Here is a 190,305-nt window from a genome sequence, read left to right as displayed (position 1 = left end):
TGTACCCCAGGAGGTACTACTGGTAGCTTTGAGTTTACCCGTACCATTACCACAGGAAGAGAGAATGTATCCTTTGTATATGAGTTATACTACAGTACGACAGGAGCTGCAAGTTCATTTATAGGATCAGGTACAGTAGGTGATGGAGACATCATAGAGCGTACTACAAGTACAGTTCGCTATAAGGTAACAGGACTTAAGGCGGGTTACTACCAGCTCAGAGTGAAGAGCTCAGCCAATGGTAGTTGTGGTCAGGATGTTACAGGCTTCTCTGGAGGGGTAGTTCAGATAACAGAACGTCCTATCCCAGCCTTTGATGCCAACCCACCTGCCAACCCAGGTATAGAGATTGTTCAGGCAGGTTGTGGTGCTGCCACTTCCTATGGGGTAACGCCTAAGCAGTCCAATGCACAGCTCTACCTCAATATTAAGGGAGGTACTGCACCTTATAAGGTAGAGATTTATGAGGCAGGTAATGTAATCCTTACTCAGACAGTAACCTCTACTACACCTCCAGCACCTTACCCAGGACCTACAGTGTACACAGCGAATGCCACTATAGACCTTCCTGCTAAGGATGTGGATTATACGATAGTAGTAAAAGTAACGGATGCGAACGGATGTGTATTGGCTATTCCAGGTTCATTCGTAGGAACTGTTAAGACACTACAAAAGATCACAGGGGCAACCTTCCATCGTACCCAACAGATGAGCTGTCAGCCAACGGGTACGGAACAGGTGACCATGACAGTGACCCGTACGAATGGTTCAAATACAGGAGGATACAATGTATATATAAGAAAGATGACCGGAGCAGGAGCTCCTACTGAGGTAGCAGGCTATGACTCAGCTGCCAGAACAGCGGGTACTGCTCAGATAGGGGGTACAGGGGTAGGTACGATTACCTTCCCTCAGATCGCCGAAGAAAGTGCCGATTATGAGATTACCTTGACCGATAAGGATACAGGATGTACTTTTGTGGTACCAAGTGGATATAGAGTAGAGAAGGCTAAAGCACCACGAGTGAACTTCTTTGTAACGGCAGGAATCTGTGGAGATACTGCTTCACCTGCTCCAGGTACAGTTGGTGTAACCTTCAGAGTAGAAGTAGAAGGGGAAATAGGTACTGGAGGATATACTTGGTTTGTGAAGAAGTCAGGAGGAACTACCTATGGTACCCAGACAGGGCATGGAGCTTCAGACCAGATGACCGTACATATACCTGTAGGAGATGTACCACAGGGTACTGCGATAACTTTTGAGACTGAGGTAACTGTAGTGGGTACACAGTGTAAGACAGCGGCGCAGCTTACAGCTACCCGTCCACAGAATATCAATGCAGTGAGCAAGGTATTGCGCTATATGACTTACTGTAATGGAGAAGCTCAGAACGATGCTCAGATAGGGGTTACCTCAGCTCCGACAGGAGGTTGGGGAGCACCATACCAATACCGAGTAGTAACCGATGGTAATGCAGGTAGCTTCACCGATCAGATGACCTTTACCGTAGGGGTGGGTACCCACTATATAGAAGTGAGAGACTCACGCGGATGTACAAGGAAATTGGATAGCTTTACCTTTGTGCCTTACCATGGTCCATCTATGCAGCTACAAGCACCGAATGCACCAACAGCGACCAAGATACCAAGCTGTGTAGGCTCTCAGGATGGAGAGATTAAGCTCACTGGGGTAATAGGAGGTAGTGTAACAGCTACCACACCATCACCTTCAGGATCTACACCAACGTTGATAGAAGGACGCTTGTCTTACGAGTTGTTCGATGCGACCACAGAAAGATCCTTAGGTAGAATCTTGCCAGATGATAACCCAACCACTCGTGGTACGGTAACCTTCTCTGGTTTAGGAGCTGGTAAGTACTTTATCAGAATCACCTCGGATATGCTTTGTGCCGATGACAAGGTTGATTCACAACCTGTAACAGTCAATGACCCAGGTACAATCATTGCCAGAGCGGAATTGACTAAGTACCCAGGCTGTAATACAGCAGGTGACATCACCGTACAGATAGAGGGCAGACCGAATATGAATCCTACAAGAGGTACTTATAAGGTAGAACTCTATGACATTAGTGCAGGTCGTCCAGGTACTTTAGTGCCAGTAACCCCAACTATTACGGGAGCTTACCAGACAGGAGTAACGGCTGTCTTTGCCGCAGCAGTAACTACACCAGTAAGCTCGGATAGAGTATACTATGCTAAGGTAATGGATAACGGTGGAGGTACAGGTGCTTGCGAAGGAGAATCCAACGAGGTACATGTAGCCAAAGTGAATCCGATAGATGGCGCTATAGATAATGATAAGAGTGTGACAAGCCTCAAGTGCTATGGTAGCTCTTATGGTAAGATTGTGGTAACAGCTACAGGAGGTAAGAACGATGAGCCTTATGTCTTTACCCTTAAGAGAAATGGAAGTGTTGTACCAGGCTTATCTACACCGAATCCGAATGCACAAGGAGTATTTGAAGGACTTGATGCCTCTGATGACTATAGCGTAGAGATTAGCCAAGCCGTTGGAGTATGTATTCCTAAGGTAGTTCAAGTACCGATAAAACAAGAAACCAAGTACACGGTAGAATACGAAGTGAAACAGGTGACTTGTAACGGAGATCATGATGGTTCTATCGAGATCACTACAACTTCAGGTCAGACCAAACTTGATGGTACTCAGAGAAAGCTTACCTATGCGATTAGTCCTCGCTTAGACCGCTTCTTGGACAATGGTGGTAAGTTCGAAGGCTTAGCTCCAGGTAAGTACTATGTGATTGTACAGGATGAAAATGGTTGTCGTCCTAATGAGATTAAGGAGAAAGGTCAACCTACACCACTTGGAACCGATATTATAGAGTTTACCATCACCGAACCGGATCCGCTAAGCGTAACAGTACGTATGGATACGGTAGAGCACGAAAGCTGTGCTGGAAGCAATGACGGAAAGGCTTACTTGCGAGTGATTGGAGGAACACCACTAAGAACAGTGGGCAATGATAAGGTATACGAATACTCTAAGGATGGAGGCACTACATGGGTTGAATACCATAGTGATGGTAATGGTACCCTCATAGATGGCTTAGCCCCTGGCGACCATACCATCAAGATAAGAGATAAGAATGGCTGTCAAGCCGAAGCAACCCTTACCATAGAAGCGGGCTCAGAGGTGACCCTCAAGCTCAGCGAAGGTAAGTACGAGTGTGTGAACAATGTGATTAAGTATGTGGTAGAGGCCAGTGTAGAACCTGCATCAGCAGCGCTTAATGTACGTTACTTGCTCGATGGAGTAGCTCATAACAATACCCGCTTTGAGTTGGATGTGGATCTTCAGACCAATACAACTAAGAGCTATGTAATCTCTGTAATCCATAAGGTAGCAGGTCATGGAGAATGTAGAAAAGACTCTGCACCGATTCTGGTAGCTCCAAAGACACCGCTTAAGGCGCAGGCAGATAAGATCACTAGCGTAAGCTGTCACGATGGCGCTGATGGTTCCTTCGAGGTAGTAGCTCAGGGAGGCTCAGGTAAGTACGAATATGGACTTAAACAAGCCGATGGCTCTTACAGATGGCAGGGTACGAACAACCAGTTCAAGGACCTTTCTGTAGGCTCTTACACGGTAGGAGTGAAAGATACAAAATATGGATGTATCTATGAGGTAGTCAATACAGCGATCATCGCACCTACACCGATACTGATCACTCAGAATAGCATCACCCATGTAGGATGTAAGGGCGAAGCCAATGGAGAGATAGAGTATGTACTCAAGGGAGGAAATCCTCAGTATAGCTGGGAGGTATTCTTCGAAAACGGAGAAAGCACTTCTAAGCGAGGTACAGGAGAGAGAGAAGCTACACCATTCAAGATACAAGGTCTTAAGGCTGGTAAATACCTCTTGGTGGTGAAAGACGCTAAGGGTTGTAGCCAGAAGAAAGAGTTTGAGATCATAGAAGGGGTAGACCTCAAAGGAGTGATCACACAACACTATCAGTGTAATGCGGATATCAGTGAGAACAACAAGGTCTTGGTAGTGGATGGTTCAGGTCCTAATAGTGACACAGCTGCCGAAGCTACTTACGATGTATATGTATCGGTAACGACTCCATACTTGGTAATCAACCCAAGTTCAGGAGGAGCGATAAACCGCTTGCGATATGCGATTACCACCCAGGGTGGATCCCCAATCCAGCGATATGAGTTCAATGGAACTACGCCTACAGGAACTGATAATACGCACAATATGTACAAGATAGCCCATGCATCGCTACTTGCACAGCTCAATGCGGTACGTCCGTTGCAAGAAGGCTTGAACAAATACGAATTGCACTTGTACTATTTCAATAAGGATAACCCAGCGATGAGTGATCCGCCATTGTGTCAGGAAGTGAGAGAACTCAATATTGAGTACTATCCACCGATCAAGATCACCAACCAGAGTATCGCCAACGACCTTAACTTAGTAAAAGTGAAAGTAGAGGGAGGTAAAGAGCGCTATACGGTATACTTTAGTGGAGCTCAATACCACACAGGAGAAGAGGTTAAGGCGCACTATGTACAGAAGGTGGACGATGTGAAGGCAGGAGATGAGGTAGTTTACTACGTACAGAAGACGGGATTATGAAGAGGTGAACCCAGCCACAGGCAAGGTAGAGAAGAAAGTCCGTGTATATGTAGAGGACAGCAAGGGCGAGCTCAAGCAAGAGAATGGAGGCAAGCAGGTATGTGCTCATTCAGTATTTATCTATAAGGAATATATGGATGTGGTGATACCGAACTACTTCACACCGAATGGAGATGGCGAGTATGACACATGGGCACCGTTGAACTTGGCCAGCTATCCACATGCCGAAACGATCATCTATGACCGCTACGGCCGCCAGATAGCGACCTTGAACAACCGTCAAGAGTGGGATGGTACCTACGGAGGCGAACCACTTCCAACGGGAGATTACTGGTATGTACTTCGTCTGAACGAGCCAGATGACAGCCGTACCTTCAAAGGCCACTTCACCCTTTATAGGTAGCGATCAATGATCAATCTTCAATGATTAATGATCACTGATTAATACCTAAAGAAGGGAATAACAATAATTGAAAAGAGACCTTCCAGTAATGGAAGGTCTCTTTTTATTGTTACAACTCCCCATATCCTCTGCCCACCGTTTACTGCTTACTGTCGCATGCACCAGTATAGGGCGATTTGCAAATCGCCCCTACAACAGGACGCAACAACCCTCATACCAATATAGAGAACCTCTGCTCACTCTTCGTTTTTCACTCTTCGCTTTTCATTTTTCACTGTTCTTCCCCCTTGTGAAAAACTTATTTCTTAAAAAAGACTAAAAAACACGTGAAAGTAAAAAGAAAAAATGTATCTTTGTCCCTGCAAAATAAGGCAAACACAATACAAATTATAATTACTAAAAAATGATACAAAAAATCATTAGTAAGTGGCTGTTTTTAAGCATTCTAATTCTTCCATGCACTTCTCTTTGGGCTTCTGAACAAGCCTCTGAAGAGGAGGTAGATTTTACTCAAGTGATTCAGCACCATATAGCAGACTCGCACGAATATCATTTGTTGGACTGGGGGGGCACTTCCATTACTCTTCCCTTACCTATTATCCTATGGACAGACAATGGTTTGGTGACTTTCCTTTCCAGTGAGTTTCATCACGATGATAAAGGGGAGGTAATCGTAGAGAAAGCAGGGCAATACTTCGCTCGTGTACATGGACAAATCTACTATACTGATGCGACAGGTAATATTTCTTATAGTGAAGACCACAAGGTGACCAATGCGCGTCCGTTGGATTTCTCTATTACTAAGAATGTAGTATTGCTTTTCCTTATTGCACTACTTATGATCTTAGCTTTTGTCTCTGTAGCACGTTCTTATAAGAAGAATCCTAAAGCGCCTAAGGGATTTGCTAACCTTTTAGAAACACTTATCGTTTTTATACGTGATGAGGTTGCCAAGCCTAATATAGGAGACAAAAAGTACCAACGCTACATGCCTTATTTGCTTACTGTTTTCTTTTTTATTCTCATAGGAAACCTTTTGGGCTTGGTCCCTATTATTTCAGGAACCTTGACCAACGACATTATCTTCACAGGAACTTTGGCTGTAGTGACTTTCCTTATTACTACTTTTAGTGGAAATTCTCATTATTGGAAACATATATTTGCTACTCCAGGCGTACCATTATGGCTTTCTCCTATTATGATCCCTGTGGAGGTGATCGGGATGCTTACCAAGCCATTCTCTTTGATGATACGTTTGTTTGCCAATATTACAGCAGGGCACATCATTATCCTGAGCTTATTGGGGCTTATCTTTACTTTCAAGACAGTGTTTATTTCTCCTGTATCGGTTGCTTTCTCTTTGTTTATTAGTATCTTAGAGCTTTTAGTAGCCTTTATCCAAGCCTATGTATTTACTTTACTTTCAGCTTTGTTCATAGGAGGAGCGGTAGCTGAGGAGCATCATGCCGAGGAACATCATTAGGAGAGTTTCGTTTTTCAAAATTGTATCTATTAACACTTTTAAATAATTTAAAATTATGGTATTAGCAGGAATTGGAGCTGGTATTGCAGCTCTTGCAGCAGGAATTGGTATTGGTAGAATTGGTTCTTCCGCTATGGAAGGAATTGCACGCCAGCCAGAAGCGGCTTCTAAAATACAAGGAGCGATGATTATTGCTGCCGCACTTATCGAAGGGGTAGCCCTCTTTGCTGTGGTTGTTGCCTTGGTAGCAAAATAAGTTGCGAAAAAAGTATACCGTTCTGTAACGGTTGGTTGCAGAACGGTTCTTATCTTAAAAAACTCAAAAAAGTCATTACAACAGAAAAATAAAAATACATGAATTTCATCCATCCCGAAAGTCTTAGTTTTTGGACACTGATTGTCTTTGTTTGCTTATTACTTTTGCTTCGTGCTTTTGCATGGAAGCCTATTCTCAAAGCCCTGAAAGAACGTGAGGATTCTATCAATCATGCCTTGGAAGCTGCCGATGAGGCTAAGAAAGAAATGGCAAACCTGAAGGCCGATAACGAAAAACTCTTAACTGAGGCTCGCCAAGAGCGTGAGGCTATTCTTAAGGAAGCCCGCGAGATAAAAGAGCGTTTGATTTCTCAAGCTAAGGAAGAAGCACATGCAGAAGGGCTTAAGATTATTTCTCAAGCAAAGGCAACAATAGAAGGAGAAAAGAAAATGGCTATCGCTGAAATGAAGGAACAAATAGCCTCTCTCTCTTTGGATATTGCTAAGAAAGTTCTTACTAAAGAACTTGCTTCGGAAGTAAGACAAGAAAAACTTGTGGAAGATTTGTTGAACGAAATTACTATCAAATGATACACTCTACCAAAGTAGCCAAACGATATGCTAAAGCACTCTTGGACTATGCCATAGAGAACCAAAAAGAAGAACTTCTCTTCGGAGAAATCTCTTCTGTGGTGGAGGTGATTCATGAAAATCCTGATCTGAAAGCACTATTGCATTCACCAATTGTCAAAACAGAAGTCAAACAGCGGGTATTACAAGAAATCTTCGCTGAGCATATCTCTGAATTACAGGTACTCTTTACTATTCTTTTTCAAAATAAAAGAATATCGGATTTGTATGCTATCGCTCGTGAATTTGTAGAGCAATATAACGAATATAAAGAAAAGATAGTCATTCACCTTACCACTGCTGTGGAGGCTTCTGATAAGCTCAAAGAAGAGTTTGTAGCCAAAGCAGTTGCACTGAGTGGAAAGCGAAACATCTCATTGGAGAACAAGATAGATCCTTCTATCATAGGAGGCTTCATTCTTCGTATTAATGACTTGCAGTACAATGCGAGTATCTCTTATAAGCTACAGGCTATACAAGAGCAATTCAAGGAGAATGTTTTTTAACATAGTTTATTGATATACAAGGAGATTATTCTTTTTGAGTAATCTCCTTATTTTTTTCTTGTATTTCTGACAAAATTTGTACTTTTGCACCCTCTTAAAAAATTCGATATTATGAACATGAAAATGATACGACAGCTTTTCCCTTTGGCTATAGGAGGGATTGCCTTAGGAAGTACAGAATTTATCCCTATGGGACTGATGCGAACCATGGGAGGAGATCTGCACCTTTCGGATGATCAAGTAGGGAATTTCATTGCTGCTTATGCAATAGGGGTCGTGGTAGGGGCTCCTACCTTGGTAGGACTTAGTACTCGTTTTCAGCCAAAGAAGGTACTGATTGCCTTTATGCTGCTTTTTACCCTTTTCAATGGGCTTTTTTCTTTGATGCCTACCTACGAGACTTTGTTGGTCAGTCGTTTTTGTTCAGGATTACCCCATGGAGCCTTCTTTGGAGTAGGAGCTATTGTAGCCAAGCAATTGGCTCCGAGGGAGAAAGAAGCGATGGCTATCTCGGTCATGTTTGGCGGACTTACCATTGCCAATCTGCTGGTGATACCGCTCTTTACACATTTAGGAGGAGTGATAGGATGGCGCCCAGTGGTGGGTATGATTGCTGCTTTGGGGCTAGTCACAGCTCTATGTGTGTTCTTTTTCTTGCCTAAGGTCGATTCCCAGCGAGATATGACCCTATGGAAAGAATTGCAACACTTCTTTTCGGTACCCTCTATGTTGCTCTTGGTCATTACAGCCTTGGGTTGTGGCGGACTTTTCTCTTGGCTTAGTTATATAGAGCCCTTAATGCTTGATTATGCACACCTGCCTCGTGAACAGATGCCTACAGTAATGATTGTGGTGGGGATAGGTATGGTCGTAGGTAATTTTTTCGGGGGATGGCTTACCGATAAGCTCCATTTGGTTCGGGCGAGCATCATTGTTTTTACCTCTACAATCTGTGTACTTTTGATTATCTTTTTCTTCTCGGATCAGCTTTGGCTCTCCTGGGTTTTGACCTTTGTATGTGCTATAGCGGCTATGTCCGTTGGGGCACCGTTGAATATCATGATGTTCCGTGTATCCCCACAAGCACAGATGATGGGGGCAGCTTTTATGCAAGCGGCCTTCAATCTGGCCAATACCTTAGGCGCCTATCTGGGAGGAAAACCCCTTAAGTATGGTTATACAAGCAATTATCCTGCTTTGGTAGGAGCCACAATGGCCTTGGTAGGCTTTCTTTGTGCTTTGTTCCTTTACAGGAAATATGCAAGACTTTTCAAGTGAGAGGCCAAGAAAGAAAAGTAAAAAACACATGTAATAGAAATAGTTAAGAAGGGATAGCTATAGATAATTTCTATAGCTATCCCTTACGCTATTATTTTTATCTTTACAAAGTAAAAATAAAAGCCCTAAAAAAGATTTGTATTTCTTTTTTTCGTATATTTGTGGCAATGAAAAAAGCAATACGTGGCATAGCTATCTTGATGAGTTTTGTTTTTCTACTCAACACCTTGCTTAGTGGGATCTACCTTTCATATTTCTTAGTAAGCAAGCGAGACTTTGTTGCTGCCTATTGTCAAAACCAAGCCCAACCTGAGCGCCATTGTGAGGGTGCTTGTAAGTTCGCTGAAGTAACCAAAGAGACTTCTGATACCCCTCTCACAGAGAAAAAAGCAATATTTCTGCCTGAGAGTTTCTTCCAAGAAATACCTATACTTATTTATAGCAAAACCTTTCTGCAAAAAGTAGTTCATAGCTACTTCTATCTTTTTTCCTTATCCCAAGGGGTAGGGAATACCTTGCTCAGACCACCACAAGAAGAATGAAGCGGGGAAAGTGACGCTAAGTAGTGTCATTGCTCGTAGGGACGAATCGCAATTTGCCCTCCCTTGTGAGGCATGTCCCTTTTTATTACTATCAAAAAAATAAATTCAACGATCAAAACTAAAGAAAATGAAAAAATTCAAATATATCACCATGGCTGCCTTAGCCATAGTCTCCCTATTGTCTTGTTCTAAAGAAGATGATGACAAGCCAACCCCACCTGTTCCACCAACTCCACCCACACAGCTTAAAACAGTAGCAGAGACAAAGGTGGATACTTATACTGTACGCCTACAGAATACCTCAGGTACTTTTGTGATGGGATACAATGATGTTACCCTCTCTGTAACCGATGCCTCAGGCAAGGAAGTAGACCTGCAAGCAGCTACCTTCACTCCTTGGATGGAAATGTATAAGGGAGATGGCAAAGGAGGTTTCTCTAAAGAAATTATGCATACTCATACTTGCCCTCATACCGCTTTGGCTAAGGAAGGCAATGTATGGAAATCTCAAGTCCTATTCCAAATGATGACAGCTCCATCAGGGGTATGGTTTGGTACCATTACCTTTAGGGCAGCAGGTAAAGACTACGAATACAAGCGCTTGGACTTTGAGGTAAAACCACAGACCAATAAGGCTTTAGGAACAGTAAATCGTTTTAAACTCTTTTCTGAGGCTACTCCTAAGGGACAGACACACCTTTATGCTTTAGTGGCTCCTGAAAGCCCCAAGGTGGGTGAGAACGAGATTGCTTTAGGTATCTGGAAAATGGAAAACTTGCAGAACTTTCCCAGAGTAACTGATTGGACAGTAGAAGTAAGTGTGAAGTCTAAGGAGGGAACAGTGGTGCTTTCTACGACTACACTTCGTTATGAACGTAATTTCTATCGTGGTAAAGTCTTCTATCCTAAAGCAGGCGAATATACGCTTTCCTATGCCCTAAAAGATGCTCAAGGAAAGACTATACAGCCACAGGATAATGATAAAAAAGATGTTTCTATAGCTACAACAATTCAATTCTGATTTGTCAATTAGCCAATTAAGCAGTTTGCCAATGTGTCAATGGATAATTGACTCATTGGCAAATTTGTTTATAGTCTTCATTAGGTTATGGTTTTTGAGCAATAATCGCTACCGCGTCTAAGTTGTCCCGATACTTGCGGAAGCAGGCTTTCATCTTTTTTACTCGTTTTCTTATCTCGGGGAAACGTAGTAGGTTGAAGGTGATCAAGAGCATTCTGAGCCAGCCTTCATCCTGAATGATACGACTACGCTCCAAGAGCAACATAGGGTTATGTTCTACCCTAATGATCTTAAAGCCTTGTTCTTCTAAGAGAGCAGTCCACTCGGCTGTAGTCATCGGGCGAGCATGTACGCGGATGGTCTCACTTAGCTCCTTGAAGAGGTCTTCTTTGACTTCTTCAGAGACATCATCAGGCTTGATACCCAATTCGTGTATTCCATAGTAGCCTCCACTCTTAAGGATACGAAAAGCTTCAGCTATGATGGCCTTCTTTTGCTCGAGAGGTTGCATGGTTAGCATAGCCTCGCCATATACCTTATCGGCATAAGTATCGGGGAGGGTACTTTCAGCGGCATTGGCATTGATAATCTTTGCCTTGTCATACTTGATACGCTTGCGAGCTACAGAGGCAGCCTCTTGATTTAGATCTACCCCTGTATAGCTTTTGGGATGGTAGCTACAGGCAATATTGGCTGTAAATCCCAATCCTGGAGCAAACTCCACTATGTCATCTTCTGGAGTAATCTGAAGCCCTGCAATGAGTTTCTCGGTGAGTTCTCTTCCTCCTGGGCGCAATACTCGTTTGCCCAATTTGGCAAGCATCCAGTGCCCTTGGTGCTCATTCAGTGTATTTTCTGTATTCATAATATGATATTTTTTGTGGCTACAAAGGTACAAAAAAAGAGTAAATAATCTTTATTTGTTTTGAATAAAATTTAAAATTAGAATTATAGGGATAAAGAATTAAAAGAGGTATAACTATAATCCTTCAATGTTTGACAACTAAAATATTCTATTTTTTCAACAATTGAAATAAAAATATATTTTCATTTTGTAGTTTCGTAAAAAAATTGTACTTTTGCACCAGCTTTTTATAAAAAAACATTTATTTAAAAAATTGCTATTGTATGAAATTTGAAACCACCGCAATACATGGGATTCGCAATACGGAAGATCCCTCACAGAAGTGGGGTAGCTGTATCAATATGGCTTCTACCTTTCCGCTTAATGAGTTTGGAGTAACTCAAGAGTTTGAGTACAGTCGTGTCTCTAATCCTACTCGTAAGGAGTTCGAAACATTGATTGCCAAATTGGAGAGTGGTCGACATGGTTTTGGCTTCTCCTCAGGAATGGCAGCCACTACCTCGCTTTTTACTATTTTTGAGAAGGGGGATCACTTCGTTTTTGGATTAGATATCTACGGGGGAACTTTCCGTATCATGAAGGATGTCTTTGCCAAATTCGGTTTGGAAGCGACCTATGTCGATACAACCAACTTGGACAATATTCGTAAGGCGATACGCCCCAATACCAAAGGAATCTTTATAGAAACTCCCTCCAATCCGCTCTTGGATGTGACCGATATACGGGGTACGGTAGCCATTGCCAAAGAGCATGGGCTGCTGACCATAGTGGATAACACCTTCCTCTCTCCCTACTTGCAACGCCCCTTAGAGTTGGGTGCAGATATAGTAGTGCACAGTGCCACCAAATACCTCAGTGGGCATAACGATATTATTGCGGGAGCTGTAGTAGTCAATGATGATACCTTGGCTGAGAAAATTAGTTTTGCTCAGGTGGCCATAGGAGCACTGATTTCTCCCTTCGATAGTTGGTTACTTATACGTAGTATCAAGACCCTCAAGGTGCGTATGGATTATGCACAGTCCAATGCTCTCAAGCTTATAGAATTCTTACAAGGACATCCTGCTGTGGAGAAGGTCTATTACCCAACCTTGCCAAGCAATAAAGGTAAGGCTATCCAAGAGAGTCAAGCCTCAGGAGCAGGCGCTGTATTTTCTTTTGTGATGAAGGATGAGAAGAAGGTAAAGACTTTCTTCGAGTCACTTCGAGTAGCCCTTTTTGCGGTGAGCTTAGGCGGGGTAGAGACCCTCGTTACTCACCCCAGTACCCACACTCATACTGAATTCCCAGAAGAGGAGAAAGTAGCCCGTGGGGTTACCCAAACCCTCGTACGTGTAGCGGTAGGTTTAGAGAATATAGAGGACTTAATAGCCGATTTCAAGCAGGCGCTTGATCAATGATTAATGCCGACAAAGATCAATGATTAATACTACTAATAAACATTAATCATTAGATATTAAATATTAATCATTATTTTTCTTACCTTTGCCCCTGAAAACAGTAAGAAATGCAAGCATACAAAGATCTTCTCAATCATATACTTACCTATGGGCATAGTAAGGACGACCGCACAGGCACAGGTACCATTAGTGTGTTTGGTTACCAACTCCGACATAACCTCCAAGAGGGTTTCCCCTTGCTCACCACTAAGAAGATACATCTCAAGTCGGTGATTTATGAGCTCCTATGGTTCCTTCGGGGAGATACCAATATCCACTACCTCACCGAGCATGGGGTACGTATCTGGAACGAATGGGCAGACGAACAGGGAGATCTTGGTCCTGTATATGGGGCACAATGGCGCAACTGGAATGGAGAGGGGATTGATCAGATTACTGAAGTACTCCATACCCTCAAGACCAATCCTGATAGCCGTCGTATGGTGGTTTCAGCTTGGAATCCCTCGGTGATGCCCGATACCTCGTTATCCTTTGCTGAGAATGTAGCAAATAACAAGGCCGCACTGCCTCCTTGTCATGCTCTTTTCCAGTTCTATGTCATGGAGGGGCGCCTCTCCTGTCAGCTCTACCAGCGCAGCGCCGATGCTTTCTTAGGAGTGCCGTTCAATATTGCCTCCTATGCCCTGCTTACCCAGATGATGGCGCATGTGACGGGGCTGCAAGTAGGGGATTTTGTGCATTCCTTTGGAGACCTGCACATCTACAAAAATCATTTGGAGCAGGTCAAGCTCCAGCTCAGCCGTGAACCACGTCCGCTGCCTACCATGAAGCTCAACGAAAAGGTGACAGACCTCTTCGCTTTTGATTACTCAGATTTTATTCTTGAGGGTTATGATCCCTATCCAACCATAAAAGGGAAAGTCTCTGTGTAGTGAAAAATGAAAAGTGAAGAATGAAAATAGCAGAAAAGAAGAAATGTAAAGAAGCCCGAAAGGCGTTGGCTCAAAAAGAGTTAAACGACTTTAGGGCTTCTTTGCCTATGGAAGAAAAGTATTTCTCGGAGCTTTTTCACTATTTAGAAAAGACTCTACAGAAGACACCCTGTGACCACACTCTAAGAGGTATCACACGTTTTCTTGCAGAAAAAAAGGTATCTGATCCAGAAAAAGTGATCACTTGGCTTGCTTCCCATGGTGGCTATTGTGATTGTGAGGTGCTTTACAATGTAGAGGAGCGGTTTGACTATCTCGAGGACACCTTTTGCAAAGCACCTATTGAGCTCAATACCATAGAGAAAAATATTTTAGAGAAGAAAAAGAAAATCAATGAACTTCCACCTGAGTTTGATTTTCCGTTTTCCTCAGTTTCTGCCCCGTGGAAATTGTCTCAAAAAGAAGTGCAGGGGAAGCCAGAATATTTGCTCCAGTTAGGAAAAGGATTCAATGCTTGTATAGCAATGCTAAAGTTGGATTTTCCTAAGGAAAAACTCTCAGAGGAAGGCTATTTCCTCTCTCAGTGGAAAGCTTTTACTGGCATCAAATCACCAAAGGGATTGGAACGGGAAATATTGGAAGTGGGAACATATCAGTATATTATTGTAAAATCTAAAGAATATACCCCTGTTATTATTTTTGTGCTCTCTAAAGAAAATAAGCGAGGATACTTAGTGGTACAGACAGAACTCACTCGCTATAAAAATGACCTAAAGGAGATAGAGCGGTTGCTTAGGGGATAAAAAAATAAAAGAGAGCTTGCGCCCTCTTTTACCAATTCTAACCACAAAATCTAATATATGAAAAACAATTTATTTCCCCTTTGTTTTCGGGTGCAAAATTACGACATTTTTCGCTCACAGCAATAGTTTTGTATTGTTTTTTTCTATAAGATAATAGATAAAAACTATATTGAAAAGAATGTTCGTTATTGCTTATTTGCCATTACAAACATTTTCCCAGGCAGGGGTCTTACCACCCCTTTCATTTCCATTTGGAAGAGCAGGTTGGAGAGTTTGTATACAGGGAGGGAGCATTCTCGAGCTAAGTCGTCCAAGGTCTGCTTGCCATTTTCTCTTAGGTAAGTGGCTACTTTTTCTTCTTCAGGGGTGAGCTCTACGAAGAGTTCAGGGGTGATCACCTTAGGGTTTTTCTTTTCTACTTCCCAACCCATGTAATAGACCAAGTCGGCAGCCGAGGTGATAAGTCGTGCTTTGTCTGTCTTGATGAGTTTGTTGCATCCTTGACTATAGGTGTCATCCGCGCGACCAGGAATGGCAAACACCTCTCGGTCATAGGAGAAGGCCATATCGGCAGTGACTAAGCTACCGCCCTTCAGAGCAGATTCTATCACAACAGTAGCATCGGAAAGTCCTGCGATGATACGGTTTCGTCCAATAAAATTCTTCCTATCGAAGGAGCTTTGGTGCCAAAATTCGGTAATGAATCCTCCATAGGCCTCTACCTCTTTTGTATACTTCTTATGAGAGGCAGGATAGATGATGTCCAATCCATGAGCTAAACAAGCGATGGTTTGTAATCCATTGTCCATAGCAGCCTTATGAGCAGCGATATCTACTCCATAGGCAAAACCACTGATGATAACCAAGTCCTCCAAGGGAGAGAGCTCCTCGACAAACTTCTCACAGAAGGCCTTTCCGTAAGTGGTTATCTGTCGTGTGCCTACGATACTGAGCGTTTTCTTGTTCTTCAGGTCAATATTCCCTCTGGAAAAGAAAATAATAGGGGCATCAATGATTTGTTTGAGATTGGCAGGATAATCGGCATCAAAGAATGTGTGATAGCTAAAGTGATTATCCTGAATATATTGCCATTCCTTTTCGGCAGCTACGCGGTGTATAGGGTCGAAAAGGTGTTGTAGGATAGTGCTTCCTATACGTTCTATATGGGCGATTTTGTGTTTTTTCTCCTTGTATATAGCTGCAGGACTTCCGCAGTGGGCAATGAGTTTTTTGGCGGTAATATCGCCTATATTAGGGGTGTGCTGTAGCGCCAGTAGGGCGAGAATATCTTCTTCGGTCATGGCAGATTAGTAATCAAGATAATCACCACCGGTATAGTTCTCTGGAGTAATCGCCTTGAGTGTTGCCTTTAGGGAATCACTTATAGCGAGGGTATCTACAAAATCGTGGAGGGTCTGCTCGTTGATTTTTTGGTTGGTACGAGTGAGTCCCTTTAGAGCTTCATACGGATTGGGGTATCCCTCACGGCGCAGTATAGTCTGTATAGCCTCGGCTACTACTGCCCAGTTGTCCTGAAGGTCAGCATGGAGCTTGTCCGGATTGAGAATAAGCTTATCCAACCCTTTGAGCGTGGAACTTGTCGCGATGAGGGTATGGGCGAAGGGAACGCCTATATTGCGCAATACAGTGCTATCGGTAAGGTCGCGCTGTAGGCGGGAGATAGGGAGCTTGGCGGAAAGGTGTTCCAAGAGGGCATTGGCAATTCCCAAGTTGCCTTCGGAGTTCTCAAAGTCGATCGGATTTACCTTATGGGGCATAGCGGAAGAGCCTACTTCACCTTCTTTGATACGCTGTTTGAAGTAATCCATGGAGATATAAGTCCATATATCTCGGTTGAAGTCTATAAGTATGGTATTGATACGCTTTACAAGGTCAAAGAGAGCCGCTAAGTGGTCATAGTGCTCTATCTGAGTAGTAGGGAAGGAGTGGTGTAGGCCTAAGATATCCTCCACAAAGTGTTTTCCGAAACTTCTCCACTGGATCTGAGGATAGGCTACTTTGTGAGCGTTGTAGTTGCCTGTAGCTCCGCCAAACTTGGCCGCATGCTTGAGCGTGGAGAAGTACTGGAGCTGCTCCACAAGGCGCACTGCGAAAACCTTCATTTCCTTTCCTAAGCGAGTAGGAGAGGCAGGCTGCCCATGGGTACGTGCCAGCATAGGGATATCCTTCCATTCCCGAGCAAGGGTTTCTATCTTCTGGATAAGGATTTTTATTTCAGGGAGATATACATTCTCGATAGCTTCTTTCAGAGAAAGGGGGATAGCGGTGTTGTTGATATCCTGTGAGGTAAGGCCAAAATGGATAAACTCCTTATAGGGATGAAGACCTAAGCGGTCGAACTGTTGCTTTAGGAAGTACTCTACGGCCTTTACATCATGGTTGGTGATACGCTCTATCTCCTTGATGGCAAGGGCATCTGCTTGAGAAAACTCTCTATAGATAGCTCGTAGAGAGGGGAAGATACTCTTGTCAACTCCCATAAGCTGTGGCAGAGGTAGTTCACACAAGGCAATAAAGTATTCTATTTCCACTCGTAGGCGGTACTGGATTAGGGCTTGTTCGGAGAAATAAGCCTGTAGGGCGGTAGTTTTTGAGGCATAGCGCCCATCAATAGGAGAGATGGCTGTCAAAGACATAGGTTGCGTTTTAGAAAACGCAAATATACCATTTTTTTTCCATAGAGGAAAGTCTTTTTTACTTTTTCTATCCCAAGGCTACATCCATGACCATCATCACTACAAAGCCTATAAGAAAGCCAATAGTGGAAATATCTGTATTGCGGCTCTGTTGGGATTCAGGAATGGTCTCTTCCACCACTACATAGATCATAGCACCAGCGGCAAAGGCCAAAGCATAGGGGAGTATAGGGGTAAAGAAAACCACAGCAAAGGCACCCAATACCCCAGCAATGGGTTCTACTATGGCCGAAAGCTGTCCATAAAAAAAGCTTTTCCAGCGGTTGAGCCCCATACGGCGCAAAGGCATGGATACAGCCACTCCCTCAGGGAAATTCTGCAAGCCTATCCCTATAGCCAAGGTCACCGCTCCTGCGATGGAGGCTTCAGGAATCCCTGCGGCTACCCCTCCAAAGAGTACCCCAACGGCCAGCCCCTCAGGAATGTTGTGTAGGGTGATAGCCAATACCAATAGTGTAGTGCGTTGCCAAGAGGATTTTACACCTTCTGTTTGTTTGAAATTAGGATGGAAGTGGGGAAGAATCCTGTCTAAAGCGTAGATAAAGAGAGAGCCGCCTAAGAAGCCTATCACGGCAGGAAGTACTTTTTCAAAGCGTTCCCCCCCACTCATATCAATAGCAGGAATCAGTAAGCTCCATACACTGGCAGCAACCATCACTCCTCCAGTGAAGCCCAGCATGCCATCCATGACCAACTTATTGCTGCTCTTAAAGAAAAAGACTAAAGCTGCCCCCAAGGCGGTAACGCCCCAAGTAAAGAGAGTCGCATACAAAGCTGCTAATACGGGATTGATGCTGCTCAAATATTCTATAATTGAAGAAACCATTTTTAGTTTTGAATTTTGAATTGTTAGTTTTCAGTTATTTAGGATAAAGGATTTTTAGGGATCTTTCCTTCCTCCTTTTTAGGCTGCAAAATTACATATAAAATTTCAAAAACAAAAATATTTTTTTAGAGAAATCTAAATTCAAAAGAAGGCATGGGGGAAAATGGTTAGAATGATCCCTCTTGAAGGGGAGATGTTAATCATTGGTCATTGACCATTAAGTCGTTGTCTTACCACTTCATACAAGAAAGCGCCACAAGCCACCGATACATTGAGGGAGGAAATCTCTCCTTGTATAGGCAATTTGGCTCTTTCATCCAAGACCTTAAGTACTCCCTTGCTGATGCCTGTATCCTCTGCTCCCATGACAATAGCCAAAGGTTCGGTAAGGTTCAGCTGGTAGAGTAGGGAAGAAGCCTTCTCGGTAGCTCCTATGACCTTGATACCACTACCCTGTAAGTAGTAGATGGTATCGATCAGGTTGTCCACCTTGCACAAAGGGATATTGAAGATAGCTCCTGCGGAGGTCTTTACCATATCTTCTCCTATGGAGGCACTTCCCTGTTTGGGAAGGATAATACCACTGACTCCAGTACACTCGGCTGTGCGGATAATAGCTCCTATGTTGCGCACATCGCTCAGATGGTCAAGAATAAGCAATAGGGGAACCTTCCCACTCTCTATGGTAGAGAGAACGAGTTCTTCCAAAGGAACAAACTCCACTGGGGAGAGTAGCGCTACCACTCCTTGGTGATTCCCTCGTGTAAGCCGCTGGAGCTTCTCCACAGGTACATAAGAACAAGGGAGCTTCTGCTGGCTTATCAGAGTGTTGAGCTCGGTGAAAAGAGTGCCGGAGAGACCTTTTTGGATAAAAATCTTATCAATGGTCTTGCCGGCTTCTATGGCCTCTATGACAGGGCGTAGGCCGAAAATCTGTGTGTTCTTCATAGGCCGATTAGTCACGCATATTGACAATGCTATCCACTATATATACAGTATTCCCTCTCCATGGCAATGCATTGTGGTATTCTCTGTAATGAAGTTCAAAGTGCTTGCCACTATTTACTTCTAACTGCTGAAAAATTTTCTTATTTTCTATAGAAAACTCAAACTCATTGCTCTGCATGCCACTCCCTGTTTTGGTCTTGGCAAAACCTTCCTGGATGAGCTTGCCTTCGTAGGTCTTGAATAGATCCCCTTTGTATACGGCATAGTTGAGGTATCCAGACTTCACACCTTCGGCAAAGACAAAGTAATAACGCATATAGATCCACCCTCCCAGTACGAGTAGTAAGAGAGGAAGACCAATTAGTAAAGTTTTTTTCATTTTATTCATAATGCTAAAGACTAAGATTTTTTAAATTGATAATCTCCTGTGCAGTAAGGGTTCTCCAGTGTCCACGAGGGAGATCTTTTTTGGTAAGTCCAGCGAAGACTACACGGTCGAGCTTCTCTACCACATAGCCCAAGGATTCAAAGATACGGCGCACGATACGATTGCGACCGCTGTGTATCTTTACCCCAATCTCATTGTGGGGAGCTCCATCTACGAAGTTGATATCATCCACTTGGATAAAGCCATCCTCAAGAGTAAGTCCTTCTTGGATCTTGTGGAAGTCTGCCAGAGCGAGTTTTTTGTCCAAGATCACATGGTATATCTTGCGTACTCCATGAGAAGGGTGGGTGAGCTTTTTCATCAGGTCACCATCATTGGTTAGCAGGAGCAATCCTGTGGTGAGTCTGTCGAGCCTACCTACTGGTTTTATATTTCCCTCGGCAGCACCTGCAACTAAGTCCATTACAGTCTTGCGACCTTTTTCGTCCTGAGTTGTGGTGATAAAGCCTTTAGGCTTGTTCAGTAGGATGTACTCCTTCTTCTCGGCAGAGATATTCTTTCCGTCGAACTTAACCACATCGGTAGGCTGTACCCTATACCCCAGCTCAGTCATAGGTTTGCCATTGACCTCTACATTTCCAGCGGCTATGTAGCGATCGGCTTCTCGGCGCGCACAGATTCCCGCATTAGCAATATACTTATTCAGCCTAATACCTTTGCTCTGGTCGGTGGCATTGGGTTTAGGCGTATTTCTCTTATAGGGAGCACGAGTAGTGGGGCTGTATTCCGCAGATTTCTCCTTGTTATAGGAAGGTTTTTCTTTTTTGTAAGGAGTCTTTTCCCTACCAGTAGTAGTCTTTTTCCTATCAGAAGAAAAATTCTCCTTACCAGAAGAAGTCTTCCTTTTTTGATTGGTGGTATTTTCTTTGCTGTCAAAGCGTTTTCCTTTGGTAGAGGAGTGTTTTCCTTGGGGTTTTTTAGGTGATGATTGCATCAGGTGAAAATTTTGTGCAAAAGTAAGAAATATTTGCCACCCTACCAAACATTTACCTCCATTTCCAACTGGATGCCAAAACGATTCAGAACACGCTTTTGGATATGGCGAGCCAAAGCAAGTACTTCTTCGCCAGTAGCCCCACCAAAATTGACTAAGACTAAGGGTTGTTTGTGGTGAACCCCTACTTTATCTATTCTGAAGCCCTTCAGCTCACAAGTCTCAATAAGGAAGGCCGCAGGAACTTTGACTTCCTCGGCAGATATCTCAAAATGCGGCATAGTAGGGTAACGTTCTTGTAAGGAGAGGAATTGTTCTCTTGGGATGACAGGATTCTTAAAAAAGCTTCCGCTATTGCCCAGTTCTGTAGGGTTAGGGAGCTTGCTTAGGCGAATCTCTTTGATAACCTTCGAGATGAGTTCAGGAGTTTCTCCCCAGCCTTTTTCTTGTAAAAGTGCGCGAATATCTCCATAGTGTGTTTTGAAAAGGTGGTCGCGCTTTGTCTGGCAAAAGGTTGCAGAGAGGATGATATACCTTCCTTTTTGCTGTTTGAAGAGCGAATCACGGTAGCCAAAGTGGCAGTTTTCCTTCAAGAGGGTCATGGTTTGACCACTTTCTCGGTCAAGCACTTCACAGGAGGAAAGTACATCCTTGAGCTCTACCCCATAGGCACCTATATTCTGTACAGGAGCAGCACCTACTGTGCCATAGATTAGGGATAGGTTCTCCAGACCGCCATATCCTCTTGCTACACAGGAGTCCACAAAGTCACTCCAGACTTCTCCAGCTTGTGCTTTGATCCATACATGTGAGTCTGTCTCTTTTTCTACAGAGATTCCCTTTTGCATGATTTTCAGTATGGGGGTCTGTATCTCTTGGGTAAGTAAGATATTGCTACCTCCCCCCAGTACGATTAGGTTTGGATAAGAGCGCAGTGCCTCAAGGATATCTTTTGTATCATAGGCTTCTATAAGTAAAGCTGCTTTTTGTTCTATGCCAAAGGTGTTATAAGCTTGTAGTGAAATGTTCTTGTGTATGTTCATAGGGTTCAGTTGTTAGTGTTTTATTGTCAGTTGTTAGTGTTCCATTGTTAGTTGTAGTTAATCATTAATCGTTAATCATTTTGATCATTAATTGTTGATTATTGTAGCCTATTTTCCAGTTCGTTAGAGGATAGTTCTGTATATATTTTTTTGCCAAAGGGGCTTATCAGACTATCCTTACAGGAGAAGAGGTCATAGACCAGCTGTTCCTGTTCCTCAGCACTAAGTGTTTGTCCGGCCTTAACAGCAAGGCTCTTGGATAGATTCTTGACCAAGGCCTCCTTCTGAGAGAGTTCATCTTGAGGGATATCCTCCATTTCCTTCTCTAATAGCTGGTGCAGGATATCCTCCACTTGGCTCTCCTTGACCATGGGGGGGAGTCCGGTAAAACAGATTTTGTTCCCCTGAATCTCCAAGAGAAAACCAACTCTATTAAGTAAAGGAATCAACCCCTGTAGGGAGATGATTTCCGTAGGGGAAAATTCGAACTCCAGAGGAAATAACAACGATTGGCTTATGCTCACCCCTTGGGTAATACTCTTGTGAAACCGTTCGTATAGAATGCGCTGGTGGGCACGTGATACATGGATAAAAAGTACCTTATCCTTCAAGTAAGTGATGATGTATTTTTTCTGGAAGTATAAGAGTGTCTGAACCTTGACCTCTGTAGGGTGTTCTATCAGAGTGGGGACGACTTGTTCTTTCTCAAAAGGATCGTTTACTCGAGAAGGAATCCCCGCATAGAGCGACTCCCACTGAGGAGATGGAGTATTTCTATGAGAAGAGAAAGTTCCTCCTAAGGTGGAGGGGTTGTCCATCTTGAAGGGGTTGAAATTGCGATCCACCTGATAGGTAGGAGTCTGAGCTTCCTTATCCTTATAGGAATAGGGAACCTCCTGACTCTCATCCAAAGAAAAATCAATGGTAGGGAGCACATGGAACTGCCCTAAGCTATGCTTGATGGCCGAGCGCAGAAGAGCATAGATCGTTTGGTCGTTGTCGAACTTTATTTCAGTCTTGGTAGGATGTATGTTGATGTCAATATGTTTGGGATCTATCTCCAAATAAAGGAAATACTCAGGCTGTTCCCCCTCCCTGAGCAGTCCCTCGAAGGCACTTAGTACGGCATGGTGCAAATAGCGATTTTTGATAAAACGATGATTGACCATGAAGAATTGAAGAGACTTATTGCGCTTGAAACTGTTGCGGCTGATAAATCCATGTATATTGACTACCTCTGTTTTTTCTTCTACAGGAACTAACTGTTCGTTCAGGCGGTTGCCGAATACCTGTACGATACGCTTTTTCAGAGAAGTAGGAGGGAGGTTGAACTGTTCGACCCCATTGTGAATCAGAGAGAATTGTATATCAGGGTGAGCCAAGACTACACGATGGAATTCGTCCAAGATATGACGGAGTTCCACATTGTCGGACTTGAGGAAATTGCGCCGAGCAGGCACATTGAAGAAAAGATTCTTCATTGCGATAGAGGTTCCCTTCTGGGTTACAGTAGGATATTGATCTGTAATCTTATTCCCTTCTATGGTAATAGCAGTGCCAATCTCCTCCCCCTCCTGGCAGGTGGTCATTTCTACCTGAGCAATAGCAGCAATGGAAGCCAGAGCTTCTCCACGGAAGCCCTTAGTCTGTAGGGAGAAAAGGTCATCAGCTACACGGATTTTCGAAGTAGCATGTCGCTCAAAAGCTAAGCGAGCATCGGTAGGAGACATACCTATACCATTGTCCACCACCTGCACCAAGGTACGTCCTGCATCCTTGAGGATGAGCTTTATCTGAGTAGCCTTGGCATCAATAGCATTCTCCAAGAGCTCCTTTACGGCGGAGGCAGGTCGCTGGATGACTTCACCGGCGGCTATCTGATTGGCTACATTGTCAGGAAGTAATCGTATAATGTCGGACATCTAAAAAAATCTATTTGTGTTAGGAAAAAGAAAGATACTCAAAAACAATTATTTATTCAGGAAAAAAGACAGATTAAAATCGAAAAAATAGAAGAGGATGAGAATCAGTACTAGTACAATAACCCATACCAACCGATTGGAATGGCTTCGAATACTGGCAGGCTGGCGCATCTCTTTCCATTGGCGGCGAAACGAAGACGCCCTACTCTGGTGCTTTACAATGGAAAATCCACCCCGCTCCTCAGTCTCCTGATAATAACGAGGTTGGTAGGAAAATTGCCTGATTTTTTGAGTTTTAAAAAAATTGATTTTCATTTTCCTTGTGTTTTTAATGGGTGCGAAAATACAATTTTTTTAGTGAAAAATCAGAAAAATTTATCAACAGTATTTTTTTCTAAGAATGATTAAAGAATGAGAATTAAAATAATTTTGCAAGAAGTGTTGTTTTTTTATTTAAAAAGTGTTATATTTGCCAAATCAATACATCTTGTATTTTTGGAGAGAAAGAAAGGATTATAGTATTGATAATCAGAAAATTAAAAAAGATAACCCCTAATAATATATAAAAATGAAAAATTTATTTTTAGTAACTTTTGCTTGGTTGATGATGATAGCCATTATAGGAAGTGTCATCTATTCAATGTTGTTTTTAGGGCAGATGTATGTTCCTCATGATGAGACTTTTCAGTATTTCTGGTGCTGTTTTACGGCGGCAGTGCTAATCCCTGCATACAAGGGGATCTATTATATTCACAGCTTATGGCTGAAGATGCTTAAGGAATATCGAGAATCTTCCTACAGAGAAGAAGAGGTGAAGGAGATACCTTTCTTTCAGGATGTGACTAATAAAGTAGATCAGGTGCATCCATTTATGCAGAAGAAAGAAGGGAGAATAGCTCCACGAGAGGAGCTCAGCGAGACTCTTCGCAAGATACGTTCTGAGGCCAATTCAAAACTATCTCAACTAAGAACAGAGGATATTGCCAATACCAAGAAAGACAGTCACTACTTTGTTAGCAAATATACTTCAGAGAAAAACATTTTGGTAGATACTATCTTCGAAGGAGAGCAAGAGGCTGTCCCTGAGAGAGTAGTGGCGGAGAAATCAGAAGAAGTCCTCCATCCAGTATTCTCGACTCCTATTTCAGACAAAGAGGTACAAGAAGAGGAGCATCCTGTGGAAGAAAAACCTTCTAAAGCTCAGAACCTAAGAGCAGTGATGGATACAGAAGGAAAGAAAGCACCTGCACGTAAACCTCGTAAGCAGACAGGTAAAAAAGCGGGCAAGGGAGGTACCCAAACAAGCAAAGGAGGCACTCATAAGAAGAAGGAATAATGCAAAGAAAAATAAGCCAACTCTTGACCTATCCCTTTATCCTTTTGGTGCGCTTCTACCAAGTGGCTATTTCCCCTTTGAAACCGCCCACCTGCCGCTTTAGCCCTACTTGTTCCACCTATGCTTTAGAAGCCCTCAAGAAGTATGGACTTCTTAAGGGCGGTAGGCTTGCCCTCAGGCGTATCATGCGTTGTCATCCATGGGGAGGGAGTGGGTATGACCCAGTGCCTTGATCTTGTCCACAATCACTTGAGATAGAAGCGTTTTACTTTCTATCGTCCACCCTGCGATATGGGGGGTGAGAATTACATTGTTAGCCTGAGTCAGGTAAGAAAAAGCCTCAGGGAGTGTCCCTTTGAAGAAATTCTCAAAAGAAGATTGTTCATACTCTAAGACATCCAACCCAGCACCTAAGATCTTACCTTTTTGTAAGGCTGAGACCAAGTCCTCAGTGATGACACTCTTACCTCTGGCTGTATTGATAAGCCAGAAATTCTTAGCAAATCCTTCTATAAAAGTAGTATTGACTATCCCAAGAGTCAGGGGAGTTTCTGGTGTGTGTAGGCTTACCACATCTACTTCCTTTTGGAATACCTCCAAGGGCACTTGTGTAGCACAAGTATCTCCCACACCTTCCTTGATATCATAACAGAGTACTCGACAATCGAACCCTCGTAACTTCTTAGCGAAAGCCTTCCCCATATTGCCATAGCCGATGATTCCTACCGTAAGAGAATCCAGCTCATAGCCACGGTTTTCTTCCCTGAGCCATAGCCCCTGAGCTATCTCTTGATCCGCCTTCTTGAGCTTATTGAGCAAGGCAAGTAGAAGAGCCAAAGTATGATTCCCCACCGCATTGCGATTCCCTTCAGGAGAAGAGATCAAGGCGATACCCCTCTGATGGGCATAGGCTGTATCAATATTTTCCATACCTGCCCCCACCCGAGCGATAAACTTCAGGCGAGAGGCCTTGTCAATAAATCCTTTATCTATAGGGAAGCGGCTACGAATCACGATACCATCATAGGCTGCGATCTTGTCCTCTATCTCAGCCTTGCTGCTGAGGTAGTCTGTATCATTTTCAAAACCCGCTTCTTGGAGCTGAGCTATCATCAAGGGATGATTGCTGTCAATATGTAGTATTTTCATTAGCTTGCTATTAGCTATTATTTTTTCTTACATACGAAGATACTATGTCCCTTTCCTAAGTGGTCATGAATCTGGGTAACCTCTAATCCAGCAGCTTCCACACAGCGTATCATGTCCTGAGAATAGTACATCTTGCTATTACCATTGGCCATCACCGAGAAATAAAGGCTGATCTGAGTAAGGCAGTAAGCTCCTGTCTCATACTGCTGTCTGTCCCAATAGCTCTCCAATATATATAGTACGGTATGTGCATCCATTGCCTGAGCAGCCCGCCTGAGGATACTGATGACCTCCTCTTGGGAGAAACAATCCAAGAATTGGCTCATCCAAATCACATCGAACCCTTTGGGGAATGTTCCCTTTGGATCGAGCAAGTTGGCAGGATATTCCTTGATACGATCTGCGCCAGCCTTTCCTCGGGTAGCCTCTCGCATGAGGCCTAACTGTTGGGGAAGATCCATGATGGTAACCTCTACCTCAGGGTTATAGCCTACGCACTGCATTGCCCAGCGCCCAGTATTGCCCCCTACATCCAAGAGCTTTTTTACAGGAGAAGAGAAGACAATCTCCAAAGCCTCCTGAAAGGAGTTATCCGAGTAATGATGGTCAAAAGCAAACCATTTCTTTTGAGCTTCCCTGGGTAGCTGGGAGAGTCCTTCGTAGATAGTAGGCCACTGTCCGAAGACCTCAAGTCCTGCCGGACGCCCTTCCCGAAGGGTTTCTTCCATATAGAAAAGCCCTTGGTAGCATACCTCATGGATAAAATCCATATTGATTCTTACCGATTCGTCATTGAGAAGAAACCACCCCGCTTTGGTAAGTACAAAGCGATCCTCACTTACTCGAACCGTTCCTATAGAGAGAGAAGCCTCTAGGAGCACTTGCACAGCATACTCACTCACAGAAGTGTGCTCGGCAATTTGTTTCTGGGTCAATCCCTTATTGTGATCCGAGAGGAGCTGAAGGATGCCAAACTTTATCATCAAGCGCGATACCTGAAACACCACAGGGGCAAAGGCTATTTCGTGAGCCAAGCGCTGTGCCTGAAGGGCTGAAAGGTGCTCTTGTGTATACTGTTGCGCTACAGAAGGAGACATTTTCATAACAATATCCTTAAAAAGTGTAATAATTCCTTGCAAAAGTACATTTTTTTTCAGAAGTTACCAAATAAATATCCATCAATACAGAAAATAAAGAGAGAACAAAGTTTGCCTGATCTGCAACAGTTTGTTTTTCATTGTATTGCAAGAAAAGAGACAACAAAGTAAAAAGTTTTTAAAAAAAGTAGATTTGTCTTTCATTATTAAAAATAAATCTGTATCTTTGCACTTTATTTCATCCCTTTCTAGTCAAAGGGATTTTAGGTGTTTTGAAGGGGGATGAAAAAAGTTATCAACAGAAATAAGGTCTTTTTAGGGAGATTTTTAAGCTTAAAAACACATAACAAACATTATTAATATGTTAATTTTTTTTCGAGTACTGAAAAATTTTTGTGTAGGAGAAAAAAAAATTGTACTTTAGCGGCGAGTTTTAAACAATTACAAATATTAAATTAAATTTCAAACGTATGAAAAGAATTAAAATTTCATTAGCGTCTTTAGCATTGGTAGCTACAGTAGGCTCTGTGCAAGCGCAGGATGAAAACAGCAAATGGGCGATAGGGTTCGGAATCAATGCTGTTGATATCCGTACACCTCATCAGTTTGGAGATTTCCTCAAAGATTGGGGAGGAACTAAAGACTTGAACATTCTTCCTGCTGTGACTAAGCTCTCTGTAGCTCGTTACATAGGTGCTGGTTTCTCTGCTGAAATCGAAGGATCCTTGAACAAAATCAAAGAAGGATTCGATGGATACAGCGAAGATAAATCATTCTGGAGTGCTAACCTACAAGCTAAGTATGCTCTTAGAAGATTGTTTACTACAGAATCAGGCTGGTTCGATCCTTATATCAAAGTAGGGGGAGGATATACTGCTTACGAAAGCCGCTTCGATGACAAAGAAGGAGGATTCAAAGCTCTTGCTGGTGGTGGTATCAACTTCTGGTTCACTGACCACCTTGGTGTAAACCTTCAGACAGGTTACCACCATGGTTTCCAAAAGAATGGAACTGACTACTTCCAACACTCTGCTGGAATCGTTATCAAATTCGGTTCTAAAGATACTGACAAAGATGGTATCCCTGATAATAAGGATGCTTGTCCTGAAGTACCTGGTCTAAAAGAATTCAACGGATGTCCTGATACTGATGGTGATGGTATTCCTGACAAAGACGATGCTTGTCCACAAGTAAAAGGTCCAAAAGAATTCAACGGATGTCCTGATACTGACGGTGACGGTATTCCTGATAAAGACGATGCTTGTCCTGAAGTAGCTGGTCCAAAAGAATTCAACGGATGTCCTGATACTGACGGGGATGGTATTCCTGACAAAGATGACAAATGTCCAGATGTAGCTGGTCCTGCTGAAAACGGTGGATGTCCTTGGCCTGATACAGATGGTGATGGTGTTCTTGACAAAGATGACCTTTGCCCTGAAGTAGCTGGTCCTGCAAGCAACAAAGGTTGTCCAGAACCTGATGAAAAAGAACAAAAACAGTTGAACCAATATGCTAAGACTATCTTGTTCGATACAGGTAAGGCTACTATTAAGTTCCAATCTGCTGAAGTATTGAACCAAATCATTAATGTTCTTAAGAAATATCCTAACAGCCGCTTCCGTATCGAAGGTCACACTGATAGCACTGGTAAGAAAGCTAAAAACATGATCCTTTCTCAAAACAGAGCTGATGCTGTGAAAGTATACCTCATCCAAGGTGGTATCGATGCAGGCCGCTTAGAATCTCAAGGTTTCGGTCCTGAAAAACCAATCGCTTCTAACAAGAACAAGAAAGGTAGAGAACTTAACCGTCGTGTAGAAATCAACCTAATAAAATAATTATTTAGGATTTAATACCTTCAAAAAGGTTACCCCATGTGGGTAACCTTTTTTTATTCTTATAAAGGTAAGTTTTTCCTAAAATATTTCTTTATCTCAGGAAAAAAACCTAACTTTGCCGTAATGTTTTTATCACTTTCATTTATGAAAAAATATATTTTAACGCTCAATGCTTTGCTACTCTCCACTGGAATAGCTATGGCACAAAAAATCAACTTTGAAGAGTATGACCTCCCTAATGGATTGCATGTGATTCTACATCAGGACAATTCTGCTCCTGTAGTCACTACTACAGTTATGTATCATGTAGGAGCCAAAGATGACCTCCCAGGGAAGTCCGGTTTTGCTCACTTTTTTGAACATCTACTCTTCGAAGGAACCAAGAATATCCCCAGAAGTCGTTGGTTCGATATTGTCTCTGCTCATGGTGGAGATAACAACGCTTTCACCGATGTGGACAAGACTTATTACTATGAGACCGTTCCCTCCAATAACTTACAACTGGCCTTGTGGATGGAGTCCGAACGATTGCTTCACCCTGTAATCAATCAGATAGGTGTGGATACACAGAAGGAAGTAGTCAAAGAAGAAAAACGCGAAGGAACGGATAATGTACCTTATGGAAAAATCATCTATATGCCTGTGGTGCAAAATCAGCTCTTCGATAAGCACCCTTACAAACACCCTACCATCGGTAGTATGGACGACCTGAACTCCGCCAAGCTCGAAGACTTCATCCGTTACAACCACCGTTACTACAACCCTAACAATGCAGTCTTGGTCGTAGCTGGAGATTTCCAGAAAGATCAGGCAAAAAGCTGGATAGAAACCTATTTTGGTCCTATCAAAAATCGTCAGGCTAAGCCAGTTCGTAATTATCCTATGGATGCCCCCATCACACAGACTAAAAAAGTAACTGACTATGATGCTAATATCACAGCTCCAGCCAAAGTATTGGCTTGGCGTACTCCTAAGATGACCGAACAAGATGCACGTGTGATGGACTTCATCCAAGCTCTCTTGGCCAATGGAGAGAGTGCCCGCCTCTACAAAAAGATGGTAGAGGAAAAGAAAGAAGTACTCCAATTCATCTCTTACACTTGTAACTATGAGGATATAGGAATCCTTATGATTGCTGCTGTGGCTCAGGATGCACCTTTGGAACAGCTTACTCGCGATATGGACAGTGAAATTAAGCGCTTACAGACAGAACTTATCTCTGAAAAAGAATATGAAAAGCTTCTTAACTCCTTTGAAACCAGTTTTATAGCTAATAATTCAGATGTAAGAGGAATAGCCTACTCCTTGGCTGTGGACTATACTTTCTACAAGGATACCAACCTTATTAACAAAGAATTAGATCTCTATCGTAAGGTAACTCGTGAGGATATTCGCCGTGTAGCTAAGCAATATCTCAATGCAAACCAACGCTTAGAAATAGATTATCTACCTGAAAAAAAATCCAACTAAAAAGCATCTCCATGAAAAAAATATTATTAGCAAGCATTTCATTGCTTACCCCTTTTCTCTTGTCTGCCCAGATAGATCGAGACAAGATGCCTGAGCCTACCCAAATGCCTTCCTTTACTTTGGGAGAACCTCATGTGAAAAAACTCCCTAATGGGCTTACCCTTATGGTCGTGGAAAACCATAAGCTACCTCATGTCTCTGTTAGCCTTACCTTGGACAGACCTCCTATCGATGAAACTCAGAAGCCAGGGATGTACTATCTCACCTCTGAGCTTATGGGAGGTGGATCCAAAAATATCTCCAAAGAGGCATTCGTAGAGGAAACTGATCGTATGGGAGCTACGGTATACCTTACTGTCGATGGAGGAAATACCTATTCCTTGACTCGCTATTTTCCACGTGTATTGGAGCTATTTGCTGAGGCTGCCCTGCACCCGAACTTCACCCAAGCAGAATTGGATAAGGCACGTGACAAAGCCATTGCTTCACTCAAAGCAGAAGAGAATAGTGCTCAGAGCATTATCTACCGTCTCAATAGTGCTCTTACCTATGGTAAAAAACATCCTTATGGAAGTTTCTATACCGAAGAATCCCTCAAGAGTATTACTCTTAGTGATGTCTCCAACTTCTATAAGACTTATTTTTCTCCAGCCAATGCTTATATGGTAGTGGTGGGCGATGTCAATACCGCTCAGGTGGAGGAATTAGTATCCAAATATTTCCATGGATGGTGGCCTGCCAAATCGCTACAGATGACCACTCCTACTCCTCAGGATGTACAGTATACTCAGGTGAACTTAGTAGATGTGCCTACCGCAGTACAGACAGAAATTAGTGTCTTCAACCTCTATCCACTTAAGATGAGTGATAAGGACTATTTTGCTGTAAGAGTACTCAACCAAATACTTGGAGGAGACTATGGTAGCTATATCAATATCAACCTACGTGAACAGCATGGATACACCTATGGAGCCCGCTCTTACATGGGGACAAACCGCTTTACTTTGGCTAACTTCTTTGTATCAGTGAGAGTACGTAACGAAGTAGCAGCTAAGTCAGTGGTAGAAATTCTTAAAGAGATCAAGCGTATCCAGACAGAAAATGTTAGCGAACAGAAGCTCAAAGAGGTAAAGGGACAGCTGGTCGGACGCTTTGTCATGTCTACCCAATACCCTGCTACCATTGCCAACCTTGCTGTAACCAGAGAGACACAGAAGCTCCCTATGGATTTCTACAGCAATTATATCAAGAATATAGAAGCAGTAACTGTAGCAGATGTAAAGCGTGTAGCTAACAAATATATAAAGTATAACAATTTACGCTTTATCATTGTAGGAAAATCTAGTGATTTTATCAAAGAATTGGAATCCCTTAAGCATAATGGAAAACCATTACCTATTTTCTACTATGACAAATATGCTAATAAAATCAAATAAATAATCAATGATTAGGGGTTAATGGTTAATGAGATTTCTTATTAACCATTAACTTTTGATATTGTATAAAATTTTAAAAGGAAATTGTTACACCCCTGCTCACTGCTCCCTGTTCATTATTTTTGGTATATTTTTTGATAGGTATATTTTTAATCAAAAAATTGTGTTTATGAAACCATTCATTACCCTCGCAATAGTCGCCACTGTTTTGACCTCTTGTGCAGGCATACAAGTAAGCTCAGATTATGACAGTAAGGCACCTTTTGCTCAGTATAAGACCTTTGCATTCCTCAAGGAAGGAATAGATAAGGCAGAAGTCTCCGACTTAGACAAGAAGCGTATCCTCAGAAGCATTGAGAGCCGAATGTTAGAGAAAGGGTATACCCTATCGGAGACTCCCGATATCTTTGTTAATTTCTTTACTCGAGAGAGAGAAAGACAGGATTTGTACCAGACTGTAGGAGTCGGTTGGGGCTGGGGACCCGTATGGGGGAGCACGGTACAAGTGACCCCTACCCTGACAGAGGGAATCCTCTTCATTGATATTATTGATGGCAAGGGGAAAGACCTTATCTGGCAAGGGAAAGGAGCTGGAATGCTCTCCGAAAGAGCCAACAAGGACGAACAGATAGATAAGTTTGTCAGTGAGATCCTCAAACAGTATCCTCCACAACAGGTGAAAAAGCCGTAATTTTCTATCTAAAAAATATAATTTAACCTATCAAAATGACAAACTAAGTGTTAATTTTAGCTAATGTTTTTATGAGTGTTTAAAAGTTTTTTATCTTGTGAACTTCGTAACCCCTTGTTTTTAAAGGAAAAACAGTGTTAAAAAAGAAGTTATCAACATATGAAAAAAAAAACAAAAAATGCTTTTTGTATCGAAAAAAAGTAGTAACTTGCGCCAAAATTGAACAATTAGAAAATTTTATTTAGAAATGGATATGCAAAGTTTAAAAAAACCTATGTTAGCCTCTCTCTTAGTGGCAGCATTTCTAGTAGGCTGTGGAAAGAAAGGATCTGATAAGAATACTTCCAGTGCCACAGGGTGGAAAATAAACGCTAAAGAAGGTGGATTCCAATACAATACAAACTTCAAGGAACAAGTAACCGGTCCTGGATTGGTATTTGTAGAAGGGGGTACTTTCACTATGGGTAAAGTACAAGACGACGTGATGCATGACTGGAATAATACTCCAAGCCAACAACACGTACAATCCTTCTATATGGATGAAACTGAGGTAACTAACAAAATGTATATGGAGTACCTCGATTGGCTTAAGCAAGTTTTCCCTCCAGAAGATAAGGACGGTCACTATAAGAACATTTACTTAGGAGCGCTTCCAGATACTCTCGTATGGAGAAGCCCACTAAGTGCTAATGAAACAATGGTAAGCGAATACCTTCGTCACCCTGCCTATGCAGAATATCCTGTAGTAGGGGTGAACTGGGTACAAGCAACCCAATTCAGCTCTTGGCGTACCAACCGTGTAAATGAGTCTATCCTTGAAAAAGATGGCTATATACAACAAGGTTCTCGCTATCAAGTAGATGCTGAAAGTACTTTCAGTACGGATACTTACCTAAACACACCTGAAAATTCTTATGGTAGAAAAGTATCCGAATTTGCAGGTAAGAAAGCTACTAATAAGGATGGCAATGTGACCTATGCTAAGCAGACAGAAGGTATCCTCCTTCCTGAATACCGCCTCCCTACTGAAGTAGAATGGGAATATGCTGCTAAGTCTCTTAATGGTATCCGTGAATACAACAGTATCCGTGGGCGTAAGAAATACCCTTGGGCAGGTCGCTATACTCGTAATGGAAAACGTGCTGAGATGGGTAACCAAATGGCCAATTTCAAACAAGGACAAGGGGACTATGGTGGACTTGCAGGATGGTCTGAAGACAAGGGAGATATCACAACTAAGGTGAAAACATTTGCTCCTAACGACTTTGGGCTCTATGATATGGCTGGTAATGTAGCTGAATGGGTAGCCGACGTATATCGTCCTCGTGTAGATGATGAACTTAGTGACTTCAACTACTATCGTGGTAATGTGTATACTAAAAACAAAATCGGTGAAGATGGTAAGCTTGTAGTAGTAGATGCTCAATCTATCACTTATGATACCCTAAGTAACGGACGTATCATAGCAAGAAACCTTCCTGGTCAGTTGGCTAAGGTAGCTGTGGACGATAACGAAACTTACCTCCGTTATAACTTTACTACTGCAGATAATCGTAACTACCGTGATGGGGATAGAGTATCAAGCAAGGAATATGCAAAACTTACTATGGACAGACATTCTGAAAACATAGATTCTCTTACAGCAAGCCAGAGAGCTAATGTGTCTCGTACCATGTATAACTCTCCTAACCAAAAAATCCTTAGCGATGGTCAAGGAGGTATCATAAAAGTATATGACCGTTCTAACGACCGTACTACCCTTATAGACGACGAAGCTCGTGTAATCAAAGGAGGTTCTTGGAGAGATCGTGCTTATTGGATAGATCCAGCACAGCGCAGATATCTCCCTCAGTATAGTGCTACTGACTATATCGGTTTCCGATGTGCTATGAGCCGTGTAGGTTCTAAAGCCAAAAAAGGAAAATCTTCTAGAGGATAAATAAAATTTTCAATTCCATGATAAAGAAAGCTGCCCCAAAAAGGCAGCTTTTTTATTAAAAAATTTCACCTATTATTTATTACCTATTACCTAAAAAAATCGTACCTTTGTGGTTCAGAAGGAATATTAAAAAAAATAGAACGATAATGAACACATCTGACGCAACGCCTGATACCTCCAAGAAGTTCCAAAATTACATGGTAGAAACGGCTAAGAAACTTCAAAAACGCATTGTTCTTCCCGAAGGAGAAGATAAGAGAATCCTCTCTGCAGCAGCTAAGCTTGCTGAAGATGGATTGGCTTATTTGACTATCTTAGGAGAAGAAAAAGAAGTCCTCGCTCGTGTGGATGAGTTAGGCCTTACTTGGAACCCTGAGCGTATCCAAATTGTCTCTCCTAAGAAGAACCCTAACTATGAGGCTTATTGGAAGAAATTGTATGAAATACGCAAAGAAAAAGGCATGACTGAAGCACAAGCTCAAGAGCTGATGCTTGATGTCTCTTACTATGGTACTATGATGGTATTCATGGGAGAGGCTGACGGGATGGTATCTGGAGCAGTGAACTCCACAGCACACACCATACGCCCCTCTTTGCAGTTTGTCAAAACTAAGAAAGGCGTGAAGACAGTCTCTTCAGTCTTCTTTATGATCTTACCTGATCGTGTATTGGTATATGGAGACTGTGCGGTAGTGCCTAAGCCTACAGCAGAACAATTGGCTGAAATTGCTATCACCTCTGCCGAGTCAGCCAAAGCCTTTGGCATAGAACCTAAAGTAGCCCTTCTTTCTTACTCTTCAGGTACTTCAGGAAGTGGAGAAGATGTAGACAAAGTGCGTGAAGCCACTGAGATAGTAAAAGCACAACGCCCTGATCTACTTGTAGAAGGCCCTATCCAATACGATGCCGCAGTGGATGCCACTGTAGCCAAACAGAAGATGCCAGATTCTCCTGTTGCTGGTAAGGCTAATGTACTTATTTTTCCAGACCTCAATGCAGGAAATATCACTTACAAAGCCGTACAGAGAGAAACGCACTCTATCGCTATAGGACCTATGCTACAAGGCTTGCGCAAGCCTGTAAACGATCTTAGTCGTGGGGCTACAGTACCTGATATTTACAATACAGTGCTTATCACCGCTATTCAAGCAGGAATGCAAGAATAAGCAATTCCTTTTAATGTTTTTATAAATAATTAAGATCGGCTACCCTTAGGGCAGCCGATCTCTTTTATATTAGTTTCAAAAAAACTATTGAATAACAATAGATTTTATGATATTTTGGTAATTACTATAAGAACTCTTATTTTTGTTTTTATAATCATCAGCAGATCCATAAGGCACATAGATAACATTAAGAGTAACACCTTGAAAAGCATTTTGCATATTGGCTTTATTAATCTCAAAACCTACAGGATTCTCTAAAATGAGGGTTCGCAAGGCACTGCAACCGAAAAAAGTACGTTTTCCAAAGCTGCTAATTCCCTTTGGAATGGTGATGGTTTTAAGTTTTGTACAATTTGTAAAAGCCTGTTCTCCTAAATTAGTTACTGTCTCAGGAATATTTATATACTGCAAGTTGGAACAAGCATCAAAAGCACCTTTTCCAATGGTAGTAAGCCCATCAGGAAGTTCTATTCTTCTTAGGTTTCTACATTTGGAGAAAGTAAACTTTCCTAATTCAGTTACTTTGTCCCCTACAATGATGGTAGAAAGTTCATTATCAGCACCCATTTCATCAAAAGCATTATCAGCTATTTTTTCTACCTCACTAAGCTTAGGATCTGTGTTCATATCTATATAACGCGCTTTTTTATTGAGCCATTTTACTAAGGTTTTCCCGTCGGGGCTTAGCTGATAGTCTTCTGTAACCACGGGGTTTCCTGTCAAGGAAATCCCTGTAGTAGGCCATCCAGAGGCTGTTTTAGGGCCATAGAATATCTTGGCTGTTTTGTCTATAAAGTAGTCTCCTATATTACCATCTGAGGCTTGTGGAGTCCCATTACCGGCTAAGATCTTAGAGCCATCAGCACCAGGTTTCCCATCACGGCCAGGGTTTCCTTGAGCTCCTTGTTGTCCGGGGTTTCCTTGAGACCCTTGAGGCCCCTGAGCTCCACGAGCGGGTTTTCCTGTATCCTGATCACCTACCCACCAGTTGCCATTCTTACCAATATGAGGGGTATGCCCATTCTGTCCATCACGACCAGGCTGTCCGTTTTGTCCGTTAGTTCCAGGGTTTCCCTGAGGTCCTTGAGCTCCACGTGCAGGTTTTCCAGTATCTTCGTTACCTATCCACCAGTTTCCATTGTCACCAATACGAGGGGTTTCTCCATTTTGTCCATCACGACCAGGTTGTCCATTTTGTCCGTTAGTTCCAGGGTTTCCCTGAGGTCCTTGAGCTCCACGTGCAGGTTTTCCAGTATCTTCGTTACCTATCCACCAGTTTCCATTGTCACCAATACGAGGGGTTTCTCCATTTTGTCCATCACGACCAGGTTGTCCATTTTGTCCATCGCGACCGGGCTGTCCGGGTTGTCCATCGCGGCCGGGTTGTCCATCTTGTCCATTAGTTCCAGGGTTCCCTTGTGCTTTTACACCCAAGTCGGTATTCCCAACCCACCAGTTGCCATTCTCGCCAATATGAGGAGTAAGTCCAGGCTGTCCATTTTGGCCAAGCTGTCCGTTTTGTCCATTGGTACCATTATCTCCCTTGTCTCCCTTATCTCCTTTTAATCCCTTGAGATTCAATACGCTATTACCCCAACCGTCCTTCGTTTTAGGGCCATAGAGAGCTGAAGAACTCAAGTCCAGGTAATAATCACCTGTTTGTCCTTTTTCGGCGCTGGGTACGCCCTCACCTGAGAGGATCATACTGCCTTGTGTTACTTTCTCTTGTACAACGATTTTCTCATTCTCTTTTGTACAATGTATAGCGGAGAAAGACAGCGCTAACAATGGTAACAAATACTTCTTCATTGGTTACAAAATTTGTATATAATCTACAGAGTGCAAAATTACGATTATATAATTTATTAAAAAAATTAACTTATTAACAGCAGCCGGAGATCAGTGAACTCTCGCGGATTTTCCCTATTACTTGTTTCCTGTTATCTAAAAGATCGCTACAGCACGTACAGGAGATCCTGTCGCTCCTCTCCAGTGAGGGTAGGCAATGGAGATGATAGCGTCTGTTGCAGGGCATTGGTCAAGATTGGCCATTACTTCTATCTGGTAGATATCCTGAGAGAGAAGATAATATTCTTCTACTAATCCTTTTGCGGCGGCAAGCACTCCTGCATCGGTATCCAAGGTCTCATGGCCTACAGCCTTGACCTTGCGCTCATGAATGAGAAACTCCAAAGCTTCGCGACTCCAGCCAGGGGTATGTTGTACCCCTTTGTCGTCCAAGTTACGCATCTGCTCATACGAAGGCCAGCGCTTGTGCCAATCGCTACGGAAAGCCACAAAAGCTCCTGGAACTATTTGTCCATATTGTGCTTCGAAAGCCAAAATATCCTCGCGAGTGAGGATATAATCGTTGTTTTGGGAGACCTCTTGGGACTTGTCTATTACATAGAGCGGCAAGAGTAGGTCTTTTAAGGGTATATCATCGAGCCAGCGCCCTCCTTCTACAAAGTGGATAGGGGCATCAATATGAGTGCCATACTGGCCTACCACAGAGAATTGTTGTACATGGAAGCCATCCTTGAGAGTGAAGAGGTCTTTTTGTTCCAGTGCGGGTAAGGCGGGAAACTTAGGCGAATGTTCGTCAATCTGATGGGAGAGGTCTACCCACTGTTTTTCTTGTAAAATCTGGTATAAATTCATAATATAAGGGTTTTAGGATTATAGAATGAAAGGGTTTTAGAAATAGTCAAAGAGGGTGAATGGTCATTCGCTCCCTACAGCCAACTCAAAACTCAAAACTGAAAACTAAAAACTCAAGGCTACTCCATATAGAGGTGTGCCATCCCAAGCGGTGGAGCTGGAGAGGTTCCAATGGTATTTCTGGGCAGTCTTGACCCGATAGTCAGAGGTTTCAATACGCGATTTGGCAATATTTTTCCCGATGAGGTAGCCCATAAAGAGGGCTATAGGGTAATCCGATGCCCAGTGTACTTTGCTCTGCATCATCTCGAAGGACATCAGAGCCAAAGCGGTATAGCTCACAGGCTTGATCCACTTATAATCCTTATAGTTCTCAGCCAGTACCGTAACCGCAGCCATAGCTGTGGTCAGGTGTCCAGAAGGCATGGCATCATAGTTAGAGGTATGCTTCTGGTAAGCAGCGAAGCTTGGAGCAAATGTCCAAGAACTGTGCCAATTTCCATTTTCTGCAGTGATAAAGGGACTTTCCCTTCCGGTAAGGCGCTTGAGAGGTTGTACGAATACTCCTGTGATGAGGATACTTTCAATCAGTTGCATAGCGGTACTTTTCGCCCTATAATCATCGGTGATCAGGCCATAGGTAGCCAGCCCTCCACTGATGAGGATAAAGGTAGTACCATTGCCTATAAAGTACAGTGCCGAGTTCACATCAGCAGGGACAATCTTGAGGAATCCTAATTTCTTATAGGTATGTGCTTCATTCAGTCCCATGCTCTCCCCTAAGCTACGACTCTCTCGAATCAGCCAAGGATCGGCGGGAATCAGGGCAGCCGTAGCGCCCAAAGCAGCGATACCATACGGATAATAGGGTTTGGAGACGAAGTCCTTGAGGGTATTAAGGGCATTGCGGGGTGCCTTATTGATCAAATCCCAAAATTTTGGCTTCTGATAGGTGAAATACAGATCAGGCTCTATTTGGTAATGAGCACCTTCTATTTCCTTAGGAATCCAATTTTCATCTACAGGGATGGTATCGGACAAAGTGCCCACCACTATCTCCTGTGCCCTTGCGGTATTGATGTAGAAAAAAAGGGGGAGTAAAAGAAAGATATGTTTCATAGATTGAATCATAGAGGATGAAAAACAAGAACAAAATAAAGGCGAAAAGTAAGGGCGAATAGCTATTCGCCCTTACAGAATATTGCTCATTATTTAAGATTAGGGAAGTATTACTTGAGGATTCCTTTTTTAATAAGAGCCTCGGCAATCTGGATGGTATTGGTAGCCGCTCCTTTGCGGAGGTTATCTGCTACCACCCATAGGTTGAGGGTCTTAGGTTGGGATTCATCACGACGCACACGCCCTACGAATACCTCATCCTTACCATGAGCATAGATAGGCATAGGGTAAGTATTGGTATCGGTATTGTCCTGTAGGATTACCCCTGGAGCATGGCTAAGGAGCTTACGTACTTCAGCAAGATCATATTCTTGTTCGAACTCTACATTGACCGCTTCACTATGTCCTCCTACCACAGGGATACGGACAGCAGTGGCTGTTACTTGGATAGAATCGTCCCCAAAAATTTTCTTAGTTTCTCTGACCAATTTCATTTCCTCCTTGGTATATCCATTTTCTTCAAACACATCACAGTGAGGGATGGCATTGCGGTGGATAGGGTAGTGGTAAGCCATAGGCCCTTGTATTCCTTTGTACTCGTTTTCCAGCTGAGTCACGGCCTTCACCCCTGTTCCAGTGATAGACTGATAGGTGGAAACCACAATACGCTTGATACCATACTTGCGCAAAGGCGCCAAGGCTACCAGCATCTGAATGGTAGAGCAGTTCGGGTTGGCTATAATCTTGTCCTCAGCGGTGAGTACTTCAGCATTGATCTCAGGGATGACCAATTTCTTGGTAGGATCCATACGCCAAGCGGAGGAATTGTCCACTACGACAGTTCCCACCTGAGCAAACTTAGGAGCCCATTCCTTGGAGGTATCCCCTCCAGCAGAAAATAAAGCAACATCAGGCTTAAGAGAGATGGCTTGGTTCATACCCACTACTTTATATTCCTTCCCCTTGAAGGATATGGTCTTTCCTACTGATTTTTCTGAAGCTACGGGAATGAGCTCCGTTACTGGAAAATTGCGCTCAGCCAAGACTTCCAGCATCACATTGCCTACCAATCCGGTGGCTCCTACTACGGCTACTTTCATATAAATTATTTTTTATGTACAAACACGCAAAAGTAGGAATTTTTTTTCTGACAAACAAAAATTTCTTTTATTCTTTATTAACTACGTTCCAAAGCCATCCTGATGATTTCTATCTGAGTATTGGTGTAAGGAATGATTCTGTCATCCATAAGCATTTTGATTTGTGTAATCAGGTTAGCCGTTTCGGGGATGTGGTCGCTCTCAAAGCGTCTCATCACCTCCTCTGGCATCCCTGTTTCATACATCTGTTGTACACGCGCCTTATAGCCGTTTAGATTTTGTTCCATTTGCTCTTTAAACATATTTAAGAAAGAGACCATTTCTTCCAACTTCATGAGTTGTACTTGATACTGTTGGATACTTGCCATAATTTCTGAATTTGTATTTACTGTTGAATAATGATTTGAATAACTATTTTTTGAGTGTTTTGTATTTTTTGTATTTATGACAGGAGACTTAGCTGTATTGTCTGTTTCTATATTCACTGTTTGTGGTTTGGGCTTGGAGAGGCGATCCTCTATCCCTTTTTTATACCCCTCATTATATCCTTGGTTATACGAGTCAATTGCTTTTCCTCCATATATGGCGAATTTCATAGACATACCCGAGCTCGTAAAGTCCTTATCTTTACCCCCAAAGCCAGCGGTATAGCCATCTTCGTAACCTCGTTTGTAATCATTGGAATTGAAAATACTCATAAAACTACCAAGTTTCGTTTAATCGTCTTAGATTATCTTTTGCGATCTCGTGTCCTTGCTTTGCTGCTTTCCGATACCATTTTATAGCTTCTGCAACATCTTTTGAAACACCTTCTCCTTTCTCATACATATCTCCTACTTTGTATTGAGCACGTGCATAACCTTGTTCAGCTGCTTTTTGATACCATTTTATAGCTTCTGTATAATCTCTCTTTGCGCCATCTAGGCCCTCATAATACATCATACCTATATGGATTAGCGTATTCACATTTCCTTGTTCTGCAGCCTTTTTATACCATTTTATACCCTCCAGAAAATCTTTTTTAACCCCTTTCCCTTCTATATACATTTTTCCTAAATTGAATTGTCCTTGTTCTTGCCCTTGTTCGGCAGCTTTTCGATACCATTTTACTGCTTCTGTATAGTTTACTGAAACAATTCCATAACCTAAATAATACAAATCTCCTAAATGATTCTGAGCTTTTGCATATCCTTGTTCTGCAGCTTTTCGGTACCATTTTACTGCTTCTGTATAGTCTTTTGAAACTCCTATTCCATTTTTATACATCTCTGCTAAACTGGATTGAGCCATTGGATTCCCTTGTTCAGCTGCTTTTCGATACCATTTTACAGCTTCTGCATAATCTTTTGAAACATCTTTTCCTTCCTCATACAGCTGACCTAAGCTGAACTGTGCCTCTATATGTCCTTGTTCTGCTAATCTTCGACACCATTTTATGGCTTCTGCAATATCTTTTGGTACTCCCTTTGCACCTTCGTAATAGATTTCGATTAATGCCGATTGAGCTTCTATATGTCCTTTTTCGGCTGCTTTCTGATACCATTTTACAGCTTTAGCATAATCAGAGGTATCTTCGTATTCTTCTCCCTTTTTAAACATATCTTCAGCCGTTAGTTCTTGTTGGTATAAGCTGGAATTAGTGTTATAAGTTTTTTGAATGTGAGTATCCGCTTTACTGCTTGTCTTTTCTTTGCTTTTATCAGGTTCTTTCTGACTTAGCTTTATCCCACCAGGTTTTGAGATGTCTTGGGCAGTACTATTTAAAGTGATAATAAATCCTATTAGGATATATAAGCATCTAATTTCCATAACTATTCGGTTTTACAAGATTATTATTCTTAAATTCCCCCATTGTCTTATTTCCTTTTTCATCAATGTATATACCATAGCCATTCATGGCATCGTCCTTAAACTCTCCAATGTAACGGCTTCCATCCCCAAATTGATAGCTCCCTACACCATTGGCTTGGTTATTGACATAAGGTCCTATGTATATTTTCCCATTTTCTAAGGTACGTACTCCATAATAGAATTCTCCTTCTTTAAAGGCCCCTACAAATTTGTCAGAACCTCCTTCGGAAAACTCCTTGGTGCCAATACCATGAGGTACCCCCTCTTTTGTCTGTCCTGTATATTTTGCTTTATCTTCGGGTAACGCTTTGTCTTCTGTATAGCCATAAATATCTACTTGCTCTTGGTTGGCAGATGGTAAGTCTGGTGGGCTTACAGATGATAAGTCTAAAGGTGTCCCTATAAGATTAGGCGATATAAACCATAAGAGAGATAGGGCAGCAAAGCCCAATAGTAGACCAATAAAGAAATTGTTTTTTTTAGACTTCTTTTGTTTTTCAAGATCCAATTGGAGCGAATAGATGGAGCTCTCCAACTCTCTACATTCTTTTTTTAATTGAGTGTTTTTTGTGGAGGCTTCTTTTATTTTAGAATTAGTGTCGCTAGATTCCTTTTCGATTTTCTTTATTCTCTCTTGGAGTGCTTTGTTTAGCTCATTAAGATTGTTGTTCTCCACTCGGAGCTGTTCTTCTTCGCCTATTTTTTTGTTGAGATTTTCTTTTTCTTTACAGAGTTTTTTTATCTTGTTATATGCCTCATCGAGTTGTTTCTCCAGCTTAGAACTATCATCTAAGTTCTGTCCTATTTTTTGGTAGAGTGTTTTATTTTGCTCACTAAGATTGTCTATTTCCTCTTGTAACAGCTGTTCATTGTCTGTTTTTTTATTGAGTTCCTCTCTGAGCCTTTTGGTTTTATTATTGGCTTCTTCGAGTTGTCTTTTCAGTTCTTTTTGTAAGGCAGCACTATCATTATTATGTTGTGTTATCTTTTGGTTGAGGATTTCTTTTTGTCTGTTAAGATTGTTAATCTCTGTTTTTAGTTGTTGGGTGTTTTCAGTCTCTAGATTTAATTTTTCTTGTAAGGCTTCTAAGTCTCTTTTGAGTATAGTAGTGGAACTATCTGCAGAGACTTGTTTGGCTAAGAGCTCATTATATTCTGCTTGTAGCCTTATAAACTTGCTATCGAGTTCTTTTTTTTGCTTTAGCAGTTGTAGGTCTTTTTCTTCTATTTCTGTAATTTTTTGTTGAAGCTTTATTTTTTCTTGCTCTAAGGTGGTGTTGATCTTTTCCTTTTGTTCTTTGAGAGAATCAATAGTATTGTTCAGTTCGGTTTGTTTGCGAAGGTGTTGATCGATTTCAACCGCCTTCATGTTGAGCATATCGTTCTTGCTTGCCAATTTCTTCTGAAGTTGCGCAAGCTCGGTTGTTTGTACATCTTTTTCTTTTTGAAGCCCCGCCAAAGATGATTTAAGAGTGTTGATATTCTCATTAAGGGCACTAATCTGTTTGTCGATTTCTTCTTTAGCTATGTTATCCACATGCTTGAGATATTCTATATAATCGCTGTATGTTGACATAGGTTTTGTAGCTTTTTATAATGAATAGACCTTGAATTTCTGTAATAGTTGTGTATTGGCACTTGTCTGTATTACACCAATATTTTGTTTGGTAGGGCTGTTTTTTTGTGTGTCAAAAGTGTTGGAAACGAATATTTTATGCCCTTCCCCCCCTCTTAGCTCAATACGAATATCAAAATCTTGAAGTGTATTGATCGTATCAAGTAGCTGAGAGAAGTTCGAATAGCTCTTGAAAGAGGCCAAAGTATGGATGCCAAAAGCAGGACCATCGCGCAGGATGGTCTGCAATGATTGTGTAGCTGTAGGGGTGTTATAGCCGGACTTGCGCATAGATCGAACATTAAATAAATCGGCCAATACAAGGATGATACGATCTCGTTGCTCTTCTTTCTTCTTTCGTTTCTCTAATATTTCATATAGGGAGGTGATAACCTGTTCAATAGCAGAGTCGTCTTCGCAATAGTTGACAGCGGGATATTGAGTCAGTCTTTGTAAGACACCATAGTTGGCACTATCCACGTTTGTCTTGTCACAGAGGTAGAAAGCCGCCTTTTCATCACTCTGTTTGATGGCCTGTTCTATGGAGTGGCTTAAAATAGACAAAGAGGCAGTCTCATCACCCCCAACGATCAATACATTAGATCCGTTTTGTCGGCTTAGCTTATAGCTAGTATGAGATGTGACAAGGGCAGTAGGTTCTCCTATGAAGATCTCACACTCCTTATCATTGACGGGTAAATCACCTTCGATGAGCATAGGATTATTTTTAATAGAGGCGGTTTGCTCTCCATCGTAAATAAAGCGTTTGAAAGGTTGAGCTGTACCATAGTGAGCCTCGACCTCCTTTTTGATACTATTGATCAGATACTGTATTTTAGAATCGCTGGCATAAGCACTTTGGAAACGTAGGTTCCCCTCAGAGAGGCCGCCTCGTGCGTTATAGATGCCTTCACCAGGCTTCGTGATGGTGGTAAAGGGTACATGGTTACCAGAACCCAATAACTGATCGCAGTCACGTTCGCTATTCAACTTCAGACAGATTCTAAGGCCAAGATGGCTCATAGCTTGATGGATATTAACCCCACTAAGTGACTGTGTAGAGAGTATTAAATTAATGCCAAAAGAGCGCCCTCGACGTCCAATATCGTCTAAGGCAGCAGAGACAAAATTAGCGGTGCTGCTATTGCCATCTAGTAATTTTTGAAACTCATCAATAACGACCAGGATACGAGGGAGTTTATGCTTGGATGCAGTATTGTATTTGGATAGATTGGATACATTGTACTCCTTGAACAAATCTCCTCGTTGTTCTATTTCTTTGTAAAGATACTCAAGTACACTCACCCCATATTCTCGTTCACTTCTCATGGATAAAACCCTGACATGAGGTAAGTTCTCATAGATCTTAAATTCAGTTCCCTCCTTGTAATCAAGCAATATGAATTGAAGATCTTCGGGAGAATAAAACCAAGCCCCATTACAGATAATGTTATGCAGTAATACGGTCTTACCAGAGCCTGTGGCTCCTCCTATAAGGCAATGATGAGGTGTATCACTGATGCCATCGCTTAGGGAAAGTACAAAATTCTGCAAGTCAACAGAGTTTACCTTTCCGATAGGAATCTCAACCCCTGCACTGGCATCTCTACTCCATAAATTACTCTGATTAAGTCTGCTAAGTATATCCACTTCAACCTTCTTATATTGAGTGAGTCTGTTGTTGATGAAATCTAAAATTTCATCAATAGTATCACTAGGGAAATTCTCAGTTAATTGAAAATAAAACTTACTATTGAAATATTCTTCATAAGGAATGTTTCGGATATACCAATCGTTTGTATTGGGGGACTGATAGATCGTTGTCATTATATCTAACAGTGCTTGGGGTGCATAGTCGTAAGAGCGGCTGGGCTTATAGGAAGAGTCCAGATTCATAATAACGAAAATTCCGGCTTGCTTACCTGTTCTTACAATTCGTTCAATAGCTTCACAATGTTCTTTTGAGAGGGCGTTAGGAAAATCGGCAATCATCAGTATATGGTAGGGCTTGGCTAACTCATTGGCATCAGCGTTGTATTCTATAAGACTTTTTCCAAGATAGCGATGTCCTAGTACTTTTTGGATAATATTAGGAATATCGGTTTTGATAGAGGTCAAAGCACGTCGTAGTTCTTCAGGGTCTGTCAGAATATTTTCTCCTTTGATTTTTGGACTTAGGCTCGAAAGTGCTATTAGATTGGCACCAAGATTTGTTCCGTCATATAGGGTAAACTTGCAAAGTCCAGGAGGAAGTGATAAAAGTATTCGCAAAGCTATTGTCTGCATACAGTTGTGTATCTGCTGCGCATTCTCAGGATGGGAAAGAAAACACAAACCATTAACTTCCTTAAGAGGAAGCAGAGCAGGCACGGTCTCTCCTGCTATAGTCTTGAACTCTCCCACATATACCGCTTCAGGAAACTTAGAATCTTCGACCAAGGATAGGTCAAAGTCTTTGGTGTTGCTAGGAAGGGGTTTATATGTTGAATAAAAAGAAGTCGATTTCATTTGTTTTCATTTTTAAATAAATCGGTAAGCAAACTTTAAAGTGCATTAGATTTTAAGGTTTGTCCTTTCTGTGAACATTTTATGCTTTTAAAGCTAAAAAAACATATAATCACTATATTTATTAAGTAATGGAATTACTAAACTACTAATATATTGTGTTCTTGTTATAAAAATAGGTAAAATCTAAATAGTTAATATTAAATTAAAGAATTATAGGGTAACTCTCTATTTTTCATTATTCTTTAAATTAGTGTAATAAGTTATTTTTTAAAGAATAAATTATCTCACATACTCCACTTTATAATTTTAGTCGAATTATATCAGCACAGGCTCTTTCGATTCCACTTGCACAAGCTTCACGACATAAATAACTTGCCAATTCTAAATCTTTAGTTACAACATCTCCCATATAATAATAACTTACTAGATTATATGTTGCTTTTTTATTTCCTTTCTTATGAGCTTTAGCGAAAAGAAGAAACGCTTGCTTTGAATTTTTAGCAACACCTTTTCCATCTCTGTATAACTCTCCTAAATAATTCATCCCTCCACTATCTTCACCATCAGCAGATTTCTTATACCAATAAAAAGCTTGACTATAATCTTTAGTTACTCCTTTCCCTTCTTCATACATAGATCCTACATAATTCATACTAGTATAGTCATTTCTATTTTCAATATCTTTTCTAAAATAAAAGAAAGCTTGTTCATAATCTTGAGAAGTACCCTTCCCATAATAATAACATCTTGCTAATAAATAATAGACCTCTCTTTCAGTATAGCCTGATTCAATAGCTTTCTTTAACCAATAGAACGTTTCTTTTTCAAATCCCTCAGAATAATAGGTTAAACCTAACTGATACATAGATTTACTACTTCCCTCTGAAGCAGCCTCTTTTAGCCAATACATGCCTTTTTTAGCATCATAAGGAGTACCTTTCCCTGAATAATAACAAATACCTAAATTAAACATTCCATCACTATTTCCTGCTTCAGCGGCCTTTTGGTAGTAATAAGAAGCTTCTTTGTAATCAATAGTTACTCCTTTTCCAAAATAATACATCCACCCTAAGTTATTGTATTGTTCTCCATTTAATTCTTGCTTATACTTAATATATAGAGAAAAAGCTTTTTCAAATTCTCCTCCTTCAAAAGTATTATCCGCTTTTTGTAGTTCCTTTTCCTTTTCATTAATACATCCTATTTCTACATCTTGTAGTTCTTTTTTCTTTTTAGTAATACTTTCTTTCCTTGAATTTTGTAATTTCTTTTTAACAATATGTTCCTCTTCGACATTTTGTGCAAAGTTAGGAGCTTTAGCCTTATGAAGAGTTGTATCTTTGATTGGTTTATCTAGGTCTTGGCTGTAAGTATATACAGAACCTAATAATAGGATTGTTAATAGGATATTTCTCATTTTAGTATAGTTTTTCTAGATTATCATATGCTATTTCATTACCTGACTCACATGTTTTTTACTTTAATAATACCCCTTCATAATAATGAATGTCCAAATTATTCATCCTCTCACTATTTTAAATCTTAACGGATTTCTTATACCAATAAAAAGTTTGATTAAGAATCCTTACTGTTCCTTCTAATAGTAATTGGCTAAATTATCGATCCTTTTACTGTTTAAGTCCTCTATATTGGAATTTTTGACAAAGATACAATAAATAAATGAAACAAGCCTCTCTTCTCTATAGAAAAAAGAGAGTTAAAATTAAAAATCTCCATATTAGATACTTAGTTCTCTTTAGTGTTACTGTTTTTTGCTTATGTTTCAATATCTAGTTATTTTGGTAGGCTTATATAGATCTTTTTCAAATGAAGACACACAATGGGTTAAAAATTTCTTTTATTCTTTTAAAAAACGTAATTTTGCACCCTCAAACAAGCAACAACATCATGCGGACAAAATCCATCAAACAGAATAAAATCAATGTAGTAACCTTAGGCTGTTCTAAGAATGTATATGATAGTGAGGTGCTTATGGGACAACTCAAGGCCAGTGGCAAGGAGGTAGTACATGAGGACAAGGGGAACATTGTGGTTATTAATACCTGTGGCTTTATCAATAATGCCAAGGAAGAAAGTATCAACACCATTTTGGAATACATCCAAAAGAAAGAGGAGGGATTGGTAGACAAGGTCTTCGTTATGGGCTGTCTTTCGGAGCGCTATAAGCCTGATTTGCAGAAAGAAATCCCTGATGTGGATCAGTACTTCGGTACTACTGAACTCCCTGCTTTGCTCAAAGTATTGGGAGCCGACTATAAGCATGAACTTATAGGCGAACGCCTCACGACCACCCCCAAGAATTACGCTTACTTAAAGGTATCCGAAGGTTGCGATCGCCCTTGTAGCTTCTGTGCTATTCCGATCATGCGTGGTAGCCATAAGAGTACCTCTATCGAAAACTTGGTGATAGAGGCTGAAAAATTGGCTAAGAAGGGAGTAAAGGAACTGATTCTCATTGCTCAGGATGTAACTTACTATGGCTTAGACTTATACGGCGAACGCAAGTTGGCCGATCTACTCCGTGCCTTGGCCAAGGTAGAAGGAATAGAGTGGATCCGTATTCATTATGCTTTCCCAACAGGTTTTCCTAAGGATGTGCTTACGGTGATGAAAGAGGAACCTAAGATATGCAAATACTTAGATATTCCCCTTCAGCATATTGCCGATCCTATCCTCAAGAGTATGAAGCGAGGGACAACTAAGGCTAAGACCACACAACTTTTGGAGGACTTCCGCAAGGCCATGCCAGAGATAGCCATTCGTACCACTCTTATTGTGGGTTATCCTAACGAGACAGAGGAAGATTTCGAGGAGCTCAAAGAGTTTGTCAGACAAATGCGTTTTGAGCGTTTGGGCTGCTTCACCTATAGTCATGAGGAGAACACCGCAGCTTATGAGCTGGAGGACAATATTCCTGAAGAAGTGAAGCAACGCCGTGCCGCTGAGATTATGGAGATACAATCCCAAATCTCCTGGGAGCTGAACCAAGCCAAGGTAGGGAAGACCTTCCGCTGCCTGATTGACCGCAAAGAGGGACAATATTTTGTAGGTCGTACTGAGTACGACTCCCCCGATGTCGATAACGAAGTCCTTATAGATGCTGCCAAGCACTATGTAAAAATAGGCGACTTTGCCGACATCCTAATTACAGAGGCTACTGATTTTGACCTATACGGGGAGCCAGTGAGCAGTAAACAGAAAGCAGTGAACGGGGAACAGAAAGCAGTGAGCAGTGAACAGAAAGCAGTGAATAGTGAAAAACTTGTATAGTTCCATATTATTACTACTTGTACTTTTAAGTAGTTGTAGCCCTAAAAGGAAGGTGCCTGTCAATGAGGAGCCTACTCTTTTTAGCAGGCTGGGGGATCGTGAGTTTTGGAAGGAGAGGGACTCAGAGGATTTGGAGAAGAAGAAAGAGGCAAAGTACTTGCAAGATTTTTATGAGAACCCCTTAATTGATGAGCAGGATATAGCTCTTTTACAGCCCTTTATCAAACAATGGTTGGACTTCTATCACCTTGACCTTCATGAGGCACGCCTTACTCGTACAGAAGAGCATGCCCCTATCAATGCAGGAGAAGATAAGGAGAGTCTCTATTACCACCCTTTTGAGGCAGCAGATGATGTGGGTGATGATCTCTGTAACCTCTATTCTCCTGATAAGATGCGCTATGTCAATGAGTACAAAGGGTGTGAGATCTCCGATGGCAAACTTTCTTTTAACATGGACGACAGTCAGAACATCAACCTTACTGACCGAAGGCTACGACACCATACCATGATCCTCTTTTTAGGTTCCCTTGAGGTATCTCATGATGTGTTTTGGAAGGATAACGATATCTTTGCTATTGTCGGCTATTCAGAGGCTACACTTGGCGAATACTATATCCACCTTTTTGATATAAAAAATAGCCTTGTCAAGCGATATGAGATCCTTGACAATGGCTATACGCCTACTACTTACTACCCTTCCAATACTATCAAAAAAGCAATAGCTAAGGGCTATAAATATAAGTGAATAGTGAAAAGTTTGTATAACCTCTATACTATTATTACTGCTCATACTTTTAAGCAGTTGTAGGCCTGAAAGAGAAGTGACAAGTAACGTTAGTTACTTGTCACTGGTTATTTCACTATTCGTAGTCTACTGTTTTGATACGATTGCCTTTTTCATAGATCACTTCTGCAGAGAGCTTCCCAGAGGCATCGTAGTACTTCCAAGTACCATCTTTTTGGTCGTCCTTGTAGTTGCCTTCTTGACGTACTTTTCCACTGGCATAAAACTCTTTGTAGGCACCTTGTAGGTTGCCAGCCACATAGGTACTTTGCTCATGGAGTACTCCCTTGTCGGTATATTCTTTCCAAACTCCCTCTTTGAAGTTGTTTTTATAATTTCCTTCTTCTTTTATAGTACCATTTTCATTGTTTTCTATGTACTTACCCTCCTTGCCATCATTTTTATAATTGAGTTCTTCCCTGAGTTTTCCATTGTTACCAAAGAAATATTTTCTATTGGTTAGCTTGTCTTCGTCATAAGTATCCTGACGGACAAGGATTCCCGCATCGTTATATTTTTTTCTAAGGCCATGTAGCTTAAAATCCTTATAGGATACTTCACTTTCCATCTTTCCATTGCGGAAGAACTCTCTTTCAGTATAAGTACCTTTGTCCTTATATTCTTTTTCAGAGAGTACAAGCCCATTTTCCCATATTTCTTGCCATTTTCCGGTAGGTTTGTCATTGTCATAGTACTCAGTAGCAGTATATTCTCCACGATTACTGGTCATTTTTTGCCACTGTTTGCCATGTAGCTTACCCTCTTTATAGCTTTCGATTTTGCGTACTTTTCCCTCATTGTCATAGTATTTCCACTCTCCATTGGGTTTTCCCCCTTTGTAGCTAAGCTCAGTGCGTAGCTTTCCATTACTACTATATTCCTTGCTGATTCCCTCTAACTTTCCATCTTTATAGGTGCGGAGGTCTTTCTCCTTACCTTCATCATTGTAGGAGACTGATTTACCATCAAGAATGCCCTTTTTGAAGTTCTTTTCAGCTCTTAGGTTTCCCTGAGCATCATAGCTTTTGTAAGTGCCATTCATACGGCCATTCTCGAAGGTTACTTCATAGTAAGCCCCTTCTCCCTGAGCCACCTTATAGTGACCATCCAAGGGGTCTCCACTTTTTCTGAACTTATATAGCTTCTCAGTGCCGAAAACCTGTTCGGTAATCTCATGATCTGAAGCAAATTTCTGTGCATAACTTCCTACAGAAGCCATTATAGCAAGAGTGAAAAGTAATTTTCTCATAATTGTAAATTATTAATTGTCAAATATTAATGATGTGTCAATAGTCATTTGTCATTAGTCACTATTAAAGTCTTCCGCTGTATAATCTAAAAAATAGTCCAATCCTATAACTGTTTGGTACTCTTCGGGGAGCTTAGTCAGGCGTATTTCTTTTTCCTTGGTAAAGCCATAAAGATTCCTACTCTTTAGGAATGTTTTACCCTTAGTGGCCACATCGGGTAGGATATACTCCAAGGTATCCAACTCCTCTCCACGCCAACGATATTTGTACAGCTCCACATGACCAGGCCAGCCATAACCTATCCCACGAATAAGATGCTCCTTAGGATAAAAAGTTGGGTTTATGAGTTCTATATAGGAAAGTTGTCCCTCTTTTTTCTCTGGGGAGAGGTAGAGGTAATAAATATCTCTTCTGCAACATCCCGAAGAAGGATAGAATCTCAGTGCAAAATCTTTGACCTCATCTCCATTGGCATCAAAAATAGTATCAGAGGGAACTGTCATCCAAGGAAAATACTCAGAGAGTTTCTCCTGTATAGCATCGTGATCAATTCTATATAACCTTACCAAAGTATTGACATAATCAGACGCATAGATAACTGCATAATAAGTTTCTTCAAAGTATTTTTGTACCTTAATATCAACCCTGATATGAGGTGTATCACCCTCTCCCTTATCAAAATCATAGGTATATTCCCAATCCTCCCCATGAAAAGAATCCGCTATTTTCTGGAGTGCATCTACCATAGCCTTCTCCAAGAGGAGCTCATTTTCTACATTCTTAGAAAAATAGCGCTGCTCCTTAGCCTCAACAAGTGTATCTGAAACCTTCTCAGAGAAAGATTCCTTCTGCTGTTTTGGGGATGAGAGGCAGCCTATGAACATAAGGAAAGAAAGGAAGATACTGTATCTCATAAAGGATAGAGATAGATAATCAAGCAGCAAATATACAAAAAATTTTGTTACAATGTTATCCATTCGTTATTTTTTTATATCTTTGCGCCATATGTATTACTTATATGAATAAAAAGAAATTTTTGACACTTACCACTACAGGGTTTGCCCTTTTTGCAATGTTCTTTGGAGCAGGAAATTTAGTTATCCCACCCTATATAGGGCTGAAGATGGGAGCGGCCAGTGGAGCTGCCTTTGTGGGTTTTTTTCTTTCAGGGATTCTTATTCCCTTTTTAGCGGTACTAATGGTTAGTTCCATAGGTACTTCTTTTACCGATTTGGGCAAACGATTTCCAGCGCCCTTTGTCAATAGTTTAGTGGTGCTTATTATTGTGGTTTTTGGGCCTCTGGTATGTGTCCCGCGCTCAGGATCTACTACTTATGAGGTCGCTATAGAGTCTTTCTTCCCGATGGTGGGAAAAGTCACCTTTGGAGTTATCTTTTTTACAATTACCTTATTTTTAGCCTTATCTCGTTCGAAATTAGTAGATATCATAGGCCGTTGGCTCACCCCTATACTCTTTCTCTCACTGATAGTACTCATTGTGGAAGGGACTATTAATGCTCCTAAGGGGCTTACAGATAATGGGTTGAATTTCAAGGAGGCATTTACTTTTGGTTTCTCCAAAGGATATCTTACCTTGGATGTGCTCTCAGGGGTTATCTTCTCTGGGCTGATTATTTCAGCTATCATACAAAAGGGGTATAGTTCAGAGCGGCAGAAGCGTGAGATTACCATCCTCTCAGGGATGATCGCTGCTGGATGCTTGGTTTTTATCTATGGAGGTTTGTTATATTTAGGAGCTACCTCCGATGTAGTGACAACAGAAGAGGTTAAGTATATAGATATTCTCAAGCATATTGCTCATAAGGGCTTGGGAAATAATGGAGCTATAGTGATTTCTGTGGCAGTAGCTTTTGCTTGTCTTACTACAGCAGTAGCTATTGTTTCGGCTATGGGAGGAATCTTTGAGACCCTCAGTCATGGACGTATTCCTTACCGCTGGGGAGTGTGGGGGTGTACACTGGTTTCCTTTGTGCTCTCTATCCAAAGTGTAGATCAGATTATTCTCTATGCAGGCTATATCTTGGATTTCGTGTATCCTATTACTATTGCTCTAACACTCTTTATACTATTATTTGGCAAACGTGTACAGAAGAAAACACCCTATATCATAGGAGTAAGTTTTACGGCTGTCTTTTCAGCTATATTTGTCATAGGAAATCTTATGGAGAGTCAGACTCTAAAAGGGATACAAGATAGTCTTCCCTTAGCACAATACCATATAGAATGGTTACTTCCAGCCTTTGCTGCCTTTGGAGTAGGTGCAATTATTAATAATAAATAATCAGCTATACGCTACCGCCAGCTTATAGTTCGTATTGTTATTATGATTTTTTAGAGAGCTTTTACAGCAAAATAAAAAACCGAACTGTTTTAAGTTCGGTTTTTTATTAAGACTATAATGGTTATTTTATAGAAGCTTCATAGATACCCTCTATGGATTCGGCTAAAGTCTTGTTGAACTCAGCATCAGACTGTCCAGCAGAGAGACCTTCAGAGAGTGCACGAGAGAAGCTAGCGATTACGCCATGGTTTTTGGCGAGGATTTCGTTTGCTTTTTCTCGGGAATAACCACCTGAAAGCGCTACTACACGTACTACTCTTGGGTGTTCTACCAAAGGCTTATAGAAGTCAGCTACGGTAGGAAGGGTAAGCTTAAGCATCACATCCGAGGTGGCAGGGAGCTTATCCAAGTGTTTGAGAATCTCCTCACGAAGAATAGCTTCTGCTTCTGCCTTGTCAGGAATATTGATATCCACTTCTGGCTCTATGATAGGAACGAGACCAGCGGCGATGATTTGTGCAGCTATTTCGAATTGTTGGTCTACGATTCTAGCAATACCCGCTTTAGAGGCTTTCTTGACTACCGAACGCATCTTAGTGCCGAACACATGGTGTTCATTAGCTCTTTTGAGAAGGTCAGCGAGATTGGAAATGGGTTTCATCAGTTGTACTCCATCAGCATCCAAGTCAAGTAGTCCTTTATCTACTTTTAGAAAAGGGAGAATATGTTTTTCTTCCCATAGATATTCGGCTGTATACTTGCCATCAATCTTATTATCCATGGTTTGTTCGAAGAGAATAGCTCCAAGAATTTTATTTTCATTGAAAGCTGGACTCTTGATAATGCGGGTACGCATCTGATGGATAAGGTCGAACATTTCAGCATCATTCTTGTAAGCACTTTCTTCTATTCCATAGAGTTTTAGCGCTTTAGGAGTACTACCCCCACTTTGGTCAAGAGCAGCAATAAATCCCTTGCCACTTCTCATTTTTTCTATTTTTTCTTTCATAACAAGTAAATATTTATGTAACATATTGGAAAATTTCCAATAAACTTTTTTACGATGAGACAAAGATACGAATTAATTGACAATAAATCTACATGAATAAGAGAAATTCTTAGCGAGTCCATTTGATATTGTCAATGACAAACTGCTTGCTACCACTATTTCCTTTGATAGTAATTTCTACGTTGCCTGTTTTATTAAGGGTCTTAGTATAGGTTTGTTTGTCTGTTCCTACAGATATAGTATCTTCTATTCCCCCTCCAGATACAAGAATTTCACGCTTTTTATTACCTGCAAGAAATGCCTTATAATCGAAAGAGATAGTCTTGACTCCCTCAGGGAAAGTGATGGTTATGAGTCCTCTTCTTCCATCGAGCACCAAACCTTTTCCTTGGATAGCATAGTCTTGATTTTGTTCTTTCGTATCAGTACGTGCTGTTGCGTCCAATGTTACTCCATTGAGAGTCTTTGTGACATGGTTGGCATAACCATTATTAGCTTTCTCAATCCATTCAAAATCAAATACACCAGAAGAGGGCTGTGGTTGTGGATTTGGTTTAGGATCAGGATTTGGTTTAGGATCCGGTTGTGGTTTGGGCTGAGGCTTAGGATCTGGTTGAGGTTGTGGATTTGGTTGTGGATTTGGCTTGGTCTCAGGTGTTTTACCAAAGATTAAGTCAGCTTCTGTTTCATATACAATTTCCTTAATGACCTGACCACTATTAGTTCTATGATTTTTGAAAACACCCGTTACAGTAAGCTCTTGATCTGCAATCTTGAGTTTTTTCTTCACTTCTTCAGGAAGAGTCTTATAGTTTTTTCCATAGATTTGAATCTTTGTACCGTCCTTGAAGATAAAGTAAGAGAAATTTCCTTCTGGTGCAATCTTACCATGTATCTTAGCCTTCTTTCCTTCTTGATAGTCAGCAATAGTAGCATTGCTTGCCTCAAGATTCACAATCTCATTAGGATCAGGAGATGGTTTGGGTTGTGGTTTGGGATCCGGTTGTGGTTTGGGCTGAGGCTTAGGATCTGGTTGAGGTTGTGGATTTGGTTGTGGATTTGGCTTGGTCTCAGGTGTTTTACCAAAGATTAAGTCAGCTTCTGTTTCATATACAATTTCCCTAATAGACTTTCCATCCTTAGTAGTATGGTTTTTGAAAATACCCGTTACAGTAAGCTCTTGATCTGCAATCTTGAGTTTTTTCTTCACTTCTTCAGGAAGGTTTGCATAATTCTTTCCATAGATTTGTATCTCTGTACCATCCTTGAAGATAAAGTAAGAGAAATTTCCTTTGATGGTAACCTTACCATGTATCTTAGCCTTTTTTCCCTCTTGATAGTCAGCAATAGTAGCATTGCTTGCCTCAAGATTCACAATCTCATTAGGATCAGGAGATGGTTTAGGATCTGGTTGTGGATTGGGCTGAGGCTTAGGATCTGGTTGAGGTTGTGGATTTGGTTGTGGATTTGGCTTGGTCTCAGGTGTTTTACCAAAGATTAGATCCGCTTCTGTCTCATACACGATTTCCCTAATAGACTTTCCATCCTTAGTAGTATGGTTTTTGAAAACACCCGTTACAGTAAGCTCTTGATCTGTAATCTTGAGTTTATCTTTTATTTCATTAGAAAGATTCTTATAATTTTTTCCATAGATTTGTATCTCTGTACCATCCTTGAAGATAAAGTAAGAGAAATTTCCTTTGATGGTGATCTTCCCATGTATCTTAGCCTTTTTCCCTTCTTGGTAGTCAGCGATAGTAGCATTGCTTGCCTCAAGATTCACAATCTCATTAGGATCAGGAGATGGTTTGGGTTGTGGTTTAGGATCCGGTTGTGGATTGGGCTGAGGCTTAGGATCGGGTTGAGGTTGAGGATTGGGTTGCGGCTGAGGATCAGGCTGTGGTGTAGGAGCTGCTCCAAAGGTCAAATCTTTTTCTTCTTCATAGACAATCTGATGGTATTTTTTCTGTGTCTTCTTGTCGGTATAGTCAGAGAATTTTCCTATTACAGTCACTTCTTGTCCTATCTCTTTGAGTTTTTTAGAGGTTTCCTCGGAAAGTTCTTTAAACTTATGTGTAAAGACTTGTACTAAAGTGCCATCAGAGAGTTTGATAAAGGATCTGTTTCCCTCTATTTCGGCAATAGAGCCATGTAGTTTTACTTTTTTGTCAAAGTAAGCGGTGAAGTCGGTCATGGAGATCTGTGAGGCTTCCAATGAAGGAATTTCTTCAGGGGTAGGAGTGCCCTCACCAAAGACTAAGTCAGTCTCATTCTGGTACACAATCTCCTTCACTACATCACCCTTTGGTAGGGTATAGTCCGTAAAAGTACCAGTGACACTCACTTCTTGTCCTTCTTTTTGCAATTTCTTAGAAGTTTCCTCAGAAAGTTCCTTGAACTTAGGGGTGAAGATTTGTACTAAAGTACCATCGGAGAACTTGAAGTAAGCACGTTTGTTTTTCACGGTAATAAATCCGTGTACGATGAGCTTTTTCCCTACTACATAATCCGAAGCCTTGGCTGTAGCTGCTTCCAAAGTAAAGAGAACGGGAGGCGTAGGTGTGGGGTTCGGGGTAGGTTTTTCTTTGGGATCTACGGGAGGAATTTCCGTCTGATCCTCTCTTACACAGGCACCCCATACAAAGAGTCCTGCAAAGAGAAGTAGAAATAATCTTTTCATGATAGTAATGATTTTTTTGTTTACAAATAGGAATCGAAATCCTGCAAAATAGGGGAGAGGATTCACTCCACAAAATTAACACTTTTATCAATAATTTCCAAATAAAAAAGCTATTTTTTTCTTGAAAAAAGTTAAAAAAAGAGGCGCCTAAAAAGGCGCCTCTTTGTAAGGTGTTATGAGTAAAAAATTAATTTGTCCATTTGATATTGTCTATGACAAATTGTTTGCTTGTTGCACCTCCCTTGATGGTAATTTCTACTTGTCCTGTTTTATTAAGAGCCTTGGTGTAAGTTCCTTGTGCATCTTTTGCTACAGATACCTTGTCTATTTCAGTATTCCCTTCGCGGATTACGATCTCACGCGCTTTGGTGTTGGTATGGAATGCTTTATAATCAAAAGAAAAGTTTTTCACTCCATTAGGGAAAGTAATTTTGATATGCCCTTTGTCATATCCATTAAGCACTAATCCTTTACCATTGATGGCATAATCTATGTTTCCTTCTGTTGTGTTGGTACGTCCAATAGCTTCTAGCGAAACTCCATCAATTGTTTTTTGAACAGCTGTCCCATAGCCAGTGCTATTATCTGTAATCCATTCAAAGTCAAAAACTCCTCCTTGAGAAGGTTGTGGCTGTGGTTGTGGCTGCGGCTGAGGTTGTGGTTGCGGATTATTAGAAGCAGCTCCAAATACTAAGTTATCTTTAGAGGTACACTCTATTTCCTTAACCACATTGGTGCTGTTTTTAGGTTTGAAATCCTTGAATTTCCCTGTTACAGTGACTTCTTGTCCAGTAGTAGCGAATTTGGTTTTATCTTCTTGAGAGAGGAGGTCAAATACAGATTTCACTACATAGATTTGAACCATAGTATTATCAGAGAATTTGAAATAAGAATGATTTCCATCTCTAACGATGGTTCCGTGAATCTTTACATCTTTCCCAGCCACATAATCATTTGCAGTGGCCGTAGCCGCTTCTAAGACATCTGTAGGTTGCTGAGGCTGAGGATTATTAGAAACAGTTCCAAATACCAAATCGCTTTCGCTTTCGTAAACAATCTCTTTAACAGTAACTCCATTTTTAGTAAAATCGGTGAAAGTACCTGTTACGGTGATTTCTTGACCTACTGTTTTGAGTTTGTTATTTGTCTCTTGCGAAAGTTCTTTGAACTTAGGAGTAAAGATCTGTACCAAAGTACCATCAGAGAATTTAAAGAAAGATTTGTTTCCTTGTACTTCTGCAACTGTACCATGTAGTTTTACTTTTTTTCCTACAACATAGTCACTTGCAGTAGCTGTAGCCGCTTCCAAGGTAGTAATTTCTCCTGGAGTAGTACTGCCTGCTTGTCCAAATACCAAATCGCTTTCGCTTTCGTATACGATTTGCTTTACAGCACTGGTACTGTTTTTAGGGGTAAAATCTTTAAGAGTCCCTGTCACAGTGATTTCTTGTCCTGCGGTAGAGAGTTTTGTCTTTTTCTCCTGTGGAAGGGCATCATATACAGAAGTTGCTGCATATATAAGCACCATAGTATTATCGGAGAATTTGAAATAGGAACGATTTCCATCTCGCACGATATTTCCGTGGATTTTTACTTTCTTTCCATTTACATAATCAGAGGCTTTAGCAGTGGAAGCCTCAAGGATAGAGAGGTCTTTCTGCTGAGGTGTTTGTCCTTGGTTTACTGGAGGAATCCCCGCATTGTCTTCCTTAGCACAGGAGATAAATAGTGAAAGGGCGATTCCTAAAATGAATAACTTTTTCATGGTATGAGGGTTTTTAGTTTATTTTTTGAATATCATTGACAGAATTGATATAGAACTGAGGGCTACTTCCATATCGGGTTAGTACTCCCGTGATACGCAATCTTCCTGAAGGAACTATATCCTTGATATAAGCAGCAAAGCTACTGGTAAGGAAAGGAAGTGTACCTCCTGCTCCATCGGTGAGGTTGTAGGTAGTATTGTACTGGTTGGTGGAGACGTGGAAAGTCTTTCCTATCGCAGTGTTTTCGAAAGATACTCCATTGATTATCAAGAGCTTGTTGTTTTGTGCTTGTTTGTCAAAACTCAAGTTGTCAAAGGTAGTAGCTAGCTGGTCAAGACCTATCTTCTCTCCAGTAGAGACCAATACCTCTTGGTACATAGCCGAGGGGAGGTTGCTTATTTTGGTGTTGCCCCCTGCGGTTTTTCCGTGTCCATACCCTACCTCAAGAGTAGAATAGCGGCCGCTATACCATACAGTAGTCCCCTTGAGCCTTACTTGTACTTTGGTTCCTACAGGGTATTCGCCATAGAGTCCTTTTTTATCAATAGCCACAGCGATAGTTCCAGACTTGTCAGGGGCTTGCACATATACTTTTTTGTAGAAGTTTCCCGCCTCATCACTGGAGATCACATAGCCCTCGAAGGCATCGTTGTCTGTATATTGAGTAAAGGAAGGGGTTACCTTAGCCCTAAGCTGGGCATAGGTGATACGTGTACCATTGAAGGCATTGGCTTTTTCCTGTTGTTGTTTTTCGAGTTGTTGTACATCAGGAGTATCGAATCCACTTACCTTACTGCAAGAAGAGAGTAAGGCAAGAGATAGTGCGAAGTATACTATTTTTTTCATGTTCGTTCAGATTAGAGACTTAAGGTTACATTTAGGTAATAAGTAGTGCCATACCCGAGGAAATACTTGTTCCCAAAGGTAGGATAGCCGCTCTTGCGATCCTTGAGCATGGATTGGTAATCTCCCTTGCGTGCTTGCTCGAATCCGTTGGTTTTGTACTGGGTATTGAGCAGGTTGTTCACACTGGCAAATACATTGAGGAAGTGCCCTTTGATACGGAAAGATTTTCCAGCAGAGGCATTCATGAGGAAGAGTACAGGGAGTTTTTCCTGCTTGAGCAGACCACGTACAGCATTCTCATCTATATTGGTATAGCGGCTACCTGTGTTGGGGTCAAGGTAGATATTCTCGGTGCGAAGGCTTGGAGCAATACCTATGTAGTTATTGTTGAATAGGTTGCCTGTAAGGCTTACCCACCAGTAGTGTTGGCTCTGGTATTCTAATCCTAAGGAATATACTTGCTCAGGTGCTTGTCCAGCATGGTAGTTCTTCAAGTGAGAAACGATAGGTTCGCTCACCAATCGCTTGTCGGAGGATTGGAAGAGGATAGGGTCGTTGGTATAAGTATATTGGTTTAGAGAAACTACAGCAGAAGCCTTCCAAGAAGGGTGAAGCTGTACTTCTACACCGAGTTCTCCTCCGAAGTGGAGTTTTTCTACATCCATCATGGTTTGGGTAAGGAATCCAGCAGACTCGTCGCCCAAACGAGATTGGGTGAAGAAGTAACTTTTCTCAGTAGCATTCTCGAACTTAGTGACATATCCGGTAAGGCGTGCCTTTACATAAGGCATACGTACGATATAGCTTCCATCGGCAGTGATTTGAGTTTCTGGAGAAAGCTTGCTAGGGAGCAAGGAGTTGGAATTGCGAATATTGACAAAGATATTGTTCAGTGGTTGAGCTTCCTCGAAATATCCTGTGTTGAACTGTAGGATATGGCGACCATTGATGCTATAGGTAAGTCCTGCTTTGGTGCTAAGGGTATTGAAGTACTTCATGCCACTTTTACCTTTGGCATCGTTGTATACAGCATTGTTAGCAAAGAGACCTTCTCTCTCATAGTCTGTATGTTGAAAGCGTCCGGCTACATAGAAGAGTGCACGACCATACTTGAAGCGCAATTGGCCAAATACATTGGCTCTTTGTACAAGCGCTTTGTAGTGGTATTGGTATTTGTCTCCTTCCCCTAGGCGTAGGTTCTCAGGGGTATCATAATTTTCTCCAGAGTAGTAACTCTTGTTTAGGAAATATTGTCCTCCTAATAGGTCGTTGATCTGTTGGAAATTTTCGGTACCTATACGCTGGAAAGAAGCACCCGCGTTGAGGGTGATATTTGGATCAATTTTGGTAGTGGCCAAGAGATTCCCTGTAAGGGTTTTAGTGTCGATAATATCCTCATTGAGAGAGAACATACTTTCGCCACCAGTATGGCTATTGGTCTGGTAGAGCGCATCCCAATTGAGCTGTTTGTTAGCTTTGAAATAATCAATCTGTCGGGCAGCCTTATCCCAAGCAAAAGGATCTCCTTCGCCAGTCTCCTGGTCATACATATTGTAGAAGTAGGTAGGCATATTGGTATAGTACGAAGGATCAGGATTCTGAGACTTTACATATTGAATACGGGTATCACCTACTTGCCCAAACTGATAGCCCAAGTGTAGAGCTATTTTAGTATCTCCCTTGTGATAGGTATTGGAGAGAACAAAGAGCGGTTCGGAGATACGCTTCATCTTGGAGTTGCGTATATGATCTCCCTGAAAGCCCCAGTTAGGGTTGTAGTTGCGTCCGCCTAAGGAAATAGCCTCTTGGGTAAGAGGGGCAGATTTTCCACGGTTGTTATACGAGAAAATACCCATTAGGTTGGTTGTAAAGTAAGGGCTTGCCTTGTACTCTACAGCGGCAGAGATTCCGTAGGACTGATAGACCATTCCTTCTACAGAAGGGACAAGCCAAGTACGGCCATTGCCTCCGCGATAGGAGCCTGATACCATATAGCCCCATCCGCTGGGTAGAGTCCCTGTGTTGTAGGTTACCATAGCACGTCCGAAGTAGTTACGGTTGGTCGTAGTTCCAGAGATACGCAATCCGTTGCGCAATTCAGAAGGGGCAATAGTCATCACATTGCTACCGAATACTCCTCCGAAATCGTCCTCACTGGCACCTACTCCGGTGGTAATCACATTGCTACGAGTGGCATCGTTCAGTCCTCCCCAGTTGCTCCATTGGGGGCGACCAGTCTCTACCTTGTTCATCAGTACCCCATTGACAAGTACAGTGGCCGCATTGCTCTGATAGCCACGAGGACGATAGAATACGGGACTGAAGTCAAAGGAAGAACGACGGAAATAGAGATCTTGTGAGGACTGTAGAAAGCCAGAGATCATCTCAGGGCTACCTTCTTCGTCATCGAGCTCCTCATCAGAGAGATTGATTGTATTTCCAACAGTATGCTCACCCTGAGCCATAAGTTCTTTTTGAAGGGTTATGGTAGGCAAGGTAAGATTGTCAGTGAGTTCTATGTTCATTCTCTGGGAACGGTATCCCTTAGCATGGATGTCCAAGATATAAAATCCTTTAGGCAAGGAGAGCTGAAAATTCCCTGCCTCATCACTTGTAGCATGAACCTCTTGCCCTTCTACAGAGAGTGTGGCCTCAGGCAATGGAGACTTACCATCACCAACACTTCCTTTTAACAATACATTCTGGGCGAAGATCAAAGAGCCTCCCAGAAAGAAAAATAAGGATAAAAAGAATGTTTTCATCGTGTTTTTATATTTAAAATGAATAAGTTAAGCAATATAAAATTTCTTGTGCAAATTTACTCATTTTTTCGTTAAAAAACACGCTATAAAAGTTAAAAAAACGTTTTATTCCCGTTATAAATTTAAGAAAGTAAAACCTACTCCCAATACTGTCTGTTTGTAGTTATAATCAATGAGTGAATCGCCATACCCATGGGAAGCCTGTAACATGATGCGTAAGTCACGGCTTAGGGGGTATATCCAAGAGAGTTCAGCATGTCCTCTGTTATGGTTGAAGTTTAGATTGTTCCGTACAGTGAGCGTGAAAACATTTTTTCGAAACGGAATAGCGGCAGTTACTTCACTCCTACCAATATACTCCTCTATCTGAGGATTGTCGTCTTCTATAGATTTTTCTGAAAATCGTCTCCATACCCGAGCCGTAATGATACTATTCTTCCAAGAGGCCACTCCCATAAGGATAATACGGTTCCAGCTGCGAGAGTGGGCAGCTTCCTTACCATTGGACTGGTGGTTGATGGATAGTCCCAGCATCTTGAACTTGAAGTTTCCCGCCGAGAGGTTCATAGGATAGGTAAAGATAAGCTCCGGCTCATAGTTGATTTCCCTAAAAGGGCGAGAGAGTTTTCCATTATACATTTGCCAATAGGCTTGCTGGGTGAAGGCTACCCATACATCACCTTTACCAAAAGCATCTTGCATAATTTTGGCCTTGAGGCTTACTTGGAACTTCATTTCTACATGTTGGTAGTCACGATGCTCAGGTACAGGGCGGTTGGGGTTCAGGCTCACAGGCTGCTCTATAGGTTTGTCCGTTAGCCTAAAAGGTATGGCGTACATGGGTTTGTACTCCAAGAAGCGAAAGGTACCTCGCTGATCCTCTTTGTCTAATTCCCATATCTTTGAGATGGTTTTGTCCAGGTCGGCTGGCTCACTTCTTTTTACCTCGGGTAAGGGGTCTCCTGTGATTGAAAGAGAGTCTGTCTGTGCTGCACTCACCAAGGGGAAACAAGACAAAAACAGATAAGAAAATTTTTTCATAAAAGGATTGTAAAAGAGACGCAAAGGTACAGAAAATAATTGTATATTTGCGCTTTCAATCTTTTTTTATTCATGAAGAAAATAGTTTTAGTAGCCTTGGGTCTGCTTTCCTCTGGCTATACTTTTGCACAAACAGACACTTCAGGCAGAGGGCTCTATCGTGCTACTCCTGACAAGAAAACCGCTTTAAAGCATACCAAGCTCAAGGTGGATTTCAATTTTTCTAACCAGACCATGGGTGGGGAAGAATGGCTCACTGCCGCTCCCTTCTTCTATCCTACTGATAGCCTTGTCCTCGATGCTAAGGCTATGCTTATTCACAAGGTCGCCCTTGAGGAGAAAGGCAAACAGCAACCCCTTGCCTATAGCTATAAGGATGATCTCTTGCGTATCAAGCTCCCTAAGAAATACCAAAAGGGAGAAGCCTATACTGTGTATATAAAGTATACAGCACAGCCTGAAAAAGTGGCCAATAAGGGAAACCTCTCTATTTCTGATACCAAAGGGCTCTACTTTATCAACCCTGAGGGTAAGCCAGAGGGTTATCCTCGCCAGATATGGACACAAGGAGAGGCAGAGAGCTCCTCTTGCTGGTTTCCTACCATTGATAAGCCCAATCAGAAGACCACTCAAGAGATTGAGATGACTGTCCCTGATAGTTTTGTTACCCTTTCCAATGGACTTTTGAAAAGTTCTGAGAAAAAAGGTAACCTACGTACAGACTATTGGGTGATGGACAAGCCTCATGCTCCTTATCTCTTCTTCATGGGAGCAGGTGAATTTGCAGTGGTGAAGGATACACCTTGGCACGGTAAAGTACCTGTGGAATATTATGTAGAGAAGGACTATGCACCCCTTGCCAAGAAACTCTTTGGCAATACTTCAGAAATGATATCCTTCTTCTCTGAGCGCTTTGGCTATGACTATCCTTGGGATAAGTATGCGCAAATCATTGTGCGTGACTTTGTTACAGGTGCTATGGAGAATACCACTGCGGTGAGCCACTCCGAAAGTGCTTACCAAAGCGAAGAAGCGCTTAATGACCAGAACTATTGGGAGTATATCATCGCTCATGAGCTGGCACACCACTGGTTTGGTGACCTCGCTACAGCTGAGAGCTGGGCAAACCTTACGGTCAATGAGTCCTTTGCCAACTATAGCGAATATCTTTGGATTGCTCACAAATATGGCAAAGATGCTGCCGACTACCACCTACGCAACAATACCCAACAGTACCACCAGCGTCCTGATGATTTTAAGAAAGACTTGGTGCGTTTTAGCTATATTTCCACCGATGATATGTTCGATATGGTCTCCTATAACAAAGGAGGAGCTATCCTACATATGCTTCGTCGCTATCTCGGGGATGAGGCTTTCTTTCAGGGTGTCACAGACTATCTCAAGACACATGCCTATGGCAATGGAGAAGCCCATCAGCTACGCCTATCCTTTGAGAAGATAAGTGGAAAAGACCTTAGCTGGTTCTTTAACCAATGGTACTTTGGCTATGGAAACCCTACTGTAAAGGTAGAAAAACACTATGATGCTACTAAGAAACAACTTACTGTAAAAATCACTCAGCTCCAAAGTGAAGACCTATATTTTCAGTTTCCTTTGGATATTGATATCTACCAAGATAACAAGCCTATTCGCCATACAGTATGGGTGAATGCTCGTCAGGAAAATGCCTTTACCTTTGCAGTGAGCAAAGCCCCTGCCTTGGTGAATATCAACCCAGAAGGGGTGGTGGTGATGCAGGAACAATACCCTAAAACAACTAAGGAATACCTCTTTCAGATACAACATGCTCCTGAGCTTAAGAGCCGCTTAGAAGCTATTTCCTCCTTGGAAACAGGCAAGGGTAAAGAGGTGGTTTTAGCAGCCCTACAAGATCCTTATTTCAAAATACGCAAAGCTGCTTTGGAACTTCTGGAAGGTTATCAACTTACCAAAAAGGACTTAGCTCTGGTAGAGAAAATTGCAACCAAAGACCCTGAGAACCTCGCCCGTGCTGCTGCTATTTGGGTCTTGAACGACCAAGAAGATAAGCGCTACACTCCTCTGTATGAAAAAGCACTTACTGTCCCTTCAGCAGCTATTAAAAATGCCGCTCTTAACGGAATTGCACGAACCAACCCGAGCAGGGCTAAACAATTCTTAAAAAAGGCAAACCCTGCAGACCTGGAGGGTGATCAACTCTTAGGCTTAGTCAGTGTCATTACCAATCATAAGATGGAGAAATACCTCCCATCCCTGATGCCTTACCTTGTGAATTATCCCTTCTTTGAGGAAGATGAACCCCAAAGATCTGCCGATTTCAAAAAAGCCTATCTCTGGGCAATGAGCTTGGATAATACTCCTCTCACAGAGCAAGTTCAGCAAGCCTTTAAGGATTTTACCCAAGAGGAAAATGATTCCAAAACCAAACAAACCCTTTGGAAAGTTATAGACTTAGGTATTGACCAAAAGAAAAAACTCTCTAATACAGCTTCTGTAAAGGAACAAATCCAAATGTTGGAAGAACTTAAGAGTAAGATAAAGTAATTTTTACTCATTAGTGATCAGTGGTCAGTTTTTGGTCACTGGTCACTAATTAGTAATATATAGATCATTATAGCAATGAAAAAAGTATTTCTTTTATATGGGATCTGTCTATGTTTATTTGCTTGTAGAGAGCAATCTGGCAAACAGCAACAGAGTATTACTATCTTACAAGATGGGATAAAGACCACCTCTGCTGGAGAGGTAGAAGAGAAAGATATATGGGTAGATCCACAGCTTGTAGAGATGATGAGAGAAGCTCTGCAGCGAGTGGATACTCTTTACAAAGGGGAGGATTTGACCTATTCTTATATCTATAGTGATACATTACCTATTTCTGAGACGATAATCAAGGTAGGTAAGTTCTTTGACCAACAGCCCTATGTAATGGTTAATAGCACTTGGGAAGATAGATTGATAGAAGTATATAAGATAGAGCAAAATCACACCTTTAGAAAGAAATTTTCTTATATAAGTTCTTGGATGGAGTTTGCAAAAGATTCTATTTTTGATGTCAATGGAGATGGAATCAAAGATCTTTCGATAGCGTGGTCTGGTACAGGAGCACTTAATTACAATCCTACTTATATCTATTTGTTTGATCCTAAGACGGCGACTTTTTCTGAGCGTTACGAATTTGAAAATGCTGATTTTTTTCCAAAAGAGCAGGTAGTGCGAGGGGTAGAAACAGGCTTCTCAGGGGTAGTGGGTTTGTACAAATACAAGTGGATAGGTGGTCAGTGGGTAGCACAAGAATATATCTATCCTGATTATATTTCCAATGGAAAATATTTTATACGAACCCAAAAGGATGGGCCTTATCCCTCACGAGAGGATGGAGAGCTTTTGCACAAAATACCAGAGGAATACCTTGTTTTAAAAGATCTTAGTTGGTTTCTTATGTATGATACGGATAGCGAGCTGCCATTCCTCCAACAAACCTTAGAAGAAAGAAAAATGGAGGGAAATAAATAAAGTAAAATAAATAAACCAAAACAAATGAAAACACTCCACACTACACGTCTTTTGCTTCGTCCTTGGGAAGTCTCCGATGCCCAGGCGCTATATATACAAGCACGTAACCCTATCATAGGCAAGAGGTGCGGTTGGCCTGCTCACAAAAGTGTAGAAGAGAGCCGAGAGATTATTCAAAACGTACTTCGCAGACCTCACTCTTTCGCTCTTTGCCTATCTGATAACACCCTTATTGGGAGTATCGGCCTGCTTTTACAAGGAGAAAGTAGACTTTCTGTAGGTAAAAATGAAGCCGAAATAGGTTATTGGTTGGGAGAAGACTTTTGGGGCAAGGGGTATATGACAGAAGCTGCATTACAAGTTATACACTATGCCTTTGAGGAGTTGCATCTTACAGGGTTGTGGGCGAGTGTATACAAGGAAAATATAGCCTCACAGCGGGTTATTGAAAAATGCGGTTTTTGCTATCATCATACCCTTGAAGATTTCTTGTTTCCTCTTATAGGGGAGCGACATACGTCCTTGGTATATACACTTCAAAAGGAATATGTGTTGTAATTCATTCATAAGTTTAAGGTAAAATGAAAACAGTTCTTTTATTAATTTTTTCAGCTATAACTTTGTCTGGTAAATCTCAAACTATACAAAGTAAATTAGACTATTGTGCTATTTTTATTCCTGATGAAAACTACGAAAATTATTGTATTGAGGACTATAAGGCACATCGTAAAGCGTTTATAAAGACAGAGAAAAAGCTCTTGAATGATGAGCTGAAAATTTTTAGTCATTCTGATTGTACAATAATCTTTGACAATGATCCCAAATGCAGTGTTACAAGGGATTTGGAAAAGAAGTTGAAGCCCTTAGAGAATATTGAAATTCAATTCAATGGGAAATCTATCATTATCGATACCACCTTTGTAGAGCTGGGCACAAAGAAAATGATTCCCTACAAGGTAAAATATCAGAAAAAGAAAAAAGAAACCCTAATGAAGCTTACCTTTGAGAATGTTTTATGGACATCAGCAGGGGGATTTCATCGCTATGATATTTATTTGGTAGCTAAGAATGACCAATTGACAGTATCTAAGATAAAGGCTTTTTATATTTCAAAAGCGTTTAACAGCTATGGCAAAGAGCAAACAGAGGTGATTTACCCTACAAAGTGAGACGTATACAACAAATATTAGAGTCATTAATCGTTGAATTATGTATTTTGCAAACACTTGGCACAAAAGTTTTAATTTCGTAATCACTCCTGAGGAGTTTGAAGCGGTATTCAGTAGAGATGATTATGAGTTTGTAACTGGCAATACGCTAGTAGATATGGACTATATCAGCACTGAAAAGCAGGAAATCTTTAATGCTTATCAGCAATATTATGAAAAAATACTACTTCGTGAGGAAAAGTATGATCATAAAACCTTATGGACTGTTGAGGATAAGATGCGACAAAGTATGATTGATCAAACCAAAAAACTCATTTTCCTTGAAGTAGAGGGCAACAAGAAAGATGCTGTTAAGTATAAGCGAGTGCGTACGAAAGAACCTTTTATGAATATAGACCCTTTTTATCTTCTCTATAAAAAGGAAAAGAACTTGCTCTCTACCATTTATCACGCGCCTGAAAATACGTTTGGGCTCAAGCTCACCTATCCTAAAACCATCAGTCTTGCAGATAAGAATGATAACCTAAGAGGTAATTACAGCACCGAAAAGTATCCTATGTATGCCATTTTCGAGGATATTATCAAGCAGATTAAGAAAATCAGTCATAAAGCAAAGATGATGAAAGGAGAGCAATTGCTCAAACCCGATTTTTGGATTTCCGACAAGGCAAAAGAACAAGTAGGGAAGAACTATTACTTACAGCAAACGGGATTAGTGTTTGTGTAAAGAAATAATAGGAGCTAGTGTAAACACATCTTATATGTTAAAATACAGTTAAGAAAGCGCGCAAAAAGCCCGCAAAGCGCGCAAAATATTGAACAATGTCTAAAGAAGAAAAACATAAAAAAGAGAGCAAGTTTCTCAGTTTGGTACTGCGACACCACCCTGAGGCTATTGGTATTACCCTCGACACACACGGTTGGGCTGAGGTAAATATGCTCATTAAGAATATGAAGCGTAAATTCCCAGTGTTCAGCCTTAAAATGTTGGAAGAAATCGTCACTACCGATAGCAAACAGCGGTATGCTTTTAGCGAGGATAACACAAAAATACGCGCCAATCAAGGGCATTCACTTGCTGTAGCGTTAGAATTACAGCCCCAAACACCTCCTGAATATTTGTATCACGGCACTGCCAGCAGGTTCGTAGAGAGCATTCTCAAAAGCGGACTCCAAAAGCAAACCCGCCAACACGTACACCTCAGCATTGATATAACAACCGCAACCAAAGTAGGTGCGCGACACGGCAAACCCATCATCTTTAAAGTAAATACAATGGCAATGCACCAGGCAGGGTATGTTTTTTACCTCTCTGCCAATGGAGTATGGCTTACAAATGAAGTGCCACCGAAGTTTTTAGAACTAATCGTTAGTAATTAAAACACTATGCAAACAGAAATCATTTGGAAAACAACACTGAAAAACGGTATTTATGGAAGTCTTACCCCTCCACTTGCTGACCCTTTTAATCTCGACCATTTTTATGTAACTGATGGTTGGGGCTCGAAGTATGCCTCTATGCGATTGCACAAGCTCTCCTTCTCTACGGGTAAAGAAGTAGCCAATGTGTTGATACGCAACAATGTACGCTGTATGTATTTCAGCACAGATGGGCAACATATCTTCGCCCTTACTGATAATAAGATATTCCAACTGAGCAGAGAGACTTTGGAGGTAGTCAAAAAAATCGAAAAGGGTGTGCCTAAGTTCTCTGATTACGTAGCCTCCAATGACCAAGACACCCTTATACTGATGAATTTTAGTGGTATAACCGTTACCGCTTACAACTATGTAGAAGAAAGTGCAAAGAAAAAGAGAATCAAAGGAGAAGGTTGTGCCTTGATAGCACGAGAAAAAGCAGGTATTTACCTCATAGCCTCTTACCAAAATGGGGTAATACAGCGTTATGATACCACAACAAACAAAATAGAACTCCTTTTTAAAACAGACAGCTTCCATTCCGTTTGCCGAGATAGTAAGGGCAATTGGTATTTCCATTTGGGGCAGTATATTCCGCCAAGGAGCAATACTACAGGGATTAAGAAACCTTTGTACATCATACGAGTACTGAAAACAGATGGAACTCAAAAGGACTATCCTCTGGGGCTCCCTTTTAAAAAACCTATACAACTTTCAGAGGATGAGCAATCACTCTTTTTAAGCAATGATCACAACCTATGGAAGTTCTCTTTGCAAGAAGAAAGAATAACAGATACAACTGTAATCTCAGGAGGCGAGAAGCTCATTCATTTCTTTGAAAAACAGCAGTTTTTACTATGTGTAGAAGCTGATAGTGATTATAAAAAATTGGTAGGGCGTAGCCTTCAATAGTAACGGATCTATTCCCTATAACCAAAAACTAATGATTATCTTAGTATGAAATTATGCAAGCAAAAATCGTGGCAATTTGAAACCTCGGGAGTAGAAGGCGAGGTAAAACTCTTTGGCGTAAATATATTTGACTACCAGTGGCAAGAAACGGGAGAATATGTAAAAGTAACAGACCCTCTCTATCACGCCCAAAGGTCTTTTTGCCTTTATAAAGTAGTGATAAATGGCGAGACACACAGCTTTGTAGCAGGTGAGTTTAGCAATATGATATGGGGCTTTTATTTGTTGAAATATTAAAAATAGCTATTAGTCCTTAGCCATTAGTGATTACCTAACAACTAAGGACTCAAGTTAGCTTTCCCAAGCAATAGAACTAAAGCTGCCGTCTAAGTTAAAACGAACAGCAAGAATCTCGTCACTTTGGTCAGGGTCTATCATATAATCGACAATAATTTCTTCCTTTGAAATACAGTACCAAAGCCCCACGTTATTAATTTTCATAGCTGTCACAAAATCATCAATAGAGGTAGGTACCTCTAACTCTAATTCGTCTATATGAAAATCTATATACTCGCTATCTTGTTCTAAATAGCTTTTGAGCGCTTTGCGTGCCTGTTGGTCTCTTTCTGGAAAATGCTTGATAAATTGTTCAAACAAATCCAATCTTTCCTTACTGATTTCCTCTTTTTTAGCCAACCAAAGACTAAACTCAACAGGGTCGCTTAATTCTTGGAAAGTTACTTTTTGTTCCCATAGCACATCTGGGTCAAAATCTTCTTGTATAATGCTGGTATCAAGAGTACCAAAATAAGGGTGTGTAATAGATGCCATAATGATATTTTTTATTTACCTTTGCAAAGATAAAACAAAAAAATGAAATACAATTAAGAATATGACTGAAGTAGTAGAAAAATATATCAAAAAATTATACAATCTCACGTCCAAGGACTGCAAAGGCTTCTCGGAAGCACAGTTGTTAAAAGCTGAAAAACGCTTACACATCACCTTGCCTGAGGAGTTCCGAGCCTATTACCTACAATTAGGGGCAACTAAAAGTGTAAACCAATCCTATAACTCGTTGGCAACACCTCAGCAATTGTATTTTGCAGGGGATTACTTATGCTTTTGTGAAGAAAATCAAGGGGTAGTGATGTGGGCAATCCGCAAAGAAGATTTAACCAACCCTAACCCTCCCGTTTGGGGTAATTATGGCTCCGAAACCGACCCCAATTGGATACAAGAAACCCAAAACCTTTCGGACTTTTGGCTGTACCTCGCCATTTACAATGGTGTGATGGGAGGCTTGCCTTACAACGCCAATGCAATGGGCGGTTGGGATATCGAAAACTTTGAAGTACCCGAGCAAGCTGTTGCCCATATAGAAAAACAATATACCGAGCTTACCTCCCTCAGCTGGAAAGGGCAACGCACCTTTACCGATACCGATTTTCAAATAGTCATTACCCTTGCCATACACCAAACTACAAACCGAGCCACAGCTATTTTTATAGGCAGCGCTCAACAAGAGTTATTTGATACTCTTTTAGACGCTATGGAAAACTTTGGCTTACAATGGGATTACACTTCCTACGATGACGATGATTTTCAAGAAGTCTCAGAAGCTGAATTAAATGAACTAAAAGCCAAAGGCTTATGGACATTAAGTTAGATGCTTTTGCACTACCAATGACAGAATAGTAACGATTTTGAAGAGTTTTAAAAGAAATCTATCTTTTATGAAAAAGAAAATACTCACATATATTTATCTCTTTTCCTATGCTGCTTTACTTCCTATGATTATTGGAGGTTTGATATTAATGATAATTTCATTTGTACAGCATCGTGATATGATCTTTAATCCCGATACCTATACCAAAAGGTTTGTAACACTTGATTCTGTCATATATTCTACTATGAAAGGGACTCCACGCTACCCTCGGCAGGCTTATTCAAACCAAGTGAATAAGGGTAAAACTACTATTGAAATTGTGAATATCGAAAAAGGTACTTTTTATAACTATGTTCAAAAGGAAAATGATAAAAACTATATATACATTTGGTATAAACCTAATGAGAAATATGCTTATTTAGCTAAAAAAGAAGAAACTATTTTTCCAGTAAAGGAATATTTGCGCGATGATAGAAATCTGATAATTGCATTTTTGGCAACAATTATCCTCAACAGGGCGCTTCACCGATACTTGTTTAAAAGATGGTGGTCTTTACCACGCAAATAGCTTTATAAGTCCCTTTAAATATTTTAAATTATTAAAAAAATATGACCGAAGCAGTAGCAAAACACATCAAAAAGCTCCATCAGTTGGAGAAAAAAGGCAATTTGGAGGTAGAACACCTCCTAAAAATTCTCAAAACACCTAATAAAGAGTACATTACTCCCTTGCAGGAAATGATAGCGCAATACCATTGGCAACCACTCAATGATGAACTTATCGTACCTTTTGCCTCGTGGGTAGAAGCCATTTGTATTTATTTGGAAGAAGGTACAAAAGGACTTTCAAAAGCCCTTTATAAAACAAAAGACTTCTTTCATATCGTCTTTGGAGTATTGGAAGAGTTACCCACAGAGGAATCACTCCCTACCTTTTTGGAAATTGCTCAAACTTTCTCTACCAATATCACCGATGAGCAACGGGATTTTGTACAAAAATATGCCTATTCACTTTGTAATATATCACACCAACTCAAAGGCGAGAAAGTAAACAAAGACCATCACGACACTTTTGTACCTATCTTAAAGCAGATCATCAGCTTTGGGCAGTCTAAAAAAGACGAAGTGCTAATGTGTAGTGCGACAGTGTGCTTTCAGGCGTTTGGCGACAAGAACGATATCCCCTACCTCAAAGCACTCCCTTTTACAGAAGCCTATTACAAAAGCACAGGAAAAACCATCGCCAAGAGAATAGAGAAGAAATATGGTAATTAACATCAGTTTAATTTAAAAAATATAGAAAAATTCATGAAGTATTATAGAGTATTAAACCAAAGTGAAGAGCCTTCAAACACTCAACTTAACTCAGAACATCAACTATCTGAGTTTAGAAAACAAGCAATTGCTATGCTTCCTTATAGTGAAGCTGTATGTAATCTTTCTAAAAGTACAGGAATGCAACTAAAAGGAGCGATGTGTTTAGCCCAAAATATACCATGCTTCCTTGATATTGTCCGACAATTTATAAATAATGGAAAAAAGTTGTGTCCTCTTATTGAACTTTGTGTAAACGATCCAATAAAGTATATTAAATTGGATGATTTAATCGAATTCTCCAATAATTACATCGGGATAATAAATAATACAAAGTTATATTTTGATATCGATAACGGAAATGTACTGTGGGAATATATTTGGGAATATATTAGAAAAAATCAATATTCAAACCTACCTTCACGATTAAAATCAGTTTTTCTTTTCAATAACAAAAAGGAAGCTTCGGAATTCTTTAAAAATTATCGAGATGATCGGTATTCTATATGTGAAATCAAATTATTATCAGGGAAAACAGAGAATTTTGATATGAATTGGTTTACAGATGTTCCATGTGATATTACATTTAATGACGCTATTAAATATGCAGAGAGTTATTGGGGTAGAAAGCAAACACCTCAACCTATCATAGAAACTTTACATCAGGGTTTATACTCATGGTAATAATGACTCAAAATCAAAGCCCTCTTTTCTTATCGGATTAAATGTAAAATAATATTTCTTTAGTTTGTTAGGAAGAAATAGAGAGCCTTTTGATGAAACAAAAAACGCATTATATAAATTTATGAAATTATATATTATAGGAAATGGATTTGACATAGCTCATGGAATTCCATGTAGATATTCTGACTTCTACACATATCTTGAAAAAAAAAGATGTGATGTATTAGAAAAAATGGAGCAATATTATGATGTTGATAAAGGTTCTGATTTATGGTCAGACTTTGAACGAAACTTGGAAGAAAAGATCTGTTATGATTCTTTTAGGGAGATTATATCTGAAAATGTTCCAAGACTTGGTTCGGATGATTTTCGGGATGCGGAATGGTATGATGCACAAATTTTCACAGAGCAAGAATGTGATGAGCTATTAGGAAAGATCCGTTCAGGCTTTAAAGAGTGGATAAATTCATTAGATTTAAATATCATAATAGAAGTATGACATAGACAAAACTGCTCATTTCTTCTCGTTCAATTATACTAAAGTATTAGAATTGGTTTATAGAATTCCTGATGAGAGTATCATGCACATACATAATAAAGTAGGAGAAGAGTTAATATTTGGACATGGTAAGGATGTTAAAAAATTTAATATTAAAAAAGCTTTGTATGGATATGATAACACTGATTTAGAAGAAGCAGAGAATGATATTATTATGGATATTGGGTATGAGAAATTTGCAGAATATGCTGTTTGTGAATTCTATGACAAGATGAGTAAGGATACTAACAAAATTATAAACACACATTTAAATTATTTTTCTAGTCTTTCCGATATAGATGAGGTAATTGTAATTGGACACTCATATAATGAAATAGATTACCCTTATTTCAAGAAAATATCTGAATCTATCAGCCATAAGGCTACTTGGACATTACATTACTTCTCTGATAAAGACAAAGTAAATGCTGAAAGATTAATGAGTGAAATTAAGAGATATGGTGATTTTGTCCTTAGATAGAATTTAAAAATGGAAACTAGAACAGAAAGTATATTAATTTAGGTTATTAGAAGAAAAAAGATGAGTTAAAATCCTTACTCAACACGCCCGATAACGCATCTGGGTTATTAGCCCAGCGAGTCTATGATTTTAACTCATCTTCGGGGGCAAAGATACAACACTTTTTGAAATTCTCCAAAGATTTCTAATTAAAATCTCAAAAATAGTTTATGCTTAGTTTTACAAAAGACGATATAGAAGCCCTACACCAAGCGGGCATTACTGCTGAGTTGCACTCTCCTCAACCCCACTTAATGAGCCTTGACGAGGTACTGCAAAACAAGTTTGCCCTACTAAATGACTATCCACAAATGGGGTTTTACTTCATTCGCTTTCCCGATGAGCTTATACCTATGCAACAGCAAGGGCAACATTTCCAGTGTTTTGGAAAATGCTGTTATGGTTATTTTGCACTGAATGCTAAGGGGAATGTATACTTACTCTCTACCAATGACGATTATACTGACGCCTCTGTGGTGTGGGTGAATCATTCGCTGGATGAGTTTATCAAAAGTTATAGTTGGTTGTTAGCGGGGGTATTTCAGCTTAAAGGTAGTGATACTTCTACCCAAGAAAAACTTTTTGCAGTACTGGATAAAGTTGCCCAGCAAATAACCGAGGCTATTCGTGAACTTCATCCTGAATTATTAGAGGAAGGAAGCCTTTGGAGTCAATTTATTTATATGATAGAAGACGGCTGGTTTTCTACCGCTTACCACGAAATATTCTATATCAGAGAAGGAAGAAGAAGTCTGTAATAATTTGTCAATTAAAAATACTCCTATGGAAAAATACAAGGAACTATTTCCATCCACAGAAGACTACCATCGCTATATAGAGCAATTGGAAAAGAAAATAAGCACTTTTGCTACTTCGTATATGAGCAATGCCAAATGGCGCAAGCTCTTTACGGCTATCATCGCTCATAAAAATCTTATCAAGCAGTGCGAAATATATGATTTCTTTGGCTATTGTGTGAACGAAATCGCTTGGCACAAAGTAGGCAATGACAGTGCTTTATCCATTCAAGAAGATTATATTTCAGAAAACATTACCACTGGTGAATACCCTACTTATTACCGCGAAATTGAATATATAGAGTTCAAAGCACGCTGGCAAAAGGCATATATTGGCAAGTTAGTTCCTCCTATTTACGAGACACAAGACCTCAACGTTATCGAAACCTTGCTCCACAGCATAGGTCAGTTTCAGTTATTAAAAACAGAAGAGAGTTTGAGGGTATTGGGGTATGGTAATTAAAATTACAGCCAACGGCGTACTTTCAGGCAATAGTTTTCGTATTCTTTGCCAAATTTCAGTCTGAGAGCGCGCTCTTATGGGATGATTTGGAAGCGTGTCATATAGACTATAAATAGCGGTATCCCTATCCAAGTTAAAAGATAAGAGAGCCATATTGCCCAAGCGAGCAAACAGCAAGCCAAGCCTACGTACATTGGGTTACGGCTTAGCTGGTATACCCCTTTTGAAACAAAATGAGTAGCCTGCGATGGCTCGAGAGGATTGATAGTGGTGCGAGCTTTACGAAAACTCCAAACGCCTGCAAATGAAATACCTATACCTATCCCTGCAACAGCCATAGCCACTACAGGCAAGTGAGGCAATGCGCCAAAAGGCAATAAACGAGCAAGCACCCACATTATCAAGGCACAGATAAACCATACTGCAGCAGGTGGGATTTTAAGTTCTAAGTTCTTCATTTTGTGAACTGCCTAATTCTTTTTTATGGCAAAGATAGTAATAATTTACAAATTATTAGTACCTTTGTAGCATAAATCAAATTAAATGAACACCCTACGAAAAGAACTACGCCCCGATTTTGCTACAGCCGAAAAGCTGTACCCACTTGTACTAAAACGCCTAGAAGACTACGAAGCATTTTGGGATAGCCAAAGTAAAGATACTCCCGAAGAAGTCTTTGACAAAGAATACAAGGCGATGGAGCAATACCTCAGTGAGCTCACGGGTAAAGACCTTTCCAATACTTGGCTGTGGGAATGGTGGGAAGGAAATGGTATTGAGGTTTTTGCCTTTGATTTGGCAATGCCCGACCCTGTAAAGCATAACAACCTCACTCGTGAAGATATCGCTGCTTTTGTTCGTATCATCATAGACAATGAATTTGAGTGCGAAAACGACTTTCAGGAGGAGTTTATGCCTTATATGTTCTACGCACATCAATACTTTTATAAGTTTTTAGAGCTCAACTGTCCGCATTTTGACCCTTCTGTATTCAATACCACCAAGGATAAAAAAGGCAAGTATCACGAGCCTACTGTGGAGGAGGTAATGGAGAAAATATGGAAGTAGGTGTCAGGGAATAGAATTGACAATTAATCTTAAAAATCTATACAAATGGAACTAAATCGTATCAAAGGGAAAATCGCTTTTATCTCGGGCGCCAGTAGCGGGATAGGTAAAGCCGTAGCCGAAAAATTGGCACAAATGGGCGTAAACCTTATTCTTTGCGCTCGCCGTGCTGAGGTATTGACAGAACTGAAAACCCAACTCGAAAAAGAACACGCTATAGAGGTTACTACCTTAGCTTTCGATGTGAGAAACTACCAAGAGGTGGCGAAAAATATCCAATCCTTACCCGAAAAATGGCAACAAATAGATATCCTCATCAACAATGCGGGCTTGGCAATAGGATTGCAACACCTCCATACCTACGCCATTGAAGATATAGACCAGATGATAGACACCAACATCAAAGGGTTTACCTATATCGCCAACAATGTGATTCCGCTAATGATTGCCACAGGCAAGGTGGGAACGATTGTAAATGTAGGGTCGGTAGCGGGAGAAATAGCCTACCCTAATGGCAGTATTTATTGTGCGACCAAGTTTGCCGTAAGAGCCCTCAGCGATGCGATGCGCATAGAGCTAATGGACAAAAATATAAAGGTAACCAACGTAAAACCAGGGTTGGTAGAGACCAATTTCAGCAAGGTGCGTTTCAAGGGCGACCAGCAGAAAGCAGATAATGTATACAAAGGCATCACGCCCCTATATGCCGAAGATATCGCCGATACTATCGCCTATATCGTCAATCTGCCCGACAAAATTCAAATTACTGATATTACTGTAACCCCACTCCACCAATCGGATGCTATTCACGTTCACAAATTAGCAAATTAGTCAATTTGCCAATTAGTCAACTCGCTAATTTCCTCCTTATGTTAAAAACCTTAGAACAACAATACCAATTTCAATATCCTGAACTATATCATCGGCTTTATGCTGACCAAATGCTAGATATAGGCGAATACACTTCACATTGGAGTAAAGAAGTATATCCCCGCTTGAAAAACCACCCACCGCTCTTTTTGTACACGCGGTGATTTTGAGTTGATTCCACTTGCTAATATTGCCGAAACTATCGAAGAGCTCAACGGCGAGGACAGTTGGTTCAGTATCAACCCCGATTACCTTTTTATCCCATTCGGACAAACAGGGGGCGGTGATTATTATTGCTTTTTGTACGACCAAAATCACCCTAAACCCACACCTCCTATTGCCTTGTTACAACACGACTCAGACGAGGCTGAGCTATTGGCAAACACCCTCGAAGACTTCTTTTTCTATGAGATGCTCAACTCGGTAAACGATATATACGAGGGGTCGCTCGTACGCAGTGAAGGTAATTTCTACGAAAACATCACCCGCCTACTACAAAGCCACCTACCTTACATAAGCAACGAGGCGCAACGGCAAGTAATACAAGATGTTTACAGCCGGAAACTCACCGATTTCACACGTGTGTTGCCACGTTCTACCCAAACCTATCAAGGATTATTATCCGATGAAGAACTGGAGCAACTCCTGCAACAACATATCCCCATAACAGGCGAAAAGACCTTTGTATATACAACTGAAAATGAGATAGAAAGCACCCCTTCGCGATATATAGACGGAACGCTCTATGTAAGGGTAAGTCCTATCCCTGCCAAAAACGACAAAGTGTATGATGCCCTCAAAGCACTGAATTGGCGACAAAACAAAGCTGTTACCGACCGCTTAGAGTACAGCAAGAAAATGCAATTGTACTACAACGACCAGTATGGCGTTCCGTGGGAAGAGTATATTTTAGGTGCTTTCAAAGAGCGTATTGAGGCGCTTAGGAAATTCCCCAATGTAACCGTAACTTTTGAACAAGCAAACAATGACTAAACAAGAAAAAGATTTCAGCGACCTCTCTCAAAAACTCCTCACCACTACCGATGGCAGTGAGTATCACGAATTGGTAAGAAAAATAGTGAAGAAGTACGGCGAGAAAATGCGTCAAGAAACCTTACAAACCTTAGTACGAGCAGTAAAAGAAAGCAAAATTACCCACGCTCGCAACTTTGTGATCGCACGTATCTCGGAACTTGTAACCGAAAACGACACTGCACTTGCACCTTTCTTCTACGAAATGATATCCAAAGGCTTACCCTATTGGGCTTTTAGCGGACTGCTGAAAGTAGAGGGAGACAAGTGCTATCCTTTTTTGGTAGACTACTTGCAAAAGGAGGATAACAAAGAAAATAAAGGAAGTGCTATCATCGCCTTAGCCGAGCATAGCGGACAGCCTTTTAATAACGACCTCCCCTCCGACCCTGCCTATTGGCAAGCCCTGCCTATAGAAAAAGTCCTTGAATGGCAGACGCAAGGTTACCCAAGAAAACAAGCACACAGCGAGTTTCCATTTTTAATAACCCATCCACAAACCGACTTAGAAAAGGCAATGGCTAAAATAGAGCAGGCTTTAGCAAAAGAGAGAGATTTTTGGCACGTGAAATCATATCAATACAACCGCGCTATTTTGGAAGTCCCCGAAAAGCAAGTTATCAACAATATTAAAGCGCGTTGGGAACTGCCCGCTGTCTACCTCACTTTCTTAGAACGCTTTTCGCCTGCCGATGATGCTTTTCTCAAGGGCATCAATCTGTATGGTGCTAATACTTTAATAAAGCATCAATACGGTTATGCTTTCAGTAGTCCCGATGATGAACTCTTCCCCGATTGGAAAGCCCATTGGTTCGTAATCGCCGATAAAGATGCCGACCCTTATATACTCGACCTTTCCAAAAGTGACGGCAACGATACGCCTATCTACAAAGCTCCCCACGGAGCAGGTCAGTGGAAATGGCGCAAAGTCGCGGGAAGTTTCTTAGAGTTCTTAGAAAAATTGTAGGAAGGACCTTTTTGGAGAGAAGGTAATTTCCAGATTACTAAAAAGATAAAATCGTCTTTTTCTTGGAATACAAAAAGAAATGATGTATCTTTGCACCTTGAAATAGAACTATGGAAGAAGAGGAAATATTATTTGTCATAACAGTAGCCGATGTACAACATTGGGCAGAAGAGAAATTAGGCAGGCGGCTTACTTATGAAGAACTGCAAATAGCAAAAGATAAATTGGAATGGGGCTTGTCAGAAGACATTGATGTGGTGTATAGTGCTATTTTTGAAGAGATGAAATAAATCAGAAAGTATAATAAATTATAAAATCATCAAGCATGTTAATAATAAAAAATCTCCACGCAGGTGTGGATGGTAAAGAAATCCTCAAGGGGATTGACTTAGAAATAAAAGCAGGTGAAGTACACGCCATCATGGGGCCTAACGGAGCCGGAAAATCTACCCTATCTTCGGTGATTGCAGGCAACGAAAACTTCGAGGTAACCGAGGGTGATATCCTCTTAGAAGGCGAAAGTCTGTTAGAAGATGCCCCCGAAGAGCGCGCTCACAAAGGCATCTTTATGTCTTTCCAATACCCAGTAGAAATCCCTGGTATATCTGTAACAAACTTCATCAAAACAGCTATCAACGAGAGTCGCAAAGCAAAAGGACTCCCCGATATGCCTGCTGCTGAACTCCTCAAGAAAATACGCGAAAAAGCAGCCCTTTTAGAAATAAACCCCGATTTCCTCTCTCGCTCCCTCAACCAAGGATTCTCTGGCGGTGAGAAGAAACGCAACGAAATCTTCCAAATGGCAATGCTCGAGCCCAAAGTCGCTATCCTCGACGAAACCGACTCTGGTCTCGATATCGATGCCCTCCGCATTGTCGCTAATGGCGTGAACAAACTCAAAAACGAAAACAACGCAGTGCTCGTTATCACCCACTACCAACGCCTCTTAGACTACATCGTCCCCGATTATGTTCACGTGCTTTCCGATGGTAAAATCGTAAAAACAGGCGACAAAAACCTCGCCTTAGAATTGGAAGCTAAAGGTTATGATTGGCTGAAAGGATAATGGTTAATTATTAATGATTAATTATTAATTACGGTTATGCTCATTGAAAAATACACAGAAACCTTAACAAACCCTTTGTTACCTGAGGCGTTTCAGTTCTCAAAAAGAAAAGACATCTTTGCTATCAACTATGAACATCAGCAAATAGGCGTATGCAATGAGTCAGAAGGATTTTCGCTCTACACTTTTGAAAAAGAACTGCTTTGGGAAATAAACAAACCTATTGTGGGGGCTTTATTAGCGATAGAACGCCAGCAAATTTGGCTTGCCCAGCGCCACGATGCCCAGCACATCACCGTATGGGTGTATGACCTGCAAGGGAAGGCTTTGGCGTCTATACCTATGGACGACGAAATCTACGATGCTAATATAGAGCTGAAAACATTACCTAATAACAAAGTGGTTATCACTTTCTATGGCGGACAAGATGGTTGTATGAGCTATCTGCTATCTTTTGAAAACGAAAAACTAAAAGTAGCCAAACAATTGCCTAATGATGTAGATTTCTGCTGTATGCTCAGTGAAAAAGAAGCTGTATTCACCAATTTCTACGAGGCAGAGCTTTATGTAATGAGTTATCCATCGCTAAAAACACTCAAAAAACACCATTTCTCCAAGGATTGGGGAGCCATAGCACAACCTTTCAAAGGTGACAAAATACTGATTACCGATATGTACTGCAATCGGCATTACATTTTTGATATCAGTACCCTCACAGTGGAAGACGAAATCATTTTCAAAGGTTTTGAACCTTATCAAGATGAGGTAGAAGAGTTTTTAGTAAGCGATATCGACGAACTCCACTATCACAACGGTCAGCTGATAGGAGGATATACCGAAGTAGATAGCAATCGCAACGCCATATATCACTGGCTCATTAGCAAATTAGAATATTAGCCATTGGCTCATTAGCAAATTGACAGCCTATGTGGCTCGCACTAAAAGATTAAGAAGATGAATTTAAAAGAAAAATGGGTTGCTGCCTTCGAGGCATTCCCTCATAAAGACGATATATTAAAAGATATTCGCAAAGAAGCCCTTAGTTTCTTTGTCGAAAAAGGTTTCCCACATAAAAAAGTAGAAGCGTGGAAATACACCTCACTCTCTAACCTCCAAGCTACTGATTACAGCTTGTGGCAACCTATTCACAATAAAACAACCCTCTCACCCGAAGTGTTGCACAAGTACGCTATCGCAGATTGCTATCAGCTTGTGTTTGTAAACGGCTATTACTGCCCCGAAATGTCGAGCAAAGAGATTGTAGGTGCTACTATTAGCCCTCTATTAGAGGCGTTGCACAAAGGTGGAGAAGCCTTTATCAAAAAATACTTCAATACCAATACCGAAAAAGGCGATATATTCACAGCCCTCAACACGGCTTTTGCCTCAGAAGGAATCTATATAGAAGTACCTAAAGGAAAAATAGTAGATAAACCTATACAGTTGTTGTATTTCAATGACAGAAAAGAAATCACTTGCTATCAGCCACGCAATATTATTGCCGTGGGCGAGAATGCACAGCTCAAAGTCATTGAAGTACACCAAAACTTATCGGATACTGCTACGGCTATCCTTACCAACGTAGTAACCGAGGCTTTTGTAGCCAAAGAGGCTTTCCTCGACTATTACAAATTGCAAAATGATAGCCTGACAGCTTCTCTTATTGATAACACCTATATTTCACAAGAAGCAAATAGTCACGCCAGCGTACATACTTTCTCATTTGGAGGCACACTCACTCGCAACAACCTCAATTTCTATCACCAAGGCGAGTATTTGGAATCTACCCTCAAAGGGTTGAGCATCCTCAAAGGCACTCAGCACACCGACCATTATACGCTAGTAAACCACGCTTGTCCTAATTGCGAGAGTCATCAGGATTATAAGAGTATCGTAAGTGATGAAGCTACCAATGTATTCAATGGTAAGATAATGGTAGAGCAAATCGCCCAGAAAACAAATGCTTATCAGCAGAACGACAATATCCTCCTCTCCGATAAGGCAACGGTATACACCAAGCCCCAACTCGAAATCTTCGCCGATGATGTGAAGTGCTCACACGGTTGTACTGTAGGCTCTCTCAGCGCAGACTCCTTATTCTACCTGCAAACACGTGGAATAGGCAAAAAAGAAGCGGCTGCCCTACTTACCTATGCTTTTGCAAATACCGTATTAGAAAGCGTAAAAATCCCGGCTCTCTCGGAGCATATCAATCAGATTATTGCTGAAAAATTAGGAGTAACTGTAGATTTTTAATTAATGAGATATGTTACCTTTTCTCACAAAGATATCTCTTATTTCTTTGTTGCTAATAGGGAATACGTATGGACAGAGGGAGGACATTTGGCAAGAGCAATCTTCCTCGCCTATTCTTAGAAAAGTAGAGAAGAGCAAGGAGATATTCCTATCTTCTACCTCTTGGCATACTTGCCAATGGGTGCATTATCTTCATGGGGAGACCAGTGCTTCTCTTATGAAAATACCTAAGGGGGAGCGACCAGCTCCCTCATCCTATTTGCGCCCTAACGATATAGCAGTGCATTTGAGTACTTTTCTACAAGGGGCCTCCTATATCGTACCTGAAGATATTTTGGATAAGTATGGGCGTGCGCTTGTGGGCAGGCCTGACAATTGTCAATTTGTAATCCCTAAGGAACAAATGGATTGTCTTTTGGAAGAAGCAAAGGGAGATGTTTCTTATATAGAAGCAGCTTTAGGGGTGCCTCATGGGCATTGGGCAGGAAGGAGACTCTCTCGGATAGATATTCCTTCTCCTGAGAATTTTTTTCTGAGAATGCCTACAGGCAATGAAGCAGGAGTCAATAAGTTCTGGTTGCCAGGAGGTTATCTGTGGCAGGGGTATCGCGAAGCAATCATTAGCCAAGTCCCCCAAGGAGCCTATGTGGAAACGAGGATAATGATCAATACCAAAATAAATAATGAGTAATGACTAATACTGTATTAGTCATTACTCATTATTCATTGATCATTGAGAATTAGTTCTTTGCTTTTTCAAATTTCTGAGCCACTACATCCCAGTTGATTACATTGAAGAAGGCATCAATGTACTTTAGGGCGTTGGTTCTGATACTTGAGGTAGTAAGCGTGTTCCCATACATCCAAGGCAAGGATAGGAGTTCCTTGTATAGGCATATTAGGCATGAGAGGGTTGTCTTGGTTAGGAGTATCTCCTATGTGCAACTTGCCATCTTGCCCTACTACAAGCCATGCCCAGCCTGAACCAAACTGCTTAGCAGCGGCATCTGCAAATTGGTTTTTGAAATTCTCCAAAGAACCGAAATCAGCATTGATTTGTGCCAATAGAGCTCCTTTGGGAGTGGTCTTTTTAGGAGTCATCACTTCCCAGAAAAGAGTATGGTTATAGTAACCTCCAGCATTGTTGCGTACAGCCTTGTTGTTCAAGTCCAATCCTGCGAGAATCTCCTCTATAGTCTGGCTCTCAAGGGCGGTACCAGCAATAGCCTTATTTAGGTTGTTAGTATATCCCAAGTAATGCTTAGAATAGTGGATAGACATAGTGCGCCCATCTATATAAGGTTCTAAGTCACTATATCCATAAGCAAGACCAGAAAGCTGGAACTTACCTTGTGCTTTTACTTCATTGGGATTACCCCAATTTTCTTTTGCAACATTTTGCTTTACAGTCTCTTGTGCTGCGGACTGTGCGGTCTTAGGGCAATTACAAGAAGCAACTGCTGCCAAGATCCCTGGTAGAATGAATCTTTTCATTTTTTTTAGGTTTTATCTGTTAAGAGGGGAAAAACTGTTTAGAAGGGTTAGAAGAATGGTCAGTGCAAAGGTACAAAATAAAGTAACACTATTTGTTTTTTAACTTTTATTTGGCTTTTGTTGGTTAGTCTTCAAAATATACTTATCTTTGCCCTCCTTTTGTCTGTGATTGGTAGTAGAGTAGCTAAGAGGTTTGTGATTGGGTTTTATTCTTCACATGCTATTACTCACATACTCAGCTGTGGACACTCGCTGGCTTTACTCACTATTTGCTCATGCGACTTTACTTATTATCTAAAAAATGAAAGTGATTATTTATCAGGCCTTTGTAAGGCTTTTTGGCAATATATCTACTGATAATATTCCTTATGGTACTAAGGAAGAGAACGGCGTGGGGAAGTTTTCCGACTTTACCGATGCTGCCCTACAAGGGATAAAGGAGTTGGGGACAACTCATATTTGGCTTACAGGGGTGCTACATCATGCCTTGGTGGGCGACTATACTGCTATAGGGGTTGCTCATGACAATCCCTATTTGGTCAAGGGGCGAGCAGGATCCCCCTATGCAGTGAAGGATTATTACAATGTGAATCCAGACTTGGCGGAGAATCCAGACAAGCGTTTGCAGGAGTTTGTCGCTCTGGTGGAGCGTATCCATCGGCAGGGGATGAAAGTCATTATAGACATAGTCCCTAACCATGTAGCTCGCCAATATCACTCTACCTCCAAGCGGGAAGGAATTAAAGATTTTGGAGAAGAAGATGATACTACAGTAGGATATAGGCGTGATAATAACTTCTATTATAATGTCGGAGAATCCTTTCAACTGCCAGAATTTTCTTTAGGATATACTCCTACCATTCCCTACACTTCCTATCAGGAGTATCCCGCTAAGTGGACAGGGAATAGCCGTAGTAGTGCCCCTGCTCTTACCGATTGGTATGAGACTGTAAAGCTCAACTATGGAGTAAGCCCTGAAGGAGAAAAGGACTTCGATACCCTGCCTCCAGAGTTTGCTCAGTGGGATTGGGGGGCTCATTATGCCTTTTGGCGTAGCCGTGTAGTGCCCAATACTTGGATAAAGTTCAAGGATATTGTCTCTTTCTGGTTGGCTTTAGGGGTGGATGGCTTTCGCTATGATATGGCACAGATGGTACCAGTGGAGTTCTTCAGTTATCTCAATTCCTTTATCAAGACACAAAAGCCTGATAGCTTTCTCATGGCTGAGATTTACGAAGAAGCCCGCTATCGGGAGTATTTACAGATGGGGAAGATGGATGCTCTCTATCATAAGGTGGGGCTCTATGATACCCTGAGAGATATTATCTGTTATGGACATTCGTCCGACAGGATTGATTTTGTCCAAGAACCTCTTCGCGATATTGCCCCGCGGATGCTTCACTTTCTGGAGAATCATGATGAGCAGCGCATTGCCAGTGAGGGCTTTGCTGGAGAGGCGCGTTATGGGTTACCTGCCATGACACTCACAGCTCATTTGAGCCAGGCAGCAGTAATGCTTTATTTTGGGCAAGAAGTAGGCGAACCAGCTCGAGAGCATGCAGGATTTGGTGCGCCTACTCGTACTTCTATTTTCGATTATATAGGGGTGCCCGCTCATCAGGGATGGGTCAATGGCAAGCGCTATGATGGTGGAGGCCTTACCCCCGAACAGGCTTCCCTAAGGGATTTCTATTGCCGCCTGTTACGCTTACCTATAAAAGGAAATTTCCAAAATATACATAGATATAATCGAGAACATACCTCTTATTATAATGATAAGGTATATAGCTTTGTGCGGGAGGAAAAACAGCGCAAATGGATTATTATAGTTAATTTCAGTAGGGAAGATACTTACGGCTTTGACCTACAGATCCCTCCTGTGCTTAGGGCACATTGGCTACTCTCCGATGGTGTTTACCCACTGGAAGATCGACTCTATGGGGAGAAACAGACCCAACTCTTTACCATGGGAGGGCAAGCGCATATGCGAGTGGATATAGCACCTTTGGAGTCCTTAATTTTCTGTTTGGAGAAATGACAAGGTGGTAATTTTTAGTCTCATAAATGAGCTTAGATTCATGCAAAAAACGTATCTTTGTGACAAAAACATATTCTGATGAATTTAGAACATATTGCACAGATTTCTTTTAAGCTTTTTTGGATTATTGATATTATAGGAGGACTTCCTATTTTCATCAGCCTGATGAATCGTTTTGGGAAGATACAAACAGAGAAAGCTGCATTGGTGTCAGCCTGTTTGATGATTATTTTTCTTTTTGCAGGAGAAGCTATGCTTCGCTTTTTGGATATTCCCCTGAAAGTCTTTGCTGTAGCAGGGGCTTTTATCCTTTTCATCATTGCGGTGGAGATGATCCTTGGGGTCAGCTTTCATAAAATGGAAGAAGCCAATAGCATTTCGATAGTTCCTATAGCATTCCCACTTTTGGCAGGACCTGGGGTACTTACCATGATACTATCTTTGCACTCTTCTTATTCTTCTGTGGATATTGTTATTTCTATCCTGATCAATGTAGCTATTGCTTATGTAGTTATCAAGCACTGTCGAAGAATCAATGATTGGATGGGGCAAACAGGAATTGTTATCGCCAATAAGATAGCAGGGGTCATTCTTTTGGCACTTTCTATCAAGATGTTTGCAGATAACTGGAAGACAATATTTGAATAATAGGTGTTTTCCTCTCAGAAGAAAATGCCTATATTGCTAATAGTCGTATCCTGAATCCTAATCGAATATAAAAGTAAAAGCGTAATTAATTGAGAGACAATTAATTACGCTTATTTAGTAGCGGGGACTGGACTCGAACCAGTGACCTTCGGGTTATGAGCCCGACGAGCTGCCTACTGCTCTACCCCGCGATTTACGGGTGCAAAGGTACGACCTTTTTTTTAATTACCCAAATAAAAAAATAATATTTTTTGACAAACTTTATCTAATTGAAAAACAGGTTTTTATAGCAAGAATTCACTATAAAAACCTGTTTTTGTATAGAAGATATGCTACTCTACCGTTACCGATTTGGCCAAGTTACGCGGCTGATCTACGTTGCAACCACGCATAGTAGCGATGTGGTAAGAGAGCAATTGCAGAGGAATAACACTTAGAATAGGGGAGAATATCTCATCTACTTCAGGAATCTCCAAGGTATGATCAGCAAGACTACTCATCTGGGTATCATTCTCTGTTACTACAGCAATGATTTTTCCTTTTCTTGCTTTGATTTCTTGTGCATTGGAGACTACTTTTTCATAATGACCTTTAGAAGGAGCCAAGAAAATTACAGGCATATTCTCATCTATTAGGGCAATAGGGCCGTGCTTCATCTCTGCTGCTGGATACCCTTCAGCATGGATATAGGAGATTTCTTTCAGCTTTAAAGCTCCTTCCAAGGCTACAGGGAAGTTGTAGCCACGCCCTAAATAGATGCAGTTAGATACATCCTTGTACTCTTGGGCTATTTCTATAACCTTATCCTTGGTCATTTCGATAGTTTTAGCTACCAAATCAGGCACTAAGGCAAGGTTCTGGCATAGCTTCTTATAGGTCGTGTGATCTATGGTTCCCTTCTTGTGTCCTAAGTGGAGGGCTAAGAGGGTTAGTACAGTAAGCTGAGTGGTGAAGGCCTTGGTGGAGGCAACCCCTATCTCTGGTCCAGCGTGGGTATAGGTTCCTGAGTCGGTAAGGCGAGCGATGGACGAACCTACGACATTACAGATACCATAGATGAAGGCACCACGCTCTTTGGCCAATTTCAAGGCTGCCAAGGTATCGGCAGTTTCTCCTGATTGGGATATAGCGATCACTACATCCGAAGGATTAATCACTGGGTTGCGGTAGCGGAACTCGGAAGCATACTCTACTTCCACAGGGATACGTGCCAGTTCCTCAAAGAGGTATTCTCCTACCAATCCAGCATGCCAAGAGGTACCACAGGCTACGATAACAATACGGTCTGCACTAAGGAACTGCTTGAGGTTGTTATTGATTCCTGATATTTTGGTGGTATGATCTTCTAAGAGGCGACCACGCATAGTATCTTGGATAGATTGAGGTTGCTCAAAGATTTCTTTGAGCATGAAGTGCTCATATCCTCCTTTTTCTATAGCATCAATACTGAGCTTAAGCTCTTGTATGGTAGGGTCTACCTCCTCGTTGTTATGTATCTTGCGTACCTGAACCTCTTGATTGAGCTCTATGGTAGCCATCTCTCCATCTTCGAGATAGAGTGCATTCTGGGTATATTCTATAAAAGGAGAAGCATCGGAGGCTATATAGAACTCATTTTCACCGATTCCTATTACCAGGGGACTTCCTAAGCGAGCTACGACCATTTTAGAAGGATGATCTTCCTCCATTACCGCAATAGCATAAGCGCCTACTACTTCATTAAGAGCGTAGCGAACAGCCTCCTCTAGGGGGAGTTGTTTCTTATTCTTGATGTATTCTATGAAGTTAACCAATACCTCTGTATCCGTATCAGAATGGAATACATAGCCTTCTTTGAGTAAGCGCTGCTTGATAGGCTGATAGTTCTCTATGATCCCGTTGTGTACGATAACCAATTTGCCAGAATTGGAAAAATGAGGGTGGGAGTTCACATCATTGGGCACCCCATGAGTAGCCCAACGGGTGTGGCCAATTCCGAAAGTAGCTCCAGAGAGGGTGTCTTTAGCGGATTTTTCCTCCAAGTCGGAAACTTTTCCTTTGGTCTTTTCACTGATAAATTTTCCAGCATTTACAACAAAACCGGCACTATCATAGCCTCGGTATTCTAAGCGCTTGAGTCCGTTGATGATAATCGGATACGCTTCTTTATTTCCTATATATCCTACAATTCCACACATAATTTTCTGTTTTTAATTATTATAGATAGCGTGCAAAGGTACACTTTTTCTAAAAAATAAATGGGTTAATTAATGTTTATTTTGTTTTATTATATCTTTTTAACTTGATATTCATTATCGATTATTCTCTCAGCATATACTGCATAGTATCTTGGGGTGAAGTATCTTAGTAGGGGGCGTATACCAAGTTTCCCAACAGGGTGCGTCCATTTTTCTCTATATTTTATTCTCCAACCGGCTTTCTCCAAAAGCATATCCAGTTGCCAATCCTCGAACTCGTGATAGTGACAGTCGCGAGGGTCGTTGTCATTGCGATAAGCCGAGGCGAACCACAAGCGTAAGGGTACAGTTACCAAAAGTCTTTGGGCAGGTAAGTGCTGGAGCACTTCGAAGGGGTTTACCAAGTGCTCTAATATCTCTAAGGCGGTGACAAACTCTCCTGTATAGTCGGCTAATTTCTCAGGGAAAAGATCCAAATCCTCTCCTTGAGTATTGTTCACGATGTACCCTTCCTTTTCCATTACTTCGGAAAAGGGGTTGCGTACCCCTAAGTCCAATATGGTGGTTCCCTTGGGAGCAAATCGCTCTAAGATAGTCAGGGTTTTGCCATAGCGCTTCTGAGGATAGATACGATACATAGAGTCCATGGTTATACTACTTTTAACAAGGCATACGAATATGAAAAGCGTCCACTCTCGGGTACCGAAAGCAATAGGCTGTCCCCCTTTTGTAGCTTTCCAGAGTTGAAAAGTTCCTCCAACATTAGGTAAGGAGAAGCGCTTCCTACATTGCCAACCTTGGTCAGGTTCATGAACCAGCGATCAAGAGGGATATCTATCCCTACTTTCTTAAGTTCCTCATATAAGCGTTCCTTGAAATAATTGGAAGAGATGTGAGGGAGGAAGTAAGTGATTTCTTCAGCGGAAAGATCATGTTTCTTTAGGGCAACGAGCATACTCTCTGCTCCTTTTACCAAGATGTTTTCATTAAGTAGTTTCACATCTTGTTTGATGGCAAAGATAGAGTATTCTAACCACTCTTCAGGAGCGTAGTCACTCCAAGCTTTTAGAGAGCCATCGGATTGTTTTTCGCCTCCAGCATACATACAAGCTTCCAACTGATGGGCATAGGAGTATCCCTCCATCCACATGATTTGTAAGGAATCTTGTGAAGGAAGAGGGGTGTTCTCTAAAAGGAAAGCCCCTGCTCCATCGGAAAGCATAAAGCGAAGGAAGTCCTTCTTGAAAGCCAAGATAGGGTGTTCTTCTAAGAGGGCAAGGGTCTGTATTTCATTCTCATATTTGTTCGCCCTTAGCCAAGTAGAAACACGTTCAGATCCTGTACAGACAGCATTGGAACTATTGCCTGCTTTTACAGATAAATAGCCAAACTTCAGGGCATTCATGCCTGAGTTACATACTCCTGCTGAGGAGTTAAGCTCCACAGACCCACTTCCTCTCAATAGGCCGTGTACCATAGCTGCATGCGAGGGTAACAAAGTGTCTGGTGTGGAGGTGCCACAAGAGAGTACTTCTATATCTTCTGCCTTAAAGCGATTGTCTAATAACCCCTCTATCGCTAAGCAAGTCAGCTCGGCATTGGTGTGAGTAGGATTGCCTTGTGTATCAAGTGCATAATAGCGGGTTTGTATGCCATTATTTCTCAGTACGACACGCTTGGCTCGCGAGGCAGCTTCATTTATCTTTCCTAAGAAAGCTTCCATCAGGTCATTGTCAATAGGGGTATTGGGTAAGAATTTGTTAGCTTTGGTGATATATACGCAATTCATGAATTGTTTAGCTATTTATAAAAAGTTACGGAGTGCAAAGATACGATTTTTCTTTTAATTCTCTACTAAACTCTTGATAAGGGCTATATGAGAGAGCGTCTTCTCATATCCATAGTCAAAGGCCTTATCTATAAGTTTTGTTTCTAATACTCCTATGTTGTCTAATTCATGTAGGAAGACATAATCACATTTCTTGAACTTTTTCTCATAGGATCCATCCATGACTACATTGTAGATACGTTGGAGAAACTTGATAGGATTACCTAACTCCTTCTCATTAACCTCCTTGAGCGGGTTTACGAAACTTCCTATAAGGATGTCACACTTTCCCTTGAGGGGCTCTATTGGGAAATTGTTCAGAAGCCCTCCATCACAATAGATAGCCTCTCCTATCTTTATAGGGGAGAAGTAAGGCGGCAAGGCCGAAGATGCAACCATAGGGGAAATGAGGTCTCCCTTAGAGAAGTAAATAGCTTTTCCATTGAGTAGATTGGTAGCGGCTATGTATAGTGGGATGGAGAGTTCCTCAAAGGTATTGCAAGAAAGGTGTTTTTGGAATAAAGCAGGGTATTTGTTGCTATTGATAAGTCCCATTCTTGGGAGGGAGAGCATCGATAGCTTAAAGAGGGGAGTCTCTTTGAAGAAATCTACTATCTCCTCTGGAGTTTTTCCTGAGGCATAGAGAGCTCCTACCAAAGCCCCTCCACTAGTACCTGAGATCACCACAGGACGCAGATTGTGTTCTTCCAAGGCCTTGAGCATTCCCCCATGGGCTAAAGCACGCACTCCACCCCCAGAGAGTGTAAGTCCAAAAGTTTTCATAGACAATATCTTATAATAGGTTAATATGATGCTTTGCACATAGGGAGAGTATTTCCTCTGTCCAGATAGAGGCTTGTACCTCGCCTATATGGGCTTTCTGAAGGAAGAACATACAGATACGGGACTGACCAATCCCTCCGCCTATGGTAAGAGGCAAGTCTCCCTGTAGGAGCATTTGGTGGTAGTCTAAGTGTTTGCGCTCTTCTAAGTTGGTCGCTTTGAGCTGTTGCATAAGGGAAACTTCATCCACGCGAATCCCCATGGAGGAGAGTTCTAAGGCACTTTCCAAGACAGGATTCCATAGGATTAGGTCGCCATTGAGCTGCCAATCATCATAATCAGGGGCACGACCATCATGTTTTTCACCAGAGAGAAGTGCACCTCCTATTTGCATAATGAAGATAGCTCCTTTCTCCTTAGCAAAACATTGTTCCCGCTGGTTAGGAGACAAATTAGGATATTTATGTTCAAGTTCTTGAGAGGTGATAAAGGTAATTTCCCTTGGCAAAAAAGGAGTTAGTAATGGATATTCGAGGGTGATGACCGCCTCAGTGGCCAAAAACACTTTGTATATCTTTCTGACAGTTTCCTCCAAATAAGCTAAGGTACGTTGCTCTTTGGTAATGATTTTCTCCCAATCCCACTGATCCACATAGATGGAATGGGTATTGTCCAAGGTCTCATCACGGCGAATGGCGTTCATATCGGTATAGATGCCCTCCCCTACACCAATCGCATAGCGCTTGAGTGCCAAGCGCTTCCATTTGGCTAAGGAATGGACAATTTCTATCGTATCCTCGGGAGCATCTTTCATTTGGAAAGAAACAGGGCGCTCTACTCCATTGAGGTTGTCATTCAGACCGGTAGAATTCTTTACAAAAAGTGGTGCAGAGATACGGGAAAGGTTTAGTGCCTTGGATAGCTCTGTCTCAAAAAAATCTTTGATGCGCTTGATAGCCCTTTCGGTATCCATGATACCATACTTGGGGTTATATCCTTGGGGAATTCTACATGAGGACATAGGGTATTATATTAAGTGTTCTATAAAATCAATATTCATTTTAGCAGAGAGTGCTGCGGCTTTTTCTACGAAAGTATCATAGGAGATCGTATTTCCTTCGCCTGCATTGTCTGAAACAGCGCGTAGGATAAGGAAAGGTGTGTCCATAAGGTAGCAGGTTTGCGCTATAGCTGCCGCTTCCATCTCTACAGCTACAGCCTCGGGGAAGTGGGTTTCTATCCATTGGCGGGTCTCTTTCTTGCTCACAAAAGAGTCTCCACTGACTATCGGGGCACAATGCAGCTGAGAGGTATAGCGAGCTACCAACTCTTGGACTTTGTAGAACCATTGTTCGGCAGGGAGGTAGCTTCGGGGCATCTGGGCTTGTTGGCCTATGGCATAACCAAAGGCTGTGACATCTACATCGTAGTAGCTGACCTCTGTAGCCAGTACCATATCGAAGACCTTGCTGTGTCGTAAACCTCCAGCAGTCCCTGTATTGATAACCAGCTCTGGAGCAAAATGATCTATAAGGAGTGCAGTCCCTATGGAGGCACTTACCTTACCAATACCCGAGAGGAGTACTACCACTTGGTGGTTGCCTATCTGTCCCTCATAGAAAGCATAACGCCTGAGGTGGGTTGGGGCAGGATTGCCTAAATATTCTCTAAGAAGCTGTATCTCACTCTCCATAGCTCCGATGATTCCTATCTTCATAGTTTTGAGTTTTTAATTTTTGAGTTATTTATAATAAAGGGCTGACTACGGCTTATCCCTCTGCTCCCCGATGAGGGAACTTTTTCACGGATTACTCACCGCCCCTACAGTGCCTCCACTTACGGCAAACTCCATAGCTTGTTTGGCTGTGAAGCCCTCGGCAGGTTTTACATAGTCCTGATGGACAACAATCACCCAACCAGAGATAGCATAGGAATGGGGTAGGTATACACTGACCATTTCTTTAAGACCGATGGCAGACATGTCCTCTTGGGTAAGGAAGCCTATACGCCATATATCCGGCTGCTCTTGTACTTTTACCCATACTGGGTTAGAGAACTTTTGCTTGTCTCCGACAAAGGAGCCTATCACATCCCGAATGGTCTTGTAGATAAACTTCACCCCTGGGGTGTGTTCCAAAAGATAGTCCAATCCCTCCACTAAGAGTTTTCCTACAAGAAAACGATTGCCTAAGTAACCGATTAAGGTGGTACCCCCCAGCACAAGGATAAAGACAAGTCCTGGGAAACGTTCTGAAATATGAGGTACAAGGTTGTCTACGCTGTAGAAAATAGACCAAATAATCCAAACGGTCGTACTCAAGGGGCCTATAATGACAACGCCTTGTAGAAAATATTTGAGAAAACTACGTATATATGGGTTCATAAATATTTGTAAAGCTATTTTACTTAGGTTATTTTTTACTCTTCACTTTTTACTCCTCCTCATCTTCTCCCAATACATCTATATGCGGTTCTATAAGTGTCTTTTTGTTGGCGATACTCTTCTCCAAAGCAATCAGCAATGACGGTAGGAGAATTAGGTTGCTGGTCATGGCAAAGAATAGAGTGGTTGAGATAAGCCCTCCTAAAGCTTTTGTGCCTCCAAAGCTCGATAGGGTAAAGATGGAGAATCCAAAAAGCAATATTATAGAGGTATAGAACATACTAATCCCTGTCTCCTGCAAGGCAGCATATACCGAGCGCTTCACCTTCCACTTATGCAGGACAAGTTCCTGACGATACTTGGCCAAAAAATGGATGGTATCATCGATGGAAATCCCAAAAGCAATTCCAAAGACCAATATAGTAGAGGGCTTCAGTGGGATACCTGCATATCCCATGACTCCCGCGGTAACCAGTAGTGGTAATAGATTGGGGATAAGAGAGATAATAACCATTTTGAACGAACGGAACATATAGAACATCATCACGGCGATAATCACTATAGTAAGTAGCAACGACTGAATGAGGTTCCCTACTAAGTAATCAGTTCCTTTGGTGAACATATAAGCCTTACCTGTTAGGTGTACCTTGTATTGTTCTTGAGGGAATAATTTTTCTGTTTGCTTGGCGATAGCCTCTTCTATCTGATGCATTTTCTCGGTACCTATATCCTTCATGAAAACCGTGATACGGGCTACCTGTCCCGTACTATCTACAATACTACGTAGCATATCGGCCTTTCCCTCTGAGTTTTTTACATAAGCAAGGACAAAGGCACGTTCCTGAGCCGTAGGCAGGGCAAAATATTCAGGATTGCCATTATAGAAAGCTTGTCTGGCATATTTCACTAACCTTACTACTGAGATAGGTTGGGATATTTCGGGGATATCCTCCAGATATTCCTCGAGCTTGTCCATGCTTTGTAGGGTAGAGGGGCGCATGACCCCATTTTTCTTGCCCGTATCGACTGTGATTTCTAAGGGCATAATGCCGCCAAACTCTTTTTCAAAGAAGAGAATATCATCATAGAAAGTCTCTCCCTTGGGCATATCCTCTATGACACTTCCTGAGATATGGATACGATAGATTCCTATAATACTCGCCACTAAGAGGGCTACCGCTACAGAGAAAGTAGCAAAACGGTGCTTCTTGACAATACGCTCTATCCCCTCCAAGAGCCCTCCTATCCATTGCTTGGTTAGGTGCTTGAGATGTCGAGGCTTAGGAGTGGGCATAAAGCTATATATGATAGGGATCACACACAAGGAAATCACATATAAGCACATAATACTGATAGAGGAGACAATCCCAAACTCCTTTAGGATACTGCTCTCAGTGATGATAAAGGTAGCAAAACCTGCGGCCGTGGTTAGGTTCGTCAGTAGCGTGACATTTCCGACCTTGGTAATGACACGTTGGAGCGCCATTGCCTTATACCCATGCTTGTGTATTTCCTGCTGGTAACGGTTGATGAGAAAGACACAGTTTGGCACCCCTATAACGATTACCAAAGGAGGAATTACTGCCGTGAGTATAGTAATCTCATAATGGAAAAGACCTAAGAAACCAAAAGCCCACATCACTCCTATAAGAACTGTACACATGGAGATGAACATCGCTCTAAACGAACGGAAGAAAAAGAGCAACACCAAGCAGGTGGCCAAGAGTGCCCCAATGATGAAAAAGCCTATCTCTCCAGTGATAATCTCGGTGCTTAGGGTACGTATATAGGGCATACCCGATACATGTATAGGAACCCCTAAGTCTTTCTGATAATTTTCTATCAAGGGTTTTAGATCCTTGAGAATAAAATCCTTACGAATAGCTGTATTGACAATATCCTTGCGTAAGGAAACGGCCATTCGCAGGGTGGAATGGTCTTTGTTATACAACAGACCTTCATATACAGGTGTTTTGTCAAATAGTTTTGGGAAAAGGCTGTCCACTTCCCCTTGGGTGGAGACTTCTTGAGGGAAAAAGTTACGTGTGGCAAAGCGCTCATGGATCGTATCCTTGTACAACTCTTTAATGGTATTCAGCGAGAGTACTCCCTCCACTTGTGGGAATTTCTGTAAATCATGAGCCAACATATTCCAGCGGTTAAAGCCCCCTGCTTGGGTGATCTTGTCGGCTTCTACTCCTATGACAATCAGGTTGCCCTCTTCACCGAACATACTTAGGAACTTATCATACTCTTTGCTGATAGGGCTGTCCTTTGGGAGCATATTCGCCTCCGAATAGGTCATGCGGATATACTTCCACTGTAGGGCTAAGAAGATAGTAATCCCTATGAAAATAGATAGGAAAATATAGCGATTGCGCAAAACAAGACGCGCGACAAATACCCAAAAATTATTTAATAACTTTCTCACGTTCTTCTTTAAGTTAAGTGCTTAACAAGCTGCAAAGGTAAACATTTTTCGTTATAATTTTTAATCTTACGAAAATAGATTGTTTTCTATTTTGCTGTTTTATAAAAAATAGTAATTTTGCACCCCAATTTATAAATCATTTACACATGAAAAAAATAGGACTTTTTATGGCTTTGTTTTTTACAATAGCCTCCTATGCACAGGACTATACCCAGCATAACAAAGGGAAAATCTTTGTCTTTTGGGGTGGAAACCGTGGGTATTATACCAACTCTGATATTACCTTCAAAGGGAATGACTATGACTTTACCCTCTCCAATGTAGAGGCTGTGGACAAGCCCAAGGGATGGCATATTGACTACATCAACCCTCTTAGAATGACCATTCCTCAGACCAACTTCCGTATTGGCTACTACTTGGGGGACAACTGGACAATCTCCGCAGGAGTAGATCACATGAAGTATGTGATGGTACAAGATCAGGAGGTCAATATCAATGGATATGTAGGGGCTGGTACCACTCATGACAAGGTATATAATAATGAGAAGAAGAAGCTCACTGAGGATTTTCTTACCTTTGAGCATACCGATGGGCTCAATTATGTATTGGTAGAAGGGGCTCGTGTGGATGATATTTCTTCTTTGTTTGGGATTCGTAACACAGATATATTTCAGGTAAACCTAACCGAAGGGCTTGGTTTCGGAGCGGTATATCCTAAGACTAATACCAAACTACTCAATCGTGAGCGCTATGATGAGTTCCATGTAGCAGGGGTAGGTATGCATGCCAAAGCAGGCTTACACTTATTCCTCTTCAAACATTTTATGATGGTGGGCGAACTACGTGGGGGATATCTCAATATGTATGATGTGCGAACTACCCAAAGCAAAAGTGATAGAGCGCATCATGATTTCTTCTTCTTTGAGACTATGCTTTCTGTAGGATGGATTTTTCGCATATAAAAATTAGGATATTCAAAAAAAATTAGTACTTTTGCACTTTAATTCAAAAATAGATACTTTATGAAGAAAATGTTTTTTACTATAGCCATGGCACTACTCTCTGTAGGGGCTTTTGCGCAAACGTATAAGAATGAGGCGAAGATCAATATCCTCAATGTAATTGTCCGCCCTTCTATAGAGCTTGGATATGAGTATTACTTAGATGAAAACCAATCTGTAGATGCAGAACTCATGTTCTTGGACAGATTCTCTTACTGGCATATATGGTCAGGAAGCAAGGAATATAAGTTCTCTACCACCAGTTTCAAGGTAGGATACAACTATTATTTCAACTCTGTCAATGGAGAGGGTGCTTACATCAACCCATTCCTTAAGGCTCGTTTTGGTACCTTTACCGAAAATAAAAATGGAGTAGATGAAAAAACTAAGATGGATGCCTTTATCATCGGGGTAGGAGCTGGATATGCTTGGGTATTCAATGACAAGTTTGTCGTAGCGCCTTATGTGAATATAGGTCGTAACTTCAGTGGTCCTGTAAATAGCCGATTCATAGCTATAGAGCCTAATGCAGGAGTGCGCTTAGGATTCCGCTTTTAGTAGAATTTCATAGTTTTTATTGTTTTATAATTTTATTGCAAAAGGGTATGCTACCTTAATCAGGAGCATACCCTTTAGTTTTTCTTTTATATAGCTTACTTACATTCTTTCAGGTACTTCTATACCCAATAAGTCAAAACCAATAGCAATGACTTCTCCCACCTTGCGAGAGAGGTGTACTCTTAGAGAACGTTTGTCAGTGTCTTCTTCTCCAAGTATAGAAACATTCTGGTAGAAAGAGTTGAATTCTTTCACTAAGTCATATACATAATTGGCAATTAGGGCAGGGCTGTAAGTATCAGCCGCATTCTGTACTACTTCAGGGAAGAGACTCAATAGCTTGATAAGTTCTTTTTCTTTAGGGTGTAGGGATACACTCTTAGGAAGTTCACAAGTTTCCGCCCTTCGTAGTATGGACTGTATCCTTGCATAGGTATACTGGATAAAAGGTCCTGTGTTCCCTTGGAAATCAATAGATTCTTGAGGGTTGAAGGCGATTTTTTTCTTAGGGTCTACTTTTAGAATATAGTACTTAAGGGCTCCTAATCCTATCACCCTATAGAGTTGTTCCTTTTGTTGGTCGCTATACCCCTCGAGCTTACCCAGTTCCTGGGAGAGTTCTTGGGCTACTTGTACCATTTCCTCCATCAGGTCATCGGCATCTACCACGGTACCCTCACGGCTTTTCATTTTCCCATTAGGCAGCTCCACCATACCATAGCTTAGGTGATAGAGATTCTTAGCCCAAGTATAGCCCAATTTCTGTAGGATAAGGAAGAGTACCTTGAAGTGGTAATCTTGTTCATTGCCCACCGTATAGATCATGCCTTCTACTTTAGGAAAATCCTCCTCGATACGCTTGGTAGCTGTACCAAGGTCTTGGGTGATATACACAGAAGTACCATCCGAACGGAGAACGAGTTTTTCGTCCAACCCCTCAGCGGTGAGGTCTATCCATACGGATCCATCTTCTTTGCGGTAGAATACTCCTTCGTCCAAACCTCTCTGAACAATATCCTTGCCCAGTAGGTAAGTTTCACTCTCATAATAGTTGCGGTCAAAACTCACTCCTAAGTTGTGGTAGGTAACCTCAAAGCCATCGTATACCCACTGGTTCATCTGTCTCCAGAGTGCTAAGGTTTCAGGGTCTCCTTGTTCCCATAAGCGGAGCATCTCTTGTGCTTTTAGAAAGATAGGGGCTTCACGTTCGGCTTCTTCCTTTGTTTTTCCTGCAGAGATGAGCCCAGCGATTTCTTCTTTGTAAGCCTTATCAAAAAGCACATAATACTTTCCGACGAGCTTATCTCCTTTCTCTCCAGTACTCTCAGGAGTTTCCCCTTTGCCAAAGAGTTGCCAAGCAATCATAGACTTACAGATATGAATCCCTCGGTCATTGATAATCTGTGTTTTGTAGACTTTTTTCCCAGTAGCTTCTATGATTTTGGCCATGGAGAAGCCTAAGAGATTGTTACGGATATGTCCTAAGTGTAGGGGCTTGTTCGTATTGGGGGACGAATATTCCACAATCACTGCTGGGGAATCTTTGGTTATAGGCTTTTTGCCATAGTCCTTCTCTGGGGCTATCTGGTGGAGGAAGTGTAAAAAATAATTCTCACAGATCGAAAGGTTCAGAAAGCCCTTGACTACATTGTAGCCACTGACTATCGGTTGCCCTTCCCAAAGTGCATGAGAGCTTAGGTAATCGCCTAACTTTTCGCCTATTTCCTGAGGATTGGCTTTGATATGCTTTAGTAGCGGAAAGAGGACAAGGGTGTAGTCCCCTTCAAATTCCTTGCGGGTCTGCTGAATCTCTACATTCTCCATAGCAATTCCATAGAGCGAGGAGATCCCTTTTATAGTGTTTTCTAAGAGAATCTCTTGTAATGACATGAAGTGTGTAATTTTAAAACAGCAAATGTACAAAAAATAATTGTTAGAAAGGAAGGATTTAATTATTTTTTTAAAAAGTTAGTGGTTAGCCTCCTACAGATAGAGGCTAACCACTAAGGACTAACGATTGACCACAATATAGCTTTTCAAAGCTTCCACATAACTCTCGAAGGCGAGCAATCCCTTGTGAGTCAGTGAGATTTCGGTATTGGGGTAATTATCCTTGAATGATTTGGTAACAGAGATATACCCCACAGCTTCAAGTTTCTGTATCTGTACAGATATATTCCCAGAAGTGGCCTTGGTGATCTTCTTGATTCGAGCAAAATCAGCTTTTTCCTCGGCTATAAGCAGGGAAACTATGGCTAATCTTAACTGAGAATGTAAGATAGGATCTAAATCACTGAACATTCTTCTGTTTTTTATAATTAGAATAAAACTGAATCCCTGGAGTGAGGAATAATAGACAGGCCAATATAGCACAAAGTAGAGGTAGAGCAATACCATAATGTAAGAATAACACACTATAGGTAAGTATGATTCCTATGATAGAAGTCACAATCCATAGGGAGATTCTCAGGTGCAAGGCAATAGCCAAGGAGACAAAGGAGAAAGGTAAGTAAATCACCAATAGGGCAATCTCATAATTCTTCCAATTGCTATAAGGCAAGCAGAAACAGGAGATAGCTCCCAGTCCAGCCACCAACCAAAGCCAGTCGAGAGGGTCGGTACTCTTTTGTTCTTTTCGGTTTCTTATGCCCTCTCTCATTTTGCTAAAGAATGAGATGAAAAATCCCAAAGGCATCAGTACACCCCAGCCTATCCAAGAGTATTTCGGATAGTAATCTGTGGCGAGCATTACAAATTGTACAATCCCTGAAAGGGCAATCAGTACACTCCAAAAGATAAGGAAGAAGCCGTTTTCTTCATACTTTTGTTTTCTTTGACGGATGATATCTTGAATAATCTTCAAGCTATCGACAGGTTGTAGTTCCATGATGATATAGATTAAAAGGTTTTAAATACGATGCAAAGATAAATAAGTTTATTTTATAAACCAAATATTTTTTAAAATATTTTTCATAGGCATTTAAAAAAGTTATAATAAATTGATATTCATGTATTTATATAAAATACTGTAAAGAATATTTTGCAAACGAGAAAAGGCCGATAATAAAATCATTATCGGCTTTTGTTATATAAGTTTTTGATTTTTATGATTGTAGTATCTTTGCTATGAATAGGGGCTCTGCCAACTAACCATTAATCTTACTTCCGTCATACTTGCTGGCTTTCACACAGGATAGGTCAAAGTTCTGAAAGCTCTTCATATAGTTGGTAATAGTAGTACCATTGGCATCGACTAATACATTTTTGCCTTTGGATTTGAAAAAGGATTTGACACTATTGGCTCCCAAAAGGTGGGCAGCAGCCAAGATACCTGATTCGGTTACATATACTCCTGCAAAGTGCTTTCCTGCAAAGGTATCAATTTCATGCTGTAGCTTCCACTTGTTGTGTGCAAGACTTGTATAGAAAACATTTTCTTGTAGGGAGGGGTTATTGAGAAAATCTGATCTGGAAACACCAAAGAATTTTAAGGCAGACTTGCCAAACTGGTATTTTCCTATATGCCCATAAGGGTTGGTAATAAAATAGTTGTTACGAGATTCGCGGTATCCCATTTTTTCCTTGAAACTAATGAAATCATTGTAATGCTGTAGTGATACCAAGCGAGGGGAGGGGAGAGAAGTATCCGTGTTGGTTGTATAACCATATACACCTACTTCTTTAGGAGTATCTACTCTTAGGGTGTTATGAAGGTCACTTCTTTTGCCTAAGGAAGGAGTTAGAAGAATGGTAATAATGGCTGTGATCCATGCTGAAATAAATAGGTCATGAGCCATGGTAAGGTAATTTGTCTTTTGAGTAATATGCATTTTTTATTTTTTCTTCAAGGCTGACCCCTCTATCATTCCTAAAAAAAGGTGAAGGAGAGTGCTTGAAATTTCACGGGGCAAAAGTACGTCTTCTTTACGGATAAGTCAATATCTCTCATTAAAGTTTAGTTAATCCCTTAATTTTGTTTGGAAAATGCAATATATTAATAAAAACAATTACCCTACAGAGGAATTTAGAATCATTCTTTTAAGAAGATAAGGGTATTTTTAACACCTCACAAATAGTTTTTAACACCCCGTTATGGTTGTTGTCATCCTTAGTTTCATAGAAGGCTACTTGTTTTACTTCTTCTTGAGCATTCTTCATAGCATAGCTGTAGGAAGCTCTTTTAAGTAGCTCTAAATCATTAAGATAGTCTCCGAAAGCCATCGTTTCTTCGGGAGAAATTCCTAAAAATTCTTGTAGGGCGGTTACGGCTACACCTTTGTTTACTCCTTCATTGGTAATATCAATCCAGTAAGCTCCTGAAATAGTGATCTTAAGCCCTTCTTGTGAAAGGGAAGAAAAGGCAGGAAAAGAGTGTTCTCTGGCTCCTATAGGGTCAAGGATAGTGATTTGAGAGATGGTATCATCAATCTGGGAGAGGTCTGTTACCTTCTCTACAGTATGGTGGTATATATTTACCTGCTCCTCGGCATAGGGGGTGGTAGGGAGTAGATAGGTCGCTTTCTTGCCGCATAGGCCTATAGCCATACCTGAAAATTGTTTGTAACGGGCCACTACTTGCTGGATATGGTAGGGGCTGATGGCATTTTGGTATACCTCTTTCCCGTTAATACTGACAAAAGCTCCATTTTCTGAGATGAAAGCCATTTTGTCTTTGATAGGAGCAAAGAAGGAAAGCAGGCTTAGGTACTGCCTTCCACTGGCTACACAGAAGTAGATGCCTCTCTCTTGGAGGGTTTCGAATACATGCATGAAGTCTTGGGGCAACTCGTGATTGCTATTCAGGAGTGTCCCATCCATATCGGAAATAATGAGTTTGATCATTCTTGGCTAAGGTTAAGTTCGCTGAGAATCTCGCTGGCTTTCTCCCATTGATCTTGGAATACATATACCTGTTGGTCTCCGCCTAAGGCACCATAACCAGCAATAGCAGCTGAAGCCATAGGGTCTTTTACAATAGGGGTGATACCAACTTCTTCTAAGGCTCCAACAAGCATAGTTACTGTAGGAATATCTCCCTCATAGAGTTTCTTGAGTTCTGTTTTCATTTTCTAAATTTTGGTATTCGGGTTTTATTTTTTCTTCAAAAAGGTTGTGTATTTTATTGATCTTAGGTGCGATAGAAAAAATACAATAACCTCTGTCTGTATTGTTTTCGTAATAGTTCTGATGATACTCCTCCTTGGCAGGGTAGAAGATAGTTGCGGGTAGGATTTCGGTGACTATAGGATCACTAAAGATTCCAGACTGTTCTATAAGTTCCTTGCTCTTGAGGGCTATCTGTTGCTGTTCGGGGTTGAGGTAGAAAATAGCTGAGCGATATTGTTCTCCTATATCCTCTCCTTGTCGGTTGCGGGTAGTGGGGTCATGTGCCCTCCAGAAGACCTCCAAGATATCCCAGTAGCTGATCTTTTTAGGGTCGTAGGTGATACGAATAGCTTCGGCATGCCCTGTCTGTCCATGGCATACCTGCTTATAGGTAGGCTCAGGGAGACTGCCCCCAGTGAATCCTACTTCTACTTGTGTCACTCCTATGAGCCGCTTGAAGATAGCTTCTGTACACCAAAAACATCCTGCAGCTATGATTGCTTCTTCCATACCTGTCTTTTCCGGAGGCAAAGTTAATCATTTTTATTTAAATCTGCTAATATCTGGCAGGCAAAAGTTATCCTGTGAGATATAGTCTAAACCGAAAGGAAAGATATCAAAAAGAGGCTGCCTGAAAGGCAACCTCTTTTTTCTCAGATTGATGTATTCACAAACTATTTAGCCACAATCATGTTCTTAGGATCAAGGATTTCATCCAATTTTTCTTTGGAGAGCAATCCGTGGTCGAGTACCAAGTCATATACAGCTTTGCCTGTCTGTAGGGCTTCTTTAGCAATCTTAGTACTGTTCTTATATCCTATATGAGGGTTAAGAGCGGTTACGATACCAATACTATTTTTTACCATGTTGAGACATACCTCACGGTTGGCAGTGATACCTACTACACATTTGTCCTTAAGGGTATCTACAGCATTTTGGAAGAGAACGATGGATTCCATAATAGCTTGGCAGATTACAGGTTCCATTACGTTAAGTTCCAATTGTCCAGCCTCAGCAGCGAAAGTTACAGTAAGGTCATTACCAATTACCTTGAAACATACTTGGTTCACTACCTCAGGGATTACAGGGTTTACCTTACCAGGCATGATAGAGGAACCAGGTTGCATAGGAGGGAGGTTGATTTCGCTAAGTCCAGCACGAGGACCAGAAGCTAAGAGACGTAAGTCATTACATATCTTAGAAAGTTTTACAGCGAATTTCTTCAATGCTGAAGAGTAGAATACATAAGCGCTGGTATCAGGAGTTGCTTCTACCAAGTCGTGAGAAAGTACAAATGCCTCTCCAGTGGCTTTGGCTAAGTTCTCAGTACATAGCTTAGCATAACCATGAGGGGCATTCAGACCGGTACCAATAGCAGTACCTCCCATATTGATTTCGAGTAATGAATTTGCTGTCTTGTTCAAGGTAGCGATTTCGGCTTCCATGCTCACTGCATAGGACTCGAACTCTTGTCCAAGAGTCATAGGCACAGCATCTTGCAGCTGGGTACGTCCCATTTTGATCACATCAGCGAACTCTTTTCCTTTAGCGCGGAAAGCATCGGCAAGTGCCTGTACATGCTTTACCAAAATTTTATTCATATTGAATACTGCAAGCTTGATAGCAGTAGGGTAGGAATCATTGGTAGATTGAGAACCATTTACATGGTCATTGGGGTAGCAGTGTACATAGTCTCCTTTTTCGAAGCCAAGAATTTCCAAAGCACGGTTAGCGATTACCTCGTTAGTATTCATGTTCACAGAAGTACCAGCTCCTCCTTGGAACATGTCTACAGGGAATTGGTCATGGAACTTACCATCAATGATCTCATGAGCTGCTTTTTCTATGGCGGCACCTATTTCTTTAGGGATTACACCAAGGGCAGCATTGGCCTGAGCTGCTGCCAATTTTACAAAAGCAAAAGCACGGATGAACTCAGGATAATCATTCATTTTGCTTGTTGAAATGTGGAAATTCTCTAAGGCGCGCTGTGTCTGTACGCCATAGTACGCTTCTTTGGGAACTTGTAACTCTCCCAATAAGTCAGATTCTGTTCTAAACTCTTTCATATACAAATGTTTTATACTGTTTAAAAAAGTGGTGCTAAGTTACGTTTTTTTTATCAAACGACCAATCTTTTTTAAAAAAAAATCTTACACTATACCTTAATATAGTATCCATCCTTGTTTTCCTTCTTCCCTCTGAAGAGCTGATTCCCTTCCTTGTGAACGTAAGGGGGATTATGGATTATTGAATATTAATCGTTAATCATTAAATTTATACTTTCTTTAATAGTGAAATTCATTTTTTTTTACTATTTTTACACTCTCAATTCTAAAGAACACATAATATGCTGTATGATGGTGATACTCTATTACTTCCTTACAAGAAAATTCTCTTGGAAAGGCAGTTGCTGACCCTGCAAAAAGCACAACTATTACAGGGTTCAGCCCCTTGTTTGGCCGATAGTTGCAATTCGTATTTGTACTACGGCTTGCACTATACAGGTCAGGAGTGGGTGCTAAGGGAATGGGCACCTCATGCAACAGCTATTTTTCTACTCTTTGAGGGGAATAACTGGAAAAAACATACGGACTACCTCTTCACCCAAGTAGGGGACGAAAATTGGGAATTGCGTTTGCCTAAGGAGACACTCTCTCATGGGATGCTCTATAAGCTCTTGGTTGAGTGGTACGGAGGAGGGGGAGAGCGATTGCCCTCCCATACTAAGCGTGCTGTACAAGATCCTTATAGTAAGGTTTTTTCAGCTCAAGTATGGCAACCTGAAAACCCTTATTCTTGGAAACATTTACGCCCCAAGGGGGGAGAACCTCCTCTGATTTATGAGGCACATATAGGTATGTCCACCGAACAACAGAAGGTGAGTACTTTTACCGAATTTCGCCTCTTTGTACTCCCTCGTATAGCCAACCTTGGTTACAATGTACTTCAGCTTATGGCCATACAGGAACATCCTTATTATGGCTCTTTTGGCTATCAGGTATCCAACTTTTTCGCAGTAAGCTCACGCTTTGGGACTCCTGAGGAGCTCAAGGAACTCATCGATGCTGCACATGGCTTGGGAATTAGGGTTATCTTGGATCTGGTTCATTCTCACTCGGTGAGCAATGAAGCTGAGGGGTTGAGTCTTTTTGATGGTACCGAATACCAATATTTTCATAAAGGAAGTCGTGGCAAGCATCCTGCTTGGGATTCTCGCTGCTTTGACTATGGCAAGCTCTCGGTAGTACATTTCTTACTCTCCAATTGCAAATTCTGGCTTGAGGAATATCACTTTGATGGTTTCCGTTTTGATGGGGTCACCAGTATGCTCTATTATGATCATGGCTTGGGAAAGGCCTTTACAGACTATAGTCTATACTTTGATGGTAATGAAGACAACGATGCTTATTCCTATCTGGCGCTGGCTAATCAGCTTATCCATCAGGTATATGGCTCTGCCTTGACCATCGCTGAGGAGATGAGTGGTATGCCAGGGGTAGCTGCACCTATCCAAGAAGGAGGCATGGGCTTTGACTATAAGCTCAGTATGGGGATTCCTGATTATTGGATCAAGCTTATCAAGGAAGTGCCAGACTATAAGTGGCATGTGGGGGATATTTATTATGAACTGACCAACAAGCGGCAGGAAGAAAAGACCATCAGCTATGCCGAGAGCCATGACCAAGCGCTTGTAGGGGATAAGACTATTTTCTTTCGCCTTACAGACAAGGAAATCTATACAGGGATGAGTGTTTTTGAACAAAGTCTTATCATAGATCGTGCCATAGCCCTACACAAGGTGATACGCCTGGTGACTATCACTACCTCAGGAGGAGGGTATCTCAACTTTATGGGTAATGAGTGGGGACATCCTGAGTGGATAGATTTTCCCCGTATGGGAAACTGTGATAGTTATGCTCATGCGCGTAGACAGTGGAGCCTCGTGGATGATCCTAATCTGAAGTTCAAGTATCTCAATGCTTTTGATAAGGCCATGATTCATTTTGTTAAGGAAAGCTCTCTTCTGGAAGAGACTCCTCAGGTACAGGTACAGGATATAGAAAAGCAGATTTTGGTTTTCAGTAGGGGAGGCTATTTGTTTGTCTTTAGCTTTAACCCCACAGAGGCTTTTGTGAACTATACTTTTCCTATTTATGCAGGCAAATATACCTATGTACTTAATACGGATAATCCTGCCTTTGGTGGGCAAGGGCTTATCAATGAGCAAACGGAACATTTTACACAATATATAAACCATCAGAACCTTATTTCCCTATATATCCCACCCCGTATAGGGTTGGTACTAAAGAGAGAATAGTAAAAAATGAAAATTCAGTATTGTATTTTTATCCTATTGGTGTGTTTTACCTCTTGTAAGAATATTTCTTCCAAGCAAGGAAGGACTATGGCTGCTTCCGTGCAAGATTCTTTAAAAGATTCACGCTATGACAGTATTGTCTCTTTTGATGCTCATCATATGTATGAGAGGGTTAAAGAAGGGAAAAAGTACTATTTGCACAAGGATAGCCTTTTCGTTCGTGAAAAAGACACATTCTATTGTAGGGAATATCATTCTTATTTTGATACTCATGGGAATATAAGAGGTATCATTTTCTATAGGAAAAACACAGAATATACCGATCCCTTTATGGAGTATTGGTATCATGATAATGGACAAATAAGTGAAAAAATCTACTATTTTACCCAAAAAGACAGTATCATCTATGATATAGATACGGTAAAGTGTAATGCTCTACATATTCTTTATGATCCCAAAGGGAATATCATATTCAGAGGATGCCAAGGTACCGCAGCAAGTGAGGATATCAATACAGGAATGAGTGTAGGGACTTGGTATTATTATAAGGATGGGAAATTGGTGAAAGAAGAATACTATCATAATGGCTCCTATGGGAAAGATTACATCATTCATTTCTTATATAAGACAAAGTATACTAAAGAAATTATTGTTACTAATAATTTTCAGTTGTATCAGAATGACTCTGTAGTGCTTTACCCCAAGAAAGTAGCAGGAAAATCCTCTAACAAGGGTGAATTATTTGATATTCTAACTAATACTAAGCGAAGAAAACAGCTCAAGGATGATCAATTGTTGCTGCTTACCAAGAAAAGTGCCCCTTATGAGCAGTCTTCAGGGGATTACAAGGAATGCAGAGGTTGGTCTGTCCCTGAAAAGACTATAAAGTATGTAATGAAGCATTCTAAAGTGATAGATTTTCGTGAATTGCATGATATGTTTGGTGTCTTTCCTTGTGTGGTTGAAGGGGTGCTTATCTATAAGGATGAACCTTATTTCTATAGTATGAATGCAGGTGGCTGGTGGGAGCTTACCCAAGGGGAGAAATACTTGATGATGGGCTATTACGAAGATGATGCCATAAAAAGAGGCTTTATCAATGGGGTCTATGACTGGAGCAAGATGGAATAAAAAATTAGGCACAAGCTACAAGTTCGTACGAGCACAAAGTATTAGGATACAATTTACTCTTATAAGGCGAACAATTCGTCCTTCCATAGGGTATATTCATTAACAATCGATAATTAACCATTAATCATTAATCTAATGGCTTTAAGTTTCAAACAGCGTGATTTGGTAAATTTAGAATTTGCCTTACAGAGAGAGTTTCTCGGCACTAACCGAGAAGGAGGGTATCTGTCCACCACTCTCAATTTTTGCAATACCAGTCGTTACCATGGGCTCTTGGTAGTGCCGATTGATGCCTTCAAAGGGCGTAACCATCTCTTGCTCTCCTCGTTGGATGAGACTGTCGTGGTCAATGACATGGAGTTTAATTTTGCTATCCATGAATACCCCGATACTTTCTTTCCTAAGGGGCATAAGTATATTGTCTCCTCCGAGCTCAATAAGTATTATTCTATCACCTATCAAGTGGCAGGGATAAGTCTACGCAAGGATATTATGATGCTTCATGGGCAACCTCAAGTGCTTATCCGCTATACACTTTTGGGAGGAGCCGACGCTGTACAGTTGCGACTGAAACCTTTCTTGGCTTTTCGTGATATTCATGCGCTATCGGTAGAGAATACGGTGGCTTGTACCGATTATGAATATGTGTCACAGGGAATTGCCACAAGGCTCTATGAGGGATTTCCTACCCTCTATATGCAGCTTAGTGGCGAGCATACTTACCTGCATGACCCCCATTGGTATAAGCATATCCAGTATAGCAAGGACAAGGCTCGTGGAGGAGATTATCAGGAAGATCTCTTGGTGCCAGGGTATATGGAGCTCACCCTGCATAAGGAAATACCCGTTGTCTTCTCAGCATCGACTAAGGAGGAAGAGGTTGCTTCTTTGCCTATGAATTTCTCAAAGGCAGCCCAGCAGAGGGCGCCTCGGGATAGTTTCGAGAACTGCTTGAAGTATGCTGCCAACCAGTTTGTGATAGAAAAACTTACCGAAACACGTATCAAGGCAGGTTATCCATGGCATCTCTCTTATGGGCGTAATACTTTTATCTCTCTTCCGGGGATTGCTATTGCTTCAGGCAATACGGGGCTCTTTGAGCAGGTGCTCTCCTCCATGCAGCAATACCAGAAGGGAGGACTTTTCCCTCGCCTGATCAGCAGCCATGCACCAAATGAATACAATGCGGATACTTCCTTATGGTTCTTCTGGACACTCCAGCAGTATGAGCACTGGGCAAAGATACCTCCTAAAATGCTCTGGGAACGCTACAAACATACTCTATCTTCGGTACTTGAGGCTTATAGAGATGGACGTACTTTCCCACAAGTACACATGACTGAGAATAAGCTCATCTATGCCCAGCGCTATCACCGCCCCCTTACCTGGATGAATGGCACCATACAAGGGGAACCTCTTGTAGAGCGACATGGGTATATAGTAGAGGTGAATGCTCTATGGTACAATGCCGTATCCTATGCCCTAACTTTGGCTCAAGAAGCAGATGATAGGGATTTTGTAGCCCAATGGGAAGCGTATCCTGCCCAGATAGCTCAAGAGTTCGTACAGACTTTCTGGAATGAACACAAGAGGTACTTGGCCGATTGGCAGGATGAGGGCGTACAGGATCTCTCCGTCAGACCTAATCAGATCATTGCTTGTGCGCTGGATTATAGCCCACTGAAAGAAAGCCAAAAGAAAGATATTATTGACTTAGTTGAAGACAAACTGCTTAATGACCGCGGACTGCGTACATTGGCTCCTGATGACAAGCGCTACAGAGGATGCTGTGAGGGGAGTATGCGAGAACAAGAAGAGGCTATCTACCAGGGGGGTACTCATACATGGTTATTGAGCTTCTATATAGAAAGTGCCCTGAAGCTCTATGGAAAAGATTTTGTAGCAGAGGCAGAACAGCTCCTAAGCCATGTCGATCAGGATATACAGAACTATGGTATAGGACTTATATCAGAATTCTATGATGGAAATCCTCCTTATGTAGGTCATGGATGTATCTCACAGGCGAGAAATACAGCCGAGATTATCCGTAGTATCTACCTTATCCAGTGCTATAGAGAAGGAAATACAAAGAAAATATAAAATAAAGGTAAACCCAAAAACAATCATTATATGAAGAAGATAAAAGTACTCATGTTCGGATGGGAGTTTCCTCCCCATATAAGCGGTGGCTTAGGTACCGCATGCCTTGGTCTTACCAAGGGATTGGCCAAGAATGAGGTAGAGGTTCTCTTTGTGATGCCCAAGGCCTCTGGAGACGAAGACGCTCAAGCGGCTCGCATTATCAATGCCAGTGAGGAAGAGATGCTTGAGGATTATTCCCTTTCCCAGGACTATGCAGAGCATATTAAGTTCATGGAAATAGGTTCCACACTGCGTCCCTATCTCTCTCCAGAAGTTTTTGCTTCCTATTGGGAGGAAGAACGTACCAAAATACAGACACAAGAGTATCACAATAAGCGCCTTTATAATTTCTCTGGAAAATACGGAGAAAACCTCTTGGAAGAAGTGTATCGCTATGCCTTGGTAGCAGGAACTATAGCGAGCAAATACGATTTTGATATTATTCATGCTCACGATTGGCTGACCTATCAGGCGGGGATCTTGGCCAAGCGTATCAGTGGTAAGCCCTTGGTAGTGCATGTACATGCTACCGAATATGATAGGGGAGGGGAGTACAACCGCAATTCTATCGTATATGAGATAGAAAAAAGCGGCATGCACCAGGCGGATCATGTGATCACTGTAAGTGATTGGACACGAGCTATAGTGATAGAGAAGTATGGAGTAGCTCCCGAAAAAGTAAGTACGGTACACAATGCAGTGGATTTCTCCGATGAGCAGTTAGACCTTCCTCCTCGTGCGCTCAATGAAAAGATTGTTACCTTCTTAGGGCGTATCACCTTGCAGAAAGGACCAGAATACTTTATAGAGGCTGCTGCAAAAGTACACAAGCGCTTGCCCAATGTACATTTTGTCATGGCTGGCAATGGGGACAAAATGACCCCTTCGGTAAGGCGAGTGGCACAGCTTAAGCTCGGTGGACATTTTCATTTTACAGGATTTCTAAGAGGAACAGATGTGCAACGGATGTTCCGCTATAGTGATGTATATGTGATGCCCTCGGTATCCGAACCCTTTGGTATCTCACCGCTGGAGGCTATGCGAATAGGCGTGCCTACGATTATTTCTAAGCAATCAGGAGTATCGGAGGTATTGCAACACGCTATCAAGGTCGATTATTGGGATGTCGATGCCTTGGCCGACGCTATCTATGGAGTACTGGCCTATCCAAAACTCGCCCAATCGCTCCAAAAGGAAGGACTTACAGAGGTCAATGCTCTCAAGTGGGAGGGGGCTGCTGGTAAGTTAAAAAGCATTTATCAGACAATGATAGCTTAAAAAAAAGAGCTACAAAGTTAGTATAATTGAGAAAAAAAACGTATATTTGTTACCAAAGAAAGACAACCATGAAAGCGATATGTTTCTATTTTGAAGTTCATCACCCTGAACAGCTTCGCCAGTATCATTTTTTTGATATAGGCAAACAACATGATTATTTTGATTATTACTTAAATCGTACAGAGATAGAGCAGTTGGCTCGTGAGTGTTATCTCCCTGCCAATAATCTCTTATTGGAGCTTATTGCTCAATACAAAGGACGCTTTAGGGTAGCTTTTTCCCTATCGGGAAGTGCTATTGAACTCTTAGAATTGCACGCTCCAGAGGTGATTCGTAGTTTTGAGGCTTTGGCCAAAACAGGCTGTGTGGAGTTTCTCTGTGAGCCTTATGCACATTCGCTTTCCTCTCTTTCCAATACTACCACAGAATTCGAAAAGGACGTTCGCCGGCACGCTCAGCGAATAGAGAAACTTTTCGGTCATGCCCCTACAGCCTTCCGCAATACGTCCCTAATCTATTCCGATAGTATAGGGGAACGTATTGCTCGCTTGGGGTTCCATACCATACTCACCGAAGGGGCTAAGCATATTTTGGGCTGGCGCAATCCTAACTTCGTGCACCATCACCCCAATAATGACAAGGTAAAGATATTGCTCAAAAATGCTAAACTCAGCGATGATATTTCTTTGCGCTTTTCCTCAAGGGATTGGGATGAATATCCTTTGACCGCAGAAAAATATGCTCGTTGGCTAAAGGCCAGCCTTCAGGAGGGGGATGTGGTAAATCTTTTCTTCCGCTATCAGGCTTTCGGTAAGTATAATTTGGCTTCTTCGGGTATTTTTGATTTCTTACGCTACTTACCACAATATATCTTGGACGAGGAGCAGTATGCTTTCCTTACCCCTTCGCAGGTGGCGGAAACTTTTCCCGCTAAGGAGGCTATCTATGTACCCAATCCTATCTCTTGGACAGATGAAGAGCGCGATATTACCTCATGGCTGGGGAATGAACTACAAGAGAATGCTTTCGAGGAACTCTTTGCTCTAAGTCCTAAGGTGGAAAATATTCCAGATGAAGCCTTGCATCGTACCTATAGCCGATTGCAATGTAGTAATCACTTTAACTATATGAGTACTAAGATAATATCCTTGGAACAACGTCTTAAGAAAGTATCTCCTTATGCATCTCCTTACGATGCTTATATCAACTATATGAATGTTCTAAGTGATTTCTCTCTGGAGATAGACAAGGCTTTGGCCAAACAGGTCAAAAATGAGGTAACACTACAAGAATTTTAGTCTTTGTCTGTCTTAGAATTGGAAATAGATGAAGGCAGGAGCATCATTGGAGAAAGTCTGATAACAGATTACGGCTACCACGACCATCACAAGGACTTTTACCCAAAGATCACTGCGGTAATAGGCCTGCTCTACCTTGTCCTTGAGTGACTGAGGAAGCCAATGTACAGTATAGCCTAAGATCATCACCAAGAAGGCTTCTCTGAAGTACCATAATACTTGCCCACTGCTTGCCCAGTCCATATTATTCCATACTTGTCCATACCATTGGTTGATACGCTCCATGTCTTCTCCACGGAAGTAGAGACGAACAAAGACGATAAAGAGGAAGGTAGAGAACACCTTCCAGAAGTGCGCCAGCCAATGGGTGGAATGCTCATAAGGACTTACCTTGCGCCAGAGTTTGTAGAAGACAATACCTAAGCCATTGATCCCTCCCCATAGGATATATTTCCACGAGGCACCATGCCAGAGTCCTCCTAAGAGCATGGTGAGCATTAGGTTGATATTGGTAGTGATATAGTGCTGAAAGCGAGTGCTTTTCATTGCTAATAAGGTGCCTCCTAAGAGCAAAAAGCCTATAATCAATGAGAAATAGGGATTACCTACTCCAATGAGGGCTACCACGACAAAGACCAAAGCAATGGCCACCGATGCCCATGAGCCTGTACGGTTTCCTCCCAAGGGGATATATAGGTAGTCCTTAAGCCATGTGGAAAGGGAGATATGCCAGCGCTTCCAGAAGTCTCCTGTATTGATAGCCTTATAAGGGGAATTGAAGTTGCGAGGGAGTTCAAAGCCCATCAGCAGGGCAAGCCCTATAGCTATATCCGTATAGCCTGCAAAATCTCCATATACTTGTAGAGAGTAACCTACCAAGGCCATAAGGTTCGTAAATCCTGAATACATGGTGGGCATCTCAAAAACTCTATCCAAAAACTCTACAGCGATAAAGTTGGCAAAAAGCATTTTCTTAATCAGTCCCTTAAAGATAAAGTAAGTGCCTCGGTTGAAGTCCTGTGCTGTGATTTCTGTAGGGCGAAGTATCTGAGGGACAAACTCTTCTGCACGGACAATAGGTCCCGCTACTAACTGAGGAAAGAAGGTGACATAGAAACCAAAATCCAAAATGGAATCCAAGGACTTGAGTTTTCGCCTATAGATATCCACTGTATAGCTAATGGTCTGGAAAGTATAGAAGGAAATACCTACAGGAAGCACAATCTCATCTACAGAGAAAGCACCCTTGGAGGAAAATCCATTTCCCCAATAAGCTAAATAGTTGAATACCTTGTGATCGGTGTGGAAAATGGTATTGTAGGTATCGGTAAAGAAATAAGCATACTTGAAGTAACTCAGCACAGTAAGGTTCAGAACGACACTGAGGGTAACGAAGAATTTCCGCTTGGATTCATTCTCACTCTTATCTATTTGTTTGCCAAAATAGAAATCGGTTATAGTGCTGAATATCAGTAGAAGTACGAATAGTCCGCTGGTTTTGTAATAGAAAAAGCAGCTAACAAAGAACAAAAACAAATTTCGGATAAAGATACGTTTGTATACCAGAGCGAAACCTATATATATGATAACAAAAAATATCCAGAAACTCATCTGAGTGAAGTCCATGGGGTATTTTTTGGAGAATTCGAAAATATCATATATCCAATCCATTCGTCTTTCTAAGCTAAGGGTTACAGACCAATAACAACCCCTACAGAGGGGGAGAATCCAGAAGAGAAAATACTCTTATCTTTTTTGTATAATACATTGTAAGAGAAGCCCATTTGTAGGTAAGCATTCCCTCCTAAGGGTTGCATATAGCCACCTCCTAAGTATAGGGCATCTTCTTCTGTACGATAGGATTCTTGTCTGTCAAATTTTTGTTTGATGAAATAATGTTGGTAGGAGGCATGTACATAGGCAGAACGAAAGAAATAGTAGTTCACAGCGGGGCCTAAGCCTAAAAAGTTATATTGGCTATAGCTTGTCTTCTGCCAGTTATAGTTTACGGAAAAAGCCAATTCTAAGTCGTCTGTAAGCTTGTATCCTATACGAGGGGAGAGGGATACACCCCATACATTATCACCAAAAGAAGCACCTATATTTCCTCCGAAGGTAAAACCTCCAAAAGGATTTTGATTTTTCTGGTTCTTAGGTAATAGGATATTGCCATTATCCTCTTGACTCCACAGAGCACAAGAGGATCCTATGAGTAAGAAAATAAAAAATAGTTTTTTCATAAGTCTTTTAGAATTCCAAAGGGATAAGTGTATTTCCTTTTATCTCAAAAAGTTTGTCTGAGATAGGGATGTTACTCTCCACATAAGCCTGAGCCACACGATGGCGTATCCAGTTCATATCAGCAGCGTTCCCACTACCGGTGATGAGCAATACATTGTTCGAAGGCACTCCTATGGTAATAGTCCCTTCTACAGGGATATTGTCCTTTGACCAAAGTTCAGAGACTACCAAGAAGCTGGCTTCGAACTTACCATCTGCTACGATAGTGTAGCGACTGCCTTCTTCCTCTACCCCTACCTCTACCTGTTCTATGAGATTCTTTACAGCCAAGGACCTGAGGGCTAATCGGTCAAGCCTTAGGTTCTTGAGGTCTTCAGTGGTCAGACTTACTTTCTCGTTGCGTACCAAGTAGATTACTCCAAGCTCACTATTGATATTTTCATAGAGTAGGTCAGGGAGTTCTCTCTTTAGATCGTTGATAAAAGAGGTGGTTCTCACCAGTGGGAAGATCTCTTCCTTCTTGATGATGATATTGCCAGAGACTACCTCTGTAGCATTTTCATCCATAAGAGGCTCTTCATGAGGCTCCTCTACAGTAGCCACAGGGGGCTCTACAGGAGTTGCAGGAGTCTCTACTATAGGAGCTGCGGGAGCTATAGGCTCTGGTGTGGTCATAGCAGCAGGAGTCTCTTGGGTAGTATCTAAGTTGATAGCTACATCGAGGATATCCTTGAGTGACTCACTGATATCGATAGGAGTTTCTTCTTTTGTAATTGTTTTTTCTTCCTCAACTTTCGCTTGAGGGACAAATTTGCTTATATCAGGGAAAATGGGACCTTCTGCCTTTTTAGCCATAGATTCAGGGGTCTCTTTCATGGCAGGCATTTCTTGTGTTTTTTCTTGAGTGTTCTGTGGTTCTTTTTCTTCTTTTACAATCTCCTCCTTGTCTGTAGGTTTTTGTGGGGTAACAGGTTCTTTTGCAACACTCTCTATACCTCCAGAAAGTTCTATGATAGGCTCTGCTTTTGCTGTAACCTCTTCTTTTTTAGGTTCTTCTTTTACTTTTTCTACAGGAGGTGGAGTAGCTATAATTATAGGTTCCTCCTTAGGTGGTTCAGGGGTGATAACCTTAGGTGGTTCTTGTTTAGGTTTTTCAGGCTGTGGCTTAGCTGTAGGTTGCGGTTGTGGTTTGGGCTTGGGTTTTTCCTTAGGAATAGTCTCAAGGATGGAGCTGGCATACTTCTCTATGATTTCACTTAGGTAGAAGTCACTACGATGCATGTACTCAGCATAGGCATTGTCCAAGAAGCTGGTGATGAGTTGTCCTGGTTCACTCTTGAGCATCCACTCTATCTCTAATCCTTTGGTTTTCCTTACTTGTACATTGGGATTTTTGGTAATTAAGCGTTCGGCAAAAAGGCGGGTGAAGTCAGCTACATACTGTATACTCATTCCTATTTTGTCCACCAACTCTCTCATTTCGAGGCTATAAGGTTCTTTGTGGCGTAGGATAAGCTCAGTGATAATTGCCTTGTCATCAATCTTTTTGGCACAAGTGAAGTGGTATTCTACCTCGTCATAAGTTTGAAAGGTTTTGCTTATATAGCGCTCATTGGAGGTAGTTTCATCCAGAGCCGTGAAACCATCTCTTTCATATTCCTTAAAAAAGTCTCCCTTAAGCTTCTCGAAAAAGTCTTTGGTAATCTCTCCCTTGATAGGTTCTTCAGAACTCATCACGGTGAGATTGGCTCTATCATCGGCAGATTTTGCTAAAAAACGGTCAGTATTGCTCACTTCCCAATCGGTAGGAATGAGGATAGTAGAAATAGGATCTAACCAATATCTTTTGTAAGTTATTGATTTTAAATCTGTTTCGTCAAACTTTTTTTTCTTAAATAAATCTAATAATCCCATTTTTTTTCTGCTTTTTCCAAACGCAAATATATAAACTTCTTTTGTAATGATAAAGTATTCACAAGAAAAAATTTTGGTTTAAGGTGTTTTTTAATATTTATAGATAAAAATAACATTTAATTAACGATTATACTCCATTTTTTTTACTAATTTTGACCTTCAAAATAAACACATAAAAAAATTCAGATGAGAAAACTTATTTTTTCCTTAGTAACCTCTTTCTTCTTGTTGTTACCCAGTGTAATAAGGGCAGATGAGGGGATGTGGTTTCTGATGTTCATCAAGCGTTTGAACGAACGCGACATGCAGAAAAAAGGTCTACAGCTTACCGCTGAGGAGATCTACAGTATCAACAACAATAGCCTCAAAAATGCTATTGTACAGTTCAATGGAGGATGTACAGCCAGTATCATCTCTCCCGATGGGCTGGTAATTACCAATCACCACTGTGGCTATGGTGCCATAGCAGGGCTTTCTACTCCAGAGCATAACTATCTAAAGGATGGTTATTGGGCAAAAGACAGATCTCAGGAGCTTCCTCCCAAGAGCCTCTATGTGCGTTTCTTTGTACGTATGGACAATGTAACAGACCGTATGCTCTCTGTAGTGAATTCTTCTATGAGCGAAAAAGAACGTCAGGATGCCCTTAATCGAGAAATGGAGAAAATCCAAAAAGAAAATAGCGAAGGGGGTAAGTATGTAGTTTCTGTACGTCCTTTCTTCCAAGGTAATGAGTACTACTACTTCGTATATCAGGACTTCAAGGATGTTCGTTTTGTAGGGACTCCTCCTGAAAATGTAGGAAAATTCGGTGGTGATACAGACAACTGGGAATGGCCTCGCCATACAGGTGACTTCTCTGTATTCCGCGTATATACAGATAAGGATGGTAACCCTGCACCTTATTCTCCTAACAATATTCCTATGAAAGCAAAAAAATATCTCAATGTAACCCTCAAAGGAGTACAAGAGAATGATTTTGCGATGATATTAGGTTATCCTGGTCGTACCAACCGTTGGGTATCTTCTCATTGGGTGGATCAACAGGTGAAATATGGCTATCCTGCTTGGGTAGAGGCTTCCAAAACAGCTATGGATGCGATGAAAGCTCATATGGATAAGGACAAAGCAGTACGCCTAAAATATGCTTCACGCTATGCCAGTTTAGCTAACTATTGGAAAAACAGACAGGGTATGATCGATGCCCTCACAGCTCACAAGACAGCTGATCTTAAGCGTGCTGCAGAAAAGAAATTCGCTGTCTGGGCTAATAAGCCTGAAAATAAGGCAGAATATGGTAATGTGTTGAGTGACTTAGCTACTTATTTCGAAAAAACCAATCAAGAAGCAGCTAATCATAATTACTTGTTGCTTTTCTTCAGAGCAAGCCGTATTGTACCCCAAGCCAATGGATATGTAAAACAACTCAATACCTATCTTAATTCTTCTTCTGACCAAGAAAAACAACAGATCAGAGAACGCATTGCTAAGGAATTGGATGCTTATTATAGTGAGTCTTACCTACCTGCCGAAATTGACCTTTTCGCAGACAACCTTAAGCTATATGCTGATAAGGCTACTGATATTCCTCAAGAAATAGCCCAGATAAAAAGTCAATACAATGGAGATTTCAGGAAGTTCGCCGCTGAGGTATTTGCTCGTAGTATCTTTACTACCAAAGAGAATTTCGAAAACTTCATGAACAATCCTTCTTCCGATGCACTACAGAGCGACCCTATCGCTCAGATAGCTCGTGTGATGATTGACAAGTATTACAACTCTCAATCAGAAGCCTTGAAGGATGGTTATGAAAAGGCTTTCCGCAAATATGTAAAGGGAATGCGTGATTCTAAAGTGAGCCTAATACTCTATCCAGATGCTAACTCTACCCTTCGCCTTACTTATGGAAGTGTGAAATCACTTCCTAAGGATAAGCGTAATCATGATGTGAAGAGAAACTATTATACTACTTTCAAAACCATGCTCGAAAAATACAAACCTGGGGATGCCGAATTCGATATGCCTAAGAAGTTTGTTGAAATGTATGAAAAGAAAGATTTTGGTCGTTATCTTGACAAAGATGGTACTATGCATGTATGCTTCCTTACTAACAATGACATCACAGGAGGAAACTCTGGTTCTCCTGTAATGAATGGTAAGGGAGAACTCATAGGTTTGGCTTTCGATGGGAATATAGAAGCTATGGCTGGAGATGTTATCTTCGATAAAAAACTCCAAAGGACTATTGTAGTGGATATCCGCTATGTCCTCTGGTGCATAGATACTTTTGGAGGAGCTAAACATATAGTAGATGAAATGACTATTATCCAGTAGTGATATTCAATTAATCATAAGAGGTTATTCAAAAAGTTATACATTGTGCTTTGTAGGGGCGAATTGCAATTCGCCCATTAATAGCAATTCGCCCATTAATAGCAATTCGCTCATTAATAGTAATTTGCCTATTAATGACGATTAGCCTACAAAGACTTTTTGAATAGCCTCTTTTTTTATTTTAAACGCTTTAGTTATATGCATTTTCTTTCAGAAGACTTAGAAAACTATGCCAATACTCATAGTCAAGAAGAGCCTGCGCTACTGAGGGCTCTTAATCGAGAAACCCACCTTCGGGTACTACAGCCTCGCATGCTTAGTGGACACCTACAAGGTAGGTTTTTGAGTCTTCTCTCCAAACTCATAAGACCTAAATATATATTGGAAATAGGTACTTTTACAGGATATGCTACCCTTTGCTTAGCCGAAGGTCTTGCCCCAGAAGGGGTGCTACATACCATTGAGGTCAATGAAGAACTGGAAGAGATACAGAACAAATATTTTGCACAAAGTCCTTATAGAGAGCAGATTGTACAGCACTTTGCACCTGCCCTTGAGGTGATTCCTACCCTTGAGACAGGGATTGATATAGCTTTTATAGATGCAGATAAGAAGAATTATCTCAATTACTTAGAGGCTGTTTTGCCTAAAATGAGCCATGGAGGAGTGATTCTCTCCGACAATGTTCTCTGGAGTGGAAAGGTCGTAGAACCTCTCAAGGAAAGCGACAAACATACCCAAATCCTTATGGAGTATAACCAGCGGTTGGCTACAGATCTCCGCTTGGAAACTGTCTTGCTTCCTATTCGCGATGGTATCTCAATAGCACGCGTGAAATAAAACTTATCTCCTTTCTATTGCTCACTTACACAGAGCACATTCTTTTCCTTGAGAAAGGCCAATAGAAGTTTTCCTTTGTCCTGAGTTACATCAGCTTGGGAAAGAGAAAAGACAGGAAACTGTGAGTAGATTTCTCCCTGTGTATTTAACAGATAAAGACGACTATTCTCGCGATCAAAGACAGAAATAACAGGATTTCTATCCTCCCAATGAAGCTTAGCCCCTGAGTAGTCAGCATAGGGGAGTTCTACTTTTGTTTGGTTGATGGTCAGGATATTGTTATGTAGGAGTACTTTTATATCTCTTTGGCAATCAAAGCTAAAATTACCTTCCCCTATAGATTCTGAACGTACCCCTCCGTTAGTATCTACAAAAAATAATTTGCCTGCTTTGGTGGTGAAGCAAAAGAAATCCTTGTAGGTACTTATGGGATTGTCTGAGAAATCAAACTTCTGAGAGATAGGAATACGCACTGTACCATTGCGGTGAAGAATACTCAGGGTACCATTCTTTTCAGGGAAGACAATAAAATCTTTTCCAGCTATCCTAAAGTGTTGGGGTGTCTGAGCAAGACCATTAGGCACTTGACTTTTCTCAAACCCTTTTACTATATCCCCTCGCTTGTCGATCAGGCGAATTGTCTTCTCGGAACATACTACAAAGCGATATTCTCTATTTCTTTCATAATCAAACACTTGTAAGGGTAGTAGTTTTTCCTTATATGACATAGGGAAGGGGGCTACCACATTGCCATTGCGATCCAGTATCCAGAAGGAAGAAGCCGTATTGAAAGCCATTTGTAAGAATCCATTTTGGAAAAGATCTACCTGATGGATTCCTCCTACAATAGGGGCATCAAGGCGCTTTTTCCAAAGAATTTTTCCATCATTTCCTATAAGGTATAGCTGATTGTCAGCATCTTGTATAACCACTTCCTTTTGTCCTGTACGATGGTTGGTAACGAAGACGGGCTGGGTGAGAGCTTCCTTGTCCAAGGTGATGAGAAAGCGCTCACTTATTCCTCTCTCTTCTGAAGAGGTAGCTGTAGCGGTGGAGGAGCCTCCAGTATCGGCGGTGGTGGTCAGGGTCAGCTGGTAGAACTCGTCCTGTGGGCTTATCTGTAGCGAGGCATAGGCATATCTTTGTGCTAAGGAAGCGTACTTAGCTGAAAAATCCTTCTGCTCCTGTAGGTTTTCTATGGTGATGAAAGAGTTTTGGCTGCTACTCTTCTGTTGCAGCGCCTCAAAAGACTTTCCTTGGGAGAGGGTCTGCTTCATTTGTATAGCGTTGATAAGGGCTTCAAGGGCTTCTTTGTTTTGAGCAAAGATAAGGTTTTCCTCATTTCGGTATAGGTACTTAGGTTGTAATTCCCGCTCGAAGATAGAGAAAAAGGATTGTATATCCGAGAATTCTTCTATATGATGAAGGGTTTCTCCTTGGAAGGTATCGCTCTTGAGTATAGTGAAGTAGCGCAAGGTTTCTTCTGGATTGGAGCTGCGGAGTACTGCCATAGAATCTCTCTGGAAGTCAAAGAAGGTAACTGAGGAAATATCCTGTTGGAAATCGAAATAAAACTCTTCGGGAACAAGTTTTTCCTCAAAGGAAAAACAGCTGATCCCTTGAGCCGTTTGTGGGATAACAGCATAGGTTTCTATGGTGTTCTTCTGGGAGGGTACTATGGGCAATTGTGGAAGGCTATCTGCTGGTCGCAGTAGGGAACCACTCATGCGTAGAGTGTTCTTTTCCAAGTAGATATCCCAAGCTGTCCACCCATCCAGATGCTTGACAATGCGTTCAGGAAAGATTCCCCCTATGAACTCCTTGTTCTTCTTCTGAGCGAGGAATATATTGGCAGGTACTTCTCCACTAATGGTCTTGGCTACTTTGTGAAAGGCTTCTTGGCGTACTACAGGGGTTTCAGGGAAGGATATATCCTTGAGGGAACTGATAAGAATCTCTTTGTCTTTTGTGATATAATACCACTTTTTATTTTCCACAGTTAGCGAATCTAACTTTCCAGAGGAGAGATTTTTCCAGACACTCAGGCTGTCTTGCTTTTCTAAAGTGGCGCTTAGGTATACCCCATCATGGGTATAGGCTACCCAAATATGATCGTCCTCAGGAAGAGACCGCAGGAGATTTTGCACATTTTGATTGGGGTAATACTTGAAGTAGTTTTTCCAAAAATCATTGTGAATCAGCTGGTTGACGAACTGATCCTTGTGGTGTATCTGAAAGAGTAGGGAAGGGTTTTTACTCAATAGATAATCCACTTGATCGGTAGCTTCTTCCTTGGAGGAACAACCAACCAACAATAAAAAGCAGAAAAAATAAGCCCCTAAGTAGCGCATAGTATCATGTTATCTTTCGTTGTGCAAAAATAATACATATTTCTTGTATTACAAAAAATAATGAAGAAAAGTACATTAAAAGATTAGATAGTATGTGGTATTCATCATTTTTTTTTATTTTTGCATCTGAAAAAGTATCTGAAAAATGGTCGAATATTTTCCTTATCTATTACTATTATTGATTGTCATTGTAGGGATTACTATGCTTGCCAATCGTATACGGGTGGCCTATCCTATACTCTTGGTCTTTGGAGGGTTGGCTTTGGCTTTTATCCCCAAGCTTCCTACAATGGCTATAGATCCTAATTGGGTGTTGCTAATCTTCCTACCACCACTGCTCTATGCGGACTCATGGGTACTCTCTCCTAAGGAGTTGTGGAAATGGCGACGTATTATCTTTAGTTTTGCTTTTATTGTCGTCTTTATCACAGCTGCGGTGGTAGCATGGGTGGCCAATATGGTCTTGCCAGGATTTTCCTTGGCCTTAGGCTTTCTCTTTGGTGGGGTGGTCGGCTCTACCGATGTGGTGAGTGTCTCGGCCATACTCAAGTTTGTCAAGGTACCACATCGCCTTTCTACTATTTTGGAGAATGAGAGCTTGCTCAACGATGCTTCCTCCTTGATAGTCTTTCGTTTTGCTTCTATTGTGGTTACTACCGGTCAGTTTGTATGGTATGAGGTGGCGGGGAGCTTCGTATGGGTTGTCTTAGGAGGGATAGCCATAGGCTTGGCTGTAGGATGGCTTCTTAGGGCTATCCATAAACTTCTGCCTACCGATGCCAATATGGATATTATCCTAACCTATATTTCTCCCTATGTTATGTATATCTTGGCCAATGCTGTGGATGCTTCAGGGGTGCTCTCCGTGGTGACAGGTGGGGTGTATCTTCACTATTATCGCAATGAGATTTTCACAGCCTCCACACGCAATAAGATTGAGGCTGTTTGGGATAATATCGTTTTTATACTCAACGGATTAGCTTTTTCTCTCATAGGACTGAGTCTTCCCCAAGTACTCTCAAGCTTCCAACAGGAGGGGATGGCTCTTAGTACTGCTACTTATTATGGCTTACTGATGGCAGGAGTGATTATAGGGGTGCGCATCTGTTGTGCCTATGCTGCTGTGGTGACCACTCAGATAATGAAGCGCTTTATTAAAGTCGCTGATGGACGCAGGTATAACAATGTTTGGATACCCTTACTGCTGGGTTGGGCAGGGATGCGTGGAGTGCTCTCCTTGGCGGTGGCACTTTCTATTCCGCTAACATTGGCCGATGGTACTCCCTTCCCTCATCGGAATCTGATTCTCTATATGACTTTTATTGTTATCTTGGTAACTCTTGTCCTACAGGGGCTTACACTTCCTTGGTTTATCAAAAAGGTTACTTTCCCTGACTATGATGATCATATCCCAGATACTGAGGCAGAAACTCTTATTCGTAAGGACTTGGCTCGGGTGGCTTTGGAGTATATGAATGATCATTACAAGGAGGGGATCACCGATAGTTTTCTTTTGCAAAACCAAAAAGATGTATGGGAGTTCCAGCTCAAGACGGCTTATTGTAATGTTACAGCAGAGGTGCGCGATAAGTACATAGCTATTCTCCGCTACCAACGGGAATATCTCAGCGAACTGAATAAAAATCCTCGTATCAACGAACAGCTTATACGCTCCTTCGAGAGACAACTCAATCTGGAAGAGGAAAAATGGGAATCCTCAGAATAAGCGGGACATAAGGATGAAATTTTTTCTCAAAAATCTTTTTTTTTCTCAAAAAATAATTACCTTTGTCGGCAGATAAGAAAGATAACCTACTGGTAGTCATAAGAAAAGGAAATGTCGATACAAAGAGGTGGCTATAGAACAAATTCTAACAGAAATTAATTTTTATTGCTATGAATACATATATATTGATCTTTGAGTTTCTTTTCCTCTTAGGAATTCTCTACATAGGGAGTCGATATGGGGGAATAGGATTAGGTGTTATCTCAGGGATAGGACTTGTCATTGAGGTTTTTGTTTTCCGTATGCCTCCTGCTTCTGCTCCTATCGAGGTGATGCTCATTATCTTGGCGGTAGTTACTTGTGCTTCCATACTGGAGGCCGCTGGGGGGCTAAAGTTTATGCTACAGGTAGCTGAGAAGATTCTTAGGAAGAATCCTAAGCAAATTACCTTTTTAGGACCTATAGCTACCTATACCCTGACTCTTATGCTTGGTACAGGACATGCAGTTTACTCTATTATGCCTATTATAGGCGATATTGCACTGAAGAATAAGATTCGCCCAGAGCGACCTATGGCGGCCGCTTCTGTAGCTTCTCAGTTAGCACTTACAGCAAGTCCTATCTCAGCAGTGGTTACCGTATATTTGGGCAAAGGGTTGTTAGATCTCTTTCATCAACAAGGAGGGGAGTCGCTTACTTTGATCAATATTCTCTCGGTAACTCTGCCTGCTACTTTTTTAGGATTGATGGCTATGTGCTTTTACAGCCTTCGTCGTGGCAAGGAATTAGAGGCTGATCCAGAATACCAACGCCGATTACAGGATCCTATCTATAGGGATCAGATTCTCAATAGTACCAAGACTACTCTAAATGATTTTATCCCACAATCCTCTAAGAATGCGGTATATATATTCCTTTCTTCTATTGTCTTGATTGTGGTCTTGGCGCTCTATGAGGATATCCGTACTTTTGAGGTGCTCAAGGAAGGAGTAACTACCCAGATGGTAGTTCCTATGGGAGTTATTATCCAAATGGTCATGCTCTGTTTTGGAGGGATTATTCTTACCACCTGTAAGACTTCTGTCAAGCTCGTTCCCGAAGGAGTGGTCTTCAAGTCAGGAATGGTAGCCTGTGTGGCTATCTTTGGGATTGCTTGGATGAGTGATACTTACTTTACCTATGCCATGCCTTATTTCAAAGATGGTATTACTGCTATGGTACAAGCCTATCCATGGACATTTATCTTTGCTCTTTTTGCGGTCTCTATAGTGATCAATAGTCAGGCGGCTACAGCCAAGATGATGCTCCCTGTGGCCATTACTATGGGGCTTCCTGTGCCTTTGCTTATAGGAATTATGCCTGCTACTTATGCTTACTTCTTTATTCCTAATTATCCTTCGGATATTGCCACAGTGAACTTTGACCCTACAGGGACTACCAAGATAGGGAAGTACTACTTCAATCATAGTTTTATGGTGCCAGGACTTATTGCGGTAGGTGTATCCTGCTTGGTCGGAATCGGACTCTCACAATTCCTGATACGTTAATTAACTCACAGAATATAATAAGAAAGCTGCTTTCTTTTCGAAGCAGCTTTCTTATTATGTATAATCGCGTGCGAGAGCCGTACCTATTGAATACTTGCCTTCAGGTATTCGCGGTTTAGGCGAGCGATATTTTCCAAAGAAATACCTTTAGGACACTCTACTTCACAAGCTCCTGTATTGGTACAGTTACCAAAGCCTTCGTGTTCCATTTGGTTGACCATGTTGAGCACACGTTCGGTCGCTTCCACTCTACCTTGTGGGAGTAGGGCGAACTGAGATACCTTAGCCGCTACGAAGAGCATAGCAGAAGAGTTCTTACAAGTAGCCACACAAGCTCCACAACCTATACAAGCGGCAGCATCCATGGAACGGTCAGCATCACGCTTAGGAATAGGAATAGCATTGGCATCCTGAGTATTTCCAGAAGTATTGACAGAGATGTAACCTCCCGCCTGTTGGATACGCTCGAAAGCGCTTCTATCCACTATAAGGTCTTTGATTACAGGGAAAGCGGTAGCTCGCCATGGTTCGATAGTGATAGTATCACCATCCTTGAACATACGCATATGCAATTGGCAAGTAGTAATACCACGATCTGGTCCGTGCGCTTCTCCATTGATAAAGAGAGAGCACATACCGCAGATACCTTCACGGCAGTCGTGGTCAAAAGCTACAGGCTCTTCTCCTTTTTCTATGAGTTGTTCGTTGAGAATATCCAACATTTCCAAAAAGGACATATGGTCAGAGATGTTAGTGACTTTATATTCTACCATTTGACCTTTTGATTTGGCGTCTTTTTGTCGCCATATTTTAAGGGTAAGATTCATGTTCATGATAATCAGTTTTTATTAGATAATAGGCAAGAGCTAACAGGTAATAACCATTACCTGTTATCTGTTACCTTTTACCTGTTATTTATAGCTGCGTTGTTTAAGTTCGATATCTTTGAATACTAAAGGCTCTTTGTGTAAGACCTCTTCGCTTGGGTTATAGGTATTCACTACTTCTGTAGGATTACCTGTGTACTGCCAAGCGGCTACATAGGCATAGTTTACATCGTCACGGAGCGCTTCTCCTTCAGGTGTTTGGTATTCTTCACGGAAGTGACCCCCGCAGGATTCATTACGCTCAAGTGCATCTTTGGCAAAGAGCTCTCCTAGTTCGAGGAAGTCTGCTACACGGTTCGCTTTCTCTAGCTCTACATTCATTCCGGTGAGCTCTCCAGGTACTTTCACATCGCGCCAGAACTCTTCACGAATCTCACGAATCTCTTTGATAGCTTGTTTGAGACCTTCAGCGTTACGCGCCATACCTACCTTGTCCCACATTACTTTACCAAGTTTTTTGTGGAAGTAATCTACAGAGTGGGTTCCTTTGTTATTGATAAAGTGAGCCAAACGTTCTTTCACTACTCGCTCAGCCTCATCGAATTCAGGCGTATTGGTAGAGATTTTTCCAGTACGGATATCAGCTGCAAGGTAATCACCTATGGTATAAGGCAATACGAAATATCCATCGGCCAATCCTTGCATAAGTGCAGAAGCTCCCAAGCGGTTGGCACCATGATCAGAGAAGTTAGCTTCTCCAATAGCGTAAAGCCCAGGTACTGTAGTCATCAGGTTGTAGTCTACCCAAATACCTCCCATGGTGTAGTGGGTAGCAGGGTAGATCATCATTGGAGTCTTATATGGGTTTTCTGCAACGATTTTCTCATACATTTGGAAGAGGTTACCATACTTAGCTTCAATAATTTTCTCGCCGCGCTTAGTTACTTCTTCCTTGGTAGGTTCTACCCCATGGATTTTACATTGCTCTTTACCATAACGTTCGATAGCAGAAGCAAAATCAAGGTATACAGCTTCTCCAGTTTCATTCACTCCATAGCCGGCATCACAACGTTCTTTGGCTGCACGAGAGGCTACGTCACGAGGGACAAGGTTACCGAAGGCAGGGTAGCGACGTTCCAAGTAGTAATCGCGGTCTTCTTCTGGGATTTCAGTAGGTTTTTTACGTTTTTCACGGATAGCTACAGCATCCTCCATTTTCTTAGGTACCCAGATACGTCCGTCATTACGCAAGGATTCGGACATAAGGGTTAGCTTAGACTGATAATCTCCAGAACGAGGGATACAAGTAGGGTGGATTTGTGTAAAACAAGGGTTAGCGAAGAAAGCTCCTTTTTTGTGGATTTTCCAAGCGGCAGTAGCATTACAACCCATTGCATTGGTAGAGAGGAAATATACATTACCATATCCTCCTGAGGCGATAACTACAGCGTGAGCCGAGTGGCGCTCTATCTCACCAGTAACCATATTACGAGCGATGATACCACGAGCTTTGCCATCTACGATAACCACATCCATCATTTCATGGCGATTGTACATATCTATCTTACCACGAGCTATTTGTCGGTTCATAGCCGCATAAGCCCCCAAGAGGAGCTGTTGTCCTGTTTGTCCTTTGGCATAGAAAGTACGTGATACGAGCACCCCACCAAAAGAACGGTTGTCTAAGAGTCCGCCGTAATCACGTGCAAAAGGAACCCCTTGAGCTACACATTGGTCAATGATATTTCCAGATACTTCCGCCAAGCGGTATACATTCGCTTCACGGGCACGGTAGTCACCTCCCTTTACAGTATCATAGAAAAGGCGATAGTTGGAGTCGCCATCCCCCATATAGTTTTTAGCAGCATTGATACCTCCTTGAGCCGCAATAGAGTGTGCACGGCGAGGAGAATCTTGGTAGGCAAAAGCCTTCACATTGTACCCAAGTTCAGCAAGGGTAGCTGCAGCAGAGCCTCCTGCAAGCCCTGTCCCTACTACGATAATATCTATATTACGCTTGTTAGCAGGGTTTACAAGGTTGATATGGTCTTTATATTTTGTCCATTTGTCCGCAAGTGGACCTTCAGGTATTTTGGAATCTAATGTACTCATATGTCTTATATTAAGGAGTTAATGTAATGGAAAAGGGCTACAAAAATGAAGCCTCCACAGATAAGGAAAGAATACCATTTGCCTAAGCAGCTAATGAATTTTTTACGCTTGTCATCTTTCCAGCCCATGGATTGGAATGCAGACTGGAATCCGTGAAGTAGGTGCAAGCACAAGAATACAAAGCAGAACACATAGATACCTACACGTATAGGATCGTGGAACTTCTCTATGAGTTCGCCATAGTAGCGAGTCTCATCAGGCTCGTTGAAATCAATGTACTTGTAAACCATCTCAGGAGCCCAGAAGTCGTAAAGGTGAAGGGCTAAGAACCCAAGCACAACTACTCCTGTGATGATCATGTTGCGGGACATCCAAGAAGCATTGGCCGCTCCATTGTAACTATAATAAGGTTGGTTGCCTCGTGCTCTCTTGTTTTGAAGCTCCAAAACAAAACCCATTACAAAGTGGAATACTACCCCAAAAAGGAGTACAGGTTGCATCGCAAACTGAATCAATGGATTAGTACCCATGAAATGAGAGAGCATGTTAAAAGTACCTTCACTTAACACTGACATGAAGTTTACAGCCAAGTGTATCACTAAGAAAAGGATTAGAAAAAATGCCGAGAGTGCCATCGCCACTTTTCTTGCTACGGAAGTTTTGAATATTTGCATATTTTGTAAATATAAGTTTCTAAAAATAACTAAATTATCTAATAATAATTTCAGAGCTACAAAGATACGATATTCTCTTTTTATCTCCAACAAAAATATTAAAACACGACTAATTTATAGTTAGTTTAAATTAGATAAAAAATCAAGGGTGATTTATAGAAGAGTGCAGAGGTAAAAACTAAAAAAAACTAAAAAAATAATTGCTTTTTAGAAACTAAAAACGTATCTTTGTCAGACCAAATCTAAAGAGAAAAATTAATTTATAACTATCATGAAAAGGATATTTCTTTTATGGGGTGTAGCTATGACATTCATAGCTTGCCAAAGAGAAGGAGAGGTGCTTTCTACAACACCTACTCCTAAGCCTACCCCTGAGGGGGTACAACAAGCCACACAGAACAACCCTAACCTCAAGTGGGTTGCTCTTACTCAGGACTATAATGTTTCTGAGGAGGAAGCAAAAAATCTTGTCTTAAGTTTTGTTAGAGAAACACAGAAGGTAAATTCTACTGCAAGGGCTGTATCACTTGAGATAGAGAGTATAGAAGCCGTAAAGGCTTCTAACACTACTATGAGAATTTCACAAAATACTTCTATGGAGAATGATTTGTATATTGTGAATTTTAAGGATAACAATGGTTTTGTTCTTACAGCAGCTGATAAGCGAGTTCCTGGGATATTTGCTTATAGTGATAGAGGAAAGTGGGAAAAGTCTCTTACAAATCCTGTTCAGAAGATTCTTTATGAAAGGCTTCTTAACTATATAGAACAAAGCCGGATCATCTTTGATAAAAGAAAGGATAAACTTGTTAAGGAAGCATGGGAAGAGTTTACCAAAGATTTTTCTGTAAAAGAAAAAGAAAACTTGTATAAAGAATATTTTGATGATAAGGGCAATTTAAAGAGAGTGGTTAAAAGAGCATCGTATCAAAGATATCATGAATTTGATCCTGACAATCCTAATGATCCAAATTGCCCTCAAGGAACTGATTATGAAGTTTTTTATAATAATTGGGAACTTGTTGAAGAAACAGAAGTATTACTAAAAACTGGATGGGCGCAGTTTGGTGACTATAATTTATTTACTAGGTATAGAAATTGTAGTTCTGGACAAACTCCAGTAGGTTGTGTGGCTGTGGCAGTAGGCCAAATTATGGCCTACTATAAGAGACCTGCTATATTTAATGGTAGGATAATGCATTGGGATCAGATGACGACTAATCCTATTATAACTTCTTTAAGTCCTCAAGGAAAAGAAGATGTTCAACATTTATTAGCTGATTTGGGAGAATCAACATATCTGAAAATGAACTATAAATGTGGAAGTAGTGGAGCTTCTGATGAAAATGCATGTGAGACTTTTAAAAAATTAGGATATATACATGCAACGCTCTCAGATAGGTATGATATAGAAAAAGATCTTTTAGCTAAACGACCTGTGTATATAGGAGGATTTGATAAAACAAAAGAGAATAGACCTCGAATAGGGCATGCATGGGTGATTGATGGGTATAGAAAGTATAAAGCGACTAGTAAAGAAGTTATTTATATAGATTGTATGGAGAAAATTTATCATGACACTATGTATTTTCCTCTGATACATCATAACTTGGGCTGGGGAATGGGTTCTAATTTGTGGTATAGTCCAAAACCTTATTATGAAAATGAAAAAGAATCTTTTGGAAACTATCCACAGATGGACAGATACCCATATGATATAAGCATTATAAACAATATATATTAAAAAAATGAGTCATGAATAAAGTAATATATTTATTGGTGGTGATATTGGCTTTTGGGGCTTGTCACAAAGAAAAGAAACAAGAAGATAAGGATATAGGTTGGAGGTGTTGCAGTTCACCTAATGAGGATGCTGTTATTCTTATAGATAAGACTTTAGTGCCAGAGGGTTCTTTGCAGAAGTTTGTTTTGTATGAAGAGAATGAGGCTAAAGAAAAAATAGAGCAAAAGCAATTTACTTACTCTCAGGTTATAAAAGATACTATTCATTTCACTTTTGCTATTCTGCATGATATGGATAGAGTTTTGGGAAAGCGTACTATTAATTTCTCTTTGGAAATTCCTAATTTTGAGCCTATTTCTATGACTTTCTCAGGAGAATACATTACTGTGCCTAGGTGCTGTAGCATTCCACAAGTCTATAAGGCATGGCTTAATGGTAAGGAGTGGGATCCTAAGAGTGGACATACCTACATACTTCCCAAGGAAGCTTTGAAAAAGAAAAACCTTAATTCTCAGTGATAAAGAGAGGTAGACTTTTCTCAGATAGATACCCATATGATATAAGCATTATAAAATATTAAAAAATGAATTATGAATAAAGTAATATATTTATTGGTGGTGATATTGGCTTTTGGGGCTTGTCACAAAGAAAACAAACAAGAGAATCAGCCTCGAGACTGGACATGTTACGATTCACCTAATGAGGAAGCTGTTATTCTTATAGATAAGACTTTAGTGCCAGAGGGTTCTTTGCAGAAGTTTGTTTTGTATGAAGAGAATGAGGCTAAAGAAAAAATAGAGCAAAAGCAATTCACTTACTCTCAGGTTATAAAAGATACTATTCATTTCACTTTTGCTATTCTGCATGATATGAATAGGGTTTTGGGGAAGCGTACTATTAATTTCTCTTTGGAAATTCCTAATTTTGAGCCTATTTCTATGACTTTCTCAGGAGAATACATTACTGTGCCCAGGTGCTGTAGCATTCCAAAAGTCTATAAGGCATGGCTTAATGGTAAGGAGTGGAATCCTAAGAGTGGACATACCTACATACTTCCTAAGGAAGCTTTGCAAAAGAAAAACCTTAATTCTCAATGACAAAGAGAGGTAGATTAGGCAAAGAGAAATAGCTGTTACAACTGGTGTCTTTCTTTATAAAAGAGGCTGCCCACAAGGGTAGCCTTTTCCTAATTAAACTATTTTCTCTCTTCTTCTTTGGGGATTCTTCAGAAAAGTTGTACTTTTGCCTTTCCTTAAAACCTTACTATTAGGACTATACAGACAATGAGCAAAGAACTACTGCTTTCCTCCTTCTTGGAAGGGAAACCTTATCATCAGTTATCGGAATATATCAAAGGGAAAACATCTTGTTTTGCAGAGAATCTTGTAGGTTCTTCCCTTAGTTTTGTTCTTTTCGATATTTTCAAAAGAACAGGGCAGACCCTTCTCTTTGTAGGAGATGACAAGGAGCAAGCCGCCTACTTACTCAATGATTTGGAGCTCCTCTTAGGGCAGGAGCAGGTACTCTTTTTTCCCAGTAGTTACCGCCGTCCTTATCAGACAGAGGAAACGGACAATGCCAATGTGCTCCTAAGAGCAGAAGTACTCTCCCAACTCCAACAAGGTGCAAGGGTGGTGGTTTCCTATAGCGAAGCTCTTTTTGAAAAAGTACTCACTCGCCAGCAGTTGGACAAAAATACACTGACGCTCAAGCGGGGGGAGCATCTCTCTTTGGATATACTCAATGAGACACTTTTTGAGTATCAGTTCCAGCGGGTGGATTTTGTCAGTGAGCCAGGGGAGTTCTCTGTACGAGGAGGCATTGTCGATGTATTCTCTTTCTCCAATGATACCCCTTATCGTATCGAGTTCTTCTCTGATGTGGTGGAGAGTATCCGTACCTTCGATGTGGAGACACAACTCTCTCTCCAGCAGGTATCCTCGGTAGTTATTATTCCCAATATAGAGAGTAAGGTCGCCGGAGAGCAGCGTACCTCTTTCCTCTCTCTCTTGCCTGAAGAGACATTGATTTTTGTACAAGATTTTGAACTCTTTGCCCCTAAGTGGGAAAAGATGTACCAGAAGGCACAAGAAGCCTTTGCGACTCTTAAGGGAGAAATTGCACACTTGCCTCCTGAGGAGCTTTTCTGCAATGCACAAGAAGGACTTAGGGATTTTGTTCAGCGGTATGTGGTAAGGATCAATCCGCACAACCCGCAAGAAATGGAGGGCAAAGGTGTCTCTTTTGCTATGCGACCTCAGCCTTCGTTCAATAAGAGATTCGAATTACTGATCGAGCACTTCAAGGAAAAGTATAATGAGGGGTATACCAATTATATTTGTTGTGTAAGTGCTCAGCAGGCACAGCGCTTCTTGGATATCTTCGAAGAATTACACCAGCAGGTGCCTTGCGAGCTCTTGGAACTTTCTCTCTCAGAGGGATTTACCGATACAGCAAATAAGATAAACTGTTATACAGATCACCAGATCTTGGAGCGCTATCACAAGTTCAATATTCGCAATGGCTATGCCAAAAAACAAGCTATTACGCTCAAGGAACTCCATCAGCTTACTATAGGTGATTACGTGACACATATTGATCATGGAATAGGGAAATATGCAGGCTTACAGAAAATAGATATAGAAGGCAAAAAGCAAGAGGCGATCAAGCTCATCTATGGAGATAGGGATGTACTGTATGTAAGCATTCATTCTTTGCACAAGATTAGCAAATATAATGGTAAGGATGGAGCTCCTCCTCGCCTATATAAGTTGGGAAGCTCTGCATGGAAAGCACTCAAACAGAAGACCAAGGCAAGGGTCAAGCAAATCGCTTTCAACCTCATTCAGCTCTATGCCAAGCGGCGTGAGGCGGTGGGGTATGCCTTTGCGCCGGACTCTTATTTGCAGAAAGAATTGGAGGCTTCTTTTATCTATGAGGATACTCCAGATCAGAGTAAGGCAACACTCGAGGTAAAACAAGATATGGAGCGTGCGCGCCCTATGGATAGGCTCGTCTGTGGTGATGTAGGCTTTGGGAAAACGGAGGTGGCCATACGTGCCGCCTTCAAAGCGGTGGACAATGGTAAACAGGTAGCTGTACTGGTGCCTACTACGATCTTAGCTTTTCAGCATTACCAGACCTTCTGTGAGCGCCTTAAGGAACTCCCTGTAAGGGTGGAGTACCTCAACCGTTTCCGTACCGCCAAGGAGAAAAATCAAGTACTTGCCGATCTGGCCTCAGGCAAAGTAGATATACTTATAGGAACCCATCAAATAGTCAATGAAAAAGTGAAGTATAAGGACTTAGGGTTATTGGTTATAGATGAGGAACAGAAATTCGGTGTAGCGGTCAAGGACAAGCTCAAGACGTTACGCGAGAATATCGATGTACTTACTCTTACGGCTACGCCTATTCCGCGTACTTTACAGTTCAGTCTCATGGCAGCACGAGATCTTTCGGTGATTACTACCCCACCACCCAATCGCTATCCTATCGAAAGCCAGATTATCTCCTTCAATGAGGAGGTGATCCGCGATGGGATTGCCTATGAGTTACAGCGTGGAGGACAGGTGTTCTTCATACACAATAGGGTAGAGAATATCAAGGAAGTAGCAGGGATGATTCAGCGACTGATTCCCGATGCAAAAATAGGGATAGGACATGGTCAGATGGAAGGTAAACAGTTGGAAGAAGTGATGCTTGCCTTTATCAATGGCGATTATGATATTTTGGTGGCAACCACTATCATTGAGAGCGGATTGGATGTCCCTAATGCCAATACCATATTTATCCATAATGCACAGCACTTTGGGCTCTCTGACCTGCACCAGATGCGGGGTAGGGTAGGGCGTAGTAATAAGAAGGCTTTTTGCTACTTTATCACTCCGAATCTCTCAGAGCTACCAGAGGATTCTCGTAAGCGTATGCAGGCTATCGCACAGTTTTCGGATCTGGGGAGTGGTATCCATATCGCTATGAAGGATCTGGAGATACGTGGAGCTGGAGACTTGCTTGGGGGTGAGCAGAGTGGCTTTATCAACGATATAGGGTTTGATGCTTATCAGAAGATTCTCCAAGAAGCCGTTACCGAACTGAAGGAAAACGAGTTCGCCGAGCTCTATGCCGATGAGGCTCAGCAGGCGGTATATATTACAGATACACAGCTGGATAGTGATTTTGAGTTGCTCTATCCAGACAATTATATCAATAGCATCACCGAGCGACTGAACCTATATAATGAGCTGAGCAATCTTAAGAACGAAGAGGAGCTCTCCCAGTATGAATATCGCCTTATTGACCGTTTTGGAGCCTTGCCACCTCAGGCAAGGGATTTGCTCAATTCGGTACGTATCAAGTGGTTGGCTACTCAGATGGGAATAGAGCGCTTAGTGATGAAGCAGGGCAAGATGCTGGGATACTTTATTGCGGATCAGCAGAGTAAGTTCTACCAGAGTGGGACTTTCCAGAGAGTGCTTACCTTTGTCCAGCGCAATTCGGATAAATGTCACCTCAATGAAAAGGAAACCCGCAATGGGCTAAGGCTGATTATTACCTTTGATAAGATTACTTCTATCGATAAAGCACTAAGGATTATTAGTGGGTTTGTGGAGTAAAAATCATTCATAAAACCATTGATAAATTACAATTAAAATTCGTATATTTGTGCAGAAAATTTGTAAATACATGAAAAAAATCTATTTGCTTGCCTCTGTTGCTTTTTTAGTGGCTTGTGGCTCTCAAAAACAATCTAAAAATGATCCTATAGAAAAGGGATTAGACCTCTCTGCTATGGATACTTCGGTACGCCCTCAGGATGATTTCTATAATTTTGTCAATGGCAAATGGGCTAAAACAGCACAAATCCCTGCCGATAAGTCTACTTGGGGTACGTTCCAAATCCTTCGAGATAAGACCGACGAACAGTGCTTGGCGATCTTGGACGAACTTCTGCAGAAGGACTTTCCTAAGGGAAGCGAAGGACAGAAAATCAAGGATTTGTATGCCTCTTATCTCGATTGGAATCGGCGCAATGCCGAGGGACTCAAGCCTCTGGGACAGTGTTTTGTGAAAATTGATGCCATACAGTCTTTGGCTGACCTGCAGCGATACCTTATTGAAGTGACACCACAAGGGGAAAACCCTATCTGTAACTGGAGTGTCTCTGCCGACAAAAAGGATTCTCAGATGAATGCTGTCTATCTTGGAGCCTTCTCCATAGGGCTTTCTCGAAGCTACTACCAAAAGGACTCTGAGGCCAATACCAAGACCATTGCCAAGTATCAAGAATATGTCACTAAAGTACTCTCTATGATTGGGGAGGAAAACCCTGCTCAGAAGGCACAGGAGTTGGTCGATATGGAGCGCCGTATTGCTAAGCTCATCTATACCAATGAGGAGAGAAGGGATCCTAACATCACTTATAATCCTTTATCAATCAAGGAATTGTCTTCTTTGGTTAAGGGAGTGAACCTCCCTGTATATCTCTCCACAGTAGGGGTACAGACCGATAGGGTTATCGTTCCTGAGATCCGTCTGTACAAGGCGTATGATACTTTTCTCTCTCAGGAGAATATCCCACTGCTCAAGACTTACCTCAAGTATCAGCAGGTCTCCAGTAACCTCCATACTTTGGACAGTGCATTGGACGAACTCTCTTTCGATTTCTATACCCGCTATCTCAAAGGACAACAGCAACAACGCCCTATGAACAAGCGTGCCTTGGGCATAATCAATGGGCTCTTAGGGGAGGCCTTCGGCAAGTTCTATGTAGAGAGGTATTTCCCTGCTAAGGCTAAGGAGGAAATGTTGGTACTGATCGACTATCTCAGAAGAAGTTTTGCCCAGCATATCCAACAGGTACAATGGATGTCCCCTCAGACTAAGGAAAAAGCACTTGCCAAGTTGAACAAATTTGGGGTAAAGGTTGGCTATCCTGATAAGTGGACAGATTACTCTCGCTTGGAGATAGCACCAGCCTCCACAGCTTCTTATTTTGACAATGTATGTAGTATCCGTGCATGGCGCTATAAGGAGAACTTGGCCGATGTAGGACAAAAGGTGGACAAATCCCGCTGGCGTATGACTCCACAAACAATCAATGCTTATTACAGCCCTATGAACAACGAGATTGTGTTCCCAGCAGCTATCCTTCAGGCTCCTTTCTTTAGCTTCGATGCGGATCCTGCGGTTAATTTTGGTGGTATAGGCGCGGTGATTGGGCATGAGATGACCCATGGATTCGATGATAGTGGCGCTGAGTATGATGGGGATGGAAATCTTAAAAACTGGTGGACACCTCAGGATAAGGAAAATTTCAAAAAAGCAACTAAGGCTCTCGCAGCTCAGTTCGATAAATATGAAGTGGCTAAAGGAGTTTTTGTCAATGGAATCTTTACCAATGGCGAAAATATAGCCGACCTCGGTGGGGTTAATATCGCTTATGATGCGCTACAGCTATACCTCAAAGAGCATGGCAAGGTACAAAAGATAAGTGGATATACCCAAGAGGAACGCTTTTTTATCTCTTGGGCGACTGTGTGGCGTGGCTTTTCCACTGAAAAACACCTACTCAATCAGGTAAAAACAGACCCTCATACTCCTCAGTATATCCGTGCTTATGCACCACTAACCAATGTGGAGGCTTGGTATAAGGCTTTCAAGGTGAAAACAGGTGATAAGCTCTACAGAGCTCCTCAGGATAGGGTCAAAATCTGGTAATAATGATTAATGGTTAATAATTGAGGGATAATACCTAATTTGTTAAAACACAATAATTGCGTCTCTACTTCGATACTTTCCTTGTCGTAGTAGAGACGCAATTTATTGATTTCCATAAATCATTGCTGAGGTCTCAGGGCAAAATTTACTCCTTTGTGTTCTCCTAAGCCATAGTAATGCTTGAAGTTATAGATTAGTGGATTCCATGCTAAGGGATTGATCTTGTCTCCGTCCATAACTAAATGATCTTCCGCATGAACTACAACGAATTCAAGCTCTACCAATACATAACCATTGCGGTCGATGACTTCTGTCACTTTGGCCTCGGCTTGTATGGGGCACTGAGCAATACGGGGCGGACGCACCTTCTGCGAAGGTAGTGGTGTAAAACCTCCTATAGCAAATTTGTCCTGAGCAAAGGTGTACTTCTCTGCCTTCTGCGCAGGTACAGGATTCTTGGCTGTATAGGGTGCTATAGTATCCACTTGTTCCCACATAGAAGCTGTAGGCAGGTTAAAGACTACTTCAGGGACAACAAGTACATTCTCATAAGCCTTATTGAGCTTTACTAAAGCCATTACCGCATGGGTACTCAGGGTAAAGGTACAGCTGATAGGCGTAATATTTGCATTCCCCTTCTCATTGGTTGTGGTGAGTAATACTACAGGGAAGCCATAATAAAACATGTTGGGTAAAAATGACTGCATAGTATCAAATTTTGAAATTAGGACACAAAGGTACGATTTTGAGCAAGAAACGAAAAGAGAAAAGTGAAAAATATTTTGTAAGGGCAAATGACTGATAGTAAGGTGTATAAGCTCTCTATTAATCGTTTTAACAAAAGATTATCTTTTTGGTTCGCAAACTATAGAACTAAATAACTATCTTTGCTCCCAGAAATAATTATTAATACCAATAGTGATTAATCATTGAGCATTAATCATTGAGCATTAATCATTGAACATTAATCCATTGAACATTGAATATTGAAAAAAACACTCTTATTGAGATGATGTCTGAGCTCTTTAGGAAGATGCACCATGTATCTCCTATGGCCGCTAAGATATTGTCTGTATTGGTCATTGAAGGCTGTGCGGAGGGACTTACCTTTGAATATCTCATTGAGAGGGTACAGGCCAGCAAAAGCACGCTTTCTACCAATATCAATTTTCTTTTGGACAAAGGGCTGATCTACTATGACACTAAGGAGGGAAAGCGAAGAAAATACTTCAAATCCTTTCCTTTTGACAAGCGATTTTCGGAATTTCTCGAACTGATTCGTTACGAAAGGGATTTTACCCTTCGTTTTAGAAAATATATCGATGAGCAAGATCCTCAACATACAGATCGCTTCCTCGAGAGAAGAATGAAAAAAACGGGGATATTGCTGGATTATCTCGGAAAAATGGAATCACTTACTGAAGATTTCTTGGAAAAACTAAAACAGGAAGATATACGTGAAAAACTATAATACAGACGTTCTTTTTATCTTAATCTTAGGATTGCTCTCTATGCTTACTCCTTTGGCGATAGATATGTACTTACCATCCTTTGGGGCAATAGCCTCGGACTTGCATGTCTCCAAGGAGCGCATCCAGACGACCTTAGCCCTATTTACCTTGGGCTTTGCCTTGGGACAATTGCTCTGGGGACCACTTTCGGATAGCTATGGTCGCAAGCCTACTATTATTGTAGGGGTGATCGTAGCGGCAGTGATTGCCTTGTGGCTTACACAGGTGGGGGAATTATATCATTTTTATATATTGCGCTTTTTGCAAGGCTTTTTTGGTTCAGCCCCTGCCGTGGTTGCAGGTGCTTTACTCAGAGACCTTTTCAATAAGGAAGCCTTCTCCAAGATGATGTCTATGATCATGCTTGTCACCATGATAGCTCCTTTGGTAGCTCCTATTTTGGGAGGGTATATAGCCGATTGGTTTCATTGGCAGGCCATTTTTTACCTATTGACAGTATTGGGATTGCTCGCGGCCCTTTTGGTATGGCTGCGCATCCCAGAGTCTTTGCCCAAAGAACGACGCATTCCCTTGGATATCATAGGTGTATTGCGTAATTATCGTACAGTAGCGACCAATAGGAAAGTACTGGGGTATATTTTTACCAATGCTTTTTCCTATTCAGGAATGTTTTGCTTTTTGACTTCAGGATCATTGGTTTATACAGGAGTCTATGGAGTAGCACCTAAGAATTTTGGGTACTTTTTTATATTGAATATAGGCGTGATGATGATCGCTACTTTTCTTGGGGGGCGCTTCGTAGGTCGCTTAGGCACCGAACGTATCCTAAGGATTGGGCTTTGGATACAGCTGATCATGGGTGTCTACTTGGCATTCTGTGCGTTTTTTCATTGGGGGCTATGGCCTTCTGCCATTGGAGTAGCACTATATGTAGGGATGGTCTCTATTGTCTCGAGCAATGCCAATGCAGCTGTCCTTGAGTTATTCCCACGTACAGCAGGGACCGCCAATTCGCTTATAGGAATGTTCCGATTCGCTATCGGCGCTATCATCGGTGCTATATTGGCACTATTCTCAGTCGAAACCGAGCAACCTATGCTCTTTGCAATAACCTTGTGTATCCTTATTTCAGTAGGAATGTATAAGGGACTTGTAAAAAGTAAAAAGTAAAGGTAATATATACGCTCATGTGAGCTCATGGATCATTCAATTAAAAAATGGAAATTAACCGATAATATAGATTTCTCTAAAAAACTATAATTTTAAAATTCTTTTAAATAATGAATAAAGTTTTAATTTTTGTAAGTATGCTTGTCCTTACCATAGGATGTAAAAAAGGACAAGAACAACAAGGCGCCGGTATGGGAGCCACTCAGAAGGTATTGCCTACCATTACAGTAGGAGAGCAGAGTACCACTTCGAACCTCTCTTTCCCTGTCAATATAGAAGGGGTGGTCAATAGCCCTGTACAGGCCAAAATTTCTGGATATATCACCAAAGTACTTGTGGACGAAGGGCAGGCAGTGCGCCAAGGGCAGCCTATGTTCCAGCTCGAGACACAAACTCTTAACCAATCAGCGGCTTCCGCCAAGGCACAGGTGGAGGTAGCTCGTGTGGAGGTGAACAGACTCCTCCCTCTTGTGGAAAAGAATATCGTAAGCAAGGTGCAGCTCGAAACAGCTCAGGCCAACCTACAGCGAGCCCAAGCGGCTTATAACGAAGTGGCAAGCAATATCGGATTTGCTGTTGTAAAAGCACCTGTCAATGGAGTGGTAGGAGCCATCCAGTACCGTGAAGGAGCCTTGGTAACAGCCAATAACACGGTACTCACCACCGTTTCCGATGTAAAGGATGTATATGCCTATTTCTCTATGAACGAAAAGGATTATCTCTCTTTCCTCGCTCAGGCAAAAGGAGCTACAGTCAAGGAAAAATTGGCTAATTTTTCCGAAGTATCTTTGATTATGGCCAATGGAAAAGAGTATAATCACAAAGGAAAGATCCAAACAGTAACCGGACAGATAGACCCTACTACAGGATCTATACAGATCCGTGCTACTTTCCCTAACCCAGAACACTTACTTACCAACGGAAATAGTGGTACCATCCTTATTCCACAGACTTTTGACAACTCTTTGGTAATTCCTGAAGTGGCGGTATTTGAGCAACAAGGGAAGATATTTGCCTACAAGGTAGAAGACAATACTATCAAGCAGGTGGTGGTAACCCTCAAGAGCCGTGCCGACAACTTGGTAGTGGTAGAGAGTGGCCTCAAGGCAGGCGATGTGATCATCGTACAAGGGCTTAATGGGGTACGCACAGGCGACAAGGTAACCCCTCAACCTGTTTCTATGGATAGTATTGTCAAAGCCATCCAGCCTATATTCTAAGGAGTCAATGAGCGGTTGAGTTAATTAACCATTGACAATTAACCATTAATCATTACTATGGATACTTACAAAACCATCTTTGAGAACAATCGCCAGTGGGTCGAAAGGAAGACTGGCGAAGATAAGGATTTTTTCAAAAAGCTTGTCAAGGAACAAAACCCTGACTTTCTCTATATTGGTTGTTCGGATAGTCGTGTAACGGCTGAGGAACTGATGGGATTAGGCCCTGGCGATGTCTTTGTTCATCGCAATATCGCCAATGTGGTCAATACGCTGGATATGAGTTCTACAGCGGTGATACAATACGCCGTGGAACACCTGCAAGTGAAACATATTATCGTATGTGGGCATTACGACTGTGGAGGGGTAAAAGCCGCTATGCAAGCCAAGGACTTGGGGCTACTCAACCCTTGGCTGAGAACCATACGCGATGTGTATCGTCTACATCAGGATGAGCTCGATAGCATCACCTCTCCTAAGGAACGTTACAACCGTTTGGTAGAGCTCAATGTGGAAGAACAGTGTATCAACGTGGCGAAAATGGCCTGTGTACAGGAGGGATACCTCTATCACCAGTACCCTATTGTCCACGGATGGGTGTTTGATATCCGTTCAGGACGCCTGATAGACTTGGAAATAGACTTCGTAGAGCTGATGAAGCGTATCCAAAAGGTCTATGATCTTACGGGTGAGGACTGGAATTATAAGTAGGAGTTTTAAGTTTTGTATTTTGAGTTGTTATGAAGTTTCTTTTATTTTTTACATTGTTTTCACTGCCCCTAATGGCTCAAGAGGATAAAACTCAAAAGGGAGGCATAAAGGATATAGGGAGAATTCCTAACGAGCCCCCTCTTTGTATTATCGATGGGAAGAAATTGAGTAGATGGAGCTTGAAGACTAAAAAGCTACAACCCGATGAGATAGCAGAAATCTTGCTGTTTTTTAGAGAAGAGGCTAAAAATATCTTTGGTAATAGCGCAAAATACGGAGCGTTATATATCATCACTAAAGAAACCCTTAGCAAGGCTGAAGCTCTTATAGATATTCCTGCTGAGAGAAAGCTCAACAGAAGAGAGCGACATTATAGAGAAATTGGAGAATTCTATCAAACGTATCGCCTTATAGTGGTTTCAGGGAAAGTTACAGACAAAGAAGGGAATCCTCTGGCTAATATCAAAGTGCGTAACAACGATAGGGGGACTCGAACCTTTACCGATAGCATAGGTAATTACACGATTGAAGCCCGTCGCTGGAATGCGATACAACCTGAAAATATAGAGGATTGTTATCTCGTCGTAAAAGAAGCAAGAGAACAAAGCCATAACTTTGTACAACACCCTCCTATTGAAAGCAGAAACAGCGACCCAAGAGCCTCTACACCCTCTATAAGTTTGAAAACTCCTTGCGACAAGTTGTTTGTTCTCGACGGATTGCCTATAGAAAAAAAGGAAGAGTTTCTCAAAAAAATACGACGGAAGAAAATAGAGGAAATAATAGAAATAGATGAACAATCAGGAGTTCCATTATATGGCTCTCTTGGAGCCTATGGAGTAATCATTATAAACACTAAAAAATAAAAGTTATGAACCGACTTACTATATTTTTATTCTTTTTTACGCTTTCCACTATGGCGCAAATTACTATAACAGGCAAGGTTACTGACAAAGAAGGAAAACCTCTTGCCAATATTACTGTAAAAACAGACGTGATAATTTATACCAATGAAGAGCATTATGCTGCTAATTATGTAACAACGGATGCCAATGGTATGTATAAGATACAAGCAAAACAGTGGGATACAATCCACTTTGACAATATGGGCTGTTATATTGTGTTTAAAGACACACCTCACCAAGTATATAACCATACTATGGACAGACTCTATAGGAATAGTAATATTCATATTGAGTATGCTTATGGTTGTGGAATCCTTTTTATACGTAATGATAAGATAGTTGAAGAAAAAGATAGAGAAGCATTCAAAAAAGAACTCCGAAGCGGACAGTTTTACAAGTATTCTGTAATGGAGAAGCAAGAGTTATTTGAGCAATATGGCTATCTCAGTCAATATGGATTAGTAGCTTATACCAAGGATTACTATAATGAGCATAAAAAGAATAAGAGTAAAAAGAAATAAAATATTTTTGATATGACCCGAATTACTATATTTCTATTCTTTTTTACGCTTTCCACTATGGCGCAAATCACCGTATCAGGAAGGGTTTTTGATGACGAAAAGAAACCTTATGCTGATTTTCCGGTTACCAATGGAAGAGATACGGTGCGAACCGATAGTGAGGGCAGGTATAAAATAGAAGCCAAACTATGGGATGTTATTTATTTTTATAGATTTGAGAAGAAGTCTCAAATTTATTATGTTGGAATTCCATACTATGTACTAAAAGAAACGCCTCATCAGAGTTATGATGCTTTTGTAGGTTTTAGTTCTATATATGAGTGTATAAAAGGGGCAAGAAATCCAGATATACTTTTTGTGCTCGATGGAGTGCCTATTAAAGCAAAGGATAAGGAATCCTTTAAGGAAAGACTCAGAAACGGAGAGTTTTTTCAGTATTCACTAAAGGAAGATGCTATATTTTCGGATAGAATTAGCGACTATTACGACTATATTCTATATGTTTATACCAAAGATTATTATAATGAGCATATCAAAGACAAAGAGAAAAAGAAATAAATACATTTTATTATAAATCGTTGAACATTAATTTCTGTGCTGTTTTGTATTTTCTACGGTATGTAGATTTCTGGAAAAAGATACTTTTCGTTAAATAAACGTATCGTTGAATATTGAAAAAAATAAAAATTTCCATAAGCTATGACCCGACTTGCTATATTTCTATTCTTTTTTACGCTTTCCACTATGGCACAAATCACCGTATCAGGAAGGGTTTTTGATGAGGAAAATAAACCTTTCCCTAAGTTAATAGTCTCCAATGGTAGAGAAAAGGTATATACCGATGCCCAAGGAAACTATACTATACAAGCAAAACTATTTGATATATTAGAATTCTCTGTTGAAAGCGAATATAAAGGGTATAAAATGAATAAACAATATTACTTTGTAATCAAGAATATACCGCATCAAAAGTATAAAGTACAATTAGATTCTGATGTAATTTATAAATATTTTGTGGATCCTTATACAGTATCTTTTAGTTTTTACCTAGATGATTCAAAAGTTGAAAAATCGAATGAAGAAGCATTCAAGGAGCGTGTGCGCAATGGAGAGTTTTATACCTATGAGATACGCACTTGGGATGAGATGCCTAAGGAAATAGAACAGATTTCTATGTATAATGTGTTTGTTTACACCCAAGATTACTATAATGAGCATATCAAAAACAAACAAAAATAATTAATATTATAAAACCTTATCGCTTATTATCTATTACTTATTACCTAAATTAAGATTATGAACAGAATCATTTATAAAGGTTTCGCAGTGGCTTTTGTAGCCCTTACTCTCACCGCTTGTGCAGGTCGCAAAACTTACGAGCGTCCCAATGTCGTGAATGAAAAACTTTTCCGTACGGATAATATCCCTACGGATAGTCTTAGCAGTGCCAATGTCTCTTGGCGTAACATCTTCACCGATGCCACCCTCCAAGGACATATCAATAAGGCGCTTTCTAACAATCTTGATGTACGTGTAGCGATGCAGAATGTGGCTTCCGCTCAGGCGTACCTCAAGCAAAGCAAAGCCGCTTTTATCCCTACCCTTGCTGCTCAGGCGAATTATACCCGCGCTACCTCCTCTATCAATGCGATGGGAGGCGTGGGCGAACGTACTTACGGCAACCTATGGGATCTTACAGGCTCAGCTTCGTGGGAAGCCGATATCTGGGGTAAGCTCTCTGCCCAAAAACGCGCTTCTTATGCTTCCTACCTCGCTACGGTAGAGGCACAGAAAGCCGTACAATCCGAGGTAGTGGCTACCTTGGCAACGGCTTATTACCAACTGCTGATGCTTGATAAGCAGAAAAAGGTGTTGGAACAAACTATTGATTTCCGCCAAAAGAGCTTGGAGACTACCAAGCACCTCAAGGAGGCGGGCTCCACTACCGAAGTAGCTACCAAACAGATAGAAGCTTTGGTATACAATGCTCAGGCACAACTCATTTCTATCAAGAATAGCGTGTGGGCATTGGAGAATACCATCTGTGTACTCCTTGGCGAAGAACCTCATACGATAGAGCGCACCACGCTTGCCGAGCAGAATTTCCCTACCGAATTTAAGCAAGGGTATGCTGCCAAGCTCCTTCAGAATCGCCCCGATGTAGCACGTGCAGAACTCAGTCTGCGCAACGCCTTTGAGATGACCAATGTAGCCCGTGCCGCTTTCTACCCCACGCTTACACTATCCGCGCGAGGTGGATTCTCCTCTACCGAACTCGATACGTGGATTTCGGCTAAGTCCATATTTGCTAATTTTGTAGCAGGATTGGCACAACCTATCCTCAATGGAAGACAGATTCGTACCCAATACGAAATGAGACAGATAGAACAAGAAACCGCTTTGCTCAATTTCAAGAAAGTGATACTTTCTGCGGGTAAGGAAGTAGCCGATGCTATGCAGAATTTTTCCAACCAAACAGAATTTATTGAGCTAAAAAACAAGGAGATGAAAGCCTATCAAGAAGCTACAGACTACTCCAAACAGCTGTTCGATAGTGGTATGGTGAATTATTTAGAGGTAATCACCGCCGAAGTAAATCGACTAAATGCGGAACTTAGTGTTGCCGAATCACAATTTACACGTATGCAATATGGTATTTCCTTATACAAAGCACTTGGTGGAGGTTGGAAATAGTACAAAAAGAATAGGTGAATATATGAATAAATCTTTAAAATAGAATAAAATTCATATATCAACGATGCGTTGAACTATCAAAAAAGATGATTTTTGTAACATAAACGATACGTTGAAACTTGTTTTCAGAGCTTTTTTATGGTGTAGATGATAGGTTGAAGTGTAGAATTTTGTTCAGTTTGGAGAGTAATTGTATTTTTGTGATTAGTTTTTATTTGTTTTTCTAACAGAATATGTAACTAATAGCTATCTAATAGCTATGTAATTATTTTATAAACGATTTATTTTTATGACAACAAGAGAAGAAATCCAAGAACTGAACGACCATTTGCAGGCATTCCCTAAAGCAGAAGACATTTTTGTAAAAGAACAACAATGGCTCAAAAATCATTTTTTGCCGCTTATGAGTATCGATTTAGCCGAAATCAATCCCGACTGGGTGGGTTCTGGTGGCTATATCATATGCTTTATGAGCCTGTTAGCCGTATTGTGCTATTCACTTTTGATTATTCGTAAGAAAAATAGATTAATTAATATAAAAAACACAATGACAACAACAGAAGAAATCCAAGAACTGAACGACCATTTGCAGGCGTTCCCCAAAGCGGAAGACATCTTTGTAAAAGAGCAACCGTGGCTTAAAAATCATTTTTTGCCCCTGATGCGTATCGATTTAGCCGAAATCAATCCCGATTGGGCAGGACAAAAGGTGTATATGTTGTGCCCCTTTGAGCCTTACGAGGGTTATATAGGCGATAATACCACCGAGTATCACAACGAATATACCGCGCCTAACTGGCTGGCTTTCCGCCTAACCGACGATAACAAGTTCGAGTTCCTCGGCAAGGAAGGATATTTTGAGCGAACTGCTATTCACGACTGGGATTTTAACTCTGAAGAAGAAAAAGAATTTCAAAAAATGCAGAAAAGCTATGAAAAAAGCAAAGTGAATTTTGAGAAATACGGCACATTGATTAATATATTTGCATTAGAATATGATGGGAAAATAGAAAAAGCAAATTATTTAAGTAGATTAGGAGGGGAATATTCTTTTTCTAATTGGGCAACTTCTATTTCAAGTGGCGAGTATCCCAAAGCATTTGCAATGAAGTTGGATAGAGAAGAAGGACTTCCTGACGATGGGATTAGTATAACTTATAAAGGAAATCCTTTTTATTTTATTGCAGAAACTGCAAGCTATGATTGGTATGATGGTGGTATCGATGGTATCATTATGTTTTATGAACCTGTAAGCCGTATCGTGTTATATACTTTTGACTTTACATAACATCGCTTTTGTGGTATGTATAGGGGCAAATGGCAATTCGCCCTAAATTTAGAAACCTTAAACAATTATCATTATGCAATCAAGAGAAGAAATCCAAGAACTGAACGACCATTTGCAGGCGTTCCCCAAAGCGGAAGATATTTTTGTAAAAGAGCAACCGTGGCTCAAAAATCATTTTCTGCCCCTGATGAGTATCGATTTAGCCGAAATCAATCCCGATTGGGCAGGACAAAAGGTGTATATGTTGTGCCCCTTTGAGCCTTACGAGGGGTATATAGGCGATAATACCACCGAATATCACAACGAATATACCGCACCTAACTGGTTGGCTTTCCGCCTAACTGACGATAATAAGTTTGAGTTCCTCGGCAAGGAAGGATATTTTGAACGAACCGCTATTCACAACTGGGATTTTGATTCTGAAGAGGAGGAAGAAATACAAGAGATGCAGAAAGAATATGAAGAAAACAAGGCAAATTTTAAAAAATATGGGGCATTAGTGTTAAATGGTTATGCTGATTATGATGGGAACTTGAATGTGGTAAATTATTTAGATACTTTGGGCGGAGAGTTACAATATGGCAACTGGTGTTCCACCATTGAAAATGAGGAATATCCGAAGGCTTTTAAGATGCATATAGAAGATGGTGAAGAAAATGATGAGGTAGTGTTTGACATTTCATACAAAGGAAATCCTTTTTATCTCGTAGCCGAGGCAAGAGCTTTCTATTGGGTAGGAGCTGGCGACAATATCATTATGCTGTACGAGCCCGTAAGTCGTATCGTGCTATTCACTTTTGATTATTCGTAAGAAAAATAAATTAATTAATATAAAAAAACAATGACAACAAGAGAAGAAATTAAAGAATTGAACGACCATTTGCAGGCGTTCCCCAAGGCAGAAGACATTTTTGTAAAAGAGCAACCGTGGCTCAAAAATCATTTTTTGCCCCTGATGAGTATCGATTTAGCTGAAATCAATCCCGATTGGGCAGGGCAAAAGGTCTATATGCTCGCTCCATTTGAGCCTTACGAGGGGTATATAGGTGATAATACCACCGAATATCACAACGAATATACCGCGCCTAACTGGTTAGCTTTCCGTCTAACCGACGATAATAAGTTTGAGTTCCTCGGCAAGGAAGGATATTTTGAGCGAACTGCTATTCACCATTGGGATTTTAACTCTGAAGAAGAGGAACTCTTTCGGGAAATGGCTGATAACTATGAAAAGAGTAAGGAAAATGTAGCCAAATATGGCACTTTAGTGGATTTGCATTATCTTGAATATAAGGGGAAACTGAATAGGAAAACATTTTTGGAGATATTAGGGGGAGAGCCTCAGTATGGCAACTGGTGTTCCACTATTGAAGATGAGGAATATCCAAAGGCTTTTAAGATGAACATAGAAGATGGTGAAGAAGATGATGAGGTAGTGTTTGACATTTCATACAAAGGAAACCCTTTTTATCTTGTAGCCGAGGCAACAGCTTTCCATTGGGTAGGGGCAGGAGGCTATATCATTATGTTGTACGAACCCGTAAGCCGTATTGTGCTATTCACTTTTGATTATTCGTAAGGGGCTGTCCGAAAAGTCTCAAAATCGCTTTTGTATCACTACACTTTGCCAAAGTTTTAATTGCTCGTCGTGCTACGACCTTTGGCAAAGTTGACTACTCTGATTATCAATAATCTTTGAAGTATGTTATGTACGGGCGTTTTGCAAACGCCCACACAAATAAAATTTTTCAGACAGACTCCCCTTTCGTCCGACTCGTCCGACAGGTCAGCTCCGTCTGAATTATCCAATAACAGCCCTCGCTGGCGCGAGCTTGTAGCTCGTGCCTCCACTGTCCAATAACAGCAATTATTATTACAAATGAAAAGATTATTTTTAACCTCATCGTTCAGTTCAGTAGCTAAATTGTTTGAAGATTTTGCAGGTGAACCCGTAAATGGGAAAAAACTTGCTTTTATCCCAACAGCAAGTTTGGTAGAAAAAGTGCGTTTTTATGTAGATGATGATAGAAAAGCCTTTGAAAAATTAGGTCTTATCATAGAAGAATTAGAAATTTCTACAGCTACTACCGAAGAAATAGCGACAGTATTAGAACGAAATGATTATATTTTTATCTCTGGAGGGAATACATTCTACCTAATGCAGGAACTAAAAAAGAAAGGAGCAGACAAGCTACTTATAGAACAAATTGATAATGGAAAGTTGTACATAGGTACTTCGGCAGGTTCTATCATTGCCTCTCCTACTATTGAATTTGTTAGAGATATGGACGAGACCAAAAAAGCTCCTGAACTCACTGATTATTCAGGATTACATTTGGTAGATTTTTATTTTTTACCTCATTATCTGAACTTTCCTTTCAAGGAAGTTACTCAAAAAATAGTAAATGACTATTCACAGAAAATAGATTTGCGACCTATTTCCAACAATCAAGTAATTACCGTTTTAGGTAATGAAATAAAAACACTTGAAAAACCTAAACGAGCAACTAAAAAATAGTTTTAATGATACCCAACATTCTATTACAACAATTAGAAAATGCCCTCCCAAAGGGAATGCAAATCCCTGAGGAACTCCGCAAACTTTACCAGTGGATAGAGGATAACGGCTATTATTCAGAGAATGAAGGCATTCGTTATGGATATCTCTACCCGCAAGATAAGCTAAGAGAAAGCTGGAAAGAAGAGGAACGAGAAGGAGGGACTGACATTGCTTTTTCGGTATTAAAAAACATTGACCGTGAGGAAGTGTTGGAGAATTGTTACAAAAAACATAAGGATGAAGTAAGACGCCGTTTGCTCGTCTTCGCGCAGAGTGGTGCTGATGGTTCAGAATGTGCCTTGTGGCTCGACGATGAAGGGCATACCCAAATCGTGCATATCGGGTCAGGTTCAGGCTCTATAATGACTTGTATATTGGTGAAAAACGCTTTGGATTTCTTGCGCCTTTTAGCTATTGGCTATGATGAGATTTGCTGGGACGAGGATTATCCACTCCCTCCTAATAGCAACAAAGACAATACATTTGTTTACCCTAATACCCAATACCAAGAGTGGGTACAAAATACCTTTCATACCACTATCCCTAAGATAGGTTTAGAGGTTGTAACTCCACATAATATGAATGATGAACCTATTACAGACCCTTTTTTGAAGTGGTTTCTTGAAGTAACGGAGTAAATTAGGAATAAAAAACACATAACATTTCATAACAAACCTATGAACAACGAAGTATTACCTACAACATATTTAGGGAGAGAGCTCCCAAAAGAGTATGTAAACAGTATTGAAAATGGAGAGTCTTTCCCCGAATGGCTCACAATGTTCCCTCATACAGAATACGAACACAGTACCGAGATTGAAGTATGGAGCAAAGAGTATCTCTTGTCGCATACTTATAGCGAATCTTTCTGCAATTATGCTTTCTTTACTCGTGATGATATTGATTTTTCGATGTTGCAAACCCGTGATGAAGACACTTTGACCTCCGAAGAACTCCAATCAGCCTTTGCTATAGGTTCTGTAAACGAAGGATTTGTGTTTATCAACCTGCACGATGGTTCGCTTTGGATTTGGTATCACGATATGTTTTGTGAGAAGATAGCCGCAAACTTTTCTGATTTCCAAAATCTTCTTACTAAAGAATCTATAAACACAGAAGAGGAGGAATAATTTATTATATGGATATAGAAATTATCAAAAACAGAAAAGGGGCTCAAAAGGCAGTAGATATACCTGCCGAAGTGCTTTCGCTATTAAATGAGGGGCGTATAGAAACGGTAAACCTTACCGAGTGGCTGGCTGTAGATCATTCACAGCTGGTAGCATCTGTTTTTCCTGCTTTGGGGATTGATAAAAACATCATTGAAGAGTTGGTTTGCCAAATCAATCAGCAAAAGAAACCTTCTACAATGAATACAATTAAGCTCATAGGGGCATTGTTATACGAAAAATATGCAAATACTGACCTTTATGAGCCTTTGTTTAAGCAAATCAGCACGCATTTATCCGATTCTGTGCGCTGTTATGCTTGTTATTTGGTGGCTTTGCATACAGAAATTCCTTTAGAAGATAAGCTACACAAACTAAAATCTTTGGTAGCCGATAGTCATTTTGGCGTTCGTGAGATTATTTGGATGGCATTACGCCCCGAAATGAGCGAGCATTTAGACTTTTCCATTGGTTTTCTTTCCCATTGGGCAGAAAGCGAAGAGGAGAATATCCGCAGGTTTAGTACAGAAGCCTTGCGTCCGCGGGGTGTTTGGTGTGCTCATATAGAAGCCTTGAAAGAAAAGCCAGAGGTGTATTTGCCTATATTAGACAAATTGAAGTCCGATAAGGCTAAGTATGTGCAAGATAGCGTAGGGAACTGGCTGAACGATGCCAGCAAAACCCGTCCCGATTTTGTAACAGCCCTTTGTGAGCGTTGGGAGCGCGAAAGTCCTACCAAGGAAACCAAGTATATTGTAAAAAAGGCACTGAGAACGATTGCCTCTAAATAGTATAAAAACTTTTTTTTACCGAATGACCCGAGAAGAACTCATACAATTAGGAAACCAAATCATAGAAGAAACCGATGATGATCGCCAAGAGGAGCTAATGGAGCGCTTCGATCGCAATGTACCTCACCCCGAGGGCAGTTCGTTATTCTTCTATCCGGAAAACTACAACGCCCGCACTATGGATATTTCCTCCTACGACCCCACCGTCGAGGAAGTAGTAGACAAATGTTTGGCGTATCAACCGATTATTTAAAGATATACAATGATCACAAACCAATACAATCAACCCATAGGGGAGGCATTACCTAATTTTTCAGTAGGAGCAACCCCTCATATAACCCTTTTAGAGGGAAATTATTGTCTGTTGGAACCTCTTTCGGTAGCCAAACATTTAGACGATTTGAGTGATTTCTATTTGGAAGCCTCTGCCGTGATGCCCGATTGGACTTATTTATCTATAGCTCCTGCAAAGAACAAAGAGGAGTTGCACGCTTTACTCACCAAGCAGGAAGCCTCTACCGACCCTTATTTTCTGACGATTGTAGATAAGCAAACGCGAAAAGCCGTGGGTACGCTTGCCCTAATGCGTATAGACCCTAAAAACAGAGTGATAGAAGTGGGGTGGGTGAACTATTCGCCGGCTTTACAGCGTACGCGTATGGCTACAGAAGCGCAGTATTTGTTGGCAAAATATGTATTTGAGACCCTCCAATATAGGCGTTACGAATGGAAATGTGACAGCCTTAATGAACCTTCGCGCCGTGCTGCAGAGCGCTTGGGCTTTGTATATGAGGGTACATTCAGGCAGGCTGTGGTTTACAAAGGGCGTTCGCGCGACACCGCTTGGTTTGCTATGATAGACAAGGAATGGGAAGCTAACAAACGTGCTCTTGAGCAATGGCTTTCTCCTGAGAATTTCGACTCACAGGGTAAACAAAGGAAGTCTTTATCCACAATCAGACAAGGTAACATACAGTAATTATGACCGAAAATATCAAAAATAAAGTAGTGATTATTACCGGTGCCAGCAGTGGCCTGGGAGAAGCTACTGCCTTGCTCTTGGCTACCTATGGAGCTAAGGTAGTTTTAGCCGCTCGGCGTAAGGAGCGTCTGGAAAAAGTAGCTTCTCAAATCACCTCACAAGGAGGCGAAGCCCTTGTGGTAGTCGCCGATGTAGCCATACAAAGCGATGTGGAGCGTATCGCCCAAGAGACACTCAAGAGGTATGGTCGTATCGATGTACTGATTAACAATGCAGGGATTATGCCACAAGCCACTTTGGACAAGCTCAAAGTGGAAGAATGGGATAAGATGATTGACGTGAATGTAAAAGGGGTGCTCTATGGCATCGCGGCGGTATTGCCTACGATGCAACAGCAGCACAGCGGACACATCATCAACCTATCGTCGGTGGCAGGCTTGCGAGTGGCAGCAGGTCGTGGTACGGTGTATAGCGGTACCAAGTTTGCCGTCAAAGCCATTAGCGAGGGCTTACGTGTGGAAGTGGCTAAGGATAATATCCGTGTAACCACTCTTTACCCTGGGGCAGTGGAGAGCGAACTCAAGTATGGCAGTTCCGACCCTGAAGCCAGCGAGAATATACAAGCTTTCTATAAGGCGTATGAGATTCCTGCCTCCTCTGTGGCCAGAGCGATAGCTTATGCCATTAATGAACCAGAAGAGGTAGCGATTAACGAAATTACGCTACGTCCTACCCGCCAAGAATTTTAGTAGGGCTGTAGGGGCGAATTGCAATTCGCCCTTCGATGAGGACAATTCGTCCTTCAAAGAGTACAATTCGCCCTTCAAAGAGTACAATTCGCCCTTTCAAATAATTAAAAAAACGAACAAAGAATAATTAGTGTTTTATGATAAAAAGTTTTATTAACAGACCAGTGCTATCAACGGTAATTTCTATCTTGATAGTGATCTTGGGGGTATTGGGAATCCTTTCACTTCCTGTATCACAATACCCTGATATTGCTCCTGTAACCGTATCGGTAAGGGCAAGCTATGGAGGTGCCAATGCGGAGACAGTACTCAAGGCGGTAGTAATTCCACTCGAAGAACAAATCAATGGGGTGGAGAATATGGACTATATTGTCTCCTCTGCTTCCAATAGTGGTTCAGCGAATATCACGGTATATTTCAAAAATGGAATGGATCCAGACAATGCTGCGGTGTTGGTACAGAACCGTGTATCATATGCCAATGCGATTCTCCCTGCTGAGGTAAAACAAGCAGGGGTAACCGTAGAGAAGCGTGAGGCAGGTAACCTGATGTTCCTTACTTTCTTCTCGGATAACCCTGAAATAGATGAGGTATTCTTGGAGAATTACTTGGCGATCAATGTGATTCCAGGACTCAAGCGTATCACTGGAGTAGGTGATGCCGAGGAGTTCGGTGGGAAAAACTACTCTATGCGTATATGGCTGGACCCACAGAAGCTTCAGGCATATAAGCTGAACCCAACAGAGGTTACTGCAGCTATTTCTTCTCAGAGCTTGGAAGCGGCTGCCGGTACCTTGGGACAGAATAGTGGGAGTTCTTACGAATATACTATTAAGTACAAGGGAAAATATAATAAAGTTTCCGAGTATGAAAACATTGTACTTAAAGCTATGGAAGGAGGGCGTATCCTTCGCCTGAAAGATGTAGCTAAGGTGGAGCTTGATGCCATGGGCTATACAAGCTTCTCCGAGAGTAAGGGGCGCCCAGCTATTGCCATGGGAATTTCTCAGACACCAGGGGCTAATGCACATGCAGTGGTACAGAACATAGAAACATACCTCAAGTCTATCGAGAAAACACTCCCTGAAGGGGTGACTTATTCGATTAACTTCAATGTGAATACCTTCCTCAATGCTGCTATTTCTAAGGTGGTTTCTACCCTCTTGGAAGCCTTCCTTTTGGTGTTCTTGGTGGTATATCTTTTCCTACAAGATTTCCGTTCTACATTGATTCCAGCTATTGCGGTACCAGTATCCATTGTAGGTACGTTCTTCTTCCTCAATATCTTTGGGTATTCTATCAATATGCTTACTTTGTTTGCTTTGGTATTGGCTATTGGTATTGTGGTGGACGACGCGATTGTCGTCGTCGAGGCCGTCCATTCCAAGATGGAACATACGGGAGAAAAAGCCAAACCTGCAACGATCTCGGCTATGAACGAGATTACAGGAGCCATTATCTCTATTACCTTGGTCATGGCAGCAGTATTTGTACCTGTTACCTTTATTGAGGGGACAACAGGGGTATTCTATAAGCAATTCGGGGTTACTTTGATTGTTGCGATCTTTATTTCGGCTGTCAATGCACTTACTCTCAGTCCGGTACTCTGTTCACTCTTCCTCAAACCCCACGGAGACAAAGAATATCAGAATAAATCATGGATGGGTAAGTTCTTCCATAAGTTCAATATAGCTTTTGATGCCGCTACGCTTAAGTACGGACAGACCTTTACGTTCTTCCTCCGTCACAAATGGGTGACCTTAGTGCTCTTTGCTGTAGCAGGGGCAGGAATTTACTTTGCAAATAATAACTTACAAAAGGGATTTGTGCCTAACGAAGACCAAGGCTTCGTACTGATGGATGCCTCTATGATTCCTGGAGCTTCTATGGAGCGTGTAGCCAATCAGTTACGCGAGGTAAGCAAAGACCTCAATGAGATTCCTGGAGTGGAAAACTTTACCTTTGTAACAGGGAATGGGATGCTCTCTGGGGCAGGTAGCAACAATGGTATGGGCTTTTTTACCCTCAAGCCTTTTGAGGAACGTGCTAAGCACCCTGACCAAAGTATAGATGCTATCATAGGCAAAGCTTTTGCTGCGGCATCTAAGATTAAGGATGCACGTATTCTCTTCTTCCAGCCGCCTGCTGTATCGGGATTTGGTATGGGGGCAGGGGTGTCTTTTGCCTTGCTGAACAAGTCGGGTGCCGATGTTACCGAAATCAATAAGACCACTCAAGAGTTTATGGCAGCCCTTAATGCACGTCCTGAAGTGCAGTATGCTCAAACCTCTTTCAATACCGATTTCCCTCAGTATCAGATGGATATCAATGTAGAACGCGCCATGCAGTCAGGAATAGCGGTAAGTACCATTCTTTCTACTTTACAGAACTATATAGGAGGGTATTATGCTACTGACTTTACGCTATACGGAAAACAATTCCGTGTGATGGTACAAGCCTTACCCGAAGATCGTAAGGATGTCAATAGTCTCAACAATCTCTTTGTGAAGACAGGTACAGGAGAGATGGCGCCTATATCAGAGTATGTAACCCTAAATCGTGTATTTGGGCCTCAGGCAATTAGTCGTTATAACCTCTATACTTCAGTGGATATATCCGCGGCTACCAACGAAGGCTATAGTACAGGGGATGTGGTAAAAGCAATAGAAGAAGTAGCTGCTCAGAAGCTCAATAGTAATTATGGAATTGACTATACCGGTCTTACCCGCGAGGAGCAAAACGCAGGTTCACAGACGATTGTCATTTTCCTCTTGAGCTTGATATTTACTTACTTTATCCTTTCGGCTCAGTATGAGAGCTATATCTTGCCGCTTTCAGTACTTATGTCCTTGCCTTTTGGTATCTTTGGGGCATATCTGGGGCAATGGCTCTTTGGCTTGGAGAATAATATTTATTTCCAGATTTCACTGATTATGCTCATGGGGCTTTTGGCTAAGAACGCCATCTTGATTGTCGAGTTTGCCGTACAAAGGCGCCGACATGGTGAGAGTCTTTCCAAGGCAGCGATCAATGCAGCGATGGCTCGTTTGCGTCCGATCTTGATGACCTCTTTTGCCTTTATTGTGGGGCTATTACCTTTGGTATTTGCTTCAGGGGTAGGAGCCGCAGGTAACCGCTCGGTAGCGACAGGTGCCGCTATAGGTCAGCTAATCGGTACTTTCTTTGGGTTGATCGTCATTCCGGTACTCTTCGTAATATTCCAACACCTACAAGAGCGTATCAGTGGGGTAAAACACAAAGAAGAAGTCTTTGTCGCACCGACAGACAACTATTAATAAGTGAAAAATGAAGTGAGAGCCGCACAGGCGAATACACTACAGAAGTAGACAAAAATAGGAAGTGAACTGAAGTTCACTTCCTATTTTATTTAGATAACTTGTATCTCCAAGATTCTTCACTCTATTAGTCCATTTCTTCGGTGAGTTTTTGGAAGGTTTCACGTGCAGAGTGGTGTAGGTAGAGTACTTTGTATACAGCGTTGAGAATAGGCGTGTAAGCAGGTAATGCCTGTCGCTGGTTGATCTTGTAGGCATTCTCGACTGCATAGTATCCTTCAGCGACCATATTCATTTCCATAAAGGCACTGCGCACCGAGTACCCTTTACCTATCATACTACCAAAGAGGCGGTTACGACTAAAAGCGGAGTAGCCTGTAACCAAGAGGTCTCCCAAGTAGGCCGACTGGTTGATGTTGCGTGCTATAGGGTGAATGGTATCCACATAGCGCTCCATCTCGCGTATGGCATTGCTCATTAGCACACTCTGAAAGTTATCCCCATAGCCCAAGCCATGGGCGATTCCCGCCGCGATGGCATAGATATTCTTGAGCATGGCTCCATACTCTACTCCTATGATATCCTCACTGATCTTGGTGCGGATAAAGGTACAGCGTAGGGCAGAGGCCATTTCCTCGGCCTTGAGAAGGTCTTCACAAGCGATAGTTAGGTAGGAGAGTCGCTCCAGTGCGACCTCTTCTGCGTGGCAGGGACCTGTGATCACCCCTACATTTAGCGGGTTGATCCCATAGGCTTGTATAAGATGTTCCCCTACTACCAAGCCCGATTCAGGAACAATCCCCTTGATAGCTGAGAATACTACCTTTTCCTTGAGTGAAAGGGTGAGCTTGGAGAGTTCTTGTACCAAGAAGGCTGAAGGAATGACAAAGATTATATAATCAGCTTCTTCTATAGCCTCATTGATGTTGCTTGTCAGGTGAAGCTTCTCGGTATGGAGCTCCACTGAGGAGAGATAGTTGGGGTTGTGGCGGTACTGTCGGATATGCTCTATAGCATGCTCATTGCGCATGTACCAAGTGATCTGAGGAAGGTTCTCGGTAAGGATCTTTACTATGGCCGTAGCCCAAGAGCCTCCTCCTAAGACGGTATATCGTTTCATTACATGTATATTACTATTCAGCCCAAGAGTCTTAAAATAAAGGCTGCGCCACAAAGGTACGAAAAATAATCAGAATAGGAAAATTTTTTCCTATGACAAGGCAGCCATTTCTTGAGTTCTCTTAGAGCTTAAGCATCGTAGGGTTGATATTGATACTACACCAGAACCAATCTTGCCAAGGGCGAGTGGCTGAAAAACCGCGTAAGGTATTGTAGCTACCTGATACTTTATGTACGGAATAGCCTACTTGCAGAGAGGCAAAAGGTTGTAGCTTATGGGTATATACTAAGTCAGCTTCCACACCTAAGTGATGTGTTTTTCCGTCTATCTTGCCTGCAGAACGGAAGTAGTGTCCTGTAGCAGAAAGGTTTCCTTTCTCACTTGTCTTTACAGTGGCACTGATATAAGGGTTGAGAAGTCCTACCTTGGGGGTATAGCTTACATAATAGTAGTCCATAAAGCCATAGAACTTATGGTTGGTGCCACTGAAAGGGGTGAATACCTTATCCTTGTCAGAGCTATCTGTAGTATTGTTACCACTGAGGTAATCTATACCCATGGTCGCCGATAGTGAAGGGAGGAATTTGTATCCTACCATGGCAGCCAAGAGATAGGCTTCCTTGGTAGCTCCTGTATTGTTTTTTCCTGTTTGTAGATAGGCTTCTGCTCCATAGGATAGGCTTTCGGAACGTCCGCGGTAGTGTACGCCAAAGGTTTGCATGTTGTAATCCGCTTTGTCATCGTTGCGTAGTCCTAAGTTGGCAAAAAGGAAGGAAAGTTGCTGCTCTGGGGTGAAAGCATAGTGAGCATGTAGGGCTTCCATATGCTGATAAGGCTGTCCAGGAGTGAAGTATTGTCCCTTAGGGTTGTTTACATTGCCATTGATTTTGTCAGTGGCAGCCTTGCCATCTAAGTAGTTTTGATTGAAAGCGAAGAAAGAGCGTAGGTAGAGGTTCTCTACAGGTCTCCAGTTGATATTCACCGCGTCATGAGCCCGTCCTGCAGGATGCCAGTCAAGAGAGCCGAAGATACGATCTTCGTCCAAGACAATCTGTTGGCGACCGAGCTTAAGGTCAAATCCTCCTCCCAGAGGTAGCGCTGCATAGGCCTCGAATACCGAGAGCCCTCCTGTACGATCAATCACTTGTACCTGTGGTGCTTGTCCCCAGATATTCACCTGTTGCAAGGACACATACAGCTGTAGGTCTTGGCGAAAACGATAATCCATATTCAATCGTAGACGGTTATTGACCAAAATAGCAGGTTCTTCCCCTTCTTGTAGGGCTTGATACGCACCATTACGGTATTCAAAACGTGGACGAAGCTGTCCTGATAGAGTAAAGAAGTGTTCCTTTTCCTCTACCACAGGGGCATCTCCTTGCTCCTGTGCCATACCTGCTAATGGAACTAAGGCCATGGCCATACTAAAAAATGTAATTCTATTCATAACCAGTTGTTAGTTTTTAGTTTTCAAAGATATATTGTAGCTCTTCACTACATACCCAACTCTAAAGAATCGCTCGTTTCTCCCTTTTATACAGCAGCAAAGATACAAAAAAATAATTAATTTCCAATGATTTAATGATTAATTCTATTCCCTACTTAACGATTGTTTCCTATCCCCCAATTGCTTGTGATGAGCTATCTATTCTCTTCCTTTTTTCATTAAAACTTTAACAAACAAAATGGTATAAAACTGCTAAAAAACCTAAAAAACTGCTAAAAAACGAAGTTTTGGAAATAAAATTTGTGGTAGGTAGAAAAAAAGTTATACATTTGCGCCGAATTTTAAAATGATAAAAAGAACTTACAAAAAAGATTTTTTATGAAAAAGAATATTTTAACTCTCGCAGCTATCCTAACAGCTGCAGTAAGTGCTAACGCACAAGAAACGCTAAGCGGTAGCAAATTTTTTGACAACTGGCAAGTAGGTGTTAAAGCAGGTGGTTATTCTCCTACACACCACGAAGCTTTTATCAAAAGTACTCGTGCTACTTTTGGAGCTGAAATAGGCAAACAAATCTCTCCTGCTTTCCGCTTAGGAGTAGAAGGAATGGCTTATGTTCGTCCTATAGATCTTGACAATAATCCGGAATATGGAAACTTTATCGATGGAACTAATGTAAGCTTGGTAGGTACTGTAAACCTTAGCAACCTATTTGGTGGTTACAAAGAGGCGCCTCGTACTTTTGAAGTAGAAGGTTTTGCTGGTTTGGGATGGGCACATGATTATATCCAAAACATTGTACCAGGGGTAAATAAACGTGAAAATGCTGATACTAATCATATGACAGCTCAGTTCGGTTCTAACTTGTTGTTCAACCTTGGACAAAGCAAAGCATGGGGTGTAAAACTTAGTCCTGCTATTATCTATGTTGTGGATACTCCAGCTAAAAACTCTGCTAACAGCTTGAACAGTTTAACCTCTTTCACTCAGCTTACCGGTGGTGTAGTATACCGCTTTAAAGGAAGCAATGGAGCTCACCACTTCACCAGACCTTCTAACAGAGAAGAATTGGAAGCGCTTAACAAACAATTGGCAGGTCTTCGTGAAGATCTAAGAGGAAAAGACGGACAGCTTTCTGATAGCCAAAAGCGTATTGCTCAGCTAGAAAAAGAATTGCAAGAAGCTCGCAACAAAAAACCTGAAGTAATCGAAAGAACTATTACTAAGAGCAAAAAGACTTTGGAATCAGTGGTTACTTACCGTGTAGGTAGAACTAATATCGAGTCTTCTCAGTTGCCTAACGTAGAGCGTATCGCTACTTACCTTAAGAAATATCCTAACAGCAAGGTAGTGATCAAAGGATATGCTTCTCCAGAAGGAAACTTAGAGAAAAACCAAAAATTGGCTGCTGATCGTGCAGAATCTGTAAAGAAAATCTTGGTTACTCGTTACAAAATTTCTTCTGATCGTATCCAAGCAGAAGGAAATGGTATCGGAGATATGTTCAGCGAACCAGATTGGAACCGCGTAAGTATCTCTACTATCGTAGAATAATCTATAATATAAGTGATTTTTAAAAGAGAAAGGCTGTCCGAAAGGACAGCCTTCTTTTTATATAGAAAGTTGTAAATAGGCTTAGGTTATTCTACATGCTTATAGGCCTTGTAAGAAGAACGTACCAAGGCACTACTTTCGAAATGGCGGAAGCCTAAAGAATCGCCTATTTCTTTGTATTTTTGGAACTGATCGGGAGTGATGTATTGTTTTACAGGCAGATGCTTCTTGGAGGGCTGTAGGTATTGTCCTATGGTGACTATATCCACCTTAGCCTCTTTCAGATCGTAGAGGGTTTGTATGACCTCTTCTTCGGTCTCTCCCAAGCCAAGCATAATACCCGATTTGGTACGACGAGCTCCATTTTCTTTTAGATAACGTAATACACCCAAGCTTCGGTCGTATTGGGCTTGGATACGCACCTCGCGGGTAAGGCGGCGTACGGTCTCCATATTGTGGGAAATCACCTCTGGTGCTACAGCCAGAATACGGTTGAGATTGCGCTCTACTCCTTGGAAGTCCGGGATAAGGGTCTCGAGGGTTGTCTTGGGGTTCATACGGCGAATGGCCTTGACAGTCTCTGCCCAGATGATACTTCCCATATCCTTGAGGTCGTCGCGGTCTACAGAGGTAATCACCGCATGGGTGATATTCATCAGCTTGATAGAGCGGGCTACCTTTTCGGGCTCTTCCCAGTCTATCGTATCAGGACGCCCTGTTTTTACCCCACAGAAGCCGCAGGAGCGCGTACAGATATTTCCCAAAATCATAAAAGTAGCGGTACCATGTCCCCAGCATTCGCCCATATTGGGGCAACTCCCAGAGGTACAAATGGTATTGAGCTGATATTTGTCCACCAAGCTACGAAGCTCGGTATATTTCTTTCCTGTAGGGAGCTTCACCCTAAGCCACTGTGGCTTAGCAGTTTTCTCTACAGAAGTAGTAGTTGTAGTGTCCATAAAAACAGTTGTTAGTTCTTAGGTGTTAGTTGTTGGTAACTCAAAATTTAAAACTCAAAACTCAAAACTCATTGATAAGAACGCCTGCTACAGTAGCATTGCTGGTTTCATCAATCAGAATAGCGCTGCCCATAGGAGGATTCTCTTCGAAAGGGTCATACACAAGGGGCGAGGCGGCTTTGAGTTGAACCTTAGCTATCTCGTTCAGCTTTACACTCTTGCTTTCAGTATCTTGGGCAAGAGTATTGACATCTATTTTATAGATAATTTCTTTGACAATCACCTTGGTAAGGCGGGCGCGCTGTTGGAGTAGGTATCGGCTACCTTCTTGCAGCTCTCGCCGATCCATCCAGCAGAGGGTAGCTTCTAAGGTTTGTTCTATATGTGGCTCACTATCTGCCTTGACCAGATAATCCCCTCGTGAGATGTCTATATCATCGCTGATATGCAATACCGCAGGGGTACCCGCTTGTACTTCTTCTACTTCTTTCCCATCAACTTCTATACGGCTTAGGGAAGTGGTAACCCCTTGGGGAAGGATAGTGAGGGTATCTCCCTTGGTATAGGTGCCTGAGAGGACTTGCCCTGCATAACCTCGATAGTCGTGGAGCTCCTCTGTCTGAGGGCGGATCACGTACTGTACTTGGAAGCGTGGCTTGTCATAAGGATGGCTGTTGATCTGTACTCTCTCTAAGAAATGAAGCAAGGAATCTCCCTGATACCAAGGCATGGCGCTGGTGGTATTCACTATATTATCTCCTACAAAAGCGGAGATAGGGAAGTAGTGTACTTGCTTGAGGTTTAGTTGTTTAGCTATACCTTCGTATTCTTTCTTGATATTGTCAAATACCTTTTGATCATAGCCCACCAAGTCCATTTTGTTCACGGCTACCACTACCTCAGGGATGTGAAGCAGGGAGGCAATGATAGAGTGTCTACGAGTCTGTTCAGTCACCCCATTGCGAGCATCAACAAGCAGAATGATAAGGTCGGAGTTGGAAGCACCCGTGATCATATTACGGGTGTACTGTATATGTCCAGGGGCATCGGCAATGATGAACTTGCGCTTATCCGTGGCGAAATAGCGGTAAGCCACATCGATAGTGATACCTTGTTCTCGCTCAGCACGTAAGCCATCAGTGAGAATGGCCAAGTCTATTCCATCATCATTTTTATTTTTAGATTGCTGTTCTAAGGCTTCGAGCTGATCGGCCAAGATACTTTTACTATCGTATAACAAGCGACCGATAAGGGTACTTTTTCCATCATCTACACTGCCAGCAGTGATAAATCTTAATATATTCATTGTCTAATCGTTGTCTAAAGGTTTGTTACTTGGTAGGGAGGGTATCCACGGGGGTGTCGGCTGAGCCAGAAGTGGTCTCTGTCGTCTGTATATTAGCATAAGGAACGGCGTCCAATTGCTTTTTCAGCGGAGTGACAAACTCCATATACCGAGGCTTGAGAGCTCCATCGATAGGAGTCGCCTCAGGGAGTTTCTCCTTCAGAGGGTCTATCTGCACCCCATTTTTCCAAAAGCGGTAACATACGTGAGGTCCTGTAGCGAGCCCTGTACTACCCACCAGCCCGATTACATCCCCTTGGGATACATGTTGTCCCTTGCGAGCAATGATTTTGGACATGTGTAAGTATTGAGTCTCGTAGGTCTTGTCATGGCGTATTTTTACATAGTTTCCGTTGCCTGAGCCATAACCTGCCTGAGTTACTGTTCCACTGGCTGTAGCACGGATAGGGGTTCCTGTAGGTGCAGCATAGTCTGTCCCAAAATGCCCTTTCATACGATGGAGGATAGGATGGTAGCGCATACCATAGTGGGAGGTGATACGGAAGATGTCCAAAGGAGACTTCAGGAACATACGCTTCATCATGTTCCCATTCTCATCATAGTAGCCACCTGCTTTGGTGGTATCGCTCTGGAAATGAAAAGCATAGTAAGGTTTCCCTTTGTGTTCGAAGAAAGCTGCTTTCACTCTTACCAAGCCTGCATTGATAGTGTCGTCCACATAGCGCTCGTCATAGATAATCTTGAACTTATCATCTTCCTGAAGGTGAAAAAAGTCGATGGTATAGTCAAAGATCTGAGAGAGCTTATAGGCAGCTGCAAAGGACATGCCAGACTTCATTACATCATCGATAAGGTTGTTTTTGATATACCCTCCTCCTTCTCTCTCTACGATGGTCACCTTGCGGTCTATCCTGCGAATTGCCAAAGAATCTCGGAGCTTGATTTCTATAAAGTGCAACAAATCAGGTTGGTACACAAAGTAAGCTAAGGAATCAGGTTGTTTTTTGTCATAGACTAAGGCATAGGGTTGTCCAGCACGGAAATTCTTTGGACGGATCAGTTCCTTGGAGAGGTCGGCGATTTCAGCAACTTTCTGAGCAGAAATATGCTGAGCACCCAGTAGGGCACCGAAGGTATCCCCCTGCTTTAGGGTATCCTTGACAATATTGTATTCTAAGAGGTTAAAGCCATATTCGTATACAGGCTTAGGAGGTGGAGGAGTCTCAACCACAGTAGATTGTGGTTCGGTTTTGGGTTCTCTCTTACAAGAGGGTATAAGGGCTGCAAGGCCTATCAGTAGTATGCTTCCTTGAAAAAGTCTCTTCATATGTGACAATACGTAATTGGGAGAGCAAAGGTCGGTTTTTTTTTTCAAAGCAAAAAGTTTTTAATAGAAATTAGGATTTATTTAGGTGTCAGATTAATGATCAATGGTTAATGATTAATGATCAATGATCAATTTGTTATTGCTCACTGTTCTCTGTTCACTGCTCACCGCTAAAGAATTGTTGTTAGTCATTTGTCATTTGTAATTAAAATTGTATCTTTGCAAAAAATTATAAATAACATAAATAAATGGATACACTTATTAAAGAACTAAAAGAAAAAGTAATAGAAGTGCTTAACTTGGAGGAAATGACTCCAGAAGATATAAAGACTGATACTCCTCTTTTTGGAGCAGAAGGTTTAGGTTTGGATTCTATCGACGCTCTGGAACTTATTGTCCTTTTGGATAAGGAATATGGTATTCGTTTGGCTGATCCTAAGCAGGGAAGAGATATATTCTACTCTATTCAGACTATGGCGGACTATATACAAAAGCATAGAACCAAATAGCTATGGGTGATAGAATTGTCATCACTGGTGTGGGTATCAGCTCCTCTCTTGGTCAGGGGCTACCCATACATACAGAGCGCTTGCTCTTGGGTAGCACAGGGATTTCTCGGATAGACTATATAGAGACCCTCCATAGGGAACATATCAAGGTAGGGGAGATCAAGCGCTCCAATGAGGAGCTTGCTGCTTCCTTGGGGATTCCCCCTATCAATGCCTATTCACGTACTTCTTTCTTAGGTATTGAAGCTCTTGGTGAGGCTTTGCAGAGTGCTGGGCTGAGCAAGGATGAAATTACGCAAATACCCTTAGTGATGGCTTCCTCTGTCGCAGGAATGGATATTACTGAGCGCTATTTTTATGAATATACGACTGCTCCTGAGCTGCGTCGCTATATCCACACCCACAATATAGGCGAGGTAACCGCCCAGATAGCTGATTACTTCGGGATCAAAGGCATGGTGACAAGTCTTAGTACTGCTTGTTCCTCCTCTGCCAATGCTATTATCACAGGAGCTCAGCTCATTCGCTCCCGAAGAGCCAAGAGAGTTGTGGTAGGGGGTGCTGATGCCCTTTCGAAATTTACCATTAACGGCTTTAATACCCTAATGATTCTTTCTGATATGGATTGTACCCCCTTCGATGCACATCGCAAGGGCTTGAACTTAGGAGAAGCCGCTGCTTTTCTCGTCTTAGAATCTCAAGAGGAAGCTCTTGAGAAGGGGCGAAAGATATGGGGAGTACTCTCGGGCTGGGGCAATGCCAATGATGCCTACCATCAAACGGCCTCCTCTGAAGAAGGGGAAGGGGCTTTTTTGGCTATGGAGAGAGCACTCCATCTAAGTGGTCTTGCTCCTACTGATATTGACTACATCAATGCGCATGGTACGGCCACAGTGAATAATGACCTCTCAGAAAGCCGTGCTCTCATGCGTATCTTCGGTGAAGAAGTACCTGACTTTAGTTCTACAAAACCTTTCACAGGGCATACCTTGGCGGTAGCTTCTGCCGTGGAGGCGATATTTAGTCTTTTGGCGATCCAAGAAGGAGCGGTATGGCCTAACCTGAACTGGCAAAGCCCTATGCCAGAGGTGCCTCTTCGTCCACAGACAACACTCAAGCGCAAACCCATTAGGCATGTACTATCCAATTCGTTCGGATTTGGAGGAAACTGTTCAACGCTTATTTTTAGTAAAGCCAGCGAATGCTCACAGTTGGGTATATGAAAGATGTAAATAGATAGAATACCAGGCTTATTTAATACTATTCCACTATGAGATCATTAAAAAACATTTCTTTTCTATTGTTTCTTGTAGGATTTCCTCTTATGTTGTTTTCACAGTCCAAAACATATAAGGTTTTTTCACCAGCAAGTAAAATTTTAGTTATCTCAGGACATCCTCATTTAGAGAATTCCAATGTGAATAAAGTTATTCTAAAAGAATTAGAAAAACATTTCGGAGAGCAAATCAGTATCCGTAGATTGGACAAGCTTTATCCTGATTATCAAATCAATATAAAAGCAGAACAAGAAGCTATAAAGAATGCTGATTTTATCGTCCTACAGTTTCCTTTCTATTGGTACAGCACGCCAGCACTTTTAAAAAAATGGATAGACGATGTGTTATATGACTATTTCCCAGGTAATAATCTTTCGGGCAGATTCAAAGACAAGGTAGTCATCGCTTCCATTACTATAGGTGGCTCAAAAGAAAGATATACACCACCCCATAAAACAGTGGAGACTTACCTTATTCCTTTACAAGAAACCTTCGAAATCATTGGGGCGGAGTGGGAACTCCCTGTATATTCATTTGATGCAGTCCTCTCCAACAAAAATCTATCCAAGACGGCACTCCAGCATTTTTTAGAACTTGAAAAACGAATAAATAAAAACAATGTGATTCTTCATGAACCAAGATGTTGGTAAGGGAAGAGAATTATATACTATACTTTGCCCTATAATTAGCAAGCAAACTAACTCCTATGGCAATATCAACAAAACTCAAAAAGCGATGGGATGTTTATCCTACTTTGCAAGAAGTGCTCACAGCAACTCAAAACCTTAGTGTATCTCCTTTCGGACTTACCGAAGAGGGCTTGCAGGACTTTCGCGGGATTAAGCTCATAGGCGAAAGAGCGCAAGTTCCTTTGCGAAATGGCTATATGTGGGAAAACATATCCAAACCCCTCCATACCTCCCTATCTTATGCTGATTTTACGGGCTCGGTATGGCAGTATTTTGCTATTGAAGAAACAGACGATTTTACCCCTGTGATTGATCACGTTATTTTCGACGAAAGCATGTTTCAATTGAGTGCCTATGCTATTTGTGGAAATGGAGCCACCTTCTTATCGTGCAGTTTTGCTGGTTGCAAATACAAATGGGGAGAATTTATAGGAGCTACACTAAAAGACTGTCGCTTTACCCAAATCAAAAAGAATGTCCGCTTAAAGTTCAATAGTTGTAAATTGTTAGAGGACTGCCTATTTAGCGGAGAAATCCACAAGGCGCTTTTTTGGTATTCCAATCTGAAAAACTGTACCTTTGAAGGGCTCTTATACGACTGCTCGTTTTACGGAGCAGAAAAGACAGGAGACCTGCGTAAGGGTGAGATTATTCCGCCTGAAAAAGTGGATAACAGAATGGATGGCGTAGATTTCTCTAAGGCGGATATCATAATGTGTAGCTTTCAGTCATTTTGTTATTTGGATAAAGTGAAACCCTCAAAAAACAATTGTGTATTCAAAGTAACCGATGAATTTCACAACTATTTGCTCACTGCTATTGAAAGCAGCGATAGTCCTTTAAAAGAGAAATTGATAGAATACGCAAAATTATTCTACGCTCCGCACACTACAACCCCTTACGAAGTAGCACATCCTAATAATTTTTCATTCAAACATCTAGAAGAAGCTGAACTGAGTCAGCAACTCTATGATTTCGTGTGCAAGGCAGCAGAAGCTACGGGGTGTAGGGTGAAGTAGAGAGGAGAACAATCTAAAAAGAATTACAGAATTGATTATCAATTATGGATGCAACAGATATAAAAGTATTGCTAAAAGTAGGAGAGCGCATCTCCTTTGAATGCAAGAAAGCCGAAAATAATATTCCAAAGTCGGTATGGGAAACTTATTCTTCCTTTGCCAACACTATTGGAGGTATTATTGTTCTGGGTATTACTGAAAATATCAAGTTTGCAGGTGAAGCCAATCATTTTGAAATTACAGGAATCACGAATCCACAGAAATTGAGAAAAGAGTTTTTTGATACACTCAATAGTAATAAAGTAAATCGTAATATCCTTACTGATAGCGATGTTGAAATTATAGATTACGAAGGTGTTTCTTTAATGTGTATCACTGTTCCTCAAGCTGATTATAGGCAACGCCCTATCTATATCAATGGCAATATGATGAATGGTGCCTTTAAACGAAATTATGAGGGGGATTATCACTGCACTGAAGAAGATGTGAAAGCAATGATTCGTGATGCCAATGATAGCGGGAATGACGGAATACTGATAGAACATTATAATACAGATGATATTGATAGTGCTACCCTTAGTGCCTATCGCAACAGATTTAGAACTGCTAACCCCGACCATATCTGGAATGATTATGATGATAAGGATTTTTTACTCAATATAGGGGCTTATACCAAAGATAGAAATACAGGTAGAGAAGGGCTTACATTGGCAGGTTTGCTTCTCTTTGGCAAAGGACTTTCTATAAGAGAACGCTTTGATAATATCCGTATGGATTATCTTGATTATACTAACTTAGAAGAGGAAAGCCGTTGGAGCGATCGCTTAACTTACGATGGGCGTTGGGAGAATAACCTCTATAACTTCTTTATGCGGGTACAATCCAAACTTATTAGCGATATCAAGCGCCCTTTCAGTCTCAAAGGTATGGAACGCGAAGATGATAGTTTGCTACACAAAGCTATTCGTGAGGCACTTACAAATCTAATTATTCATACTGATTATATGCTAACAGGAGTTTTAAAAGTAGAGAAGTATGACAATCGGTTTGTATTTTCTAATCCCGGTTCACTTAAAATACCTGTAGTTGATATTTATGAAGGAGGGCACTCCAAAGCGCGAAATCCTCATATACAAGCTATTTTTAGAATGATTGGTTTCGGTGAGAATATAGGCTCTGGATTTCCTACTATTTTAGAGGCTTGCAAAAAAGAAAACTGGCGCAGACCTCTATTAAGCGAACGTCCCGATTTGCACTTGGTAGAACTTACTCTTTCTATGATTTCACTAATATCGTCTGAATGTGAAACACAGCTTTTGGAAATCTATGGTGATGATTATAAAGAAATAGAAAAAGAAGAGCAACTTATTTTGGCTACAACGTTTAGTGAGGGGATTATTGCTAATAATACAGTGCAATTACTCCTTGACAAAAATCCGTTAGAAGCAGGAAAACTACTCTATGCCTTAGTAGCAAAAGATATGCTATTATCCACTAACAAAGGGCGTTGGACTACTTATGCTATTAACAAAGAGTATACTCAAGGAGTAGAAAACTCAAGGAGTAAAACTCAAGGAGTAAAAAGGCAAGGAGTAAAAAGGCAAGGAGTAAAAAGGCAAGGAGTAGAAAAGGCAAGGAGTAATAAAAAAGAAAAAATTATTGAGCGTATTATAGCTTTTTGTCAAGAACCTCACACCTTGCAAGAAATAGCACAAGAATTAGGTTTCTCTGACCGCTATAAGATGAAAAGAAAATATATAAATCCTTTGTTAGGCGATGTGCTACAAATGACTTCTGTAGAGAGTAAAAATGCTCCTACTCAGAAGTATGTAGTAATCAACAAATGAGAAAATCAGCAAAATGACAAACCTCATTCACACCATACAGCAAGCCTTTTCTGGCGTTACCTTAGGCAACGGCATAGGGCTCAGCGAGGGCAATGCTATGGATGATTATGCCTCAGCCGAAGAACGCACCCGCTGTCGCAAGCAAGATGAGCAAACCCATTGGCACAAGATACCTGTAGAGCTTCTCAACCAATATTATGTAGCCCTCTGCTATTTCGCCCCCAAAGGAATGCGATTTCACCTGCCCGCTTTCCTTATTGCCGACCTACAAGGGCTGTTCCGTTTTGACCTTGTCTATACATTCATCCATTTAGACCGGTACAAAGAGCAACAATTCTCATTGCTAAACGCTCAGCAAAAACAAGCAGTCGCTCAATACCTGCGCTGGATATGCACCGACCCCAATTGTCATACCACTGCAGACGATACCACCGCCATTGAAGAAGCTCTTTTACTGTTTTGGGAAACCTAAACTTACCATATTTCTAGTAGTAATTAATAATAAATCAAACTTATATGAATTACAAAACGCTTACTACATTATTAGCCTTTGCTCTTTGCCTATTGGCTTGCAACGCACAAGAAAGATTCACTACTCTACCCAAAAAAAACTGGGAAAGTTTGAACCTTCACGGAAAAGTTAAAAAGCTAGAAGCTGTCAAGAAAATGATGCCTAATTACCTACCACACAGATATGAGGGTTCTGGAACTATCTCCTCAACTATTTCCTTTAATACAGCTGGGTATGTTCAGCAAATAAAAACGTATGATGATATTCAAAAGGAGGTTACAACAGCAAATTATGTTTACGACACTCAGCATAACCTCATTACTGAAACAGTAGTAACTCTTTCTGATCAAGGCGCTCCTTTAGATAGAAAAACTATTCATTATAAATATAACCAAGTAGGTAAAGTAATTCAAAGTGATGAATATATAAACGACCAATACGCTTTCAAAAATCTTTATTCTTATGATAAAAAAGGAAGATTCTCCAAAAAGAACACCATTCCTATTAGCGAAAAAGATTCTTTAACCTCACAAACAACTTATTCTTATAATGACAAGTATTACGATACTGTAACGACAATTACGTATCCAAAAGGAAAGTCCACAGCTAAAGTATTTAGATATAAATATGACAACCAAAATAATCTGATAGAAATGGAATATAAGATTTATAAAAAGTTTGTTAAAGTTCTTTCTACTTATAATGAAAACAAGGATGAAATCTCAAATAAATATTTTTCAGAAGGGGAACAACAAAGTGAAGAAATCTACGAGTACGAATACGATAAGCACCACAACCCCATAAAGAAAACAACCTTAACAGGCAGTCGCGATTTACATAACATAGAAACAATAAAATACGAATATTATGAACAATAAAAATCTCCCCCAAAATTGGGATTTCTTTATGTGCCGTATTGAAGGCGCTCCTGCCTCTATACGCACTAATTTAGCCTTGATTGAGGTCGCTCCTCTCGAAGGACTCTCTCAGCGCTTGCAGTTCTGTATCAAAATGCAAAACCCCAGACCCGACGGACTTTCTTCTAATGAAGAATATCCTATCCTCTGTGATATAGAAGATGCCTTAGGCGACAAAGCCGAAGCTATAGGGGCTATATTAGCAGGGGTGGTGAAATCGGAAGGGTTTTTAGAACTGTGGTTTTATACCCAAAATGCAGAGGCATTGGCAAAAACTTGTGAAGATGCATTACAAACTTTTGAGGGCTATCAGTCGGGGTATAATATAGCCGAAGACCCCGAGTGGGAGGATTATTTCGATTTCCTCTACCCCGATGAGTTCTCTTACCAAACGATGCAAAACCGCAAAGTGCTAATGCAACTCGAAAAGAATGGCGATAAAATGGAGGTGCCTCGCGAAATCGACCATTTTATCTACTTCAAAGAAGCTGCTCAGCAACAGGCTTTTGCCAAAGAAGCTGAAGCCAAAGGTTTTAAAGTGCGTTTTAACGATGATGAATTTGTGGAAGATCGAAAAGCAGAAGGAAAAGAATATCCCTATATGGTAGAAGCTACTCGTGAAGACAGTCCTTTGGATATCGATGATATCGTATGGGATTTGTTAGAACTCGCCTCTCCTTTTGAAGGGGATTACGACGGCTGGGGCTGTGCAAATGTACAATAATATACTACCTTTGTATCGGACAAGAATAATACACGGCAATTGAATTCACAAAAAGGATACTACCAATTCCCATTGCGTACGGCATTACACAAGGAGTATTGTCTATTATTAAAATATCTGTCTAAGAATGAAAAGAATCCTTTATGCTTCACAACGGGAAAAATATGGTTACAAGAGCTATTTCAAAGATAAAAACAGTGTGTATTCTTATAGTGAAAAGGCTCAAGAGATGATTAAGGAAAACTACGACCCTAAAAATTTTGATGAAGAAGCCGTGTGGAAACTCAGAGTTAGGCGATCTGCCGATTAGGTCTAAATCAATAGTAAATTATTATATTAACATATTATCATTATGACAAAAGCATTCGACTTACACAAGGCCATCCGTGCCCGTCTGTTACGCTTCTTGGACGAAGCTACCCCAGAACAATTAGCGCTCATCCCTGAGGGCTTTCATAACAATATCCTATGGAATATAGCCCACTGTGTGGTCACCCAACAGCTGCTGTGCTATAAGCTCGCCGGAGTGCAACCTCATGTGTCGGAGGAGTTGATTAACACTTACAGGAAGGGTACCTACCCCGATGGACATATCCCAAGCCAAGAGGGAATTGCTACCCTTCGCCAGCTACTGACCTCCACTCACGACCAAATCATTGAGGACTATCAAAAAGGCGTGTTTGCTGGGAAAGACTACCCTGTATATGAAACCTCCTTTGGCTATACCCTCCATAGTGTAGAGGAGGCCATTCTCTTTAACAACACTCACGAGGGTATGCACATAGGGACAATATTGGCTTTGAGGTATTTCGTGTAGAAGACTAAGGGGCTCAAGTAATACAAAACTCAATAACCAAGTAGTGACGGGAGTGACTCTTCCTATCTATGGAAGTAACGTCCTACAAAATCAAGACAATATCCTATGAGGAATGAGAAAAGGAGTGAGAGCAACAAGCAAGCTCTCACTTCTTTGTCTTCTCCCTTGTATCCTTTAGTTCATAGCGGGTTACCTGCATCTGATTGCCATTTTTGTAGGTAATCTCCTGCATAGTTTCTCCTTCTGGGTTGAAGTACTTCCAAGTACCCTCTTTTTGGTTGTGTAGGTATTGTCCTATTATATAAGGATTGCCTGATAGGTGGTATTCCTTATAAGTACCCTCGCGACTACCTTCCTTGAAGTTGATTTCCTTTTCTAAGTTTCCTTTTAGGGAATAGTACTGCCAGAGACCATCTTCGTAATCCTTTAGGTAGTTGCCTTTAAGTAAGGTGCGCCCGCGCTCGTCATATAGGACATACTTACCCTCACGTTTTCCATTTTTAGAAAAATTCTCCTCCTTTACCTGACCGTTAGGATAGAAAGTCTTCAGGTGGGCAGGGTAGTTATTCTCATAAGTGCTGTCCTCGAGCAATACTCCCAGATCATCATATAGTTTGTAGGGTCCGTGGCGCTTATCTCCCTTGAAGGTAGCTAGCTCACGGAGCTTGCCATTCTCATGGTAGCGCTCACGTACCGATGTACCATTGGGCTTGTATTCCTGTCTCTCACGTAGGGTGCCATCCTCAAGTTTTGTTTCCCACTTACCTACAGGGACATCCTCTTTGTAGTACTCAGTGATATATTGTTTTATTCCACTGCGACGGTCATAGTAGCGCATATACCACTGTTTGCCATCTTTTTTCCCCATCTTGTAGTGTTCTATCTCTATAGGCTTGCCATCCTCGTCATATTCCTTCCATTCTCCATCGGGTTTGTCGGCTTTGTAGTGTAAGTCCTTGACTACTTTTCCATCGGAGAACTCGCGAAAGCTTCCTTCCATTTGGTCGTTTTTGTAGAAATATTCCCTCCAGAGCATCCCACTACGAGTATATTCTCTATAGAATCCGGTAAAGATTCCAGCGGTGAGTTCTATCTCTTTTTTTACTTTTCCATTAGGATGATATTCACGGCTGACCCCTGTCAGCTGTCCATTCTTATAGCTTCTTTCAGCCATAATTTTTCCGTTGCGGTCGTAGTATTTGGCGATGCCGTCGAGTTTTCCATCCGAAAAAGAGGCTTCATAGTATTCTCCATTGCCCTGAGAAATCTTATAGGCTCCATTTAGGGGCGACTTATCCTCATAGAGGCTAAAGAGACTCTCCATGCCAAACTTTTTTTCTTCTATATCACTTTGGTTTAAGAGTTTTTGCCCATATCCTCCAGCGAAGGAAAATAGGAATAAGGTGAAAATAATCTGTCTCATAAGAAAGTTTTATGAATTTTTGAGTGTACAAAGATAAAAATAATTTTCAAAATAACCATATATTTAGAAAAAATTAGTATCTTTGCGGCAGTATTAGTACATTGTCTTGAGTATATTTTTGATAGGAATATAGATAAAAGAAAAAAGTTGACAGAGGTACTAAAAGAAAAAATTACCATAAGAAAGTGCTTAAAGGAGATAGTATAGGGATATTTTAGGCATTGGATTTTGTAAAAATAGGGGATAAAAATATTAAAATTATCCAAGAAGAATAGAAATATTTCCTCGTTGTTAATAAATATTTAAGGAAGGGAAAGTTAAGAAAGTATTTTTTATAAATCATTGATCATAAATATTTTAGCGTTTTTCTAATTATACTTAATTATATATTATGGTATAAATGAAAAATGGTTAATAAGTTTTTGTGAAAAAAAGATAAAAAAAAACGTTTTTTTATTTGTTTCTAAAAATATTTTTATATCTTTGTGCCGAATAAATAGTTAGACTTATGAGTACACCAGTGAATAAAGAAGTCGCTTGGGACAAGGCCAAGACAATTATGAGCAAAACCGATGCAAAGGGCACTATAGAGTATGTAAATCAAGTGTTCATCGATGTATCCGGTTATTCAGAAGGAGAGCTAATAGGCAAGCCTCACAATGTAATCCGTCATCCTGACATGCCTAAGACAATATTCAAAATTCTATGGGATAACATCCAAAAAGGGATTAACTTCCATGCAATTGTTAAAAATATGGCTAAGTCAGGGGAGTATTACTGGGTGATTACTGACTTTGATATTATCCGAAATCCAAGTGGACAAATTATCAATTATATGGGGCGTAGAACTTCTGTTCCTTCTCAGACTATAGAAAAGTATATAGGACCCCTTTACCAAAAAATACTACAGGCAGAACAAGCCGGTGGTGTAGAAGCTGGAGAAAAATACTTTGAACAATTCCTCAAAGATCAGGGAAAAGATTACCTTACTTATATAGAGGATGTAATATTGGAGTTTAAATAAGTCCAAAAACTTGTAAAACTAATCGTGAAGAATTAAACAACAAAGGGAGGTACATGTAAGTGTCCTATACAATCTTCTATTACAAAGACAAAAGATAATTAACAAAAGAAGTGTTAATAACTTTTTTTAAGAATAATTACTATTCGAAATCTTTGTAACTTTTTGAAAATCAATATACAGAAAACTCTTTAAAAAGATAATTGTATAGAGATTCTTTAAAAATAGAAGGAATTTGTAAAAAAAATAGTGTGGGACAAATAAAAATGCCTACATTTGCCATCCCGAAATAATATTGTAGATTATGATATTGAAACTAAAAAAAGTAGCACTTATTGTAATAGGTTATCTGGTGGTATCCTGCGGTTCAGGTAATGACCGAGGAGAGCTTGTAGGTGTAAAAGGAGGGCAGTGGAAACAGCCTAAGCCTTATGGGATGACACTTGTGCCAGGTGGTGCTTTCGTAATGGGTAGCTCAGATTATGACAAAGCTCATACAGAGGATGCTACTACGAAGACCGTAACAGTGAGTCCTTTCTATATGGATGATACAGAAATCACCAATGGAGAGTATCGCCAGTTCGTCAACTGGGTACGTGACTCTATCGTTCGTCGTAAATTGGCTATCATGGCAGAGGAAAGTGGTCAGTCCGCTGGTGGGGAAGGTATAGGACAATATGCTTTCCTTGATACTGATCAGGAAAAACTCAATGCTTATGATAAGTATATGTACGAAAATTACGGAGATAAGGACAATCCTGAAAAACGTAAGATCAATCGTAAAGTAAAGCTTATCTGGGATAAGGAAAAATATCCTGACGAACATTACGTAGAGGTGATGGATACTATGTATGTACCTATTGAGGAAACATATAATGGTCGTCGTCCCTTGGATGTAGATAAGCTCGTTTTCAAATATCAATGGATGGATATTGAGGCAGCTGCTCGTTCTCACAAAAAAGGTCGTAAGGACTTTATCAAAGAAGAGATCGTCAAAATATATCCTGATACTACAGTATGGATTAAGGACTTCAACTACTCCTATAACGAGCCTATGCATAATGACTATTTCTGGCACTATGCTTATAGCGAATATCCTGTAGTAGGAGTTACTTGGAGACAAGCTAAGGCTTTCTGCGAATGGCGTACCTTATATAAGAACTCTTTCCAAAAAGCTAAGAAGAAAAAAGATGTGAATGCTTTCCGTCTTCCTACAGAAGCAGAATGGGAATTTGCTGCTCGTGGTGGCTTAGAGGGTGCTACTTACCCTTGGGGAGGTCCTTATACAGTGGATAGTAAGGCTTGTTTTATGGCCAACTTCAAACCAACTCGTGGGGACTATGCCGCAGATAACGCTCTCTATACAGTAGAAGCTAAGTCTTACCACCCTAACGGATACAATCTCTATAACATGGCAGGTAATGTATCTGAGTGGACTAATACTTCTTATGATTCTAACTCATACGAATATATGTCCTCAATGAACCCTAACGTGAATGACCAAAAGAACAAACGTAAGGTGATTCGTGGTGGTTCTTGGAAAGATGTGGCTTTCTATACACAGGTGGCTACCCGTGATTATGAGTATCAAGACTCTGCCCGTAGCTACATCGGTTTCCGTACCGTACAGAGTTTCATGGGTGTTCAGAGAGTGGATACTAAAAAAGGTAACTTAACCAACATGAGATAGTGAAAAATTAAAAATTAATAAATAAAACAAAGTATAATTAAATCAAAGAAAAAAATGGCAAATTCATCAAAATCGTCAAAGAAAATCATAAATATGGTTTATGGTTTGGGAGCATCTGTTGTAATCCTCGGAGCTCTATTCAAAATTCTTCACTGGGAATTACCTTTAGGATCTATTAAGCTTGGGGGTGGTACTCTCTTGGCGATAGGTCTTATCACAGAAGCAATCATCTTCGCTATTTCAGCTTTCGAACCTGTGGATACAGGGTATGACTGGTCTCGTGTATTCCCTGAATTAGAAGGAGGAGAACCAAGACAACTTAATTTCAGTGGAAACGCACAGCTTCCATCTAGAAATGATCAAGAAACTCAAGTACTTAGAGAATCTCTTTCTGAAAAATTGGATAATATCCTAAGAGAAGCTCATATAGATGCTAACTTGATGAACTCATTGGCTACTAGTATCCGTAACTTCGAAGGAGCTGCTAAGAATATCGGCCCTGCTGCTGATGCTGTTGCTTCTACTCGTAAATATGGAGAAGAGCTTACTACAGCTGCTGTTCAATTAGAGGCTTTGAACTCTCTTTATCGTATCCAACTTGAAAGAACTGAACTTCAGGTAAATGCTCAAGAAGGTATGGTGGATAACCTCAACTCATTGAATGCACAAGTTAATTCATTTAAAGAACATTTGAGATCTCTCAATACAGTATATGGTGGAATGCTTTCTGCAATGGGTGGTGCCAGATAATTCTAAATTAGTTAATAATCATTAAAAAAATTTAGAATATGGCAGCAGCGAATTCACCACGACAAAGGATGATTAACCTGATGTATCTGGTTTTCATCGCGATGATGGCTCTTAATATGGGCAAAGAGGTACTTAGTGCGTTTGGACTTATGAACGAAAAGTTACAAACAGCTAACGAACGTTACCAACTTACCAATGAAGCAGCCTTTGCAGAATTAGAAAGAAAAGAACAAGAAAAACCTGAGGATTATAAAGAAGCTTTGGAAAAAGCACGTCAGGTAAGAGAACTATCTAATGAGTATTACGCTTACTTAAGCACGCTTAAGGAAGAAGTAATGTCTCAGGCAAGCAACAAAACAGATTACCAAGTAATGGACAAATCTGATTTCTTGGATGAAAAGTTCTTTAAAACAGATGGACTAAAACCAGAAGGGCAAAAATTCTTGGATGAAATCAACAAGTATCGCACCCAGCTAATTAGTCTATTAGGAACTAAGGACGAAGCACTTAAGAAAATTATTGAAGAGCGTTTCTCTACAGGAGAAAATAATAAAGTAAAGAACCGCGAAGGAAATACTGTAGGTTGGGTTCAGTATAACTATGAAGGATTCCCTTACATAGCAGCTGTTACCAAATTCTCTCAACTACAATCGGATATACGCCAAACAGAACAAGATTTCTATAAGGCTATGCTCGGAGAGAAAATGAAAGAAGAGCTTTCTATGAAGCACTATACTACTTTGCTTGAACAATCACGTGGTGCTTACTATGCTAATCAACAGTTTGATGGAGCTATCGTACTTGGTCGTAAGGATAACTCTACCAAACCAAAACGTGTAGAACTTACTCTTGATGGAAGAAAACTTTCTGAATCAGAAGTGGAAGTAGTAGAAGGAAAGATCAAACTTAAAGTGAATACTGGTAACGTAGGTGAGCACAAGATCGCTGGTACTTTGTACTACGAACAAGATGGTCAAGAAACTCCAGTAGAGGTGGCTCAATCATTCACTACTATCCCTCGTCCAAATGAGGCAGTAATTTCTGCAGACAAGATGAACGTAGTATACCGTGGTGTAGTGAACCCTATGACTATCTCTATGCCAGGGGTGCCTGATAATCAGGTGACAGCTTCAGCACCAGGGCTTTCTCGTAAGAGTGGACCTAACTATATCATGAAACCTAACGTAGGTTCTGCTGAAGTAACTATCAATGTTACAGGTACTATCGAAGGTCAGAAATTCTCTTCTTCTAAGAAGTTCCGTATAAAAGATATTCCTAAACCAGAAGGAGCTATCCTACGTACTACAGGAGCTGTGAAATTGGCTAAAGCTAATATCTTGGCTGGAGAACTTTCCGTAGCATTCAACGATTTTGACTTTGACCTTTCTACAAAGGTAAACTCATTCCGTATCTTAGTACCTGGTCAGCCAAGTGTGGTTGTTCAAGGAAGCAGAGTAAGTGCTAGCCCTGCTGCTGCAGCTGCGGTAAATAGAGCTAAGAAAGGAGATATCATCCAAATATCTGAAATACGTTACTCTGTATCAGGATATAGTGGTACTCCTAAACCAGCTACTCCAATATCAATTGAAGTATTATAACAAATTATAAGATTATGAAACAAGCACTAAAGAATATCCTGACGCTATCTTTTATGTGGATAGTATCTTCAACTACTTTTGCTCAGGTAAATATACTCAATGCAAAAGTTCCTTCTGAAATAGGTGAGAAGACTGCCGCTCAACAGGAATCTGACAACGACGTGCCACTTCCTTATGGTTATGTAGATGATCGCGATATCATGTGGTCTACTACTACGTGGGAACTCATTGACTTGGAAGAAAGAGCTAATTTCCCACTACTATTCCCTATTGATACTATGGAAATTGGTGCAGATCGTCGTTCCTTGTACGATGTACTTCTTAGAGCGATGAAGGAAAAAAGACTTACTGAGACTTATGTAGATTCTTATTTTACAGAGAAGAGAACTTATGATGATCTTAAGTATAGCCTTTCTAAGGCAGATACTTTGGATGCTGGTTATGAAATCCTTAACCAAGGACAGCCTCTTCCTCCTGAATATATCGTACGTACTGATCTTACTTCTCGTGATATCGTACAGTACAGAATCAAGGGGTTGTGGTACTTCGACAAGCGCCAAGGAGAGCTTAAGTATCGTCTGTTAGGAATTGCACCAGTAGCTCCCGATGTGAGTGTATTGGGAACTGATGATGCTCAGTCTAACTTAGTAGAACTTTTCTGGGTATGGTATCCTTCTGCAAGAAATATCTTGCATAAAGCAAGGGTATTCAACCAGTTGAACTCTGCTAACCGCGTCTCTTTTGACCACTTGCTCAATGCTCGTCGCTTCGTAGGGGTTATCTATAAGGAGGACAACGTATATGGGGATAGGGAAATCAAAAAATACCTCCCAGACAATGCCTTATACCAACTCTTGGAAGCAGAGCGTATCAAGCAGCGTATCCGCGACAGAGAACAAGATATGTGGGTTTACTAAATTATATACAAAAAGGCTATTCGTAAGGATAGCCTTTTTTACCTATTTCTTATTATCCTATTTCCTAAATTTTGAACCTTGATTTCCTAAGTCAATATTTTACAGAAGTACACTTCGCCAAAGGACAGCTCATCACTCGTGTAGGTGAGGTGGAGAACTCTTTGTACTATTTAAGCGAAGGGATTGTACGTTTCTTCTATTATAATCCTACCACCGATAAGGAAACTACGGTAGATATCTTGTTCCCAGAGAGTTTCTGTCTTTCCTACACTTCTTTCGTCAGGCGAGAACCCTCTCTGCTCTCCATAGAAGCGCTCAAGGAGGTTACAGCCTACAAGATTGGTAGAGAGCACCTCGATCATCTCATACAACAACAGGAATACCTCCAGATAAAAGCCGATATATTGGAGCACTTGCTTATTGAGAAAATGCAACGTGAAGCTCAGTTTTTACTCCAATCACCTGAAGAGATCTATCTCAATCTATTAGAAAAGGATCCTAAGCTGATTCAGAATATTCCCTTGAAATACATTGCCTCTTATATAGGGATTACCCCTCAAGCCCTCAGCAGAATACGCAAGCGTATTTTCTAAGGAGCTATTTTCTCATGGAGTTCCCCTAATAATTCTTCTACAAGCGAGAAATGAGCTCTTGGATATGTATCTTTTTCTTGTAGGATTGTAGTCAAGCGAAACCGTAATTTCATACAAAGCTCTGTCCCTAAGGTAGTGTACTTTAAATCCTCTTTCAGCAAATGAGCCAAATTATTATAGTTTTCATCTTCTAATGTGATAATAAGCCATTCTACCTTGCCAAAAAAGTCTCTGGAGATATGTTCTTGGTAAAAGATGTCAAATAGTTCAAAGAAAGCATCTAAAGCTTTTTCTTTGGTTTTGAACTTATAGAAAAGTATACTTGCCCAGCCTCTACTATCCCTAAGGTGATATTTCTTGCGCAACCAATAGTAAAAGTCTTTATAGAGTATATATGCTTTTACCTCTTCTTCTTGATTGCGATAATACCAACCATTTAGGAAAGCATTTAAGCAGAATATATCGTGTTCGTTAATAAATAATTCAGGACGAGGCTTGATAAGGTTAATGAGTTCTATGATGTTCATTTTCTATTTTCTATCTACTTGTTTTTCAGTTGTTTTTCTATGTCTAACCTTTTGCTGCGATCCGCAAAGGAAGAGGCGATATTCCCTTCAAAGTTACGATTTTATTTTTAAACTACCAAAAGCATTTATGAACCCAAGTTCATTTTTTCTACATTTTTTCGTCGTTACTTTGCATTGAAAAACAAAGACAAATAAAATGAACTTCAAAATGTTATCTATTACTTTTATGATGGCGCTTGTTGCCCTAAAGGGTCGCGCCCAAGATTCCGATTACATGACCCTTATCAAGGCTGCTACCCAAGCACCTTCGGCACATAATTCTCAACCATGGTGGTTTGAGACTTTCGACCACAGCATAGTGATCTCTCCCAACTTCGAAAAGGCGCTCCCAGCAGTGGATAGTCAGCACCGAGAGCTCTTTATCAGCTTGGGGTGTGCACTGGAGAATCTCTGCACAAAGGCCTCTGAGCTACATTATCAGACTCAGGTAAGCCTTAGTGAGGAAGGAGTGATTACTGTGGAACTTCACAAGTCCAATACCGTTGTCCCTGATCCCTTGGCTGCTTTTATTGAGAAGCGACAAACCAATCGTTCTGAGTATCAGGACAGGCGTATCGACCCCGCTCTGTTGCAAAGTCTCATTGATAAAGTATATGAGGGATTATCTCCCTTTGAGGGAGCAGGGATGTTTCATGTCTTTGCCAAAGACACTCCACTCTTTGAAAGGTTTACCCAAGCTGTCCTACAGGGTAATACCGTACAGATGTCAGACCCAGCTTTTAAGAATGAGCTCCTCTCATGGATTCGTTTTAACAAAAAACATTCTGAGAGTACCCATGATGGATTGAGCTATGCGGTGTTGGGGGCACCTAACCTACCTCGCTGGGTCACTGAGCCTATTGTACGGGGAAGCTTGAAAGCAAAAACTCAAAACAAAACGGATCTGAAGAAGATACAATCCTCTTCCCATATGGTACTACTCACCACCGAAGGGAATGATATTCGTACTTGGATACAGACTGGTCGTACTCTCGAACGTTTTCTGCTATTGCTTACTCAGGCAGGTATAGCTCATGCCTACCTGAATCAACCCTGTGAAGTGCCTGAAATAAATCTAACACTGCGTGAGAATTTTCCTAAGGAAAATCTTTATCCTCAAATCCTTTTACGCATTGGTTATGCCAAACCAGTAGCTTATTCTAAGAGGAAAGATATCAAGGAAGTGATGCTCAAAAATTAATTTTTAATGTCTAATGAAGAACACTATATTCTATTGCAACACTTTGTCAAAGTCTAAGGGCTTTGACAAAGTGTATAAATTATTTGCTTGGCTTTACCTGTTACCTATTTTTGTCTCTGCTCAGGTCTCCTTTAAGACGGATATACTGGGCAAAGAAGGTCTTTTCAGAGAGGAACTCTCCCTACAGTTGCCTATACATCTTGATTCGCTTGCCAAGGATCCCTATAGGCGAATAAGTGTTTGGACAGTGGGAGGCAATATGGTTTCCCAACAAATGAATCCTACCGAGGGACTACCTTATCAGACAATGAACCTTAGTGCTAATATCTTGCACTTGCAACCACTGGGTACTCGTTGGTCATGGCTTACGGCTGTAGGATTGGGGACATATACTCCTGAAAACAGACTTTCATCCATTGCAATTGGTGAAAATGTGGTTGCCAATGGTGCCTTGCTTTTTATCTGGCATAGCAACCAACACATGCAGATAGGGGGCAGGAACGCTTGTCAATACCCTTTTGGGATATCCTATGGTTTTTCCTACTGCTTTTGTAGAATATCAAGGAGAGCAGTGGATAGGATGGACTAAAGGTAATTTTTTAGAAGGAGGAAAGGGAGCTATAGGCTATCGTTTTAGAGATACTTTTTCGCTATCTCTCTTGGCTGACGCTTCTATCTACGCAGCTTTCTTGAGAAAAGAAGGCAAAAAAGCAGTCTTCTTTATCCAACATACAATTGTGGGTTTACAACCCAATTTCAGGGTAGGGAAGTACCTGCATATCCCCTTGGTTATAGGGGCAGACCTTATGCGTATGGGTATCTATAAAGAGCGAAAGCTGAGCACTTTCTTTACCCAAACTTTCGAGGGAGCTCCCAAGCAAATTTATAGCCCAGCCCTCTATTTCTCAGTAGGAATAAAAATAATGAATTAAGTATATTGGCTAGATTCTTTGTCAAACGGAGAAAAAGTTGTATATTTGTCCCATTAACCATTTAATGATTGACAATTATGAGAAAAAGCCTGGTTCTTACAGTTTTTGCTAGCTTCTTACTGTGGGGTTGTTATAATAATCAAGAGGCAATGTATAGTAAGGAGTATCAGTATCCTCCCTATATAAGGGATATGCAAGTGCCTACAGATGAGAATAGAGAGACCTTTGGGGAAATTAAGGAAAATCCGTTTGTGGAGGTAGCCTCCCAGCCTGTCTCTACCTTCTCGGTAGATGTCGATAGAGCAGCTTATAGCAATATTCGCCGTATGATACAGCAGGGCACTCTCCCGCCTAAGGATGCTGTGCGTATTGAAGAAATGATCAACTACTTTGATTATGAATATCCTACCCCCGATGCACAAACACCCTCTCCCTTGCGAGTGAGCTATGAGCAGGCACCTGCCCCATGGAATGCAGCACATCAGCTCCTGTGCATTGGCCTTAAGACAAAGCCCTTAGACCTCTCCCAAACACCTCCTTCTCATCTAGTATTCCTCATTGATATCTCTGGATCTATGATCGATTACAACAAGCTCCCCTTGTTGAAATCGTCCTTAAAGCTCTTGCTCCACAATCTCAAGGCGCAGGATAAGGTGAGTATCGTAACCTATGCCAGTGGTGTACGAGTAGCGCTAGAGCCTACTTCAGTTAGGGAACTAGAGAAGATAGAAAAGGTATTGGACGGCCTTGAGGCAGGTGGAGCAACCTCCGGAGAGCAGGGAATCCAGCTGGCTTATGAGCAAGCACATAAGGCTTTTATCAAAGGAGGAAACAACCGTATCATTCTGGCTACTGATGGTGATTTTAATATAGGTATCAACAATCCTAATGATCTTAAAGCTTTTATCGAGAAACAACGTGAGGGAGGGGTGTATCTCTCCGTATTGGGCTTTGGTATGGGCAATTACCGAGACGATATGGCCGAAACCTTAGCCGATAGTGGCAATGGCAACTATGCTTATATAGATAATCTTACTGAAGCGAAAAAGGTGTTGGTCAATGAATTTGGAGGTACCCTCTTTACGGTAGCCAAGGATGTGAAGTTACAGATAGAGTTTAACCCTAAGTATGTAAAGCAATACAAGCTCTTAGGCTACGAAAACCGTATGCTTACCAATGAGGATTTCACCAACGACAAGAAGGATGCCGGTGAAGTAGGGGCAGGACATACAATTACAGCTATTTATGAGATTGTCCCTTCCGAAGGAAAAGTAACCTCTTCCCTTCGTTATCAAGATAGTCAGCTCAATGAAATAGGAAAGGGGAATGAGATAGCTTTTCTAAAAATCCGCTACAAAGACCCTAAGGAAACCAATGCAGCCAGTCGAGAAGTGGTAGAGCCTTTGATCTTTAATCTCAAAAAGCTATCTGAGACTTCTGAGGATTTTCGCTTTGCTACTGCAGTGGCTGAGTTTGGTTTGCTACTAAGAGACTCCGAGTACAAAGCCAACGCTTCTTATGACCAAGTGGTGGAATTGGCTAAGAATGCTTTTGGCAAGGATGAAGAGGGCTATCGAAAGGAGTTTGTCCGCTTAGTGGAAAGTGCGAAGTTGATGGCTAAAAATAAGTAATCAATTACTAATAATTATGTTGTTAATTATTTGTCATTAATTATTGATTATCAGATATTAAATATTATCTTTGCCCTTGATAACCTTAAAAAATAGAAATATGAAAAGAGTGATGCATGCACTTTGTGCAGGGGTATTTGCCTTGTTTGCTTTAGTTTCTTGTTCTAAGTCAGTGGACAATGGAGGATATAATAATGGGAACAATCAGAATAATAATGGAAGTACCAATGGGAATAATAGCAAAAGTCTAAATATTCCTGTGGAGGCTAAAGCTATTATACCAGAGGAAACGCTCCACCAAATAAGAGCTCAAGGGATGCCTATTTATGAAGGAACAAACCCTCCTAATATTGAAGGTATCTATTTGCTTGATAACTTACGATTCCATTATTCTAGCGATCCTGGTGAAAAAGGTTTTACTAAAGGAGATAAAGCTGTTAATTACAAGTATAGGTTCTATCAGCAGAATGGTGTAAAGCTAAAATCGGATTACAGAGCGCTGAAATTTGGAGTAAATGACATAGCCACAGGCTCTGGAGCTATTATTTCAGGTAGTGGTAACAACTTCACTGTTTTCCTAAATCACGCAGCTCATACGGAAGGTGTAAAGAACAATGATATAATTCTAATTTCAGGTGAAATTACTCCTGAAGGGATCAAGGATTTGTTGCTTACTCTTACGGTTACTGAAAAGGAAGATACCAATAACCAAATAATGAAAGTAGGAGTTTATCGTATTTTCCAGCACGAAGGAATAGCCAGGAGGGAAACTCTGTACTAGAAGATCTCTTGTTTTCCAAGGTAAAACTTCTCTTCATTGATACATGGTCAAGAGAAGTTTTTTGTATAAAAGAGCTACAAGTAGAAGTCCCAAGAAAAGAGTTACTGAGGGAAGAATGATAAAAGCTAAACAACTTTATTGTTAATTTTTTATTACTAATTATCAAATATTGATCGTTAATCATTACCTTTGCCCCCACTATAATAAAAAGAGAACAAAGAATGAAAAGAACAATCTATGTATTTTGTGTGGCAGTATGTGCCCTATTTGTGATGGTTTCCTGTTCTAAGTCAGATAGTAATGAGCCTAAACGATTTGATATTCCAGCAGAAGCCAAAGCTATTATTCCAGAGGGATATATAGCTAAGATGAACGCTAATGGAATGACTATTAATGAGGGAATCAATCCTCCCAATATAGAGGGGATATTCGCCACTGGTATCTTAGAGATGATATATACCAGTCTTGAGAATGATAGTTACCCTGTAGGGAAAGAGATAGATAGCTATCGTTTCAAGTTCTATGAGCAAAAAGGCACCAAAGTAAGAACAGATTATATAAATGAATCAATTACTGCTAATGATCAGGCGAGAGGAAGAGGGACTATTATTTCGGGCAATGGTAATAAGTTTACTGCTTATTTGGATATGGATATTACTGATTTGGAAATAAAAACTCGTGATGTGTCTGTACTCTCAGGCGAAATTACTCCCCAAGGGATCAAGGATTTTCAGTATGGGTTTCTTAAAATAGAAAAAATAGGAGATACCAGTAACAGAATGGTTCCCGAAGGGACTATACGTATTTGGGTAAGTCAAAGTAAATTGGCTGTAAAAAAACAAAATTACCCTAGAGACTAACTCATGAGTGAATAAGTAAAATTAATTTCGTGTATAACAACAATTAAAAGATAAAAAAATGAAAAGAACCATTTATGCGCTTTGTTTACCCTAGTATCCTGCTCTAAGTCAGATGACAACAACGAAAAAAAAGGAGAAATTGTAAACAATACTTTCTCTCAAGAGGTTACTAAAGTTGTCTCTCAAGACCTTATTCAAAAGATGGCTGATGGAGGTGCGACTATCTATGGAGGAACAAAACCTCCTATAGTACAGCCACTCCCTGGTTTGCTCTTTACCACTGGAGAGTTAGAACTTATTAAAACCAGTCTTGGAGATAAAGACCCACTGAAAAATTTTGATGGATTTCTTTACAAATTCTATGAACAGAATGGGACAAAGCTAAGAGTAAATTATTCCAACCTTTCAGGAGGAACTTATGCTGCTCGTGGGGTAGATGCGGCTATTTCAGGAGATCGGGATAAGTTTACTATCTTTTTTATAGACAAAGAGGGAGACTTGATAGCACTCTCTGGAGAGTTTACTCGAGATGCCATAAAGAATTTTGAACTAACAAGCCTTGTTAAGGTCGCAGATAAAAACTCTCCTG

The 190,305-nt window shown here is 41.1% G+C and carries 171 protein-coding genes, 1 tRNA gene and 2 pseudogenes; 111 read left to right on the top strand and 63 right to left on the bottom strand.

Features of this window, described 5'->3' with window-relative positions; all coding sequences use genetic code 11:
• From CAPGI0001_RS13280 to CAPGI0001_RS01540, 9 genes are all read left to right on the top strand, one after another.
• Positions 1-4,629, top strand: a 4,629-nt coding sequence (locus CAPGI0001_RS13280; RefSeq protein WP_002665632.1) for a hypothetical protein, incomplete at its 5' end; no start/stop codon positions are given.
• Positions 4,630-4,633: 4 nt separating this feature from the next.
• Complete coding sequence (locus tag CAPGI0001_RS13275; RefSeq protein ID WP_002665766.1) at positions 4,634-5,032, top strand: T9SS type B sorting domain-containing protein; 399 nt, start codon at positions 4,634-4,636, stop codon at positions 5,030-5,032.
• A gap of 403 nt (positions 5,033-5,435) precedes the next feature.
• On the top strand, positions 5,436-6,515 hold the full coding sequence (atpB, locus tag CAPGI0001_RS01570) for a F0F1 ATP synthase subunit A (protein ID WP_002665845.1): 1,080 nt from the start codon (positions 5,436-5,438) through the stop codon (positions 6,513-6,515).
• A 55-nt stretch (positions 6,516-6,570) separates the two neighbouring features.
• Entirely contained in the window at positions 6,571-6,771 is a 201-nt protein-coding gene (gene atpE / locus CAPGI0001_RS01565; protein ID WP_002665912.1) for an ATP synthase F0 subunit C, read from the top strand.
• A gap of 98 nt (positions 6,772-6,869) precedes the next feature.
• The gene (locus CAPGI0001_RS01560; protein WP_002665699.1) at positions 6,870-7,361 is read left to right on the top strand and encodes a F0F1 ATP synthase subunit B; all 492 of its coding nucleotides are present in this window, start codon (positions 6,870-6,872) and stop codon (positions 7,359-7,361) included.
• Positions 7,358-7,906, top strand: coding sequence for an ATP synthase F1 subunit delta (atpH, locus tag CAPGI0001_RS01555; RefSeq protein WP_002665905.1), 549 nt, complete (start codon positions 7,358-7,360; stop codon positions 7,904-7,906). The genes CAPGI0001_RS01560 and atpH overlap by 4 nt, the downstream gene beginning before the upstream one ends.
• Positions 7,907-8,023: 117 nt before the next feature.
• Positions 8,024-9,184 (top strand): MFS transporter, encoded by a 1,161-nt coding sequence (locus CAPGI0001_RS01550; protein WP_248601284.1) that lies wholly within the window; start codon positions 8,024-8,026, stop codon positions 9,182-9,184.
• Between the two features lie 167 nt (positions 9,185-9,351).
• On the top strand, positions 9,352-9,726 hold the full coding sequence (locus CAPGI0001_RS01545; RefSeq protein WP_040359259.1) for a hypothetical protein: 375 nt from the start codon (positions 9,352-9,354) through the stop codon (positions 9,724-9,726).
• Between the two features lie 127 nt (positions 9,727-9,853).
• Positions 9,854-10,747, top strand: coding sequence for a hypothetical protein (locus CAPGI0001_RS01540; protein ID WP_002665811.1), 894 nt, complete (start codon positions 9,854-9,856; stop codon positions 10,745-10,747).
• A gap of 85 nt (positions 10,748-10,832) precedes the next feature.
• Here CAPGI0001_RS01540 and CAPGI0001_RS01535 read toward each other — a convergent pair whose 3' ends face one another.
• Positions 10,833-11,612, bottom strand: coding sequence for a class I SAM-dependent methyltransferase (locus tag CAPGI0001_RS01535; RefSeq protein ID WP_002665914.1), 780 nt, complete (start codon positions 11,610-11,612; stop codon positions 10,833-10,835).
• Between the two features lie 263 nt (positions 11,613-11,875).
• On the opposite strand from CAPGI0001_RS01535, the gene CAPGI0001_RS01530 reads away from it, so the two are divergent.
• The 3 genes from CAPGI0001_RS01530 to CAPGI0001_RS01520 all read left to right on the top strand — a co-directional run bounded on the left by CAPGI0001_RS01530 (position 11,876) and on the right by CAPGI0001_RS01520 (position 14,747).
• A complete protein-coding gene (locus CAPGI0001_RS01530; RefSeq protein ID WP_002665799.1) occupies positions 11,876-13,012 on the top strand; it encodes a trans-sulfuration enzyme family protein in 1,137 nt (378 codons plus the stop codon).
• 107 nt (positions 13,013-13,119) lie between these two features.
• A complete protein-coding gene (locus tag CAPGI0001_RS01525) occupies positions 13,120-13,944 on the top strand; it encodes a thymidylate synthase (protein WP_002665648.1) in 825 nt (274 codons plus the stop codon).
• A gap of 20 nt (positions 13,945-13,964) precedes the next feature.
• A complete protein-coding gene (locus CAPGI0001_RS01520) occupies positions 13,965-14,747 on the top strand; it encodes a DUF2695 domain-containing protein (protein WP_002665901.1) in 783 nt (260 codons plus the stop codon).
• A gap of 185 nt (positions 14,748-14,932) precedes the next feature.
• Here the strand turns inward: CAPGI0001_RS01520 and dprA are convergent, their stop codons facing one another.
• The 8 genes from dprA to mutL form a co-directional block, all read right to left on the bottom strand.
• A complete protein-coding gene (gene dprA, locus CAPGI0001_RS01515; RefSeq protein ID WP_002665802.1) occupies positions 14,933-16,048 on the bottom strand; it encodes a DNA-processing protein DprA in 1,116 nt (371 codons plus the stop codon).
• A gap of 6 nt (positions 16,049-16,054) precedes the next feature.
• Positions 16,055-17,404, bottom strand: coding sequence for an adenylosuccinate lyase (gene purB, locus CAPGI0001_RS01510; RefSeq protein WP_002665692.1), 1,350 nt, complete (start codon positions 17,402-17,404; stop codon positions 16,055-16,057).
• A 67-nt stretch (positions 17,405-17,471) separates the two neighbouring features.
• On the bottom strand, positions 17,472-18,290 hold the full coding sequence (locus CAPGI0001_RS01505) for a ZIP family metal transporter (RefSeq protein ID WP_002665790.1): 819 nt from the start codon (positions 18,288-18,290) through the stop codon (positions 17,472-17,474).
• 207 nt (positions 18,291-18,497) lie between these two features.
• Positions 18,498-19,238, bottom strand: a complete 741-nt coding sequence (gene rlmB, locus CAPGI0001_RS01500; protein WP_002665651.1) for a 23S rRNA (guanosine(2251)-2'-O)-methyltransferase RlmB — start codon at positions 19,236-19,238, stop codon at positions 18,498-18,500.
• 7 nt (positions 19,239-19,245) lie between these two features.
• Complete coding sequence (locus CAPGI0001_RS01495; RefSeq protein ID WP_040359257.1) at positions 19,246-19,617, bottom strand: hypothetical protein; 372 nt, start codon at positions 19,615-19,617, stop codon at positions 19,246-19,248.
• A gap of 13 nt (positions 19,618-19,630) precedes the next feature.
• On the bottom strand, positions 19,631-20,620 hold the full coding sequence (locus CAPGI0001_RS01490; protein WP_002665704.1) for a pseudouridine synthase: 990 nt from the start codon (positions 20,618-20,620) through the stop codon (positions 19,631-19,633).
• 41 nt (positions 20,621-20,661) lie between these two features.
• Positions 20,662-21,663 (bottom strand): UDP-N-acetylmuramate dehydrogenase, encoded by a 1,002-nt coding sequence (murB, locus tag CAPGI0001_RS01485; protein WP_002665920.1) that lies wholly within the window; start codon positions 21,661-21,663, stop codon positions 20,662-20,664.
• A 98-nt stretch (positions 21,664-21,761) separates the two neighbouring features.
• Positions 21,762-23,585: a DNA mismatch repair endonuclease MutL gene (gene mutL, locus CAPGI0001_RS01480; RefSeq protein ID WP_002665796.1), complete on the bottom strand. Its 1,824-nt coding sequence runs from the start codon at positions 23,583-23,585 to the stop codon at positions 21,762-21,764.
• A gap of 97 nt (positions 23,586-23,682) precedes the next feature.
• Between mutL and CAPGI0001_RS12880 the strand changes: the two genes are divergently transcribed.
• From CAPGI0001_RS12880 to yidD, 3 genes are all read left to right on the top strand, one after another.
• The gene (locus tag CAPGI0001_RS12880) at positions 23,683-23,838 is read left to right on the top strand and encodes a hypothetical protein (protein WP_155813416.1); all 156 of its coding nucleotides are present in this window, start codon (positions 23,683-23,685) and stop codon (positions 23,836-23,838) included.
• A 315-nt stretch (positions 23,839-24,153) separates the two neighbouring features.
• Positions 24,154-24,921 carry a hypothetical protein gene (locus CAPGI0001_RS01475; protein ID WP_002665894.1) on the top strand — a complete coding sequence of 256 codons (768 nt, stop codon included), beginning with the start codon at positions 24,154-24,156 and terminating at the stop codon, positions 24,919-24,921.
• A 23-nt stretch (positions 24,922-24,944) separates the two neighbouring features.
• On the top strand, positions 24,945-25,154 hold the full coding sequence (yidD, locus tag CAPGI0001_RS12670; protein ID WP_081451908.1) for a membrane protein insertion efficiency factor YidD: 210 nt from the start codon (positions 24,945-24,947) through the stop codon (positions 25,152-25,154).
• Here yidD and CAPGI0001_RS01470 read toward each other — a convergent pair.
• Positions 25,105-26,070, bottom strand: a complete 966-nt coding sequence (locus CAPGI0001_RS01470; RefSeq protein WP_002665755.1) for a 2-hydroxyacid dehydrogenase — start codon at positions 26,068-26,070, stop codon at positions 25,105-25,107. The genes yidD and CAPGI0001_RS01470 overlap by 50 nt on opposite strands.
• 17 nt (positions 26,071-26,087) lie before the next feature.
• Positions 26,088-27,173 carry a FlxJ family methyltransferase gene (locus CAPGI0001_RS01465; protein WP_040359254.1) on the bottom strand — a complete coding sequence of 362 codons (1,086 nt, stop codon included), beginning with the start codon at positions 27,171-27,173 and terminating at the stop codon, positions 26,088-26,090.
• Between the two features lie 464 nt (positions 27,174-27,637).
• On the opposite strand from CAPGI0001_RS01465, the gene CAPGI0001_RS01460 reads away from it, so the two are divergent.
• The 6 genes and pseudogenes from CAPGI0001_RS01460 to pta all read left to right on the top strand — a co-directional run.
• On the top strand, positions 27,638-29,005 hold the full coding sequence (locus tag CAPGI0001_RS01460) for an OmpA family protein (RefSeq protein ID WP_002665798.1): 1,368 nt from the start codon (positions 27,638-27,640) through the stop codon (positions 29,003-29,005).
• A 144-nt stretch (positions 29,006-29,149) separates the two neighbouring features.
• Positions 29,150-30,475, top strand: coding sequence for a M16 family metallopeptidase (locus tag CAPGI0001_RS01455; protein WP_248601282.1), 1,326 nt, complete (start codon positions 29,150-29,152; stop codon positions 30,473-30,475).
• A gap of 11 nt (positions 30,476-30,486) precedes the next feature.
• Entirely contained in the window at positions 30,487-31,911 is a 1,425-nt protein-coding gene (locus CAPGI0001_RS01450; RefSeq protein WP_002665794.1) for a M16 family metallopeptidase, read from the top strand.
• Between the two features lie 169 nt (positions 31,912-32,080).
• Positions 32,081-32,602, top strand: coding sequence for a DUF4136 domain-containing protein (locus tag CAPGI0001_RS01445; RefSeq protein WP_002665615.1), 522 nt, complete (start codon positions 32,081-32,083; stop codon positions 32,600-32,602).
• A 247-nt stretch (positions 32,603-32,849) separates the two neighbouring features.
• Positions 32,850-34,541, top strand: coding sequence for a gliding motility lipoprotein GldJ (gene gldJ, locus CAPGI0001_RS01440; RefSeq protein WP_445113558.1), 1,692 nt, complete (start codon positions 32,850-32,852; stop codon positions 34,539-34,541).
• 146 nt (positions 34,542-34,687) lie between these two features.
• Positions 34,688-35,707: pseudogene (pta, locus tag CAPGI0001_RS01435) on the top strand (phosphate acetyltransferase); the annotation flags it as partial.
• A gap of 84 nt (positions 35,708-35,791) precedes the next feature.
• Here pta and CAPGI0001_RS01430 read toward each other — a convergent pair.
• From CAPGI0001_RS01430 to CAPGI0001_RS01390, 9 genes are all read right to left on the bottom strand, one after another.
• Positions 35,792-37,516 carry a collagen-like protein gene (locus CAPGI0001_RS01430; RefSeq protein WP_002665682.1) on the bottom strand — a complete coding sequence of 575 codons (1,725 nt, stop codon included), beginning with the start codon at positions 37,514-37,516 and terminating at the stop codon, positions 35,792-35,794.
• A 135-nt stretch (positions 37,517-37,651) separates the two neighbouring features.
• Positions 37,652-38,368 carry a cyclase family protein gene (locus CAPGI0001_RS01425; RefSeq protein ID WP_002665676.1) on the bottom strand — a complete coding sequence of 239 codons (717 nt, stop codon included), beginning with the start codon at positions 38,366-38,368 and terminating at the stop codon, positions 37,652-37,654.
• 105 nt (positions 38,369-38,473) lie between these two features.
• Positions 38,474-39,487, bottom strand: coding sequence for a phosphatase PAP2 family protein (locus tag CAPGI0001_RS01420; protein ID WP_040359252.1), 1,014 nt, complete (start codon positions 39,485-39,487; stop codon positions 38,474-38,476).
• A gap of 110 nt (positions 39,488-39,597) precedes the next feature.
• Positions 39,598-40,587 (bottom strand): aspartate-semialdehyde dehydrogenase, encoded by a 990-nt coding sequence (locus CAPGI0001_RS01415; protein WP_002665776.1) that lies wholly within the window; start codon positions 40,585-40,587, stop codon positions 39,598-39,600.
• 77 nt (positions 40,588-40,664) lie between these two features.
• Positions 40,665-41,285, bottom strand: coding sequence for a hypothetical protein (locus tag CAPGI0001_RS01410; RefSeq protein WP_002665698.1), 621 nt, complete (start codon positions 41,283-41,285; stop codon positions 40,665-40,667).
• Positions 41,286-41,289: 4 nt separating this feature from the next.
• Positions 41,290-42,396 carry a tetratricopeptide repeat protein gene (locus CAPGI0001_RS01405; RefSeq protein WP_002665825.1) on the bottom strand — a complete coding sequence of 369 codons (1,107 nt, stop codon included), beginning with the start codon at positions 42,394-42,396 and terminating at the stop codon, positions 41,290-41,292.
• Positions 42,386-44,014: a putative viral A-type inclusion protein gene (locus tag CAPGI0001_RS12565; RefSeq protein ID WP_002665807.1), complete on the bottom strand. Its 1,629-nt coding sequence runs from the start codon at positions 44,012-44,014 to the stop codon at positions 42,386-42,388. The genes CAPGI0001_RS01405 and CAPGI0001_RS12565 overlap by 11 nt, the downstream gene beginning before the upstream one ends.
• A gap of 15 nt (positions 44,015-44,029) precedes the next feature.
• Entirely contained in the window at positions 44,030-46,561 is a 2,532-nt protein-coding gene (locus CAPGI0001_RS01395; protein WP_002665655.1) for an FtsK/SpoIIIE domain-containing protein, read from the bottom strand.
• A 298-nt stretch (positions 46,562-46,859) separates the two neighbouring features.
• On the bottom strand, positions 46,860-47,978 hold the full coding sequence (locus tag CAPGI0001_RS01390) for a tetratricopeptide repeat protein (RefSeq protein ID WP_002665833.1): 1,119 nt from the start codon (positions 47,976-47,978) through the stop codon (positions 46,860-46,862).
• 491 nt (positions 47,979-48,469) lie between these two features.
• Between CAPGI0001_RS01390 and rimO the strand changes: the two genes are divergently transcribed.
• On the top strand, positions 48,470-49,852 hold the full coding sequence (rimO, locus tag CAPGI0001_RS01385; protein WP_248601281.1) for a 30S ribosomal protein S12 methylthiotransferase RimO: 1,383 nt from the start codon (positions 48,470-48,472) through the stop codon (positions 49,850-49,852).
• Positions 49,836-50,600 (top strand): hypothetical protein, encoded by a 765-nt coding sequence (locus CAPGI0001_RS01380; RefSeq protein ID WP_040359250.1) that lies wholly within the window; start codon positions 49,836-49,838, stop codon positions 50,598-50,600. The genes rimO and CAPGI0001_RS01380 overlap by 17 nt, the downstream gene beginning before the upstream one ends.
• A 115-nt stretch (positions 50,601-50,715) precedes the next feature.
• Here the strand turns inward: CAPGI0001_RS01380 and CAPGI0001_RS01375 are convergent, their stop codons facing one another.
• Positions 50,716-51,888, bottom strand: coding sequence for a toxin-antitoxin system YwqK family antitoxin (locus tag CAPGI0001_RS01375; protein ID WP_002665660.1), 1,173 nt, complete (start codon positions 51,886-51,888; stop codon positions 50,716-50,718).
• A 54-nt stretch (positions 51,889-51,942) separates the two neighbouring features.
• Positions 51,943-52,803, bottom strand: a complete 861-nt coding sequence (locus CAPGI0001_RS01370; protein ID WP_155813415.1) for a hypothetical protein — start codon at positions 52,801-52,803, stop codon at positions 51,943-51,945.
• A gap of 104 nt (positions 52,804-52,907) precedes the next feature.
• Between CAPGI0001_RS01370 and brnQ the strand changes: the two genes are divergently transcribed.
• Complete coding sequence (gene brnQ / locus CAPGI0001_RS01365; RefSeq protein ID WP_040359249.1) at positions 52,908-54,191, top strand: branched-chain amino acid transport system II carrier protein; 1,284 nt, start codon at positions 52,908-52,910, stop codon at positions 54,189-54,191.
• A 121-nt stretch (positions 54,192-54,312) separates the two neighbouring features.
• On the opposite strand, the gene CAPGI0001_RS01360 is transcribed toward brnQ, so the two are convergent.
• The 6 genes from CAPGI0001_RS01360 to CAPGI0001_RS01335 form a co-directional block, all read right to left on the bottom strand.
• Positions 54,313-55,200 carry a fructose bisphosphate aldolase gene (locus CAPGI0001_RS01360; protein ID WP_002665862.1) on the bottom strand — a complete coding sequence of 296 codons (888 nt, stop codon included), beginning with the start codon at positions 55,198-55,200 and terminating at the stop codon, positions 54,313-54,315.
• 109 nt (positions 55,201-55,309) lie between these two features.
• Positions 55,310-57,880, bottom strand: a complete 2,571-nt coding sequence (locus tag CAPGI0001_RS13185) for a hypothetical protein (RefSeq protein ID WP_050769221.1) — start codon at positions 57,878-57,880, stop codon at positions 55,310-55,312.
• Positions 57,881-58,067: 187 nt separating this feature from the next.
• On the bottom strand, positions 58,068-59,645 hold the full coding sequence (locus CAPGI0001_RS01350) for a hypothetical protein (RefSeq protein ID WP_002665888.1): 1,578 nt from the start codon (positions 59,643-59,645) through the stop codon (positions 58,068-58,070).
• Positions 59,646-59,658: 13 nt separating this feature from the next.
• Entirely contained in the window at positions 59,659-60,492 is an 834-nt protein-coding gene (locus CAPGI0001_RS01345) for a DUF5689 domain-containing protein (RefSeq protein ID WP_002665749.1), read from the bottom strand.
• Positions 60,493-60,503: 11 nt separating this feature from the next.
• The gene (locus CAPGI0001_RS01340) at positions 60,504-63,254 is read right to left on the bottom strand and encodes a TonB-dependent receptor (RefSeq protein ID WP_002665788.1); all 2,751 of its coding nucleotides are present in this window, start codon (positions 63,252-63,254) and stop codon (positions 60,504-60,506) included.
• Between the two features lie 114 nt (positions 63,255-63,368).
• Positions 63,369-64,295, bottom strand: coding sequence for a phospholipase A (locus CAPGI0001_RS01335; protein WP_040359246.1), 927 nt, complete (start codon positions 64,293-64,295; stop codon positions 63,369-63,371).
• A gap of 72 nt (positions 64,296-64,367) precedes the next feature.
• Between CAPGI0001_RS01335 and CAPGI0001_RS01330 the strand changes: the two genes are divergently transcribed.
• The 8 genes from CAPGI0001_RS01330 to CAPGI0001_RS01295 all read left to right on the top strand — a co-directional run bounded on the left by CAPGI0001_RS01330 (position 64,368) and on the right by CAPGI0001_RS01295 (position 71,608).
• Positions 64,368-66,839 (top strand): M1 family aminopeptidase, encoded by a 2,472-nt coding sequence (locus CAPGI0001_RS01330; protein ID WP_002665915.1) that lies wholly within the window; start codon positions 64,368-64,370, stop codon positions 66,837-66,839.
• Between the two features lie 75 nt (positions 66,840-66,914).
• Positions 66,915-67,811, top strand: a complete 897-nt coding sequence (locus CAPGI0001_RS01325; RefSeq protein ID WP_002665708.1) for an XAC2610-related protein — start codon at positions 66,915-66,917, stop codon at positions 67,809-67,811.
• A 24-nt stretch (positions 67,812-67,835) separates the two neighbouring features.
• Positions 67,836-68,369 (top strand): GNAT family N-acetyltransferase, encoded by a 534-nt coding sequence (locus CAPGI0001_RS01320; protein WP_002665647.1) that lies wholly within the window; start codon positions 67,836-67,838, stop codon positions 68,367-68,369.
• Positions 68,370-68,392: 23 nt separating this feature from the next.
• Positions 68,393-68,980 (top strand): hypothetical protein, encoded by a 588-nt coding sequence (locus CAPGI0001_RS01315; protein WP_002665747.1) that lies wholly within the window; start codon positions 68,393-68,395, stop codon positions 68,978-68,980.
• A 40-nt stretch (positions 68,981-69,020) separates the two neighbouring features.
• Complete coding sequence (locus tag CAPGI0001_RS01310) at positions 69,021-69,707, top strand: hypothetical protein (protein WP_002665611.1); 687 nt, start codon at positions 69,021-69,023, stop codon at positions 69,705-69,707.
• A gap of 95 nt (positions 69,708-69,802) precedes the next feature.
• Positions 69,803-70,360 carry an RNA 2'-phosphotransferase gene (locus CAPGI0001_RS01305; protein WP_002665781.1) on the top strand — a complete coding sequence of 186 codons (558 nt, stop codon included), beginning with the start codon at positions 69,803-69,805 and terminating at the stop codon, positions 70,358-70,360.
• 6 nt (positions 70,361-70,366) lie between these two features.
• Complete coding sequence (locus CAPGI0001_RS01300; RefSeq protein WP_002665925.1) at positions 70,367-71,311, top strand: YncE family protein; 945 nt, start codon at positions 70,367-70,369, stop codon at positions 71,309-71,311.
• Between the two features lie 45 nt (positions 71,312-71,356).
• A complete protein-coding gene (locus CAPGI0001_RS01295) occupies positions 71,357-71,608 on the top strand; it encodes a hypothetical protein (RefSeq protein WP_002665791.1) in 252 nt (83 codons plus the stop codon).
• A gap of 54 nt (positions 71,609-71,662) precedes the next feature.
• Here the strand turns inward: CAPGI0001_RS01295 and CAPGI0001_RS01290 are convergent, their stop codons facing one another.
• A complete protein-coding gene (locus CAPGI0001_RS01290) occupies positions 71,663-72,142 on the bottom strand; it encodes a DUF2004 domain-containing protein (RefSeq protein ID WP_002665897.1) in 480 nt (159 codons plus the stop codon).
• Positions 72,143-72,203: 61 nt separating this feature from the next.
• Between CAPGI0001_RS01290 and CAPGI0001_RS01285 the strand changes: the two genes are divergently transcribed.
• From CAPGI0001_RS01285 to CAPGI0001_RS01250, 8 genes are all read left to right on the top strand, one after another.
• Positions 72,204-72,980: an SMI1/KNR4 family protein gene (locus CAPGI0001_RS01285; RefSeq protein WP_002665923.1), complete on the top strand. Its 777-nt coding sequence runs from the start codon at positions 72,204-72,206 to the stop codon at positions 72,978-72,980.
• Positions 72,981-73,047: 67 nt separating this feature from the next.
• Positions 73,048-73,548 carry a hypothetical protein gene (locus CAPGI0001_RS01280; RefSeq protein ID WP_002665881.1) on the top strand — a complete coding sequence of 167 codons (501 nt, stop codon included), beginning with the start codon at positions 73,048-73,050 and terminating at the stop codon, positions 73,546-73,548.
• A 41-nt stretch (positions 73,549-73,589) separates the two neighbouring features.
• Complete coding sequence (locus CAPGI0001_RS01275) at positions 73,590-74,255, top strand: hypothetical protein (protein WP_002665657.1); 666 nt, start codon at positions 73,590-73,592, stop codon at positions 74,253-74,255.
• A 33-nt stretch (positions 74,256-74,288) separates the two neighbouring features.
• The gene (locus CAPGI0001_RS01270; RefSeq protein WP_002665810.1) at positions 74,289-74,978 is read left to right on the top strand and encodes a DUF2441 domain-containing protein; all 690 of its coding nucleotides are present in this window, start codon (positions 74,289-74,291) and stop codon (positions 74,976-74,978) included.
• 64 nt (positions 74,979-75,042) lie between these two features.
• Positions 75,043-75,477: an AbiH family protein gene (locus CAPGI0001_RS13420; RefSeq protein WP_002665663.1), complete on the top strand. Its 435-nt coding sequence runs from the start codon at positions 75,043-75,045 to the stop codon at positions 75,475-75,477.
• A 1-nt stretch (position 75,478) separates the two neighbouring features.
• On the top strand, positions 75,479-75,997 hold the full coding sequence (locus CAPGI0001_RS13415) for an AbiH family protein (RefSeq protein ID WP_081451904.1): 519 nt from the start codon (positions 75,479-75,481) through the stop codon (positions 75,995-75,997).
• Positions 75,998-76,206: 209 nt separating this feature from the next.
• Positions 76,207-76,794: an SUKH-4 family immunity protein gene (locus CAPGI0001_RS01255; protein ID WP_002665777.1), complete on the top strand. Its 588-nt coding sequence runs from the start codon at positions 76,207-76,209 to the stop codon at positions 76,792-76,794.
• 25 nt (positions 76,795-76,819) lie between these two features.
• The gene (locus tag CAPGI0001_RS01250; protein ID WP_002665617.1) at positions 76,820-77,296 is read left to right on the top strand and encodes a DUF6678 family protein; all 477 of its coding nucleotides are present in this window, start codon (positions 76,820-76,822) and stop codon (positions 77,294-77,296) included.
• A 74-nt stretch (positions 77,297-77,370) separates the two neighbouring features.
• On the opposite strand, the gene CAPGI0001_RS01245 is transcribed toward CAPGI0001_RS01250, so the two are convergent.
• A complete protein-coding gene (locus CAPGI0001_RS01245) occupies positions 77,371-77,754 on the bottom strand; it encodes a methyltransferase family protein (RefSeq protein WP_002665847.1) in 384 nt (127 codons plus the stop codon).
• Between the two features lie 85 nt (positions 77,755-77,839).
• Between CAPGI0001_RS01245 and CAPGI0001_RS01240 the strand changes: the two genes are divergently transcribed.
• The 9 genes from CAPGI0001_RS01240 (at position 77,840) to CAPGI0001_RS01200 (ending at position 85,246) form a co-directional block, all read left to right on the top strand.
• Positions 77,840-78,364, top strand: coding sequence for a hypothetical protein (locus CAPGI0001_RS01240; RefSeq protein WP_002665748.1), 525 nt, complete (start codon positions 77,840-77,842; stop codon positions 78,362-78,364).
• A 45-nt stretch (positions 78,365-78,409) separates the two neighbouring features.
• Positions 78,410-79,195, top strand: a complete 786-nt coding sequence (locus tag CAPGI0001_RS01235; RefSeq protein WP_002665646.1) for an SDR family NAD(P)-dependent oxidoreductase — start codon at positions 78,410-78,412, stop codon at positions 79,193-79,195.
• A gap of 210 nt (positions 79,196-79,405) precedes the next feature.
• A complete protein-coding gene (locus CAPGI0001_RS01230) occupies positions 79,406-80,227 on the top strand; it encodes an SMI1/KNR4 family protein (protein WP_002665854.1) in 822 nt (273 codons plus the stop codon).
• Complete coding sequence (locus tag CAPGI0001_RS01225; protein ID WP_002665884.1) at positions 80,220-81,233, top strand: SMI1/KNR4 family protein; 1,014 nt, start codon at positions 80,220-80,222, stop codon at positions 81,231-81,233. Before CAPGI0001_RS01230 ends, CAPGI0001_RS01225 begins: the two co-directional genes overlap by 8 nt.
• Positions 81,234-81,343: 110 nt before the next feature.
• Positions 81,344-81,523: a hypothetical protein gene (locus CAPGI0001_RS01220; protein WP_002665789.1), complete on the top strand. Its 180-nt coding sequence runs from the start codon at positions 81,344-81,346 to the stop codon at positions 81,521-81,523.
• 35 nt (positions 81,524-81,558) lie between these two features.
• Entirely contained in the window at positions 81,559-82,299 is a 741-nt protein-coding gene (sufC, locus tag CAPGI0001_RS01215; protein ID WP_002665630.1) for a Fe-S cluster assembly ATPase SufC, read from the top strand.
• A 36-nt stretch (positions 82,300-82,335) separates the two neighbouring features.
• A complete protein-coding gene (locus CAPGI0001_RS01210; RefSeq protein WP_002665743.1) occupies positions 82,336-83,196 on the top strand; it encodes a hypothetical protein in 861 nt (286 codons plus the stop codon).
• A 57-nt stretch (positions 83,197-83,253) separates the two neighbouring features.
• Positions 83,254-84,555: a Fe-S cluster assembly protein SufD gene (gene sufD / locus CAPGI0001_RS01205; RefSeq protein ID WP_002665621.1), complete on the top strand. Its 1,302-nt coding sequence runs from the start codon at positions 83,254-83,256 to the stop codon at positions 84,553-84,555.
• 10 nt (positions 84,556-84,565) lie between these two features.
• Positions 84,566-85,246: a hypothetical protein gene (locus CAPGI0001_RS01200; protein WP_002665822.1), complete on the top strand. Its 681-nt coding sequence runs from the start codon at positions 84,566-84,568 to the stop codon at positions 85,244-85,246.
• A 49-nt stretch (positions 85,247-85,295) separates the two neighbouring features.
• On the opposite strand, the pseudogene CAPGI0001_RS01195 reads toward CAPGI0001_RS01200, so the two are convergent.
• Positions 85,296-86,049: pseudogene (locus CAPGI0001_RS01195) on the bottom strand (superoxide dismutase).
• Between the two features lie 301 nt (positions 86,050-86,350).
• On the opposite strand from CAPGI0001_RS01195, the gene CAPGI0001_RS01190 reads away from it, so the two are divergent.
• Together CAPGI0001_RS01190 and CAPGI0001_RS01185 are read left to right on the top strand one after the other, a co-directional pair.
• Complete coding sequence (locus tag CAPGI0001_RS01190; RefSeq protein WP_002665890.1) at positions 86,351-88,087, top strand: alpha-amylase family protein; 1,737 nt, start codon at positions 86,351-86,353, stop codon at positions 88,085-88,087.
• A 78-nt stretch (positions 88,088-88,165) separates the two neighbouring features.
• On the top strand, positions 88,166-88,735 hold the full coding sequence (locus CAPGI0001_RS01185; protein WP_002665792.1) for a MarC family protein: 570 nt from the start codon (positions 88,166-88,168) through the stop codon (positions 88,733-88,735).
• A gap of 118 nt (positions 88,736-88,853) precedes the next feature.
• Here CAPGI0001_RS01185 and CAPGI0001_RS01180 read toward each other — a convergent pair.
• From CAPGI0001_RS01180 to CAPGI0001_RS01140, 9 genes are all read right to left on the bottom strand, one after another.
• Positions 88,854-88,926, bottom strand: a tRNA-Met gene (locus CAPGI0001_RS01180).
• 141 nt (positions 88,927-89,067) lie between these two features.
• Positions 89,068-90,912 (bottom strand): glutamine--fructose-6-phosphate transaminase (isomerizing), encoded by a 1,845-nt coding sequence (gene glmS / locus CAPGI0001_RS01175; RefSeq protein WP_002665801.1) that lies wholly within the window; start codon positions 90,910-90,912, stop codon positions 89,068-89,070.
• Positions 90,913-91,001: 89 nt separating this feature from the next.
• Positions 91,002-91,550: a class I SAM-dependent methyltransferase gene (locus tag CAPGI0001_RS01170; protein ID WP_040359270.1), complete on the bottom strand. Its 549-nt coding sequence runs from the start codon at positions 91,548-91,550 to the stop codon at positions 91,002-91,004.
• Between the two features lie 11 nt (positions 91,551-91,561).
• On the bottom strand, positions 91,562-92,701 hold the full coding sequence (gene darB / locus CAPGI0001_RS01165; RefSeq protein ID WP_002665877.1) for a dialkylresorcinol biosynthesis protein DarB: 1,140 nt from the start codon (positions 92,699-92,701) through the stop codon (positions 91,562-91,564).
• Between the two features lie 54 nt (positions 92,702-92,755).
• Complete coding sequence (locus CAPGI0001_RS01160; RefSeq protein WP_040359240.1) at positions 92,756-93,523, bottom strand: patatin-like phospholipase family protein; 768 nt, start codon at positions 93,521-93,523, stop codon at positions 92,756-92,758.
• A 10-nt stretch (positions 93,524-93,533) separates the two neighbouring features.
• On the bottom strand, positions 93,534-94,544 hold the full coding sequence (asnA, locus tag CAPGI0001_RS01155) for an aspartate--ammonia ligase (protein WP_002665797.1): 1,011 nt from the start codon (positions 94,542-94,544) through the stop codon (positions 93,534-93,536).
• Between the two features lie 6 nt (positions 94,545-94,550).
• The gene (locus CAPGI0001_RS01150; RefSeq protein WP_002665662.1) at positions 94,551-95,240 is read right to left on the bottom strand and encodes a 5'-methylthioadenosine/adenosylhomocysteine nucleosidase; all 690 of its coding nucleotides are present in this window, start codon (positions 95,238-95,240) and stop codon (positions 94,551-94,553) included.
• A gap of 84 nt (positions 95,241-95,324) precedes the next feature.
• Positions 95,325-95,906 (bottom strand): DUF502 domain-containing protein, encoded by a 582-nt coding sequence (locus CAPGI0001_RS01145; RefSeq protein WP_002665823.1) that lies wholly within the window; start codon positions 95,904-95,906, stop codon positions 95,325-95,327.
• A 49-nt stretch (positions 95,907-95,955) separates the two neighbouring features.
• The gene (locus CAPGI0001_RS01140) at positions 95,956-98,337 is read right to left on the bottom strand and encodes an efflux RND transporter permease subunit (RefSeq protein ID WP_002665672.1); all 2,382 of its coding nucleotides are present in this window, start codon (positions 98,335-98,337) and stop codon (positions 95,956-95,958) included.
• A 146-nt stretch (positions 98,338-98,483) separates the two neighbouring features.
• On the opposite strand from CAPGI0001_RS01140, the gene CAPGI0001_RS01135 reads away from it, so the two are divergent.
• Together CAPGI0001_RS01135 and CAPGI0001_RS01130 are read left to right on the top strand one after the other, a co-directional pair.
• The gene (locus tag CAPGI0001_RS01135; RefSeq protein ID WP_002665851.1) at positions 98,484-99,299 is read left to right on the top strand and encodes a hypothetical protein; all 816 of its coding nucleotides are present in this window, start codon (positions 98,484-98,486) and stop codon (positions 99,297-99,299) included.
• Between the two features lie 60 nt (positions 99,300-99,359).
• The gene (locus CAPGI0001_RS01130) at positions 99,360-99,896 is read left to right on the top strand and encodes a DUF3575 domain-containing protein (protein WP_002665700.1); all 537 of its coding nucleotides are present in this window, start codon (positions 99,360-99,362) and stop codon (positions 99,894-99,896) included.
• Between the two features lie 99 nt (positions 99,897-99,995).
• On the opposite strand, the gene argS is transcribed toward CAPGI0001_RS01130, so the two are convergent.
• The 8 genes from argS to aspA form a co-directional block, all read right to left on the bottom strand.
• Positions 99,996-101,786, bottom strand: coding sequence for an arginine--tRNA ligase (gene argS, locus CAPGI0001_RS01125; RefSeq protein ID WP_002665919.1), 1,791 nt, complete (start codon positions 101,784-101,786; stop codon positions 99,996-99,998).
• A gap of 120 nt (positions 101,787-101,906) precedes the next feature.
• Entirely contained in the window at positions 101,907-102,197 is a 291-nt protein-coding gene (locus CAPGI0001_RS01120; RefSeq protein WP_002665665.1) for a winged helix-turn-helix domain-containing protein, read from the bottom strand.
• Positions 102,187-102,783, bottom strand: coding sequence for a hypothetical protein (locus CAPGI0001_RS01115; RefSeq protein ID WP_002665741.1), 597 nt, complete (start codon positions 102,781-102,783; stop codon positions 102,187-102,189). Before CAPGI0001_RS01115 ends, CAPGI0001_RS01120 begins: the two co-directional genes overlap by 11 nt.
• 259 nt (positions 102,784-103,042) lie before the next feature.
• Positions 103,043-103,726: a peptidoglycan-binding protein LysM gene (locus CAPGI0001_RS01110; RefSeq protein ID WP_248601280.1), complete on the bottom strand. Its 684-nt coding sequence runs from the start codon at positions 103,724-103,726 to the stop codon at positions 103,043-103,045.
• Between the two features lie 208 nt (positions 103,727-103,934).
• Complete coding sequence (locus tag CAPGI0001_RS01105; protein WP_002665693.1) at positions 103,935-104,738, bottom strand: HAD family hydrolase; 804 nt, start codon at positions 104,736-104,738, stop codon at positions 103,935-103,937.
• Positions 104,735-104,962 (bottom strand): putative signal transducing protein, encoded by a 228-nt coding sequence (locus CAPGI0001_RS01100; RefSeq protein ID WP_002665882.1) that lies wholly within the window; start codon positions 104,960-104,962, stop codon positions 104,735-104,737. Before CAPGI0001_RS01100 ends, CAPGI0001_RS01105 begins: the two co-directional genes overlap by 4 nt.
• Positions 104,934-105,512: a peptide-methionine (S)-S-oxide reductase MsrA gene (gene msrA / locus CAPGI0001_RS01095; protein ID WP_002665760.1), complete on the bottom strand. Its 579-nt coding sequence runs from the start codon at positions 105,510-105,512 to the stop codon at positions 104,934-104,936. Before msrA ends, CAPGI0001_RS01100 begins: the two co-directional genes overlap by 29 nt.
• Positions 105,513-105,676: 164 nt before the next feature.
• The gene (gene aspA / locus CAPGI0001_RS01090) at positions 105,677-107,071 is read right to left on the bottom strand and encodes an aspartate ammonia-lyase (protein ID WP_002665867.1); all 1,395 of its coding nucleotides are present in this window, start codon (positions 107,069-107,071) and stop codon (positions 105,677-105,679) included.
• Positions 107,072-107,352: 281 nt separating this feature from the next.
• Here aspA and CAPGI0001_RS01085 point away from each other — a divergent pair, with 281 nt between their 5' ends.
• From CAPGI0001_RS01085 to CAPGI0001_RS01065, 5 genes are all read left to right on the top strand, one after another.
• Entirely contained in the window at positions 107,353-109,323 is a 1,971-nt protein-coding gene (locus tag CAPGI0001_RS01085) for an alpha-amylase family glycosyl hydrolase (protein WP_002665718.1), read from the top strand.
• 6 nt (positions 109,324-109,329) lie between these two features.
• Entirely contained in the window at positions 109,330-110,454 is a 1,125-nt protein-coding gene (locus CAPGI0001_RS01080) for a hypothetical protein (protein WP_002665904.1), read from the top strand.
• 135 nt (positions 110,455-110,589) lie between these two features.
• Positions 110,590-112,554: an amylo-alpha-1,6-glucosidase gene (locus CAPGI0001_RS01075; protein WP_002665683.1), complete on the top strand. Its 1,965-nt coding sequence runs from the start codon at positions 110,590-110,592 to the stop codon at positions 112,552-112,554.
• A 30-nt stretch (positions 112,555-112,584) separates the two neighbouring features.
• The gene (locus CAPGI0001_RS01070) at positions 112,585-113,874 is read left to right on the top strand and encodes a glycosyltransferase family 4 protein (RefSeq protein ID WP_002665774.1); all 1,290 of its coding nucleotides are present in this window, start codon (positions 112,585-112,587) and stop codon (positions 113,872-113,874) included.
• A 68-nt stretch (positions 113,875-113,942) separates the two neighbouring features.
• A complete protein-coding gene (locus tag CAPGI0001_RS01065) occupies positions 113,943-115,172 on the top strand; it encodes a glycoside hydrolase family 57 protein (RefSeq protein ID WP_002665686.1) in 1,230 nt (409 codons plus the stop codon).
• A gap of 12 nt (positions 115,173-115,184) precedes the next feature.
• Here CAPGI0001_RS01065 and CAPGI0001_RS01060 read toward each other — a convergent pair whose 3' ends face one another.
• Genes CAPGI0001_RS01060 through CAPGI0001_RS01050 form a run of 3 tightly spaced genes read right to left on the bottom strand, consistent with a single transcriptional unit; the run spans position 115,185 to position 119,327 of the window.
• Positions 115,185-116,843 (bottom strand): MBOAT family O-acyltransferase, encoded by a 1,659-nt coding sequence (locus tag CAPGI0001_RS01060; RefSeq protein ID WP_002665658.1) that lies wholly within the window; start codon positions 116,841-116,843, stop codon positions 115,185-115,187.
• 20 nt (positions 116,844-116,863) lie between these two features.
• Positions 116,864-117,412 (bottom strand): hypothetical protein, encoded by a 549-nt coding sequence (locus CAPGI0001_RS01055; RefSeq protein ID WP_002665725.1) that lies wholly within the window; start codon positions 117,410-117,412, stop codon positions 116,864-116,866.
• A gap of 7 nt (positions 117,413-117,419) precedes the next feature.
• Complete coding sequence (locus CAPGI0001_RS01050) at positions 117,420-119,327, bottom strand: DUF1444 family protein (RefSeq protein WP_002665701.1); 1,908 nt, start codon at positions 119,325-119,327, stop codon at positions 117,420-117,422.
• A 186-nt stretch (positions 119,328-119,513) separates the two neighbouring features.
• Here CAPGI0001_RS01050 and CAPGI0001_RS01045 point away from each other — a divergent pair, with 186 nt between their 5' ends.
• Together CAPGI0001_RS01045 and CAPGI0001_RS01040 are read left to right on the top strand one after the other, a co-directional pair.
• Positions 119,514-121,661, top strand: a complete 2,148-nt coding sequence (locus CAPGI0001_RS01045) for a S46 family peptidase (RefSeq protein WP_002665659.1) — start codon at positions 119,514-119,516, stop codon at positions 121,659-121,661.
• Positions 121,662-121,859: 198 nt separating this feature from the next.
• Positions 121,860-122,501: an O-methyltransferase gene (locus CAPGI0001_RS01040; protein ID WP_002665926.1), complete on the top strand. Its 642-nt coding sequence runs from the start codon at positions 121,860-121,862 to the stop codon at positions 122,499-122,501.
• 14 nt (positions 122,502-122,515) lie between these two features.
• Here CAPGI0001_RS01040 and CAPGI0001_RS01035 read toward each other — a convergent pair whose 3' ends face one another.
• Positions 122,516-124,852, bottom strand: a complete 2,337-nt coding sequence (locus CAPGI0001_RS01035; protein WP_002665793.1) for a hypothetical protein — start codon at positions 124,850-124,852, stop codon at positions 122,516-122,518.
• A gap of 145 nt (positions 124,853-124,997) precedes the next feature.
• Between CAPGI0001_RS01035 and CAPGI0001_RS01030 the strand changes: the two genes are divergently transcribed.
• Both CAPGI0001_RS01030 and CAPGI0001_RS01025 read left to right on the top strand, forming a co-directional pair.
• Positions 124,998-126,578, top strand: coding sequence for a Na+/H+ antiporter (locus CAPGI0001_RS01030; RefSeq protein ID WP_002665753.1), 1,581 nt, complete (start codon positions 124,998-125,000; stop codon positions 126,576-126,578).
• Between the two features lie 170 nt (positions 126,579-126,748).
• Positions 126,749-128,125 carry an anaerobic C4-dicarboxylate transporter gene (locus tag CAPGI0001_RS01025; RefSeq protein WP_002665921.1) on the top strand — a complete coding sequence of 459 codons (1,377 nt, stop codon included), beginning with the start codon at positions 126,749-126,751 and terminating at the stop codon, positions 128,123-128,125.
• Positions 128,126-128,208: 83 nt separating this feature from the next.
• Here the strand turns inward: CAPGI0001_RS01025 and CAPGI0001_RS01020 are convergent, their stop codons facing one another.
• From CAPGI0001_RS01020 to CAPGI0001_RS01010, 3 genes are all read right to left on the bottom strand, one after another.
• On the bottom strand, positions 128,209-128,961 hold the full coding sequence (locus CAPGI0001_RS01020) for a succinate dehydrogenase/fumarate reductase iron-sulfur subunit (protein WP_155813414.1): 753 nt from the start codon (positions 128,959-128,961) through the stop codon (positions 128,209-128,211).
• Positions 128,962-129,036: 75 nt separating this feature from the next.
• Entirely contained in the window at positions 129,037-131,064 is a 2,028-nt protein-coding gene (locus CAPGI0001_RS01015; RefSeq protein ID WP_002665838.1) for a fumarate reductase/succinate dehydrogenase flavoprotein subunit, read from the bottom strand.
• A 5-nt stretch (positions 131,065-131,069) separates the two neighbouring features.
• Positions 131,070-131,738: a succinate dehydrogenase cytochrome b subunit gene (locus CAPGI0001_RS01010; protein WP_040359237.1), complete on the bottom strand. Its 669-nt coding sequence runs from the start codon at positions 131,736-131,738 to the stop codon at positions 131,070-131,072.
• Positions 131,739-132,009: 271 nt separating this feature from the next.
• On the opposite strand from CAPGI0001_RS01010, the gene CAPGI0001_RS01005 reads away from it, so the two are divergent.
• The 5 genes from CAPGI0001_RS01005 (at position 132,010) to CAPGI0001_RS00985 (ending at position 140,202) form a co-directional block, all read left to right on the top strand.
• Positions 132,010-133,482 (top strand): C10 family peptidase, encoded by a 1,473-nt coding sequence (locus tag CAPGI0001_RS01005; protein WP_002665628.1) that lies wholly within the window; start codon positions 132,010-132,012, stop codon positions 133,480-133,482.
• Positions 133,483-133,493: 11 nt separating this feature from the next.
• On the top strand, positions 133,494-134,000 hold the full coding sequence (locus CAPGI0001_RS01000) for a hypothetical protein (protein ID WP_002665733.1): 507 nt from the start codon (positions 133,494-133,496) through the stop codon (positions 133,998-134,000).
• 72 nt (positions 134,001-134,072) lie between these two features.
• The gene (locus CAPGI0001_RS00995) at positions 134,073-134,579 is read left to right on the top strand and encodes a hypothetical protein (RefSeq protein WP_002665917.1); all 507 of its coding nucleotides are present in this window, start codon (positions 134,073-134,075) and stop codon (positions 134,577-134,579) included.
• A gap of 186 nt (positions 134,580-134,765) precedes the next feature.
• Complete coding sequence (gene mfd / locus CAPGI0001_RS00990) at positions 134,766-138,098, top strand: transcription-repair coupling factor (RefSeq protein ID WP_002665803.1); 3,333 nt, start codon at positions 134,766-134,768, stop codon at positions 138,096-138,098.
• Positions 138,099-138,168: 70 nt separating this feature from the next.
• On the top strand, positions 138,169-140,202 hold the full coding sequence (locus CAPGI0001_RS00985) for a M13 family metallopeptidase (RefSeq protein ID WP_040359235.1): 2,034 nt from the start codon (positions 138,169-138,171) through the stop codon (positions 140,200-140,202).
• Between the two features lie 119 nt (positions 140,203-140,321).
• On the opposite strand, the gene CAPGI0001_RS00980 is transcribed toward CAPGI0001_RS00985, so the two are convergent.
• The gene (locus CAPGI0001_RS00980) at positions 140,322-140,909 is read right to left on the bottom strand and encodes a flavin reductase family protein (protein ID WP_002665697.1); all 588 of its coding nucleotides are present in this window, start codon (positions 140,907-140,909) and stop codon (positions 140,322-140,324) included.
• Positions 140,910-141,181: 272 nt separating this feature from the next.
• On the opposite strand from CAPGI0001_RS00980, the gene CAPGI0001_RS00975 reads away from it, so the two are divergent.
• From CAPGI0001_RS00975 to CAPGI0001_RS00880, 20 genes are all read left to right on the top strand, one after another.
• Positions 141,182-141,673, top strand: coding sequence for a GbsR/MarR family transcriptional regulator (locus CAPGI0001_RS00975; protein ID WP_002665903.1), 492 nt, complete (start codon positions 141,182-141,184; stop codon positions 141,671-141,673).
• On the top strand, positions 141,660-142,844 hold the full coding sequence (locus tag CAPGI0001_RS00970; RefSeq protein WP_002665715.1) for a Bcr/CflA family multidrug efflux MFS transporter: 1,185 nt from the start codon (positions 141,660-141,662) through the stop codon (positions 142,842-142,844). Before CAPGI0001_RS00975 ends, CAPGI0001_RS00970 begins: the two co-directional genes overlap by 14 nt.
• A gap of 110 nt (positions 142,845-142,954) precedes the next feature.
• Positions 142,955-144,064, top strand: a complete 1,110-nt coding sequence (locus CAPGI0001_RS00965; RefSeq protein ID WP_002665836.1) for an efflux RND transporter periplasmic adaptor subunit — start codon at positions 142,955-142,957, stop codon at positions 144,062-144,064.
• Between the two features lie 57 nt (positions 144,065-144,121).
• Positions 144,122-144,775, top strand: a complete 654-nt coding sequence (locus CAPGI0001_RS00960) for a carbonic anhydrase (RefSeq protein ID WP_002665732.1) — start codon at positions 144,122-144,124, stop codon at positions 144,773-144,775.
• 29 nt (positions 144,776-144,804) lie between these two features.
• Positions 144,805-145,641: a carboxypeptidase-like regulatory domain-containing protein gene (locus CAPGI0001_RS00955; RefSeq protein WP_002665695.1), complete on the top strand. Its 837-nt coding sequence runs from the start codon at positions 144,805-144,807 to the stop codon at positions 145,639-145,641.
• A 5-nt stretch (positions 145,642-145,646) separates the two neighbouring features.
• Positions 145,647-146,201 (top strand): Ig-like domain-containing protein, encoded by a 555-nt coding sequence (locus CAPGI0001_RS00950; RefSeq protein ID WP_002665842.1) that lies wholly within the window; start codon positions 145,647-145,649, stop codon positions 146,199-146,201.
• A 12-nt stretch (positions 146,202-146,213) separates the two neighbouring features.
• Complete coding sequence (locus CAPGI0001_RS00945; protein ID WP_002665706.1) at positions 146,214-146,759, top strand: hypothetical protein; 546 nt, start codon at positions 146,214-146,216, stop codon at positions 146,757-146,759.
• Positions 146,760-146,900: 141 nt separating this feature from the next.
• Positions 146,901-147,440 (top strand): peptidase associated/transthyretin-like domain-containing protein, encoded by a 540-nt coding sequence (locus CAPGI0001_RS00940; protein ID WP_002665883.1) that lies wholly within the window; start codon positions 146,901-146,903, stop codon positions 147,438-147,440.
• A 57-nt stretch (positions 147,441-147,497) separates the two neighbouring features.
• Positions 147,498-148,895, top strand: coding sequence for an efflux transporter outer membrane subunit (locus tag CAPGI0001_RS00935; protein ID WP_002665644.1), 1,398 nt, complete (start codon positions 147,498-147,500; stop codon positions 148,893-148,895).
• A gap of 547 nt (positions 148,896-149,442) precedes the next feature.
• Positions 149,443-150,183 carry a hypothetical protein gene (locus tag CAPGI0001_RS00930; RefSeq protein WP_040359267.1) on the top strand — a complete coding sequence of 247 codons (741 nt, stop codon included), beginning with the start codon at positions 149,443-149,445 and terminating at the stop codon, positions 150,181-150,183.
• Between the two features lie 73 nt (positions 150,184-150,256).
• Positions 150,257-150,994, top strand: coding sequence for a hypothetical protein (locus CAPGI0001_RS00925; protein ID WP_002665757.1), 738 nt, complete (start codon positions 150,257-150,259; stop codon positions 150,992-150,994).
• A 30-nt stretch (positions 150,995-151,024) separates the two neighbouring features.
• Positions 151,025-151,762 carry a hypothetical protein gene (locus CAPGI0001_RS00920; RefSeq protein WP_002665896.1) on the top strand — a complete coding sequence of 246 codons (738 nt, stop codon included), beginning with the start codon at positions 151,025-151,027 and terminating at the stop codon, positions 151,760-151,762.
• A gap of 300 nt (positions 151,763-152,062) precedes the next feature.
• Entirely contained in the window at positions 152,063-152,701 is a 639-nt protein-coding gene (locus CAPGI0001_RS00915; protein WP_002665805.1) for a peptidase E, read from the top strand.
• 8 nt (positions 152,702-152,709) lie between these two features.
• On the top strand, positions 152,710-153,381 hold the full coding sequence (locus CAPGI0001_RS00910) for an SMI1/KNR4 family protein (RefSeq protein ID WP_040359265.1): 672 nt from the start codon (positions 152,710-152,712) through the stop codon (positions 153,379-153,381).
• A gap of 39 nt (positions 153,382-153,420) precedes the next feature.
• Positions 153,421-153,873, top strand: a complete 453-nt coding sequence (locus tag CAPGI0001_RS00905; protein WP_002665711.1) for a hypothetical protein — start codon at positions 153,421-153,423, stop codon at positions 153,871-153,873.
• Between the two features lie 8 nt (positions 153,874-153,881).
• Positions 153,882-154,703 (top strand): DNA alkylation repair protein, encoded by an 822-nt coding sequence (locus CAPGI0001_RS00900; RefSeq protein ID WP_002665627.1) that lies wholly within the window; start codon positions 153,882-153,884, stop codon positions 154,701-154,703.
• Positions 154,704-154,725: 22 nt separating this feature from the next.
• A complete protein-coding gene (locus tag CAPGI0001_RS00895; RefSeq protein ID WP_002665645.1) occupies positions 154,726-154,956 on the top strand; it encodes a bacteriocin immunity protein in 231 nt (76 codons plus the stop codon).
• 9 nt (positions 154,957-154,965) lie between these two features.
• On the top strand, positions 154,966-155,682 hold the full coding sequence (locus tag CAPGI0001_RS00890; protein ID WP_002665730.1) for a GNAT family N-acetyltransferase: 717 nt from the start codon (positions 154,966-154,968) through the stop codon (positions 155,680-155,682).
• A gap of 2 nt (positions 155,683-155,684) precedes the next feature.
• The gene (locus CAPGI0001_RS00885; protein WP_002665688.1) at positions 155,685-156,434 is read left to right on the top strand and encodes an SDR family oxidoreductase; all 750 of its coding nucleotides are present in this window, start codon (positions 155,685-155,687) and stop codon (positions 156,432-156,434) included.
• Between the two features lie 137 nt (positions 156,435-156,571).
• Positions 156,572-159,730 carry an efflux RND transporter permease subunit gene (locus tag CAPGI0001_RS00880; protein WP_002665636.1) on the top strand — a complete coding sequence of 1,053 codons (3,159 nt, stop codon included), beginning with the start codon at positions 156,572-156,574 and terminating at the stop codon, positions 159,728-159,730.
• 127 nt (positions 159,731-159,857) lie between these two features.
• On the opposite strand, the gene CAPGI0001_RS00875 is transcribed toward CAPGI0001_RS00880, so the two are convergent.
• Both CAPGI0001_RS00875 and CAPGI0001_RS00870 read right to left on the bottom strand, forming a co-directional pair.
• Positions 159,858-160,850 (bottom strand): NAD(P)H-dependent glycerol-3-phosphate dehydrogenase, encoded by a 993-nt coding sequence (locus CAPGI0001_RS00875; RefSeq protein WP_002665787.1) that lies wholly within the window; start codon positions 160,848-160,850, stop codon positions 159,858-159,860.
• Between the two features lie 121 nt (positions 160,851-160,971).
• Positions 160,972-162,297: an alginate export family protein gene (locus CAPGI0001_RS00870; protein WP_002665619.1), complete on the bottom strand. Its 1,326-nt coding sequence runs from the start codon at positions 162,295-162,297 to the stop codon at positions 160,972-160,974.
• Positions 162,298-162,675: 378 nt separating this feature from the next.
• Between CAPGI0001_RS00870 and CAPGI0001_RS00865 the strand changes: the two genes are divergently transcribed.
• Entirely contained in the window at positions 162,676-163,851 is a 1,176-nt protein-coding gene (locus CAPGI0001_RS00865; RefSeq protein ID WP_002665800.1) for an OmpA family protein, read from the top strand.
• Between the two features lie 86 nt (positions 163,852-163,937).
• Here CAPGI0001_RS00865 and lipA read toward each other — a convergent pair whose 3' ends face one another.
• From lipA to CAPGI0001_RS00850, 3 genes are all read right to left on the bottom strand, one after another.
• Complete coding sequence (lipA, locus tag CAPGI0001_RS00860; RefSeq protein WP_002665751.1) at positions 163,938-164,810, bottom strand: lipoyl synthase; 873 nt, start codon at positions 164,808-164,810, stop codon at positions 163,938-163,940.
• A gap of 61 nt (positions 164,811-164,871) precedes the next feature.
• On the bottom strand, positions 164,872-166,116 hold the full coding sequence (locus CAPGI0001_RS00855) for a sulfate adenylyltransferase subunit 1 (protein WP_002665696.1): 1,245 nt from the start codon (positions 166,114-166,116) through the stop codon (positions 164,872-164,874).
• A gap of 25 nt (positions 166,117-166,141) precedes the next feature.
• Entirely contained in the window at positions 166,142-167,443 is a 1,302-nt protein-coding gene (locus CAPGI0001_RS00850) for a M23 family metallopeptidase (RefSeq protein WP_002665863.1), read from the bottom strand.
• A 248-nt stretch (positions 167,444-167,691) separates the two neighbouring features.
• Between CAPGI0001_RS00850 and CAPGI0001_RS00845 the strand changes: the two genes are divergently transcribed.
• The 10 genes from CAPGI0001_RS00845 (at position 167,692) to CAPGI0001_RS00800 (ending at position 175,753) form a co-directional block, all read left to right on the top strand.
• Entirely contained in the window at positions 167,692-167,952 is a 261-nt protein-coding gene (locus tag CAPGI0001_RS00845; protein ID WP_002665713.1) for a phosphopantetheine-binding protein, read from the top strand.
• A 2-nt stretch (positions 167,953-167,954) separates the two neighbouring features.
• Positions 167,955-169,175 (top strand): beta-ketoacyl-[acyl-carrier-protein] synthase family protein, encoded by a 1,221-nt coding sequence (locus CAPGI0001_RS00840; protein ID WP_002665804.1) that lies wholly within the window; start codon positions 167,955-167,957, stop codon positions 169,173-169,175.
• A gap of 47 nt (positions 169,176-169,222) precedes the next feature.
• Positions 169,223-169,879, top strand: coding sequence for an NAD(P)H-dependent oxidoreductase (locus tag CAPGI0001_RS00835; protein ID WP_002665855.1), 657 nt, complete (start codon positions 169,223-169,225; stop codon positions 169,877-169,879).
• 56 nt (positions 169,880-169,935) lie between these two features.
• On the top strand, positions 169,936-170,937 hold the full coding sequence (locus tag CAPGI0001_RS00830; RefSeq protein WP_002665685.1) for a pentapeptide repeat-containing protein: 1,002 nt from the start codon (positions 169,936-169,938) through the stop codon (positions 170,935-170,937).
• A gap of 44 nt (positions 170,938-170,981) precedes the next feature.
• On the top strand, positions 170,982-172,784 hold the full coding sequence (locus tag CAPGI0001_RS00825) for an ATP-binding protein (protein ID WP_002665745.1): 1,803 nt from the start codon (positions 170,982-170,984) through the stop codon (positions 172,782-172,784).
• Between the two features lie 13 nt (positions 172,785-172,797).
• The gene (locus CAPGI0001_RS00820) at positions 172,798-173,256 is read left to right on the top strand and encodes a DUF6714 family protein (protein ID WP_002665910.1); all 459 of its coding nucleotides are present in this window, start codon (positions 172,798-172,800) and stop codon (positions 173,254-173,256) included.
• A gap of 44 nt (positions 173,257-173,300) precedes the next feature.
• Positions 173,301-174,173: a hypothetical protein gene (locus CAPGI0001_RS00815; protein ID WP_002665786.1), complete on the top strand. Its 873-nt coding sequence runs from the start codon at positions 173,301-173,303 to the stop codon at positions 174,171-174,173.
• Positions 174,163-174,936 (top strand): DUF695 domain-containing protein, encoded by a 774-nt coding sequence (locus tag CAPGI0001_RS00810; RefSeq protein ID WP_002665913.1) that lies wholly within the window; start codon positions 174,163-174,165, stop codon positions 174,934-174,936. The genes CAPGI0001_RS00815 and CAPGI0001_RS00810 overlap by 11 nt, the downstream gene beginning before the upstream one ends.
• Positions 174,937-175,063: 127 nt before the next feature.
• A complete protein-coding gene (locus CAPGI0001_RS00805; RefSeq protein ID WP_002665690.1) occupies positions 175,064-175,246 on the top strand; it encodes a hypothetical protein in 183 nt (60 codons plus the stop codon).
• A 42-nt stretch (positions 175,247-175,288) separates the two neighbouring features.
• Positions 175,289-175,753, top strand: coding sequence for a DinB family protein (locus CAPGI0001_RS00800; protein ID WP_002665907.1), 465 nt, complete (start codon positions 175,289-175,291; stop codon positions 175,751-175,753).
• A gap of 145 nt (positions 175,754-175,898) precedes the next feature.
• Here the strand turns inward: CAPGI0001_RS00800 and CAPGI0001_RS00795 are convergent, their stop codons facing one another.
• Positions 175,899-177,176 (bottom strand): toxin-antitoxin system YwqK family antitoxin, encoded by a 1,278-nt coding sequence (locus CAPGI0001_RS00795; protein ID WP_002665856.1) that lies wholly within the window; start codon positions 177,174-177,176, stop codon positions 175,899-175,901.
• Between the two features lie 508 nt (positions 177,177-177,684).
• On the opposite strand from CAPGI0001_RS00795, the gene CAPGI0001_RS00790 reads away from it, so the two are divergent.
• The 6 genes from CAPGI0001_RS00790 to CAPGI0001_RS00765 all read left to right on the top strand — a co-directional run bounded on the left by CAPGI0001_RS00790 (position 177,685) and on the right by CAPGI0001_RS00765 (position 183,745).
• A complete protein-coding gene (locus CAPGI0001_RS00790) occupies positions 177,685-178,200 on the top strand; it encodes a PAS domain-containing protein (protein WP_002665675.1) in 516 nt (171 codons plus the stop codon).
• Between the two features lie 301 nt (positions 178,201-178,501).
• The gene (porK, locus tag CAPGI0001_RS00785; protein WP_002665808.1) at positions 178,502-179,887 is read left to right on the top strand and encodes a T9SS ring complex lipoprotein PorK/GldK; all 1,386 of its coding nucleotides are present in this window, start codon (positions 178,502-178,504) and stop codon (positions 179,885-179,887) included.
• A gap of 54 nt (positions 179,888-179,941) precedes the next feature.
• Positions 179,942-180,637 carry a type IX secretion system motor protein PorL/GldL gene (gene porL, locus CAPGI0001_RS00780; protein ID WP_002665684.1) on the top strand — a complete coding sequence of 232 codons (696 nt, stop codon included), beginning with the start codon at positions 179,942-179,944 and terminating at the stop codon, positions 180,635-180,637.
• Between the two features lie 38 nt (positions 180,638-180,675).
• Complete coding sequence (gene porM / locus CAPGI0001_RS00775; RefSeq protein WP_002665687.1) at positions 180,676-182,235, top strand: type IX secretion system motor protein PorM/GldM; 1,560 nt, start codon at positions 180,676-180,678, stop codon at positions 182,233-182,235.
• A gap of 14 nt (positions 182,236-182,249) precedes the next feature.
• Positions 182,250-183,152 carry a type IX secretion system ring subunit PorN/GldN gene (gene porN / locus CAPGI0001_RS00770; protein ID WP_002665809.1) on the top strand — a complete coding sequence of 301 codons (903 nt, stop codon included), beginning with the start codon at positions 182,250-182,252 and terminating at the stop codon, positions 183,150-183,152.
• A gap of 71 nt (positions 183,153-183,223) precedes the next feature.
• Positions 183,224-183,745 carry a Crp/Fnr family transcriptional regulator gene (locus CAPGI0001_RS00765; RefSeq protein ID WP_002665710.1) on the top strand — a complete coding sequence of 174 codons (522 nt, stop codon included), beginning with the start codon at positions 183,224-183,226 and terminating at the stop codon, positions 183,743-183,745.
• On the opposite strand, the gene CAPGI0001_RS00760 is transcribed toward CAPGI0001_RS00765, so the two are convergent.
• The gene (locus CAPGI0001_RS00760) at positions 183,742-184,272 is read right to left on the bottom strand and encodes a hypothetical protein (protein WP_002665667.1); all 531 of its coding nucleotides are present in this window, start codon (positions 184,270-184,272) and stop codon (positions 183,742-183,744) included. The two genes, CAPGI0001_RS00765 and CAPGI0001_RS00760, sit on opposite strands and share 4 nt — an antisense overlap.
• A 196-nt stretch (positions 184,273-184,468) precedes the next feature.
• On the opposite strand from CAPGI0001_RS00760, the gene CAPGI0001_RS00755 reads away from it, so the two are divergent.
• The 7 genes from CAPGI0001_RS00755 to CAPGI0001_RS00730 all read left to right on the top strand — a co-directional run.
• Positions 184,469-185,512, top strand: a complete 1,044-nt coding sequence (locus CAPGI0001_RS00755; RefSeq protein ID WP_040359229.1) for an Acg family FMN-binding oxidoreductase — start codon at positions 184,469-184,471, stop codon at positions 185,510-185,512.
• A gap of 13 nt (positions 185,513-185,525) precedes the next feature.
• Positions 185,526-186,101 (top strand): DUF6268 family outer membrane beta-barrel protein, encoded by a 576-nt coding sequence (locus tag CAPGI0001_RS13410; RefSeq protein WP_002665728.1) that lies wholly within the window; start codon positions 185,526-185,528, stop codon positions 186,099-186,101.
• A complete protein-coding gene (locus CAPGI0001_RS13405; protein ID WP_050769216.1) occupies positions 186,043-186,444 on the top strand; it encodes a DUF6268 family outer membrane beta-barrel protein in 402 nt (133 codons plus the stop codon). The genes CAPGI0001_RS13410 and CAPGI0001_RS13405 overlap by 59 nt, the downstream gene beginning before the upstream one ends.
• A 149-nt stretch (positions 186,445-186,593) precedes the next feature.
• The gene (locus CAPGI0001_RS00745) at positions 186,594-188,075 is read left to right on the top strand and encodes a vWA domain-containing protein (RefSeq protein WP_002665640.1); all 1,482 of its coding nucleotides are present in this window, start codon (positions 186,594-186,596) and stop codon (positions 188,073-188,075) included.
• Between the two features lie 100 nt (positions 188,076-188,175).
• On the top strand, positions 188,176-188,856 hold the full coding sequence (locus CAPGI0001_RS00740) for a hypothetical protein (protein WP_002665634.1): 681 nt from the start codon (positions 188,176-188,178) through the stop codon (positions 188,854-188,856).
• Positions 188,857-189,077: 221 nt separating this feature from the next.
• The gene (locus CAPGI0001_RS00735; RefSeq protein WP_002665768.1) at positions 189,078-189,716 is read left to right on the top strand and encodes a hypothetical protein; all 639 of its coding nucleotides are present in this window, start codon (positions 189,078-189,080) and stop codon (positions 189,714-189,716) included.
• A gap of 81 nt (positions 189,717-189,797) precedes the next feature.
• Positions 189,798-190,305, top strand: a 508-nt coding sequence (locus CAPGI0001_RS00730; RefSeq protein ID WP_002665638.1) for a hypothetical protein, incomplete at its 3' end; no start/stop codon positions are given.

The sequence above is a fragment of the Capnocytophaga gingivalis ATCC 33624 genome, from assembly GCF_000174755.1.
GTDB classification, from domain to species: Bacteria; Bacteroidota; Bacteroidia; order Flavobacteriales; family Flavobacteriaceae; genus Capnocytophaga; species Capnocytophaga gingivalis.
Note: the sequence above shows the minus strand (reverse complement) of the source record. Positions and strands in the feature narration are given on the sequence as shown.

Bases quoted from the DNA above. Each gene is read 5' to 3' on its own strand.
- CAPGI0001_RS01330 (WP_002665915.1), top strand. From the start codon at position 64,368: ATGAAGAAAATAGTTTTAGTAGCCTTGGGTCTGCTTTCCTCTGGCTAT.
- CAPGI0001_RS13185 (WP_050769221.1), bottom strand. From the start codon at position 57,880: ATGAAAAGATTATTTCTACTTCTCTTTGCAGGACTCTTTGTATGGGGT.
- CAPGI0001_RS01060 (WP_002665658.1), bottom strand. From the start codon at position 116,843: ATGGATTGGATATATGATATTTTCGAATTCTCCAAAAAATACCCCATG.
- CAPGI0001_RS01290 (WP_002665897.1), bottom strand. From the start codon at position 72,142: ATGGCATCTATTACACACCCTTATTTTGGTACTCTTGATACCAGCATT.
- CAPGI0001_RS01425 (WP_002665676.1), bottom strand. From the start codon at position 38,368: ATGAATTTATACCAGATTTTACAAGAAAAACAGTGGGTAGACCTCTCC.
- purB (WP_002665692.1), bottom strand. From the start codon at position 17,404: ATGTCTTTGACAGCCATCTCTCCTATTGATGGGCGCTATGCCTCAAAA.
- CAPGI0001_RS01345 (WP_002665749.1), bottom strand. From the start codon at position 60,492: ATGAAAAAAATAGTATACTTCGCACTATCTCTTGCCTTACTCTCTTCT.
- porM (WP_002665687.1), top strand. From the start codon at position 180,676: ATGGCAGCAGCGAATTCACCACGACAAAGGATGATTAACCTGATGTAT.
- atpE (WP_002665912.1), top strand. From the start codon at position 6,571: ATGGTATTAGCAGGAATTGGAGCTGGTATTGCAGCTCTTGCAGCAGGA.
- sufD (WP_002665621.1), top strand. From the start codon at position 83,254: ATGAATTTAAAAGAAAAATGGGTTGCTGCCTTCGAGGCATTCCCTCAT.
- CAPGI0001_RS00945 (WP_002665706.1), top strand. From the start codon at position 146,214: ATGACCCGAATTACTATATTTCTATTCTTTTTTACGCTTTCCACTATG.
- CAPGI0001_RS00805 (WP_002665690.1), top strand. From the start codon at position 175,064: ATGAAAAGAATCCTTTATGCTTCACAACGGGAAAAATATGGTTACAAG.
- CAPGI0001_RS01120 (WP_002665665.1), bottom strand. From the start codon at position 102,197: ATGTTCAGTGATTTAGATCCTATCTTACATTCTCAGTTAAGATTAGCC.
- CAPGI0001_RS00920 (WP_002665896.1), top strand. From the start codon at position 151,025: ATGACAACAAGAGAAGAAATTAAAGAATTGAACGACCATTTGCAGGCG.
- CAPGI0001_RS01170 (WP_040359270.1), bottom strand. From the start codon at position 91,550: ATGTATCGTATCTATCCTCAGAAGCGCTATGGCAAAACCCTGACTATC.
- CAPGI0001_RS01530 (WP_002665799.1), top strand. From the start codon at position 11,876: ATGAAATTTGAAACCACCGCAATACATGGGATTCGCAATACGGAAGAT.
- CAPGI0001_RS01210 (WP_002665743.1), top strand. From the start codon at position 82,336: ATGCTCATTGAAAAATACACAGAAACCTTAACAAACCCTTTGTTACCT.
- argS (WP_002665919.1), bottom strand. From the start codon at position 101,786: ATGTCATTACAAGAGATTCTCTTAGAAAACACTATAAAAGGGATCTCC.
- CAPGI0001_RS01560 (WP_002665699.1), top strand. From the start codon at position 6,870: ATGAATTTCATCCATCCCGAAAGTCTTAGTTTTTGGACACTGATTGTC.
- CAPGI0001_RS01490 (WP_002665704.1), bottom strand. From the start codon at position 20,620: ATGCAATCATCACCTAAAAAACCCCAAGGAAAACACTCCTCTACCAAA.
- CAPGI0001_RS01430 (WP_002665682.1), bottom strand. From the start codon at position 37,516: ATGAAGAAGTATTTGTTACCATTGTTAGCGCTGTCTTTCTCCGCTATA.
- CAPGI0001_RS00865 (WP_002665800.1), top strand. From the start codon at position 162,676: ATGAAAAAGAATATTTTAACTCTCGCAGCTATCCTAACAGCTGCAGTA.
- atpB (WP_002665845.1), top strand. From the start codon at position 5,436: ATGATACAAAAAATCATTAGTAAGTGGCTGTTTTTAAGCATTCTAATT.
- CAPGI0001_RS01535 (WP_002665914.1), bottom strand. From the start codon at position 11,612: ATGAATACAGAAAATACACTGAATGAGCACCAAGGGCACTGGATGCTT.
- CAPGI0001_RS01495 (WP_040359257.1), bottom strand. From the start codon at position 19,617: ATGAAAAAAACTTTACTAATTGGTCTTCCTCTCTTACTACTCGTACTG.
- murB (WP_002665920.1), bottom strand. From the start codon at position 21,663: ATGAACATACACAAGAACATTTCACTACAAGCTTATAACACCTTTGGC.
- CAPGI0001_RS00735 (WP_002665768.1), top strand. From the start codon at position 189,078: ATGAAAAGAACAATCTATGTATTTTGTGTGGCAGTATGTGCCCTATTT.
- CAPGI0001_RS00830 (WP_002665685.1), top strand. From the start codon at position 169,936: ATGGCAATATCAACAAAACTCAAAAAGCGATGGGATGTTTATCCTACT.
- mfd (WP_002665803.1), top strand. From the start codon at position 134,766: ATGAGCAAAGAACTACTGCTTTCCTCCTTCTTGGAAGGGAAACCTTAT.
- CAPGI0001_RS00835 (WP_002665855.1), top strand. From the start codon at position 169,223: ATGAGATCATTAAAAAACATTTCTTTTCTATTGTTTCTTGTAGGATTT.
- CAPGI0001_RS01325 (WP_002665708.1), top strand. From the start codon at position 66,915: ATGAAAAAAGTATTTCTTTTATATGGGATCTGTCTATGTTTATTTGCT.
- CAPGI0001_RS01130 (WP_002665700.1), top strand. From the start codon at position 99,360: ATGAAGAAAATGTTTTTTACTATAGCCATGGCACTACTCTCTGTAGGG.
- CAPGI0001_RS01150 (WP_002665662.1), bottom strand. From the start codon at position 95,240: ATGAAGATAGGAATCATCGGAGCTATGGAGAGTGAGATACAGCTTCTT.
- darB (WP_002665877.1), bottom strand. From the start codon at position 92,701: ATGAATTGCGTATATATCACCAAAGCTAACAAATTCTTACCCAATACC.
- CAPGI0001_RS01005 (WP_002665628.1), top strand. From the start codon at position 132,010: ATGAAAAGGATATTTCTTTTATGGGGTGTAGCTATGACATTCATAGCT.
- CAPGI0001_RS01115 (WP_002665741.1), bottom strand. From the start codon at position 102,783: ATGGAACTACAACCTGTCGATAGCTTGAAGATTATTCAAGATATCATC.
- CAPGI0001_RS01240 (WP_002665748.1), top strand. From the start codon at position 77,840: ATGAACACCCTACGAAAAGAACTACGCCCCGATTTTGCTACAGCCGAA.
- CAPGI0001_RS00905 (WP_002665711.1), top strand. From the start codon at position 153,421: ATGAACAACGAAGTATTACCTACAACATATTTAGGGAGAGAGCTCCCA.
- CAPGI0001_RS01075 (WP_002665683.1), top strand. From the start codon at position 110,590: ATGGCTTTAAGTTTCAAACAGCGTGATTTGGTAAATTTAGAATTTGCC.
- CAPGI0001_RS01370 (WP_155813415.1), bottom strand. From the start codon at position 52,803: ATGAGATACAGTATCTTCCTTTCTTTCCTTATGTTCATAGGCTGCCTC.
- CAPGI0001_RS01520 (WP_002665901.1), top strand. From the start codon at position 13,965: ATGAAAATAGCAGAAAAGAAGAAATGTAAAGAAGCCCGAAAGGCGTTG.
- CAPGI0001_RS01315 (WP_002665747.1), top strand. From the start codon at position 68,393: ATGAAAACAGTTCTTTTATTAATTTTTTCAGCTATAACTTTGTCTGGT.
- CAPGI0001_RS00740 (WP_002665634.1), top strand. From the start codon at position 188,176: ATGAAAAGAGTGATGCATGCACTTTGTGCAGGGGTATTTGCCTTGTTT.
- CAPGI0001_RS01190 (WP_002665890.1), top strand. From the start codon at position 86,351: ATGAAAGTGATTATTTATCAGGCCTTTGTAAGGCTTTTTGGCAATATA.
- CAPGI0001_RS01460 (WP_002665798.1), top strand. From the start codon at position 27,638: ATGAAAAGAATTAAAATTTCATTAGCGTCTTTAGCATTGGTAGCTACA.
- CAPGI0001_RS01300 (WP_002665925.1), top strand. From the start codon at position 70,367: ATGCAAACAGAAATCATTTGGAAAACAACACTGAAAAACGGTATTTAT.
- CAPGI0001_RS01085 (WP_002665718.1), top strand. From the start codon at position 107,353: ATGCTGTATGATGGTGATACTCTATTACTTCCTTACAAGAAAATTCTC.
- CAPGI0001_RS01280 (WP_002665881.1), top strand. From the start codon at position 73,048: ATGAAAAAGAAAATACTCACATATATTTATCTCTTTTCCTATGCTGCT.
- CAPGI0001_RS01310 (WP_002665611.1), top strand. From the start codon at position 69,021: ATGTATTTTGCAAACACTTGGCACAAAAGTTTTAATTTCGTAATCACT.
- CAPGI0001_RS00810 (WP_002665913.1), top strand. From the start codon at position 174,163: ATGAACAATAAAAATCTCCCCCAAAATTGGGATTTCTTTATGTGCCGT.
- CAPGI0001_RS01350 (WP_002665888.1), bottom strand. From the start codon at position 59,645: ATGAAAAAGTTATTCATTTTAGGAATCGCCCTTTCACTATTTATCTCC.
- CAPGI0001_RS01450 (WP_002665794.1), top strand. From the start codon at position 30,487: ATGAAAAAAATATTATTAGCAAGCATTTCATTGCTTACCCCTTTTCTC.
- CAPGI0001_RS00995 (WP_002665917.1), top strand. From the start codon at position 134,073: ATGAATAAAGTAATATATTTATTGGTGGTGATATTGGCTTTTGGGGCT.
- CAPGI0001_RS01080 (WP_002665904.1), top strand. From the start codon at position 109,330: ATGAAAATTCAGTATTGTATTTTTATCCTATTGGTGTGTTTTACCTCT.
- CAPGI0001_RS01055 (WP_002665725.1), bottom strand. From the start codon at position 117,412: ATGAAAAAACTATTTTTTATTTTCTTACTCATAGGATCCTCTTGTGCT.
- CAPGI0001_RS01420 (WP_040359252.1), bottom strand. From the start codon at position 39,487: ATGAAACATATCTTTCTTTTACTCCCCCTTTTTTTCTACATCAATACC.
- CAPGI0001_RS01030 (WP_002665753.1), top strand. From the start codon at position 124,998: ATGGTCGAATATTTTCCTTATCTATTACTATTATTGATTGTCATTGTA.
- CAPGI0001_RS01010 (WP_040359237.1), bottom strand. From the start codon at position 131,738: ATGCAAATATTCAAAACTTCCGTAGCAAGAAAAGTGGCGATGGCACTC.
- CAPGI0001_RS00855 (WP_002665696.1), bottom strand. From the start codon at position 166,116: ATGAATATATTAAGATTTATCACTGCTGGCAGTGTAGATGATGGAAAA.
- CAPGI0001_RS00875 (WP_002665787.1), bottom strand. From the start codon at position 160,850: ATGAAACGATATACCGTCTTAGGAGGAGGCTCTTGGGCTACGGCCATA.
- CAPGI0001_RS01045 (WP_002665659.1), top strand. From the start codon at position 119,514: ATGAGAAAACTTATTTTTTCCTTAGTAACCTCTTTCTTCTTGTTGTTA.
- CAPGI0001_RS01525 (WP_002665648.1), top strand. From the start codon at position 13,120: ATGCAAGCATACAAAGATCTTCTCAATCATATACTTACCTATGGGCAT.
- CAPGI0001_RS01390 (WP_002665833.1), bottom strand. From the start codon at position 47,978: ATGAGAAATATCCTATTAACAATCCTATTATTAGGTTCTGTATATACT.
- CAPGI0001_RS00800 (WP_002665907.1), top strand. From the start codon at position 175,289: ATGACAAAAGCATTCGACTTACACAAGGCCATCCGTGCCCGTCTGTTA.
- CAPGI0001_RS01025 (WP_002665921.1), top strand. From the start codon at position 126,749: ATGAATACATATATATTGATCTTTGAGTTTCTTTTCCTCTTAGGAATT.
- CAPGI0001_RS01320 (WP_002665647.1), top strand. From the start codon at position 67,836: ATGAAAACACTCCACACTACACGTCTTTTGCTTCGTCCTTGGGAAGTC.
- CAPGI0001_RS01550 (WP_248601284.1), top strand. From the start codon at position 8,024: ATGAAAATGATACGACAGCTTTTCCCTTTGGCTATAGGAGGGATTGCC.
- CAPGI0001_RS01505 (WP_002665790.1), bottom strand. From the start codon at position 18,290: ATGGTTTCTTCAATTATAGAATATTTGAGCAGCATCAATCCCGTATTA.
- CAPGI0001_RS00870 (WP_002665619.1), bottom strand. From the start codon at position 162,297: ATGAATAGAATTACATTTTTTAGTATGGCCATGGCCTTAGTTCCATTA.
- CAPGI0001_RS01035 (WP_002665793.1), bottom strand. From the start codon at position 124,852: ATGCGCTACTTAGGGGCTTATTTTTTCTGCTTTTTATTGTTGGTTGGT.
- CAPGI0001_RS00930 (WP_040359267.1), top strand. From the start codon at position 149,443: ATGACAACAACAGAAGAAATCCAAGAACTGAACGACCATTTGCAGGCG.
- CAPGI0001_RS13405 (WP_050769216.1), top strand. From the start codon at position 186,043: ATGGTTTTTCCTACTGCTTTTGTAGAATATCAAGGAGAGCAGTGGATA.
- CAPGI0001_RS00980 (WP_002665697.1), bottom strand. From the start codon at position 140,909: ATGCAGTCATTTTTACCCAACATGTTTTATTATGGCTTCCCTGTAGTA.
- CAPGI0001_RS00760 (WP_002665667.1), bottom strand. From the start codon at position 184,272: ATGAACATCATAGAACTCATTAACCTTATCAAGCCTCGTCCTGAATTA.
- CAPGI0001_RS00745 (WP_002665640.1), top strand. From the start codon at position 186,594: ATGTATAGTAAGGAGTATCAGTATCCTCCCTATATAAGGGATATGCAA.
- CAPGI0001_RS01065 (WP_002665686.1), top strand. From the start codon at position 113,943: ATGAAAGCGATATGTTTCTATTTTGAAGTTCATCACCCTGAACAGCTT.
- CAPGI0001_RS01305 (WP_002665781.1), top strand. From the start codon at position 69,803: ATGTCTAAAGAAGAAAAACATAAAAAAGAGAGCAAGTTTCTCAGTTTG.
- atpH (WP_002665905.1), top strand. From the start codon at position 7,358: ATGATACACTCTACCAAAGTAGCCAAACGATATGCTAAAGCACTCTTG.
- CAPGI0001_RS01285 (WP_002665923.1), top strand. From the start codon at position 72,204: ATGACTGAAGTAGTAGAAAAATATATCAAAAAATTATACAATCTCACG.
- CAPGI0001_RS01145 (WP_002665823.1), bottom strand. From the start codon at position 95,906: ATGAACCCATATATACGTAGTTTTCTCAAATATTTTCTACAAGGCGTT.
- CAPGI0001_RS00965 (WP_002665836.1), top strand. From the start codon at position 142,955: ATGAATAAAGTTTTAATTTTTGTAAGTATGCTTGTCCTTACCATAGGA.
- CAPGI0001_RS00890 (WP_002665730.1), top strand. From the start codon at position 154,966: ATGATCACAAACCAATACAATCAACCCATAGGGGAGGCATTACCTAAT.
- CAPGI0001_RS00895 (WP_002665645.1), top strand. From the start codon at position 154,726: ATGACCCGAGAAGAACTCATACAATTAGGAAACCAAATCATAGAAGAA.
- glmS (WP_002665801.1), bottom strand. From the start codon at position 90,912: ATGTGTGGAATTGTAGGATATATAGGAAATAAAGAAGCGTATCCGATT.
- porK (WP_002665808.1), top strand. From the start codon at position 178,502: ATGATATTGAAACTAAAAAAAGTAGCACTTATTGTAATAGGTTATCTG.
- CAPGI0001_RS01455 (WP_248601282.1), top strand. From the start codon at position 29,150: ATGAAAAAATATATTTTAACGCTCAATGCTTTGCTACTCTCCACTGGA.
- CAPGI0001_RS01015 (WP_002665838.1), bottom strand. From the start codon at position 131,064: ATGAGTACATTAGATTCCAAAATACCTGAAGGTCCACTTGCGGACAAA.
- CAPGI0001_RS00880 (WP_002665636.1), top strand. From the start codon at position 156,572: ATGATAAAAAGTTTTATTAACAGACCAGTGCTATCAACGGTAATTTCT.
- CAPGI0001_RS00950 (WP_002665842.1), top strand. From the start codon at position 145,647: ATGAACCGACTTACTATATTTTTATTCTTTTTTACGCTTTCCACTATG.
- CAPGI0001_RS01275 (WP_002665657.1), top strand. From the start codon at position 73,590: ATGACCGAAGCAGTAGCAAAACACATCAAAAAGCTCCATCAGTTGGAG.
- CAPGI0001_RS00845 (WP_002665713.1), top strand. From the start codon at position 167,692: ATGGATACACTTATTAAAGAACTAAAAGAAAAAGTAATAGAAGTGCTT.
- CAPGI0001_RS00795 (WP_002665856.1), bottom strand. From the start codon at position 177,176: ATGAGACAGATTATTTTCACCTTATTCCTATTTTCCTTCGCTGGAGGA.
- CAPGI0001_RS01245 (WP_002665847.1), bottom strand. From the start codon at position 77,754: ATGAAGAACTTAGAACTTAAAATCCCACCTGCTGCAGTATGGTTTATC.
- CAPGI0001_RS00790 (WP_002665675.1), top strand. From the start codon at position 177,685: ATGAGTACACCAGTGAATAAAGAAGTCGCTTGGGACAAGGCCAAGACA.
- dprA (WP_002665802.1), bottom strand. From the start codon at position 16,048: ATGACCGAAGAAGATATTCTCGCCCTACTGGCGCTACAGCACACCCCT.
- porL (WP_002665684.1), top strand. From the start codon at position 179,942: ATGGCAAATTCATCAAAATCGTCAAAGAAAATCATAAATATGGTTTAT.
- CAPGI0001_RS00955 (WP_002665695.1), top strand. From the start codon at position 144,805: ATGAAGTTTCTTTTATTTTTTACATTGTTTTCACTGCCCCTAATGGCT.
- CAPGI0001_RS01395 (WP_002665655.1), bottom strand. From the start codon at position 46,561: ATGAAATCGACTTCTTTTTATTCAACATATAAACCCCTTCCTAGCAAC.
- CAPGI0001_RS01040 (WP_002665926.1), top strand. From the start codon at position 121,860: ATGCATTTTCTTTCAGAAGACTTAGAAAACTATGCCAATACTCATAGT.
- CAPGI0001_RS01100 (WP_002665882.1), bottom strand. From the start codon at position 104,962: ATGAAAACAGAACTCAAGAAACTCTATGAGGGAGATATTCCTACAGTA.
- CAPGI0001_RS01335 (WP_040359246.1), bottom strand. From the start codon at position 64,295: ATGAAAAAATTTTCTTATCTGTTTTTGTCTTGTTTCCCCTTGGTGAGT.
- CAPGI0001_RS00915 (WP_002665805.1), top strand. From the start codon at position 152,063: ATGAAAAGATTATTTTTAACCTCATCGTTCAGTTCAGTAGCTAAATTG.
- CAPGI0001_RS01445 (WP_002665615.1), top strand. From the start codon at position 32,081: ATGAAACCATTCATTACCCTCGCAATAGTCGCCACTGTTTTGACCTCT.
- CAPGI0001_RS01545 (WP_040359259.1), top strand. From the start codon at position 9,352: ATGAAAAAAGCAATACGTGGCATAGCTATCTTGATGAGTTTTGTTTTT.
- CAPGI0001_RS01220 (WP_002665789.1), top strand. From the start codon at position 81,344: ATGGAAGAAGAGGAAATATTATTTGTCATAACAGTAGCCGATGTACAA.
- CAPGI0001_RS13410 (WP_002665728.1), top strand. From the start codon at position 185,526: ATGAAGAACACTATATTCTATTGCAACACTTTGTCAAAGTCTAAGGGC.
- rimO (WP_248601281.1), top strand. From the start codon at position 48,470: ATGCGGACAAAATCCATCAAACAGAATAAAATCAATGTAGTAACCTTA.
- asnA (WP_002665797.1), bottom strand. From the start codon at position 94,544: ATGTCCTCATGTAGAATTCCCCAAGGATATAACCCCAAGTATGGTATC.
- CAPGI0001_RS01160 (WP_040359240.1), bottom strand. From the start codon at position 93,523: ATGAAAACTTTTGGACTTACACTCTCTGGGGGTGGAGTGCGTGCTTTA.
- porN (WP_002665809.1), top strand. From the start codon at position 182,250: ATGAAACAAGCACTAAAGAATATCCTGACGCTATCTTTTATGTGGATA.
- CAPGI0001_RS01375 (WP_002665660.1), bottom strand. From the start codon at position 51,888: ATGAGAAAATTACTTTTCACTCTTGCTATAATGGCTTCTGTAGGAAGT.
- CAPGI0001_RS01465 (WP_040359254.1), bottom strand. From the start codon at position 27,173: ATGAAAATGTCTCCTTCTGTAGCGCAACAGTATACACAAGAGCACCTT.
- CAPGI0001_RS01540 (WP_002665811.1), top strand. From the start codon at position 9,854: ATGAAAAAATTCAAATATATCACCATGGCTGCCTTAGCCATAGTCTCC.
- CAPGI0001_RS01270 (WP_002665810.1), top strand. From the start codon at position 74,289: ATGAAGTATTATAGAGTATTAAACCAAAGTGAAGAGCCTTCAAACACT.
- CAPGI0001_RS01250 (WP_002665617.1), top strand. From the start codon at position 76,820: ATGGAAAAATACAAGGAACTATTTCCATCCACAGAAGACTACCATCGC.
- CAPGI0001_RS12880 (WP_155813416.1), top strand. From the start codon at position 23,683: ATGAGAATCAGTACTAGTACAATAACCCATACCAACCGATTGGAATGG.
- CAPGI0001_RS01415 (WP_002665776.1), bottom strand. From the start codon at position 40,587: ATGAAAGTAGCCGTAGTAGGAGCCACCGGATTGGTAGGCAATGTGATG.
- CAPGI0001_RS00940 (WP_002665883.1), top strand. From the start codon at position 146,901: ATGACCCGACTTGCTATATTTCTATTCTTTTTTACGCTTTCCACTATG.
- gldJ (WP_445113558.1), top strand. From the start codon at position 32,850: ATGGATATGCAAAGTTTAAAAAAACCTATGTTAGCCTCTCTCTTAGTG.
- CAPGI0001_RS00985 (WP_040359235.1), top strand. From the start codon at position 138,169: ATGAAAAAAATCTATTTGCTTGCCTCTGTTGCTTTTTTAGTGGCTTGT.
- CAPGI0001_RS01105 (WP_002665693.1), bottom strand. From the start codon at position 104,738: ATGATCAAACTCATTATTTCCGATATGGATGGGACACTCCTGAATAGC.
- CAPGI0001_RS01470 (WP_002665755.1), bottom strand. From the start codon at position 26,070: ATGAAAATACTACATATTGACAGCAATCATCCCTTGATGATAGCTCAG.
- mutL (WP_002665796.1), bottom strand. From the start codon at position 23,585: ATGTCCGACATTATACGATTACTTCCTGACAATGTAGCCAATCAGATA.
- CAPGI0001_RS00935 (WP_002665644.1), top strand. From the start codon at position 147,498: ATGAACAGAATCATTTATAAAGGTTTCGCAGTGGCTTTTGTAGCCCTT.
- CAPGI0001_RS00850 (WP_002665863.1), bottom strand. From the start codon at position 167,443: ATGAAGAGACTTTTTCAAGGAAGCATACTACTGATAGGCCTTGCAGCC.
- CAPGI0001_RS00815 (WP_002665786.1), top strand. From the start codon at position 173,301: ATGAATTACAAAACGCTTACTACATTATTAGCCTTTGCTCTTTGCCTA.
- CAPGI0001_RS01050 (WP_002665701.1), bottom strand. From the start codon at position 119,327: ATGGGATTATTAGATTTATTTAAGAAAAAAAAGTTTGACGAAACAGAT.
- CAPGI0001_RS01135 (WP_002665851.1), top strand. From the start codon at position 98,484: ATGAAAAAAATAGGACTTTTTATGGCTTTGTTTTTTACAATAGCCTCC.
- brnQ (WP_040359249.1), top strand. From the start codon at position 52,908: ATGAATAAAAAGAAATTTTTGACACTTACCACTACAGGGTTTGCCCTT.
- CAPGI0001_RS01410 (WP_002665698.1), bottom strand. From the start codon at position 41,285: ATGAGTATTTTCAATTCCAATGATTACAAACGAGGTTACGAAGATGGC.
- CAPGI0001_RS01110 (WP_248601280.1), bottom strand. From the start codon at position 103,726: ATGCATATTACTCAAAAGACAAATTACCTTACCATGGCTCATGACCTA.
- CAPGI0001_RS01185 (WP_002665792.1), top strand. From the start codon at position 88,166: ATGAATTTAGAACATATTGCACAGATTTCTTTTAAGCTTTTTTGGATT.
- CAPGI0001_RS01255 (WP_002665777.1), top strand. From the start codon at position 76,207: ATGCTTAGTTTTACAAAAGACGATATAGAAGCCCTACACCAAGCGGGC.
- CAPGI0001_RS12565 (WP_002665807.1), bottom strand. From the start codon at position 44,014: ATGTCAACATACAGCGATTATATAGAATATCTCAAGCATGTGGATAAC.
- CAPGI0001_RS00820 (WP_002665910.1), top strand. From the start codon at position 172,798: ATGACAAACCTCATTCACACCATACAGCAAGCCTTTTCTGGCGTTACC.
- CAPGI0001_RS01340 (WP_002665788.1), bottom strand. From the start codon at position 63,254: ATGAAAACATTCTTTTTATCCTTATTTTTCTTTCTGGGAGGCTCTTTG.
- CAPGI0001_RS01475 (WP_002665894.1), top strand. From the start codon at position 24,154: ATGAAAAATTTATTTTTAGTAACTTTTGCTTGGTTGATGATGATAGCC.
- CAPGI0001_RS00900 (WP_002665627.1), top strand. From the start codon at position 153,882: ATGGATATAGAAATTATCAAAAACAGAAAAGGGGCTCAAAAGGCAGTA.
- CAPGI0001_RS00840 (WP_002665804.1), top strand. From the start codon at position 167,955: ATGGGTGATAGAATTGTCATCACTGGTGTGGGTATCAGCTCCTCTCTT.
- CAPGI0001_RS00825 (WP_002665745.1), top strand. From the start codon at position 170,982: ATGGATGCAACAGATATAAAAGTATTGCTAAAAGTAGGAGAGCGCATC.
- CAPGI0001_RS01235 (WP_002665646.1), top strand. From the start codon at position 78,410: ATGGAACTAAATCGTATCAAAGGGAAAATCGCTTTTATCTCGGGCGCC.
- CAPGI0001_RS01070 (WP_002665774.1), top strand. From the start codon at position 112,585: ATGAAGAAGATAAAAGTACTCATGTTCGGATGGGAGTTTCCTCCCCAT.
- CAPGI0001_RS01225 (WP_002665884.1), top strand. From the start codon at position 80,220: ATGACTAAACAAGAAAAAGATTTCAGCGACCTCTCTCAAAAACTCCTC.
- CAPGI0001_RS01200 (WP_002665822.1), top strand. From the start codon at position 84,566: ATGTTACCTTTTCTCACAAAGATATCTCTTATTTCTTTGTTGCTAATA.
- CAPGI0001_RS01360 (WP_002665862.1), bottom strand. From the start codon at position 55,200: ATGAAAGAAAAAATAGAAAAAATGAGAAGTGGCAAGGGATTTATTGCT.
- lipA (WP_002665751.1), bottom strand. From the start codon at position 164,810: ATGGACACTACAACTACTACTTCTGTAGAGAAAACTGCTAAGCCACAG.
- CAPGI0001_RS01295 (WP_002665791.1), top strand. From the start codon at position 71,357: ATGAAATTATGCAAGCAAAAATCGTGGCAATTTGAAACCTCGGGAGTA.
- CAPGI0001_RS00755 (WP_040359229.1), top strand. From the start codon at position 184,469: ATGAACTTCAAAATGTTATCTATTACTTTTATGATGGCGCTTGTTGCC.
- CAPGI0001_RS00885 (WP_002665688.1), top strand. From the start codon at position 155,685: ATGACCGAAAATATCAAAAATAAAGTAGTGATTATTACCGGTGCCAGC.
- aspA (WP_002665867.1), bottom strand. From the start codon at position 107,071: ATGAAAGAGTTTAGAACAGAATCTGACTTATTGGGAGAGTTACAAGTT.
- CAPGI0001_RS01000 (WP_002665733.1), top strand. From the start codon at position 133,494: ATGAATAAAGTAATATATTTATTGGTGGTGATATTGGCTTTTGGGGCT.
- CAPGI0001_RS00960 (WP_002665732.1), top strand. From the start codon at position 144,122: ATGGATACTTACAAAACCATCTTTGAGAACAATCGCCAGTGGGTCGAA.
- CAPGI0001_RS00925 (WP_002665757.1), top strand. From the start codon at position 150,257: ATGCAATCAAGAGAAGAAATCCAAGAACTGAACGACCATTTGCAGGCG.
- CAPGI0001_RS01405 (WP_002665825.1), bottom strand. From the start codon at position 42,396: ATGGAAATTAGATGCTTATATATCCTAATAGGATTTATTATCACTTTA.
- sufC (WP_002665630.1), top strand. From the start codon at position 81,559: ATGTTAATAATAAAAAATCTCCACGCAGGTGTGGATGGTAAAGAAATC.
- rlmB (WP_002665651.1), bottom strand. From the start codon at position 19,238: ATGAAGAACACACAGATTTTCGGCCTACGCCCTGTCATAGAGGCCATA.
- msrA (WP_002665760.1), bottom strand. From the start codon at position 105,512: ATGGAAGAAGCAATCATAGCTGCAGGATGTTTTTGGTGTACAGAAGCT.